The organism is Rothia sp. P100, assembly GCF_023712425.1.
Classification (GTDB): Bacteria; Actinomycetota; Actinomycetes; order Actinomycetales; family Micrococcaceae; genus Rothia; species Rothia endophytica.
Map to the genome: position 1 here is coordinate 173,015 of NZ_JAMAYG010000002.1, position 230,686 is coordinate 403,700.

General features: G+C 55.6%; 211 protein-coding genes, 11 tRNA genes and 1 riboswitch (1 of these 223 only partly in view). Of the genes, 113 read left to right on the forward strand and 109 right to left on the reverse strand.

The window, feature by feature from the left end; all coding sequences use genetic code 11:
* Both M3668_RS05635 and M3668_RS05640 read right to left on the reverse strand, forming a co-directional pair.
* On the reverse strand, positions 1–830 hold the start of the coding sequence (locus tag M3668_RS05635; protein WP_251379841.1) for a DNA gyrase/topoisomerase IV subunit A. It extends 1,771 nt beyond the left edge of the window; only the first 830 of its 2,601 coding nucleotides appear in the window; it begins with the start codon at positions 828–830; the stop codon falls past the left edge of the window.
* A 64-nt stretch (positions 831–894) separates the two neighbouring features.
* Positions 895–1,656, reverse strand: a complete 762-nt coding sequence (locus M3668_RS05640; RefSeq protein ID WP_251379842.1) for a hypothetical protein — start codon at positions 1,654–1,656, stop codon at positions 895–897.
* Between the two features lie 178 nt (positions 1,657–1,834).
* On the opposite strand from M3668_RS05640, the gene M3668_RS05645 reads away from it, so the two are divergent.
* The 4 genes from M3668_RS05645 (at position 1,835) to M3668_RS05660 (ending at position 6,710) form a co-directional block, all read left to right on the forward strand.
* Positions 1,835–1,907: transfer RNA gene (locus M3668_RS05645), tRNA-Lys, on the forward strand.
* Positions 1,908–2,008: 101 nt separating this feature from the next.
* Positions 2,009–4,822 carry a bifunctional acetate--CoA ligase family protein/GNAT family N-acetyltransferase gene (locus tag M3668_RS05650; RefSeq protein WP_251379843.1) on the forward strand — a complete coding sequence of 938 codons (2,814 nt, stop codon included), beginning with the start codon at positions 2,009–2,011 and terminating at the stop codon, positions 4,820–4,822.
* Positions 4,823–4,890: 68 nt separating this feature from the next.
* On the forward strand, positions 4,891–5,481 hold the full coding sequence (locus M3668_RS05655; RefSeq protein WP_251379846.1) for a DUF5998 family protein: 591 nt from the start codon (positions 4,891–4,893) through the stop codon (positions 5,479–5,481).
* Positions 5,482–5,486: 5 nt separating this feature from the next.
* Complete coding sequence (locus tag M3668_RS05660; RefSeq protein WP_251379847.1) at positions 5,487–6,710, forward strand: alkaline phosphatase family protein; 1,224 nt, start codon at positions 5,487–5,489, stop codon at positions 6,708–6,710.
* A 98-nt stretch (positions 6,711–6,808) separates the two neighbouring features.
* On the opposite strand, the gene M3668_RS05665 is transcribed toward M3668_RS05660, so the two are convergent.
* The gene (locus M3668_RS05665) at positions 6,809–7,819 is read right to left on the reverse strand and encodes a hypothetical protein (protein ID WP_251379848.1); all 1,011 of its coding nucleotides are present in this window, start codon (positions 7,817–7,819) and stop codon (positions 6,809–6,811) included.
* Between the two features lie 145 nt (positions 7,820–7,964).
* Entirely contained in the window at positions 7,965–9,320 is a 1,356-nt protein-coding gene (gene sepH / locus M3668_RS05670) for a septation protein SepH (RefSeq protein WP_251379849.1), read from the reverse strand.
* Positions 9,321–9,735: 415 nt separating this feature from the next.
* On the opposite strand from sepH, the gene M3668_RS05675 reads away from it, so the two are divergent.
* Complete coding sequence (locus tag M3668_RS05675) at positions 9,736–10,035, forward strand: DUF4193 domain-containing protein (protein ID WP_251379850.1); 300 nt, start codon at positions 9,736–9,738, stop codon at positions 10,033–10,035.
* 76 nt (positions 10,036–10,111) lie between these two features.
* Here the strand turns inward: M3668_RS05675 and M3668_RS05680 are convergent, their stop codons facing one another.
* Complete coding sequence (locus M3668_RS05680; RefSeq protein ID WP_251379851.1) at positions 10,112–10,582, reverse strand: DUF3093 domain-containing protein; 471 nt, start codon at positions 10,580–10,582, stop codon at positions 10,112–10,114.
* 185 nt (positions 10,583–10,767) lie between these two features.
* On the opposite strand from M3668_RS05680, the gene dut reads away from it, so the two are divergent.
* Genes dut through M3668_RS05695 form a run of 3 tightly spaced genes read left to right on the forward strand, consistent with a single transcriptional unit; the run spans position 10,768 to position 12,553 of the window.
* Positions 10,768–11,214: a dUTP diphosphatase gene (gene dut / locus M3668_RS05685; protein ID WP_425570020.1), complete on the forward strand. Its 447-nt coding sequence runs from the start codon at positions 10,768–10,770 to the stop codon at positions 11,212–11,214.
* A gap of 32 nt (positions 11,215–11,246) precedes the next feature.
* A complete protein-coding gene (locus M3668_RS05690; RefSeq protein WP_251379854.1) occupies positions 11,247–12,029 on the forward strand; it encodes a DUF3710 domain-containing protein in 783 nt (260 codons plus the stop codon).
* 5 nt (positions 12,030–12,034) lie between these two features.
* Complete coding sequence (locus M3668_RS05695; RefSeq protein ID WP_251379855.1) at positions 12,035–12,553, forward strand: asparaginase; 519 nt, start codon at positions 12,035–12,037, stop codon at positions 12,551–12,553.
* A gap of 6 nt (positions 12,554–12,559) precedes the next feature.
* Here M3668_RS05695 and M3668_RS05700 read toward each other — a convergent pair whose 3' ends face one another.
* Positions 12,560–13,213, reverse strand: coding sequence for a potassium channel family protein (locus tag M3668_RS05700; protein WP_251379856.1), 654 nt, complete (start codon positions 13,211–13,213; stop codon positions 12,560–12,562).
* Entirely contained in the window at positions 13,204–13,896 is a 693-nt protein-coding gene (locus tag M3668_RS05705; protein ID WP_251379857.1) for a potassium channel family protein, read from the reverse strand. The genes M3668_RS05700 and M3668_RS05705 overlap by 10 nt, the downstream gene beginning before the upstream one ends.
* A gap of 153 nt (positions 13,897–14,049) precedes the next feature.
* Between M3668_RS05705 and M3668_RS05710 the strand changes: the two genes are divergently transcribed.
* The 3 genes from M3668_RS05710 to acnA all read left to right on the forward strand — a co-directional run bounded on the left by M3668_RS05710 (position 14,050) and on the right by acnA (position 20,612).
* The gene (locus M3668_RS05710; protein WP_502948958.1) at positions 14,050–16,014 is read left to right on the forward strand and encodes an APC family permease; all 1,965 of its coding nucleotides are present in this window, start codon (positions 14,050–14,052) and stop codon (positions 16,012–16,014) included.
* A 51-nt stretch (positions 16,015–16,065) separates the two neighbouring features.
* On the forward strand, positions 16,066–17,556 hold the full coding sequence (locus M3668_RS05715) for a class I SAM-dependent RNA methyltransferase (protein WP_251379859.1): 1,491 nt from the start codon (positions 16,066–16,068) through the stop codon (positions 17,554–17,556).
* A 380-nt stretch (positions 17,557–17,936) separates the two neighbouring features.
* Positions 17,937–20,612, forward strand: a complete 2,676-nt coding sequence (gene acnA / locus M3668_RS05720; RefSeq protein WP_251379861.1) for an aconitate hydratase AcnA — start codon at positions 17,937–17,939, stop codon at positions 20,610–20,612.
* An 87-nt stretch (positions 20,613–20,699) separates the two neighbouring features.
* On the opposite strand, the gene M3668_RS05725 is transcribed toward acnA, so the two are convergent.
* The gene (locus tag M3668_RS05725; RefSeq protein WP_251379863.1) at positions 20,700–21,317 is read right to left on the reverse strand and encodes a mismatch-specific DNA-glycosylase; all 618 of its coding nucleotides are present in this window, start codon (positions 21,315–21,317) and stop codon (positions 20,700–20,702) included.
* An 82-nt stretch (positions 21,318–21,399) separates the two neighbouring features.
* On the reverse strand, positions 21,400–22,929 hold the full coding sequence (locus M3668_RS05730; protein ID WP_251379864.1) for an alanine/glycine:cation symporter family protein: 1,530 nt from the start codon (positions 22,927–22,929) through the stop codon (positions 21,400–21,402).
* A gap of 324 nt (positions 22,930–23,253) precedes the next feature.
* On the opposite strand from M3668_RS05730, the gene dxs reads away from it, so the two are divergent.
* Positions 23,254–25,230 (forward strand): 1-deoxy-D-xylulose-5-phosphate synthase, encoded by a 1,977-nt coding sequence (gene dxs, locus M3668_RS05735; RefSeq protein ID WP_251379866.1) that lies wholly within the window; start codon positions 23,254–23,256, stop codon positions 25,228–25,230.
* A 77-nt stretch (positions 25,231–25,307) separates the two neighbouring features.
* On the opposite strand, the gene M3668_RS05740 is transcribed toward dxs, so the two are convergent.
* From M3668_RS05740 to msrB, 3 genes are all read right to left on the reverse strand, one after another.
* Positions 25,308–25,796, reverse strand: a complete 489-nt coding sequence (locus M3668_RS05740; protein ID WP_251379867.1) for a QcrA and Rieske domain-containing protein — start codon at positions 25,794–25,796, stop codon at positions 25,308–25,310.
* Between the two features lie 3 nt (positions 25,797–25,799).
* Complete coding sequence (locus M3668_RS05745) at positions 25,800–27,107, reverse strand: HRDC domain-containing protein (RefSeq protein ID WP_251379868.1); 1,308 nt, start codon at positions 27,105–27,107, stop codon at positions 25,800–25,802.
* 87 nt (positions 27,108–27,194) lie between these two features.
* A complete protein-coding gene (msrB, locus tag M3668_RS05750; protein ID WP_251379869.1) occupies positions 27,195–27,617 on the reverse strand; it encodes a peptide-methionine (R)-S-oxide reductase MsrB in 423 nt (140 codons plus the stop codon).
* A 208-nt stretch (positions 27,618–27,825) separates the two neighbouring features.
* Here msrB and M3668_RS05755 point away from each other — a divergent pair, with 208 nt between their 5' ends.
* On the forward strand, positions 27,826–29,058 hold the full coding sequence (locus tag M3668_RS05755) for an alpha/beta hydrolase family protein (protein WP_251379870.1): 1,233 nt from the start codon (positions 27,826–27,828) through the stop codon (positions 29,056–29,058).
* Here the strand turns inward: M3668_RS05755 and ybaK are convergent, their stop codons facing one another.
* Positions 29,059–29,553 (reverse strand): Cys-tRNA(Pro) deacylase, encoded by a 495-nt coding sequence (ybaK, locus tag M3668_RS05760; RefSeq protein ID WP_251379871.1) that lies wholly within the window; start codon positions 29,551–29,553, stop codon positions 29,059–29,061.
* A gap of 134 nt (positions 29,554–29,687) precedes the next feature.
* Between ybaK and zapE the strand changes: the two genes are divergently transcribed.
* Complete coding sequence (zapE, locus tag M3668_RS05765; protein ID WP_251379872.1) at positions 29,688–30,740, forward strand: cell division protein ZapE; 1,053 nt, start codon at positions 29,688–29,690, stop codon at positions 30,738–30,740.
* 129 nt (positions 30,741–30,869) lie between these two features.
* Here zapE and M3668_RS05770 read toward each other — a convergent pair whose 3' ends face one another.
* Entirely contained in the window at positions 30,870–31,439 is a 570-nt protein-coding gene (locus M3668_RS05770; RefSeq protein WP_251379874.1) for a GNAT family N-acetyltransferase, read from the reverse strand.
* A gap of 219 nt (positions 31,440–31,658) precedes the next feature.
* Here M3668_RS05770 and M3668_RS05775 point away from each other — a divergent pair.
* From M3668_RS05775 to M3668_RS05845, 15 genes are all read left to right on the forward strand, one after another.
* A tRNA-Gly gene (locus M3668_RS05775) sits at positions 31,659–31,731 on the forward strand.
* Positions 31,732–31,754: 23 nt separating this feature from the next.
* A tRNA-Val gene (locus M3668_RS05780) sits at positions 31,755–31,826 on the forward strand.
* 47 nt (positions 31,827–31,873) lie between these two features.
* Positions 31,874–31,949, forward strand: a tRNA-Gly gene (locus M3668_RS05785).
* A gap of 201 nt (positions 31,950–32,150) precedes the next feature.
* Positions 32,151–32,223 (forward strand) — tRNA-Gly (locus M3668_RS05790).
* Positions 32,224–32,273: 50 nt separating this feature from the next.
* Positions 32,274–32,347 (forward strand) — tRNA-Cys (locus tag M3668_RS05795).
* A 1-nt stretch (position 32,348) separates the two neighbouring features.
* Positions 32,349–32,420 (forward strand) — tRNA-Val (locus M3668_RS05800).
* Between the two features lie 313 nt (positions 32,421–32,733).
* A complete protein-coding gene (locus M3668_RS05805) occupies positions 32,734–33,447 on the forward strand; it encodes a succinate dehydrogenase cytochrome b subunit (protein ID WP_251379876.1) in 714 nt (237 codons plus the stop codon).
* A gap of 14 nt (positions 33,448–33,461) precedes the next feature.
* The gene (locus tag M3668_RS05810; RefSeq protein WP_251379877.1) at positions 33,462–35,402 is read left to right on the forward strand and encodes a fumarate reductase/succinate dehydrogenase flavoprotein subunit; all 1,941 of its coding nucleotides are present in this window, start codon (positions 33,462–33,464) and stop codon (positions 35,400–35,402) included.
* Positions 35,399–36,151 carry a succinate dehydrogenase/fumarate reductase iron-sulfur subunit gene (locus M3668_RS05815; protein WP_251379879.1) on the forward strand — a complete coding sequence of 251 codons (753 nt, stop codon included), beginning with the start codon at positions 35,399–35,401 and terminating at the stop codon, positions 36,149–36,151. The genes M3668_RS05810 and M3668_RS05815 overlap by 4 nt, the downstream gene beginning before the upstream one ends.
* Positions 36,152–36,250: 99 nt before the next feature.
* On the forward strand, positions 36,251–37,717 hold the full coding sequence (locus M3668_RS05820) for a DASS family sodium-coupled anion symporter (protein ID WP_251379880.1): 1,467 nt from the start codon (positions 36,251–36,253) through the stop codon (positions 37,715–37,717).
* A gap of 37 nt (positions 37,718–37,754) precedes the next feature.
* Positions 37,755–38,561 carry an MOSC N-terminal beta barrel domain-containing protein gene (locus tag M3668_RS05825; RefSeq protein ID WP_251379881.1) on the forward strand — a complete coding sequence of 269 codons (807 nt, stop codon included), beginning with the start codon at positions 37,755–37,757 and terminating at the stop codon, positions 38,559–38,561.
* 72 nt (positions 38,562–38,633) lie between these two features.
* Entirely contained in the window at positions 38,634–39,701 is a 1,068-nt protein-coding gene (locus M3668_RS05830; RefSeq protein ID WP_251379882.1) for a CapA family protein, read from the forward strand.
* Positions 39,702–39,971: 270 nt separating this feature from the next.
* On the forward strand, positions 39,972–41,354 hold the full coding sequence (locus M3668_RS05835) for a glycoside hydrolase family 1 protein (protein ID WP_251379884.1): 1,383 nt from the start codon (positions 39,972–39,974) through the stop codon (positions 41,352–41,354).
* Between the two features lie 927 nt (positions 41,355–42,281).
* Positions 42,282–43,937 (forward strand): ABC-F family ATP-binding cassette domain-containing protein, encoded by a 1,656-nt coding sequence (locus M3668_RS05840; RefSeq protein ID WP_024355927.1) that lies wholly within the window; start codon positions 42,282–42,284, stop codon positions 43,935–43,937.
* Positions 43,934–45,196 carry an MFS transporter gene (locus M3668_RS05845; RefSeq protein WP_053544137.1) on the forward strand — a complete coding sequence of 421 codons (1,263 nt, stop codon included), beginning with the start codon at positions 43,934–43,936 and terminating at the stop codon, positions 45,194–45,196. Before M3668_RS05840 ends, M3668_RS05845 begins: the two co-directional genes overlap by 4 nt.
* Positions 45,197–45,554: 358 nt before the next feature.
* Here the strand turns inward: M3668_RS05845 and M3668_RS05850 are convergent.
* Positions 45,555–46,759 (reverse strand): IS3 family transposase gene (locus tag M3668_RS05850; protein ID WP_251379886.1). Its coding sequence is split into 2 segments (ribosomal slippage): positions 45,555–46,462 and positions 46,462–46,759, totalling 1,206 coding nucleotides; the frame shifts between segments, so codons are not numbered across the junction.
* A gap of 308 nt (positions 46,760–47,067) precedes the next feature.
* Here M3668_RS05850 and M3668_RS05855 point away from each other — a divergent pair.
* The 3 genes from M3668_RS05855 to M3668_RS05865 all read left to right on the forward strand — a co-directional run bounded on the left by M3668_RS05855 (position 47,068) and on the right by M3668_RS05865 (position 50,087).
* Positions 47,068–48,042 (forward strand): sce7726 family protein, encoded by a 975-nt coding sequence (locus M3668_RS05855; protein ID WP_237202594.1) that lies wholly within the window; start codon positions 47,068–47,070, stop codon positions 48,040–48,042.
* Positions 48,043–49,014: a sce7725 family protein gene (locus tag M3668_RS05860; protein WP_251379887.1), complete on the forward strand. Its 972-nt coding sequence runs from the start codon at positions 48,043–48,045 to the stop codon at positions 49,012–49,014. It abuts the gene before it with no gap.
* A 125-nt stretch (positions 49,015–49,139) separates the two neighbouring features.
* Complete coding sequence (locus M3668_RS05865; RefSeq protein ID WP_251379888.1) at positions 49,140–50,087, forward strand: RES family NAD+ phosphorylase; 948 nt, start codon at positions 49,140–49,142, stop codon at positions 50,085–50,087.
* A gap of 387 nt (positions 50,088–50,474) precedes the next feature.
* Here the strand turns inward: M3668_RS05865 and M3668_RS05870 are convergent, their stop codons facing one another.
* On the reverse strand, positions 50,475–51,305 hold the full coding sequence (locus tag M3668_RS05870; protein ID WP_251379889.1) for an SDR family NAD(P)-dependent oxidoreductase: 831 nt from the start codon (positions 51,303–51,305) through the stop codon (positions 50,475–50,477).
* Positions 51,306–52,096: 791 nt separating this feature from the next.
* Between M3668_RS05870 and M3668_RS05875 the strand changes: the two genes are divergently transcribed.
* From M3668_RS05875 to M3668_RS05895, 6 genes are all read left to right on the forward strand, one after another.
* On the forward strand, positions 52,097–52,675 hold the full coding sequence (locus M3668_RS05875) for a hypothetical protein (protein ID WP_251379890.1): 579 nt from the start codon (positions 52,097–52,099) through the stop codon (positions 52,673–52,675).
* A 141-nt stretch (positions 52,676–52,816) separates the two neighbouring features.
* Positions 52,817–53,014, forward strand: coding sequence for a recombinase family protein (locus M3668_RS11135; RefSeq protein ID WP_353055969.1), 198 nt, complete (start codon positions 52,817–52,819; stop codon positions 53,012–53,014).
* Positions 53,015–53,184: 170 nt separating this feature from the next.
* Complete coding sequence (locus M3668_RS05880) at positions 53,185–54,102, forward strand: cytochrome (protein ID WP_251379891.1); 918 nt, start codon at positions 53,185–53,187, stop codon at positions 54,100–54,102.
* A gap of 40 nt (positions 54,103–54,142) precedes the next feature.
* On the forward strand, positions 54,143–54,769 hold the full coding sequence (gene def, locus M3668_RS05885; protein WP_251379892.1) for a peptide deformylase: 627 nt from the start codon (positions 54,143–54,145) through the stop codon (positions 54,767–54,769).
* Positions 54,770–54,787: 18 nt separating this feature from the next.
* Positions 54,788–55,714, forward strand: coding sequence for a methionyl-tRNA formyltransferase (locus M3668_RS05890; protein WP_251380160.1), 927 nt, complete (start codon positions 54,788–54,790; stop codon positions 55,712–55,714).
* Positions 55,711–57,588, forward strand: a complete 1,878-nt coding sequence (locus M3668_RS05895; RefSeq protein ID WP_502948954.1) for an RsmB/NOP family class I SAM-dependent RNA methyltransferase — start codon at positions 55,711–55,713, stop codon at positions 57,586–57,588. Before M3668_RS05890 ends, M3668_RS05895 begins: the two co-directional genes overlap by 4 nt.
* Before the next feature lie 235 nt (positions 57,589–57,823).
* Here the strand turns inward: M3668_RS05895 and M3668_RS05900 are convergent, their stop codons facing one another.
* On the reverse strand, positions 57,824–59,176 hold the full coding sequence (locus M3668_RS05900; RefSeq protein ID WP_251379893.1) for a Na+/H+ antiporter family protein: 1,353 nt from the start codon (positions 59,174–59,176) through the stop codon (positions 57,824–57,826).
* Between the two features lie 162 nt (positions 59,177–59,338).
* Between M3668_RS05900 and rpe the strand changes: the two genes are divergently transcribed.
* Together rpe and M3668_RS05910 are read left to right on the forward strand one after the other, a co-directional pair.
* Positions 59,339–60,004, forward strand: coding sequence for a ribulose-phosphate 3-epimerase (gene rpe / locus M3668_RS05905; protein WP_251379894.1), 666 nt, complete (start codon positions 59,339–59,341; stop codon positions 60,002–60,004).
* A gap of 70 nt (positions 60,005–60,074) precedes the next feature.
* Entirely contained in the window at positions 60,075–60,875 is an 801-nt protein-coding gene (locus M3668_RS05910; protein WP_251379895.1) for a hypothetical protein, read from the forward strand.
* 4 nt (positions 60,876–60,879) lie between these two features.
* Here the strand turns inward: M3668_RS05910 and M3668_RS05915 are convergent, their stop codons facing one another.
* Together M3668_RS05915 and M3668_RS05920 are read right to left on the reverse strand one after the other, a co-directional pair.
* Positions 60,880–61,572, reverse strand: a complete 693-nt coding sequence (locus tag M3668_RS05915) for a DUF6318 family protein (protein WP_251379896.1) — start codon at positions 61,570–61,572, stop codon at positions 60,880–60,882.
* A gap of 204 nt (positions 61,573–61,776) precedes the next feature.
* Positions 61,777–63,138: an MFS transporter gene (locus M3668_RS05920; RefSeq protein ID WP_251379897.1), complete on the reverse strand. Its 1,362-nt coding sequence runs from the start codon at positions 63,136–63,138 to the stop codon at positions 61,777–61,779.
* Between the two features lie 206 nt (positions 63,139–63,344).
* A riboswitch (FMN riboswitch) is annotated at positions 63,345–63,478 on the forward strand.
* Between the two features lie 144 nt (positions 63,479–63,622).
* Here M3668_RS05920 and pnuC point away from each other — a divergent pair.
* From pnuC to hisF, 10 genes are all read left to right on the forward strand, one after another.
* Positions 63,623–64,330: a nicotinamide riboside transporter PnuC gene (gene pnuC / locus M3668_RS05925; RefSeq protein WP_251379898.1), complete on the forward strand. Its 708-nt coding sequence runs from the start codon at positions 63,623–63,625 to the stop codon at positions 64,328–64,330.
* Positions 64,330–65,409: a bifunctional diaminohydroxyphosphoribosylaminopyrimidine deaminase/5-amino-6-(5-phosphoribosylamino)uracil reductase RibD gene (gene ribD / locus M3668_RS05930; protein WP_251379899.1), complete on the forward strand. Its 1,080-nt coding sequence runs from the start codon at positions 64,330–64,332 to the stop codon at positions 65,407–65,409. Before pnuC ends, ribD begins: the two co-directional genes overlap by 1 nt.
* Before the next feature lie 5 nt (positions 65,410–65,414).
* Complete coding sequence (ribB, locus tag M3668_RS05935) at positions 65,415–66,728, forward strand: 3,4-dihydroxy-2-butanone-4-phosphate synthase (protein ID WP_251379900.1); 1,314 nt, start codon at positions 65,415–65,417, stop codon at positions 66,726–66,728.
* Positions 66,721–67,347, forward strand: coding sequence for a GTP cyclohydrolase II (gene ribA, locus M3668_RS05940; protein WP_251379903.1), 627 nt, complete (start codon positions 66,721–66,723; stop codon positions 67,345–67,347). Before ribB ends, ribA begins: the two co-directional genes overlap by 8 nt.
* Before the next feature lie 33 nt (positions 67,348–67,380).
* Positions 67,381–67,854 (forward strand): 6,7-dimethyl-8-ribityllumazine synthase, encoded by a 474-nt coding sequence (gene ribH, locus M3668_RS05945; RefSeq protein WP_251379906.1) that lies wholly within the window; start codon positions 67,381–67,383, stop codon positions 67,852–67,854.
* 247 nt (positions 67,855–68,101) lie between these two features.
* A complete protein-coding gene (locus M3668_RS05950; RefSeq protein WP_251379908.1) occupies positions 68,102–69,265 on the forward strand; it encodes a thermonuclease family protein in 1,164 nt (387 codons plus the stop codon).
* Between the two features lie 157 nt (positions 69,266–69,422).
* Positions 69,423–70,796: a threonine/serine exporter family protein gene (locus tag M3668_RS05955; protein ID WP_251379909.1), complete on the forward strand. Its 1,374-nt coding sequence runs from the start codon at positions 69,423–69,425 to the stop codon at positions 70,794–70,796.
* Positions 70,797–70,883: 87 nt separating this feature from the next.
* Positions 70,884–71,147 (forward strand): phosphoribosyl-ATP diphosphatase, encoded by a 264-nt coding sequence (locus tag M3668_RS05960; RefSeq protein WP_251379910.1) that lies wholly within the window; start codon positions 70,884–70,886, stop codon positions 71,145–71,147.
* A gap of 17 nt (positions 71,148–71,164) precedes the next feature.
* Positions 71,165–72,010, forward strand: a complete 846-nt coding sequence (gene hisG, locus M3668_RS05965) for an ATP phosphoribosyltransferase (protein ID WP_251379911.1) — start codon at positions 71,165–71,167, stop codon at positions 72,008–72,010.
* Positions 72,011–72,085: 75 nt separating this feature from the next.
* Positions 72,086–72,847, forward strand: a complete 762-nt coding sequence (gene hisF, locus M3668_RS05970) for an imidazole glycerol phosphate synthase subunit HisF (RefSeq protein WP_251379912.1) — start codon at positions 72,086–72,088, stop codon at positions 72,845–72,847.
* 112 nt (positions 72,848–72,959) lie between these two features.
* Here the strand turns inward: hisF and M3668_RS05975 are convergent, their stop codons facing one another.
* Positions 72,960–73,595, reverse strand: a complete 636-nt coding sequence (locus M3668_RS05975; RefSeq protein ID WP_251379913.1) for a TIGR03085 family metal-binding protein — start codon at positions 73,593–73,595, stop codon at positions 72,960–72,962.
* A 169-nt stretch (positions 73,596–73,764) separates the two neighbouring features.
* On the opposite strand from M3668_RS05975, the gene M3668_RS05980 reads away from it, so the two are divergent.
* The 4 genes from M3668_RS05980 (at position 73,765) to M3668_RS05995 (ending at position 77,361) form a co-directional block, all read left to right on the forward strand.
* Complete coding sequence (locus M3668_RS05980) at positions 73,765–74,586, forward strand: lytic murein transglycosylase (RefSeq protein ID WP_251379914.1); 822 nt, start codon at positions 73,765–73,767, stop codon at positions 74,584–74,586.
* Between the two features lie 72 nt (positions 74,587–74,658).
* Positions 74,659–75,051, forward strand: coding sequence for a phosphoribosyl-AMP cyclohydrolase (hisI, locus tag M3668_RS05985; protein WP_251379915.1), 393 nt, complete (start codon positions 74,659–74,661; stop codon positions 75,049–75,051).
* 99 nt (positions 75,052–75,150) lie between these two features.
* The gene (locus M3668_RS05990; protein ID WP_251379916.1) at positions 75,151–76,719 is read left to right on the forward strand and encodes an anthranilate synthase component I; all 1,569 of its coding nucleotides are present in this window, start codon (positions 75,151–75,153) and stop codon (positions 76,717–76,719) included.
* Complete coding sequence (locus M3668_RS05995) at positions 76,720–77,361, forward strand: Trp biosynthesis-associated membrane protein (protein ID WP_251379917.1); 642 nt, start codon at positions 76,720–76,722, stop codon at positions 77,359–77,361. It abuts the gene before it with no gap.
* 14 nt (positions 77,362–77,375) lie between these two features.
* On the opposite strand, the gene hutC is transcribed toward M3668_RS05995, so the two are convergent.
* Positions 77,376–78,122 carry a histidine utilization transcriptional repressor HutC gene (gene hutC, locus M3668_RS06000; protein ID WP_251379918.1) on the reverse strand — a complete coding sequence of 249 codons (747 nt, stop codon included), beginning with the start codon at positions 78,120–78,122 and terminating at the stop codon, positions 77,376–77,378.
* A gap of 144 nt (positions 78,123–78,266) precedes the next feature.
* Here hutC and hutU point away from each other — a divergent pair, with 144 nt between their 5' ends.
* From hutU to lgt, 9 genes are all read left to right on the forward strand, one after another.
* Positions 78,267–79,931: a urocanate hydratase gene (gene hutU / locus M3668_RS06005; RefSeq protein ID WP_251379919.1), complete on the forward strand. Its 1,665-nt coding sequence runs from the start codon at positions 78,267–78,269 to the stop codon at positions 79,929–79,931.
* A gap of 2 nt (positions 79,932–79,933) precedes the next feature.
* Positions 79,934–81,154 carry an imidazolonepropionase gene (gene hutI / locus M3668_RS06010; RefSeq protein WP_251379920.1) on the forward strand — a complete coding sequence of 407 codons (1,221 nt, stop codon included), beginning with the start codon at positions 79,934–79,936 and terminating at the stop codon, positions 81,152–81,154.
* Complete coding sequence (gene hutG, locus M3668_RS06015) at positions 81,154–82,206, forward strand: formimidoylglutamase (RefSeq protein WP_251379921.1); 1,053 nt, start codon at positions 81,154–81,156, stop codon at positions 82,204–82,206. The genes hutI and hutG overlap by 1 nt, the downstream gene beginning before the upstream one ends.
* Before the next feature lie 27 nt (positions 82,207–82,233).
* Entirely contained in the window at positions 82,234–83,778 is a 1,545-nt protein-coding gene (hutH, locus tag M3668_RS06020; RefSeq protein WP_251379922.1) for a histidine ammonia-lyase, read from the forward strand.
* Between the two features lie 141 nt (positions 83,779–83,919).
* The gene (locus M3668_RS06025; protein WP_251379923.1) at positions 83,920–84,168 is read left to right on the forward strand and encodes an HGxxPAAW family protein; all 249 of its coding nucleotides are present in this window, start codon (positions 83,920–83,922) and stop codon (positions 84,166–84,168) included.
* 203 nt (positions 84,169–84,371) lie between these two features.
* Positions 84,372–85,190, forward strand: a complete 819-nt coding sequence (trpC, locus tag M3668_RS06030; protein ID WP_251379924.1) for an indole-3-glycerol phosphate synthase TrpC — start codon at positions 84,372–84,374, stop codon at positions 85,188–85,190.
* Positions 85,191–85,235: 45 nt separating this feature from the next.
* Positions 85,236–86,561 (forward strand): tryptophan synthase subunit beta, encoded by a 1,326-nt coding sequence (gene trpB / locus M3668_RS06035; RefSeq protein ID WP_251379925.1) that lies wholly within the window; start codon positions 85,236–85,238, stop codon positions 86,559–86,561.
* A 3-nt stretch (positions 86,562–86,564) separates the two neighbouring features.
* Entirely contained in the window at positions 86,565–87,410 is an 846-nt protein-coding gene (gene trpA, locus M3668_RS06040; protein WP_251379926.1) for a tryptophan synthase subunit alpha, read from the forward strand.
* A 13-nt stretch (positions 87,411–87,423) separates the two neighbouring features.
* A complete protein-coding gene (gene lgt, locus M3668_RS06045; protein WP_251379927.1) occupies positions 87,424–88,290 on the forward strand; it encodes a prolipoprotein diacylglyceryl transferase in 867 nt (288 codons plus the stop codon).
* Between the two features lie 7 nt (positions 88,291–88,297).
* Here lgt and M3668_RS06050 read toward each other — a convergent pair whose 3' ends face one another.
* On the reverse strand, positions 88,298–89,299 hold the full coding sequence (locus tag M3668_RS06050) for a phosphotransferase (protein ID WP_251379928.1): 1,002 nt from the start codon (positions 89,297–89,299) through the stop codon (positions 88,298–88,300).
* 242 nt (positions 89,300–89,541) lie between these two features.
* On the opposite strand from M3668_RS06050, the gene adhP reads away from it, so the two are divergent.
* The 3 genes from adhP (at position 89,542) to M3668_RS06065 (ending at position 97,098) form a co-directional block, all read left to right on the forward strand.
* Positions 89,542–90,585 (forward strand): alcohol dehydrogenase AdhP, encoded by a 1,044-nt coding sequence (gene adhP, locus M3668_RS06055; RefSeq protein WP_251379929.1) that lies wholly within the window; start codon positions 89,542–89,544, stop codon positions 90,583–90,585.
* A 359-nt stretch (positions 90,586–90,944) separates the two neighbouring features.
* Entirely contained in the window at positions 90,945–95,642 is a 4,698-nt protein-coding gene (gene gltB, locus M3668_RS06060) for a glutamate synthase large subunit (RefSeq protein WP_251379930.1), read from the forward strand.
* Complete coding sequence (locus M3668_RS06065; RefSeq protein ID WP_251379931.1) at positions 95,635–97,098, forward strand: glutamate synthase subunit beta; 1,464 nt, start codon at positions 95,635–95,637, stop codon at positions 97,096–97,098. The genes gltB and M3668_RS06065 overlap by 8 nt, the downstream gene beginning before the upstream one ends.
* 79 nt (positions 97,099–97,177) lie before the next feature.
* Here the strand turns inward: M3668_RS06065 and M3668_RS06070 are convergent, their stop codons facing one another.
* Positions 97,178–97,741, reverse strand: a complete 564-nt coding sequence (locus M3668_RS06070; protein ID WP_251379932.1) for a flavodoxin domain-containing protein — start codon at positions 97,739–97,741, stop codon at positions 97,178–97,180.
* Between the two features lie 30 nt (positions 97,742–97,771).
* Positions 97,772–98,356, reverse strand: coding sequence for a flavodoxin domain-containing protein (locus tag M3668_RS06075; protein ID WP_251379933.1), 585 nt, complete (start codon positions 98,354–98,356; stop codon positions 97,772–97,774).
* Between the two features lie 331 nt (positions 98,357–98,687).
* Between M3668_RS06075 and pyk the strand changes: the two genes are divergently transcribed.
* The gene (gene pyk, locus M3668_RS06080; RefSeq protein ID WP_251379934.1) at positions 98,688–100,157 is read left to right on the forward strand and encodes a pyruvate kinase; all 1,470 of its coding nucleotides are present in this window, start codon (positions 98,688–98,690) and stop codon (positions 100,155–100,157) included.
* A 157-nt stretch (positions 100,158–100,314) separates the two neighbouring features.
* Here the strand turns inward: pyk and M3668_RS06085 are convergent.
* Positions 100,315–100,394: transfer RNA gene (locus M3668_RS06085), tRNA-Leu, on the reverse strand.
* 233 nt (positions 100,395–100,627) lie between these two features.
* On the opposite strand from M3668_RS06085, the gene M3668_RS06090 reads away from it, so the two are divergent.
* Entirely contained in the window at positions 100,628–101,242 is a 615-nt protein-coding gene (locus tag M3668_RS06090) for an ANTAR domain-containing response regulator (protein ID WP_251379935.1), read from the forward strand.
* Positions 101,243–101,314: 72 nt separating this feature from the next.
* Here M3668_RS06090 and M3668_RS06095 read toward each other — a convergent pair whose 3' ends face one another.
* The 3 genes from M3668_RS06095 to M3668_RS06105 form a co-directional block, all read right to left on the reverse strand.
* The gene (locus tag M3668_RS06095; protein ID WP_251379936.1) at positions 101,315–101,485 is read right to left on the reverse strand and encodes a hypothetical protein; all 171 of its coding nucleotides are present in this window, start codon (positions 101,483–101,485) and stop codon (positions 101,315–101,317) included.
* Between the two features lie 129 nt (positions 101,486–101,614).
* Entirely contained in the window at positions 101,615–102,880 is a 1,266-nt protein-coding gene (locus M3668_RS06100) for a dicarboxylate/amino acid:cation symporter (RefSeq protein ID WP_251379937.1), read from the reverse strand.
* Positions 102,881–103,099: 219 nt separating this feature from the next.
* Positions 103,100–103,576, reverse strand: coding sequence for a PaaI family thioesterase (locus M3668_RS06105; RefSeq protein ID WP_251379938.1), 477 nt, complete (start codon positions 103,574–103,576; stop codon positions 103,100–103,102).
* 148 nt (positions 103,577–103,724) lie between these two features.
* Between M3668_RS06105 and polA the strand changes: the two genes are divergently transcribed.
* From polA to M3668_RS06120, 3 genes are all read left to right on the forward strand, one after another.
* Positions 103,725–106,502, forward strand: a complete 2,778-nt coding sequence (gene polA, locus M3668_RS06110) for a DNA polymerase I (protein ID WP_251380164.1) — start codon at positions 103,725–103,727, stop codon at positions 106,500–106,502.
* Positions 106,503–106,889: 387 nt separating this feature from the next.
* The gene (gene rpsA, locus M3668_RS06115) at positions 106,890–108,362 is read left to right on the forward strand and encodes a 30S ribosomal protein S1 (RefSeq protein ID WP_251379939.1); all 1,473 of its coding nucleotides are present in this window, start codon (positions 106,890–106,892) and stop codon (positions 108,360–108,362) included.
* A 261-nt stretch (positions 108,363–108,623) separates the two neighbouring features.
* A complete protein-coding gene (locus M3668_RS06120) occupies positions 108,624–110,228 on the forward strand; it encodes an inorganic phosphate transporter (RefSeq protein ID WP_251380165.1) in 1,605 nt (534 codons plus the stop codon).
* Positions 110,229–110,322: 94 nt separating this feature from the next.
* On the opposite strand, the gene M3668_RS06125 is transcribed toward M3668_RS06120, so the two are convergent.
* A complete protein-coding gene (locus M3668_RS06125) occupies positions 110,323–111,015 on the reverse strand; it encodes an IMPACT family protein (RefSeq protein ID WP_251379940.1) in 693 nt (230 codons plus the stop codon).
* Between the two features lie 77 nt (positions 111,016–111,092).
* Between M3668_RS06125 and coaE the strand changes: the two genes are divergently transcribed.
* From coaE to M3668_RS06150, 5 genes are all read left to right on the forward strand, one after another.
* Positions 111,093–111,746, forward strand: coding sequence for a dephospho-CoA kinase (gene coaE / locus M3668_RS06130; RefSeq protein ID WP_251379941.1), 654 nt, complete (start codon positions 111,093–111,095; stop codon positions 111,744–111,746).
* A gap of 176 nt (positions 111,747–111,922) precedes the next feature.
* On the forward strand, positions 111,923–113,764 hold the full coding sequence (locus M3668_RS06135; protein ID WP_251379942.1) for a BCCT family transporter: 1,842 nt from the start codon (positions 111,923–111,925) through the stop codon (positions 113,762–113,764).
* Between the two features lie 134 nt (positions 113,765–113,898).
* Positions 113,899–116,043, forward strand: coding sequence for an excinuclease ABC subunit UvrB (gene uvrB / locus M3668_RS06140; protein WP_251379943.1), 2,145 nt, complete (start codon positions 113,899–113,901; stop codon positions 116,041–116,043).
* Positions 116,044–116,134: 91 nt separating this feature from the next.
* Positions 116,135–117,331 (forward strand): MFS transporter, encoded by a 1,197-nt coding sequence (locus M3668_RS06145; RefSeq protein WP_251379944.1) that lies wholly within the window; start codon positions 116,135–116,137, stop codon positions 117,329–117,331.
* A 456-nt stretch (positions 117,332–117,787) separates the two neighbouring features.
* Entirely contained in the window at positions 117,788–118,981 is a 1,194-nt protein-coding gene (locus tag M3668_RS06150) for a TerC family protein (RefSeq protein WP_251379945.1), read from the forward strand.
* A gap of 86 nt (positions 118,982–119,067) precedes the next feature.
* Here M3668_RS06150 and M3668_RS06155 read toward each other — a convergent pair whose 3' ends face one another.
* Positions 119,068–120,225, reverse strand: a complete 1,158-nt coding sequence (locus tag M3668_RS06155; RefSeq protein WP_251379946.1) for a hypothetical protein — start codon at positions 120,223–120,225, stop codon at positions 119,068–119,070.
* Positions 120,226–120,413: 188 nt separating this feature from the next.
* Positions 120,414–121,814 carry an alpha/beta fold hydrolase gene (locus M3668_RS06160; protein WP_251379947.1) on the reverse strand — a complete coding sequence of 467 codons (1,401 nt, stop codon included), beginning with the start codon at positions 121,812–121,814 and terminating at the stop codon, positions 120,414–120,416.
* Positions 121,815–122,130: 316 nt separating this feature from the next.
* Here M3668_RS06160 and M3668_RS06165 point away from each other — a divergent pair, with 316 nt between their 5' ends.
* Positions 122,131–124,164: a M3 family metallopeptidase gene (locus M3668_RS06165; protein ID WP_251379948.1), complete on the forward strand. Its 2,034-nt coding sequence runs from the start codon at positions 122,131–122,133 to the stop codon at positions 124,162–124,164.
* A 126-nt stretch (positions 124,165–124,290) separates the two neighbouring features.
* Here M3668_RS06165 and M3668_RS06170 read toward each other — a convergent pair whose 3' ends face one another.
* From M3668_RS06170 to M3668_RS06185, 4 genes are all read right to left on the reverse strand, one after another.
* Complete coding sequence (locus M3668_RS06170; protein WP_251379949.1) at positions 124,291–124,587, reverse strand: hypothetical protein; 297 nt, start codon at positions 124,585–124,587, stop codon at positions 124,291–124,293.
* Between the two features lie 4 nt (positions 124,588–124,591).
* Positions 124,592–125,548, reverse strand: a complete 957-nt coding sequence (locus M3668_RS06175; RefSeq protein WP_251379950.1) for a hypothetical protein — start codon at positions 125,546–125,548, stop codon at positions 124,592–124,594.
* The gene (locus M3668_RS06180; protein ID WP_251379951.1) at positions 125,548–125,745 is read right to left on the reverse strand and encodes a hypothetical protein; all 198 of its coding nucleotides are present in this window, start codon (positions 125,743–125,745) and stop codon (positions 125,548–125,550) included. Before M3668_RS06180 ends, M3668_RS06175 begins: the two co-directional genes overlap by 1 nt.
* Before the next feature lie 160 nt (positions 125,746–125,905).
* Positions 125,906–128,509, reverse strand: coding sequence for a DEAD/DEAH box helicase (locus tag M3668_RS06185; protein ID WP_251379952.1), 2,604 nt, complete (start codon positions 128,507–128,509; stop codon positions 125,906–125,908).
* A gap of 516 nt (positions 128,510–129,025) precedes the next feature.
* Here M3668_RS06185 and M3668_RS06190 point away from each other — a divergent pair.
* The 3 genes from M3668_RS06190 to M3668_RS06200 all read left to right on the forward strand — a co-directional run bounded on the left by M3668_RS06190 (position 129,026) and on the right by M3668_RS06200 (position 134,379).
* Positions 129,026–130,783, forward strand: a complete 1,758-nt coding sequence (locus tag M3668_RS06190) for an ABC transporter transmembrane domain-containing protein (protein WP_251379953.1) — start codon at positions 129,026–129,028, stop codon at positions 130,781–130,783.
* The gene (locus M3668_RS06195; protein WP_251379954.1) at positions 130,749–132,518 is read left to right on the forward strand and encodes an ABC transporter ATP-binding protein; all 1,770 of its coding nucleotides are present in this window, start codon (positions 130,749–130,751) and stop codon (positions 132,516–132,518) included. The genes M3668_RS06190 and M3668_RS06195 overlap by 35 nt, the downstream gene beginning before the upstream one ends.
* Before the next feature lie 151 nt (positions 132,519–132,669).
* On the forward strand, positions 132,670–134,379 hold the full coding sequence (locus tag M3668_RS06200) for a formate--tetrahydrofolate ligase (protein ID WP_251379955.1): 1,710 nt from the start codon (positions 132,670–132,672) through the stop codon (positions 134,377–134,379).
* 70 nt (positions 134,380–134,449) lie between these two features.
* Here the strand turns inward: M3668_RS06200 and M3668_RS06205 are convergent, their stop codons facing one another.
* Positions 134,450–135,148 carry an MBL fold metallo-hydrolase gene (locus tag M3668_RS06205; protein ID WP_251379956.1) on the reverse strand — a complete coding sequence of 233 codons (699 nt, stop codon included), beginning with the start codon at positions 135,146–135,148 and terminating at the stop codon, positions 134,450–134,452.
* A gap of 154 nt (positions 135,149–135,302) precedes the next feature.
* Here M3668_RS06205 and M3668_RS11020 point away from each other — a divergent pair, with 154 nt between their 5' ends.
* The 11 genes from M3668_RS11020 (at position 135,303) to secG (ending at position 148,486) form a co-directional block, all read left to right on the forward strand.
* The gene (locus M3668_RS11020) at positions 135,303–135,434 is read left to right on the forward strand and encodes a hypothetical protein (RefSeq protein WP_285835759.1); all 132 of its coding nucleotides are present in this window, start codon (positions 135,303–135,305) and stop codon (positions 135,432–135,434) included.
* An 84-nt stretch (positions 135,435–135,518) separates the two neighbouring features.
* Positions 135,519–138,398: an excinuclease ABC subunit UvrA gene (gene uvrA / locus M3668_RS06210; RefSeq protein WP_251379957.1), complete on the forward strand. Its 2,880-nt coding sequence runs from the start codon at positions 135,519–135,521 to the stop codon at positions 138,396–138,398.
* Positions 138,399–138,527: 129 nt separating this feature from the next.
* The gene (locus tag M3668_RS06215; RefSeq protein ID WP_251379958.1) at positions 138,528–139,214 is read left to right on the forward strand and encodes a lysophospholipid acyltransferase family protein; all 687 of its coding nucleotides are present in this window, start codon (positions 138,528–138,530) and stop codon (positions 139,212–139,214) included.
* Positions 139,215–139,232: 18 nt separating this feature from the next.
* Positions 139,233–141,266: an excinuclease ABC subunit UvrC gene (uvrC, locus tag M3668_RS06220; protein WP_251379959.1), complete on the forward strand. Its 2,034-nt coding sequence runs from the start codon at positions 139,233–139,235 to the stop codon at positions 141,264–141,266.
* A 103-nt stretch (positions 141,267–141,369) separates the two neighbouring features.
* On the forward strand, positions 141,370–142,260 hold the full coding sequence (gene rapZ, locus M3668_RS06225; protein ID WP_251379960.1) for an RNase adapter RapZ: 891 nt from the start codon (positions 141,370–141,372) through the stop codon (positions 142,258–142,260).
* Positions 142,260–143,279: a gluconeogenesis factor YvcK family protein gene (locus M3668_RS06230; RefSeq protein WP_251379961.1), complete on the forward strand. Its 1,020-nt coding sequence runs from the start codon at positions 142,260–142,262 to the stop codon at positions 143,277–143,279. Before rapZ ends, M3668_RS06230 begins: the two co-directional genes overlap by 1 nt.
* A 59-nt stretch (positions 143,280–143,338) precedes the next feature.
* Positions 143,339–144,307 (forward strand): DNA-binding protein WhiA, encoded by a 969-nt coding sequence (gene whiA / locus M3668_RS06235; protein WP_251379962.1) that lies wholly within the window; start codon positions 143,339–143,341, stop codon positions 144,305–144,307.
* A 424-nt stretch (positions 144,308–144,731) separates the two neighbouring features.
* A complete protein-coding gene (gene gap / locus M3668_RS06240) occupies positions 144,732–145,736 on the forward strand; it encodes a type I glyceraldehyde-3-phosphate dehydrogenase (protein WP_251379963.1) in 1,005 nt (334 codons plus the stop codon).
* 154 nt (positions 145,737–145,890) lie between these two features.
* Positions 145,891–147,117 (forward strand): phosphoglycerate kinase, encoded by a 1,227-nt coding sequence (locus M3668_RS06245; protein WP_285835761.1) that lies wholly within the window; start codon positions 145,891–145,893, stop codon positions 147,115–147,117.
* 126 nt (positions 147,118–147,243) lie between these two features.
* Positions 147,244–148,020: a triose-phosphate isomerase gene (tpiA, locus tag M3668_RS06250; RefSeq protein ID WP_251379964.1), complete on the forward strand. Its 777-nt coding sequence runs from the start codon at positions 147,244–147,246 to the stop codon at positions 148,018–148,020.
* Between the two features lie 208 nt (positions 148,021–148,228).
* A complete protein-coding gene (gene secG / locus M3668_RS06255; RefSeq protein ID WP_251379965.1) occupies positions 148,229–148,486 on the forward strand; it encodes a preprotein translocase subunit SecG in 258 nt (85 codons plus the stop codon).
* 66 nt (positions 148,487–148,552) lie between these two features.
* On the opposite strand, the gene pgl is transcribed toward secG, so the two are convergent.
* From pgl to tkt, 5 genes are all read right to left on the reverse strand, one after another.
* On the reverse strand, positions 148,553–149,320 hold the full coding sequence (gene pgl / locus M3668_RS06260) for a 6-phosphogluconolactonase (protein WP_251379966.1): 768 nt from the start codon (positions 149,318–149,320) through the stop codon (positions 148,553–148,555).
* The gene (locus M3668_RS06265) at positions 149,313–150,296 is read right to left on the reverse strand and encodes a glucose-6-phosphate dehydrogenase assembly protein OpcA (protein ID WP_251379967.1); all 984 of its coding nucleotides are present in this window, start codon (positions 150,294–150,296) and stop codon (positions 149,313–149,315) included. The genes pgl and M3668_RS06265 overlap by 8 nt, the downstream gene beginning before the upstream one ends.
* The gene (gene zwf / locus M3668_RS06270) at positions 150,293–151,828 is read right to left on the reverse strand and encodes a glucose-6-phosphate dehydrogenase (RefSeq protein WP_251379968.1); all 1,536 of its coding nucleotides are present in this window, start codon (positions 151,826–151,828) and stop codon (positions 150,293–150,295) included. The genes M3668_RS06265 and zwf overlap by 4 nt, the downstream gene beginning before the upstream one ends.
* 95 nt (positions 151,829–151,923) lie before the next feature.
* Positions 151,924–153,024 carry a transaldolase gene (gene tal / locus M3668_RS06275; protein WP_251379969.1) on the reverse strand — a complete coding sequence of 367 codons (1,101 nt, stop codon included), beginning with the start codon at positions 153,022–153,024 and terminating at the stop codon, positions 151,924–151,926.
* Between the two features lie 104 nt (positions 153,025–153,128).
* Positions 153,129–155,264 (reverse strand): transketolase, encoded by a 2,136-nt coding sequence (tkt, locus tag M3668_RS06280; RefSeq protein WP_285835762.1) that lies wholly within the window; start codon positions 155,262–155,264, stop codon positions 153,129–153,131.
* 423 nt (positions 155,265–155,687) lie between these two features.
* Here tkt and M3668_RS06285 point away from each other — a divergent pair, with 423 nt between their 5' ends.
* Positions 155,688–156,665 carry a heme o synthase gene (locus M3668_RS06285; protein ID WP_251379971.1) on the forward strand — a complete coding sequence of 326 codons (978 nt, stop codon included), beginning with the start codon at positions 155,688–155,690 and terminating at the stop codon, positions 156,663–156,665.
* A gap of 74 nt (positions 156,666–156,739) precedes the next feature.
* Here the strand turns inward: M3668_RS06285 and M3668_RS06290 are convergent, their stop codons facing one another.
* The 3 genes from M3668_RS06290 to M3668_RS06300 are packed head-to-tail and all read right to left on the reverse strand — an operon-like array spanning position 156,740 to position 159,631.
* Complete coding sequence (locus tag M3668_RS06290) at positions 156,740–157,813, reverse strand: COX15/CtaA family protein (RefSeq protein ID WP_251379972.1); 1,074 nt, start codon at positions 157,811–157,813, stop codon at positions 156,740–156,742.
* Positions 157,814–157,835: 22 nt separating this feature from the next.
* Entirely contained in the window at positions 157,836–158,609 is a 774-nt protein-coding gene (locus tag M3668_RS06295) for an ABC transporter permease (RefSeq protein ID WP_251379973.1), read from the reverse strand.
* Positions 158,606–159,631, reverse strand: a complete 1,026-nt coding sequence (locus M3668_RS06300) for an ABC transporter ATP-binding protein (RefSeq protein WP_251379974.1) — start codon at positions 159,629–159,631, stop codon at positions 158,606–158,608. Before M3668_RS06300 ends, M3668_RS06295 begins: the two co-directional genes overlap by 4 nt.
* Positions 159,632–159,811: 180 nt before the next feature.
* Here M3668_RS06300 and M3668_RS06305 point away from each other — a divergent pair, with 180 nt between their 5' ends.
* The 6 genes from M3668_RS06305 to M3668_RS06330 all read left to right on the forward strand — a co-directional run bounded on the left by M3668_RS06305 (position 159,812) and on the right by M3668_RS06330 (position 165,164).
* Positions 159,812–160,603: a helix-turn-helix transcriptional regulator gene (locus M3668_RS06305; RefSeq protein WP_251379975.1), complete on the forward strand. Its 792-nt coding sequence runs from the start codon at positions 159,812–159,814 to the stop codon at positions 160,601–160,603.
* A gap of 105 nt (positions 160,604–160,708) precedes the next feature.
* Complete coding sequence (gene sufB, locus M3668_RS06310; protein ID WP_251379976.1) at positions 160,709–162,166, forward strand: Fe-S cluster assembly protein SufB; 1,458 nt, start codon at positions 160,709–160,711, stop codon at positions 162,164–162,166.
* Complete coding sequence (gene sufD / locus M3668_RS06315) at positions 162,167–163,417, forward strand: Fe-S cluster assembly protein SufD (RefSeq protein ID WP_251379977.1); 1,251 nt, start codon at positions 162,167–162,169, stop codon at positions 163,415–163,417.
* 27 nt (positions 163,418–163,444) lie between these two features.
* The gene (sufC, locus tag M3668_RS06320; protein WP_251379978.1) at positions 163,445–164,203 is read left to right on the forward strand and encodes a Fe-S cluster assembly ATPase SufC; all 759 of its coding nucleotides are present in this window, start codon (positions 163,445–163,447) and stop codon (positions 164,201–164,203) included.
* Positions 164,204–164,229: 26 nt separating this feature from the next.
* Positions 164,230–164,559 carry a metal-sulfur cluster assembly factor gene (locus tag M3668_RS06325; RefSeq protein WP_251379979.1) on the forward strand — a complete coding sequence of 110 codons (330 nt, stop codon included), beginning with the start codon at positions 164,230–164,232 and terminating at the stop codon, positions 164,557–164,559.
* 476 nt (positions 164,560–165,035) lie between these two features.
* Positions 165,036–165,164, forward strand: coding sequence for an SUMF1/EgtB/PvdO family nonheme iron enzyme (locus M3668_RS06330; RefSeq protein ID WP_251379980.1), 129 nt, complete (start codon positions 165,036–165,038; stop codon positions 165,162–165,164).
* 218 nt (positions 165,165–165,382) lie between these two features.
* Here M3668_RS06330 and M3668_RS06335 read toward each other — a convergent pair whose 3' ends face one another.
* The 9 genes from M3668_RS06335 to M3668_RS06375 all read right to left on the reverse strand — a co-directional run bounded on the left by M3668_RS06335 (position 165,383) and on the right by M3668_RS06375 (position 174,440).
* Positions 165,383–165,988, reverse strand: coding sequence for a DJ-1/PfpI family protein (locus M3668_RS06335; protein WP_251379981.1), 606 nt, complete (start codon positions 165,986–165,988; stop codon positions 165,383–165,385).
* A 13-nt stretch (positions 165,989–166,001) separates the two neighbouring features.
* Positions 166,002–166,760, reverse strand: a complete 759-nt coding sequence (locus M3668_RS06340) for an SDR family oxidoreductase (RefSeq protein WP_251379982.1) — start codon at positions 166,758–166,760, stop codon at positions 166,002–166,004.
* 90 nt (positions 166,761–166,850) lie between these two features.
* Positions 166,851–167,375, reverse strand: a complete 525-nt coding sequence (locus tag M3668_RS06345; protein WP_251379983.1) for a mycothiol transferase — start codon at positions 167,373–167,375, stop codon at positions 166,851–166,853.
* A gap of 86 nt (positions 167,376–167,461) precedes the next feature.
* A complete protein-coding gene (locus tag M3668_RS06350; protein WP_251379984.1) occupies positions 167,462–169,378 on the reverse strand; it encodes an ABC transporter ATP-binding protein in 1,917 nt (638 codons plus the stop codon).
* On the reverse strand, positions 169,375–171,129 hold the full coding sequence (locus M3668_RS06355; RefSeq protein WP_251379985.1) for an ABC transporter ATP-binding protein: 1,755 nt from the start codon (positions 171,127–171,129) through the stop codon (positions 169,375–169,377). The genes M3668_RS06350 and M3668_RS06355 overlap by 4 nt, the downstream gene beginning before the upstream one ends.
* A gap of 252 nt (positions 171,130–171,381) precedes the next feature.
* The gene (gene ypfJ / locus M3668_RS06360; protein WP_251379986.1) at positions 171,382–172,305 is read right to left on the reverse strand and encodes a KPN_02809 family neutral zinc metallopeptidase; all 924 of its coding nucleotides are present in this window, start codon (positions 172,303–172,305) and stop codon (positions 171,382–171,384) included.
* Between the two features lie 107 nt (positions 172,306–172,412).
* Complete coding sequence (locus tag M3668_RS06365) at positions 172,413–173,036, reverse strand: energy-coupling factor transporter transmembrane component T family protein (RefSeq protein ID WP_251379987.1); 624 nt, start codon at positions 173,034–173,036, stop codon at positions 172,413–172,415.
* Entirely contained in the window at positions 173,033–173,842 is an 810-nt protein-coding gene (locus M3668_RS06370; protein ID WP_251379988.1) for an energy-coupling factor ABC transporter ATP-binding protein, read from the reverse strand. Before M3668_RS06370 ends, M3668_RS06365 begins: the two co-directional genes overlap by 4 nt.
* Before the next feature lie 10 nt (positions 173,843–173,852).
* Positions 173,853–174,440, reverse strand: a complete 588-nt coding sequence (locus tag M3668_RS06375; RefSeq protein WP_251379989.1) for a biotin transporter BioY — start codon at positions 174,438–174,440, stop codon at positions 173,853–173,855.
* Positions 174,441–174,636: 196 nt separating this feature from the next.
* On the opposite strand from M3668_RS06375, the gene abc-f reads away from it, so the two are divergent.
* Positions 174,637–176,235: a ribosomal protection-like ABC-F family protein gene (gene abc-f, locus M3668_RS06380; protein ID WP_251379990.1), complete on the forward strand. Its 1,599-nt coding sequence runs from the start codon at positions 174,637–174,639 to the stop codon at positions 176,233–176,235.
* Positions 176,236–176,785: 550 nt separating this feature from the next.
* Here the strand turns inward: abc-f and M3668_RS06385 are convergent.
* From M3668_RS06385 to M3668_RS06400, 3 genes are all read right to left on the reverse strand, one after another.
* Positions 176,786–177,514, reverse strand: a complete 729-nt coding sequence (locus M3668_RS06385) for a metal-dependent hydrolase (RefSeq protein WP_251379991.1) — start codon at positions 177,512–177,514, stop codon at positions 176,786–176,788.
* Positions 177,515–178,001: 487 nt separating this feature from the next.
* Positions 178,002–178,961 carry an SURF1 family cytochrome oxidase biogenesis protein gene (locus M3668_RS06390; protein ID WP_502948955.1) on the reverse strand — a complete coding sequence of 320 codons (960 nt, stop codon included), beginning with the start codon at positions 178,959–178,961 and terminating at the stop codon, positions 178,002–178,004.
* A gap of 386 nt (positions 178,962–179,347) precedes the next feature.
* The gene (locus M3668_RS06400) at positions 179,348–179,851 is read right to left on the reverse strand and encodes a DUF3099 domain-containing protein (protein ID WP_251379994.1); all 504 of its coding nucleotides are present in this window, start codon (positions 179,849–179,851) and stop codon (positions 179,348–179,350) included.
* A 195-nt stretch (positions 179,852–180,046) separates the two neighbouring features.
* Here M3668_RS06400 and fabG point away from each other — a divergent pair, with 195 nt between their 5' ends.
* Together fabG and M3668_RS06410 are read left to right on the forward strand one after the other, a co-directional pair.
* On the forward strand, positions 180,047–180,757 hold the full coding sequence (gene fabG / locus M3668_RS06405; protein ID WP_251379995.1) for a 3-oxoacyl-[acyl-carrier-protein] reductase: 711 nt from the start codon (positions 180,047–180,049) through the stop codon (positions 180,755–180,757).
* Positions 180,758–180,887: 130 nt separating this feature from the next.
* Positions 180,888–181,628 carry an SDR family oxidoreductase gene (locus tag M3668_RS06410; RefSeq protein WP_251379996.1) on the forward strand — a complete coding sequence of 247 codons (741 nt, stop codon included), beginning with the start codon at positions 180,888–180,890 and terminating at the stop codon, positions 181,626–181,628.
* Between the two features lie 87 nt (positions 181,629–181,715).
* On the opposite strand, the gene serB is transcribed toward M3668_RS06410, so the two are convergent.
* Positions 181,716–182,651, reverse strand: coding sequence for a phosphoserine phosphatase SerB (gene serB / locus M3668_RS06415; protein ID WP_251379997.1), 936 nt, complete (start codon positions 182,649–182,651; stop codon positions 181,716–181,718).
* 119 nt (positions 182,652–182,770) lie between these two features.
* Between serB and M3668_RS06420 the strand changes: the two genes are divergently transcribed.
* From M3668_RS06420 to M3668_RS06435, 4 genes are all read left to right on the forward strand, one after another.
* Positions 182,771–183,556, forward strand: a complete 786-nt coding sequence (locus tag M3668_RS06420) for an ABC transporter ATP-binding protein (protein WP_251379998.1) — start codon at positions 182,771–182,773, stop codon at positions 183,554–183,556.
* A 72-nt stretch (positions 183,557–183,628) separates the two neighbouring features.
* Positions 183,629–184,504 carry a TrmH family RNA methyltransferase gene (locus M3668_RS06425; protein WP_251379999.1) on the forward strand — a complete coding sequence of 292 codons (876 nt, stop codon included), beginning with the start codon at positions 183,629–183,631 and terminating at the stop codon, positions 184,502–184,504.
* A gap of 168 nt (positions 184,505–184,672) precedes the next feature.
* A complete protein-coding gene (locus tag M3668_RS06430) occupies positions 184,673–184,930 on the forward strand; it encodes a type B 50S ribosomal protein L31 (protein ID WP_237202714.1) in 258 nt (85 codons plus the stop codon).
* A 162-nt stretch (positions 184,931–185,092) separates the two neighbouring features.
* Positions 185,093–186,316 (forward strand): LCP family protein, encoded by a 1,224-nt coding sequence (locus M3668_RS06435; RefSeq protein ID WP_251380000.1) that lies wholly within the window; start codon positions 185,093–185,095, stop codon positions 186,314–186,316.
* Between the two features lie 128 nt (positions 186,317–186,444).
* Here M3668_RS06435 and M3668_RS06440 read toward each other — a convergent pair whose 3' ends face one another.
* Both M3668_RS06440 and pepN read right to left on the reverse strand, forming a co-directional pair.
* Positions 186,445–187,608: a hypothetical protein gene (locus M3668_RS06440; RefSeq protein WP_251380001.1), complete on the reverse strand. Its 1,164-nt coding sequence runs from the start codon at positions 187,606–187,608 to the stop codon at positions 186,445–186,447.
* A 147-nt stretch (positions 187,609–187,755) separates the two neighbouring features.
* Positions 187,756–190,392 (reverse strand): aminopeptidase N, encoded by a 2,637-nt coding sequence (gene pepN / locus M3668_RS06445; protein ID WP_251380002.1) that lies wholly within the window; start codon positions 190,390–190,392, stop codon positions 187,756–187,758.
* 220 nt (positions 190,393–190,612) lie between these two features.
* Here pepN and M3668_RS06450 point away from each other — a divergent pair.
* From M3668_RS06450 to M3668_RS06460, 3 genes are all read left to right on the forward strand, one after another.
* Positions 190,613–190,698, forward strand: a tRNA-Leu gene (locus tag M3668_RS06450).
* A gap of 237 nt (positions 190,699–190,935) precedes the next feature.
* Positions 190,936–191,021, forward strand: a tRNA-Leu gene (locus tag M3668_RS06455).
* Positions 191,022–191,107: 86 nt separating this feature from the next.
* Positions 191,108–192,211: a tyrosine-type recombinase/integrase gene (locus tag M3668_RS06460; protein ID WP_251380003.1), complete on the forward strand. Its 1,104-nt coding sequence runs from the start codon at positions 191,108–191,110 to the stop codon at positions 192,209–192,211.
* Between the two features lie 103 nt (positions 192,212–192,314).
* On the opposite strand, the gene M3668_RS06465 is transcribed toward M3668_RS06460, so the two are convergent.
* The 46 genes from M3668_RS06465 to M3668_RS06690 all read right to left on the reverse strand — a co-directional run bounded on the left by M3668_RS06465 (position 192,315) and on the right by M3668_RS06690 (position 225,226).
* On the reverse strand, positions 192,315–192,719 hold the full coding sequence (locus M3668_RS06465; RefSeq protein ID WP_251380004.1) for a hypothetical protein: 405 nt from the start codon (positions 192,717–192,719) through the stop codon (positions 192,315–192,317).
* A 13-nt stretch (positions 192,720–192,732) separates the two neighbouring features.
* Positions 192,733–193,635 (reverse strand): N-acetylmuramoyl-L-alanine amidase, encoded by a 903-nt coding sequence (locus M3668_RS06470; protein ID WP_251380005.1) that lies wholly within the window; start codon positions 193,633–193,635, stop codon positions 192,733–192,735.
* A gap of 88 nt (positions 193,636–193,723) precedes the next feature.
* A complete protein-coding gene (locus M3668_RS06475) occupies positions 193,724–194,230 on the reverse strand; it encodes a hypothetical protein (protein ID WP_251380006.1) in 507 nt (168 codons plus the stop codon).
* 93 nt (positions 194,231–194,323) lie between these two features.
* Positions 194,324–194,974: a hypothetical protein gene (locus M3668_RS06480; protein WP_251380007.1), complete on the reverse strand. Its 651-nt coding sequence runs from the start codon at positions 194,972–194,974 to the stop codon at positions 194,324–194,326.
* Positions 194,975–195,301: 327 nt separating this feature from the next.
* The gene (locus M3668_RS06485) at positions 195,302–196,951 is read right to left on the reverse strand and encodes a hypothetical protein (protein ID WP_251380008.1); all 1,650 of its coding nucleotides are present in this window, start codon (positions 196,949–196,951) and stop codon (positions 195,302–195,304) included.
* Positions 196,952–197,320 (reverse strand): hypothetical protein, encoded by a 369-nt coding sequence (locus tag M3668_RS06490; protein ID WP_251380009.1) that lies wholly within the window; start codon positions 197,318–197,320, stop codon positions 196,952–196,954. It lies immediately after the preceding gene.
* Positions 197,317–197,577 (reverse strand): hypothetical protein, encoded by a 261-nt coding sequence (locus M3668_RS06495; RefSeq protein WP_251380010.1) that lies wholly within the window; start codon positions 197,575–197,577, stop codon positions 197,317–197,319. The genes M3668_RS06490 and M3668_RS06495 overlap by 4 nt, the downstream gene beginning before the upstream one ends.
* Positions 197,577–199,808 (reverse strand): hypothetical protein, encoded by a 2,232-nt coding sequence (locus M3668_RS06500; protein ID WP_251380011.1) that lies wholly within the window; start codon positions 199,806–199,808, stop codon positions 197,577–197,579. The genes M3668_RS06495 and M3668_RS06500 overlap by 1 nt, the downstream gene beginning before the upstream one ends.
* Entirely contained in the window at positions 199,808–200,584 is a 777-nt protein-coding gene (locus tag M3668_RS06505) for a hypothetical protein (RefSeq protein WP_251380012.1), read from the reverse strand. Before M3668_RS06505 ends, M3668_RS06500 begins: the two co-directional genes overlap by 1 nt.
* A complete protein-coding gene (locus M3668_RS06510; protein ID WP_251380013.1) occupies positions 200,584–204,102 on the reverse strand; it encodes a phage tail protein in 3,519 nt (1,172 codons plus the stop codon). The genes M3668_RS06505 and M3668_RS06510 overlap by 1 nt, the downstream gene beginning before the upstream one ends.
* Positions 204,103–204,153: 51 nt before the next feature.
* Complete coding sequence (locus M3668_RS06515; RefSeq protein ID WP_251380014.1) at positions 204,154–204,417, reverse strand: hypothetical protein; 264 nt, start codon at positions 204,415–204,417, stop codon at positions 204,154–204,156.
* Positions 204,418–204,530: 113 nt separating this feature from the next.
* Positions 204,531–204,890: a hypothetical protein gene (locus M3668_RS06520; RefSeq protein WP_251380015.1), complete on the reverse strand. Its 360-nt coding sequence runs from the start codon at positions 204,888–204,890 to the stop codon at positions 204,531–204,533.
* Positions 204,891–204,996: 106 nt separating this feature from the next.
* Entirely contained in the window at positions 204,997–205,590 is a 594-nt protein-coding gene (locus M3668_RS06525) for a phage tail tube protein (protein ID WP_251380016.1), read from the reverse strand.
* Between the two features lie 74 nt (positions 205,591–205,664).
* Positions 205,665–206,060 carry a hypothetical protein gene (locus M3668_RS06530; protein WP_251380017.1) on the reverse strand — a complete coding sequence of 132 codons (396 nt, stop codon included), beginning with the start codon at positions 206,058–206,060 and terminating at the stop codon, positions 205,665–205,667.
* Positions 206,061–206,071: 11 nt separating this feature from the next.
* Positions 206,072–206,374, reverse strand: a complete 303-nt coding sequence (locus tag M3668_RS06535) for a DUF5403 family protein (RefSeq protein ID WP_251380018.1) — start codon at positions 206,372–206,374, stop codon at positions 206,072–206,074.
* Positions 206,374–206,730, reverse strand: coding sequence for a hypothetical protein (locus M3668_RS06540; RefSeq protein ID WP_251380019.1), 357 nt, complete (start codon positions 206,728–206,730; stop codon positions 206,374–206,376). The genes M3668_RS06535 and M3668_RS06540 overlap by 1 nt, the downstream gene beginning before the upstream one ends.
* Positions 206,727–207,161, reverse strand: coding sequence for a Gp19/Gp15/Gp42 family protein (locus tag M3668_RS06545; protein ID WP_251380020.1), 435 nt, complete (start codon positions 207,159–207,161; stop codon positions 206,727–206,729). The genes M3668_RS06540 and M3668_RS06545 overlap by 4 nt, the downstream gene beginning before the upstream one ends.
* 15 nt (positions 207,162–207,176) lie before the next feature.
* A complete protein-coding gene (locus tag M3668_RS06550; protein ID WP_251380021.1) occupies positions 207,177–207,464 on the reverse strand; it encodes a hypothetical protein in 288 nt (95 codons plus the stop codon).
* 2 nt (positions 207,465–207,466) lie between these two features.
* The gene (locus tag M3668_RS06555) at positions 207,467–208,498 is read right to left on the reverse strand and encodes a major capsid protein (RefSeq protein WP_251380022.1); all 1,032 of its coding nucleotides are present in this window, start codon (positions 208,496–208,498) and stop codon (positions 207,467–207,469) included.
* An 18-nt stretch (positions 208,499–208,516) separates the two neighbouring features.
* Positions 208,517–208,882, reverse strand: coding sequence for a hypothetical protein (locus M3668_RS06560; protein WP_251380023.1), 366 nt, complete (start codon positions 208,880–208,882; stop codon positions 208,517–208,519).
* Between the two features lie 3 nt (positions 208,883–208,885).
* Entirely contained in the window at positions 208,886–209,689 is an 804-nt protein-coding gene (locus M3668_RS06565) for an AAA family ATPase (RefSeq protein WP_251380024.1), read from the reverse strand.
* Positions 209,686–210,750: a hypothetical protein gene (locus M3668_RS06570; protein WP_251380025.1), complete on the reverse strand. Its 1,065-nt coding sequence runs from the start codon at positions 210,748–210,750 to the stop codon at positions 209,686–209,688. The genes M3668_RS06565 and M3668_RS06570 overlap by 4 nt, the downstream gene beginning before the upstream one ends.
* A 10-nt stretch (positions 210,751–210,760) precedes the next feature.
* Positions 210,761–212,182 (reverse strand): phage portal protein, encoded by a 1,422-nt coding sequence (locus M3668_RS06575; RefSeq protein WP_251380026.1) that lies wholly within the window; start codon positions 212,180–212,182, stop codon positions 210,761–210,763.
* 12 nt (positions 212,183–212,194) lie between these two features.
* Positions 212,195–213,877, reverse strand: coding sequence for a terminase large subunit domain-containing protein (locus M3668_RS06580; RefSeq protein WP_251380027.1), 1,683 nt, complete (start codon positions 213,875–213,877; stop codon positions 212,195–212,197).
* A 6-nt stretch (positions 213,878–213,883) separates the two neighbouring features.
* Positions 213,884–214,348 carry a phage terminase small subunit gene (locus M3668_RS06585; protein WP_251380028.1) on the reverse strand — a complete coding sequence of 155 codons (465 nt, stop codon included), beginning with the start codon at positions 214,346–214,348 and terminating at the stop codon, positions 213,884–213,886.
* Between the two features lie 424 nt (positions 214,349–214,772).
* Complete coding sequence (locus M3668_RS06590) at positions 214,773–215,000, reverse strand: hypothetical protein (RefSeq protein WP_251380029.1); 228 nt, start codon at positions 214,998–215,000, stop codon at positions 214,773–214,775.
* A gap of 100 nt (positions 215,001–215,100) precedes the next feature.
* A tRNA-Gln gene (locus tag M3668_RS06595) sits at positions 215,101–215,172 on the reverse strand.
* Positions 215,173–215,415: 243 nt separating this feature from the next.
* Positions 215,416–216,126 carry a hypothetical protein gene (locus tag M3668_RS06600; RefSeq protein ID WP_251380030.1) on the reverse strand — a complete coding sequence of 237 codons (711 nt, stop codon included), beginning with the start codon at positions 216,124–216,126 and terminating at the stop codon, positions 215,416–215,418.
* The gene (locus M3668_RS06605) at positions 216,119–216,550 is read right to left on the reverse strand and encodes a VRR-NUC domain-containing protein (protein WP_251380031.1); all 432 of its coding nucleotides are present in this window, start codon (positions 216,548–216,550) and stop codon (positions 216,119–216,121) included. Before M3668_RS06605 ends, M3668_RS06600 begins: the two co-directional genes overlap by 8 nt.
* Positions 216,543–217,808, reverse strand: a complete 1,266-nt coding sequence (locus tag M3668_RS06610; protein WP_251380032.1) for a hypothetical protein — start codon at positions 217,806–217,808, stop codon at positions 216,543–216,545. Before M3668_RS06610 ends, M3668_RS06605 begins: the two co-directional genes overlap by 8 nt.
* A gap of 65 nt (positions 217,809–217,873) precedes the next feature.
* The gene (locus M3668_RS06615; RefSeq protein ID WP_251380033.1) at positions 217,874–218,683 is read right to left on the reverse strand and encodes a hypothetical protein; all 810 of its coding nucleotides are present in this window, start codon (positions 218,681–218,683) and stop codon (positions 217,874–217,876) included.
* On the reverse strand, positions 218,683–218,910 hold the full coding sequence (locus M3668_RS06620) for a hypothetical protein (protein WP_251380034.1): 228 nt from the start codon (positions 218,908–218,910) through the stop codon (positions 218,683–218,685). Before M3668_RS06620 ends, M3668_RS06615 begins: the two co-directional genes overlap by 1 nt.
* 7 nt (positions 218,911–218,917) lie before the next feature.
* The gene (locus tag M3668_RS06625) at positions 218,918–219,679 is read right to left on the reverse strand and encodes a phage antirepressor (protein ID WP_251380035.1); all 762 of its coding nucleotides are present in this window, start codon (positions 219,677–219,679) and stop codon (positions 218,918–218,920) included.
* Positions 219,676–219,918: a hypothetical protein gene (locus M3668_RS06630; protein ID WP_251380036.1), complete on the reverse strand. Its 243-nt coding sequence runs from the start codon at positions 219,916–219,918 to the stop codon at positions 219,676–219,678. The genes M3668_RS06625 and M3668_RS06630 overlap by 4 nt, the downstream gene beginning before the upstream one ends.
* 31 nt (positions 219,919–219,949) lie before the next feature.
* Positions 219,950–220,234: a hypothetical protein gene (locus tag M3668_RS06635; protein ID WP_251380037.1), complete on the reverse strand. Its 285-nt coding sequence runs from the start codon at positions 220,232–220,234 to the stop codon at positions 219,950–219,952.
* Entirely contained in the window at positions 220,231–220,626 is a 396-nt protein-coding gene (locus tag M3668_RS06640; protein ID WP_251380038.1) for a DUF4326 domain-containing protein, read from the reverse strand. Before M3668_RS06640 ends, M3668_RS06635 begins: the two co-directional genes overlap by 4 nt.
* Positions 220,623–220,928 (reverse strand): hypothetical protein, encoded by a 306-nt coding sequence (locus tag M3668_RS06645; RefSeq protein WP_251380039.1) that lies wholly within the window; start codon positions 220,926–220,928, stop codon positions 220,623–220,625. Before M3668_RS06645 ends, M3668_RS06640 begins: the two co-directional genes overlap by 4 nt.
* Entirely contained in the window at positions 220,925–221,191 is a 267-nt protein-coding gene (locus M3668_RS06650; protein WP_251380040.1) for a hypothetical protein, read from the reverse strand. The genes M3668_RS06645 and M3668_RS06650 overlap by 4 nt, the downstream gene beginning before the upstream one ends.
* 162 nt (positions 221,192–221,353) lie before the next feature.
* A complete protein-coding gene (locus M3668_RS06655; protein WP_251380041.1) occupies positions 221,354–222,046 on the reverse strand; it encodes a hypothetical protein in 693 nt (230 codons plus the stop codon).
* Entirely contained in the window at positions 222,046–223,488 is a 1,443-nt protein-coding gene (locus M3668_RS06660; RefSeq protein WP_251380042.1) for a ParB/RepB/Spo0J family partition protein, read from the reverse strand. The genes M3668_RS06655 and M3668_RS06660 overlap by 1 nt, the downstream gene beginning before the upstream one ends.
* A gap of 52 nt (positions 223,489–223,540) precedes the next feature.
* On the reverse strand, positions 223,541–223,849 hold the full coding sequence (locus M3668_RS06665) for a hypothetical protein (RefSeq protein ID WP_251380043.1): 309 nt from the start codon (positions 223,847–223,849) through the stop codon (positions 223,541–223,543).
* On the reverse strand, positions 223,846–223,995 hold the full coding sequence (locus tag M3668_RS06670) for a hypothetical protein (protein WP_251380044.1): 150 nt from the start codon (positions 223,993–223,995) through the stop codon (positions 223,846–223,848). Before M3668_RS06670 ends, M3668_RS06665 begins: the two co-directional genes overlap by 4 nt.
* An 8-nt stretch (positions 223,996–224,003) precedes the next feature.
* Entirely contained in the window at positions 224,004–224,330 is a 327-nt protein-coding gene (locus M3668_RS06675) for a hypothetical protein (protein ID WP_251380045.1), read from the reverse strand.
* Positions 224,323–224,511 (reverse strand): hypothetical protein, encoded by a 189-nt coding sequence (locus M3668_RS06680; protein ID WP_251380046.1) that lies wholly within the window; start codon positions 224,509–224,511, stop codon positions 224,323–224,325. Before M3668_RS06680 ends, M3668_RS06675 begins: the two co-directional genes overlap by 8 nt.
* Complete coding sequence (locus M3668_RS06685; protein WP_251380047.1) at positions 224,508–224,918, reverse strand: hypothetical protein; 411 nt, start codon at positions 224,916–224,918, stop codon at positions 224,508–224,510. Before M3668_RS06685 ends, M3668_RS06680 begins: the two co-directional genes overlap by 4 nt.
* Positions 224,915–225,226 (reverse strand): hypothetical protein, encoded by a 312-nt coding sequence (locus tag M3668_RS06690; protein ID WP_251380048.1) that lies wholly within the window; start codon positions 225,224–225,226, stop codon positions 224,915–224,917. The genes M3668_RS06685 and M3668_RS06690 overlap by 4 nt, the downstream gene beginning before the upstream one ends.
* 94 nt (positions 225,227–225,320) lie before the next feature.
* Here M3668_RS06690 and M3668_RS06695 point away from each other — a divergent pair, with 94 nt between their 5' ends.
* The gene (locus M3668_RS06695; RefSeq protein WP_251380049.1) at positions 225,321–225,713 is read left to right on the forward strand and encodes a hypothetical protein; all 393 of its coding nucleotides are present in this window, start codon (positions 225,321–225,323) and stop codon (positions 225,711–225,713) included.
* Here M3668_RS06695 and M3668_RS06700 read toward each other — a convergent pair.
* Together M3668_RS06700 and M3668_RS06705 are read right to left on the reverse strand one after the other, a co-directional pair.
* Complete coding sequence (locus M3668_RS06700) at positions 225,710–225,913, reverse strand: hypothetical protein (protein ID WP_251380050.1); 204 nt, start codon at positions 225,911–225,913, stop codon at positions 225,710–225,712. The genes M3668_RS06695 and M3668_RS06700 overlap by 4 nt on opposite strands.
* Before the next feature lie 184 nt (positions 225,914–226,097).
* Entirely contained in the window at positions 226,098–226,331 is a 234-nt protein-coding gene (locus M3668_RS06705; protein ID WP_251380051.1) for a helix-turn-helix domain-containing protein, read from the reverse strand.
* Positions 226,332–226,422: 91 nt separating this feature from the next.
* On the opposite strand from M3668_RS06705, the gene M3668_RS06710 reads away from it, so the two are divergent.
* The 4 genes from M3668_RS06710 to M3668_RS06725 all read left to right on the forward strand — a co-directional run bounded on the left by M3668_RS06710 (position 226,423) and on the right by M3668_RS06725 (position 228,919).
* On the forward strand, positions 226,423–226,770 hold the full coding sequence (locus M3668_RS06710; RefSeq protein WP_285835764.1) for a helix-turn-helix domain-containing protein: 348 nt from the start codon (positions 226,423–226,425) through the stop codon (positions 226,768–226,770).
* Between the two features lie 59 nt (positions 226,771–226,829).
* Positions 226,830–227,267, forward strand: a complete 438-nt coding sequence (locus tag M3668_RS06715) for an ImmA/IrrE family metallo-endopeptidase (protein ID WP_251380053.1) — start codon at positions 226,830–226,832, stop codon at positions 227,265–227,267.
* A 125-nt stretch (positions 227,268–227,392) separates the two neighbouring features.
* The gene (locus tag M3668_RS06720; protein ID WP_251380054.1) at positions 227,393–228,340 is read left to right on the forward strand and encodes an FtsB/FtsL family cell division protein; all 948 of its coding nucleotides are present in this window, start codon (positions 227,393–227,395) and stop codon (positions 228,338–228,340) included.
* Positions 228,341–228,454: 114 nt separating this feature from the next.
* A complete protein-coding gene (locus tag M3668_RS06725) occupies positions 228,455–228,919 on the forward strand; it encodes a hypothetical protein (RefSeq protein ID WP_251380055.1) in 465 nt (154 codons plus the stop codon).
* 73 nt (positions 228,920–228,992) lie between these two features.
* Here M3668_RS06725 and M3668_RS06730 read toward each other — a convergent pair whose 3' ends face one another.
* Together M3668_RS06730 and M3668_RS06735 are read right to left on the reverse strand one after the other, a co-directional pair.
* Positions 228,993–229,853, reverse strand: coding sequence for a DUF3037 domain-containing protein (locus M3668_RS06730; RefSeq protein WP_251380056.1), 861 nt, complete (start codon positions 229,851–229,853; stop codon positions 228,993–228,995).
* 16 nt (positions 229,854–229,869) lie between these two features.
* Positions 229,870–230,640: a hypothetical protein gene (locus tag M3668_RS06735; RefSeq protein ID WP_251380057.1), complete on the reverse strand. Its 771-nt coding sequence runs from the start codon at positions 230,638–230,640 to the stop codon at positions 229,870–229,872.
* Positions 230,641–230,686: the final 46 nt, after the last annotated feature.

Below are 230,686 nucleotides of genomic sequence, written 5' to 3' on the forward strand. Positions count from 1 at the left end.
ATGTAAGGCAGTTCGGTGACCACGATGCCCTGCTTGCGGGCAGTTACCTGCTCGATGGATACCTTGGCACGGGTCTTGAAGATACCCCGCCCCTTCTCGTAGGCGTCCTTAATGCCGGTGGTGCCCACAATGGTGCCGCCGCTGGGCAGATCGGGGCCGGGCACCAGCTTCATGATGTCCTTGAGGCTGGCATCGGGGCTCTCCAACAGGTGGCGGGCAGCGGCGATGATCTCGCGCAGGTTGTGCGGCGCCATGTTAGTTGCCATACCCACCGCGATACCGGCTGAACCGTTCACTAGCAGGTTGGGGTAGGCAGCCGGTAGCACGGAGGGCTGCATGAACTGGTTGTCGTAGTTTGGCACGAAGTCTACGACGTCCTCGCCCAGGTCAGCTGTCATAGCAAGGGCTGCCGGGGCCATGCGGGCCTCGGTGTAGCGAGAGGCCGCCGGGCCGTCGTCCAAAGAACCAAAATTACCGTGCCCATCAACCATGGGTAGGCGCATCGCGAAGGGCTGGGCGAGTCGCACCATGGCATCGTAGATAGCGCTGTCGCCGTGGGGGTGGAGCTTACCCATGACCTCACCGATGACGCGGGCACTTTTGACGTGCCCCTTGTCTGGGCGTAGGCCCATCTGCTGCATCATGTAGAGGATGCGGCGCTGTACTGGTTTGAGTCCGTCGCGGGCGTCCGGCAGAGCACGGGAGTAGATGACCGAGTAGGAGTACTCGAGGAAACTGTTTTCCATCTCGCTTGAGACATCAATATCGACGATGTTTTCTACAATGCCCTCGGGGTAGTCATCGTGCGCGGTTTTGGTGCGGCGAGCCATGGGACCTCATCAATCGGTTTCGAACATAGTTTCTAACCCATAATACCGTGAACAGCTAGATGACTTAAGCCTCTTGAAGGGCTGCCGGGGCAGGATGCCGCGGAGCCGGGTGCAAGAGACCGAAGATGCCGGTGAGGAAGAGCGCCGTCATGACCAGGGAAACAAGGGTGGAGGGTACTACCTCATAGTCACCGCCGGTTAGGGCAAAGGTGTCAGCGAGGCCCATACTCATGTGAAAGCCCCAGGCAAGCCAGGCTACTGTTAGTGAGAACCAGGTTCCCAGAGCTAACCAGCCAATGGCTCGGGTGCCGGTATAGCTGGCAACCTTGCACCACAGCAGATGAAGGGCACCAACACCCAACTGAATCAACAGAGCTATGGAGCCTGCAGTGATGACCAATTTGGGCGAGAACTCCTGGGCGAGCTTCATCTGATCGTAGATTTCCTGAAAGGTCAGGTGTGGAGCGGCTGCTAAGGGGTTCCAGTAGAAAAAATGCGCTGCCAGTAATCCCATGCCCAGTAACCAGATAAAACCAGTAAGCACCAGACCGCGCCAGCCTGGCGGGGGAGAACTGATGCGATTGGCTTTGACCTGTTCGATAGAGCGCGTTGGTTGCTTCAGCTCCGTGACGAAATAGAGAAACCCAGCGACAATGAAGAGCAAACCAAAGCCAGCGGAGGCCATCAGAGCAAGCTTTTGTTGGAGGCTGGACGCCGGTAGCAGCGGAGCGGCGATAAAGAACAGGAGGGCTATGGTGAGGCTGATAAAAGCGGTACGCCACGCTATGCGGTTGATGCTGGCTGGCAGCTCTGATTCCTTCATCATGGTCTTATGTTAGAGCCCGTGGCGGGCCTTTACTAGAGAGCAACTGAGCGGTCTTTGAAAAGGTTCTTGTGTAGGTGCTCACAAAAGTGGTTTTCAAGTTGCGGTGGGTCAAATCGGTGCGTATAGTATTTATTCGTTGCCAGGGAGCGAAAGCTTGCCGGTGATGATAAATAAATAAGCGCCTCTAGCTCAATTGGCAGAGCAATTGACTCTTAATCAATGGGTTCTCGGTTCGAGTCCGAGGGGGCGCACATTTTCTTAAAAGACCTCCACCGCACGGTGGGGGTCTTTTGCTGTCTGCTGCGACTACTATTTAAGGCAACCGGCTCTATCATCAGCCCAGGAGGCACCCGTGACTGAAACCAACGATGTTTTCACCCCAGCAGACCCCACCAGCCCCACTACAGCTGAGCTTCCTTTCATCTACCCGGCACATTGGGAAGCGGACGTCGTGCTCCGCGACGGCGCGACAGCTCATCTGCGTCCTGTGGTCCCCACCGACCGGGCAGCCCTTGAAAAGATGTACGCGGGCCAGTCAGAACGCACCATTTACCTGCGTTTCTTTGCCCACAAGCCCACCCTCAGCGACAAAGAACTCACCCGTTTCACCACCGTGGATCACAAGGACCGAGTTGCGTTTGTCATCATGCTAGACGGCGAAATGATCGGTATCGGCCGCTACGACCGTGCCGCCGACCCCACAGAAGCTGAAGTCGCCTTCATGATTTCAGACGCCCACCAGGGCCGCGGAATCGGCTCCATTCTGCTAGAACACCTCGCCGCTGCCGCTAACGAAAAAGGAATCGAGCGGTTCAGCGCCGAAGTGCTCCCGCAAAACCGTAAAATGCTCAACGTCTTCACCGATGCAGGCTACGAGCTAGCCCGCGAATTTGATGATGGCCTGGTTGCCGTGCACTTCAACATTGACCCCACTGATCGCTCCCGCGGTGTGATGGAGGCTCGTGAGCACCGCGCCGAGGCAAAATCAATTGCCGAACTACTGGCCCCCGAAGTGATTGTGGTGATGGGTACGGCGGATGCCTGGGAAAACAACGGCCATAAGGTTATTCGTACCATTCGTGAAGGAGGCTTCACCGGCAAACTTTACGGCTACAACAGCGCCGGGACAGCTGCCGGGGAAACCCCAGTCGTTACTGACCTCACCCAGATTGAAGAACGCATTGACCTAGCAATCATTGCCGTGCCCATTACTGAGGTTGCTGCAGCTGTTGAGTCCGCAGGTCAGGCGGGAGCCCGCGGCGTCCTGATTTACACCACCGGTTTTGCCGATGACGGCGCTCGCGGGCGTGCCCGCCAGAAAGCCCTGGTCAAAACTGCCCGTAGTTTTGGTATGAGGGTCATTGGCCCGGCGTCCTTCGGCGTGCTCAACAATGACCCTGCTGTGAAACTGGATGCCACCATCAGCACCTACGACCCGGCCCCGGGCGCGCTGGGCCTTTTTAGCCAATCCTCAGCCATTGGCGCTATGTTCTCTAACTCTGCTGTACGCCGCAATATCGGGGTTTCCTCCCTGATTTCAACGGGTAACCGGGCAGATGTCTCGGGCAACGACATCATGCAGTACTGGGAAGATGACAGCGCCACCAAGGTCTGCGCCCTCTATCTTGAATCTATTGGCAACCCCCGTAAGTTCAGCCGCATCGCCCGCCGGCTTTCGCGCGTCAAACCCGTGCTGGTGGCAAAGAACGCGGTGACCGGGCAGCAGCTACCTCCGGGGCACTCAGGGCGAACCTCCATCGCCCCCACGCAGGCCATCGACGCTATGTTCCGTCAAGCAGGTGTGATTAGCGCCGAAACCTTCGACCAGATCCTCGATATCGCCCAGATTCTGGTCTCCCAACCCCTCCCTGCCGGCCGCCGCGTGGCACTGCTCTCCAACGCATCTGCCCTGGGGCAGATCATTGCGGACAAGGCTGCGGAACTAGGCATCGATGTCCGCATCAACGAGTCCATGCTGCGCCTGACCGATGAGGGGCTAGATGGTCTTGAAGTGCTAGAAGAGGTTGCCACTGGAGCCTTAGAAGCATCAGATATTGATGCGGTCGTAGGAGTCTTCCTCACCGGTGAATCCATCGACCCCCGTAACGTTGCCCGGGTGCTCCTACGCGCCTCAGCAGCAACGGGTAAACCGGCAATTGCCAGTTTCCCGGGCACGGTGACCTTTGAACAGTCGCTACGCGGCATCTGGCAGGATGAAACCGCCAACTACCCAGCACCGGGTCAGACCGAAAGCCAGGGAGCCGAACCCACCGGTGAAGAAGCCACCCGTCTCATGCAAACACTGGGTTTGCCCTGCTACGAGTCACCCGGTGCCTCCATCAAATCCTTGGCCGCAGTCATGGACTACGTAGAGTGGCGGGCTAAAGAAACTGGTGTAGCTGCCCAACCTGAAGGCGTGAGCCCCAAAGCTGCACTCGCCGAAATTACTGCCCATATGGGGGACGTTACCGGCGAGAATCTGATTGAACTCGATGCAGAATCAACCCAGGCAATTTTGGGCCACTACGGCATTGACCTGCTCCCCGAGTACGGTTTCTCCACCCCAGAACAAGCACACCGTGCCGTGCAAGAAATTGGTGGCTACCCGGTCGTCCTCAAAACCACCGACCCCTTCCTGCGACACCGCATTGACCTGGGCGGGGTACGTCTGGGCATCGAAAGCGACGCGGAACTGGAGCGTGAAATCGTTCAGATGCACCGTGCTCTTGAACCCTACGGAACCTTCGATTTGAGCGTTCAAGAGCAGGTGCAAGCGGGGCAGACCGCCGTACTCACTGCCATAGAAGACCCCCTGATGGGGCCGGTTGTATCCTTCGGTATGGCTGGGGACGCCACCAGCCTGCTCGATGACTGGGCCCACCGTGTCCCGCCGCTTACCGAACGTGATGTCTACAAGATGGTGCGCTCACCCAAGGCAGCAGCAAAATTGCTGGGTGAAGCGGACCTACCGGCGGTCCGTATTGACCTGCTCGAAGACCTCTGCGCCCGGGTAGCCCTGCTCAAAGACAACCACCCCGAAATTGCCTACCTGGAGCTCAACCCCATCCTGGTATCTCAGGAAACCATGACCGTGGTAGGTGCCCGGCTCAAACTGGGCAACCCCCAGCAGCGTACCGATTCCGCCCGCAGAACTATGAGCAGTTAGCCCCAAGAACCTACCTGCCTCTAAAATGTAAGGGAGCAAGAGACAACCCACTACCTTCAGGAGTAGACGTGAGTGTAGATACCAGCCCGCGCCAGCGCATGATTGCCGATATCCAGAACGCAAGCTTCTACCCGGAGCTGGTGCTCGATACGATCGATGAGGCGCTGGCGGGTCTTGAACCTACCACTCACATGGTGCAGGTAGAAACTCACTTTGACCAGAACGAGGTTCACCGGCACATCACCGCCCTGGTCCTGGCCGGCGAATTTCTACTGGTGGCGCATTTGGATGACCAAAACTTAGATGAACAGGGGCAGCAGGTGGTCGCCCACGTGTCGACTGAGACCCTGCACGTCTCAAAAATCTCAACCTTCACGGTTAGCTACGCTTACCCCCAGCCGCAGAGCTACACTCCTGGTGCCCCCGTCAGTGAGGTTTCCATGCTGCTCTGCTGGACCGGCTCCCAGCGTCTTGACCTGCAACCGGCTGAGTGCCCTGACCCGTCCTGCGATGCTGACCACGGGATGACCGGCTTGGCACCGCGAGAGGACATCCTGGTGCGAATTAGCGCGGGGGCCGATGGCGCCCAGCAAACCCAGCAGGCCCGCACCTTTGCCCGAGCTTTGCGAGCTGTCCACCTTCAGGCAGGCAGCAGGTAGCAGATATGAAAGATTTTTGTGGAAACGAACTCCCGGTAGCCCCGCCCTACGGCGCCAACACGGTAGCCGACCTCTTTGAGTCGGCCGGCACGCTCACAGCCCAGGGGAGTCTGACCCCTGAACCCCACCCTATCTACGGATCTGGGCGGCATGACCTGCTGGGGATAGCGGGGCGAATCGAAAAAGCCGGCGGCAAGCCCCATACTTACCGCAGTGTCTGCGTGGTCATGGTGGACGGGATGGGGGAGAGCCTGCTACGAACCTACGGCTCTTATGCGCCCTTCCTCAAAAATGCCACTAGCCTGGGGCCCTTGCACTCGGCGGTTCCCTCAACAACGGTCGCTTCTCTTACTAGCCTGGGCACGTCCTCACCTCCCGGCTATCACGCCATGGCTGGCTACGAACTTAAAAACCCGGAAACCGGGCAAGTGATGAACCAGCTATCAGGCTGGGATAAGACCGTGGACCCACACCTCTGGCAGCCTCACCCCACCGTCTTTGAACGTTACGAAAAACATCTGGACGTTGCCACTGTCTCGCTCAGCAAGTATGCAGGCACCGGCCTCAGCGAAGCCGGGCTACGCGGCGGGCGGTTCGTACATGCCCAGGGCTACGCCGCCCGGACCACCCTGGCCGCCAGCCTGCTCTCATCGCGTAAGCCGTCACTGGTCTACCTCTACTGGGGTGAACTAGATCAAGCCGGGCACAAGTACGGTGCGCACTCCCAGCAGTGGCTAGAGCAGCTAGAAGAACTAAACCTAGCGCTCAAGAATCTAGCTAAGCGGCTACCCCCGCACGTTCTGCTTCTGGTCACAGCCGACCACGGCATGGTCGATGTTGAGCCGACTAACCGTTACGACTACTCCCAGGATCCTGCGCTATTAGAAAATATTGAGCTTACCGCTGGTGAACCCCGCATGGTGCAACTGCACCTCAAAGACACCAGCGCCGCCGCTAAAGAGGCAACCATGCAGCGCTGGGCGGACGCCTGGGGCGAGCAAGCCTGGATTATCGACACCGAAGAAGCCTTTAACGGCGGGTACTTTGGTGCTCACATCACCGAAACAGCCCGCGCTCGCATCGGTGAAGTGCTGGTCGCTGCTCGTGAACCGGTGGCTCTCTATGACATGCGCCATTACAAACCCCACGCCCTGAACATGGTAGGTCAGCATGGATCACTCACAGCAGAGGAAACTCAAGTTCCCCTGCTGATGTTGCCCACTAGCTAGAGCTGGGGCACTCTATCGACCCAAGCAAACTGCCCGGGGTCCAACAGTTATTCGTTGGGCCCCGGGCAGTTAGAATATCTGGTCCTTTGCAACCGCTTCTAGGGCGTTGGCGTGACCTGTGACTGAACCGGCGCTTCACTGGTAGGTGCTGCGGTGGCCGCTGGAGGAGCAACCTCTGGAGGAGCAACCTCTGGAGGAGCAACCTCTGGAGCACTCGTTTCAATCGGAGGTGTTGGCGCGAGAGACACGGTGGGCTCAACAGGGGCAGGAGGTTCTGTTGGTTCCGGTGAGGGCGTTTCCACCGCGGTTTCTGTGGGCTCCGGTGATGCGGTGGCTTCCTCTGACGGTGTTGGATCTTCAGAGGGTATTTCTTCAACAATAGTCTCAGCGGTGGGCGCAGGTGGTGCCTCAACCGGTGCATAAGAAATGGTTCCGGGTGCCACCGGGAGCTCTACAGCTGCTTCTTGCTCAGTCACGGTGGGAGCCTCGGTATTGAAGCTCGGCGCCGGAGCGGAGGGGCGTTCTGACTCAATGTCAGCGCTGGTCACGGTGGTCGGAGCTGACGGAGAGCTGGGGGGTCCCAGCTCATCAGCTGCGCTATTCATCTCCGGCAGGAAGAGCAGCGCCGCTGCAGCAATTGCTCCCGCCACAAGCGTTGCTGAACCAAAAAAAACTGCTTTAGAGCTGTTCTTTGCCCGAACAGGTTCGGAATAGGCAGATTCCATAGCAAGAGCTGGCACTAAACGATCACGCTCGGCCGCTTCACGCACCGCGGCGGCTGCCGCGGCAGCACGGAGCTGAGCGGCACGCTCACCTTCAGCTTCTTTAGCGGCCAACGCTGCAGCCCTAGCCTCAGCTCGGTCAGCGCGACGCTCTTCGCGGGTCGGCTTTTCAACGATCTCAGCATGGCGCATCAAACCGGACGTAAGAGATTCATCCTCAGCGTCCACAACGGTTTGCTGTGAGCCGCTATCGGAGGTTACGTACTCATACCCCTGTGCGAGAGGTAGGGGCTGAGTAATGGAGTCGGCTTTATCGGTAGCATCGGAGGTACGCGGCGCGGGACTAACCTCACCTGAGGAGTCTTGAGAATTAGAACGAGACGTCAATGTTTCCTCTGTAGTGTTTCTGCACCCCTGCTTCCCTATCAGCAGGGGCGTGCGAGCAAATGATGTGACTATCATCTTAGCGGGCTTTAAGGCTTCTAAGGTGTTTGTGTTTCCTAGCTCTCACCTGTATTTTCTATGAGGCTGATTAGCGCCTCTGATTGCCAAAAATGATGTCATCCCAGCTGGGTACGGAGGTGCGCTTACCTCTCGAGGCGGGCTTAGGCTGGGTAGGCTCCGTTTCAACAGGCTCCTGAGGTGCAGTCTCTTCCTCGCCCTGCCCACCGTGTGAGTCGTCCTGGGCATCGGTGCCTTCGGTCTCAGACGGCTCTATAGCATCCAGCTGGTCTGCTGTAGCACCGGAGTCAGACGCGGTTTCGCCGGCAACTCCTTCATCGATGCCCTTGGTTACAGCGGCTTCGTGAATCTCGGCTACGCCCTCCTTCATCTCGGCGCCCTGGCGCTCAGTTGCTTCAGACTCGGCAACCGGTGCGGTCTCCTGGGAATCCTGGGAAGGTGCTTCAGCCTCACTGTTGGATACCGGCTGTTCAGAGATTGAGTTATCTGGCTGCTCAGCGGCTGAAGAATCATCAACCTCACCCCTTACAGTGGGCACCTCAGCGTGAGCTTCCTCAAGGGGGCGGGAGGTACGGCGGGCACGCTCCAAAAGATCAGCCAGTTTACGCTCACTTGCAGGGTCAAAAGATCGAGCGCCTCGGCGGGCCGTCAACTCGTCCAGTAACGCATTTTGCTCACGGTTTTCTGGTACGCGCACAGCGGTCAAACGGGGCGATGACGCTGGCTCGGGGGTGGGCGCAGTTTCGGTCTCTGCTGCTTTCGGCTCAGCTTCGGGGCTGTGTGAGGTTCCGTTCGTTCCCAGGCCGGGGATGGGCCCACCGGTGGTGTGCTCCCGGCCCATGAGCAAATAGGCAGCTTCATTGGAAGCGTACAAGCTCTGATTAGCGGGGTTGAAGGTCCAGCGGGCGGGAAAATGTACACCGCGGGGCAGTTCATCTTGCACATCGGCCGGGAGCTCTACATCAAGGGCAAGAGTCCACTGACCTGACTCCTGCTGCCAGGTAGACCAATCCAGCGGGGCATCACCGAAGGAATAGTGCTGTGAGATGGCCTCATAATGCTGATCTAGGCTGCGTGCAGGGCCTTCGCCACCGGGAGTGGGCGAAATGAGCACGGAGCGGGCAGTACGAATAATGTTGGCGCGCTCAGCGACAATGGGCCATTCGTAGCGGCGTACGCGCTCGGCTTCCCAGCCAGATTCAGCGGCGATTTCTTCAACCGTTGCACCCTGTCGAAATCTGGCCTGAATATCTCGAGGCCCGAAACTTCCGCGACCGCCGGGGCGTGCAGGTGAGATACGGCGAGCCTTAGCAATGCTTTGGCGAAGATTCTGATCTATGGGTAGCAGGTAGGAAGAACCGTTATCGTCGTTGAGGACTAGGTTCTCGCCATCGTCGTGAATCCCAACTAGTTGAAGTTCGAGCACAGGTTTCTCCTCGGCATAGGGGGTACGCGGTCATTAGAATCACGCACACTCTTCAATCTTTACAGTTACTTGAAAGATTACAGGGTTGAGTCAGGGCAGCGTTTACTTCACCAGCAAACCGGAAGGTATCTTTAGAAAAAACCCTAAAAACCAGCACTTTATATATCAACTTATAGATTAGGTTTAGCTTATCAAAGGGGTGGGGTACGCACTCTCGTGGAGGCACCTTTCGCTGTGAGTAATAAATGATTAGTTTGTATTTGCTTAAAGCTCCTTAATGGTGAACAATTCTACGCGTTACCCCGTATAACTCAGGAGCAGCCGACTAATACTCTGGTTGCACTACCTGTAAGGGGTGCACCACCTACTGTGAAGAGATTGACTGTCTCGCCTCGCACTACACACGGAGAAAACCATGGCAACCGATTACGATGCACCCCGCAAGCAGGACGAAGAAAGCAAGGACCAGTCCTTTGAGGAGCTCAATTCACGACGCTCCGAGATGCAGTCCGGTGCGGTAGATGAGGACGAGAACGCAGCCGCCGAAAGTTTTGAGCTGCCCGGCGCAGATCTTTCTAACGAGGAGCTCAATGTAGTTGTGCTCCCCGCCCAGGATGACGAATTCACCTGTGCCTCCTGCTTCCTAGTCCGTCACCGCTCACAGATCGCCTATGAAGATGGCGATTTGAAGTACTGCATTGAGTGCGAAGGCTAAATCAGCTTCAAGCGATCGATCTATAAAAATGCCCACCGGCTCTAAACCGGTGGGCATTTCCTATGGGGAAATCAGCTTATTCTTCTTCTTCGGGTAGCCCGTCGTTGAGAATCTCAGCAATTCGTTCAGGGTTGCGGGAGGACGCTACCCAGTAGGGGGTGGGGTCGGCCGGGTCTGTAATATCGATGCGAACAACTGATGAAATCCAGCCGCGGAAGCACATGAAAGCCCTACCGTCGAGTGCCGGACCGGTGGCTAGGCGGGAATCCTCACCACGAAAAGCGTATGCTCGGCCAACATGCTCGCGTTCAATTTGTGCCCTTCCAACGCGCAGGACGCTAGGGGTAACCTCAATAACCGGTGAGGTTGCGAAGAGGGTCCAGCCCACCAAGGCAAACATGACGATTCCGGCGATGATACCGGCGTAGATGTTGATGGGTGCCCCGACCAAGAAGGAGGCTAGGCCTACGCCCACACAGGCAATCCACATGCCGATGCCGGGCGCCAGTCTTTCTCGGTAAAGAACTGCGTTGGGGTTTTCTGTCATGGGTCACGCTTCCGTTATGAGGTCTTTGTAGAGTTTTCTTCTCCAGGGTGCGCTTACCAGTGTACGAGATGTACCTGGGTGACTTCAGCTCTGCCTCTGTAATCCTGGAGAGAACTCGCGAAAAGGGGTAAAAACTCCCAGGCCGTTCACATCCCTCGATGGGGCGAAACAGGTACAGTAATGGGGTGGATAAACAGATTGATGTTCAGATTAAAATACTTGACCCTCAGCTACCTGTGCCTGCTTATGCTAAAGAAGGGGACGCCGGTGCTGACCTACGGGCGCGTATTCCGGTGACATTGGCTCCGGGGGAACGTGCTCTTGTACCTACCGGGGTTGCCCTTGCGCTTCCAGAGGGCTTTGTTGGTTTAGTGCACCCCAGATCTGGTCTTGCCGCTAAGCACGGTATCACCATCGTCAATGCTCCGGGCACAGTTGATGCGGGCTATCGCGGTGAACTAATGGTCTGCCTGCTTAATACAGATGCTCAAGAAACCTTTGAGGTAGAGCGCGGGGATCGCATTGCCCAATTAGTGATTCAGCGGTTTGAAACTGCTCGTTTTGAGGTAGTTGATGAATTGCCTGCCTCTACACGAGGTACCAGTGGTTTTGGGTCCTCAGGCGTACAGTAGACCCTAGAGGTCTGCTAAAGAAAGGCATATATATGTTTGGAATGGGCAAGAAGAAGAAAGCTGAGCAGAGCGCAGCTGAACTGGCACTAGAGGAGACAAAGGCTCCTTCGCCTGACGCTGAAAGCACCCCCACAGCCGAAAAAAACATCGTTGACGAGCATCCGGCTTTTGACCGCAGTAACGGGCCCTGGGATTCATCGGAGAAAAAAGCCAGTGATGATTCGTACATCGATCTGGGTGGACTACTCATTAAAAGCCACCCCGGTCTGAATCTGCGTCTTGAAGCAGATCAGAAGACCCAGCAGGTCATTGCCGTTACTCTCCAGCTCGGAAAGGGGCACCTGCAGGTGCAGGCTTTCGCCGCACCCAAGAGCGCCGGTATCTGGGACGATATCCGCCACGAGCTGTCTGAAAGTGTCCGCAACCAGGGCGGTCAGGTGGAGATTAACGATGGCCCTCTTGGGCGTCAGCTCATCTCTCGTGTACCTGCCCAAACCGCCGATGGTCGCAAGGGCTTTCGCATCGCCCGCTTTGTGGGTGTAGACGGGCCCCGTTGGTTTGTGCGCGGTGTGTTTTCCGGTGCAGCGGTCTTGCCCGGTGAATCGGCTGAGGCACTCGAAGAAGTCTTCCGTTCTATCATTGTTCATCGTGGCTCTGACCCTATGGCCCCCCGTGACCTTCTGCCGATGCGGGTGCCTCAGAGCATTCAGGACGCTGCAGAGGCCCAAAAAGCTGCTCAGCCTCAGCAGGGTGAAAAAACTCCGGCAGGTCTGGAAATACCCCGCAGAGGCCCCGAGATCACCGAGATCGGTTAAATATCATGCCTGAGACCCTTAACTCCCAGCTTCCGACGCGTCTTGAGACCTACCCGCAAAGGTTTCGAGCACGCGTGGCAGGTAAGGTGGAGCGCGTTCATATATCGCACCGCGAGGCTAACCCCCGGTTTGAAGTTATCCTGCTAGTGGAGCGATCAAAGCCTCTTCCACCTTCTAAAACGCACCCTCTCACCGGTATGCCTATGGCTGAGACGGGGGAGGACCTCGATGACACTGTAGACATCTGCGCTGAGGAAGAGAATACCGGGCGGACGTCGGCTGTAGAGACGGAAGCCGGGTTCGGCACCCGATTTAGTGTTATTAAGACTGCGCCAAGGGTGCTTTACCCTGACTTTTCCCCTCTGGCACCGGGCATGCGTGTGAGATTGATCTGGCTGGGGCAGCGGCAGGTGCCGGGGATTGTAGCCGGTGGTTATCTGAGGGTTTCGGGTATGCTCTCAACGCGCGATGAGCCGGTGATCTACAATCCTCGCTATGAGATTGTGCCCAGTCTTGAAGGCTAGAGCCCTCTAGCTAAAGAGGGCTCGCAAATCGTCTTCGCCCTTGGGGGTGGTGACAAAGAAGAGTTCGTCGCCGCCAGCAATGACATTGTCATTGCTGGGGGCTAGGGGAGAGCCATCGCGCACGATGGCGGTGAGGGCGGTGTCATAGGGCCACTGCACCTGACCAATGGTGTAACCGATGATGGGGTGCTCTGCCGGTACGGTGTATTCCACTAGGGTGGCGTTGCCAGAGCGTAGCGTCAGCAGACGAACCACATCACCCACCTCGACGGCCTCTTCAACCAGGGCCGTCATTAGACGGGGAGTAGAAACGGCAACATCGATGCCCCAGGACTCGTCAAAAAGCCACTCATTTTTTGGGTTATTCACGCGGGCCACCGTTCGTGGCACCCCGAACTCACTGCGGCAGAGCAGCGAAACCACGAGGTTAGTTTTATCGTCGCCTGAAGCCGCAACTACTACATCAGCGTTCTCTGGCTTAGCGTGGCGCAGAACTGACAGCTCACAGGCATCGCCAATCACCCATTGGGCGTTTTGAATCCCGCTGCGTGAAATCGCTTCAGGCTTGAGATCAATAATGGTGACATTGTGGTGGTGGGACAGCAGTTCTTTAGCGCTTGATGAGCCTACCGAACCGGCTCCGATAATAATTACTTCCATGAAAGATCACTTTCAGCGTCGCTGGCGGGGGGCTGGGACAGAATGCGGGCAATATCGTTGATGTCTTCAGTGCCCATCATGGCATGCACTGTATCGCCCTGCTGGTAGGAGGTATCGGGGCCGGGTAAGAGGCCCTCACCGAAGCGCGTGATGTATGCGATGCGCACACCGGCGAAGCGTTCAATATCGGTCAGTGCGTGGCCGGCCCAGGATTCGTGCAGGTTGAGTTCTCCCAGCAGAAGACGGCCGGATGCCTCTCTAAAGTCACCAGCCATGGCCTGCTCCGGTAGGAGGCGGCGTAGCACCTGGTCAGTAGACCAGCGCACCGCTGCCACGGTTGGAATGCCAAGACGCTGGTAAAACTCCGCGCGGTTAGGGTCATAAATTCGAGCCACCACGTTTTGTACTTTGAAAGTCTCGCGGGCGACTCGGGAAGCAATGATGTTGGAATTATCCCCTGAAGAGACAGCGGCAAAAGCGTAGGCCTTCTCAATGCCGGCACGTTTCAGGGTTTCGCGGTCAAACCCCACTCCGGTGACCTTCTGCCCGGCAAACTCTTTGCGCAGACGCCTGAAGGAGCGGTCATCCTGGTCGATGACTGCTACCGTGTGCCCGGCGTCCTCTAAGGTATGGGCAAGCATGACGCCGACCCTGCCGGCTCCCATAATGACGAAGTGGGGCACGTGCGCTCCTTAATCAATCGTGATGGTGACGTGTGGGCGCCAGGCCCGCTACCAGTCTACGCCTTCATCAGCTGAGGAGGACAAGCACAAAATGTGGTGTGTACGGCTGTTATTTACCGGGTGAGGCGACTACGGTTAGAGCCTGTGAAGACTATGAGAAGCAGGGCGTCAGTCCTGGTGCTGGGGGCACCTATTTCAAGCAGGCAGGCTAAGGCCGGAAACCTGCCTAAACGCCGCGCCTTCCCGCTCTTTGGAGCCGATGGCGTCTCTTCTGTAGCCTACGCACCTGATGAAATTATCCTCACCGTGCTCATCGCAGGTCAGATGGCACTTGCCTATTCCCCCTGGGTGGGGCTGGGTGTCGCAACCATTTTGATGCTGGTGATAGGAACCTACCGCTACAACATTCAGCGGGTAGGCGAAAAGGGCGATTTCGCCCTGGTGCAGAAGAATCTGGGCACCGGATTCGCTGTACTTCTAGGAGCAGCAATGATGGTGGACTTTGTACTCACCGTTGCTGTCTCGCTCTCTTCGGCAACCCAGTATCTTGAATCGCTTCTACCTGCGCTCTACTCGCATCAGCGCCTGGTGGCCTGCTCTCTGATTGCAGTGGTCACTCTGGTGTGTCTACGAGGCATTAATTTCATGTTTAGGGTAGCCCACTGGCCCACCTACATCTTTCTTCTTCTACTGGGTGGGACGCTTGTGATTGGGCTGGCTGCCGATATGGCAGGAACCCTGGGCACAGCGGTATCGGCGGACTACGAAATAGCGCAGTCCACCTCCCCAGAGGAACTGGCTACAGGGGTGGGGCTTCTGGTACTACTGCTGAGAGTTTTCGCCTCGGGGTCTGTTGCAATGACCGGTGTGAACACTATTAGCAATGCCACGCGTGCCTTTGCACGCCCGCGACCGCGCAATGCCGCTCTCACCCTCATGCTGATGGGGTCAGTAACCTCTTTGCTCCTGGTGGGGGTGCTCTACCTGACCTGGCGTACAGGCGCTATTTTTGTGCTTGATCCCGCCCAAACGCTACGGGTTGATGGGCAGAACGTTAGCTCTGACTTCCATCAAACTTCCTTGCTCCTGCAGATTTCAGATACCGTTTTCGCAGCTCATTGGGTTACCGTCCTCCTGGGGGTCTCAACCGTTGGTGTGCTGGTCGTGGCAGCCATGACCGCCTTTACAGGTTTCCCCATGCTGGCTACTGTGCTGGCGCACCGCCAGTATCTACCCGTTTACCTCTCAGCCCGTGACTCGACAGCGCTCTACGGCAATGGTGTCCTGGTGCTGGGGCTCAGCTCAATGGTACTGGTAGGCGTCGTGGGGCCAGATGTGCACACCCTGGTGCAGATGTACATTGTGGGTGCCTTCACCGCTATGCTGCTCACCCAAGTATCAGTACTCAAGAACAGTTGGCTGGCCCAGCGGATTACCCCCGATACCAAAAAACGCAGACTTATCTGGCGCGACCTTATCATCACATCCATTGGCGTGCTGGCATCGGGCACGGTTTTGATGGTCATTATCCTCACTAAATTCACTCACGGGGCATGGTTCTCCATGCTCCTCATTCTGTTCCTGCTAGGCCTCATGATGAAAATTAATAAGCACTACCAGCGCGTAGATCGCCAATTAGCCCTGCCGCAAACGGAGGCCGAGCTAGCTGAAGCTCGGGCTCTGCCCTCCCGCGTCCACGCCCTGATTTATGTTGAGCGGGTGCGTAAGCCAGTATTGCGGGCGGTCTCTTACGCACGCGCTACTCGGCCCTCATCCATCGAAGCGTTGGTGGTCAATATTGACGAAGAGCGCACGCGTCAGAATATCGATGCTTGGCAACAGCTGGGCCTGCCGCTGGACCTCACTGTGCTGGACGCGCCCTACCGCAACCCAGTGGACGCCGTCATGGACTATGTGCACCGCTCGCGCCAGAAATCACCGCGTGATGTTCTGGTGATTTACCTCCCCGAGTACGTCGTTTCACGATGGTGGGAGGGTATCTTTCACCGTCGCACCGTGCACCGTCTCAAAGCGCAGCTACGTCACGAGCCCGGAGTGGTGGTTGCCTCAGTGCCCTGGCAAATAGAAAAGGGATCACCGGCTACTTCTTCACAGTAAGCTAGAGAAGAAGAACCGACCGCCCCTCCATCAACTGCATTGAGAGATACCGTGACTGAACAGACCCAGCAAAACCAAGCACCCGAGTTTGAGGTGGGGCAACTCGTGGAAGTAACTCCCGAACGCGCTGCTCACGGTGGCGCTTTCGTTGCCCGCGTCGATGGGCGAGTGGTCTTTGTACGCCACGGCCTGGTGGGCGAAACCGCTACCGCCCGTATCACCGGACGAGGCCCTAAGGGGCGCTTCTTTTTCGCTGATGTAGTGAACGTAGATGTTCCAGCAATTGCGCGCCGCCCGCACCCCTGGTCTGCGGCAGATTCCCTGGCTCACGCTCACCCTCTGGGCGGTATGGAGTACGGGCATATCGTGCCCACTGTGCAGCGCCGCTACAAAAAACAAGTGGTGGCCGAACAGCTGGCCCGGCTGGGCGGCGTACCAGCTGAACATCCCATGCTCACCGATTTGCCCATTCATGCCCTCCCAGAGGCTCCCGGCGCTACCGGTGAGGGGCTGAACTGGCGCACCCGAGCCCACTTCACCGTGGAGCGCGCCACCGGAAAAATTGCTATGTTCCCCCATAACTCCGGCACTCCCGTGCCTGTTGATTCCTTCCCTCTGGTCGATTCCCGCATCGAATCACTGGGCCTGGGCGAACTGACTTTCACCGGCGTTAAGCGTCTGGATGTCGCTGTTTCTGCCACGGACATGCTGGCCTTAGTTTTTACCGTTCCAGCCTCCCAGAACATGGTTGAGGTCGCTGATGCTGTCGAAGCCACTTGCCAGGAGGCTTGGGGCAATATTGAAGACCGCCTTATCACCCTCATTTTTACCGCGGAAAAGCAGGCTGGACGCCGCCGCGGTGCTAAACCCGCTGACATCGTGCGCGGTGCTGGCAACGCCGCCCTGCTAGAAACTGCTACCGTTTATGCCCAAGATTTCTACTGGAACGTAGCCGCTAACGGCTTCTGGCAGATTCACCGCTTTGCCCCCGAGATTCTGGGCAACGCCGTGCTTGATATGGCGCGTTTGCGCAAGGGCCAGACTGTCTACGACCTCTACTCCGGTGCCGGTCTTTTCACCGCCATCGTAGCCGACGCTGTGGGGGACCGCGGCACCGTCCTTTCGGTGGAAGGCTCCCCGGTTACCAGCAAAAATGCCGCTGATAACTTTGCGGAGGACGGGTCCTCACGCACCCACCGCTCCGAACGCACCACTGTGCGTGTTGAGCGCGGTGATGTTTCCCGCGTCCTTACCGGGGTCACCGCAGAGGTAAAAGCCGGCAGGTTCCCTGCCCCTGATGTCGTCATCGCTGACCCCTCACGCGAAGGTTGCGGCAAAACCGTGATGCAACAAATTGCTGATCTGAACCCACCCACCGTGGTCTACGTTGCCTGCGACCCGGCAGCCCTGGGTAGAGATACTGCTTATCTGCGGGCATCTGGCTACCGCCTCATGCGGGTGGAAGCCTTCGATATGTACCCGAACACCCACCACGTGGAAACCCTGGCAGTCTTCACCAAGTACTCAGGCAGCCAGCGGTAGAACAAACCCGCAAGGGTTTGCTCACCGGCTATCAATAAGTTGCCTACCGGCGCTCCCTCCCCACTTCCTCTGAACTTGTTACTGAGGAATGGACGCGCACACGTCATAAAATTGCAACATAATTAGGTCATGTTTTTCTTTCCGAAGCTGCAATCGTGCGGCGGGAGTGCATACTATATCGAATGCTGGTCTTAGCTATCTGAAATAAAGACTGTGTCCTGACCTGAAAATATGTGAATAAGGTGACACGGGGTACACTGGTTTCGATAGCTTAGCGTCAGAGTGTCCCTTAAGTGTGCATCACACACGGGCCGGCATCGCAGCCGGTTGGCACCGGGCGGTAGGCGAAGATGAAGACAGTGTCGAGAGGAGTCCCACATATGAGCACTGTGGATAGCTTCGGTTCAAAGGGCGTTTTGAACGTCAACGGAACCGAGTATGAAATTTTCCGTCTAAAGGCAGTTGACGGCTCGCAGAAGCTGCCTTATTCACTCAAGGTTTTGCTTGAGAACCTACTGCGCACCGAAGACGGTGCCAACATTACCGAGGGCCACATTAAGGCACTTGCTAACTGGGACGCATCGGCTGAACCCGATACTGAAATCCAGTTCACCCCTGCGCGCGTTATTATGCAGGACTTCACCGGTGTTCCCTGTGTGGTTGACCTTGCTACCATGCGTGAGGCCGTGAAGGAACTGGGCGGCGATCCCTCAAAGATTAACCCCCTGGCACCTGCTGAACTGGTCATTGACCACTCCGTTCAGATTGATAGCTTCGGTACTTCAGATGCGATCACCCGCAACATGGACATCGAATACCAGCGCAATGGCGAACGCTACAAGTTCCTGCGCTGGGGTCAGACCGCCTTTGACGACTTCAAGGTGGTTCCCCCGGGCATGGGCATCGTGCACCAGGTCAACATTGAATACCTGGCACGCACCATCATGGCCCGCGAGGTTGACGGCGTGTTGCGCGCCTACCCCGATACCGTGGTAGGTACTGACTCCCACACCACCATGGTTAATGGCCTGGGTGTTCTGGGCTGGGGCGTTGGCGGCATTGAGGCCGAGGCAGCTATGCTGGGCCAGCCCGTTTCCATGCTGATTCCCCGCGTGGTTGGCTTCAAGCTCACCGGCACCATCCCCTCCGGCGCTACCGCAACCGACGTGGTGCTTACCATCACCGAAATGTTGCGTGAGCACGGCGTTGTGGGCAAGTTCGTTGAATTCTACGGCGAGGGTGTAGGCCAGGTGCCCCTGGCAAACCGCGCAACCATCGGTAACATGAGCCCCGAATTCGGCTCAACCGCTGCCATGTTCCCCATCGACGAAAACACCCTTGAATACCTGCGCCTGACCGGCCGTAGCGAAGATCAGGTTGCTCTGGTGGAGGCTTACACCAAGGAACAGGGCCTCTGGCACGACCCCAAGGCCGAGGTTGAATACTCCGAGTACCTAGAACTCGACCTGTCCACCGTGGTTCCCTCCATTGCTGGTCCCAAGCGTCCTCAGGACCGCATCCAGGTATCTGACGCCAAGAAGCAGTTCGCTTCAGACATCAAGAACTACGGCGAAGCCGGCAAGTCCGCATCCGTCTCCATGGCAGATGGTCGCGAGTTTGAGTTGAAGAATGGCGCGGTCTCCATCGCATCCATCACCTCCTGTACCAACACCTCCAACCCTTCCGTGATGATGGCAGCGGGCGTGCTGGCACGCAACGCAGCAGCCAAGGGTCTGACCTCCAAGCCCTGGGTGAAGACCTCCATCGCACCGGGTTCAAAGGTTGTTACCGACTACTACGAAAAGTCGGGACTGCTGCCTGACCTCGAAGCCTTGGGCTTTTACGTCGTAGGCTACGGTTGCGCTACCTGTATCGGTAACTCCGGCCCGCTGGAGCCCGAGATTTCAGATGCTATCCAGGACAACGACCTCTCCGTGACCGCCGTTCTCTCCGGCAACCGTAACTTCGAAGGTCGTATCTCACCGGACGTCAAGATGAACTACCTGGCCTCCCCGCCCCTGGTCATCGCCTACGCTTTGGCCGGCACCATGGACTTCGATTTCGAGAAGGACGCTCTGGGCACCGATGCCGATGGTAACGACGTTTACCTGCGCGACATCTGGCCCGATCCCGCTGAGGTTCAGAAGATCATCGACGAGTCCCTGGACACCGCGATGTACAACAAGGAATACAGCACCATCTTTGACGGTGACGAGCGCTGGAAGGCCCTGGACACCCCCACCGGCAACACCTTCGAGTGGGATGCTCAGTCCACCTACGTGCGCAAGCCTCCTTACTTCGAGGGTATGAGCATGGACATCACCCCCGTGGAAGACATCAAGGGCGCTCGCGTACTGCTCAAGCTGGGCGATTCGGTGACCACTGACCACATTTCACCTGCTGGTTCTTTCAAGTCAGACACCCCTGCTGGTAAGTACCTGATTGAGAACGGTGTGCAGCGCAAGGACTTCAACTCCTACGGTTCACGTCGTGGTAACCACGAGGTCATGATTCGCGGTACCTTCGCGAACATCCGCATCAAAAACCAGTTGCTGGACGGCGTTGAGGGCGGTTACACCCGCGACTTTACCGCTGGCGGCGAGCAGGCAACTGTTTACGATGCATCTCAGAACTACCAGGCTGCTGGCATCCCGCTGGTCGTTTTGGGCGGTAAGGAATACGGCACCGGCTCATCCCGTGACTGGGCAGCGAAGGGTACCACCCTATTGGGCGTCAAGGCTGTTATTGCTGAGAGCTTCGAACGCATCCACCGTTCAAACCTGATCGGTATGGGTGTTGTTCCCCTGCAGTTCCCCGCCGGTGAATCACATGAATCACTGGGCCTGACCGGTACCGAAACCTTCGATATCACCGGGCTGACCGAACTCAATGAGGGCACCACCCCCAAGACCCTGAAGGTCACTGCCACCGCAGAAGACGGCAAGGTCACCGAGTTCGATGCTGTAGTACGCATCGACACCCCGGGTGAAGCTGACTACTACCGCAACGGCGGCATCCTGCAGTACGTACTGCGCAACCTGGTCCGCGGCTCCTAGTAGCTCGCTGATTAGCTCATAGACCGGTGGCCCCCATCATCTGATGGGGGCCACCGGTCTATGTTTTCAGGGTCAGGACCACCGGTTTTAGCTCCGGGTAGTCTCCCACACACGGCGCCATGTATCAGCCAATGAATCAACGGTTTCGTGGGCGTTGAGCCCGCTGGGCTGAGGCACCACCCACAGCTGAGTAGCCGGGTTCCACCCCTCAATCTGAGAAGTATCTTGCTGCCCCACCTTCGCCTTCCTGTCGCTGAAAGCCTCCCTGTAGGCGGTGATACCGACGACGGCTACTGTTTGGGGCGTGTAGGTGTGGGTGAGCTTTATCAGCCGGGGGAGGGCATCCTGAAGCTCTTGGCGGGTCAACTCATCGGCTCGCGCTGTAGCTCGACCGACCAGGTTGGTGATGCCGATGCCCAGCGCGGCAAGCTGAGCTTCAACCTCATCACTGAGCCCGCGGGAAGCGTCCACCCTAGGGGTCACGATGCCAGCACGGTCCAATGAAGGCCAGAACCTGTTACCGGGAAATGCAAAAGGTGCATTGACTGCCGCCGTCCATAGGCCCGGGTTGATGCCCACAATCAGCAGGCGCAGGGCAGTGCCGGGCAACGGAAGCCTGTCATCAAGGCTACCGTTGATAAATCCTGCTAGTTGATCACGGGTGGGACGTTCGCCATTAAGAGGTGAGGGGTGTTCTGTGCTCATATACTCACCCTAAACCACAGCGCCCCCGCTCACAGAAAGTAAGCGGGGGCGCTGATATCAGGAACGTACTAAGGAGTGAGCGCTACTTGTTTTGAACCGGGATTGCTCCGGTCTTCACGTCGTAGTAGTTCTCCCAGAAGTCTGCGTTCTTGATGCCCAGGGGACGGGGGTCAAACATGGGGTCCAGACCCTGCTTCTTCTGCTGTTCGTAGTCACGCAGAACCTGCAGGGCAGGCTTCTGAATCACCAGGATGCCCAAAATGTTGAGCCAAGCCATGAGACCCACCCCGATGTCGCCTAACGCCCAGGCAGAGCCTGAGGAGGACACACAACCCAGTACAGTTGCTACAAGAATGAGAAGTTGCAAGCAACGGAGCAGGACGTTGGATGCAACCTGGTTGTTGAGGTTGCGGGTGAGGTAACGCAGGTTGGTTTCTGCCATGTAGTAATAGGCAATAATTGTGGTGAAGGCGAAGAAAGCCAGTGAGATAGCAATGAAGATGGGGCCAGCGCCAGGGATGAAAGTGTCAAAAGCGTTCTGTGCGAAAGCGGGACCAACGGTAACGTTTTCTGCCAGGCCGCCCGAGCCTTCAGCTAGTACCGGTGATTCAATTGAGCCACCCTCGTAGACGCGGTACATACCGGTCGACAGAATGAGGAATGCTGTTGCTGAACAAACAAAGAGAGTGTCAATGTAGACCGCCATAGCCTGAACGAAGCCCTGAGCGGCGGGATGCTTGACCTCAGCTGCTGCAGCTGCGTGAGGGCCGGTGCCCTGGCCAGCTTCGTTGGAGTAGATGCCGCGCTTGACGCCCCACTCAATAGCGGTGCCGACGATAGCGCCGAAAGTAGCGTTTAGACCAAATGCTGAGGTGAAAATCAGGTTGATGACATCACCGAGCATATCGATATTGACGAAGGCTACAACCATGGCCAGAATGATGTACACGATAGCCATGACGGGCACTACTACCGAGGCAAAGGTAGCAATACGCTTGACGCCACCGACCACAATGAAAGCCAGCAGGATGGTGATGCCGGTAGCTGCCATCCAGGGGTGAACGGACGGGAAGGCACCTTCCATTGAAGTTGCAATACCGTTAGCCTGTACACCGGGGAGGAAGAAACCACAGGCAAGAACCGTGGCGAAAGCAAAGATTGATGCGTAGACCTTAAAAAGCCCGGCGTACTTGGTGTGCTTGTAGGCCTTCTCAAAGTAGTAGGCGGGACCACCACGGTATTCACCGGTAATCTTGTCGCGTTCTTTGAAAACCTGACCCAGGGTAGATTCGATAAAGGATGTAGATGAACCTAGGAAAGCAACCGTCCACATCCAGAAGACTGCACCGGGGCCACCAAAAGCAATAGCGGTTGCAACGCCAGCGATATTGCCGGTGCCCACGCGACCTGCAAGTGACATCGCTAGAGCCTGGAAGGAGGAGACTCCGTCTTTGGAGGATTCGCCTTTGAAAGTGCAGCGAATCATGGTGGGGATTTGCCGGATCTGCAACAACCGGGTGCGAATGGTGAAATACACACCTACTGCTAGGCAGAGATAGACAAGTACGGGAGACCAGATTATTCCGTTCACCCAGTCAATGACTGCAGTCATGATTTGTATCCGTTCGTGTGGGGCTAGCTGATAATGCTAGCTGTGTAATGATGCCAGTCTCTGCGGCGTATAAAACTGCTTCATACCGCTTAATGTGAGCTGTTGAACACTGATAATAAACGCTGGGTCAAACTTATGGAAGCAGCCACGCGCCCTGAAACCTAAACGAAACACAAAAGGGCGGCCTAATGTTTGCCCGGTAAAATCGCTAATCGTTCGGTGAGCGGGTAAAGTTACTTTCCTGTACGACATAGTTTAATGACCGGTGAGCAGTGCTGAGCTACCAGAGATGCTTGGGTAGATCCGGTCCTTTAGGGAGCAACCGTGGGACTACTTGAAACAATCCGCGAACCGGGCGACCTCAATAGCCTAACTGCCTTACAGCTCACTGAGTTGGCGCAGGAGATTCGGGAATTTCTGGTGAAAACTGTTTCTCAGACCGGTGGGCACCTGGGCCCTAACCTTGGGGTCGTAGAGCTAACTGTGGGTATTCACCGTGTCTTTAGCTCACCGCGTGACTCTCTCATCTTTGACACCGGGCACCAGTCCTACGTTCACAAACTGCTGACCGGACGGCAAAATTTTGAAACTTTGCGCCAAAAAGATGGCCTAGCGGGTTACCCTGAGCGAGCTGAATCTGAACACGATATCGTCGAGTCATCTCACGCGTCCTCGTCGCTGTCCTGGGCCGACGGCGTCTCTCGCGCGCGCCAGCTGGCAGGAGAAACCGACCGCTACACCGTTGCTGTCATTGGTGATGGAGCATTAACCGGTGGCATGGCCTGGGAAGCTGTCAATAACATTGCGGCAGACAAGAACCGTAAGGTAGTTATCGTGGTCAATGATAACGGCCGATCCTACGCACCTACAGTGGGCGGCTTTGCCAACCAGCTGGCAGCCCTACAACACGAACTGCAAAACAAGCTGGATAAGGTTCGCCTTGATAGTCGTTACGAGCGCACCTTGACCACCGCCCGGGAGAAACTTCAGCAGGGCGGGCCCCTCGGTCGCATGGTTTACCAGGGCCTGCACGGTATGAAAGCCGGGATCAAGGACGTGATGGTGCCCGGCGGTATCTTTGAGGACCTGGGCATGAAGTATGTGGGCCCGATTGACGGGCATGATCTTGAAGCCGTTGAATCAGCCCTTGAATCTGCCAAGAACTTTGGTGGCCCCGTGATTGTTCACGCAATCACTGAGAAGGGGCACGGTTACGCGCCTGCCGTCAATGATAAGGACGACATGTTCCACGCCGTAGGCGTGATTGACCCCGAAACGGGTGAAGCGCTAGCTAAGCCCTCGGATAAGTCCTGGACCTCGGTCTTTGCCCAGGAAATCAAAGAGATTGCCGACGAACGCAAAGATATCGTGGGTATCACCGGAGCCATGCTGATTCCGGTGGGCCTCAAGCCTATGGCCGCAGCCCACCCTGACCGGGTCATCGACGTGGGAATCGCCGAACAGCACGCGATTGCTATGAGCGCCGGTCTAGCCTACGGCGGACAGCACCCGGTCATCGCCCTATACGCGACCTTTCTCAACCGCGGCTTTGACCAGTTGCTCATGGACGTTGCGCTCCACAAGGCGGGTGTGACCATTGTGCTGGACCGTTCAGGTGTTACCGGCCCCGACGGCGCCAGCCACCACGGTATGTGGGACCTGGCCCTGCTGCAATTCATCCCGGGTCTGCACCTGGCAGCGCCGCGCGATGCCGTAACACTGCGCGAAGAACTGCGTGAAGCAGTCGCCATCGAGGACGCCCCCAGCGTGGTGCGCTACCCCAAGGGTTCGGTAGGTGTAGACATCCCTGCTCTTGAGCGACTGGCAGATGGAACTGATATCCTCGCACGTACCGGCGAACCGCACACCGAAACCGGTCAACGCGATGTCTTGTTGATTGGTGTGGGAGCCTTTGCCCGCCTGGCTCTGCAGGTGGCTGAACTCCTTGAAGACCGGGGTGTTACCGTTACTGTGATTGACCCCCGCTGGGTCATGCCTGTGCCGGCTTCTGTGGTTGATCTTGCCGGGCAACACCGCATCGTGGTGTCAATGGAGGATGGCGTGCGAGCAGGTGGTGTGGGTTCTCGCATCCGCCAGGAAATGCGAGCAGCAGGTATCGATACCGCACTCAACGAGTTGGGTCTGCCCGCTGAATTCATCAAGCACGCTGAGCGTCAAGAAATTCTTGAAGAAGTTGGGCTGACTCCCCAGAAGATTAGCTCTGATATTCTCTCCCAGCTTTCTGGCACCATGGTTCCCTTTGCGCGAGGTGAAGGTGAAAAGCCCAAACATACTCTCTAAAGTGCCCTAGCGGTGGGCAACAGATACAGAAAAGGCCGGGGATAGTTATCCCCGGCCTTTTGAGTCGAGTGGAAGGCTTAGCCTACCCAGATACGGTCTCCCTTAATTTCAAGGGGGAATTCTGGCAAAGCCGTTTCAGCCGGACCACCCTGAGGCGCGCCGTCCTCAGTGGAAAAGACAGAAGCATGACAGGGGCAGTTTATGGTCTTTTCTTTCTGCGCGTTAACCTGGCAACCCTGGTGGGTGCAGACGGACGAGAAAGCATGGAAGGTGCCCTCGGTAGGCTGAGTAATCATCACGCTGGTTCCCTGAGCGGTAGCCTTAATAACTCCGCCCACCGGCACATCTGCTACAGCCGCCATGTCAGTGGGCTCGGCAGGGGCACCGGGGTCGATGGAGGTGGCGGTGGCATCGGAATCCATGGAGGAGCCGCATGCGGTAAGAGTTAGAGCTCCTGCACCAGCGCCAACAGCGCCGACTGCTGCGCGGCGCGTCATTCCAGGGTTTTCAGTGATTTCTTTGGCTGATGAAGAGTTGGCTGATGAACAACCACAGGTATTGCACACGGTTTACTCCTTAGAGGTAGAGGGGGCAGACCCCAGAATCTCACCAAAAATCTTAGCAAGAGAGCCTACTACCACTTCAATTTGCCACTCTCGGGCTCCCAATTCAAGCAGGGCTGACCTAAGTCGCGCGGCGGTTGGCTCGGCGGGAGGGTCCCAGCAGAGACGGCGCAGAGTATCAGGCGACAAGAGGTTTTCCTGGGGCAGGGTAAGTTCCTCTGCCAGGGCGACTATGGCAGGTTTAGCCTCAGCAAAGAGCTGGGCTGATAGAGGGCGCTTAGTCTCCCACGCCTTGAGCGGTGGTGGCCCCTCTGCCGGGGTGGTGAAGGGAACCGGTTGGGCATCGTTTTTAGCGTCGGCGATTGCCCGAACCCAGCGCGGAGCTTCTCGCTTGAGGGCACGCGTCTGGAAACCCGGAACCTGTAAAATGGCGGGGACCGAACGGGGCATGAGCCGTGCTGCTTGAATCAGAGCGGGATCGGGTAGCAGACGCTTAGGCGCTACGTCTTTTGTTTGGGCAAGACGCTCACGCTCGTACCAGAGGTTGCGCAACGCGGTCAGCTGACGGCGGTTCTTTAGCTCTCTGATTCCCTTAGTTTTACGCCAGGGGTCCTTTTTGGGCTCCCTTTCCCAGACCTCGCACTCATACCTAAACTCTTCAAGGGCGTACCCGAGCTTATCTTGCTCTCGCAACACCTCTTCAACAGCTTCGCGCAGGTCCAGCAGAATCTCGACGTCCAAGGCGGCGTAGTTGAGCCACTCTTCGGGGAGGGGCCGCTTGGACCAGTCAACCGATGAGTGCTCCTTGGCCAGTTTGAAACCTAAAAGGTTTTCTACCATGAACCCCAGGCCAACGCGCTCGAAGCCGGCCAGACGTCCGCCCATTTCGGTATCAAAAAGAGCGTCTGGGTACATCCCCAGTTCAGCCAGGCACGGGAGGTCCTGGGTGGCAGCATGCAATACCCATTCCACACCTGAGAGAGCATCATTGACGGGGGAGAGATCCTCAAAGGCTTCGGGATCAATGATGATGACGCCCGACTCGCCGCGCTTGAGTTGCACCAGGAAGGCACGTTGCCCGTATCTAATCCCCGAGGCACGTTCGGTGTCGACGGCGACCGGGCCGCTTTGCTCTGATAAAATCTGAGCAACTCTTCTGAGCCCACGCTCGGTATTAATCACGCTGGGTGTGCCACCAGCGGGAGCCTCAAGCTTGACTAGCTCAGGAATCTGAAGGTTACTGGGTAGCCCAAAGTCGCTGCTCACGGGCCCGGTGGGTGCCGCCGAAGCACCGGGGGGAGTAGATGCGGGCATGGGCCAACTCTCTTTCACGGCAGTAGACATACTTAACTATTATGCCACTTTGTAGAAAACGGCTCCTCAGTCTGAGTTAAGCGCGGTTTACTTCTGTACAGGCTTCTCTTCGAGAGTAAGACAAATAGAGTTGATGCAGTAGCGCAGATCGGTGGGCGTAGCGTAGCCTTCACCCTCGAAAACGTGCCCCAGATGGGAATCGCAAGCTGCACAGCGCACCTCGGTACGCACCATACCCATGCTACGGTCCTGGATGTAACGCACGCTTGACTCGGCTGCAGGTTCATAAAAAGAGGGCCAACCGCAGTGGCTCTCAAATTTCTCGCTAGAGCGAAAGAGCTCAACCCCGCAGGCTCGGCACGAGTAGACACCTTCAGTGGTGGTGTCCCAGTATTCGCCGGTATAGGGACGCTCGGTGCCGCCCTCGCGCAACACAGCATACTCGGTGGGATTCAGCACAGATTTCCAGTTCTTAACCACAGAGCCAACGCCGGGCTTAAAATCGTTCACGATAGTGCCTTTCTTTTTCAGTAGAGGGTATTTTTTACCCTACCTCTAGTAGCGTGCCGGCACACCTTCTTATTCCCGCTTTATACCCACCCAGGGCAGCTGCCCTGCCCGAGCGATGAGGTTGAGCACACCAATCTCGGCCACGTAACTCCAGTGTTCTAAACTGGTCACTATGGTTCAACTAAGCCCTGAAGAAAAACCCGCGAAAATGTGGAAACCGCTGACCTTTGGCCTGGTGTCTGGTGCGACCTTGGCTACCGTTGGTCTGGCAGGCTCAGCCGGTCTAGCAACCTATTTCGCTCGGCGCGTAGTGGTCCCTCCCAAAACCCCGGGAGAGGACGTGCGGGTACACTCTCTGGGGTATGACTCCGTTGATATCGCCGAGGGGCAAGAACCGAGCAGTATCAGAATAGACGCCACAGACCGAACTCGTGCTCGCGGCAATTACGGCTTCTACTTTTCGGGTGGAGCGGGCTTTGCGGTGCTGGGGGAGGTCACCAGTTACTCACCCAAAGACCAGACCGTCACCCGTCAGATTCTAAAAATTATGCGTGGCGATATCTCAGACATCGAGCGGGGGCGGCTGAGTGGAGTGGTAGCACCCCACCCTAGGGATGCTGGCTATGCTTTTGAAGATATTGAGCTTAATCTACCGGTTGGGCCCGCCCCTGCCTGGCTGATTCGGCCCGGTGCGTCCCTCACTGCGCTGCCAGCTCAGAAGGCTGAAAGTAGCCCTGCTACCCGTAGCTCTACCTGGGCCATCATGGTGCACGGTATGGGCGCGACCAGGGCTGAAACTCTGCGTGCCCTGAGTGCAACGCAGGCCCTAGGTCTCACCTCTTTGCATATGAGCTACCGCAATGACCGCGAAGCTCCCGCCTCAGAAGACGGTAGGTACGGTTTAGGGTTCACGGAATGGCGTGATGTTGAGGTTGCCATCGACTACGCCTTAGAGCACGGCGCGGACGATGTGGTACTTTTTGGGTGGTCTATGGGTGGGTCTATTTCACTACAGGCTGCCGATAAGGCGCGCAACCGACAGCACGTTAGGGCACTCGTATTGGACGGCCCCGCCCTTAACTGGATTGAACTCATTCAATACCACTCTCAACTCAACAAAATGCCCCTGCGTATTGGGCAGCTGGGTGTTTCGATGATTACCCACCCTGCGCTCAAGGTCTTCACCGGGCTCAAGGATCCCATCCGGTTAGAGGAAATCTCCTGGCCACACCGGGCTTCAGATATTAAGGTGCCTACCCTCATCATGCACTCAGTCGATGATGCCTATGTGCCGGTTGGCCCTTCACAGGAGCTCGCCACAAAGTCAGCCCTCGTTGATTTCGTCCCCTTCGAGGAGGCATCCCACACCCGCGAGTGGAACGTGGACCCCGTCAAGTGGGAGCGGACTGTGATTGACTGGCTAGGGCCCCGTCTGGGCTAGCTAGGAAGCTGCGATATCAGCGTAGGAACCGGCGGTGATCGCCACCAGGTCATCGCCGGTTAGCTCTACGTCCAACCCCCTTTTGCCTCCCGAGACCAACACAGTGTCAAAAAGCTGGGCAGATTCATCGACCAGCGTCGGGTGGGCAGTCTTCTGCCCCAGCGGTGAGATGCCTCCCACCACATAGCCCGTGCGTTTCTGAGCGACCGCTGGGTCAGCCATGACCGCGTTCTTCCAACCCAGCGCCGCAGCGGCAGCTTTGAGGTTAAGCTTGCCACCCACCGGCACCACACAGACCGCGAAATCCTGTTCGTGATTAATCATCAGGGTCTTGAAAACCTGTTCGGGGGAGCGGCCCAGCTTCTGGGCAGCCTCAACCCCAAAGTTGGTTTCCCCGGCAGTGTGTTCATACTCCCGCACCTCAAAGTGCACCCCGGCGCCCTGCAAAACAGCTAGCGCGGCAGTAGCAGCAGCGGTCTTCTTCTTTTTAGCCATGAGACAACCTTTCTCTACTACCCATCAACCCTAGTACCCTCGCGGCAGAGCGCAACATTGGGTAAAAGTGGGGTACAGCACTAGACTAAGCCTGTAAGAATCACCGACACGCACACGGGATAAGAGTCACACCCTTGGTCACCACCGTCCACCTCACTGATCGCACCCCCAACGTCTCAGCAGACGAACTGCTGGCGGGCTTCCGCCCCTCCGAACGATTCGGTGAGGTCTCCTTTGACACCTACCGCCCGGACCCTGCCCAGCCATCACAGCAACAAGCGGTGGACGCCCTCCGAGCCTTTGGTGCCAGCATCAACAGGGGAAGTGCAACAACAGGCGGCTTCTTCGGCAAGCTTTTCGGTGGAACCAAGAAAAAACCAGCGACTAAGGCCGGGCTCTACCTGGACGGCGGCTTTGGCGTTGGCAAAACCCACCTGCTGGCCTCCCTTTGGCACTCGGTAGAGGGCCCCAAAGCCTTTGGTACCTTCGTGGAATACACCAACCTGGTGGGTGCCCTCACCTTCCGCAAAACCGTAGAAGCCCTCTCTGCCTACAAGCTGGTCTGCATCGACGAATTTGAACTCGATGATCCCGGTGACACCGTGCTCATGTCCCGACTCATGCGCGAACTAGCAGAGGCTGGCGTCAAGCTGGTCGCCACCTCTAACACCCTGCCGGGATCACTCGGCGAAGGCCGTTTCGCTGCGGCTGACTTCAAACGTGAAATCCAGGTGCTGGCCGAACAGTTCGACGTCATCCGAGTAGACGGTGAGGACTTCCGCCACCGCGGCCTACCCGCAGCGCCCGCCCCCGTCTCTGACACGGACTTTGACACCACCGTCGCCCAAAACTTCGGTGACCTCGGCACCATCGCCGTTGATAACTTCCTAGACCTCATCAACCATCTTTCACGCGTGCACCCCTCCCGCTACCGCGAATTTATCACCGGTCTCGACGCTGTCGCCTGGAAAAACGTACAAACCATCGACCAGCAAGCTGTAGCCCTTCGCTTCGTTGTACTCGCCGACCGCCTCTACGACAAAGACCTTCCCATCATCGCCAGCGGCGTACCCTTCAATCGCGTCTTCACCCAAGAAATGATGGAAGGTGGCTACCAGAAGAAGTACTTCCGCGCGGTTTCACGCCTCACCGCACTGGCTCGTGAAGGATCTGGCCAACCGGAATAGGAGGCGCGAAACCACTCCGTTCGCTCTTGTGAGCTCGCGCGCTCGCTCCCGCTCACTCCGTCCCGTCTCACCGCACTGGCTCGTGAAGGAGCTGGCCAACCGGAGTAGGAGGCGCGAAACCACTTCTTCCTAAACAGGGAATCCCTTCTCAGCCCACTGAGCACGAGTCATGGTAGCTGTTCGCGCCGTTAGTCGAGGCTGCTCACCGCCAGGTAACCGGCGGTCAAACGTCCCCTCAGGCACCGTCCTGATGTCGGCAAAACCTACCGCCAGGGCAGCTTTCTCAGAAGCTGTGTTGCCCTCAATAGCAGTCCACGTCAGCTGATTCAGACCTATACCCTGAGGGTCAAAGGCAAAACCCATCATGACTGCCAAAGCCTCTTTAAGGATTCCCTTGCCCCGCATCTGCGGTGCCATCCAAAAGCCGACCTCAGCAGAGTCTTCCTCAATCTCAAACAAAGTGACCACACCCGCGAAAACCCCGCTATAGTCAATAGCCCATACCAGCTCACTGCCATTGGACGCCGCAACGCGAGTATAGTCAATGAACAGACGCGCATTATCCAGGGTGTAGTTCAAGGGAATGCTCTTACACCAACGCACAATCTCAGGGTCGACGCAGGCAGCGGCAATAGCTGCAGCGTCCGCATCTCGCAGGGGACGCAGGGTGAAACGTTCAGCAATCAAGCTTGGATACATAGCTAACCTCTCAATGCAGTAAACACTTCAATCCTAAATGGCTGTGGCGCAGTGCATAGACTAAAAAAATCTCTTGACTAGGGTGAGAAGGTCAAAAATTTCGCTCTGACTAGTGTAAATGAAAATTTCCGCGGAGTGTGACCTAATTTGGCAAGCGGCCGAAAAGGCTGTAATGTATATACACGTTGGTTCGAAGCGTGAAAACGCAACGAAACATCTGCGGTTGTAGCTCAGTTGGTAGAGCACCACCTTGCCAAGGTGGATGTCGCGAGTTCAAGTCTCGTCAACCGCTCGCAAAACCTTTTGTAGGTTTATGCGCGATTGGCGCAGCGGTAGCGCACTTCCTTGACATGGAAGGGGTCACTGGTTCGATCCCAGTATCGCGCACGCATGATACTTAGGTATCGCGTACAGAACTTCGGTTCAACACATCTGCGGTTGTAGCTCAGTTGGTAGAGCACCACCTTGCCAAGGTGGATGTCGCGAGTTCAAGTCTCGTCAACCGCTCCAAGAAAACCCCGGTCCCAGTGACCGGGGTTTTGTTTTACTCTCTCCCAGCAAGCGAGCGTGCATCTTCGCGCCGAGCGTCCGCTCTAAAATGGTACATTCGGTGCTACTGAGACGCACATTCACACGGTAGACATCCAGGGGCTGGGAACGGCAACACCACATTTGCCAAGATCCCCACACCTCTGTATAGTAATTCGAGTTGCGGTTGTAGCTCAGTTGGTAGAGCACCACCTTGCCAAGGTGGATGTCGCGAGTTCAAGTCTCGTCAACCGCTCTCACGAAAACCAAAAGTTTTCGCCCCTCAAACCCCAGGTTTGAGCGTGTGGTGAGGTGGTCGAGTGGTTAGGCAACGGTCTGCAAAACCGTGTACGCGGGTTCGAGTCCCGTCCTCACCTCCACGCGCGATTGGCGCAGCGGTAGCGCACTTCCTTGACATGGAAGGGGTCACTGGTTCGATCCCAGTATCGCGCACAAATGATATATGGGTATCTGGTGCTCACTGTTTCATTACAGTGACCACTCCAGGAAATTTTTATTTCCTCGCTAGCTCGGAAAATTTCCTTCCGTCTGGTTCGATCCCAGTATCGCGCACAAAGAAAACTCCCTAGCTTTTAGCTGGGGAGTTTTCGCTTTAAAACCTAAAGGTGAAAACCGAACAAACGTAAAAATTGAACTTAAACGGTTCAAGGTGGCATCTGGTCTAGAAACCACACTCCGAAAGTGCCAGGCTGAAAATGACGGTTTGAAAGCCCCTCACAGGGCCCCACCAGCACAGGAACACCACATGACTTCGAGAACCCCCGCCGCCAAGCCTCCACTGATCTCCAACGTCCTCGCCAAGTACATTATGGCCATCACCGGCATCGTCTTCGCCCTCTTCGTGATGGTGCATATGTACGGCAACCTCAAAGTCTATAAAGGCCCTGAAGCCTTCAACGACTACGCCCTCTTCCTGCGAACCCTCTTCGAGCCGCTCTTCCCCTACGAGGGTTTCCTCTGGATTTTCCGTGTCGCCCTGCTGGTCTGTCTCATCGGGCACGTAGGTTGCGCTGTCCTCCTCTCAGCACGTGCTAAAAAAGCCCGCGGATCCCACAAGCGCAGGGGCCTTAAAGGCTTCAAATCCTTCACCGCCCGCACTATGCCTGTCACAGGCGTCGTCCTCTTGCTCTTTATCATCTTCCACATTCTTGACCTGACCGCAGGCGTGGGTGTGGCACCCGCAGAATTCCAGCACGGTAGCCAAGCAGGCAGTTTCGCCTATGAGAACTTGGTCGCCAGTTTCCAACGCCCTGTAGTAGCCCTCATCTACCTTCTTGCCATGGTCATTCTCTTCCTGCACCTAGCCCACGGGCTCTGGGCAGCGGTCTACGACTTCGGTGTGACCGTCAGCGAAAAAGCCCGCTCCTGGGTCATCCTCGTTGCCGGTGTGTACGCGCTCATCATCATGCTGGGCAACATCAGCATCCCCCTTGCTGTGCTCTTCGGGCTAGTGAAATAGAAAGATAAGCAATCATGGTTAACGTCAATATTTCCTACGCAGACCCCGTTGACGGCAAAGTGCCGGACGGCCCTCCCTCGACCGCCTGGGCTCGCCGCCGCGACCAATACAAACTAGTCTCGCCCCTTAACCGCCGCAAGTTCAAAGTCATTGTGGTGGGGACAGGTCTAGCCGGTGCCGGCTGTACCGCGGCACTGGGGGAGTTGGGCTACCAGGTATCTGCCTACACCATTCACGACGCGGCCCGCCGTGCCCACTCGGTAGCAGCCCAGGGCGGCATTAACGCGGCCCGTGCCCGTAAGGTTGATAATGACTCCATCCACCGCTTCGTCAAAGACACCGTCAAGGGCGGGGACTTCCGCGGACGCGAGGCCGATGTTTTCCGTCTGGCCGAAGAATCGGTGCGCGTCATCGACCACATGAACGCCATTGGCGCCCCTTTCGCCCGGGAGTACGGTGGCCAGCTGACCACCCGCTCCTTCGGTGGTGTGCAGGTCTCCCGCACCTACTACACTCGCGGACAGACCGGGCAGCAGCTGCAGGTTTCAGCGTCCCGTTCACTTCAACGCCAGGTTGCCGCCGGTACCGTTACTCTGCATACCCACGAGGAGATGCTGGACCTCATCATCAAGGACGGACGTGCCCGGGGCATCGTCACCCGCAACCTGAAAACCGGTGAGGTGCGAGCAGAAACTGCCCACGCCGTCGTGCTGGCAACCGGCGGCTATGGCAACGTTTTTCACCGCTCAACTTTGGCAAAGAACTCCAACGTGACCGCTGCCTGGCGCGCAGTGCGCCGGGGGGCCTACTTTGCGTCCCCCTCCTACATTCAGTTCCACCCCACCGCCTTACCGATTAGCCACAAGTGGCAGTCCAAGACCACGCTGATGTCTGAGTCCCTGCGCAACGACGGGCGTATCTGGGTGCCCAAATTGGCAAGCGATGACCGGCCTGCCAACGCCATTCCCGAGGACGAACGGGACTACTACCTGGAGCGCAAGTACCCCGCCTTTGCGAACCTCACCCCGCGCGATATTGCCTCGCGTGCAGCCCGCGAACAGATTGAAAGCGGCCACGGCGTTGGGCCGCTGAAGAACTCGGTTTACCTAGACTTTAGAGACGCCAAGGAGCGTCTGGGCGTCAAAGTGCTGGATGAACGTTACGGCAACCTCTTTGAGATGTACCGGGACGCAACCGGCGAGGACCCCCACGAGGTGCCTATGCGTATCGCCCCCGGCGCCCACTTCGCCATGGGCGGGTTGTGGACTGACTACGACCAGATGAGCAACATACCCGGGCTTTTTGTGGGCGGTGAAGCCGGCTGGGGCTACCACGGTGCTAACCGGCTGGGAGCTAACTCCCTGCTCTCTGCCTGTGTAGACGGCTGGTTCACCCTGCCCTACTCGGTCCCCAACTACCTGGCCCAGCACCTGGGTGAAACCCTGCTAGAACGTACTGACCCCGCCGTGCAGGGCGTCCTGAAGGACGTTTCAAAGAGAGTAAACCACCTGATGAAGATTGGCGGTAAAACTCCGGCAGACCGTATCCATGCTGAACTGGGTGAAATCCTCTACGAGGGCTGCGGGGTGAGCCGTAGCGAAGCTAAACTCACCGCCGCCATCGAGAAAATCAGGGCTCTAAGAGAGGTCTTCTACACCGACCTCTTTATTCCGGGCAACCCCCAGAGCTTCAACCAGGAACTCGAGCGCGCCGGCCGCCTGGAGGACTACCTGCAGATGGCAGAACTCATGTGCATCGATGCCTTGGACCGCAAGGAATCAGCTGGTGCCCACTTCCGCGAGGAATACCAAACCGAAGAGGGCGAGGCAGCCCGCAACGATGAGGACTGGTGCTTTGTCAGCATCTGGGAGGAGGGCGCAGATGGTGCCCACATCCGCCACGCTGAACCGCTGGACTTCAAAGACATCACCCTAGAAACGAGGAACTACAAGTGAAACTCACCATTGAAGTCTGGCGCCAAGATAACACGGCTACAGCAGGCCGATTTGAAACCTACACTGTTACCGGTGCCTACGAAGAAATGTCCCTGTTAGAGCTCATTGACTACCTCAACGATCAGCTAGTTTCGGAGGGTCGCGAGCCGATTGCCTACGAGTCTGACTGCCGTGAAGGTATCTGCGGCACCTGCGGTATCACCGTTAACGATCAGCCCCACGGCCCGGTGCCCAACACGCCCTCCTGCCGCCAGCATCTGCGTTCCTTCAAGGACGGGGACAATCTCCGCCTAGAGCCCTTCCGGTCCGAAGCATTCCCCGTCGTCCGTGACCTGGTGGTTGACCGCACCGCCCTAGACGACGTCATCCGCGCCGGCGGTTTTGTCTCGGTGGATGCTGGGACTGCTGCAGATGCCGACTCCATGCAAATCGGTCACGGTCGGGCTGAACAGGCACTCGACTTTTCAGCCTGCATTGGGTGCGGTGCCTGCATCGCAGCCTGCCCCAACGGTTCAGCTAACCTCTACGCTGGTTCAGCGCTGCAAAGCCTTTCCCTGCTGCCTCAGGGGCAAGCTGAACGCTCCTCCCGCGCCCGTAACCTGCTGGCCGAAGCGGATACCCACTTTGGCCCCTGCTCGGTTTACGGTGAATGTGCTGTTACCTGCCCGGCAGGCATCCCGCTTTCAGCTATCGCCGCCGTCAACCGTGAGCGAGCCCGCTCCGCCTTCCGTAAGGGCAAGGACGACTAGCCTCCTCGCTGGGGAATTAACCCTTAGACGGGAGTAGGCTAGGAAGAAAAAATACCTACTTCGAGCGCGTAGCTTGAGGGCTGCGCGAAGAAAGCAACCATGACATCTGCACCACAGCCAGGAGTTCCTGTAGCCCCGGCACCAGCTCGTGAACGAAATATGATGATTGCCAAAATCATAGCGATTTTGGCTGTGACTCTAATTCTTTTCTTCCTGCCTGCCCCCGAAGGGGTCGACCCACGCGGTATGCACATGGCGGGTATTTTTGCCGGTACCATTTTGGGGTTGATTCTGCAGCCCCTGCCTACTGCGTCAGTGGCGCTGATTGGTCTGGCTGCAGCGATGATGACCGGCACCATGGCTGCAAAAGATGAGGCACTGACCGGCTTTGGCAATCCCACCATCTGGCTGATTGTCGCCGCTTTCTTCATTGCCGACGGTTTCTTGATCACCGGCCTGGGGCGCCGTATCGCCCTGATGTTTGTATCCAAGCTGGGGCGCTCGTCCCTGGGCCTTGCCTACGGCATGGCACTGACCGACCTAGTTCTTGCACCGGCTACGCCCTCTAACACGGCTCGTGCCGGTGGCGTGGTCTACCCCATCATCAAATCGCTGGCAATGGTGAATAACTCTGAACCCACCACCACGGACTCCCGCAAACGTCTGGGCTCTTACCTGTCGCTGACCGCGATTCAGGTCAATACCATCACCTCAGCCATGTTCATTACGGCGATGGCGGGCAACCCTCTGGCAGTGGGCTTCGCTGAGCAGCAGGGCGTTCACATTACCTGGGGCACCTGGGCTCTGGGCGCACTGGTGCCCGGTTTGGTCGCTTTGCTGGCTATGCCCTGGGTCATGATGAAAATCTATCCGCCCACCCTGCGCCAGACTCCGGACGCTCCTGCTCACGCTCGTGTGCAACTCAAGGAATCGGGGCCTATGTCCCGCGCCGAAATCATTATGCTGATGACCTTCCTGCTCCTTTTGGCGCTGTGGATTCTAGGCTCAACCATCGGTGTCAATGCCACCTCAGCTGCCTTCTTGGGCATCGCGATTCTGCTGGCCGGCAAGGTACTGACCTGGAACGACATGGCGAAGAATTCCGGTGCCTGGTCCACCCTCATTTTCTTCTCGGTGCTGGTAGCTATGGCAGAACACCTCAACACCCTGGGGGTTATTACCTGGATTGGTAACTCTGGGAGCTCACTGGTCGGAGGCATGCCCTGGCCGCTCGCTTTCGCCGTGCTCTTCCTGGTCTACTTCTACGTCCACTACCTCTTTGCGTCCAACACCGCACAAATTGTCGCCATGTACGCGGTCTTCCTGGCAGCGGCTGTCGCCGCAGGCACCCCGGCGATGTTCGCTGCTCTGATGTTCGGTTTCGCCGGCAACCTGATCGGCGGGTTGACCCACTACGCCTCGGGCCCTGCAGGCGTCATCTTTGGTTCGGGTTACGTTCCCACCAACGAATGGTTCAAAAAGAGCTTCATTGCCTCGGTCGTTAACATCGTCATATGGGGTAGCGTTGGCACGCTCTGGCTCATGCTGATCGGCCTGTGGAATTAGCCTTTTGCCGCGCTGTGTGGCTTGTTAAGCTGGGGGTATGCTCCAGCTAACGGTCACACACTTCGGTTTCAGCCCGGTCAAAGGCGCCCGGCACACCGCCCACACGAGGGCGGAACGTGGCCCCGGTGGCATTGTTTTTAATCGCCGCTGGGGTCTTGTTCTGCCCCAGACGGGTAAGGTAGCGCGATCTGTTGCCTACCCGAAACTGGTGCAGGTAGAGAATTCTGTGAGCGAGTGTGGTCACGGGACGGTACTCGAGGTGCGTATCCTGGGGAAGGGCAGCTTCACTCTTGAGCCACTATCTAAGGGAGAAGTCCGGGCTTTTGATTTTTGGGGTCAGCCTAAGCGCCTATCCCTCTACGACCACCCGGTCAATAGAGCTCTGTCTGATTTCCTTCACGAGCAGGTGGTGCTGGCCTATGCCCTTGACCCGCTGATTTTTGGCGCCCCGCTGAGTCTGGTAGGTTCTGCCACTTTAGAGGAGCTAGGACGTAGGGTAGAGCTACCTTCTAACCACGAAACCGGCGTGGTGTCAGTAGACGCTGCCCGCCTGCGGTGCAACCTGGTCGTCCAGACGGATGAACCCTTTATTGAAGACACGTGGGCAGGGCAACAGGTTCAGCTACACGTGCTAGCCCACCGAGAGGGGAAGCCCGTTCCTGGCGACTTAGACGGGGTAAAACTCACCCTCGGTGAGCCTATCGGCAGGTGCGCTGTCATCGATACCAACCCGGTCTCAGGCGTCCGCGACATGAAACTGCTCAAGAACCTGGCAGGCTACCGGCCCCGCAATCAGCGTGGAGAACCGGTGGCGGGTGTCTATGCAAACTTCAACGTAACGTAATAAGCGGGAGCAAAGAGGGGCACCGGTAGAGTGGGAAGCATAGTTCTTTCCCACGGTGAAACGAGTTGACGCATGAAGAGCCCCCACATAGTTTTGGCTTTAGCCGCCGCAACGACCCTCCTTCTCTCCGGCTGTACCGGTGATTTTTTGGTGCACAATCTCTTGTGGGCTCAGGCCAGTACTGATGCCCGCTTGACCGGGCAAGAGCTGCTGGATTTTGAGCCGATGATTGCATCTCAAAAGCCCTACTTAGAGAAATCAGATCTGGCCGTGTGCCAAATGGAAACCCCGGTAGCCGTTGAAAGCGGCCCCTACAGCGGCTACCCCAGCTTCAATGTACCTCCTCAGATTCTTACGGCGGCAGCTAACATTGGCTGGGACGCCTGCATGACGGCCAGTAATCACTCCATTGATCAGGGGACTGCGGGGCTCGAACGAACCTATAGAGCCGTTGAGGCAGCCGGTATGGGGGTCACCGGCACCAACCTGAGCGAAGATGAATCCCAGCAACCCGATATCTTTGAAAGCGCCAATGGCGTCAAGATTGCGGTGGTTACCGGCACCTACGGGCTTAACGGGCAGGTTCCCGAGCACAACTGGCAGGTAGATATGCTCGACACCAAGACTATGCTCGCTAAGGCTCAACGAGCTAGAGAAAAAGGTGCTGATATCGTGGTCGCCAATATGCACGCCGGTGATGAATACGTCACCGAGCCCAACAACCAACAGGTCACAGTCGCTCGTGAGCTGTCAGATTCCGAGGCCTTTGATCTGATCGTAGGTCAGCACGCTCACACCGTCCAGCCCATCGAAAAGTTCGGGGACACCTGGGTTGTCTACGGTATGGGCAATAACGTCACGGAGCTCTCACCGTCCATCGTGGGTAACAACGAGGGCATTATGGTCAACGCCATCATGACGCGCGATGATGCAGGGGACTGGTCGGTCAAGACGATGCGCTGGGCACCGAGCATGATGGTTGATGACCCTAGCTACCGCTACTGCATTACCTCACCCAGTGCAGCAGCAAGCTCCTGCGCTGCGCCGGCACTTGCAGCAGCTTCTTACGCGCGTGTTAAACAGGCAGTAGAATCCCGCGGAGGAGTTGCTGATGGGTTGCAGGAATGGGTGCTTAACTAAAAACCAGAGAGCGCAAAGGACACTGGGCACATGGGAGGCAACCTCAGGGGAAAACTGCTCAATGAAAATCTTGGCAAAGACCGCGAAAACGGGAGTGGCGCCCTGAGCAGGTGCCATGGTAAAGGTATCAAAACCCATGATGGAATCCTCAGAGAGAATCACAAAGCCTGCTGCCTGCCAGAAATATTTTTCTGCTGATACAGTGATTCTCGGGGTCTTTTCTTTTTCAGGCAGATACTGCCTGCACAGTACACGAAGGCAGATGAGACGATGTTTCCTCACAATTTTCTCTGGGGCGGGGCAACCGCAGCTAACCAAATCGAAGGCGCCTATCGGGCAGACGCTAAGGGACTCAGCGTCCAGGACGTCATGCCTCACGGCCTGCGCACCCCACCCACCGCTGAACCCACGGACGATAATCTCAAACGTGAAGCCATCGACTTCTATCACCGCTACCGTGAAGACATCGATCTTTTCGCTGAAATGGGCTTCAAAACCTTCCGACTCTCCTTCGCCTGGAGCCGTATCTTCCCTCAGGGGGACGAAGCAGAACCCAACGCAGCGGGCCTTGAATTTTACGACCGGGTGATTGACTACCTGCTCGAAAAAGGCATCGAACCGCTGGTTACCCTCAGTCACTACGAAACACCCCTGCACCTGGCAAGGCACTACGGTGGTTGGACCAACCGCGAGCTCATCACCTTCTTTGAACGCTACGCCCGCACCGTTATAGAACATTTCAAGGGGCGCGTGCGCTACTGGCTCACCTTCAACGAGATCAATTCGGTGTTGCATTTCCCCTTCTTCTCGGGCATCGAAAGCACGCCCGAGGAACTTGGCCCTCAAAAGCTCTACCAGGCCATCCACCACGAGCTGGTTGCTTCAGCCCGTGCCACCAAAATTGCCCACGACATCGACCCAGCGAACAAGGTCGGCTGCATGATTCTGGCGGTTCCCCGTTACCCTCTAACCCCTGACCCCCAGGATGCGCTCGCCGCGATGGCTGCCTCCCACGAGGATTACACCTTTGGGGATGTGCACGTGCGCGGTAGCTACCCCGGTTACTTCCTGCGCAAGCTCAAGGAGCTGGGCGTTGAACTAGAGATGACCGATGCTGATAAGGAAGACCTTAAGCACACAGTCGATTACGTTTCCTTCTCTTACTACATGTCGGTCTGTGAGTCAGCCAACCAGGAGACAGGTGGTGAGGGCAACATCATTGGCGGCGTCCCTAACCCCACCCTGAAAGCCTCAGAGTGGGGCTGGCAGATTGACCCGGTGGGGCTGCGCATCATTCTGAATGATTACTGGGACCGCTGGCAGAAACCCCTCTTCATCGTGGAAAACGGGCTGGGCGCTAATGACCAGCTGATCAACGAGACCGTTGAAGACGACTACCGCATCGACTACCTGAATGATCATCTGGTGCAGGTGGGCGAAGCGATTGAGGACGGTGTTGAGGTGCTGGGCTACACTAGCTGGGGCCCCATTGACCTGGTATCAGCCAGTACCGCTCAGATGTCCAAGCGCTACGGCTTCATCTATGTAGACCGGAATGACGACGGTTCGGGTAGCTTGGAGCGCTACCGCAAGAAGTCCTTTGACTGGTACAAGCAGGTCATTGCCAGCAACGGTGCCTCCCTGCGACCTTAGCCACCGGGGCGGCAGGGGAGTTAGCTGAGCTAACCCTGCCACCCCACTTAGAAAGTGGTTCTACCCCTCCAAAGCGAGGCAGGCGTACGGTCCGCCTGCTGGTTCAAGACTGGTTTAAATCGTCTTGTTAGTGAAACGAACCAGAAGAGGGGATCAGTCGGGGCACGTGTGCGCCAGCGATACTAGTTTTACAATATCTTTAGAATGAGATTCCTTGAACAAAGGGGCCCGACCCCCGGAAAGTAGACACGGGGGATGTGATCAGGAAGCAGATCTCAGCGTAACAGGACATTGCTCCTCAAACACTGCTGGAGCGAGATACCCGCACCAGGAATGCCGACGCGTGGTGTTGTAGCGATCGAGACGCTTGACTGGGCGACTGCGCAACTCTTCTTGATCCCGACGACCGAACTGGACAGGCGACGACAGGCGATTCGCAATCAGCTTGGCGACGATGCGCGCGTTCAGCGCCAACTCGCCTACCTCCATGAGTCACTTAGCATCCGGCTGCGCGATGCCTACGTTCGCCGCCTCGGCATAGACCCCGCCGACACATCTGACTTGCGTCCACAGATTCTCGTGGGGCTTTACCTCTCTCTCGCTACTGAGGTGTCGGGCCGGTCACAATCACCGGAAGAGACGCGCCAGCGGTGGATTGCGTCGCTTCGCAGTCTGCTTTGAGAGGTCGGCACTGCTATCGACATTTACATGCTTGGTTGCGGAGGTGGGGATTGAGCGTTGCCGACCTTATGGGGTACACTGGAAGCATGCATTTGTATTTCCTGTGACGGTTGAGTAGGCCTACCGCGCTCGTTGAGCAACTCCGAGCTAGCGACGGCCGCTCGTTCTGACCCTGGAAGGGTCCCCGTCATTTGCGTGCCCGCTGGCTGTTTGGCTCGTCGTGGTGCGCCTTGCTGAAGGATTTGAATGCTTACCCCTACTAACCGTCATCCGGCGCGCCATCGCGCGCAACTCACCGCTTCCGACGTCTCCGTAATGCGAGGCGTAACCCCGGTGCTCAACCATGTCGATCTCGTCGTCACTCCCGCGTCCCGTGTGGCGATCGTCGGAGAGAACGGGCGCGGAAAGACCACACTTCTGCACGCGCTCGCGGGCACGCTGGTACCTGATAGTGGAACGATCCAGCGCATCGGCACGCTCGGGCTCGCTGAACAAGAGATGGACTCCACCGACAACCGAACCGTTGGGCAGGCCGTCGCGGAGGCCATCGCCGAACCGCTCGCAGCGCTGGCCACACTCGACGACGCCGCTGCCGCTCTCGCGGAAGGGAGTAGCGAGGCCGCAGAGCAGTACGCTGCGGCCTTGGAAGATGCGGAAGCGCTCGACGCTTGGGATGCCGAGCGCCGGGTACAAATCGCGCTCGAAGCACTCGACGCCGAAACCGACATGACGCGGTTGCTCGCTGATCTGTCTGTGGGGCAGCGATATCGAGTGCGGTTGGCCTGCCTGTTGGGGGCTGAAGATGATTTCTTACTGCTGGACGAGCCCACCAATCACCTCGACCGCAGCGGACTTGATTTCTTGACCATGCAACTCCGCACGCGCAACGGTGGTGTCGTCATCGTCAGCCACGATCGCGCGCTGCTCTCTGACATTGCGGAGACGGTGGTCGACCTCGATCCGACACCTGATGATCGCCCCCGCATCTACGGCAACGGGTACGCGGGATACCGAGAAGGGCGCGTGGCCGAGCGGGAACGCTGGGAGCAGGAGTACGACCGCCAGCAGCAGGAACAGGCCCGGCTGCAGGACAGTCTCAGCGCTGCACAGAACCGACTCGTATCGGGTTGGCGACCGGAGAAGGGGTCACCGAAGCACGGCCGCGCGACGCGCGCGGGCGGGCTGGTGCAGAGCGTGCACCGACGCCAGGAAGCACTCGAAGCACACGCGGTGACGGTACCTGAACCACCGCAGCTATTCCAGTTCCCCGACCTGCCCACACGAAAAGGGGCGGTGCTACTAAACGTCGACAACGTGAGCCTTGCCGGGCGGTTAGCGCAGCCAGTGTCGTTCGAACTCTCGCACCGCGGCAGGCTCGTGGTCACCGGCTCGAACGGGGCCGGAAAGTCGACGCTCCTGAGTATCGCGGCGGGCGAACTACTGCCAGATACGGGAACAGTGCGGACATCCCGTGGCACGCGTTTGGGTTTTCTTCGTCAGGAGACGATGCTGCCGCCTGATCGCCGGGCGAACGAGGTATACGCCCGACACCTCGACGAACTCGTCGGTCAAGGAACGCTTCAATCATCTGAGGCGGTCGGTCTCGGTCAACTTGGACTGCTGCGATCGCGCGAGGCAGGCAAACGAGTGGGTGAACTGTCGATGGGTCAACAACGACGCCTCGATCTGGCGCTCGTACTCGCGGCACGCCCGCACGTGCTACTACTAGACGAGCCCACCAACCACCTCTCCATCGCGCTCGTTGACGAACTCACCGAGGCACTCGGGGCTACCCAAGCGGCCGTCGTACTGTCGACCCACGATCGGCAACTCCTGCGCGATGTCGCCCAATGGCCTCATGTACATCTGATGGCGATGGCTGAAGGCGAGGCACTGGTATGAGCAACACCATCAAGCTACGCGCACTCCGCCCATTGGCATCACGTGATTACCGTCTCCTGTTTGCCGCCGTCGGCATCGAGGTATTCGGGACCGGTATGTGGACGATCGTCATGGTCTTCCAAGTACTCGCACTCGATGACAGCCCACTTGCCTTGTCGGCGGTTGCAACCGGAATGAGTCTTGGCCTGTTTGCGTTCTCCGTTCTCGGTGGGGTTGTCGCAGACCGGTTCTCCAAACGGCGGATTCTCATTACAGTGCAGGGCTCAACGGCCGCGATCATGACCGCCGTGGCGGTCCTGTCGCTCACCGGGAATATCGAACTTTGGCACGTCGCCGCAGCCTCGTTCGCGATGGGTGCCGGGAGCGCCTTTTTCTACCCTGCGTACAGCGCTTACCTACCTGTGGTCCTTCCGCCGGAGCAACTCCTGGCCGCGAATGGGCTCGAAGGGGCGCTCCGTCCATCGATGGGGCAAGGGCTGGGCCCGGCCCTCGGTGGAGTCATCGTCGGTATGTTCTTCCCCGCTATCGGAGCGGTCATCGTCGCGGCTTCGTACGCGATTGCTTTCGTCATCACGTTGTTTCTTAGCCGTCGTGACGAACACACTGAGCCCACTCCTCCCGAGGATCGCCCGACCGTCTGGGGTGACCTTCGTGCGGGGGTTGCCTACGTGGCTCGTACACGCTGGTTGCTTTGGACGCTGATCTTCGGGTCTTCGCTTGCGCTCATTGTCCAAGGCCCGATCGAAGTTCTCCTCCCGTTCCTCACCCGCGACCGATTCGAGGATGCTGAAGCTACTTTCGGGTTCCTTCTGGCCGCCTATGGGATAGGTGGGGCTGTCGGTTCGCTGATCGTGTCGTCGTTGAAGCTTCCTCGTCGGTACTTGACGTTTATGATCCTGTGCTGGGGTGGAGGAACACTACCTCTTGTGGTCATTGGCGTTGCCGACAATTTGATCCTCATGCTCTCCGCGCTCTTTGTCGTCGGTGCACTCACCGGGGCTGGCGTTGTCGTGTGGGGAACATTGCTGCAACGGTTGGTGCCGCTCGACATGATCGGCCGAGTCGCCAGCCTCGACTTCTTCGTTTCGATCGCGTTCATGCCGGTCTCAATCGCCATCGCAGGGCCGCTCTCACTGTTGGTTCCCATCCCCATCATCTTTGTGATTGCGGGAGTCATTCCGCCAGCTCTCGCGTTGATCGCATTGCTGGCCGGGCGCATGCGCCAGACCGAGGACAGTCAACCACTAGACGCAGACTGACCTCGATGGCTCTGGGAATATCCCGGACGTTCGGCTTCGAGCCTTTAGTGGCTCGAAGCCGAACTTTTCGTACCGCTGGCCCGATCTCCGCAGAAGACTGCGCGAGGCTGATCTTCGTGCGTGCCGGATCGGTTCTGTTGCACAACGAGCTGGGTGTGCAACAGGCGAACGTTGGAGACGTCATCACATTGGGGTCAAATGCCATGTTCGGCTATGAACCGGAAGGCTTCGTGACCGTGACAACGATCTGCCTTGATCTCGACTACGTTATCGACCAAGTGTTCTGGCAACATGCCGCCAAGTTCACCGACCGGCTGGAGGGGGCCCGACCCCCGGAAAGTAGACACGGGGGATGTGATCAGGAAGCAGATCTCAGCGTAACAGGACATTGCTCCTCAAACACTGCTGGAGCGAGATACCCGCACCAGGAATGCCGACGCGTGGTGTTGTAGCGGGTACACCAGCGGAAAACAACTCGCCGGCACTGCAACTGATTGGCAAACGTCTTTGCGTCCTGGAGGACCTCACGCTTCAACGCGGCGTTGAAGGACTCCGCCAGGGCGTTATCAGCGCTGCTGCCGATCGCGCCCATCGACTGCCGGATCCCCAGCTGCGTACACGTGTCCTGGAACGCATGGGAAGTGTAGACACTGCCATGGTCCGAGTGAAAAATTGCGTCGTCGAGACTTCCGTGCTGGCCCTTGGCCATCACCAGGGCGTCCTGGACCAGGGAAGAACGCATGTGATCGGCAATCGCGAAGCCGACCAGCCGGCGGGAGAAACAGTCGATGACCGTGGCCAGGTACATATTCGACCCGTCCGCGATCGGCAGGTACGTGATATCGCCGACGTAGACCTGGTTCGGTGCCGGGGCGGTGAACCTCCGGCCGACGAGATCCGGAAACACCGGCTTCCTCCCATCCGAGACAGTCGTGGTGACCTTGCGTTTCTTGGAGTAGCCAACCAGTTGCAACGAGCGCATGATCCGGGCGACTTTCTTGTGATTGACCGGACTGCCGGGCGAGTCGTCGTTGAGTTGCGCCGTGATGCGTTTGGAGCCGTAGCAGCCGCGTTCTGCGGCGAACACGGCCTTGACCCGTGCGCCGAGGATCGCGTCGCTGAGCAGGCGTTGTGTCCTGGCGGAGGAGGTGTTTCTCCATTTGTAATACGAGGACCGGTTGAGTTTCAGAACCTCACATAACCGCTTGACCGAATGGCTGTTCTTGGCGTCGTCAACGAACTGGAAGCGGATCACCAGGTCGTCTCTTCCGCAAAATATTTCGCGGCCTTGCGCAGGATGTCGCGCTCTTCCTTCAGTCGGGCGTTTTCCCGTTCCAGCTGGCGGATACGTTCGGCATCGGTCACCGATGTCGGGGTCTGCGAGGCGGCCTCGGTGCTGGTGGTGGTGCGGGCGCCGGTGCCGTATTTGCGGACCCAGATCTGGAGGGTGTTGCGGTTGACGCCGAGTTCGGTGGCGAGGGCGTTGATCGATACGCCGGGGGAATTCTCGTAGAGGGCGACCGCGTCGTGGCGGAATTCCTCGGTGTAGGTCTTGCTGGGCATGGTGGCAGGTTACCTTTCTTCCCCGGCAGAAAGCCGGGTTGTCGGGTGTCTACCAAACAGGGGTCAGGTCCAAGTCCCTCATGGATCTTTAAAAAGATCAGCCCGGATACGTTGTTGTTCCTGGTCCGCGGCTGATGTTGGGAGTTACATCAGCAGATAAGAGGAAATCTAATGACTTAGCGTATGGATGGCCGGGGTATTCACGAAGTCTGCTGTAGACTTCCGATTTCCCGCCGCAATCAGCAGGTTGCGATTATCATATATCCTGAGTAGGTAGTGTTAAAGAAAGATGATACTTATAGTTGAGCATGACTAGCTTGTTTTTTTTAGAACAAAAATGCCACTATTACGCTAGTCAGTTGATTCCCTATGCAATGAAACAGTCTTCGGAAGGTGCCCAAATGTTTACCCAAGATGCTCTTCTCCTGGAGCGCATCTTCTCACCCACGATTTTTACGGATTTTGCTAAGCACCAGAAATCTGCTTTTTTCTCCAAGATTGTCTCGTCAGAAGCTTACCGAGAAAAATTCGATACCCAGTTCTCCGTCGGAAAAGCATTCGATCAAGCTTTCTCTTTACTCGCCCAACCCGGCACACGCAACGAATACATCTATAAAAACACCATCGCCGAAAAGATCCTTCTCGGCCGCCACTCACTGAATACAGCTGTACTCGTCCAGGAAATGCGAGCGCTACGTTCCAAAGCAGACACCGTTATCTTCAACGGAACTTCCACTGCTTATGAAATAAAATCCGATCGCGATTCACTCGCTCGACTACCTATACAAGTAGAGGATTATCGAAAAGTCTTCGCCAAAGTCATAGTAGTAGCTGATGCAAAGCACCTTACGACATTAGAGAAAATTCTCCCTGCTGACGTCGGCATACTAGAACTGAATAAAAAGCTATCTTTATCCACAATCCGTCAAGCAGAACAAAGTCTTAGCACTCTCGAGAAACCAGCAATACTTGATGCTTTAAAACTTTCTGAACTTCAGATGATGCTCAATGACCTAGGCTGTGAAAAGCCTACGGTGCCCAATACTCGGCAGCGACGTGTTTATACTGAGATTCTGAGTGAATTTCCTGTGGAACAGCTACATGCTTCTATGGTGAAGACGGTGAGAAGTTCTCGTTCGCAGGCGTCCATGAGTAGTTATCTCTCTCAGCTACCTCAATCGTTATATGCAGCAGCTTTACGTTCTCACCCTTCTGCTACGCAAAAAAACCATATACTAAAGGCAATACAAACCCCACTGTACGAAGCTGTTAGTTGGTCTTAGATGTACTACCCAATTCTCCGGGGCAAGCAATTTGAGCTTGCTGCTATCCGTGACCTTGCCAAAGCCGATACCCTTAGATCGGATAAAGTGTTCCCGATCATTGAGCCCGTAAGAGCAAATCTTTCTACATTGCAAAGAACATTAGAGGTTCTAGAGAGCAAAGGCATCTCATCAGGTTTTATCTTTAACCCCCGTGTGGGTGAGTTAGTTCAAGAGGATCAGACACTCTCGACGTTATATCAGGAACACTTCGCAGCTTCTGATCCAGTAATTCACCCTGTTCTAGTTGTGGGAGGTTCAACGAATGCAGACGATATTGAGAGCTACAGGTATAGCGTCTCTAGTGAAGACTCCCGCCCTCTATATTTTCTACATGACTCAGCAGTTGAAGATGCCCAGGCGCTATCAAAGCTAGTTTCATTGTCTGCTCAAAACTCACAGGTTGTACATCTTTTTGAAGATGAAAACACTTCTACCCTCTATCGTAGAAAATTTAGTGACGCTCAGTGGATTCTTCTCCAGGATGGGTTTATCTCAGAGGAACGCAATAAAGACTATAAGGATAAAGATCTCTTCACTGATCTCCATGTAGTTTACGAAGATCTTAAACTATCTGGATTTGGCGACTATCAAATTGTGGGTTCAGGATACAGAGAATCTGGTGGACCGGCTTACGCTGTTGCGTTGCATCTGACCTATATTGACCCCGCACAAGATGATGTGATGTTTGTTCGACATTTTGTCTCGGATTCAAATGAGACCTTCGCTGACCCCGGTAATAAATTCTCTGAGGCGTTGGATAAGATGATCACTTTTCTAGACAAGCATCCTGTCTTGATTTATGAAGGAAAAGCGGTAGCGGAGTTCCGGGACCTTCATACCAGAGGACACTTCCCCGGCCTGGGGTTCGTAAAAAAACTATCAATTCAGCACCACATAGAGCTGGTAGATTCCTACCTTTCAGGTAAGTAATACTGCCAATGGGTAACCAATATTGTAACCTCTGTCTAGGTGATGACCTGTTCAAAGTGTTGGACCCCAATACCTGGTCTTTTTCAAGCAAGGCTTGTTGTTGCTGTGATTCAACCAACTAAAAGTTGGTAGGTGTTGATCAACTACCCGATTATTTTGAATGGGCACGTGTCATCTATCGGCCTACTGAAAAAGCTGAGGGAAAGCCCTTGCTGTCCTGGCTGAAATCAGACTGGGGGCTATTATCTACTCTTTATACTTCGCAGGCTAATCTGCTCTTACAGGATATTGTTTCTGGCGATACATTTGATGTGTTAGCGAACCTGTTACCTGATTCTTTAGAGGATGAGAAGAATTCAGAGCGATGGAGAGAGCATAAAGAGGAGATACAGCATCGAAACCGATGGCCGCCTGGGGCTTTCGGAAGTGATGTCAGCCTCTTTGAAGAAGTCGTAAATTACCTGAGCAGATTAGAAGAGGCATCAGTAGCCGAAAATTACTATCGTGCACGGATTCATGATTCTGAAGAATCGTTTGAACCCAAGGACTTAGGTGCGCCTCCTCGTGAGAAAGCAGGCCATGGAAGGCTGAACCCTGCTGGTATTCCTTATCTCTATCTTGCTTCTGAAAAGTCAACGGCGATAGCGGAAGTCCGTCCTCACCCTGGACAGAAAGTCGTAACTGCCAGTTTTCAGATAGATACGGTGGAAAATGAGGGCTTGAAAATTGCAGATCTTGTTCAGGTTGCCTCGTTATTTTCCCCATTTGATTATCTTGAATCTACCCCAATTTTGAGGGCTAGAGATTTTCAAGAAATGGTACGGGAGATTGCTGATGAGTTCTCACGTCCGGTGCGTCCAGATGCTGCACCTTACAGGTATGTTCCGACCCAGTATCTCTGTGAACTCCTAAAAAGAAAAGGATTTGATGGGGTAGCTTATTCTAGTGCTCTTGCCGAGGGGCACAATCTTGTTTTGTTTGAACCAGAAAAGTTCACAGCCCAGCCAGAAACTTTACAAGAACACGATATAAGCTCAGTACATGTGGACTATAGAACATTGAAGAAGTTCTGAATGAAGAAAACCATTATTCGAGAACTAGGCGAAGTTGAACGGTCAGATGCGTATATCCCTGTCTGTCGGAACCATCTGGTGGATGGAAATCTCAAGAGGCAGGTGCGCAAAGACGTTTAGGGCATGTCAACCAGCGAGGTCGTGGCCCATTTATAAGTCTCCTGGCCGCCGGTAGAGCGCTGAGACGGCCGCTACAAGGGCGGAGAGTCGTCAGAGAGGCGTTGGCGTGGCTAAATAGACGCTCGATAAGACCGCAAAAGGATATCGACGCTAGATTGTCTACTTTGAGACCACCACGTGTCGCACCTTGAAACCCTGAGTGGCACGGCATCGAGGGACATCGTGCCTGACTAAGGGCAGACGGCGAATATTTGAGGGTGCAGCGGATTAGTTCGTGGTCTGGAACCCTGGCTGTCGCCTATAATCCTGTTGGCGTTGATCAAGAACCATGCGAATCTGGTCGACAGAGTCTTCGCCAAGGACTAAACGCAGGGGACCCTCTTGCGCAACGACGTGATTGAAAATACCCTCGGCTATGACCTCCGGCGACGACCCACCGCCCGTGGCACCAGGCTCGTTTGGCCAGGGTACAACGGCGGTACCAAAGAGCTGTTCGCGTAACTCGTCATAGGCGGGGATCGGCGTGCTGAACTGCATCCCGGTGGTTGCCCAGCAGGTATCCATAGAGCCGACCTCGACGAGAGTGACTCGCACACCCTGGGAGCGAACCTCACCTGCCAATGCCTCGGTAAAGCCCTCGAGGCCCCACTTCGCAGCATTGTAGGTACCGAGTAGGGGCATGGCCCCGACTCCGCCTGTTGACGAGATTTGCACAATGTGACCGCCGCCCTGGGCACGCATCAGCGGAAGCGCTGCCTGCGTGAGCCACAAGGGGCCGAGAAGATCGACGTCAAGGATTGCCCTCACCTGCTTCTCGCTAACTTCCTCGATAGCACCGACGAGACCATAGCCCGCGTTGTTCACTAAGACGTCGAGTCGACCCGCGGCTGCGTGCGCTGCGTGCACAGCCCGTTGGCAGTCTTCTCGGTCTGCCGGATTCAACCGCAATACAGTCAGTGAGGGGTGATGCAGGGGGAGGTCACCACTGCGACTCGTGGCCATAACGCGATCACCAGCTGCCAGCACCCGCTGGGTCAAGGCAAGACCCAAGCCGCTACTTGCGCCGGTGATGAACCAAGTGTTTTTTGTTGTAGACATGACTCTAATTAAAGCACCACATGAGATGCTGTGCCTAGTTTCTATACATTCAGGTATAGCTCATCCTGACACACCGCCGCTTGGTGAGAGCGTATCACGACGTATTTACTAATCAGGTGGGGCACTGAAGCCAGTTAGCTCCAAGCTCAGTAAACCAGCTCCGCATTTATTTTGCGCCTAGACTAATACCCCGGCAACATCACGACTCATAAGGGTATAGGTCAAACCATCTGAAGGTGTAAAGATACCCGCTGGAACCAAATCGCTGACGATTATCCCAGCGTCGATCATGGATGTTCGGGTGACGCGAAGGATGTAGGTGGCTACGCGGTCTTGGAAGAGGATGTCGTTGAGGTCTATGTTAACGGCTGAGCAGTCTTGGTGAGCAGTCTTGCGCTGGGGGGGGGGGGGGGGGGAGCCAGCTGGTAGACGGGTTTCTGGGGCTTTGAGCACCACCGAGGTGGTGCTTGCGCGCTTGGTGATTATGTGTATTTACATAGCGAAACGATAGTATATATGTTCTATTATTTATAGAATACATATACTATGAGAATATGATGGAAATTGAAGGAGCGTTGGGGCTGTATCAAGACGGAGTTGACACCTGTTTTGATACAGGATCGACGCCGTTGGATAGAGCAGTTCGGCATGAAACTCAAGCTATATCGTAAACGACCGGCTCTGAAGACAAAATTTTATATGTGCCAAGGCTCTGGGTATTGTCCTCGTAAATCTGACCTCTAAAAATTTAAGGAGATTTAATCAAGGCTATTGATGAGACTTTGGCAGGTGTGAGCAATGCACTAATGGGCACTATTTTTGGGCGAGGTATAAATATATTAGTCCTGCTCTACACCTATTTATGGGTTCTTTTTGGCAGGTCCATAGCTCCTCTCAACTGGCTTGATTGGCTGTTAAATAGTTTTTTTGGAGCAAGCCCCACCTGGCTGACAGTTGCTTCAGCCGCTATGCGCAATGGTAATGCTGAAGGTACAGCATGGGCTTTGGTTTGTATTGCAGCAATCATAATCGTTATTCATGGAACGTTTATTAATAGAGGGAATCTGTACATACTGACTTTTGTAACGCTTCTTTTGTTGTGCTCTGTGCAAATATCAGGAAATCTATGGGGCACATATCTCAGCTATTTAGGTCTCACCTTAATACCTGTAGCCATAGCTTTTATCAGATGCTGGCTTCAAAAGGGCGGTAGCATCTGGGCATCTTTCGAAAATGTAGGGGACTGGTGGTTTTCATGGATGATGGGACCCGCTATTCACCTAGGATTGGCGACTGTAGGTCTTTGGGTAATTTTCTATAGTGTTCTGGGTAATGAGTATTTGCCTCTTGACCCAGAAAGCTCCAGATGAAAATAGGCTACTGTCGCATATCCACCCGTGAACCAGTAGAACTTCTTGATAGTCAGGAGAAGACTCTGATGGATTACGGGTGTGAATGCTTCTGTAAAGATGTTGCTTCCGGGTTTAAGGCTTAACGTCCGGGCCTTATTGATGCACTTATATTTCGCGCGGGATGGCGACACTATTGTCGTGACTCGATTTGATTGCTTAGGTAGAACAACGTTAGATACCTTGCGAACAGCTCGGGATTTAGACCAACGCAACATCAAGCTCCAAGCCCTGGATATAGCTACTTCTACTCAGGCAGGACGGCTTGTGCTAAAAAAGATAGCCTCCCTTGCTGAGTAGGAACATGATGTACTTTGATTGAGCCAACCAGAGATGGTATAGCATATGCCCGCTATTATGATGTTAGGGGAGTAGCTGAGCTAACCCTGCCACCCCCTTAGCAAGTGCGAGCGCGCCGCGTATAATCGATAGAGCGCCAACCGGCGCGGCTCCCAACCCGTCAGGACACCATGACCACTCCTATGCTCGCTAGCGCCACCGATTACGGTCGCATGTACGCGCGCGAAGTGGGCGGTGAGCTACTGGTTCCTTCGATTACTACGGTGATTGGGCAGCAAGCCAACGACCTGAGTGGTTGGCACGGCTACATGGCTGCTAAGGCGGCGCTGGAAGACCAGCGCTCCTACAGGGCCAGCAGTTCAGCTGGCCTTAAGTTTGCGGTCATTAGAGATGCTGCCTCCGCCTCCGAACGCTTTAGGGATGCCGCCGCAGCCCGCGGGGACCGCGTGCACAACTATGCTGAGCAAGTTGCCCTGCGAGCCATGGGGCAGCCCCACGAAGTAGAGGGACACCGCGAGAACCTCATTGCTCACGGGGAGCAGGCTTTTGCTGATCGTTTTGACGAGTGGTGGGAGCTGTACCGCCCCAAGCCCCTGGCCACAGAAGTGACTATTTGGAATGAGACCGTAGGTTACGCCGGCACCCTAGATTTGGTCGCTGAGATTGCTGGGCACACCTGCATCATCGACTACAAAACCAAGGGCACCGACCGCAAGGGTCGGGTCAAGCCGTTGGACGACAAAGTGGTCATGCAGCTGGTTGCCGGTCTCAAAGCTGAAGAAGCGCTGGTCGATGCAGAACAGGGCGACTGGGAGCCCTGGAAGCATGGTGAAGCCCCTATCTTGATGGGCGTTGCTCTGGGCGAGACCCAGGTGGTGCCTCAGCAGGCTAACCCTCATCTCCTGAAAAGCAACTGGTTCAAGTTCTGCGCCCTCAAGCGCGTGTGGGACTACAATCGGGAGCTGACCGAGGCCGATCACGAGGCGCTCATGCCGGTGATTCCACCGCCCACCCCCAAAGAGCTGGCAGCAGCAGCTCACGTCGCTGCAAGTCAGCTTGAAGAGACTCCAGACGCCGCGGCGTCCTGATCCTGGCCCCCTGAACCCCTAGATAAGAGAAAAGAGCCCCATGACCATCCTGTCCATTCGAACCGTTGGCGACCCGGTGCTGCGCACCGCCTGCGAGGAGGTCACCGTCTTTGACGCTGACCTAGAGAAGCTGATTGCTGACATGCTCGAAACCATGTACAACGTGGGAGGGGTAGGTCTGGCAGGCCCACAGGTTGGTATTTCTAAGCGCATCTTTACCTTTGGTGGCATTGATGACCGCGAGGGACACATTATTAACCCCGTGCTAGAGACCGGGCAAGAGCCGCAAGAAGGCGGTGAAGGGTGCCTGTCGGTACCCGGCGTATCTGCCGAAACACCCCGTAAAAATTGGGCACGGGTGACCGGCGTGGACTGCTACGGTGAACCGGTGATATACGACGGTGAGGGGTTGTTTGCCCGCATGCTTCAGCACGAAACTGACCACCTGGGCGGGACCATGTTCATCGACCGGCTGGTGGGCGAAGAGAAGAAAAATGTCTGGCGCAAAATCCGCCAGAACAACTACAACGACGTCGCCGCTGCCGTGCAGGGGGAGCGCGCCGCTCACTTAAGCTCCGTCTTCGGAGCAACTGGTGGTTCTTTTGGCACAGCTCAGCCAGGAACCACGCAGAGCGGTAGCGCTCAACCCGGTTCTTTCGGTATCTAGGCAGAGACAGAGAAGATGATGAAAGTTATTTACGCTGGAACGCCGCAGATCGCGGTGGCCCCGCTCGATGGTCTGCTGGAGGCAGGCTACGAGGTCGTAGCTGTACTGACCCGCGAGGACGCTCCGGTAGGACGCAAGCGCGTGCTCACCCCCTCACCCGTTGCTGCCCGAGCGACTGAGCTAGGCATCCCCGTCATTAAGGCCAACCGCTGGGATGACGAAACCCAGGATGCTGTTGCGGCGGTGGGTGCCGATATCGCCGCAGTCGTTGCCTACGGCGCTATCCTGCCCGCCCGCGCCCTGGATCTTCTGCCTCACGGCTGGATCAACCTGCACTTTTCTGCTCTTCCTGCCTGGCGCGGTGCTGCACCGGTGCAGCGAGCACTTATGGCGGGGGAGACCGAGATTTTCTCTAACACCTTCCGCATCGAAACCGGGCTGGATACCGGCCCTGTTTTCGCCACCGAATCGGCGCTGGTGGGGCCTGAAGATAGTGCTGGCAGCATGCTAGAGAAACTGGCGTCCACTGGCGGTGCCCTGCTTGCTTCAACCTTTGCTGAGATTAAAGCTGGTGCTACGGGAATACCCCAGACCGGCGATCCTACCCACGCCGCGAAGCTCACCATTGCAGACGGCAAAGTTGACTTCACACGCAACCGGGCAGACATCATTGCACAGGTACGAGGTGTAACCCCCGAACCCGGTGCCTGGTGTGAATACGCTGGTGCCCGCTTGAAGCTGGGCCTCCTTTTGCCCAGCGACGCGCCAGCAGAGGGTGCGCCCGGTACCGTCCGTCTAGTCGCCAAAAAACCCGTGGTCACCTGTGCAGATGGCAGTCTAGAACTAACTCAGGTACAGCCTTCGGGCAAGAAAATGATGAACGCAGCTGACTGGGCACGAGGCCTTGGCTCAGCACTCACCGAACAGAAAGTAGTGCTGGCATGAGCATGAACGCAGGCGGCGCTAGCCGCAACCACCAGAACCGAGACGGCAACCAGAGCCGCGGTGCTGACCGATCAGGGCAAAACCGTGCAGGCCAGGGCCGCAGCGGTGCCCGCACATTCGATGATCGACGTAGCGATAGCCAGCCCCGCCGTGACCGGGACGACCAGGGCTATAACAGCAGGCGCAACGACAGTTCAGAAAGACGGGGCTACCGCGGCGAAGAACGTAATAATGAAGGCCGCGGGGGCTTTGGTGCCCGCGGCGGTAACCGACGCGGTGGCGAGGGCCGCCCGGATTCCCGTGGTGGCAATCGAGATAACCAGGGGGAGCGTCAAGAGTTTAAGCGAGATGGAGGGGGAGAAACCCGCCGTAATGTCCAGGGCCGGGAACGTAACCGTCGCGGGCAGCATGAGCGTGACTTCAGTGCCTCTGCCCCTTCCCAGCGTGCCCGCAGCGGTGATGCTGCCCGTACCGCAGCTTTTGAGGTTCTGGTAGCTGTAGCTACTGAGGATGCCTACGCTAACCTGGTTCTACCCAAAACCATCCGTGCCTATCATCTAGACCAGCGAGACGCCGGTTTCGCTACCGAACTTACCTACGGCACCCTGCGTAACCAGGGCACCTATGATGCCATTCTGGCGCATTGCGTGGACCGTGAAGTAGCCAGAATTGGCACCAAGATTCTGCTGGTTCTGCGTCTGGGCGTCCACCAGCTGCTGGCTATGCGCGTGCCCGATCACGCCGCCCTCAACCAGACCGTTGCCCTGGCCCGTGCCGAGATCGGCACCGGCCCAGCCAACTTTGTGAACGCAGTGCTCCGCAGGGTCTCAGAACGTAGCTCCGAAGAGTGGCATCAGCTCATTAGCAACGAGGCCACCGATGATCTTCAGCGCATGGCACTGGATAAGTCCCATCCAGCTTGGATTGTGCGCGCCTTCCGCCAGTCACTGGCTGCCCACGGCAGGAAGCCCGCCGAAATTGAGGCACTGTTGGACGCTGATAACGCGGCTCCCACGGTCAACCTAGTGGAACTTCCCGGTCTGGGGTCCCTGGATGAGGCTCGCTCCAAGGGTGCTGAAGACGGCACTTTAGTTACAGGTTCAGCTCTCTATTCATCAGGCGATCTTGCCCGCCTAGATTCGGTGCGTGAGGGTACTGTGCGCGCCCAGGACGCCGGATCCCAGCTGGTGGCTCGCGCGCTGGCTCAAGCTGAACTTCAGGGTGAGGACTCCAATTGGCTTGATCTCTGCGCCGGCCCCGGTGGTAAGGCTGCCCTGTTGGGCGTCCTGGGTGCTCAGCGCGGTGCCCGACTGTTGGCTAATGAGTCAGCTGCGCACCGTGCTCGCCTGGTTGAGCAGTCACTGCAACCCTTGCCCGCTGGTTCCTATAGCGTGGTGACCGGCGATGGACGCCAGATCGAAAAGACCGCAACTGGTCAGATGTTTGACCGCGTGATGGTCGATGTTCCCTGCTCTGGTCTGGGTGCCCTGCGTCGCCGCCCCGAGGCTCGCTGGCGTAAAACCCCGCGAGATATCGCCGAGTTGCTGCCCCTACAACTGGACCTCTTCAAGGCTGCCGCATCAGTCACCCGCCCAGGCGGTCTCATTGCCTACGTGACCTGCTCACCGCACATGGCTGAAACCCAGAACATTGTGCACGATATTCTTCGTACCGGGCAGGTTGAACTGCTTGATTCAGCAGCTGCCCTGCGAGCAGCTGCTCTCACCGATGAAGCGGGCACCAGCGTCCTGACCGGTGATCTTGACCCGGGCTTCACCCCGGACGACAAGAGCCCGGCCGCCACCACCGGCCAGCTCTGGCCTCACGTGCACGGCACAGATGCCATGTTCTTTGCACTCTTCCGCAAGAAGTAGCAAGAACTTACCGGCTAACCACCAGGATTCACTACTGCGGACGTGCACAGCGGCGGCAAGCTGACCCTCTCGCCTGGTTCGCTTCGCTCACTAGGGCGATTCACGCCGCCCCGAGCCAGCTTCGCCGCGCACAGCACTGTCCGCTATTTTTCCTGGTGGTTAAGCCCGCCCTCAAGCATATAAATAACTCCCGGCAGAGCATGCCGGGAGTTATTTTTGTTTGTCTACTGGCTGGCTAGAGAACCATGGCAGCTATCCAGCCGGCCGCCAGAAGGGGCAGGTTGAAGTGTAGGAAGGTGGGAATCACTGAGTCGCGAATATGGTCGTGCTGCCCATCCACGTTCAGACCCGCGGTGGGGCCCAGCGTTGAATCGGATGCAGGGGACCCGGCATCACCTAGAGCGCCAGCGGTGCCGATGATGGAAACTGTTGCTAGAGGGGAGAAACCCAGCGCCAGGCAGAGGGGCACGTAGATAGTGGCAATGATGGGCAGCGTGGAGAAGGAAGAACCGATACCCATGGTGACGATGAGACCGACCACCAGCATCGCTATTGCCGCTGCGCCCTTGTTTCCTGCAAAGAGGTCAGCTACCACGGTCACCAGGGGGTCCACGGCACCGGTGGCATCCATGACCGCTGCGAAACCCTGGGCTGAAATCATGATGAAGCCGATGAGCGCCATCATGCGCATACCGGCAGTGAACACGTCGTCGGCTTCACGCCATTTGACGGCACCGGTCAGCATGAAAATCATGAGACCAACCAGGGCACCTACCAGAAGGGAGTTAGCTTCGGTGCCCATGCTCTGCATGATGACCTGAACCGTAAAAGTAGCAATGATCGCGATGATCGCTACGATGATACTGAAGCGGGAAGGCTCTTTAGTCTCATAGTCGGTGGGGGCAAGATCGATAGAGTGATAATTGCGGGGCTTTCGGTAGGTGAAAAAGACCGCGGTGAGCAAACCAATGACCATGCCCAAGGCAGGGATGCTCATTGCCTTCATGACGTTGATGCCGGCTACGCTCATGCCGGCAAGCTCGATGTTGCCGAGCAGAATATCGTTGAGGAAGATTGAACCGAAACCGACCGGGATAAACATGTAAGTGGTGACCAGGCCGAAAGTCAGCACGCAAGCAATGAGGCGGCGGTCAACTTTCAGTCGGTTGAATACAGCGAGCAGCGGCGGAATGATCAGCGGGATAAAGGCAATGTGAACGGGGATTAGGTTCTGGCTCATAATCGCCATGGCAAGGATTCCGACCAATAGCAGCCAGCGCATGGTGAACTCGATGCGGGCGTTGGCCTCGTTTGATTCGCTGCCGACCCTGCTAATGAGATGGTTAGCCAGGAGCTGCGGCAGACCAGAACTAGAGACGGCCATAGCGAACGCACCCAGCAGAGCATAAGAGAGGGCTAGCATGGCTCCGCCAGAGAGTCCATCTTGGTAGGCAACCATGGTGCCATCCAAGCCCAGGCCTCCGGCTAGACCGCCCACCAGGGCCCCGATAAAGAGCGCCAGGACCACGTGCACGCGCGCTGCTGAAAGCGCCAGCATAATGATTACCGCAAGCAAAACTGCGTTCATGAGAAACCTTTGTTGTGTGTAAAAGACCCTAAGAGTTTACCGCTCGCCGCGGAGGTAGAGCCCTGTAATACCGTCATATGACCTGTGACGGCGCTTATGTTCAGCGCTGCTCTAGCCGATAAGATAGAGAGAAGACCGGCCGCTAGTACAAGGGATCACCACATGACCTGCCACATCAACCCCTCCATTCTGAGTGCAGATTTCTCTCGACTGGGTGAGGAACTAACTGCGATTTCAACAGCTGATGCCGCCCATATTGACGTGATGGACGGCCACTTCGTGCCCAACCTGACGTGGGGCCTGCCGGTGGTTAAGCGGCTCAAAGAAGTTTCCCCGGTACCTTTTGATGTGCACCTGATGATTGAGGACGCCGATCGCTGGGCGCCGGATTACGCTGAGGTGGGGTGTGAGTCGGTAACTTTCCACGCTGAGGCTGCTATTGCGCCCATCAAACTGGCCCGCACTCTGCGCGAGAGCGGTGCTAAGGCGGGCATGGCGCTGAGGCCTGCAACAGCCGTTGAACCCTACCTGGATATGTTGATAGAGCTAGATATGCTCCTGATTATGACCGTTGAGCCTGGCTTTGGCGGCCAAAAGTTCCTTGATGTCACCCTGCCCAAGATTCGCCGTGCTGCCGCAGCTCTTGAGGGCTCTGATGCTCCGGTCATGGTGCAGGTGGACGGCGGCATCACCGAAGAAACTATTGTGCGCGCTGCAGAGGCAGGGGCTACGTGTTTTGTGGCGGGTTCATCGGTCTATGGAACCGATGATGTGGAAGCATCTATTGCCGGTTTGCGCCAAGCTGCCGCGTCCGCCCACCGTCACTAGATCATTTGACTCAACCAACCACAAGCCTTTGACCGCCTCGCGTGGCACAAGAACCGAAAACACAGGGACTATGAATATTGCTTTAGAGCAAGCAGACAGCGCGCTCACCGCAGCCCAGGAGCTCATTGAGGCAGGGCAGCTGACAGAGGCCCTGACCCATCTGGAAACTGCGATTGCAGGGTTTGAAGGGGCGGGGGAGAGCTACGGGTTGATTATCGCTCTGAAGGTAGCTTCAGAAACTAACAGGGACTTAGGTCATCTTGAGACTTCCCTTGAGCAGGTCAAGCGTGCGCACGGCGTCCTGATTGATATTAAACCTGATGCTGAGCAGGTGGCAGATTTTGCCACGGAGGTCGGGTCAATTTACGCCCAGATGGGGCAGCTGGTTGCTGCGCGCATCTGGTATGTGCAGGGGCTTTACGGCTATGAGGGGAGCGGGCGAACGCTGAACGCAGCCCATAACCTGACCTGTATCGCTGGCCTTGACCGGGCTGAAGGGGCTGAGGATAAAGCGCAGGAGATGCTGGCGGCCGCCTATGACCTTTATGAGGCAGAGCAGAAAGCTGACCAGATGATTCAGACCCGCCTGTCGATGGCTCAGGGGCTGGCGGCTCAAGGGAACACAGAAACCGCTCTGCTCTATCTCACCCAGGTACACCACAGCGCAGAGGAGCTGGGGGAGCAAGAACTGCTGGGGGCTATCCACCAGCAGCTTGCCCTAGTGCAGGCTCAACTAGGTAACACCGATCAGGCTGGTGACCACCTGGTTCAGGCTAAAAAACTCTTTGCAACTGTAGGGCTGTGGGAAGATGCTTCTTTTGCAGATGAGCTTCTATTCTCCCTGCAAAAAGGCCAGGAGAGCGGGCGGTGAGGAGCTAGGCTGGGGCGAAGAGCAGGTCCTCAATTATCCATCGCTCACCGGTGAAACGTGCAAAGATAGTCGCTGGTATACCCCTGGAGCCTTCCGTACATTCGTATGTTTCGGTGTGGTCTATTGTCCAGGATCCGCACTCACGGCCGTAGCGAACGTTCATGCTGTAGACACCGGGTCGCTCGGTTTCAGCAAAACTTTTTGGGGCAGGTTCGAGATACATAATCCCCCCTACAATCCAGCTGTCCTGCCGATAGACCTCATCGTAGGTGTCATACATTTCTACGAAGGCTGGCAGCGTCTTGCTATCAATAGCTGCTCTGGCTACCGCGCTATCACCGGTGGTTACGGCGTAGTTGTGGCTGACCATCCAATCCATCGTGGCGTAGCTGAGGCCCCGGGCAGTTAACTCGGTGGATTCATCGTAGATTTTGGGTTTTGGTGGGTTCTGCGCTGGAGCCTTATTTGTTGCCGGAGTGTAGACGCTATCCTCATGGTGAGAAGTGTTGTGGGTTGGTTCTGTTGCAGCAGTTGATGAGGGAGGCGAGCTTGAGGTGGGTGAGGCGCTGGTTACCGGCGTCTCCTCGGCGTTAGTTTCGGTGGACGCTGGGGGCGAGGTGAGCACTCCGCAGCCGCTGAGCAGCAGTGCAAAAGCAGCAAAAGCGGGGATAATTTTGGGTGCAGTAGAACGAAACATGATGTTTTCTCCGGAGTTGAGGTCTGCCTGAAACTGGGCTTCTTGTGTGCCCCAGTATTACCGGCGGAAAAGCGCCACGGCCAACAAAGCACCTCATCCACAGGGGATCTCAGAGAATAAACTGAAATGTGACACGTTTTTCTCTCATACCGCGAGACCATCCACAGCCCTCGTTCACCACCTCTTAGACCTAGCAGAAGGCTCTTAGCGAGCTTTCGTCTCCGGAAGAAATAGAGCCGCTGCTGCAGCTGTGCAGAAGGCGGCGGCAAAGACTGCAAAGAGACCGGTGACCCCTACCAAACCGACGAGCACCGGGACGATCAGTGGGGCGGCAATTGAGGCTAGGCGTCCGAAGCCAGCAGCTGCACCGGTCCCAGCTCCACGCAACTGAACCGGGTAAAGCTCCGGACCCACCGCGTAGAGAGCACCCCAGGCACCCAGGTTAAAGAAGGAGAGGAAACAGCCAGCGGTAATAATCATCCAGGGCTCAGTGGCTAGACCGTACGCCACGGCAGATAGCGCTGAACCTGCCAAGAAGGTGGCGAGGGTGGCGCGGCGCCCCCACGCTTCAATTAGCCAGGCGCTCACCGCATAACCGGGTAGCTGAGCCAGGGTCATGATGAGGGTAAAGGTAAACGACTTCACCAAATCAAAACCTGCTGCCACCAGTAGTGAGGGTATCCAGATAAAGGCCCCGTAATAGGCCAGGTTGACGCAGAACCAAATCACCCACAGGGCACCGGTACGACGTTTGAGTGCGGGCGACCAGATGGAGGTTGCTGCTTGGGCCCCAAGATCTGGGCTCTCCTCAATGATGGCTTGAGTGGTTTCAGAAGAAGCGCGCAGAGGCCGCGACCGCTCAAAACTTTCAACAACCTGTTGGGCTTCTTCGCGGCGTCCGCGGGACACCAAATAGCGCACTGACTCTGGCAAACCTAGCCGTACCACCGCTGCATACGCAGCCGGGATGCAGCCAAAAGCGAGGGCAAATCGCCAGCCGTTTTCAGAACTGCCTACGACGAAGGTCCCGATGAGGGCGGCAGCAATCCACCCTAGAGCCCAGAATGCTTCAAGAATGACCACCATGCGGCCGCGCACTCTGCGGGGTGAAAATTCAGAAATATAGGTGGAGGCAACCGGAAGCTCAGCGCCTAGACCCAGACCTACGATGAAACGTAGCACCAGCAAGGTGGTAAAGGTGAGGGCCAGAGCTGATAACCCTGTAGCCACCCCATAGACCAGAAGGGTGATGGCAAAAATGTGCCGTCTGCCGTACTTATCAGAGAGTTTTCCGCCAAAAGTTGCCCCCAGCGCCATCCCCAGAAAACCGAGAGAGGCAAGTAAGGAGGCTTGCCCAGGGCTAATCTGCCAGTGTGCTATCAGGGCAGCCATGACAAAAGAAATGAGCCCGATATCCATGGCGTCAAGAGCCCACCCAATACCAGTTACTCCTAAGAGGCGAGCATGACGCCGGGTGACGGGCAGTTGATCTAGGCGGTCATTGAGGTCATCGGTGGACGCCGGGATGCTGGCTAGTGTACCCGGTGGGAGGTTGTGGGAGGGCATAGGAAACATTTCTCAAAGGTAATAAAGTCACCATGACTTTATCCCAGAGCGGTGGTTAAAACCTAGCGGAACGCCTCTATAAGACAGTATATTTCATGGCTTTTAACCCCGCCAAACAGTAGGGAATCCCTCAACGATAATTGGTGGCGGTCAACAAGGGAATAGAAAGGGGTGCTGCTGTGCTATAACTGAAACATAAATAAAAAATCGTGCTCCGGGACCCGGTGAAAATCCGAACCTGCGGTGACAGCCCGCTAATTGACGGCACTCTTGAGTGCCCGATACCTGCAAGGTGAAATTCCTTGGCAGACAGTACAGTCTGGATGGAAGGTAGCACGAACAAACACTCGTCCCACTGTTATACCCGGTGGGGTGGGGTACCTGCACCGGCCAAAACCCAGTGCGCCGCTCAGCGGCGTCCTCAGTTTTAGCCTCTGCCCGTAGTCCGTTTGTTCTCCCGGAGCCACCAGCATAAGGGAAACATATGGATTTTCTACGGTGGCTCTTCGACGCTCAAATAGCGATTGGTGATAATCAATCCCTATTGGTGCGCGAAGTCCTTGGCAACATTTTTGGCCTGCTTTCGGCCTTGGGCGGTATGCGCCGCAAGGTGTGGGCATGGCCGGTGGGCATTATCGGTAATCTTCTGCTCCTCACCGTTTTCTTGGGTACCCTCTTTGGCACGAGCTACGGCACCTCTAACCTGCTGGGGCAAGCCGGGCGTCAAATCATGTTCATTGCCGTTTCAATCTGGGGCTGGTACCGCTGGAACCAAACGCGTCATAGCGGCAGTACCCAAGCTGCCGTCATTCCCCAGTGGGCTAGCTGGAAAGAACGCCTCTTCATGATCGCTTTCATGCTGATTGGTACTGGCGTGCTGACCCCAATCTTCCGTGCCCTCGGCTCCTATGAGCCGGTGTGGTCTGACGCTTGGATCTTCGCTGGCTCCCTGCTGGCAACCTACGGCATGGCTAAAGGCTGGGTAGAGTTCTGGCTGGTCTGGGTAGCCGTTGATATCGTGGGTGTGCCCCTGCTGTGGAGCGCCGGCTACTACGCCAGTGCTTTTATGTACATCTTCTACGGTATCTTTACCCTCATTGGCTTCTTTGTATGGTGGCGCACCCGCAACCAGGAAGCTGCCCGTGTTCAGGTCGAAACAGCCTTCCCTGATCCCACGGTAGATGTCCGCTAATGCTAGGTAATATCGGGCAAGAACTCACCGACTCTCAGGCTATGGCTCTTGCTCTACATGCTGCCCGGTGTGGGCAGCGTGGTGCTAACCCCCTGGTGGGTGCGGTAGTTCTCTCCCCTGAGAACCGAGTGCTGAGCGTTGGTTGGCACCGAGGTGCTGGTACCCCTCATGCTGAAGCGGACGCCCTCGCCCGCGCTCACCAGGCAGGCACAGATCTGCGCGGTGCCCGCATGCTAGTCACGCTTGAGCCCTGCAACCATACTGGCCGCACCGGCCCCTGCTCTCATGCCGTGGCGGAAGCCGGAATCAGGGAGCTGATCTACGCTTACGCCGATACCACCGCTGAAGCCAGCGGCGGCGCCGACTATCTGCGGAGCCGCGGAGTTCAGGTAACCCACGGGCTGCTGGGACAAGAAGCCTATGAGCTAAACGCCCGATGGTTTGCCGCCGCCGGTCGGCGTCCTTTCATCACCGCCAAAATTGCCTCAAGCTTAGACGGCTTCATAGCGGCGGCTGATGGTAGCAGCCAGTGGATTACCGGCCCAGAAGCTCGCGCTGATGGGCACACTCTCCGAGCGCGGGTGGACGCCATTTTGGTGGGTACCGGCACAGTGAAAGCCGATAACCCCCAGCTCACCGCACGAATCGATGGGCAACTGGCACCCCGCCAGCCCCTGCGCGTTGTTATGGGCCATACCCTGCCGCCCCGCTCTCACCTTGCTGCTGAAACTCTCGCAGGTAAAGCACTTCACTTGGCTACCCGTGACCCGCGAATCGCTGCTGCTGAACTCTATCGCAGGGGAGTGCGCCACCTGATGATTGAGGGTGGCCCCACGGTGCTATCGGCTTTTTTGGCAGCAAATCTGGTCGATGAGCTGATCTGGTATCGAGCCCCGCTGCTTCTAGGAGTAGGACGCGCCGCCGTGACCGACCTTGGGGTCGATACCCTCAGCCAAGCCCACCACTGGCAACTCGATGATTTGGGGTTACAGCCTGCCCTCCGCCAGTTGGGTGCCGATAATGTCACCCATTTACTTCTTGCCGATCAGCAGGGTACCCCTGCGCCGTCCGAAAGGTAACCCACATGTTTACAGGAATTGTTGCTGCAACCGGCACCGTCCTCTCGCTTGAACCTGTCACCTCTGCCAGCGGCGAGGTGGAGTCAGCTGTACTAACCGTCGATGCCGGGGAGATTATCTCTGACCTTGCCCACGGCGGCTCCCTTGCCATTAATGGTGTATGTCTAACCGCTACCCGCACCCAGGAACTGGGCGAGGGCGTTTTTGCCGCTGACATGATGGGTGAAACCCTGGCTCGTACTAACCTGGGTACGTTAACTCCGGGTTCCCGCGTCAATCTAGAACGCTGCATGCCCGCCGGTGGGCGGTTTGATGGGCACGTGGTGCAAGGTCACGTAGATGGGCTGGGCACCATTGCTCGGGTGGAAGACCACGCCAGCTGGCGGACCCTGCGCGTGCACGTGCCCCGTGAGTTGGCAGGCCAGCTGGCATACAAGGGCTCCATTACTATTTCTGGTGTCTCCCTCACCATCACCGCGGTTTCACCGGCAGGGGAGGCGAATCCATGGTTCGAGGTGGGGCTGATTCCCGCCACCCTAGAAGCCACCACCTTGGGCCATGTTCAGGTGGGGGACACCGTCAATCTTGAAACCGACGCCCTCGCCAAGTACGTTCAGCGGTTACTGGAAGTATCCGGTGCAGTTGCGGGTTTGGGTATAGACGCCACCCTACCGGCTAGCCCCGAGACCGAAACTCAAACGCCGTCCGCCCTAGATACCATCCAAGACGCCATCGAACAGATTGGACGTGGGGGAGCGGTCGTGGTGGTCGATGACGAGGACCGCGAGAACGAGGGCGATATCATCTTCGCCGCTGAACACGCCACCGCTGATCTCATGGGTTTCACCGTACGCTACACCTCAGGTGTCATCTGCGCTCCCATGAGTAACCAGCGAGCTGACGCCCTCAACCTACCGCCCATGGTCCAGCACAATGAGGATTCCAAGGGCACCGCCTACACCCTCACCTGCGATGCCCGAGAGGGAGTAACCACCGGCATTTCGGCCGCTGACCGCGCCCGCACCGTGCAGGTACTGGCCCACGCGGCGTCCGGCCCGGCTGATCTCACCCGCCCCGGGCACATTCTGCCCCTCCGCGCAGTAGAGGGCGGGGTGCGCCAGCGCCCCGGCCACACCGAAGCCGCGGTTGAACTCACTCAGCTTGCGGGCCTATCCGGAGTAGGAGTCATCGCCGAGCTAGTGCACGACACTGGCCACATGATGCGCTTTGATGCCCTGCGTACCTTTGCCACCGAACACCACCTGCCCATGATTTCTATTGCTGACCTAGTCAGCTACCTGGAGGGTCAGCATGACTAACCCAAGAGGTCTCACCCAAACCAGTGAACCCGTCACCGTTCCCACCCCTCACGGGGTTTTCTTGATGCAGGCATTTGGTTTTGCCGATGGCAGCGAGCACCTAGCTCTCACGGCCTTACCCACTGAAGGGCAGCCCCAGAGCCGCTCGCAGGCAAACCAAGCGCCACTGGTGCGTATTCACTCCGAATGCGCTACCGGCGACATCTTTGGCTCCTACCGCTGTGACTGCGGCCCGCAACTCGAACAGGCCCTAGAAATGATGGCCGAACAAGGCGGTGTGCTCATCTACATGCGTAACCACGAGGGCCGCGGGATTGGCCTGGTTAACAAACTGCGGGCCTACGCCCTGCAGGACGGCGGGCTAGACACCCTGGACGCCAACCTCTCTCTAGGGCTGCCAGCAGATGCCAGAGACTACACCCAGGCAGTGGTGATGATCAAGGAATTGGGTATCAAGCAGTTGCGGTTACTCACCAATAACCCTGCCAAAGCAGAGGCACTGGAAGAGCTGGGGCTGACCATCACCGAACTGGTCCCCGATGAAATCACCCCGCGGGCCGAAAATGCTCGCTATCTAGCCACCAAACGTGACCGCATGCGTCACCGCCTGACCTTCTAACTTTTTTCTGTTCACTACCCTAAGGAGAACCTCATGAGCGGAGCAGGAGCACCCGCCCCCACCCTTAACCCCGAAGAAGCCAAAGGACTAAAGGTCGCCGTTGTGGCGGCGTCCTGGCATACCCAAATTATGGACGGACTGCTGGACGGCGCTCGCCGTGCGGCAGCCGACGCGGGTATCGAACCGACCGTGGTGCGTGTACCTGGCACCTTTGAACTGCCGGTGGCCGCATCTACCCTGGCTGAATCCTTTGATGCTGTGGTCGCCCTGGGCGTAGTGGTACGTGGTGGCACCCCTCACTTTGATTATGTGTGTGATGCTGCGACCACAGGACTGACCACCGTTTCAGTGCAGAGCAAGACTCCCGTGGGCTTCGGGGTCTTGACCTGCGATACAGAGCAGCAGGGAATCGACAGGGCTGGACTACCCGGCTCCTCAGAGGATAAAGGTTATGAGGCTTTCGCTGCTGCAGTAGAGACAGTGCTGGCCTTGCGTAACATCAGTTAGCTGACGCAGGACGTATCCCTGGATGTAAGCCGAAACTTTACTGGCATGGAGGAAGAACATGCCAGTAAAGTTTCGGTTGACATAGTTAACGGGTCACTATTTTGTGTAAATATTCTGTCCATATTACTGATTGGTAACAAAGCCTGTTTGCAATGGCTTAAAGTAGATGAAGGCTTATTGTGGCCTGCTTTACTCTGCTAGCTGAGCAGAAACCTTCATACATAAGCACACATGTCACAGAGGAAATATGAAAATAGGTATTCGCCGTGCAATACTGGTAATTCCAGCGCTACTACTCCTGGTCGGTTGTTCGTCTACAGATGAGGTTCAGCCAAAACCGGAACCTTCGGCAACATCGCAAGCAGCAACAACAACGCAGGCTTTATCTGCGTCAGCTACCGTAAAACGGGTGATAGACGGCGATACTATTGAAGTTGATGATTCAGGCAAAGCAACAGTTATCCGCCTGCTGAACATCGATACTCCTGAGACAAAGCACCCTAATAAGACCGTTCAATGTCTCGGGCCTGAAGCAACGGAGTTCTTAGAGCGTAAATTACCTGCTGGTACTCAGGTTCACCTTGAATATGATGTCCAGAAAAAGGACAAATACGACAGAACACTTGCCGGTGTATTCTTACTCGATGGCGAATTTGTCAATGAAGAAATAGCTCGATCCGGTTTTGGTACTGCGGTAGTATTCGAACCCAACAGCAAATTCTATGCCAGGGTTCTTAATGCCCAAAATATGGCTATCAATACTAAGACTGGGTTATTCAGCCCTGATATTTCATGTTCGATTCCTGCACAAATTAATGCTCTACAGTCTCGAATGGAGAGTGCCCAAACTCAGGAAGAACTCGATTCTTTACTATCAGAGGCAGACCTGCTCATTGAGATTCTTGAAAAAGTACCCACCGACGAAGCATTTACGCACTTAGCTTCTTACGGCGCTACATTCGCTGCCCAAAAACAACTAATTCAGTTAAAAGATCTGAAATCTCAGTATGCGCAAACAATTCCGGCTCAGTCCGCTGTAGATGATGGAAGTGCTGGTGAGACCAATACACAGCACGATGCCGCAGAAATGGAGCAAGTAGCCGCTGAACAGCAAGCCGCCGCCCAGAGAATCGCAGAAGAACAAGCCGAAGCAGCTCAAGCGGAAGCTGACAGAGTAGCATCAGAACAGGCCGAAGCAGCTCAAGCGGAAGCTGACAGAGTAGCAGCAGAACAGGTTGTTCAGCCGGAGTATGCACCTGCTCCAGCTCCAGATAACCCGAACCCGGAACCTGCCCAGCCTGCTCCTCAACCTACTTATCAGGAGCCAGCTCCGGTTCAAGAACCTTATCCTAACTACACTGGGCCGCGCTGTTACGCCCCTGGCGGTAAGACATGGAAACCTTGTCCCTAAGCTCAAAAGTGAAAATATTTGTTTTTCAGCCAGTTAGATACCTTCGAACCGCCGGTTGATGTTACCTGACCTCGATAAAAGCCGTAGGTCTTGCCGTGGTGGTACTTAGGTTAAGCCTGCTTGATGATCGGGCGTTAGAAGCGATAGCCTCGATAATATGACCCACTACGTTGAAACCTATAAATTCTTATCTTTAGTGGGCGATTCACTCATCCGCAGTGGGGCAAGCTCTGCCTCAACCACCAAAACCCTCCTGGGCATCAGTACAGCAGCGGGTCTTACGAGCGTGACTGTGAGCGTCACGATGGGGCAACTCATTATTAGCGATTCACGCGGCGAGAACCAGCTGCCCTATACAGAGATTTTTGAAGTCACCCCCGCCGGCCTAGACATTCAATGGCGGTCAAAGACCGAAGATACAGTACAACGGTTTCTCACTCACCAAATTAGTGCAGCTGAGGGTATCGAACTTCTTGAACAAGAGCAGAGCTCGTTACACTCGCTTTCATGGACGTGGTCGATGTTAGGATTTGGTCTACTTGGCATAGGTTTCAGCCAAATCATTGGAGCTACCTGGATTACTGCTCTCGGTGCTCTGATTTCTTCTCTTCTGGTTTCATTGGTCTACAGCTGGGTTAATTTTGCTCGTGCCCCGGGCCTGTTTAGGTTTGCTGGTGCAGGCTTTACAGCGGTGCTCAGCGCCACGGTTTTCAGTATGCTGACGGCAACCACAGACGTAGCGATCATCGTGGTGTCGTCCCTAGCCGCTTACCTGGCGGGAATCGCAGCTTACGCAGCGGCGCAGGACTCCATTACAGGGTGGTACCTTTCGGCTCTTGGTCGACTAATGGATGCAATTATCTGTACAGCGGGTCTGGTGACAGGCGTTAGCGTTGGTATCGGTGTTTCTCGCCTGTTCGCCCCCGACAACCTTATCTTCATCAAACTTTTGGATGCTGAAACCGAGGTTTCCACTGACCCCATCGTGGGAGCTGCCCTCGTTAGTCTGGGTTTTGCGATTTCCTGCGGCGGAAGAAAATGGCAGTTGCTGGTCTTAGCCGCAACGGGTGTAGCTGCACAGGCAACCTACCTTCTCATCACTAACCTAGGGTTAAGCCCTCACGCCGCCACAGCTCTAGCCGCCCTCACAGTAGGTGGCGCCTGCGTCCTCTTAGCAAAGCCGATGAAACTAACCTCTAACGCTATTATGACTGTCAGCTTTTTGCCTCTTTTTCCGGGGATGATGATTTATCAAGGCATGCTGGGAACCCTCTTTGGCGTAGAAGGTGCACTGGGGACGCTGGGGCAGGCGCTGCTGATTACCTACTGTCTATCGGCAGGCGGCACTGCTGGACAGTACCTGGTATCAGAAATGATGTGGGCCCTCAGACGCGCCCAGTTCAAACATAGCCACCCAGGGCAAACCTTTAGCAAGGTGATGGTCGATGAGTACAATGCGCAGGACATTATTTTGCCCGTATTTAGTAAGCCATTTTCTAAGGTTGAGAGTGATGGTGGCGGGCAACGCTAACCTTCAAACGAAGAGAACACCTCGGCATGTGAGAAACAAACCGTTCAAACTTTGAGCCATGCTAAGGCCAGGGGTTAGAGTTAGACGGTGAAGAACTTTGAATCGCTATTCGCAGAACTAACCGAAAAAGCAGAAACCCGCCCCGAAGGCTCTGGCACCGTTGCAGAGCTGGATCAGGGCGTCCATTTCATCGGCAAGAAAATTGTTGAAGAGGCCGCCGAGGTCTGGATGGCTGCTGAGTTCCAGTCGGACGCTGAGTTCGCTGAGGAAGCTTCACAATTGATTTACCATTTGCAGGTCATGATGATCGCCAAGGGACTGACTCCCGAAGATATCTACACGTACCTCTAAGCAAAAGGAAAACCAATATGCTGCGCGTTGCAGTCCCCAATAAAGGCATGCTCTCACAGGCAGCTGCCACCATGCTCACCGAAGCTGGCTACCTCCAGCGCCGTGATTCCCGCGAACTAGTGCTCGTGGACCAAGAGAATGAGATTGAGTTCTTTTACCTGCGCCCCCGTGATATTGCGGTTTATGTAGGCGAAGGAACTCTCGACGTTGGAATCACCGGCCGCGACCTGCTACAGGATTCTGGTACCCACGCAGAAGAAGCTCTCAATCTAGACTTCGCTAAATCAACCTTCCGTTTCGCTGGCCCGGCTGGAGTCTTCTCTGACCCCGCCCAACTCAAGGGCAAGCGCATTGCCACCTCCTACAAGAAACTGCTGACTAACTACCTGGAACGCTCAGGTATCGACGCTGAAGTTATCCGTCTGGACGGCGCCATCGAGTCCTCCATCCGTCTGGGCGTAGCGGACGCGATCGCTGACGTAGTTGAAACTGGCAACACTATGCGCGCAGCCGGTCTGGAGCCTTTCGGTGACCCTATTATGCGCAGCGAAGCTCTGCTGATTAAGCGCCCCGGCGTTGAAGACCACGCGGGGCTGGAGCGCCTGCAGCGTCGTCTAGAAGGTGTGCTGATTGCTCGCCAGTATGTGATGATTGACTACAACATTGAAGAATCCTTGCTCCCTCAGGCGACTACTCTCACCCCGGGCCTAGAATCACCCACGATTTCTCCTCTGTCTCGTGAAGGTTGGGTCGCGGTGCGCTCTATGGTTCCGCGCAAGTCAGCTAACCGAGTGATGGATTCTCTCTACCACATCGGTGGTAGGGGCATTCTAGTGACCGCCATCCAGGCTGCTCGCCTGTAAAACTCTTGCGGCGGCGTCCTCACTGAGGGGCGCCGCCTTTTTACTTAATTTCTCGTGTGAAAGTGAGGTGGCGCTGTGGGCGTTGCTATTCGTGTGATTCCTTGCCTGGATGTGGACGCTGGCCGCGTGGTGAAGGGCGTTAAATTTGAAGGCTTACGGGATGCCGGTGACCCGGTTGAGCTAGCTAAGCGCTATAACGAGGCGGGCGCTGATGAACTGACCTTCCTGGATGTCACGGCGTCTTCCTCCGACCGAGCCACTACTTTTGAGGTGGTAGGGCAGACCGCTGAGCAGGTCTTTATTCCTCTGACTGTTGGTGGTGGAGTGCGTACTGCTGAGGACGTTGACCGTCTGCTGCGCACCGGTGCCGATAAGGCGTCCATTAATACTGCTGCCATTCATCGCCCCGAAGTAATCAATGAGATTACCGAGCGGTTTGGCTCTCAGGTTTTGGTACTGTCCCTTGACGCTAAGAAGACCGGTAACACTGCATCTGGCTGGGAAGTAACTACCCACGGTGGGCGCAAGGATACCGGTCTTGACCTGCTGGAATGGGCTGCTGAAGCTCAGGAGCGCGGGGTGGGTGAGATTCTTCTGAACTCGATCGACGCTGACGGAACTAAGGCTGGTTTTGACCTGCCCATGATTCGCGCGGTGCGCGATGTTGTCTCTATTCCGCTGATTGCCTCGGGTGGCGCTGGCGCTCCCGAGCATTTCCCACCTGCTGTTGAGGCTGGTGCGAACGCCGTGCTGGCAGCGTCCATTTTCCACTTCGGCGAGGTTTCAATAGGAGAGGTCAAGGACGCTATCCGCGCTGCGGGCTACGAGGTTCGCTAAAAAACCCACCACCACTTTGGCTGGTATTTCTGGCAGAGGGCGGGTTTCAGGCGCGTCTTCATACGGCCTATAAAAACTTAGGTGAAATAGAAAAAATCGTAAGGCCGGTTCGCTAAATTTTTTTCACCTGAGCCACGTCCTGACGTCCGAAGAGGTAGAGCACTAGCTCGGCTGGCTGACCGCTGAGCACTGTTGCTACCTTTCCTGGTTTAGGCCCCTGAATAGTCGCAGTAGAGGGGGAGTAACCCGGTGCTTCAAGAACCAGCCCTTCAGGGTAACTCTTGCCGGCCAAAAGACGCCCGCGGCTGCGCACATCATCCCAAATTTTTTGCTGGGTTTCAGCAGGCACCTCTCGAGGGCTCAGATCACCGGTTGCACGGCGTACATCCTCGGTATGGACCAGATATTCGAGGGTATTCATAGCGGCATCGGCTACAGGCCAGCGTTTGCGCATGCCACCATAGCCGGATAGGTCAGCGAACTTCTGCACTGCCAACCGGTAGGACGCGGGGTCAGCCAACTGCTGAGCGTACTCATTGGTCAGCCGCTCTGTCCTCTTGCCCAAGGGGCCCCCCATCACACCGGCAGCAACCAGCGGCTGGGTTTCTCGCAGAATCAAGTGAGCTAGCAGGTGCCGGGTTTGCCATCCCTCACACAGGGTGGGTGCAGCAGGCCCCGCTTCATTGAGGGTCCCTACGAGGGCGGTACGTTCAGCGGCAATTACATCGGCGGCAGAATAAGTAGTCATAGCCCCATCCTAACCCTCGCACGTCTGCCTGTTGCATGATTAACCTGCGGAGCACCCACCCAAAACATAGGGTAAAAACTCAGCTAGCGTTCACTATGGTGTGAGATGCAGCCGGTAGCGTGAAAGGTAAGACCCCAGAAAGAGATGGTCACGACCCCAGATAGAGATGATGAAGCGAACAATTCTCGAACGCCTAACCCTAGGTGCCTTTGCCCTCATGGTCTTATCAGCCTGCGCCAACGATCAGCAAAGCTCCAAGGGGGCTGATGCTCTCCCCAGTCATTTGCCGTCGGCCCCCCTTCAGGTTTTACCTCCGAGCACTGGCTCAGCAGACCAAGCGGAGGCAGAAGTCAGCGGTCAGTCAGACCAACTCTCAGCTACTGAGCTGGCCGAACGGCCCACCACCGTTGCGGTTGATAATAGCTGGTTAGATTCCACGGCTATAGCAACTGATATTCCTCGCAGGGTTCTGGCAGCCTATGCGGGGGCGTCCTTGCGGGTCACCCAAACCTACCCCCAGTGCCAACTGGGCTGGAACACCATCGCGGGTCTTGGCGCTGTTGAAACCCTTCATGGCACCTACCAGGGGGCTAACACTGATGAATCAGGGCTTGTACGCCCCAAGATTTACGGCCCAGCGCTGGATGGCAGCCCCGGTTTCATGGCGATTGAAGATACCGATGACGGAGCACTGGATGGCGATAAAGAATGGGACAGGGCAGTGGGGCCTCTGCAGTTCATCCCCTCAACATGGGATTACATCGGCCAAGACGGCAACGGGGACGGGATTAAAGACCCCCACCACATCGATGATGCAGCGCTGGCTGCCGCAGTCTATCTATGCCAGGGGCAGCGCGATGTAACTACCGATGAAGGGTGGCAGCGCGGGATACTCTCCTATAACCGCTCTATTGCCTATACCCACCAGGTCGCTACCTACACAGAAGAGTATCGACAGGCAACCTTGTCTGGGCCCGAAGCCGCAGAGTAGAGGCAAGCCCAGATGCTGAGAAGCCCTATCACCACCAGCAGGCGCCCCGACGTATCAGTTAGGATAGATGGGGTGAACACAGCACAGCAGAGCACCTCCTCAGATTCCCCGCTTGACCCGGCCCTTGCCGCCCAACTCAAGCGAGATGGTAACGGGCTTTTCGCAGCAATCATTCAGCAGTATGACACCAAAGATGTGCTCATGCTGGGCTGGATGAACGACGAGGCCCTGCGCAGAACCCTCACCGAAGGACGGGTCACTTTCTGGTCCCGATCCCGCCAGGAATACTGGCGCAAGGGGGACACCAGCGGGCATAGCCAGTACGTCAAAGACGTTAGCATCGATTGCGACGGTGATGCCCTGCTCATCCTGGTCGATCAGGTAGGTGCAGCCTGCCATACCGGTACAACCACCTGTTTTGAAGCCGGCGGCCACCTAGAAGCACAGGTAGGGGCACGCCCTTAGACCGGCATTCTAGCAGCCCAAAAAATTTCACGTTACGGTGCGCGTTCACTCGGCATACACACACCGCCTAGCCCAGCAATTTTGTCAGAGGTAGAGACCATGCAGGATCTTGGAATCATTGAACCAACTCTAGAAGAGTTCCGCGCGCTCGCCGCCACCCGTCGCGTTATACCGGTGCGGGTTAAAGTGCTAGCTGATGCAATAACTCCTATCGGGCTTTACCGTTCGCTGGTGTGCGCTGAGGGTGAACCTGCCCCGGGTACCTTCCTGCTGGAATCAGCTAATGAGCAGAAGCAGTGGTCCCGTTATTCCTTTGTGGGGGTGGCTAGCCGATCTACGCTAAGCACAAAGGCAGGGGAGATTGTCTGGCAGGGGCTGACTCCTCAGGGAGCCCCCACCCAGGGTGACCCGGTTGATGCCGTACGCCAAACCCTTGAGATGCTCCATACCGAGCCGTTCGACGGGCTTCCCCCGCTCACCAGCGGCATGGTGGGGTTTATGGGGTGGGACGTGGTTCGTCACTGGGAAAAACTGCCCGGCGGGCCCGCCAGCGACATCAACCTGCCCGAGTTCGCCCTGAATATTGTCTCGGACATGGCGGTGCACGATAACTCGGACGGCACCGTCACTCTCATCGCCAACGCTATTAACTTCAACGGCACCGACGATAACGTGGATGCCGCCTACGCCGATGCCACCTCCCGCGTGCTAGATATGCTCGATAAGGTGGCCCAGCCCGCTGGTGCCGCTGTTTCAACCTTGGTGGGCACCGCCACTGTAGAAGAAAAAGTAGTGGACGTTAAGCACACCTGGGATGAGCAGGGTTTCTTGGACGCCATCGATAAGTCCAAGAAAAACATTCTTGATGGCGATGTATTTCAGATCGTGGTCTCCCGCCGTTTTGAAACAGAGAACTCTGCCAGCGCCCTCGACGTTTACCGTGTGCTGCGCCAGAGCAACCCTTCACCCTACATGTACCTCTTTAACTTTGAATCTACAGAGGACGGCCAGCCCTTTCAGATTGTTGGTTCATCACCTGAGGCTCTGGTGACTCTCAAGGACGGCACAGCTACCACCCACCCCATCGCTGGGTCCCGCCCCCGCGGGGCTACTCGTGAGGCTGATATCGCTTTAGCTGAAGAGCTATTGGCCGATGAAAAGGAACGCTCCGAGCACCTCATGCTGATCGACCTGGCGCGCAATGACCTCTCCCGCATCGCGGTTCCGGGCAGTGTAGAGGTTACTCAATTTATGGAAATTGAGCGCTTTAGCCACATCATGCACATCTCCTCGGAGGTCAAGGCGCAGCTGGCTGAGGGAAGGAGCGCCTATGACGTTCTGCGCGTTGCCTTCCCTGCAGGTACCCTCTCTGGTGCGCCAAAGCCCCGCGCTATGCAACTGTTAGACGAATATGAAGTCAGTGCCCGCGGGATTTACGGCGGTGTTTGCGGCTACTTCGACTTCGCCGGAAACATGGATATGGCGATCGCTATCCGAACCGCCGTTCTTAAAGGAGGCAAGGGATATGTCCAGGCGGGGGCAGGTATCGTCATGGATTCAGTCCCTGCAAGCGAGGCCCAAGAAACTGTGGACAAGGCTGCAGCGCCTCTGCGCGCTGTTATCACGGCATCCGGACTGGCACCCTTGCCAGCTGGGAAAGGTCAATAAATGAGCACCGCACCCGATTCTTCACAGAAGGTTACTGCCAGCGTCCGCAGTGATGTTGATAAGAAGCCTAATTTCTCTACCCCTGGGCGCGTCATGGGGGCCTCTTTGCTGGCCGCAGGTCTAGCTTTTGCCTCGACCCTGCCCATATGGATTCGGGCTGAGGTGACCACCGTGCTTGAAACTACCACCCTTGAAATTTCTGGTGCGGACGCCGCCAGCGCGGTGAGTGCACTGGCACTCGTAGCCCTCGCAGCGGCAATCGCTGTGCGCTTTACTGGGCCTAAACTCAAGAAAATCGTGAGTGCTCTTATGGTGCTGGTGGGTCTAGGCATAGCTGTCTCAGCTGTGGGCGTCTACCGCAACCCTCAAGCGGCAGCTTCCACCGATGTAAGCGCTGCAACGGGGACCACCGCTGCCGCTAATTCTTATCTTGTGACCATCATGCCCTGGCTAGCTGTAGTCGGCGGTTTGCTGGTGATTGCCTGCGGCGTATGGACGTTTTTTGCCTCGTCGCACTGGGTTGTTGGCCGTAAGTATGACCGTGCATCTGCACGCGCCCAGCGGATCAGCACAGTGGATGAAGTAGACGATATCGACGCCTGGGATTCCCTGAGCGAGGGGCAAGACCCTACCGACCGCTAGACCTTAACGCAGCGCTAGATACCGAAGCTGCCTTCAAGTCGGCCACGACTACCCGGGTATAAGAGGGCCACCTGACTAATGACAGTGTCACCTGACCAGGTGGTACGCAGGAGCTTTAGGCAGGGCTCAGCGGAATCAATCTCTAACTCTTGAGCCTGCTGGGCGCTGGGTAGGACTGCCTCAACACTGTGGGTTCCGCGGGTTATCGGATGGCAGTTACCTAGATAAACATTCGGGGTGGTGCTGGAGAAATCCTGGTCAAGGTAGTGGGGGGTTACCTCTGCGTTGACCAAGCGCTCTTCTCGTTGCAGGGGGACTCCGTTATCGCAGTGAATCAAGACGCTGTGGAATACTCGACTACCCAGGGCTTCGTCAATAGGCCAGGGAGCTTGCACCGCTCTTATTTCTTCGAGGAGAGTTACGCGGCTCTGGTGAAGGTGGCCTCTTTCAGTGATTTCATCGGCGATATTTTTAACCTCAAAGAGCGCAGAAGCGCTCTTTTGTGGCGCCACGAAGGTGCCGACTCCCTGGGTACGATAGAGCAGCCCCTCAGCGGTGAGTTCCCGAATAGCGCGGTTAATGGTCATCCGCGAGAGGCCCAGAGCGTGCGTCATTTCGTTTTCTGACGGGATGGGCTCGCCACTAGACCAAGAACCACTGGAGATACGGTGCGTCAGGAGTTTTTTAAGGAGCTTGTAGGCGGGCAACGCTTCACCGCGGTAGTCGGTGAATTCTTGGCTCAAGTCGGTTATTTTTTCCATCCCCACCCCATTGACAAAGCAGTTGTATATACAACATGATGGGTGTGACACCCCTCATGTTTCAACTGTATATCCCGGCTCAGACCGGTCAAAATCAGACCCAGACATGGTGAGGGCAGGTATATCGTGCACAAAGGAGTAGCCATGACCACCACCGGGCCCCGCCCCATTCACGCACCTACCGGCAATGAACTTAATACCCTAGGATGGCAGCAAGAAGGCGCCCTGCGCATGCTGATGAATAACCTTGACCCCGCTAACGCCGAGCACCCCGATGAGCTGGTGGTCTACGGTGGAACAGGCAAGGCCGCCCGTAACTGGGAGTCCTTTGATGCCATTGTAGGCACCCTCAAAACACTGAAAAACGATGAAACACTGCTGGTCCAGTCCGGTAAGCCTGTGGGTGTTTTCCGTACCCACGAATGGTCGCCCCGCGTCCTCTTAGCCAACTCAAACCTGGTAGGAGACTGGGCTAACTGGGAGCACTTCCGTGCACTAGAAGCTGAAGGGCTGATGATGTACGGGCAGATGACGGCGGGCTCCTGGATCTACATTGGAACCCAGGGCATTTTGCAGGGCACCTACGAAACCTTTGGCGCCGTTGCCCGCAAGCGTTTTAGCGGTAGCCTGGCTGGCACCATCACCCTAACTGCTGGCCTAGGTGGCATGGGCGGTGCCCAGCCCCTAGCAGTCACTATGAACGAGGGCGTCGTCATCGCCGTCGATGTTGATGAATCTCGCGTTGATCGCCGTATCGAGCACCGTTACTTGGACGTCAAAGCTGACAACCTCGACCATGCTCTAGAACTAGCTATCGATGCCCGCGACGCTAAGAAGCCACTCTCCATCGGCGTTGTGGGCAATGCGGCTGAAATCTTCCCTGAGCTTCTGCGTCGTAAAGCACCCATCGATATTGTCACCGACCAGACCAGTGCCCATGACCCTCTGGCTTACCTGCCGGTAGAGGTCACTTTTGAGGATTGGAAGACTGAGGCGCAGCGCGACCCGGTGCTTTTCACCAAAGAGGCACGTGTCTCTATGGCAGCTCAGGTGGAGGCCATGGTGGGGTTCATGGACGCAGGCGCTGAGGTCTTTGACTACGGCAACTCCATCCGCGATGAAGCTCGTAAGGCCGGTTATCAACGTGCCTTCGACTTCCCTGGGTTTGTACCTGCCTACATTCGCCCAATGTTCGAAGAAGGCCTGGGGCCCTTCCGCTGGGCTGCCCTATCCGGTGACCCCAAAGACATCGAGGCAACTGACCGGGCAATTTTGGAGCTTTTCCCCGAGAATGAGCACCTGGCGCGCTGGATCACAATGGCCGGTGAGAAGGTTGAATTCCAGGGCCTGCCGGCGCGTATTTGCTGGCTGGGCTACGGCGAGCGCCACAAGGCCGGCCTGAAGTTCAATGAGATGGTGGCCAATGGTGAGCTGTCGGCTCCGATAGCTATTGGCCGTGATCATCTGGATTCCGGTTCGGTAGCTTCCCCCTACCGAGAGACTGAGGCCATGAAGGACGGATCTGATGCTGTGGCTGACTGGCCTCTTTTGAACGCGCTACTCAACACGGCCTCCGGTGCCTCTTGGGTATCCCTGCATCACGGTGGTGGCGTTGGCATGGGCCGCTCTATTCACGCCGGTCAGGTCTGTATCGCTGACGGTACAGAATTGGCTGCGCAGAAACTAGAGAGGGTGCTTACGAATGACCCGGGCATGGGCGTCATCCGTCATGTGGACGCGGGTTACGAGCACGCATCTAATGTTGCGGCTGAGCGCGGAGTACGTATTCCCATGCAGGAGCAAGCGTAATCATGGCGAGCACGCTATTGACCAATATTGGATCATTAGTCACTAACGATCCGAGTCTTGAGCGCGGGCCCCTCGGCATCGTGGAGCAGGCTGCGGTTTTGGTTGAAGATGGCGCAGTGGCCTGGGTGGGCCAGGCTTCTGCGGCACCTGCTGCCGATAAATCTATCGACTGTGAGGGCCGGGCAGTAATTCCCGGGTTTGTGGAATCCCACTCACACCTGGTGTTTGCGGGAGACCGGTCTGAGGAATTCTCCGCCCGCATGCAGGGGAAGGCTTATGAAGCCGGCGGGATCCGTTCTACCATTGAGCAGACCCGCGCTGCCTCATCTGGTGAGCTTGCGGCAAACGCCCGCAAGCTGCTGGGGGAGTACCTGCGTAGCGGGTCAACCACCGTGGAGATTAAGAGTGGCTACGGGCAAAATACTGAATCTGAGCTGCGGTCTGTGCAGGTGGCAGCTGGTTGCACCGATGAGGTAACCCTACTGGCAGCCCACGTGGCTCCACCGGAGTATGCGGGGCGGCAGGATGACTATGTTCAGATGGTTCTTGATGAGATGATCCCCGTTTGCGCTCCGTATGCCAGCTGGATTGACGTGTTCTGCGAGAAGGGCGCTTTTAGTGAAGAGCAATCGCGGGCAGTGTTGCTCGCAGGGCAGGCAGCCGGGCTAAAAGCACGGGTGCACGGTAACCAGCTGACCTACGGGGCAGGTGTGCAACTGGCGGTCGAGCTGGGTGCGGCCTCGGTGGATCACGCGGTCTACCTGAGCGATGCAGACGTGGACGCCTTGGCGAACTCGACCACGGTAGCTACCGTTTTGCCGGGTGCTGATTTCTCTACCCGTAACAGTTACCCGCCTGCTCGCAGGCTCCTGGACGCCGGTGCCACCCTCGCATTGGGGGCAGACTGCAACCCGGGAACCAGCTTCACCACTTCCATTCCCTTTTGTATCGCTCTGGCAGTGCGTGATTTGGCGATGAGCCCGGATGAAGCCCTGTGGTCAGCAACCGCTGGAGGCGCCCGCGCTCTACAACGCGAAGATGTTGGAAGTCTGCGGGTGGGCGCTCGCGCTGACCTGGTGGAGCTGGCTGCCCCCAACCATCTGCACCTTGCTTACCGGCCCGGCGTTAGCCTGGTCCACCGGGTATGGAAAGCAGGGGAGCAGGTGGCAGGGCCGGGCACCCAGCCTACAGTGAGCGATATCAGGCAGAAGGAGTGTTACTGATGCAGCAGAATAACCTCTCTGACTTACATCGCTTCATCGATCGCCCTGCTTCCACCTGGTCCGGGAGGAATGATGGGGCTGGTGCTGCCCACCGTCGCGTGCACCAGGCCGTCACCTCCTTGGGGCAGGGGGTCCCGAATTCCGCTGATGCCGTCTTCATCGGCTTTGCCTCCGATGAGGGGGTGCGCCGCAATGGTGGCCGCCAGGGAGCTGCAGATGGGCCGGCGGCTTTACGCTCAGCGCTGGGGCAGCTAGCACTGGCGCGGGGGCGCAATAGCTCACGCCACACAGACCTGGCTTTGCTGGATGCTGGGGATGTTGTGGTGTCTTCAGACCTTGAAGAGGGCCAGAAGAAGCTTGCAGCTGCTGTGAGGGCAAGTGTGGATGCCGGCGTCCTGCCTGTTGTACTGGGAGGTGGCCACGAGGTTGCCTTTGGCACCTACACCGGTGTGGCAGACTCTCGGACTCGCAAGACCGCAGGTTGTGCCACCTCGCAGCAGCCCGGGCGTCTGGGCATCCTTAACCTGGACGCCCACTTTGATGTGCGCCGGGCAGAACAGCCGACCTCGGGTACCCCTTTTTACCAGGCGCTCACCCGCGAAAGAGCGGCAGGCACTTCCTGCCGTTACACGGTGCTGGGCATTTCTGAGGCCAACAATACTCAAGAATTGTTTGATACCGCCCATGAGTTGGGGGCGGATTACGTGGTGGATGAAGACTGCGGGGTGCTGAACCAGCAAGCCTTGCTAAGCACGGTGCGGGAATTTGTGGCCTCTGTAGACATCATTTACCTGACCCTTGATCTAGATGTCCTCCCTGCCAGCATCGCCCCTGGCGTCAGCGCCCCAGCAGGCTACGGAGTGCCCCTGGAGATCATCAACGTCGTGCTGAAAGAAGTGGCAGCTAGCGGCAAACTAGCAGCCTTCGATGTTGCCGAACTCAACCCCAGCTTCGATAGTGACGGGCGTACCGCTCAAACCGCAGCCCGCCTGATTCATACCGTACTGACCTACTACACCCCTTTAAGCTCTGCAGCACCGTCGCTGCGCTGAGCACCCAGACTTTTGAGGAGAAACCCCGTGAACCAAACCCCCGTTACCGTAGGAATCGGAGCTCTAAGCTTCGAGGACGTCATTAGGGTAGCTCGCCACCGTGCTCCCGTGGTGCTCAGCGAAGAATCCCTGGCTGAAATCGCTAAGTCATCCGAGCGCATCCGCCAACTAGCCCACCAAACAATACCGGTCTACGGTGTATCCACCGGTTTTGGTGCGTTGGCCTCCAAACACATCCCGGCGGAGATGCGCACCGCCCTGCAAAGGGGCCTCATCCGCTCCCACGCCGCGGGGTCTGGCAAAGAGGTAGAAACTGAGGTCATCCGCGCTCTTATGCTCCTGCGTCTTTCAACCCTCGCCACAGGCCGTACCGGCGTCCGCCCCGAAGTTGCCCAGGCTTATGCCGATATGCTCTCTGCCAACCTCACCCCGGTGGTCTATGAGTACGGCTCACTGGGCTGTTCTGGTGATTTAGCTCCGCTGGCCCACTGTGCCCTAGCAATTATCGGTGAGGGCCAGGTGCGCGATGAGCAGGGGCAGCTATTGGACACCGCCGACGCTCTCCAACAGCACGGGCTGACCCCGGTGGTGCTGGCGGAGAAAGAGGGTCTGGCGCTGATTAATGGCACCGACGGCATGTTAGGCATGCTGGTGATGGCTATTACTGACCTGGACCGTCTGACCCGCCTGGCGGATGTGGCAGCTGCTATGAGTCTCGAAGGTTTAGTGGGTACCGATCGAGTTTTTGCTGCCGATCTGCACAGCTTGCGCCCGCATCCAGGTCAGCAGGCTGCCGCAGCCAACATGCTCAAAGTTCTTGAGGGCTCAGACATTATTCAGCATCATTCGGGCAATCACAGCACCTACGTGCAGGACGCCTACTCGCTGCGGTGCGCCCCGCAGGTAGCCGGTGCCGTGCGAGACACCGTAGAACACGCCCGCACTGTGGCCCTGCGCGAGCTGGCTTCAGCCATCGATAACCCGGTGGTTACTTTCGATGGTCGGGTGGAGTCTAACGGTAATTTCCACGGTGCTCCGGTGGCCTATGTTCTGGACTTCCTGGCGATTGCAGTCGCTGACGCCGCCTCTATCTCAGAACGTCGCACCGATCGTTTTCTGGACACAGCCCGCAACCGGGGCCTGCCGCCCTTTTTGGCAGATGATCCCGGCGTGGACTCTGGGCACATGATTGCCCAGTACACCCAGGCAGCCATCGTCTCAGAACTTAAGCGACTAGCGGCACCGGCCTCGGTGGACTCTATCCCGTCCTCAGCCATGCAGGAAGATCACGTCTCTATGGGCTGGAGCGCAGCCCGTAAACTGCGAACCTCAATCGACGGGCTGAGTAGGGTACTAGCCATAGAGATTCTTACGGCTGCCCGCGGCATAGACCTGCGAGCACCCCACCAGCCCGCACCTGCCAGCGCCGCCGTCATCGCTCGCCTACGTCAGGACGTCGCGGGACCGGGCAGCGACCGCTATTTGGCACCTGAAATCCAGGCAACCGTTGAACTGGTGGCGAGTGGAGAACTGCTGGCAGCGGCTGAAAAAGTCACAGGGCACTTGGCTTAGTCTTCAACCGAGAAAGCAAAAATTATGAGCATATAGCCTGTGATATTGGGTTAAAGCATTCCTATCTCATAAGATAGACCTAAGCACCCCTGCGCTCATCGGTGCACCTGAGCGCAAAATACACACACTGAGGAGACTCACATGTCAAAGCAGACCGTTGAGATGGTCCCCGACCTTCCCCACACCAACCACGGCAACACTATTGCTTCATGGGCAATGTTGGGCATCATAACCCTGGGCTTTCTTGTAGCTGCTATTGGCTTCGACCTTTCCAGCACCTCCATCTTCGTTGTGGGTGTAGCTATCATGCTCATCGGTTTAGTTGCCGGTTTGGTTCTGCGAGCAGCTGGCTACGGCCAGGGCGGCAAGCACACCAAATATCACCACTAAGCTGATGATGTGAGCTGGAGCGTCCCACAGACACTGTGGGACGCTTTTGTGTACCTGGGCGGGAAAGGCTCCAGTTGCCAGCCAGTGTTCACTGGCCGCCGAAATTCTCACCTAATGGGCTGCTATTTAGCCTTGAAGCAACTGATACGACATACTAAAAAGACGCGAAAAACAGGGCACCGGCTGCCTGTGAGGGGATCACTATGACCGTTCTAGATGACATTATTGGAGGCGTCCGCGAGGATATGGCGGAGCGTCAGCTCACCGTAACGCTCGATGACCTCAAAGCCAGAGCCGCAGAGCAACCTCCGGCACGTGATGCTTTTGCCGCGTTGAGCGGGGCTTTTAAAAGCAGCCTTGAGGTTATTTCTGAGGTTAAACGGTCAAGCCCCTCCAAAGGTGCTCTGTCTGATATCCCTGACCCGGCTGCCCTAGCATCGGCCTATGAAGCCGGGGGAGCGGCCGTCATTTCAGTACTGACCGAAAAACGCCGGTTTGCTGGCTCTCTAGCTGACCTGGACGCCGTGCGTGCGGCGGTTTCGATCCCGGTGCTCCGCAAAGATTTCACCGTTGATGAATACCAGATTTGGGAGGCCCGGGCCCACGGCGCTGACCTGGTCCTGCTCATCGTTGCTGCATTGGACGATGCCACCCTCACCCGGTTCTTGGACCTCACCCATGAGCTGGGCATGAACGCCCTGGTAGAAACCCACACCCCAGAAGAAATTGAACGCGCAAAAGCGGCAGGTGCCCGTATTGTGGGCGTCAACGTCCGCAACCTCAAAACCCTTGAGGTTGATAATGCGAATTTTGGTCAGCTCGCCCCCTTGCTGCCCGAAGATGCCATCATCGTTGCTGAGTCAGGGGTTGCCGAGGTGGCAGACGTTGAAGATTACGCCTCCCACGGCGCAAAAGCTGTGCTGGTGGGCGAGGCCCTAGTGAAGTCAGGTACCCCCACCGAAACTGTCCGCGCTTTCCGTGAAGCTGGCGCTGCTGCCCGCACAGCCTGGCTCGCTCGCTAACCTTATTTGCCTTTTACTCCACCCTTTTAGACCTAAGGAAGCGGTATGACCGACACCCTAGCCGACCAGTTTCTCACCTCTGGACACAGCCTCAAGAATGCTCCCGGCCCCTACTTTGGCAACTATGGCGGCCGTTACATGGCTGAATCGCTGATTGCCGCCATGGATGAGTTGGAAGAAACCTTCGAGAAGGCAAAAGAAGATGAAGAGTTTCTGGCTGAATTCCGCCGTCTCTCTGCTGAATACTCCAACCGCCCCTCACTGCTCACCGAGGTCCCCCGGTTTTCTGAACACGGCGGCGGGGTGCGCTTTTTCCTGAAGCGCGAAGACCTCAACCACACCGGTAGCCACAAGATCAATAACGTGATTGGCCAGGCGCTTCTGGCGAAGCGAATGGGCAAGACCCGCCTGATTGCCGAGACTGGCGCTGGCCAGCACGGCGTCGCCACCGCCACCGCCGCTGCCCTCTTTGGCATGGAGTGCGTGGTCTACATGGGGGAAGAAGACACTGAGCGCCAGGCACTCAACGTTGCTCGTATGCAGTTGCTGGGAGCCACCGTTATCGCAGTGCAGACCGGTTCGCGTACCCTCAAGGACGCTATCAACGAGGCCCTGCGTGACTGGGTATCGAACGTAGATACCACCCACTACCTGCTAGGTACTGCCGCCGGCGCCCACCCCTTCCCGGCAATGGTGCGCTACTTCCATGATGCTATCGGCACCGAAGCTCGCCAGCAGATTCTTGAAGCCACCGGAAAACTCCCAGACGGTATCGCTGCCTGCGTGGGCGGTGGCTCCAACGCCATTGGCATGTTCCATGCTTTCTTGGATGACCGCGACGTCAAAATCTTTGGTTTTGAGGCAGGCGGCGACGGTATCGACACCGACCGTCACGCAGCCACCATCTCACTGGGCCGCCCCGGCATGCTGCACGGCGCCATCACCTATCTTATGCAGGACGAAGACGGGCAGACCATCGAGTCCCACTCCATCTCAGCGGGTCTTGACTACCCCGGCGTCGGGCCTGAACACGCCTACCTGTCAGATATCGGGCGAGTGGACTACCAGGCGGTAACTGACACCGAGGCCATGGACGCCCTGCGTCTGCTCTGCCGCACTGAGGGCATCATCCCTGCGCTGGAATCTTCCCATGCGCTCGCAGGTGCCCTGCGCGTAGCCCGCCAGTGGGCCGATGAAAGCCCGGAAACCGCCCATGAGAAAATCATGCTCGTTTGTCTCTCTGGTCGTGGGGATAAGGATATGGAAACCGCCCTCAAGTGGTTCGGCCTGGGTAAAGCTATCCCTTCGACCAGCCTGAATGTGGGCAATAAAGAAGCAGCAACCGAAGCTGCACAGACAGAAGGTGCCTAAGCTATGAGCCACGTGGATTTTCAGGACGATACCGTTTACTCGGTTAAGAACGGAAAGTTTCCTGCCCCCAACCCTGACTCCAAGGTCGCAGCCCGCCTAGCCCAGTGCAAGGCTGAAGGTAGGGCCGCTCTTATTGGCTACCTGCCGGTGGGTTACCCTTCAGTCGATGAGTCAATTGCCGCTGCCATTGAAATGGGTAAGAATGGGGTGGACATCATCGAATTGGGTCTGCCCTACTCAGATCCTGTCATGGATGGACCCGTCATTCAGCGTGCCACCGTCGAAGCGATTGCCAAGGGCTTCCGCACCGATGACATTTTTCGTGCGGTGCGCGAAATCACCGCAGCTACCAACGCTGTTGTCGTGGTGATGACCTACTGGAACCCGGTACTCCGCCGCGGGGTTGACCGCTTTGCCCAGGAGCTGGCAGCAGCCGGTGGCTCAGGCATCATCACCCCAGACCTCGTACCCGACGAAGCAGCAGACTGGTTCGTTGCCTCAGAAAAATACGGTCTAGATCGCATCTTCCTGGCATCTATCTCTAGCTCAACGGAGCGCCTGCATATAATTTCTAAGGCTTCTAGCGGCTTTGTTTACGCCGTCTCTGTCATGGGTGTTACTGGTGCTCGCGCCTCAGTCAGTGACGCTGCCGGAACCCTGGTAGCTGATCTACGGTCAGCTGGTGCCCCCGCGGCCTGCGTAGGTCTGGGTGTTTCTAAGAGGGAGCACGTAGAGGAAATAGGTGCCTATGCGGACGGTGTTATCGTGGGTACTGCACTGGTCAAGGCACTGACTGAAGGCGGCCCCGCTGCCGTCGGTGTGCTGACCCGCGAACTCGCCGGTAAGTAACTGAAGGAGAGCAATGACAACGTCTGTCATTCTAGCGTCCATCCCATCACCCAGCGTCTCCAGTTTTTCACTGGGGCCACTGACTATCCACTTTTATGCCCTCTGTATTCTTTTGGGTATAGCAGTTTGTCTGTGGCTGACTTCTAAGCGTTGGCAAAGCTGGGGGGAGAACCCCGAGAGGGTCTGGGATATTGCTATGTGGGCAATCCCCGCTGGCATCATCGGTGCCCGCCTTTACCACGTACTGATTACCGATCCCGGAACCTACTTTGGTGCTGGAGCTGATCCGCTGGCTATCTTCAAAATCTGGGAGGGCGGCATCGGTATCATGGGTGCCATCTCCGTGGGTGGGTTGGGTGCCTGGATTGCCTGTAAACGGTATGGCATTTCGCTGGCAAAATTCGCGGACGCGGCTGCCCCCGGCATCCTGATCGCCCAAGCGCTGGGCCGCTGGGGTAACTGGTTCAACCAGGAACTTTTCGGCAAGCCGACCACCCTGCCCTGGGGTCTGGAGATTTCGGCGACCTCTCATAATTTCCCTGACCAGTACGCGCCGGGAACTCTCTTTCACCCCACCTTCCTCTACGAATCCATCTGGAATCTGCTGGGTGCTGCCCTGCTCATTTACCTCGGCAAACGGGGGCTTTTCCAACGCGGGCAGACCTTCTGGGCCTACGTTGCTTGGTACGGTTTCGGCCGCCTTATGATTGAAGCTTTCCTACGCATTGATACGGCAGAAATGTTGCTGGGCGTGCGCATCCACGTCTGGACGTCGGGAGCCATCCTACTCCTGGGTCTAATCATGTTCGCTCTTGCCGGGGCTCGTGCCCGCAGGCAACGAGACGAGCTGGAAACGGCGGCCGTGCGGGCAGGGGACTAGTGGAGCGCTAGCCGAAGAGCCGATGGAGCAAAGCTAGCGCCCGGTAGGCCCTCATCTCGATCAGACTGGTGTTAGTTGATGGACTGGGTTTCTGCATCGAGGCGTAGAGATAGTAGCTCGCTAGGGCCACCGTGCAGCCGTGTAAGAATTCTGAGCTAGGACGTCGGTGCGTGGGCATGAGTTCTAGAACCTGCTGTTCGGAAAGTTGACCGTCCTGGATTAGGGCATCTACCGCAATAAGTCCCAGATCAAGGTCTGCATTGCCGATATTTGCCCAGGGCCAGTCCACCAGCACTGCCTGCCCCTCTGGAGTGATGAGAATGTTGTCAGCTCTTAGATCTGTATGAACATACTCGTTACCGCTCAGCTGGGATGCTACCTGTTCATCAACCTCAGTGGCCAAACCTGCTGCCCCCTTATTGACCAGGGGGAGCAGCTCTATAAGGTCCCGGTAGTAGCGGGTATCTTTCACATACTGCAAGTCATCTAAACTCACGCCCTCAGCTAGCCGGTGCCAGAACTTTAGCTCTGGCCCCACAGATTCTGCAGCACACTCAAGCTCCAGTGCTGGATCAACCTCTAGATCGCGCAAAACATCAAGGGCAGCAAAAACTGCCGTGAGTTCACTCAGCTGCCATGGCGACGATGGGTGGTTTCCATCAATATCTTTAAGAATCAGGGCTACCCAGGTGCCCCCGTCCGCACTCTGGTATTCGGTAAAACCAAGAAACCCCGCGACCGGGGCGTTCTTGGTAAAAGCAGCTGAAACCTTGGCCTCCTGCCGGTGCAAGTCGGCTGTTACGGGGTGCTTTTTTGCGCTGATTGCCTTGAGGAAGGCACGCCCTCCATGTTCAGTGACAAGCCTGTCGGCAGTGCCTAAACTAAAGCCACCAGCCTGAGATTCAGATGTGACCACAGGTCCGCCGAGTGTTTCTTCAACCCAAAGCTGTAGAGCGGCGGGTAGTTCTGACCAAGTCAGTCTTTGCTGAGCACTTTTCTCTTGTGACATACCTAATAGCCTATAGGCAGATCCACCATAGTTCTGGCTGGATAGCTTTTTAAGTGCCCCCCTGACAGTTCGGTGGGCCACGCTAGATAGACCCTGTCAACCATTGAGGTTTTGTGTGACTCAACACCTTATGTTTATCTGCCTGCAATTGCTGATGGTCTTGGCATACCCTGCACCAATCAGTAGATTAACTAGTGAGTTGCCTTACAGTAACTCCAATACCAGGCAAAGGAGCCCCCCTCATGTCCACCATGAAAGCAATTGTTGTTTCTGGCCGTCTTGACGGAACCGTCGATATTAAGGATGTCCCCGTGCCCGAGGTAGGCCACGGTCAGGTACTTGCCAAGATTGAATACTCCGGTGTGTGCCACACCGATCTGCACGTAGCTGCCAGTGATTTCGGTGAAAAGCCTGGTCGAATTCTCGGACACGAGGGCGTTGGTGTCATTACAGAGATAGGCCCCGGTGTGGAGCACCTACAGGTGGGGGACCGAGTGAGCGTTCCCTGGTTCTTCAAGGGTTGCGGTCACTGCGAATACTGTGTGGACGGCCGCGCCACTCTTTGCCGCTCGGTCATCAACGCTGGCTACACGGCAGATGGCGCTATGAGTGAATACACCCTGCTCTACGCTGACTACACCGTCAAGGTGCCTGATGCTCTGGACCCGGTCGAGGCTACCTCCATTACCTGCGCTGGTGTCACCACGTATAAGGCCATCAAGGAGTCGGGCGTCCGCCCCGGTCAATGGCTGGTAGCTTTCGGCGCTGGCGGTCTGGGTAACCTAGCAGTTCAGTACGCTAAGAATGTCTTTGGCGCCCAGGTGATTGCCGTAGATATCAACGAAGACAAGCTGCTACTCGCTAAGGACAGCGGTGCTGATGTGGTGATTAACGGCAAGAACGTTGAAAGCGTTGAAGAAGAGATTAAGAATGTTACCGGCGGGGTAGGGGCTCACACTGCTGTGGTGACCGCGGTATCTAAGCTCGCCTTCAACCAGGCTGTAGATTCGGTTCGAGCCGGTGGCACCGTGGTTGCGGTTGGTCTTCCCACCGAGTCAATGGATCTTAGCATTCCCCGCCTGGTACTGGATGGTATTCGGATACAGGGATCTCTGGTGGGTACCCGCCAGGATCTGGAAGAAGCTTTTGCTTTTGGTGCTAAGGGTTTGATTAAGCCGGTGGTTCAGCTCCGCCCGGTTGAGGACGTCCAGGCTATCTTTGATGAAATGCACGCAGGGCTGATCAATGGACGCATGGTGCTAGATTTCACCGGAGAAACCAAGTAATCCGGTTGATGTAAAAAAGGGGTGGTGGCTGATGCCACCACTTCTTTTTCTGGCTGATGTGAGACATTCTGTTCGAAATATGAGAAATTATGTTGCTTTTATGTTTCCAGCTACAGATTTTTGTAAAGAAAAAATATGAATAATTATGGAAGAAAAGTGTTCTCTAATTAAAGAAGTTGTGTGAAAATCTTCTTTTCTTCCTTGAAAAGACGGGGCTCTTATCAGTTTGCACCCCCCTGGGATAGGCTAACTTCCAGCGAATGATGATTAAGAGCGATGAATACGTTTACATTTCTGTAATAGCACCGCATCATATTGTTATTCAGACACCCGGCACACGCTAATAGGAAGGGTCACCCATGCGCAGAACACCAGCCAACGACTTGGCAGCTGCTGAAGATTTCACTGTGGACCCCCACACCAAGAACCACGCGCCCTCGCCCTTTACCACTTTCGCCAACCTGCCTGAAGCGCAGGGGCTCTACCAGCCTGACGCTGAGAAGGACGCCTGCGGTCTGGCCATGGTTGCCACCCTACGCGGTGAACCCGACCATGTCATCGTGGATCACGCCCTCACTGCGCTGCGCCGTCTTGAGCACCGCGGTGCTGTGGGCGCTGACGAAGGCACCGGCGACGGCGCGGGTATTCTCCTGCAAATCCCTGATGCCTTCTTGCGTGAGGTGGTCGATTTTGAACTGCCACCTCTAGGCAAGTACGCGGTCGGTACAGCCTACCTGCCCACCGGCGGGGTAGACGCTGAAGACAAGCAGAAGGCACTGGCAGGTATCGCTCAGAGTGAAGGACTGCGCGTCCTGGGCTGGCGCCAAGTGCCCATTAACCCCGATATTGTGGGGAAATCAGCCCGCGAGGTTATGCCGCACTTTGTTCAGATGTTCATTGCTGAGGCATCGGGTGATTCTAATGAATCAGTCAACGCACCCTTTACTGGGCACATCCCCGTGATTGATCTTGACCCCCAGTCAGAGCGCCGTCAGCTGGATCAAAAAGCTTTTCGTGTGCGTAAGCGTGCCCAGCATAAGCTCGGAGTTTACTTTCCGTCCTTTTCCTCTCGGACCATCGTTTACAAGGGTATGCTGACGACCGCGCAGTTAGAGCCCTTCTACCCTGATCTCTCCGATCCTCGCTTTGCCACCAAGCTGGCAATCGTTCACTCACGCTTTTCGACCAACACCTTCCCCTCCTGGCCGCTGGCCCAGCCCTTCCGCACTATTGCCCATAACGGCGAAATCAATACGGTGAAGGGCAACCGCAACTGGATGCGCGCCCGCCAGTCCCAGCTCAAATCGCCGGTGCTGGGCCGCAACCCTGAAGAGCTCTTTCCCATTTGTTCGGTCGGGGCCTCTGACTCCCAATCCTTTGACGAGGTAGCCGAACTGCTGATGCTCTCAGGCCGTTCAGCGGCCCAGGTGCTGATGATGATGGTGCCCGAGGCCTGGGAAAACCACGAGACCATGGACGCTGACCGTCGTGCCTTCTACCGCTACCACTCTTCTCTGATGGAGCCTTGGGACGGCCCAGCAGCCATCGCCTTTACCGACGGTGACGCTGTGGGTTCGGTGTTGGACCGCAACGGGCTGCGTCCTGGGCGCTACTGGGTCACCGATGATGGTCTGGTCGTCCTGGCCTCCGAGGTAGGCGTGGTTGATATCCCCGAATCCAAGATTATTGAAAAGGGCAGGGTTTCACCGGGCAAGATGTTCTATGTAGACACCGAAGCCGGCCGCCTGGTGCCCGATGAAGAAGTCAAGGCAGCCGTTGCATCCGAGCAGCCCTGGGCTACCTGGGCGGAAGAGAACATCGTCAATCTGGCTGATTTGCCCGACCGTGAGCACGTGCGTGCTGCCCGTAAATCGATCCTCAAGCGTCAGCAGACCTTCGGCTACACCGAAGAGGAACTGCGCAAGATTCTGGCTCCTATGGCAGCAACCGGTGCTGAACCCATCTACGCCATGGGTACCGATACTCCCATCGCGGTGCTCTCTAAGCGTCACCGTCTGCTCTTTGACTACTTTGTGCAGTCCTTCGCCCAGGTGACCAATCCGCCCCTGGATTCCATCCGTGAAGAGCTGGTCACCAGTCTCAAAACTTCTATCGGTGCTGACGGCAACCTCTTGCGTCATGGGCGGGTACGGGTCAACCACGTTGAGCTGGACTTCCCGGTGATCAATAATGATGAGCTGGATAAGATTCTTCATATTGATGATGAGGATGGCGCGCCGGCGGCTATTAAGGTCTCTGGGCTCTACCCCTCTCACGGTGGGGAGGCCGCCCTACGTGAGCGTCTAGCTGAGATTTGTGAGCAGGTCTCTGCCGCGGTTGAGCGCGGCGTCCAGTTCCTCATTCTTTCTGACCGTAACTCTAACGGTGCCTGGGCTCCCATTCCGTCTCTGTTGCTGACCAGCGCGGTTCACCATCACCTCTTGCGCAGCGCTACCCGCACCAAGGTTGCCCTGATCGTTGAGGCAGGCGATGTGCGCGAGGTCCACCATATTGCCACCCTCATAGGCTACGGAGCCTCAGCGGTCAACCCCTACCTGGCCATGGAATCCGTTGAAGAGCTGGTGGCTCAGGGTGAAATCACCGGTGTCACCGAAGCTGAGGCTGTCTATAACCTCATCAAGGCACTGGGTAAGGGTCTGCAGAAGATTATGTCCAAGATGGGTATCTCGACGGTATCTTCCTACTGCGGTGCCCAGACCTTTGAGGCCCTGGGCCTGTCCCAGAGCCTGGTAGATCAGTTCTTCACCGGCACCCACTCGCAGATGGACGGTGTAGGGCTGGGCGTTATTGAAGCTGAAATTCGCAAGCGTCACCACGCTGCCTACCCCGATGACGGAGTGGCAGTACCTTACCGCGCTCTGGAAACAGGCGGCGAATATGACTGGCGTCGAGAGGGCCCACCCCACCTCTTCAACCCGCAGACCATCTTCCGCCTGCAGCACTCCACCAAGACCCGTCGCTATGACATCTTCAAGAGCTACACTAAGCTCGTTGATGATCAGGCTAGGGATCTTATGACCCTGCGCGGTCTCTTCAGCTTTAACGCAAACCGCACCCCGGTGCCCTTGGACGAGGTGGAGCCGGTTTCCTCTATCGTCAGGCGTTTCTCAACCGGCGCTATGTCCTATGGCTCTATTTCTCAGGAAGCCCACGAGACACTGGCGATCGCTATGAATCAGCTGGGCGCTAAGTCCAACACTGGTGAGGGCGGTGAAGACGTTGACCGTTTGCTGGACCCCGCCCGTCGATCAGCTATCAAGCAGGTAGCATCGGGCCGCTTTGGCGTGACGTCTCTCTACCTGACCAATGCTGAGGATATTCAGATTAAGATGGCGCAGGGCGCTAAGCCCGGTGAGGGCGGCCAACTTATGGCTGCCAAGGTTTACCCCTGGGTAGCTGCGACTCGCCATTCAACCCCCGGCGTCACTCTGATTTCACCCCCGCCGCATCACGATATTTACTCCATCGAGGATCTGGCCCAGCTGATATATGACTGCAAGCGCGCTAACCCCAGCGCTCGTGTGCACGTCAAGCTGGTTTCCGAAGTCGGTGTTGGCACCGTGGCTGCCGGTGTCACCAAAGCTAAGGCGGATGTCGTACTTATCTCTGGTCACGACGGCGGTACCGGCGCTGCGCCCCTCAACTCCCTCAAGCACGCGGGTGCACCCTGGGAACTTGGTCTGGCTGAAGCCCAGCAGACTCTGTTGCTCAACGGCCTACGTAACCGCGTAGTCGTGCAGGCAGACGGTCAGCTCAAGACCGGCAGAGACGTCATCATTGCTGCCTTACTCGGCGCTGAAGAGTTCGGCTTCGCGACCGCCCCGCTCATCGTTGAGGGTTGCATCATGATGCGCAAGTGTCACCTAGACACCTGCCCGGTAGGTGTCGCCACCCAGAACCCCGACCTGAGGGCCCGCTTTACCGGCCAAGCCCAGCACGTGGTTAACTTCTTTGAGTTTATTGCTGAAGAGGTGCGTGAGTATCTGGCAGAGCTGGGCTTCCGTACCCTGGATGAGGCTATCGGCCATGCAGAGGCCCTGGATGTCTCTCAGGCAGTCCAACACTGGAAGGCTGAGGGTCTGGATCTCTCCAAGATTCTGGTCTCAACGGCCAGCAAGTATGGTGCCGATGAAATTCGCAACACCAGCACCCAGGATCACGAGCTGGATGCACACATCGATAACCGCTTTATTCAGGAGGCTGCAGAAACCTTCACAAACCGTCAGCACGTCAGCATTGAGGCTCAAGTCGTCAATACTGACCGCTCGGTGGGAACCATGCTGGGGCACGAGGTCACCAAAACCTTCGGTATTGACCTGCTGGAGCCAGGGACTATCAAGCTGAACCTGACCGGTCATGCCGGGCAATCCTTAGGTGCCTTCCTACCTGCGGGTATCTCCATCACCCTCACCGGCGACTCCAACGACTACGTCGGCAAGGGGCTTTCGGGAGGTAGCATCACGGTGCGTCCGGACGCCGCCGCACCCCTGAGCTCAGCACAGAATGTCATTGCCGGTAATGTTTGCGGCTACGGTGCGACCAGTGGCGAGATGTTTCTGGGTGGGGCCGTGGGGGAGCGCTTTATGGTACGCAACTCGGGGGCAACCGCTGTCGCTGAGGGAATTGGTGATCATGGCTGTGAATATATGACCGGCGGTCTTGCCCTGATTATTGGTTCGACCGGTAGAAACTTTGGAGCCGGCATGAGCGGAGGTATCGCTTATGTGCTGGACCTGGAGGAAAAGAAGGTCAATAAGCAGGCCCGCGAAACTGGCGAGCTGACCTTCCTGCCGCTTGATGAAACCGACCGTCTAGAGGTGCAGAACCTCCTAGAGCGACACCGGGATTACACCGGATCGTCTCGGGCTGCTGAACTACTAACTGACCTAGACACTACCTTTGACCGTATTACCAAGGTTCTTCCCAGGGATTTTGCTGCCGTGCAGTTAATTCGTGCCGAGGCAGAAGCCGCCGGCGAAGACACCGCCTCAATGCAGGTTTGGAACAAGATTTTGGAGGTGACCGCTCGTGGCTGATCCTCGCGGTTTTCTAAAAGTAACCACCCGTCAAGACCGCCCCAAGCGCCCCGTGCCGGTGCGTATTCTTGATTTCAAAGAGGTGCAGGTAGCGCAGAATTCTGCGGTCCTTAAGACCCAGGCATCGCGTTGCATGGACTGCGGTGTGCCCTTCTGCCACCAGGGCTGCCCTCTGGGCAATCTGATTCCTGAGTGGAATGATCTGACCTGGCGAGGTCAAACGGCTCAGGCGGTTGAACGCCTGCACGCTACCAACAACTTTCCCGAGTTCACCGGACGCGTCTGCCCGGCGCCCTGCGAAACCTCCTGCGTGCTGGGGATTAACCAGCCTGCGGTGACTATTAAGCAGATTGAGTACTCCATTGCCGAGCAGGCTTTTGAGGGTGGCTTGATTGAGCCGATTATGCCTGACCGCATGCTGGGTAAAACGGTGGCTGTAGTGGGTTCTGGTCCGGCAGGTCTAGCTGCCGCCCAACAACTCACCCAGGCAGGTTTTACCACTGCTGTTTTTGAGCGGGACGATAGGGTAGGCGGACTGTTGCGCTACGGCATTCCTGATTTCAAATTGGAAAAAGATATCGTGGATCGCCGTATCGCGGTCATGGAGGCAGAAGGCACCCGCTTTAGAACCGGTATCGAAATCGGCACGGACATCACCTGGGATGACCTCAAGAAGCGTTATGACGCCGTTATTGTGGCCACCGGTGCCACGCAGCCGCGTGCGCTGGATATTCCCGGTGCTGACCTAAAGGGCGTGCACTTTGCCATGCCTTATCTGACCGAGTCAAACCGCGTGGTTGCTGGTGACCTCGCTGAGCCCACCATCAACGCAGCGGGCAAGAATGTTATTGTTTTGGGTGGCGGCGATACCGGCAGCGACTGCATCGGTACTGCAGTGCGTCAGGGCGCGGCGTCTATTACCACACTGGCTATTGGGGCCCAGCCCCCGGCTGACCGCGCAGATCACGAGCCCTGGCCCATGTTCCCCAAGGTCTTTGAAGTGTCATCCTCCTACGAAGAAGGCGGTGAGCGCAGCTATCTTGCCTCCACCGTGGAATTTGTGGGGGAAAACGGCACACTGACCGGGCTCAAGGTCGCTGAAACAGAAATCCGGGAGGATGGCCGCCGCGGCCCTAAAGGCGGCACCGAGCGCATCATTCCTGCGGATCTGGTTTTCCTTGCTCTGGGGTTCACCGGTCAGGAGAACAGCGATATCAGTGAGCAGGTAGGCGCAGAGCTGGATGCTCGCACCAATGTGGCACGCGCTGAGGACTACATGACTAACGTCCCCGGTATCTTCTCCTGTGGGGACGCCGGGCGTGGCCAGTCACTGGTGGTGTGGGCCATCGCTGAGGGGCGTGCCTGCGCTGCCTCGGTAGAGCGGCATCTGACCGGCTCAACCGTGCTGCCGGAGCCAGTCTTGCCCAGCGACCGAGCCATCGATCTAGCGCTCTAACTCAAATAGCCTCACCAAGCACGAAGGTGCCCTGCTCCGAGATGGGGCAGGGCACCTTTTATTGTGCAGACCGTGAAATCTAGCCGAGATTTTTGAGGACCAGCTGTACGAGCGGTATGCAGGCCTCGGGCGAACTATAATCCACGCTTTTCTGCGAGAAGCTATCCAGCATCTGTTGGTTAGCTTCAGACTTCTTGGGGATTGCCGCGATGGCAGAGCGAATACCAATCATGACCGTCTTGTGCTTAAGGGACAAGCGGGTATGGTCGAGTGCGCCCCTGAAGTGGAAAGTGCCGCTGGCATGATTGACCAGAACCTCGCCCACATTTTTGCGAAGGATTCCGTCCAGTTTTTCCTGGGGCGCACCGTCCAGCCCAGCAAACGAAACGGTGAACAGAGCTAGGGGCTGAGCCAGTAGCTGATTGACAAGTTTTTTGAGCTCGGAAGATTCGGTGAGAAGCCCACCGTAGTCGCTCAGCCCAGCAACCACCATATCCGCTTCGGCTAGGTGAGAGGGGGTGACAACAGAAGCTGCTACTACCTCCGTCAGCACCCCAGCTTGGCGCAACTCTTCTGCTATCCAGCGGGAGTAACGCTCGGTACTACCGTACTGGCTTCCGTAAATGAGCACGACACGACTCATCGTTGTTTCCCTTCTCGTGGGGTGAGAGCTCTACGCTAGCTCTTCGAGGTAGATTTTCACCTGATCTACCAGCGGGTCAATCCACTGGCGATTGGTGTGGTCAGCTCCACCGTTTTCAAACGCTTCAATGAGTTGCTTGTCGTACTCGTTCTGCCTGGGCTTGAGCTTATAGGCAGTCTTCACACCGGTGAGTGCTGTCTTGTGGAGCTTGGACATTTCGCTCATCTTCAAGCCACCGCGGAAGTGGAAAGCTGGCCTGTCCCCGGCAACTTCGGCCTTGTAGCTCTTCATGACGCGGTCATCCAGGTAGGAACGAGGGTAGACCTCCGTGCCATTGAAAGAAACGGTATAAAAGAGGCGGCGATCAACGGTAAGCATGGCTTCACGACGCTTACGGAGGGTGGGTGCGCCGGTCAAGAAGCCACCCAGGTAGCTGGCGCCCACAATCAAAATGTCTGCGCTTTCAATGAGTTCGTCGGTTGCTTCTGCGACTGGAGATAGCTCGACGGTGGGTGCTTGGGGGAGTGCTCGCAAGTCTTCGGCAATCCACGTGGCGTAGCGTTCAGTGTGGCCGTAGGTGGAACCGAAGAGAATAATAACCGTAGGGGCGTTCATAGCAACCTTTGCAAGTGGGTGAAAGCGGTGCGCTGTGGTGCATCTTTTAGAATACGCGCCTTGTTTGACGCTCTCAAACATAAACGAGTGTGGCAAGCCAAAAGATTTTGCTTGGTGACCGTTTATGTTTGTTTTTGTGGGGTTTGAAGTGTCATTGTTGGTAAATGTGGGGTAAAACGTCCCCCAAAACCCCATGAAACCACGTACAATGGACTGTGGACATGTTGGTTTTATGCTGACTATATGGGAGCCTGTTGGCTACCTCGATGAGTACCTCACCGATGGTTGCCTGCGCAGGTAGCCCAGCCCCTACAAAACATAAGGTTGATTGATGAGACGCGCAAAGATTGTTTGTACCATTGGCCCCGCAATTTCTGCCCCCGAGAAAATTGCAGCTGCTATCGAAGCTGGCATGAATGTTGCCCGACTAAACATGAGCCACGGTGACCACGAGGTTCACACTAACTCATACGCAACGATTCGAGAGCAAGCTGAGAAGCTGGGTAAGAATGTTGCAATCCTTGCTGATTTGCAGGGCCCTAAAATTCGCCTAGAAACCTTCAAAAACGGCGCTGAAGTTCTGGAACCCGGTGACACTTTCAAGATCACCACTGAAGATATTGAAGGCACCAAGGAAATCTGTGGAACCACCTTCAAGGGTCTGCCCGGTGACGTCAAGCCCGGCGATACCCTGCTGATTGATGATGGCAAGATCCGTCTAGAAGCTATTGAGGTTGACGCTACGACCGTCACTACACGCGTTATCGTGGGTGGCCCTATCTCCAATAACAAGGGCATCAACCTGCCTGGCGTTGCCGTATCAATTCCTGCGCTGACCGAAAAGGACGAGCGCGACCTGCGTTTTGCCCTGAACATGGGTGTCGATATCATCGCTCTTTCCTTCGTGCGTACCGGCGATGACGTCACCCGTGTTCACGAAATCATGGAAGAAGAAGGCCGCCGTATTGCGGTTATCGCTAAGGTCGAGAAGCCTCAGGCGGTTGAAAATCTGCAGGATATCGTCGACAAGTTCGATGGCATCATGGTGGCTCGTGGTGATTTGGGTGTTGAGTTCCCCCTCGAAGAGGTCCCCCTCGTTCAGAAGCGCGCGATTGAACTTGCCCGCCGCTGGGCAAAGCCGGTTATCGTAGCGACTCAGGTGCTGGAAACCATGATTCAGAACCCCATTCCCACCCGTGCAGAGGCATCTGACTGCGCTAACGCTATTCTTGATGGCGCGGACGCTGTCATGCTCTCTGGTGAGACTTCTGTAGGTAAGTACCCTATCATCACCATCCAGACCATGGCTCGCATTATTAGCTCCACCGAGGAGCGCGGTCTCTTCCGTGTTCCTGAGCTGGGTACATCACCCAAGACTCGCGGTGGCGCTATTACCCGCGCGGCGGTCAATATTGCTGACCAGCTGGACGTCAAGTACATTGCTGCTTTCACCCAGTCCGGTGATACCGCCCGCCGTCTGGCGCGTCTGCGTCCTGTTAAGCCCGTGCTGGCTATGACTCCTAAGCCTGAGGTTCGCGCCTTCCTGTCGCTGCTCTGGGGCGTGGAGGCTGTTCTGGCTCCTGCTGCCAATGACACCGATGAGATGACCGCTGTGGTTGACCGCTACATTCTGGCTAACAACCTGGCTGAGGCTAACGATTTGATTGTTATGGCTGCCGGTTCACCTCCCGGTGTGGCTGGTTCCACCAACACTGTGAAGGTTCACCGTGTTGGTGACCTGGACGACGCCGGGGCGGTACTGCCCGAGGACCGTGAGTCGGTTGGCCCCTTCCACGAATAAGCCTTTGTCGATTGAGGCTAAGTAGCTAAAGCTCGCCCCGCTCGTAATAGAGCGGGGCGAGCTTTATATTTTTGGTGCGTATTAGAGATGTTGTGCAGCAAAAAAGCCAGCTACTAAAAGAAAACCCCGATCAGGTTTAACCTGACCGGGGTAGCTGTGCCCAAGGTGGGACTTGAACCCACACTCCTAAGAACCGCATTTTGAGTGCGGCGCGTCTGCCAATTCCGCCACTTGGGCTTGCTCTTGAGAGCACTTCTACTGTACACAAGCCTGCTCAGAAAAGCGAATTGGAGTGGACTGTGGCAAGGTTCAGCACTCAATCACCCCTCTAAGACGGAATATTAAACATACAATTAGAACGGTAGTACGCACCGTCACCCGCATAAAGAAGCGCATTGAGTTCGGTTCGTGCGAAAATAAAGACACAGAGTTAAACTTGTGACGCTGAATTGACTAAAGGAGCCACGGGAATGTCAGAGCAGACCCCCCTAGAATCCGAGAACCACGATCAGCAGCCGGCACGCACCGTCGTTGTAGCTGAAGACGAAGCGCTCATTCGCCTAGATATCGTAGAAATTCTCAAAGACCAGGGGTTTGAAGTGCTTGCTGAGACCGATAACGGCAAAACCGCGGTTGAACTAGCAGAAAAGCACCGCCCAGATCTGGTGCTGATGGACGTCAAAATGCCCATCATGGACGGGATTGAAGCTGCCGGTCTCATCAATGAGAAGGAGCTAGCACCCGTAGTTTTGCTGACCGCGTTTAGCCAAAAAGAACTGGTAGATCGAGCAACCGAAGCCGGCGCTATGGCTTATGTAGTCAAGCCCTTCTCACCCAACGACCTCATTCCCGCTATTGAAGTTGCCATGAGCCGTTACGAGCAGCTTCGTGCGCTCAAGAGCGAAGTCAGCTCCATCAAGGAACAGTTTGAAACCCGCAAGCTGGTTGACCGCGCCAAGGCGCTACTCATTACTAAGATGGGATTGAGCGAACCCGAAGCTTTCCGTTGGATTCAGAAAACTTCAATGGACCGCAGGCTCTCAATGCGTGAGGTCGCCGAGACCATCGTCAAACAGGTTCAATAAAAACCGTCCACATAAGACCGCGCAAAAGACCCGCTGATTCCAATATCAGCGGGTCTTTGCTCGATATTTCGGTTAAAGTTCTTCGCGGCCCTTCTGAGAGCCATTAATTCCCCAAAGGGCGAGGGCTGTACTAACGGTGACTGCTGCCCACCAGAGGCCACCTTCGGCAATTGCTAGGGTCGTCACGATGATGGTGATGACCAAAAAGATATTGCCCAGCATCTTACGAGTTGAAGGTTTCACTGAACTTCCTAAAAGTGAACGGTAGTTACCTGACCACTTTACCGTGCAGCCCAGGCCTTGGAATACACCGCAGAAATGAACTAAACCCCGCTCCTTAGTCTCTAAAGAACGGGGTTCAGCGTGTATTTTTTAGGCCTGAACTGAAGCGGGCTTCTCAGCTACTTCATCAGTGTCAAGGTCCTTGTCAGCTCCGAAGGCCCGAGCAAAGCGTTCGGTGAGGCTTGCAATTGCGCCGTCACCGGTGACATTTGTTGCGGTTCCGAAGGAGTCCTGGGCCAGGTAAAGAGCAATCATCAGCGCGATCATCGCGTCATCGAAACCAAGCATGGACTGTAGCAGGCCGATAGCGGTCATGACAGCGCCACCGGGGACGCCGGGAGCTGCCACCATCATAATGCCTAATACGAGGACCACGGGAATCATATCCAGGAAGGACAGCGAGCCCGTGGTCATGTAGATAACCGCTACCGCGCAGGAGGTAATAGTAATCATGGAGCCTGAAAGGTGGATGGTAGCGCACAGAGGGATCGCGAAGTCCACGATTCTGCCCTTAATACCCACCTTTTTCGCTGAGTCAACGGTGACTGGGATGGTAGCTGCTGAGGACTGGGTACCAATAGCGGTGAAGTAAGCAGGGAGCATTCCCTTGAGCATGCTGAAGGGGTTACGCTTACTGACTGCACCTGCAACGGAATACTGAAGAGTCAACATAACCCAGTGCAGAATGATGACCATGATAAAGACCTTGCCAAAGACAGCCAGAATCTGACCGACCTGACCTGCCAGAGTCATGTTGGCAAAAACTCCAACAATGTGGACCGGTAGCAGAGGAATGATGACGCGGCCCAGTAGCTTCTCAATGATGGTTTGGAAGTCCTGGAAGAGTTCCAGCATATTCTTGGTTTTTAGCGCGGTCAGACCCAGACCCAGAATGAAAGCAAGGATGAGGGCACTCATCACCGACATGATGGGGTCAAGAGTGAACTCAAGGTAACCCGAAGACAGCGACTCTTCAGGGTTCTCAAAAACTGTCAGCTGCTGACCCTTTAGGATGATGGGGTAGATAAAGTGAGCTACGCTCACGGCGAGGAAACCAGCGGTAATGCTCGAGATGTAGGCGAGGCCCACTGTCGTGCCAAGAAGCTTGCCCGCTCCCTTAGCTAAAGATCCAATACCGGGCACGATAAAACCGATAATAATGAGAGGAATAGCGAAGCTGAGGAAGGCGCTAAAAATCGTAGAGAACGACACGAATAGCTGAACCACAAGGTCGGTGGGGATACCGCTACCAAGGGCGCTGTTGAGGCCATCGATAAGGCCGGGGGTAAAGGCGCCGATGAGAATACCGCTAACGATTGCAACGATAATCCACACCAGCAGAGGGATCTTCTTCATGGTTCCTCACGGGTTAGTGTTGGGTGCGTGTGTGCACGATGGTTTAGAAGTTTCAGTTTAGGCACATTGCCCTGTTAAAGGGCACCTCAGAGTGTTTTTTAGGTCTATTCGTGGGTGGTATCACGCCTATTATTTTCCATACTGAGAAATGCTGGGCTAGATACCGGCAACAGGGCCATCTGGTGCTAGGTGAGAGCTCACCTCTCACTGACCTTGCAGCTAGCGGTGAGGTGCGTCAATAATCTGGTTGGTGATGCGTGCAGTGCTAATGACCCTGCCCGATTCATCGGTGATCTCCACACTGTGTACGCACACCGTTTTGCCTAGCTTGAGGGAACGGCATACTCCGGTTACCACTCCTCGGGACGCCGAGCGCAGGTGGGTGATATTGAGATCAACACCCACGGCCACCTTGCCTTGCTCTGCTACCGAAAGAAAAGCAGCAACAGAACCTAAGGTTTCTGCTAAGGCGGCTGTGGCCCCTCCGTGCAGCAATCCTATTACTTGGGTATTGCCTTCTACCGGCATCGTTGCTACAGAATATTCTGGTGAAAGGTGCTGGAATTTTATACCCAGCTTTTCAGTGAGACCATCGAGCTTTAGTCCAGCAAAATAGATGTGGTAGTGGGGTGGGATGCCGGCGGACGTTAGCTCGGCTAGTCTTTGATCAGTGATAGGGGGTTCAGAAGTAGCCATGAGAATCCTTAGACAGAGGTCGGTCGGTAGAGGGGTGCCAAGGGGAGCGCACCCTCATCAGAGGGTTGCAGACAGGGGTAGAGCAGCCCGGTAGGATGGGTATGTGACTAACTCTAGCGAAACTCCAGCCCAGCCCCATCAAAAATTAATGATCATTGACGGGCATTCTCTTGCCTTTCGCTCCTTCTACGGGGCGCCTGTGGATGTCTTTGTCAACGCTGAAGGGCAGCATACTAACGCTGTCTATGGCTTTTTATCGACCCTCTTGAGCCTCATCAAAAGCGAGCAACCCACCCATATTATTGCTGCTTTCGATCTCTCAGGCGGCACCTTCCGCACCGAGCAGTACGAAGAATACAAGGGCGGTCGCAATGAGACGCCGCCTGAATTCTTGGGGCAGATTGAGCTGATTCAGAAAGTTCTAAAAGCCCTGAACATTCCAGCGGTTACCCTGGAGAACTACGAAGCAGATGACATCGTGGCCACTTACACCCGCCAGGGCCGCGAGGCCGGTTTTGAGGTTGCAATTGTTTCAGGCGATAGGGACGCTTTTCAGCTGGTCACCGACACCGTAACGGTTCTCTACCCCGTCACCACCGGGCCCTCTAAAGGCATTAAGTACATGACGCCGGCAGCCGTTGAGGAGAAATATAAGGTTGCACCTCACCTTTACCCCGATTTAGCAGCGCTGACGGGGGAGCAGGCCGATAACCTTCCCGGCGTCCCCGGAGTGGGCCCCGGCTTTGCCGCAAAATGGATTAACGAGTACGGCAATCTTGACGGTGTGTTAGAAAATGCCGAAAAAATCAAGGGTAAAAAGGGTGAGGCACTGCGGGAGCATGTTGAGGATGTGCTGCGCAACCGTCGTCTGAACCGCTTAGTTGATGACCTTGAACTTCAGACCACGCTAGCTGATGCTGACCACTATGGTCCTGAAGCTGAAGAATTAGAAGAACTCTTCAATTACCTAGAGTTTAACTCTATTCGCAAGCGAGTGGCTGAGGTTTTTGCTACTCAGCAGGAAGCCATGCCGATGGTAGAGATGAGCGTAGAGAACTGCCAGCAGATTGACTCCGCCGCTCAGCTTTTGGAGTTCCTGAACGGGGCGGCCGCTAGCATTGCAGCTGTAGAGCGCACGATTCCCGTGCCGGACCGTCTAGAGTCAGCTGTTACTGTTCTGCCGGTTATTGATGAAGATTCTCCTGATAATGGTTTTGCTCATGAAAAGAGTATTCACGGTCTAATCTTGCTGGCTGGAGCTCGTGCGGCTTACGTTGACTTTGGTTCTCTTACCAATGACCTGAAACAAGCGCTCACTACCTGGCTTGAAGATTCAACTGCCACCAAAACTATCTTTGACCTAAAACAGCACTTTAAGTCTCTTTCTGCATACGGCTATACCCCAAACGGTGTCATCGAAGACCCTGTGCTTTCTTCTTACGTCTGCGGTTACATTCCTGCGGCTAAGCAGCGCACCTTTAACGGTGTGCTCACTGAGCTCAGTGACCGTTATCTGGGGCTCAGCCTTCCGCAACCCCAGCAGGCACCAGCTCAGGGCGAGCTATTTGCTGTAGGGCCTGTGGTTGACCTTGAGCACTCTGGGTTGGTGGCACGCTACATCCAAGAACTTGCTTACGCCTTACATGCTGATCTGGTGGCCAAGGAGCAGCTCGCTCTCTACGAGAACATTGAATTGCCTATGGCAAGCGTCCTTGCTCGCATGGAAATCCTTGGCATTGCTCTTGATAGTAATAACGTATCCGAGCTCAAGGACTACTACGGTCAGCATGTTGAAAGTGCTACTGAGGCTGCCTATTCGGTACTGGGTCACGAGGTTAACCTCAGCTCACCCAAACAGTTGCAGGGGGTCCTCTTTGAAGAGTTGGGGCTGCCCACCACTCGTAAGTTGAAGAGCGGTTACTCAACGGATGCTGATTCGCTGCAGGGTATTTTGGGTCAGGTGAACGAGGAGACCGCCGGTGCCAAGTTCCTGGTACAACTGCAGACCTACCGGGATTACCTTAAACTTAAGCAGACAGTTGAAGGTTTGCAGAAGGCGACTGCGGCTGACGGACGCATCCACACCACTTTCCAGCAGAACGTGGCAGCGACCGGTCGTCTTTCGTCCACAGATCCTAACCTGCAGAACATCCCCATCCGCACAGAAGAAGGCCGCAAGATCCGTGATGCTTTCGTGGTTGCACCGGGGCCGATTGACGGGCATGAGTACTCAACCCTGCTGACCGCAGACTACTCTCAGATTGAAATGCGCATCATGGTGCACCTTTCGGGGGACGAAAGCCTCATCGAGGCCTACCTTGACGGTGAAGATTTGCACCGCTTCGTTGGTTCGGAGGTCTTCGGTGTCCAGCCAGAAGATGTCACCTCTGAGATGCGTTCTAAGGTAAAGGCGATGTCCTATGGTCTTGCTTACGGTCTTTCACCCTTCGGATTGTCTAAGCAGTTAGGTATTTCGGTGGATGAGGCAACCAGCCTACGCACCAACTACTTCAAGCGCTTCGGCAAGGTTGGTAAATTCTTACGTACCGTGGTCAAAGAAGCGCATAACAATGGCTACACCCAGACCATGTTCGGACGCCGCCGCTACCTGCCTGATTTGGGCAGCTCAAACCGCCAGCGTCGTGACGCTGCCGAGCGAGCCTCTCTCAACTCGCCCATTCAGGGCACCGCTGCAGACATCATCAAGATCGCCATGATTCGCGTTGATGAACGCCTTCGGGCTGAGGGTCTCATGTCACGTATGCTTCTGCAGATCCACGACGAACTTATTATCGAAGTTGCCCACGGTGAAGAGGCGGCAGCCGAGAAGGTGCTGACTGAAGAGATGAGTCAGGCAGCTGATTTGCGTGTGCCGCTGGACGTGCAGGTGGGCTGGGGACGTACCTGGCACGAGGCTGGGCATTAGCATAAGCGCTGTTCAATTTCCCGCTAATCCAGCACTGTTCCCGGAGCTAACTAATCTGCACCCCAGTTACTAGTCCTAAGATTAAATGTCTAGCGCTTTGTGAACCCAAGCGCCCAACTAAGATGAACATCACCCGCTAACTGGGGCTTAAAGGGGTGGGCGCCACGGTCAAAAACGTTGACCTGCACCGTGACGCCGCCTAGACTAGAGTATGTGGCTGAACTGTGCCCTGCGCACAGTTTATCTGCACGCATTTTGTCCATATCAACGCTCAGTACAGAGAACCACCCGGCCTCTTACCTCACGGTCAGCACAGCTAGCTCGTGAAAATGTAAGAAACCGACTGCACTGACCTAGAACCCTATCCATATTGGAGCCCTTTACTTTATGAGCACCAACGTTCCCCAGGTTGCAATCAACGACATCGGCACTGAAGAGGACTTCCTCGCAGCAGTTGATGCAACCATCAAATACTTCAACGACGGCGATCTCGTTTCAGGCGAAGTTGTCAAGGTTGACCACGATGAGGTCCTGCTCGACATCGGTTACAAGACCGAAGGTGTCATCCCCTCACGTGAACTTTCCATCAAGCACGACGTAGATCCTGACGAAGTTGTTTCCGTTGGTGACACCGTTGAAGCTCTTGTTCTCACCAAAGAGGACAAGGAAGGCCGTCTGATTCTCTCCAAGAAGCGCGCACAGTACGAGCGCGCCTGGGGCGATATCGAGAAGGTCAAGGAAGAAGACGGCGTCGTTACCGGTACCGTCATTGAGGTTGTCAAGGGTGGTCTTATCCTCGACATCGGCCTCCGCGGCTTCCTCCCCGCATCACTCGTTGAAATGCGTCGCGTTCGTGACCTGGCACCCTACATCGGCCAGGAAATCGAAGCGAAGATTATCGAACTCGACAAGAACCGCAACAACGTTGTTCTGTCACGCCGTGCATGGCTCGAGCAGACCCAGTCAGAGGTTCGCTCAACCTTCCTCAACCAGCTCGAAAAGGGCCAGGTTCGCACCGGCGTTGTATCCTCCATCGTTAACTTCGGTGCTTTCGTTGACCTCGGTGGCGTTGACGGTCTCGTCCACGTTTCCGAACTGTCATGGAAGCACATCGACCACCCCTCAGAGGTTGTCGAAGTTGGCGACGAAGTAACCGTAGAGGTACTCGAAGTTGACCTGGATCGCGAGCGCGTTTCACTGTCACTGAAGGCTACCCAGGAAGATCCTTGGCAGGCATTTGCCCGCACCCACGCACTGGGTCAGGTTGTTCCCGGTAAGGTCACCAAGCTCGTTCCCTTCGGCGCATTCGTTCGCGTTGAAGACGGCATCGAAGGCCTGGTTCACATCTCCGAACTCGCAGTTCGCCACGTGGATCTCGCAGAGCAGGTTGTCTCAGTTAACGACGAACTCTTCGTCAAGGTTATCGACATCGACCTGGACCGCCGCCGTATCTCCCTGTCACTGAAGCAGGCAAACGAAGGTGTTGACCCCGAGTCAACCGAATTCGATCCCGCTCTCTACGGCATGGCTGCAGAATACGACGACGAGGGTAACTACAAGTACCCCGAGGGCTTCGATCCCGAGACCAACGAATGGCTCGAAGGCTTTGAAGCACAGCGCGCTACCTGGGAACAGGAATACGCTGACGCTCAGGCTCGCTGGGAATCACACAAGGTTCAGGTTGCTAAGGCAGCTGAGGCTGACGCAGAGGCAGCTACTGCTGCACCCGCGTCATCATCTTCTTCAGCTCCCGCTGAAGCAGCACCCACCTCATACTCATCTGAGAAGCCTGCCGAAACCGGCACCCTGGCTTCCGATGAGGCACTTGCGGAACTGCGTAAGAAGCTGACCGGCAACTAATCCTCAGCAGGATGAGAGCTTTAGGCTAGAAAGGGGCCCTTCCACTACGGTGGAAGGGCCTCTTTTGGTAGAGCTCAACTTTTCTTGGGGTGCTCAGCCCCAATAAGGTAGCCATAATCACCCTCATGTCGGGCTATAGTTAACACTGTTTCCAGTGCTTGTTAACCTTTAGTTAACCTATTGGCAAGAGTATTAACAGGGCTCGTTTAGAGCCGTAAGACAAGATGTATCCCACTGTGAGGGGGACTCGTGAATTCCAACGTGGATTCCGGTTCAAAACTTGCAACCCCTGCGTTGCAACGAGACACCACTGATAAGTGGTGGCACCTGGCCTTCGGCGGCATCATGGCCGTCTCTTTGACACTTTTTACTATCTGGTCCCTGAGTTATGTTGACCAGTCCTCCCACACTATGGTGCTGATGGCGGCGGTGTTCTTGGGGCTCTTTATGGCCTTCAACATCGGTGGTAATGATGTGGCTAACTCTTTTGGTACCAGCGTCGGTGCAGGCACCCTAACCATCAAACAGGCTCTACTCATTGCAGCCGTGTTTGAGGTTTCAGGTGCTGTGATTGCAGGTGGGGCAGTGACCGATACCGTGCGAAGCGGCATCGTCGATCTTGACGCTATTGACCTTGATCCCATGCAGTTTGTCTACATCATGATGGCTGCTCTCCTGGGTGCTGCTATTTGGCTGCTGGTTGCTACCCGTATGGGCTGGCCTGTTTCGACAACTCACTCCATTATTGGCGGTATTGTTGGTGCAGCTCTCATGACCGGTTTTACTACCGGTACCGGCGGCTGGGATATGGTCAAGTGGAGTGCTATCGGTCAGATTGTTGTGTCATGGGTTCTATCGCCCCTGCTGGGTGGTTTTTTCGCTTGGCTCCTTTTCGGGTGGATTAAAAAGTACATCTTAGGCTATAACGAGAAGGCTGATGCAGCCTTGCTTGAAATTAAAAAGAACCTTGATGAGCAACGCTCTATCGAGGACCACGATGGTTTCCAGCGCATCACTGACCTTCAGCAGGACGCTTACATCAATGCCATGTCCAGCAAAAAGAAGTTCAAGCTGAAGAAGCTGGACCCTGAGGCTGTTGAAACCGAGTACTACCGTCAAATCCACAAAATTGATGTGAAGGCAAAGCGCAAGGACTCACACCGTGCTCTTGAGGTTTATGTACCCCTTCTTGCCGCCTTCGGGGCTGTGGTCATCTCAGCAATGATGCTCTTCAAGGGCTTGGACAATCTCAACCTCGGTATCACAACCGCAGGGAACATCATGATTATGACCATGATTGGTATTCTCGTCTGGGTTAGCGTTACCGTTTTTGCTCGCAGCCTGCAGAAGCAGGAACTATCGCGCGCAACTTTCATTATTTTTGCTTGGCTCCAGGTTTTCACCGCAGCCGCTTTCGCCTTCAGCCACGGGGCTAACGATATCGCAAACGCTATCGGCCCCTTCGTTGCAATTCTGGATGTCCTCAGGACCGACTCCATCGGTGATGAAGCTGTGGTACCCCTGCCCGCACTTATTACCTTCGGTGTAGCTCTTATCGTCGGTCTTTGGTTCGTTGGCCGTAGAGTTATTGCTACTGTAGGCCACGGTCTGACCAAGATGCACCCCTCCTCAGGTTTCGCTGCTGAGCTTGCTGCAGCCGGGGTCGTAATGACCGCTTCGGTACTTGGCCTGCCAGTTTCATCAACCCACATTCTGATCGGTGCGGTTCTGGGTGTCGGTATAGTGAATAAGAGCGCTAACTGGAAGCTGATGCGGCCCATCGCGCTTGCCTGGGTTATTACCCTGCCAATTTCGGCGGCTATTGGTGCCGGTGGCGTGCTAGCTATTACCGCTATCTTCTCTTAGTCCCAGTGATACAAAGTCCGGGTGCCCTCCTTGAGCAGGGCACCCGGACTTTTATGCTCTTATCCCACGGGTAGGCGGGTTGACCGAGCGGTATCTAGCTGAGATCCACCCAGCTGCTGCCACGCCAGTGGATGGTGGTGCTGCCGGCGGTGAGTGAGGCAAGTTGTTCTTCGGTAGTTGTGCGGTTGGCGTCTTGGTCGAAGACACCTAAGGTAAGGCGTGCGCCATCAGCAAGATAGTCGGTGCTCAACACCGCGTAGCCCAGTGAACGCAGGTCATTTTCCAGCCTGCCTGCCTCGTGATGACCAACTTCAAGGGTGCCTAAGCGCAGGCGTTCTCTGGGTATCAAGGGTGCCGCGTCGAGCACCTGCACTACGGCCTCTGTGTAGGCGCGTACTAGCCCGCCAGCACCTAGTTTGATGCCGCCGAAGTAGCGCACTACCACTGCGACAATATCCGATAGGTCGGTTGTCTCAGCACCGTCCCTTCCCTCGGTACGGCGTGCTAGCAGAGCCTGGAGCATGGGGATGCCGGCGGTTCCGGCAGGTTCGCCGTCGTCTGAGGAACGCTGGACGTCGCGGTCAGCGCCAATAACGAAAGCTGAGCAGACGTGTCGAGCATCGTGGTAGCGTTTGCGGACAGATTCAATAAATGCCCGTGCTTCTTGCTCGCTCTCAACTCTCTGGACGAAACCAATGAACTCGGATCGTTTAATCTCAAGCAGAGATTGAACGGGAGCTTGGGTAGCCAGTACGGTATAGCGATTAGCTCGTGTTTCTTGCGTCATGCTCTCTATCTTAGTTTCTTATGACGCACATGAGCTGAGTAAGGGGGAGTAGGCTAGGTGCACATAAAGGAGGCAGAATGAAACGTATTGGTCTGACCGGTGGAATCGGGTCTGGTAAGTCTACGGTAGCTCAGATGCTAGCTGACCGAGGAGCGGTCATTATCGATGCTGACGCTATCAGCAGAGAATTGATGGAGCCCGGTTCCGATGTATTGAACGAAACAGTCAGGTCTTTTGGCTCGGCGATTCTGACTGCTGACGGCAGGTTGGATCGGGCAGCACTAGCTTCGGTCATCTTCGAGAATGAAGCTAAGAGGAAGGAGCTGAACAGTATCGTTCATCCGGCGGTCCGATCTGAAGCTGAACGGCAAGCTGCTACGGCTCAAGCTGACCCAGGATTCAGCGGAGTCCTCATCGAAGATATCCCTCTTTTGGTAGAGACGGGCCAAGCGCAGCGGTTTGACGGAGTTGTTGTGGTAGAGACAGCTTTAGCTGAGAGACTGCGACGTTTGGTGGATCAGCGGGGTATGAGCAGAGCAGATGCTATTGCGCGTATTCAAGCCCAGGCAAGTGATCAAGAAAGAAGAGAAATTGCCACCTGGTTAGTGGACAACTCCCACAGCCTTGAGGAAACCAGAAGGCAGGTTGAGACTGTTTACGGCCAGATTCTTGAAATGCAAGATACGGTTAAGCAAATATCATTACGTTCTGAAGAAATGGATAAAGCCTAAGCTGACTAGCAGAATCAGGCAGTCCGTGGACGCTGGGGAGGGGCTGAGCTGAGAGCTCGGGTGGCTATCGAGTTTTGTCCCACCTATTATTAATAGGTTGCCTCCAAAGGGGCGGCTCTTACGCGACTGGTGGATAGAGGTCGCGGAGAGAATAGATCATCCACAGGGTAACCCCCGTGCTCAACAAAATACACGATGCTTTGGGGCTGCGAACTAGCCCCTCGATTTTCTTTGGATCCGCAGGTTTCATTCTGCTCTTTACCGCACTGATGGTAGTGTTTCCCACCGCCATGTCTGATGGTTTTGGGGCGATATCTACCTTCATCATTACTTACCTGGGCTGGATTTACGTCCTGGGTAATGCCATCTTCTTTATCTTTCTCATTTATATAGCTATGAGCAGGTTTGGAAGAATCAAGCTAGGGCCGGATGACGCTGAGCCTGCTTACTCAGGTCTAGCCTGGTTCGGTATGCTCTTTGCTGCTGGTGTTGGTGCCGTACTCCTCTTCTGGGGAGCTGCCGAGCCCCTTTCGCATTACGCTAATCCTCCCTACGATGGCGTTGAGCCTCTGAGCGATCAAGCGGCACTCGAGGCCTTAGCCATATCTAACTTCCACATCGGTCTGTTCATGTGGGTTATCTTGACCGTCCCGGGTTTGGCGTTTGGCTACTTTACCTACAAACGTAAGCTGCCACCGCGCATCTCGTCGATCTTCCAGCCACTGTTGGGTGAACGTATCCACGGCCCGATCGGTAAAACCATTGATTGCATTAGCATTGTTTCAACGGTTTTTGGTATCGCCGTTTCCGTGGGTTTTGGTGCCCTTCAGATTAACTCTGGTATGGGCATTATGTACAGTGTGCCCTTGGGCGGCTACATCCAGGCGGGTATCATCGCAGTCCTCACCGCAGCGGGCGTTACCTCAGTGCTGATGGGGATGGATAAGGGCGTTAAGCGTTTGTCCTACATCAATATTTTGCTCGCCATTGCCTTGATGCTTTTTATTTTGATGACCGGGTCAACCCGTTTCGTTACCATGGGAACGATCGAGTCCGCCGGCTACTTCGCTCAGAAGCTGCCCGAAATGATGTTCTTTAATGACACGTTCTCAGATAGCGGCTGGCTGGGTAGCTGGACTGTATTCTACTGGGCCTGGACCGTGACCTGGGCACCCTTTGTCGGTCTCTTCATAGCCAAAATTTCACAGGGTCGCACCATCCGTCAGTTCGTGGTGGGTGTTTTGGCTGGTCCTTCGGTGTTCACCATGATGTGGATTGGTGTCTTTGGCATGAGCGCCTTTGACATCGAGCAAAACAGGGGCGGACACCTCGTGGAGACCGTCGTCGAAGACGGGGATATCCCCGCCGCTCTCTTTGAGTTCCTCGGCTTCTTCCCCTGGTTCCCGGTGATTGCAGCACTTACCCTGCTGGTCATTACTATCTTCTTTATCACCTCCATCGACTCAGCCGCTCTAGTGATGGACGCTATTGCTAATGGGCACGAAGACCCGGCACCTAAGAAGCAGGGAGTTTTCTGGGCCGTTTCAATCGGCGCCGTATCTGCATCCATCCTCGTGGCCGCAGGAGACGATGGTTTGCAGGCTTTGCAAAACGTCATTATCGTGGTCGGCTTCCCCGTATGGATTCTAGGTTTCTTGCAGATATGGATGCTGGTGCGTGCACTGCGCGAGGATGCCGGCGAACTCCCTCCCATGCGCACTCGCCAGTGGAAGCAAGTCATCCCCATTGAGGAGTACCACCGCCGCGCTCAAGAGGACTTCTCTTCGATTGAAGAAGTGACGATGCGCCCCGAATATGAGGTAGGCACCGAACCCGAGTTCGAAGGTTTGGTACCTAACACCGGTCAGATTCCCGTGGTCACTGCTGAAGATATTGCCTCTGATGCAGCTGCCAAGAAAATGTCCGATGTACCTGCTGAACTGCAGGGCACGCACACCGCGGTAGTGACCGGTTCACCTGATGCAGTAAAGCTCAATCCTACGCAGAGTGAAAAGTAACTCTGATCTAGCCTTCGGGCTTCATGCGCCCTGTCTTTCAGTTTGAAAGGCAGGGCGTTTTCTTGTAGAGAAGTTGGAGGAAAATTAGTACACCTGTTCTAGGGTTTTTTGAGCGCTGAGGGTAGGGTAGGGGTATGAGTCTTGCGCAAGAAATCAAACGAGTAGTGGCCCCTTTCGAGGTTATTTCTGAGTACCAGCCGGCGGGCGATCAGCCCAAAGCTATTGCTGAGCTCACTGAGCGGGTCAATAACGGTGAGAAAGACATTGTGCTGATGGGAGCCACCGGTACGGGTAAGTCAGCAACTTCAGCCTGGCTCATCGAGGCCGTTCAGCGGCCCACCCTGGTCATGGTACAGAATAAGACGCTAGCCGCCCAGCTAGCCAATGAACTGCGAGAGCTCCTACCCAATAACGCGGTAGAGTATTTCGTCTCCTACTACGACTACTACCAGCCCGAAGCCTACGTGCCTCAGACCGATACCTTTATTGAAAAAGACTCGTCCATCAATGAGGAAGTTGAGCGCCTTCGCCACTCAGCGACCAACTCCCTACTGACCCGCCGTGACACCATCGTAGTGGCAACCGTGTCCTGTATCTACGGTTTGGGGACCCCTGAAGAGTATGTGGCTCAGATGGTTACCCTACGCCAAGGGGAAGAGATGGACCGGGATGCGTTACTGCGCCAATTTGTTGCCATGCAGTACGTCCGTAACGATATGGACTTTCATCGCGGCACCTTCCGCGTACGCGGAGATACCGTTGAAATCATTCCCATGTACGAAGAAAATGCGATTCGAATTGAGTTCTTCGGCGATGAAATTGAGGCTATTTACACTCTGCACCCGCTGACCGGAAATGTAATCCGTGAAGAAACCGAGATGTATGTCTTTCCTGCCTCCCACTATGTTGCCGGTGCTGAGCGTATGGCGCGAGCCATCCGGTCCATTGAGAACGAGCTACGAGACCGTCTAGCAGAGCTAGAATCCCAAAACAAGTTGCTAGAAGCCCAACGCTTGCGTATGCGTACCCAGTATGACCTTGAGATGATGGAACAGATGGGCTTCTGCAACGGTATCGAGAACTACTCCAGTCACATTGACGGCCGTGCTAAGGGGACTGCCCCGCACTGTCTCTTGGATTATTTCCCCGATGACTTTTTGCTCATTGTGGACGAATCCCACGTCACCATTCCCCAGATTGGTGCCATGTACGAGGGCGATATGAGCCGCAAACGTACCTTAGTAGAACACGGTTTCCGCCTGCCTTCAGCCATGGATAACCGGCCGCTGAAGTGGGAGGAATTCTTACAGCGCATCGGGCAGACCGTTTACCTTTCGGCAACACCGGGTAAGTACGAACTCTCGCAAGCTGATGGCTTTGTTGAGCAGATTATACGCCCCACCGGTCTGATTGACCCTGAGATTGTGGTCAAGCCTACCCAGGGGCAGATTGATGATCTGTTAGAAGAAATCCGGCTCCGCGTTGACCGTGATGAGCGTGTTCTGATTACCACTTTGACCAAGCGAATGGCAGAAGACCTGACTGATTACTTGCTGGAGCACGGGGTCAAGGTGCAGTACCTCCACTCGGACGTCGATACCCTGCGGCGCGTTGAGCTACTCCGTGAGCTACGCATGGGTTCTTTCGACGTACTAGTGGGTATCAACCTGCTACGCGAAGGCTTGGACCTCCCCGAAGTATCCCTGGTTGCCATTTTGGACGCGGATAAGCAGGGCTTCTTGCGTTCCACTACCTCCCTGATTCAGACCATCGGACGAGCAGCTCGTAACGTGAGCGGCCAGGTGCACATGTACGCCGATAAAATGACGGATGCCATGCGTACAGCTATCGAGGAAACCAACCGCCGCCGTGACATCCAGAAGGCTTACAACCTCGAACACGGGATTGATCCTCAGCCCCTGCGCAAAAAAATTGCTGATATTACCGACACACTGACTCGGGAGCAAGAAGACACCGCTGAGCTACTGGCAGCCCGTAAGGCAGCCGGCGGCAAGCTGGCTCCGGTCAAGAAGGGCACCAAATACGCCGCGTCCTCACCTGAAGCTGAGGAGCTTTTTAAGAAAGCAGAACAGCGAGTGCGAGAGGACGGCCTAGCCGCAGCCCCCGCTGAGGACCTGCTCGATTTGATCGACCAAATGACCGCGCAAATGATGCAGGCTGCTGAGGAACTAAAGTTTGAGCTAGCGGGCCGACTTCGTGATGAGATTGGCGAATTGAAAAAAGAATTGCGCCAGATGCAGCAGGCAGGGCACGCTTAAATCCGATGAGCTCATCGGTAGGCTCAAGAGGGCGAAGGTACTATAATAGGGGAGTTTGCCCAGACCGCCTACACTGATGATTGAGAGTTCCATGAACCCAAGCGTTGCCCGACTGCCGGGAATGTCCCAGATTCTGCTCACTTTTGGGCTGAGTATCTGTAGCCTCTCAATTCTGCTACCAGCCTCCCCAGCCTGGGCCATCCACGGTGGTGCTGGGTCCCTTGGCGCTGGGATGACCAATGCGGTGCTGATGATCGTCACCGTGCTGACCCAGTTTATGGTTCCTGCTCTGACCCGGCGTTTTAGCTGGGCAAAGGTGCTACCAGCTGGCGCGCTCTTCATGGGTCTGCCCTCATTGCTTCAGGCAGTTAGCCCCTCACTGGTTAATGTATTGGTCAGCTCTGGTCTGCGGGGTGTTGGGTTCGGCATTCTTACGGTCTGCTGTGCCAGCGCCCTGTCCTACCTTATCCCTCTGGAATACCGGGGCAGAGCCGTTGGCCTCTATGGTCTGGCAGCAGCCGGTGCCCAGCTGATATTTACTCCCTTAGCGCCAGCTGCTCTCGATCTTTTTGGTTTCCGCCCGGTCATCATGGCTGGCGTGATTGCGGCCCTCGCCACTCCGTTCGCTGCTCAGTTGGGCGGCAAGGTAGACCGATACCTAGCGGAGCAGGTCACTACCTCAACTGGTTCTTCGCCGGCTGCAAGTACAGGGGAAATCTTGCGCCGCATTTGGCCTGCTCTGCTAACCCTAACCCTCATGACTAGTGTGGGTGGCGCCTTTTTGACCTTTTCTACCGAGATAGCACCAACCCCGGTTCTTGCTTCCGTTGCTCTACTGGCTCTTTGCGCCATGGCTACCCCAACCCGTCTGTGGGGCGGTTCGATTACGGACAGGTGGGGAACCCGCCGTTTGATGACCCCGGTCCTAGCCTTTGCCGCCGTGGGCACGGTGTTGGTAGGGCTGATGCAGGGAACCGGTGTAGGTCCGACCGTCCTGCTCATCGGCGGTGCGCTCATAATCGGTTTCGGTTACGGCTTCCTGCAGTCGGTCACCATGGTCCGCGCGCTCAACGACGCCGGCGGACCAGCAGAAACTCAACGCGCCTCAGTGGCATGGAACGCCTGTTTTGATGTCGGTACGGGTCTGGGTGCTCTTGCTATTGGAGCGCTCGCCCAGATAGCTACCTTTAGTGCTGCCTGGTTGCTGAGCGCTGCTGTTCTTGCCATCTTTGCGCTGGTGGTGGGTGTGCTTGATGCGAAAGGCTCACGGAGGTCAGCGGCGAGCTAGTTTACTCACAACTCCGTAAGGGATATTCCCTTGTTCCCGTATGAGGTAAACTCAGACAACGAGCAAGGGAGATGAGCATCACGGAAGCGAGCGCGCGAGCTTGCAAGAGTGATGCGAATAGCCATCTGTGAGCGAAGCGAACTCCGTAAGGGATACTCCCTTGTTCTCATATGAGGTAAACTCAGACAACGAGCAAGGGAGATGAGCATCACGGAAGCGAGCGCGCGAGCTTGCAAGAGTGATGCGAATAGCTATCTGTGAGCGAAGCGAACTCCGTAAGGGATACTCCCTTGTTCTCATATGAGGTAAACTCAGACAACGAGCAAGGGAGTATCCCACTAATCTCTGTTTCGTCAGCACGTTGGCCGATGACGCCCGACCGGGGCAGAGAACCACCTTTTAGGTGGTGGGAGAGACTTGTGGACTTTGGCAAACCCAACCACAAGAAAGGCTCCCATGTATATTACTGGTTTGCAGTGGGGTGTAACGATTGCGTTCATCCTCGGGCTTTTGGCCTATGACTTTTTCTTCCATGTGCGTAAGGCGCATGAACCGACCATCAAAGAGGCAGCAGTTTGGTCTGCGGTCTATGTTGGTCTGGCTTTGGCCTTCGGCCTGGTGATTCTCTGGTGGGACGGCCCCCAGTTCGCTGCCGAATACTATGGCGGCTACATCACCGAGAAGGCTTTGAGCGTCGATAACCTCTTTGTCTTCCTGATTATTATGGCCTCCTTCAAGGTGCCGCGGGCTGATCAGCAGAAAGTTCTGCTCTTCGGTATCATTTTCGCGATAATTGCTCGCACCATCTTTATTCTGTTGGGTGCTGCTGCTATCGAGCGTTGGAGCTGGGTTTTCTACCTCTTCGGTCTTATTCTGATTTACACCGCAGGTAACCTCATCAAGGGCGAAATCACTGATACCGAAGAGGACGAGGCCAATAATTTTATGGTCCGTCTAGCGAAGAAACTTTTCCACACCGTGGACTACTACGATGGCGATAAGCTTTTCACCGTTGTAAACGGTAAGAAGGTTATGACCCCCATGCTGCTGGTGATGGTTGCCATCGGCGGTACCGACATCCTCTTCGCATTAGACTCCATTCCCGCGATTTTCGGTTTGACCCAGGAAGCCTACATCGTTTTCACCGCTACCGCTTTCTCCCTGATGGGTCTGCGTCAGCTCTACTTCTTGATTGACGGTCTGCTGGATCGCCTCATCTACCTCTCCTGGGGCCTGTCCATCATTCTCGCCTTCATTGGCGTCAAGCTGCTCCTTCACGCTCTGCACGAGAACACTTTGGGCTTCATCAATGATGGCCAGCCGGTTCACGTCTTTGAGATTGAAATCCACCAATCACTCATTGTGATTGTTGGCGTTCTGGTCATCACCGTGCTGGCTTCCCTCTACAGCCCCAAGGGTAAGGCGCTGGGCACCATCCAGCGCGTCCAAACACTGTCCCAGAAGTACCTGGACCTGCCCGCGGACGCTTCACCTGAGGAGCGCGCTAAGATTCAGAGTCAGCTTGAGGAAGCAACCGCCAAGTCCCGGAAAATTCCTCAGAAGTACCGTGATGAGCTCATCGAATCTGAGACCGAGTACCAAGACCTGGTAGCTCGAGCTCGCGGTGAGCACGAGACTCACATGAGCTAAAACCTCACACTAATCCCCTCATGACTGTTTGGTCATGAGGGGATTTTTTTGAGGTGCAGCTTGGTGCTGAGGGGCGAATGAGAGCCTTACTGCGTTCCACCGTCAATCACCTGTTGCTTTTCGTTCTCAACGTCTGATGCCATACTGTTCTGGTTCATGTTGCCGAAGGCATTACCCGTCACAATGACCTCCTGGTTGCCGTCTTCTACCCAGAAACCTACCCCCTGGCCGGGATTCTCTGAATCTCGGTTGAAGGACTGACATCCGATGAGCTGGGTGCCAGGTGCATCTTTAGAGATGTGGAAGCCGTGGGCCTCACCCAGCATGGCGCTGCCACTGAGGTTATCCTTGTGACCATTGGAATCGGCTATGCAGCTGACAAAGGAGTTATTCCCGTATTTAATGAGGAAGCCGTGCCCGCCGTTGTCCTGCGCTTCGCACTGGTTGAAGGTGTTTCTAGTGGCTTTAATGTAGAAACCGGCGCCAGATTTCTCATCACCCTGCAGAGCAACAGACCGTTTGGAGTACCAGGTTTTCACCTGGGACCAGCTGGTGTTGGTGGCATAAACTTCCACCGTAGCGGCGTCCACCTTAGCGAGATTGGCTGAGGAAAGGTCAATCATAGAGAACATGTTGTCCGCAGCCCCTGCCGCAAAGGATTCGCCTACCACCAGGGCAGATCGCAAGAATCTTCTACCGCGGATACACTCCACGGTCATGCCCTGGTCATCAACTCCCTTCAATTTGATGCCCATGTCCAGGTCCCAGAGCGTGATACCTGAAACGCGGTGAGCAGCGTCAGGGTCGGACGGCTTGGGCCCATTGTGAGTGTTATAGAGGATACCGACTACGTTTTCTGCGGAATCGGCGTGCTGGAAGGCGTCCTGACCGGGCTTAATGCTGAGGTCGTGTAGCCCTGAGCGATAGACCGGGTCGGTGTTGTTCTTCTTGTCTGTTCCGATGCGAAAGACACCAGCAAGCTCACCCCAGGTGCCCACCGGCATGAACTGGGTGGACTCACCCAAACCAAAAAAGCTGACTTGGTGGCGCATTTCGATGCCCTCATCGTCCACTGCGTAGAGCCCAGGAGGGAAGACGATAGCACCGCCACCGTTCTCAGCCAGGGTCGTGGAGAGCTGGTTGATTCTTGCATTGACCGGTGTAGAGCCATCATTTACCACGCCCTCGTCGGTAGCGATGAGCAGACGGGAACCGGTATTAGCTGACGCGGGTGAAGCGTTCATCGAAGATGCAAGAAGAGCTAGTGCGCCCCCACCCAGAAACTGTGCGCGTGTCGGCAAAGCCCCCCCAAAAAATATTCTGCCAGCACGTGCTGGATGGTGGGCTATCGGCAATTCTTGCCCTTCATAAAATAGCACCACCTGACCACCAACAATTTTACTGCACCCACCACGGGGCGTCTCTGGGATGATTAGCACATATCGGCCAGCAGGTTTTTAAGGTGTCCCAGAATCAGAGTGCCGTCTTGACCCAGACCATCGTGGTGGTGGGTTTGAGATGTCCAAACCAGAGTATTGCCTACCCAATCAGCGGTTGCCATGGAGTGCTGGTAGTCCACGTAAATATCGGGAACATAGGCTGCAGCTACCAGCGGTACCTGGTTAGCAGCTAACTGCTGGTGATCATAGAGACGGCCCCAGTCATCCTTCTGCGCTAGTATCTCCGCTACCTCCGCCAGGGGACGCAGGGCAGGGTCTTCCTGGTAATACCAGGGAAAAATATGTTCGCCGGTAAAAAGTAGAGTTGTAGCGTCCGGGGCGAAATCTTCTCTTTCACTGTGCATACGGGCTGCGGACCAACTCGTGGGCGAAGCGGAGGGGGAGTCGGTACCATCGGCGTAAATGGTCTCGTGCATGAGAGCGTACAGAGGGTTACCCTGAAAACTGACCAGGGCGTTGACATCTGCCAAGAACTGGTCCGATAGCCACTGCCCGGACTCCGCGAAAGCTGACTCAAGAATATAGTGCAACCCGTGCACCCGCCCGTTGCCACCCAACAGATGGCCCAGCATCTGGAAGCGGTGCGGGGTGAGGCGCTCGCCGGTGGGCAGGAGTTCTTCTCGATGTGCAAGGTGGTCAGCAATACGAACAGCTAGCTCTTCATCTTCGGGGTACCACCCGTAGTACTCTCGGTTGCGCTCTGCCACCCGCTCATAGGTATGGCGGTAGACCTCATCAACGTGAGCACGGATGGGCGCCAAACCCGCCGTCATCCGCGAATCCTTGATACTTTCGGGGGCGAAGGAGAGATAACTGAGGGTGAGGAAACCGCCATAACTCTGACCCATGGTGCTCCACCGCTGATCGCTGCGGTCAGCTAGGAGGAAACCTCTCACCACTTCAGCGTCTGCGATGATGGAATCCGCCCTGAAAAGTTCGCAGTATTCGGCCTGAATGTCGGAGCTGCCCAGCGCCGAAAGTGTGCGTGCAGTGAGGGGAGTGGAGTTACCCGTGCCGCGCTGATCCAAGAGCACTAGCCGGTGGGTTTTAGCAAGTTCTGCAACCCAGCCTCCATCTGAGACCGGGCGCGGGCTTTTACCACCGGGGCCGCCCTGTAGGTAGACCATGTAGGGGCGGCTCTCCACCTCACTCATGAGGGCTGAGGAAGTGTCAATAATTTCGCGGGCGAAAATGGTGATGCTGTGAGGTGCAAAACGTGAGGACGCCGCGGCGTCCGCTCCCTTGCCATAGACGAGACCGTGGGTGGCGGGCACCGTGAACCAGTGGTCAATGAGTTTGAGATTACCGAAGCTGTGGGTAGCTCCCACCCTGTGCGTTGCTGCGGGAAAAGTTGGGTGGTGGGGGGCTGCCATGATGCTCCTTTGCATGGGGGCTGTTATGAAATGTTTCGCTTCTACTCTAGTCAACATCCTGACGGTGACCAGCCAATTCGGCGGGGGTCACCCCGGGGTTTCTGAGCTGATTGACTCGGGTTGCATAATAATGGGTGCGCCGAGGAAGCACTGCGCATTCATCAGACGGTCTTTCCCTCTGCTGTGCTGCTGCTGAAGTTAACTCCATGGAGGAAGCCAACTACTGTCTCCAGCTGACTATTATGCAGGTGCAGACTCAAGTTTTTTAGTGACAGATGAGGGTTGCCGGGATGGACTGTGCAGTAACCTGGTGGGTATGACTGAACAGAACCCCCTGCTGGCAGCCTCCACCCTGCCTTACCAGCTCCCTGACTTTGCAAGCATCCGCACGGAGCACTACCTCCCTGCCATTAAAGCCGGGCTGTCTGAAGCTCGGGCGGCTTACACCCGTATTGCCCAGAGCACAGATGAGCCGACTTTCGATAACGTAGTAGCTGTTCTGGAAGGTCCTTCGGACACCCTTTACCGTGCGGTGACCATCTTTTATAACATCACTTCAGCGGATGGTACCGATGAACTGTTGGCACTAGAAGGCACCGTTACCGAGCTTTTGACCGAGCTAGCTAACGAGTTGCATCTTAACCCCGCTGTATTTGCCAAGCTGGACGCCGTCTACGCCCGCCGCCACGAACTGGGGCTGGTAGGGGAGCAGCTTCGCCTCACCGAGAAGTACCACCAGGAATTTGTGCTGGCAGGCGCTGCTCTATCTGAAGAAGACCGGGCTACCCTGGCTGAACTGAACCTCACCATCGCCCGTGCCGAAACCGAGTTCGGCCAGCAGGTCACCAAGGATCTCAACGCCGCTGCAGTGCTGGTGACCGACGAGAAGGATCTAGCTGGGCTCAGCCAGGCCGGGCGAGCCTCCGCACGGGCAGCAGCCAAAGACGCCGGGCATGAAAACGGTTGGTTAATTACCTTTGGTCTACCTACCCAGCAAACTATTCTGTCTCAGTTAGAGAACCGTAGTTTGCGTGAGCGCATCTACAAAGCCAGTACCGAGCGTGGTGATAACACCTGGAGCCTGGCGGCAAAAATTGCTGACCTGCGTGCTCAGAAAGCCGCTCTGCTGGGGTTTGATGCCTTTGCTGCGCTCGCGGTGGCAGACCGTACTGCCCAGACCCCCGATGCCGTGGAGCGTCTGTTTACTCAGACCAGCGCCCCTGCCATGACGAACGCTGACAGGGAGGCGGAGAAAATTGCTGCTGCCGCAACTGCCGACGGTATCGACAAGATTGAACCCTGGGACTGGATGTTCTACAGCGATCGGGTTGAAGCCGCAGAATATGCCGTCGACCTAGCTGCCCTGCAGCCCTACTTCGTGCTAGATCGTGTACTGGAAGACGGCGTCTTCTATGCCGCCCAGCGAGTGTACGGCCTGAGCTTTACCGAGCGCACCGACCTGACCGGCTACCACCCCCAGGTGCGTATCTGGGAGGTCTTTGATGCGGACGGTACGGGCATCGGTCTCTTCCTGGGCGACTTCTTTACCCGTGAGACCAAGCGTGGCGGTGCCTGGATGAACAACCTGGTCGACCAGTCTCATGCTGAGGGCACCAAGCCGGTGGTAGTCAACAACCTCAACATTTTAGCCCCGGCACCTGGGCAGCCAGCTTTCGTTAACTTTGACGAGCTCAGGACCCTTTTCCACGAGTTTGGGCACGCTCTGCACGGTCTTCTCTCAGATACCACCTACCGTTCGATGTCCGGCACCAACGTGGAGCGGGACATCGTGGAGTACCCCAGCCAGGTCAACGAAATGTGGATTCTTCACCCGGAGATTCTGCCCAACTATGCCCTGCACTACCAGACCGGCGAGCCCGTGCCTGCGGAGCTTATTGACAGCGTCAAGAAAGCTGAGCAGTGGGGCGAGGGGCAGGGAACCGTAGAATACCTGCGCGCTGCAGTGCTGGACTGGGCATGGCACACCCTCCCGGCGAGCTCTGCCGGTGAACCCGTGGCTGACCCGCTGGCCTTTGAACAGCAGGCACTGCAGGACGCCGGGCTCTGGCACCCGCTGATCGAATCCCGCTACCGTACCAGCTACCTCAACCACACCTTCTCGGGTGGTTATGCAGCCGGTTATTACTCCTATCTGTGGGCTGAGGTCTTTGATGCGGACACAGTCGCCTGGTACGAAGCCAACGGCGGGCTGACCCGTGAGAACGGTGATGCCTACCGCCGCAACATCCTGGCTATCGGCGGGTCTAAGCCCATCCCCGAAGGGTTCAAGGAGCTAACCGGTAGAGAGGCTGACATCCAGCCGTTGCTCAAGCGCCGCGGCCTGCTCTAGAACCTCAAGCTCTGGCCCCACTGAAAGGTGGGGCCAGGGGTTTTCTATCGCATTCATTAAAATTTCAATATTTTGGTAGAAGAAAAGTCTTTTTATTTATATACTTTTATCAGGAAGTCGTAGAATCTACTTTTTGACCATATTAATTAACGTGGGAGCATATTTCTTTGCGACAATAGCTACGGCAATTGCGAAACCGGTCCCTCCCGTGGCTTTATCTCTGAGGTCATGAGACTTGGCTTTACATGCAAGGCACCTGTTGTATTCTGGTCCTTTATCGGCAATCTCAGATTTACATTTTTTGCAGGCCAGGACGAGGGTGTTGGAGCATTCAGAGCAGAATGAGTCGGTGGATTCGTATATCCTTTTACTTTTGTTAAAACACTTTTCTGCTGAGCAAATTTTTATTCTTTTGTCTTTCATAATGCTATTCCTCTATTTGAGCAATGAATACTGTGGAAGTAAGTGAGTCGCTGGCCTTAAAATTCTCCAGAGCCTCAATGCTTTTAGTTCTTTGGTCCCATACACTGCCATCGAAGTATTTAATTCCAGGATCCAGTTCTGCTAACGGCTTTGCGTTGCCGGCGATCGACTGGCGGAGAAAGGCAGAATACTCTAATAGAACTTCAATGAAGGCTGCCTTCTCGTCGATGAGTAGGTACCCTTTGGCTTTTTCAATGTAAACTTCATGAATATGTGCGAGGTTGGTCTCCACTTTTTTCATACGTTTGGCTATTTCTTTAGAACGGTTCCCAATTTTTGAAGGATAGCTCCCCTCAATGAGCTGTAATATTTCCCGTGTTGTTTCACGTTGAATCTGTGAAGCTGCCAAAGATAGCTGTGACTGTGCATAGGATAAAGTCATCTTTTTACATTGCTCATCAATGATTTTTTCCGATTCAAGAATGAGACATTTCCCTGAATCAAGGAGAGCAACCCTGTCATCATGCAAGCTAGTCGTGATGTTTTTAACTTCGTGCTGAATTTCTTTCAGTACCTCTACGATTTCCTGCATCTGATGTTGAAGTGCCTGCATTTGCAGCTGGGTAAATGCAAGAGCAGGGTCTGAAGCCTTATTTATGATCTCCTTTTTGATGGGTATTTTGCTCCCAAATTTTCCATTTTCGGATATTTGAGCGAATACCTTTCCCTCTTTATTCTTCGTTAATTTAATAACCCCATCGGCAATATCTTTGGCAGTTTCCTCATTTATGTCTAGAACGTACCGTAAAGAGGGTATATGGGTATCTTCGTTGACCTGGGTTACTAATCCACCGATCTTGAAAATAGCATCTATCACGGGAGCGACTTCGTCAGATTTCTCGTTAACTTCTTCATCAAAGGCTGTGGCAAACAGCTCTGTATAACGATCTTCCGTAGCCATCATTTTTTGCCTGATTTGAGTGGAGACGGCCTAGCACTGGCGCGCTCTTTAGCCGCTGCTACAACCTTTGACGCAGCATTCTTAGTCGCTTCCTGAACCTTGGGGTCCTTGGCCAGGCGTCTTACCTCCTTGCGTATTAATTCGCTTGCATAAATTTTTTTCGCAACTTCAATTGCAGCCTGCGTCTTTGTAGCCATATCAGTTCCTTTTCAGCGGTTCAAAGCGTAGCTAAATTCTACTCCTACGGTGAATAGAAATCAGAACATCAAAGAAAAATATATGGGGGCCTTCTACTAGAAGGCACCCATCATCCTTTTGAATCGAGTTTCTATAGTCTTGCGAAATCGATATATTTTATTAGGCGGCCTTCACATCAAGAATGCGTACCACCGGCGAGCCCTCTTCGTCTGAAGCAGCTAGATCAATCTCGGCAGTAATCGCCCAGTCGTGGTCATTATCAGAATCAGCCAGTACCTGGCGGACTTTCCACACACCGGGGTGTTCAGAAACATCGTCATCCAGCTCGAAAAGCTTGGGTGAGCGCGCATCAGCATCGGTGTAGATATCCTCGTGATCGTCGAAGAAGTCATCCATGGCATCGGCCCAACGGTCAGCGTCCCAGCCAGAGCGCTCGCCGTCCAGCTCACCCAGAATCTTCTCGCGTTCGTCGGCAAATAGCTCGACGCGACGGAAGAGGGCGTTGCGCACCATCACTTTGAAAGCACGCGAATTGGCAGTCACCTTGGGAGCTGATTCAGCAACCAGTTCCTCCAGAGAATCCTGCACCGGCATGGCGTCCTCACCGTTTGCCAGGCGTTCCCATTCATCTACCAGGGAGGAGTCGGTCTGACGGATGACCTCACCTAGCCACTCGATAATATCGGTCAGCTCGTCGGTCAGAGCCGAGAGCGGCACCGTCTGGCGCAGTGCCTTGTAGGCGTCCGATAGGTAGCGCAGCAGAATGCCTTCTGAACGCTCTAAGCCGTAGTACTTGATGAAGTCTCCGAAGCCCATGGCGCGCTCGTACATATCACGCACCACACTCTTGGGTTCTAGCTCGAACTCCTTCATGAAAGGCGCACCAGCTGAGTAGGTCTCAAAGGCCTGCTCCAGCAGGTCAGCTAGGGGCTGGGCGTAGGTGATTTTGTCCAGCTCAGCCATGCGTTCGTTGTAGTCCATGCCCTCAGCCTTCATCTCGGCGAGTGCTTCGCTCTTAGCCTTTTTCTCCTGACCAATGAGCACTTGGCGGGGGCGTTCAAGGGTAGCTTCGATAATAGAGACAGCGTCCAGGGCGAAGTCCGGTGATTCTTTATCCAGCAGGGACAGGGATGCCAGCGCGAAGGGGGAGAGCGGCTGGTTGAGGGCGAAGTTCTCCTGCAGGGAGACGGTCAGGCGGACGGTGCGGCCGAACTCATCAGGCTCCGGCAGGCGTTCGACCACGCCACCGTTGAGTAGCTCACGGTAGATACCAATCGCCTTGCGCTTAAGCGCCCGCTGCTTGACCGGCGGCTCGTGGTTGGCGGTGAGGAAGAGCATGACGGTCTTAAAGGGGTCAGCCTCCCGCTGTAGCATGTTGAGCATCATGGAGTGGGTGAGCTGGAAAGAGGAAGTAAGCGGCTCGGGTTCAGCTTCAACCAGCTGCTCAAAGGTTTTCTCACTCCACGCCACAAAGCCCTGGGGCGGCTTCTTCTTTTTGCCGCGTAGGGACTGAGCCATTTTCTTCTCGTCGCCATCAAACTTGGCACGTGCCTTAGCTTCAAGCTTGTCGTTTTCGATCTCGTGCTCGGGTGCCTGCACCACCACATAACCGGCGGTGTCAAAGCCAGCTCGGCCTGCGCGTCCTGCGATCTGGTGGAATTCACGGGATTTGAGGCGGCGGGTGCGCTGGCCGTCAAACTTAGAGAGGGCAGTGATCAGCACGGTGCGGATGGGGACGTTGATACCCACGCCCAGGGTGTCAGTACCACAAATGACCTTGAGCAGACCCGCCTGCGCCAGCTGCTCTACCAGTCGGCGGTACTTGGGCAACATGCCGGCGTGGTGAATGCCGATGCCGTTCTTGATGTACTTCTGCAAGGTCTTGCCGAAACCCGCCGAGAAGCGAAAACCAGCGGTGAGCTCGTTGATGCGTTCTTTATCATCCTTGGACGCAATCGGCAAGCTCATCAGGGAGGCCGCAGTGTCAATGGCCTGCACCTGAGAGAAGTGAACAATATAGACCGGGGCTTGGTGGGTGCTGACCAGCTCATTGACGGTCTCGACCAGCGGTTCGCGGCTGTAGGCGTAGTTCAGCGGGATGGGGCGGGTCTCACTGGTGACCAGCACTGACTCCCTGCCCGTCAGCTCGGTCATTTCCCTCTCAAAGCGCAGGGTATCGCCCAGGGTGGCGCTCATGAGCAAAAACTGTGCCTGGGGCAGATCCAGCAGGGGAGCCTGCCAAGCCCATCCGCGCTGAGGGTCAGAGTAGAAATGGAACTCGTCCATGATCACTTGGGTGAGGTCTGCGCCCTCGCCCTCGCGCAGGACGATATTGGCAAGGATCTCTGCGGTGCAGCAGATAATGGGGGCGTGGGCGTTGATGGACGAATCACCGGTCACCATACCCACGTTCTCAGCCCCAAAGATTTCGCAAAGATCAAAGAACTTCTCAGACACCAGCGCCTTAATGGGCGCGGTGTAGTAGGAGCGCTGGCCGGCAGCCAGACCGATAAAGTGCGCCGCCACCGCAACCGTCGACTTTCCGGAACCGGTAGGGGTCGCCAGAATGACATTGTTGCCGTTAGCTAGCTCAAGAACCGCCTCGTCCTGGGCAGGGTAGAGCTCCATACCGCGGGCTGCAATCCAGCCCAAAAACGCTTCGTAGGCTTCATCGCCGGTCAGCGGGTTAGATGCAAAATCCCCACGGAAGTACTTATTCTGGGGATCGGCAAGGGAAGGGGAGAGATGTTCAAGGATCTTCATGATGCTTCCCATTCTAGTGCGTCACCTTGCGCTTAGGGCATTGTTTGATGAGGCTGGCTTCGTTGGGGGAGGAAACGCGGGGTGCGCCCGTGCCAGGAGGGTGAAGTTCAGTAGGCTAGAAGCTCACCCGGTGCCGGGAGTTCCTTACGTTGCCTTCCTTGGCATATGCGCTCAAGAAATTCAGTGTGACCCTTGTCAAACCCTGAGATGTATCTGTACTGTAGCTGTAGACACAACCGCACACTAAATCTTGAAAGGGGGAGAAAACCATGAATACAAAATGTGGAACCATGAACATCTCCCCGCGGGTTTCCCCAGTTAGAACTGGTTAAGCTAGTTGTTAGTGCTGTGACCTACCGGGTGAGCGAAGTTCTTCACCGGTAGGTTTTTTCATGCCCTGACCCGTACATCCTTCGAAGAGATGAGGGTTGGTGCGGCAGGGACCTATCTCTGATGGGAGCTTCACCGTCAACACCGTACAATGACGCTTGATACCAGAGATTTTAGGATGCAACCGTGGCAGAGATAGCAGAAGACCAAGACCCTCAACAAAAATTCCGATTGGCCCCACCGGGGTGGCGTTGGCGACCCGTCCACTTTTTACCCTTTGTCTTAGACCTGATTTCATCATTGATGCTGGTTTATCTACCAGTTTTGGTGGGCCGTATTATTGACCTGCATTTGGCTGGGGATACAGAGCGGGCCTGGCAACTCATGTGGTGGATGGTTGCTATCATCCTGTACTTTGCCTTCAATGAGCGGGCTGCCTGGGGCATTACATTCCGTGTGGTGGCACGATTGGAACGGGATTGGAAGCTCTACATTGGTCAGCTGATGCGTCAATCCACTCAGCGTGACACCGGTGCGTTGATTGCAATTTTAAATAAGGATTCTCGGAGCCTGTCCATGCTCTGGCACCCCATGCTTCTAGCGTCATCCTCCCTGGGCGTCACTGTTTTTGGCACCTACCAGCTCTGGCGTATTAGCCCGGCTGTTGCGCTTGTTTCTCTGGTGGGTTTGCTCTTGACTCTGGGCATCTTGACCTGGATTTCTAAGGTGCTTGAGAAACACTCGGACGCCTTCCGTGAGACGGTCGGTAAGAGCACCTCAAAAGCTAGCGACATCGCCTCATCTATCCGTACCATTCTGGGCCTGGGGGCGCAGAACCGCATGATGGGCCGATACCGGAACACAGCGCAGGAAGTTTATACAGCTCAGCTCAAACTTGAGAGCGTGCAAACCTGGTCCTTTGCCGCTCGTAACTTCCTGGTGGGCACCGTGACCATGCTGGCAATCGCTTTTGCCCTGCGCGGTGTACTGCAGGACGGTATATGGATGACTGATATTCCCGCCGGGCAGTTGGTCACTATCGTTGGGTTGGTCAACACGCTGACGGGCCCCATCTGGTCAGTTGAGATGCTATTGTTTTCCTGGCGTAATGCCCGGGTGGCTCTTAAACGCGTACACCGACTAGAAGCTGACGTCGAAAGCGCGGCCCAAGATGACGAGAATGAGGTCCATGCTCGAAGCGAGGGTGCGTACATTGATATTCCTAAGACCGACACCGTTGTTCACTACATCAACCCTCGTGACCATCAGCTGACAGCCCAGGACTACGCCGAAGCACTCACTGCCTCCCTGCGCGAACGTGAAGCCCACATGAGTAACACCACCCCGCGCCGCGTCCTGCTCTCAGAACCCAACCCTATGATCTTTGCAGGAACCCTGCGCGATCACCTGCAATTGGGCACAGCGGGGCTAGACGATGAGCTGATGGTTGAACTTCTGAAAATCACTGACTCTGAAGAAATTGCTTTCCGACTAGGCGGCAGAGAACCTCAGGCTTACTTACAAGCAGAGATTAGCTCTGAAGGCACCAACCTATCAGGTGGCCAACGTCAGCGCTTGGCGCTGGCAAGGGCTCTCGCTCAACAGGCTGAGATTTTGGTCCTCACTGAGCCGTTGAACTCGGTGGATGAACCCAGCCAGAAGTTTATTCTCGATTGGCTGGAAACAAGGGCGGGCAGGGGAGCTCTCAGCCAGTTCCAGCAAATTTACATTGTCAGTACCACGATGGAAGCTGAGCGGCGTATCGCTGCCGGTCATCGCCAGCCTGCTTACATTAGAGTCCAGGAGGTGCAGGAGGCTATTACGGTCTCCATCCAGAAGGTTGAATTCATTCAGGTCAAAGACCCGCAGAGCGTGGGGCTGACCGTACAGGCTAAGGACGGTGATTACCGTGGCTCAACTCCTACCGGTAACCCCCACAGGTAAAACTTGGGCGCTGCTATGGCGTTCTGTCAAAAAGACCCCCTGGCAGTTCGCCCTGCTCATCATGCTGTTTGTGGCTAGCTCTCTGATCTCCTTGGTCATGCCATTGACGGTAGGCCTCCTCATTGACAGGGCTTCGACCGGTCAGCTCACCGGTTTTCCCTGGGGTTTCCTGGGTGCTATTGCTGCAGCGACTATAGGTGGAGCTCTGCTGACCCGGGCTTGGACTTTTCAGGGCCAGAGGTTGGGTGTGCGTCTGAACCGGGACCTAGGTATCGATCTGGTGGACGCCTCCCTTAGCCTGGATGCGCAAACGGTGGAGGATGCGGGTTCTGGCGACCTGCTTTCGCGTCTTACCGACGACATCGACTCGGTGAGGCAGGTACTGGCTCAGGGTCTACCTGAGTTTGGGTTCATTGTGGTGATGATGCTGGTAACCATTGGTTCCATCTTCACAGTCAACCCCTACATTGGTCTGGTCACTGTGCCCATGGTAGTGGTCATGACCGTAATGCTCTCCATTTTTCTCCCCAGAATCGGGGCACGCATCAAACAAAAAACTGAGGCTGTCTCTGCTTTCACCGTAGCGTCCACCGAGAACATCCGCGGTGCCTCCACCATTGAGGAGCTGGGCGTTCAGCAGGCACGTCTGAGGGTGCAACAAGACCGGGCCGAGGATGTTTACCAAATCGCTGACCGGTTGGTTGTGATTCGCTCAACCTACTGGGCGTTGGACGGTTTCAACTCTTACCTGCCGCTGGTACTTTCCATCATGTGGGGCGCTGTCTGCGTTCAAAACGGTTGGGCAACCTGGGGGGACGCCGCCACGGCTTCAATCCTGCTCTTCAACATGCGGATCAACGCCGATATCTTCACCTATTGGTTAGATAAGCTGCGGGAAATGTCAGTCACCATGGGCCGCGTCTTCGGCGTGATTGACCTAGCTGAACATCAGGCTCAAGGGCGCGCAACCCGCGCTGATGAGGCCTCCACTCAATCAGCAGCAGTTGCGGCGCTCGCAGAGGCAGCTCCCAGCTCCAGTCAAAATAGCGTGGTGAGCTTGCGCGATGTTACCTACGGTTATTCGGCGCAGAACCCGGTGATTCGTTCCATTAGTTTGGAACTGCTTCCCGGTGAAACAGTTGCTCTAGTGGGGCGCTCCGGGTCAGGTAAAACCACCCTGGCGCGACTTATCGCTGGTTCACTAACTGCTGACCGGGGGAGCGTCCTGGTTCAAGGCCAACCGGTGGGCAATGGGCTCTACCCCACCCAGGTGGACCAAGCCGGGCGTCCTGCCCTGCTGATCTGCACCCAGGAAGCCCACCTCTTTCTGGGTACAGTCTCAGAGAACATGCTGGTAGCAGCGCCGGCAGCCAGCCACCAGCAGCAGCTAGATGCCCTGGAAGCTGTGGGAGCTGATTGGGTTGCTCATTTGCCCAACGGCCTGGAAACAGAAATAGGTGGTAGCGCCCACGAGCTGACACGGGATCAGATCCAGCAACTTGCACTGGCGCGTATCGTAGCGGCCAACCCGCACGCCGTCATCCTGGACGAATCCACCACCCAGCTTGATCTGGCGGACGCCCGTGAATCATTGAGGGCTGTCATGCAGGGCAGGGCGGTCATTATCATTTCGCATGATGCCCGCATCGCCTCCCTTGCTGACCGGGCCGTACTCCTAGAGGAGGGCGAGCTGGTGGCTGAGGGCAGCCCGGCTGAAATCTTTGCCCGAGCCTAATCGGCGGCGTCCTGCCCACAGTCATGGGTAGGGCGCCGCAGGGCCAGTTTTCAACACAGCCGTCAAACGCCTTAACCAATGCCGTAAAGATGAGCTGGCACACTAAACTTGGGGGTGGCAAACCCAGCACGTTAACAAGGAAGTTCACACCATGAGCAAGCCCTTCCCCTCAGACCTCGAAATTGCGCAGGCCGCGCCCATGCAGCCGATTACAGAGATTGCAGCTTCAACTGGCATCGGCGAAGAGCGCTTAGAACCTTACGGCAAGTATGTTGCCAAAGTTCTTCTGGACGAAACAACCACCGCTGAGAACGCTCTGAAGAAGGGCTCCAAGTACATTGTGGTCACTGCTGTGACCCCCACACCTCTGGGCGAAGGAAAGACCGCTACTTCGGTTTCCCTGGCTCAGGGTATGGCTCATATTGGCAAGAAGGCAACGCTGACCCTGCGTGAACCGGCTCTCGGCCCGGTCTTTGGTGTCAAGGGCGGCGCATCGGGCGGTGGCTACTCGCAGATTGTCCCCATGGAGAAGCTGAACCTGCACCTAACCGGTGACTTTCACGCCATCACCAGCGCGCACAACCTACTTTCAGCCATGATTGATAACCATCTGCACCACGGCAATAAGCTCAACATTGACGTCCGGAATATCTCCTGGCGCCGCGTGATGGACATGAATGACCGCTCCCTGCGCAACATCATCGTGGGTCTGGGCGAACGCATGGACGGCGTGCCCCGCGAGACCGGCTTCGATATCACCCCTGCCTCCGAAGTTATGGTTATTGTCTCTCTAGCTTCTAGCTTTACCGACCTGCGTGAGCGTCTAGCCCGCATCGTGATCGGCTACACCATAGATGGTGAGCCTGTCACTGCTCAGAATCTCAAGGCTGACGGCGCCATGGCAGCCCTTTTGCAGGATGCCTTCAACCCTAACCTCCTGCAAACCTTGGAGCACACCCCGGCACTGATTCACGCCGGTCCCTTCGGCAACATCGCCACCGGTAACTCCTCGGTAGTCGCTGACTATGTGGGACTAGAACACTCCGATTACGTGATTACCGAAGCCGGCTTCGGCGCCGACATGGGTGCTGAACGTTTCTTCAACGTCAAGTGCCGCACCTCAGGTCTCAAGCCCAACGCCGCCGTCCTGGTGGTCACTGTGCGCTCACTCAAGTCCCACTCGGGTCTCTACAAAATCGTTCCCGGCAAGCCCCTGCCCGAAGGAATGTTGCAGGAGTCACCCGCTGACGTTAAGGCCGGCGCCGCAAACCTGGTTAAGCACATTGAGATTGTTCGGAGCTTTGGTGTTCAGCCGGTTGTTGCTATCAATGCCTTCCCCAGCGACTTTGACTCCGAGCACGAGGCAATCCGCACGATTGCTGAAGAAGCTGGCGCTCGCGTGGCCATCCACCGCGGTGTGGCTGAGGGTGGTGCTGGCGTAACTGAGCTGGCTAAGGCTGTTGTTGCTGCCTGTGATGATGTTAGCGATCTGGTCTACACCTATGAGGACTCTGACTCACTGTCAACCAAGATTGAGAAGGTTGCAAAAAGAGTCTACGGTGCTGATGGTATCGAGGTTGCCCCCGCTGCTGCTCAGCAGCTGGCTAAGTTTGAGGCGCTGGGCTTCGGCCACCTGCCGGTGGTTATCGCTAAGACCCACCTGTCCATTTCATCAGATGCTTCCCTCAAGGGTGCTCCCACCGGCTGGACGCTACCGGTTCGTGAAGTGCGTCTGGCTGCTGGAGCTGGCTATGTGTACGCTATCTGCGGCACGATGCGCACCATGCCCGGTTTGGGCGCTTCGCCGTCTGCTGAGCGCATCGGCTTTGATGAGGACGGCCAGCTGGTAGGTCTCTTCTAAGCCGCTTTCTAACCTAAAGTTATAGCAAAAAGGACGCCGGGAGTAAGCCCCGGCGTCCTTTCTACCTGTACTACCAGCCTCTAGCTTCCCACTCGTCAAGGTTGCCGCGGTCAGCACCCAGGGTGGTGTGCTGACCGTGACCGGGAAGTACCACGGTGTTGTCGTCGAATACGCTGAAGATTCTCTCGCGCACATCATTCAGCAGCTGCTTGAAATCAGCAGGGGTGTCGGTCTTACCCACACCGCCGGGGAAGAGGGAATCGCCGGTTAAAAGGAGCACCGGGGTGCCGTCATCCTCAGGCTCCTGGTAGACCAGGGCGATGGAGCCGGGAGTATGGCCGCGCAGGCTAATAACCTCAAGGGTGATGTCGCCAAAAGTGAGGGTTTCACCGCCCTGTAAGAGGTGCGCGACCTGTACATCTTCTTGCTCAAGGATGGAAGGAGCGTCAGCTGCACCGCAGTAGGTTGCGGGGGAGTAGGTTGCAACCGCGGTGGGGAGTGCCCGTATATGGTCCCAGTGCGAATGGGTCGTGATGAGTGCTTCTATACGAGGGTCGCCCTGCTCGCGGAGCGCGCCTGCACCGTCCTCACCGGCTGCAGCCAGCACGAAGGTGTTGATGCGCTCAAACTCGTCAGCAGCATCGATTAATACCTGTCTGCCATCACTCTTAGCGGTAATGAGATAGACGTTGTTCTCCATCTCCGAGACCGCGAGTGAACGAACGGAAACGGTGGCAGAGTCAAAAATTAGTTTTCCAGCTTCAGTCATACTCCCATGGTAGATTCCAAGAGCTACAAAGAATAGAGCGAAAGCCTAGCAATCTCTCACAGAGATTAAAAGAAACCCAGGTGTCCCCACGGGGCAAACCTACAATGGACCTATGCCTTCTAATCCGGTCGGTGCCCCTTTACCATAGAGCGGCGTGCCCACCGTTTTACCCGGTGCCGGAAATTTTCTCGCTTGGACGGTGGGCGATGTGCTGATGCCGATGCCATCCTCCACTATGGGCTTGCAGGCCATCACCCTCGCTGAGGATTTTATGCCACCAGCCTAAGACTGACCGGTGCCCAACGTGCAGACACAGGGTACACCTGGGGTATAGAATATATATTCGAAACCCGCAGACGATAGGTGAACTATGGCAGGCTCAGCCCCACAAAAGACTAAGCAGGATCTCTCACACATCCGCGTTCAAGGCGCCCGTGAGAACAACCTTAAGAACGTGAACCTGGATATCCCGCGCGACGCCATGGTCGTCTTCACCGGGCTCTCTGGTTCAGGTAAGTCCTCCTTGGCTTTTGACACCATTTTCGCCGAGGGTCAGCGCCGCTACGTAGAGTCACTGTCCTCCTACGCCCGTATGTTCCTGGGCCAGGTGGATAAGCCCGATGTTGATTTCATTGAGGGCCTGTCACCGGCTGTTTCGATCGACCAGAAATCGACCTCCAAGAACCCGCGCTCTACCGTGGGTACCATCACCGAAATCTACGACTACATGCGCCTGCTCTGGGCGCGCGTGGGGCACCCACACTGCCCTGTCTGCGGTGAGGAAATCTCTAAGCAATCCCCCCAGCAAATCGTGGACATCCTCATGGGCTACCCCGAAAAGACCAAACTTCAGGTACTGGCGCCGGTAGTGTCAGCCCGAAAAGGGGAGTTCGTTGACCTTTTCAAAGAGCTGAGTAATCAGGGCTATTCCCGCGCCAGGGTTGATGGGGAGACCATCCAGCTGCAAGACGCCCCTAAGCTCGAAAAGCAGTACAAGCACACCATTGAAGTGGTTGTTGATCGTATTGCCATCAAAGAAAGCGTGCATCAGCGTCTCACCGACTCAGTAGAGACAGCCCTCGGCCTGGCTGATGGTAAAGTCCTGATTGATTTTGTGGATGTCGACCCAGCAGCAGCTGACCGAACCCGCAGCTTTAGTGAAAACCTGGCTTGCCCTCAAGGGCATGCACTGCAGGTGACCGAGATTGAACCTCGTGCCTTCTCCTTCAACTCTCCCTTCGGAGCCTGCTCAGCTTGTGACGGTATTGGGTCTAAGCTCCAAGTGGATGAAGACCTTATCATCCCCAACCCGGACCTCTCACTTGCTGAAGGCGCTATCACCCCCTGGTCCCAGGGTAAGTCAACCAGTGAATACTGGCTGCGGCTACTAGCAGGTCTAGGCGACGAACTGGGCTTTGAGCTCACCACCCCCTGGAAGAACCTTCCCGCCAAAATCAAAAAAGCAATCCTGCACGGTAAGGACTACAAAGTCACCGTTGCCTACAAAAACCGTTTTGGTCGTGAGCGCCGCTACACGTCGGGCTTCGAAGGAGTCTACGGCTATATCAAGCGTAAGCACGAAGAGACCGAATCTGACTGGTCTAAAGACCGTTATGAGCAGTACATGCGCAACGTGGCGTGCGAAGCCTGTAACGGAGCGCGTCTTAACCCCACCATTCTGGCAGTCAAGGTTGGAGGTCACTCGATCGCCGATGTCACCGAGATGCCTATGCGTGATGCCCTCTCTTTTGTGCGCTCGCTGTCCCTCAGCGCTCGCGAAGCGCAAATCGCTGAGCTAGTGCTCAAAGAGATTGACGCCCGCCTACAGTTCCTGCTGGATGTAGGCCTGGACTACCTCAACCTGGCGCGCTCTGCTGGCACCCTCTCCGGCGGTGAAGCACAGCGTATCCGCCTGGCTACGCAGATTGGATCGGGTTTGGTAGGCGTCCTCTACGTGCTCGACGAGCCTTCAATTGGTCTGCATCAGCGTGATAACCGCAGACTCATCGAAACCCTCACTAAGCTACGCGACATGGGCAACACCCTGATTGTGGTGGAGCACGATGAGGACACCATGAAAGAGGCAGACTGGATCGTGGACGTTGGCCCCGGCGCCGGTGAACACGGCGGCGATATCGTGCATTCTGGCACCTATACCGAGCTGCTGGCCAACAAGAGATCCATCACCGGTGACTACATGGCGGGGCGAAAGAGCATCGAGGTGCCGACACAACGTCGCCCCATCGATAAAAAACGCACCATCAAAGTGGTGGGTGCCCGCGAAAATAACCTCAAAAACGTTGATGTTCAGTTCCCCCTGGGCGTCCTTACCGCGGTGACCGGTGTTTCAGGTTCAGGCAAATCAACCCTGGTCAACGACATCCTCTATACTTCTCTTGCTAACAAGCTCAACGGGGCTAAGCAGGTTCCCGGGCGCCACAAGACCATTACAGGCCTTGATCAGTTGGACAAGATTATTCACGTGGATCAGTCACCCATTGGGCGCACTCCACGTTCCAATCCGGCTACCTACACCGGCGTCTTTGACCATATTCGCAAGCTCTTTGCTGAGACCAACGAAGCTAAAATGCGCGGCTACCAGCCCGGAAGGTTTAGCTTCAACGTGAAGGGCGGTCGCTGCGAGGAATGTTCCGGTGACGGCACTCTCAAGATTGAGATGAACTTCTTGCCCGATGTTTATGTTCCCTGTGAGGTTTGTAAGGGCAAACGCTATAACCGCGAGACTCTAGAAGTGCACTATAAAGGTAAGACTATTTCGGATGTCTTAGAAATGCCCATTGCTGAAGCGGCAGATTTTTTTGCAGCCTTCACTAAGATTGCTCGCTACCTGGACACTCTGGTAGACGTGGGCTTGGGGTATGTTCGTCTGGGGCAGTCAGCAACTACCCTCTCGGGCGGCGAGGCCCAGCGCGTCAAGCTAGCTACCGAGCTGCAGAAACGGTCCAATGGCAGGTCAGTCTATGTGCTGGATGAACCGACAACCGGTCTTCACTTTGAGGATATCCGCAAACTGCTGGTGGTCTTGCAGAGTCTGGTTGATAAGGGCAACACGGTCATCACCATTGAGCACAACCTGGATGTTATCAAGAGTGCCGACTGGCTGATTGATATGGGGCCTGAAGGTGGTGACGGCGGCGGTACAGTCATTGCCACCGGCACACCAGAGGAGGTCGCTCGGGTGGATGGCTCTCACACAGGGCGTTTTTTAGCGGAAATGCTCACCTCGTGATACTCAGTGCTACCTAGCCCCTTTTCGCCATGAATTTCGCGAAAACGGGGGTATGCTAAACAGGTAGACCGGGTAGCCACCCGGCTAGTTATCGTCGGCAGTAGGTCACGCACGTCAAGGAGTTCTCCCATGTCCCTGAAATACAAGGCAACCCAAAAAAGTATTGAGGGTTTGTTGAGAACTGTGTTTCGTGCTCGCGTGACCGGGCTTGAAAACTTTCCCAAAGAGGGCCCGGTCATTGTGGCCTCTAATCACTTGGCTTTCCTGGACTCGGTGATTATCTCAGCGCTCATGCCCAGGCGTGTGGCTTTTCTCGCCAAAGCTGAGTACGTCAATTCCCCGGGCGTCCGCGGCAAACTGATGAAGGCCCTCTTTCAGGTCATCGATATTATCCCGGTCAACCGAAGTGACAAGAAAGAGTCCATGAAAGCGCTTGATAAGGCGCTTGAAAGGCTCAACGACGGTAAGGTTTTCGGCATCTACCCCGAGGGTACTCGTTCCCGTGACGGCTACCTTTACAAGGGAAAGATTGGGGTAGCCTGGTTGGCTCATATGACCGGGGCAAGGGTGGTTCCTGTCGGTTTAATCGGTACTGATAAGATTCAGAAGCCGGGCTCCAATATGGTTTATCCTCACCGTTTTACCGTGCGGGTAGGGGAGCCCATGACCTTTGAAAAGCTCGGCCCAGCGATGAGCGGCAAGCAGCGCCGCGAGACCACCGATACCATCATGGATGCTATTGCTCAGCTCTCCGGCCAGCCTCGCAAGAATGACTATAATGTATCCCCGTCGGCTGAACGCGACAGTGGAGCTTAGAACCCAAGGACGATCACAGTGGCGAACCCTGCAGATTACCGGCCCGAACCGGGGCACATCCCTACCTCACCGGGGGTCTACAGGTTTCGTGACGAGTACGGGCGCATTATCTATGTGGGTAAGGCCAAAAATCTCCGTAATCGCCTCAATTCCTATTTTGCTAACCCCTCGGGGTTGACCCCTAAGACCTATGCAATGGTGCACACCGCAGCATCGGTTGAGTGGACGGTGGTGGGCAGCGAGCTTGAATCACTGCAGCTTGAATACACCTGGATTAAAGAGTTTAAGCCGCGTTTTAACATTGCTTTCCGCGATGATAAGTCCTACCCTTACCTGGCGGTCACACTCAAAGACAGGTTCCCCCGCGCTCAGGTGATGCGCGGTGAGAAAAAGAAGGGGGTTAGGTATTTCGGGCCCTACTCCCAGGCATGGGCCATTCGTGAGACCCTAGATGCCCTGTTGCGTGTTTTCCCGGTTCGCACGTGCGCTACAGGGGTCTTTAATCGGGCCCAGGCTTCGGGTCGGCCCTGTCTACTGGGCTATATCGATAAATGTTCTGCGCCCTGTACCGGCAAAATCTCCATGCAGGATCACCAAGCGATTGCTGAGGAGCTCTGCCGTTTCATGGCGGGGGGCGCAGAAAAATATATTGCTCAGCTGACCGGTGAGATGAAAGACGCTGCTGCCGACTTCGACTTTGAAAAAGCGGCTCGACTTCGCGATGATATTGAAGCTCTTACTAAGGCCTTTGAACGCAATGCAGTGGTGCTTTCAGATTCCGTGGACGCTGACCTCTTCAATTTTGTGGAAGACGATCTTGAGGCAGCGGTCCAGGTGTTCTTTGTGCGCGGTGGGCGAATCCGTGGTCAGCGGGGGTGGATTGTTGAAAAGGTTGAAGATTCAACCCCTGAGGCGCTGACCGAACAGCTACTTGCTCAGGTTTACGGCGAAGTTGCCGCCTCGCTGGCTGCCGGAAATACGGCGTCCGAGCAGAGTTTCAATGAGCATGAAATTCCTAAAACCATCAATGTCCCTGTGCTTCCCGATAACCAGCACCACCTTGAGCAGTGGCTGACCGGTGTACGCGGTGCCAAGGTGACTATTAGCGTGCCGCAACGCGGTGAACGGGTTGAGCTGATGAGCACCGTGCAAGAAAACGCTAAGCAGGCGCTTGCACTCCACAAAACCCGCAGGGCAGGAGACATCACCACGCGCTCAGCATCCCTCGTCGAGTTGCAAGAGGCCCTTGAGCTGCCTGATCCTCTCATGAGAATTGAGTGCTACGACATCTCCCACACTCAGGGGACCAATGTGGTGGCCTCCATGGTGGTCTTTGAGGATGGTCTGCCGAAGAAGGGGGATTACCGCAAGTTCACCATCACTGGGGATGCAGCACGTGATGATACAGCCAGCATGTATGACGTGATCTACCGCCGATTTAGGCGCTATCTCACGGATGAAAAGAAGCTGCCTGGCGAGCAGAAATCTGGTGAGATTGACGCTGACCGTCTTGATGCCATAGAACCCGCTAAATTTGCTTACCCACCGAATCTCGTGGTGGTGGACGGCGGGCAACCCCAGGTCAATGCCGCGGCGGCTGCACTGGCAGACCTGGGTATTTCCGATATCTATGTGGTGGGTATTGCCAAGCGTCTTGAAGAGCTGTGGTTGCCGCAGGATGATTTCCCCGTTATTTTGCCCCGAACCTCAGATGCTCTCTATCTGATTCAGAGAGTGCGCGATGAGGCCCACCGTTTTGCAATCACCTTTCACCGCACCAAACGAGGTAAAGCAATGGTCGCTTCTGCCTTAGACGGCGTTGATGGGCTGGGACCAGCTAAACGGGAGGCACTTATTAAGCATTTTGGTTCGCTGAAACAGCTATCACAGGCTTCCGAAGAGGCACTTCAGGAGGTCAATGGGGTCGGACCAGCTATGGCGGCTAAAATTCGTGCTCATTTTGAAGAACAGAGAGCAACACAGCAGCCGGGAAAAGCTGAGATACCGCAGGGCGGGATCAATGTGACCACCGGTGAGGTGCTAACAGACTAGGCAGCCTGATGCCGGCAGGCAAATCACTGGTGTTGCTCCCAGTTCTTGACCGGTGCGGTAGGCTTAAAACCGAGTGAGTCGTTCACAAATGAAAAGGCAGAGCATGTCCCTCCTGAACGCTGATGAGGCTTCGAAACCGCAAATTTTAGTGATTACCGGCATTTCGGGTGCTGGACGTAACACCGCTGCCAATACCCTCGAAGATGAGGGCTGGTACGTCGTCGATAATATTCCACCCCAGATGCTTGAATCCTTGGCTGAGCTTGTCAAAAAGTCACCACAGACTATGCCCAAGTTGGCTGTGGGTATCGATGTGCGAGCTCGCCGGCTCTTAAGCGATCTTCCGGCTGCGATTAACAAACTGCGGGCATCCGATGTCAATTTTTCCATGCTTTTCTTGGATGCATCAGATAAAGATATTATTGCCCGGTATGAGGCTCAGCGCCGCCCTCACCCCCTACAGCAGGGTGGTATGGTCGCAGATGCTATTGCTCGGGAACGTGAAATCTTCTCTGAACTGCGGGATGCAGCTGACTATGTCATTGATACATCCGGTTACAACGTCCATCAGCTGGCCAAGAAAATCCGCGAGACCTACGCCCCCGATAACGAGCGGCTCATGCGTATTACGGTTATGAGCTTTGGCTTCAAATACGGCACGCCCACCGATGCTCACTACATGGCTGATATGCGCTTTATACCTAACCCTCACTGGGTGCCAGATTTGCGCCCGCATACCGGTAAGGACGCCCCTGTACGAGACTATGTCTTTGGGCAGGCTGGCACTGAGGAATTCATCGAAAACTATATCCGCGCGCTACGACCTGTTATCGAGGGCTACCGTAGGGAGGGCAAACTCTACGCAACCTTCGCTATCGGTTGCACCGGTGGTAAGCACCGTTCCGTGGCGGTTTCAGAAGAGATAGCCCGCCGTTTAGAGCAGCTTGATGATGTCATTATCAATATTCACCACCGTGATATGGGGAGGGAATAATGGCTGAATCTACCACGGCTCGACCGCCTGAAACCAGTCTTATCCCCGTCATTGGTAGCGGCCAAAGGCGGTCGGTTAAAGTGACCGCACTGGGGGGCGGGCACGGCCTATCGAGCTCCCTCTCTGCGCTCAAACTGGTAACGGGGTCGCTCACCGCAGTGGTGACGGTAGCCGATGACGGCGGTTCATCTGGTCTGCTTCGTCAGGAGATGGATGTGGTACCGCCAGGTGATTTGCGCATGGCGCTCTCAGCGCTCTGTGATGATACTGACTGGGGCCGCACCTGGCGTGATGCGATGCAACACAGGTTCAGCTCTTCTAAGGAGGGCGTCCCATCCAGCCTTGAAAATCATGCCTTGGGTAACCTCCTGATTGTTACTCTCTGGCAGTTACTTGATGACTGCGTGGCGGGTTTAGACTGGGCCGGTGCTCTTCTCAATGCTCGCGGCAGGGTGCTACCCATGGCTGAAATACCCATGGTGATTGAGGGAGAAGTTCTTTCTGTAGACAGTGACGGCCAGCCGGTTCGTGAAACCGTACGGGGGCAGGCAAAACTAGCTAGGGCTGGAACCATTGAGAACGTGCGTCTGTTACCTGAAGATACCGAACCCTGTGCTGAGGCGGTAAGAGCTGTTGAAGAGGCCGACTGGGTGGTCCTGGGCCCCGGCTCTTTCTACACCTCCTTGTTGCCCCACCTTCTTCTGCCGGGTTTGCGCGACTCTATTATGCAGACGAGCGCCCAAATTTGTCTGGTGATGAACCTGGACCTTAACGCTAACGAGACCCGGGGGATGACGGCTGCCGAGCACTTGCTCGTTTTGCGTGAATACGCTCCAGAAATTAGGGTTAACACTGTGATTTCTGACCCATCGACTGTTCAAGACAAAAAAGTCTTTGAAGATGCTGCAAGCGCGGTGGGTGCTAAGGTCTTGTGGGCTTCAGTGAGTGAAAGCGATCAGCCGGGTGTGCATGATCCGCTGAAACTCGCAGCAGCCTACAAACAAGTTTTTAAACACTGATCGCAGATCGCACGTTGCGCCCCTGAACTGGGGGCCATTGATATTTGGAGGAGAACCGTATGGCCCTGACGGCTTCGGTTAAAGAAGAACTCGCACAGTGTGAGGCTAGCCGTTCATCGGTGCGTAAAGCAGAAGTAGCCACGATCTTGCGATTTACCAACGGTTTACACCTGGTAGCGGGAAAAATAGTGGTGGAGTCCGAGGTTGATTTAGAGGCCACGGCTGAGAGGCTGCGTTACAACATCTCTGAGATGTATGGGCATGAGGCTTCTATCACTGCAGTGTCTGGCGGCGGTCTGCGCCGCGGTGGGCGTTTTGTAGTGCGCGTAGACCAGGGCGGCGAGGCCCTGGCACGCCAAACCGGTCTCTTAGACGGGCGGGGTCGTCCGGTCAGAGGCTTGCCGCCGGCTGTCGTCAACGGCTCTTTGGCTGACGCTGAAGCGGTCATGCGCGGCGCTTTCTTGGCTCATGGCTCCCTCACCGAACCCGGCCGTTCTTCGGCCTTAGAGTTTACTTGCCCGGGTGCTGAAGCTGCTCTTGCACTGGTCGGCGCCGCTCGCCGTCTTGACGTGATTGCTAAGGCTCGTGAGGTCCGCGGAGTGGACCGTGTGGTCGTCCGCGACGGTGAGACCATTAGCCTTCTGCTTGAACGCATGGGCGCTGTTGATGCACTCGATAACTGGCGCGAGCGTCGAGCCCGGAAAGAAGTACGCGCTACTGCTAATCGTCTAGCTAACTTTGATGACGCAAACCTGCGCCGCAGTGCCCAGGCCGCTGTTGCCGCTGGCGCTCGGGTTGAACGTGCCCTCGAAATTCTGGGGGAAAAGGTACCTGAACACCTGCGCTACGCTGGCGAACTGCGGGTAGCCCACAAACAGGCTTCGCTAGATGAACTCGGTAGGCTTGCTGACCCGCCGATGACCAAGGATGCTATTGCCGGTCGGATTCGCAGGCTTATCGCGATGGCAGATAAACGAGCCCAGGAGCAGGGTCTTCCTGGCACAGAGTCCACCATTCACGGTTACTAAGTTAACGTGTACGAGTTAAGCCGCCGGCGTTCTCTGATGTGCAGAGCGTCGGCGTCTCTTGTGACCAAAAATGGTACGTTACCGGCCGGCAGCTGACCTTAACCACCAGGGGCTTCACCCACGACTCTTGTGTGGCTTTATTTGGTTTTGTGAGGTTATATGAGTGCATTATCGGCATATTTCTCTTCAAGAACCCGTTTATGTGTGAAAATGATGCAATATTTGGCAAAATACCCCAAAAATCACCGGTAAAAACGACAGAAACACACCAAAACTCACATAAACAGGGTAGGATGTAAGAGAACCGGACGGGAGCTCAATAGCTGAGCTAAGCATGGTCAAGACCATCACAGTTCGGCTGGGGGAGCCGCAAGGCAAACCCGTCCATGAATGTCACTTAACTGTATCTAGGAGTTTGATTTCAGTGACTGTACGCGTAGCAATTAACGGCTTCGGCCGCATCGGCCGCACCTTCTTCCGCGCAGCTCAGCAGCACGGCGAAGGTTTCGAGATTGTAGCAATCAACGACCTGACCGACGTTGCAAGCCTGGCTCACCTGCTCAAGTACGACTCAATTATGGGTCGCTTCGACGGCGAAATTGCTGTTTCAGAAAACGGCCTGACCGTCAACGGCAAGGAAATCAAGGTCCTCGCAGAGCGCAACCCCGCTGACCTTCCCTGGGCAGAGCTGGGCGTTGACGTTGTTCTCGAGTCCACCGGCTTCTTCACCGATGGTGAGAAGGCTAAGGCTCACATCGAAGCTGGCGCTAAGAAGGTCATCCTCTCAGCACCCGGTAAGAACATCGATGGAACCTTCGTCATGGGCGTCAACGACGACCAGTACGATTCAGCTTCAATGAACATCGTTTCCAACGCATCATGCACTACCAACTGCCTGGCACCCATGGCAAAGGTACTGAACGACAAGTTCGGTATCGAAAAGGGCCTGATGACCACCATTCACGCTTACACCGCTGACCAGCGCCTGCAGGATGCCCCTCACTCAGACCTCCGCCGCGCACGCGCAGCAGCTCTGAACATGGTTCCCACCTCAACCGGCGCAGCAGCAGCTGTTGGTCTGGTTCTGCCCGAGCTCAAGGGCAAGCTGGACGGCTTCGCTGTTCGCGTTCCCACCCCCACTGGCTCCATCACCGACCTCACCATCGAAACCTCACGCGAGGTTACCGTTGAGGAAGTCAACGCAGCCATGAAGGAAGCCGCCGAGGGCGCTTTCAAGGGCATCATCAAGTACAACGAAGAGCCCATCGTGTCTAAGGACATCGAAGGTGAAGCTATCTCCACCGTATTCGATGCGCCCCTGACCAAGGTTATTGGTAACCAGGTCAAGGTTATTGCTTGGTACGACAACGAGTTCGGTTACGTTTCACGTCTCGTTATGTTCACCAATAAGGTTGTCGCAGCTCTCTAAGCTGTAAAAAAACTAAATTGTCTTGAACATAAGACACTAGCTACGGGTTAGCGAACGGGCATACTGGTTATGTATGCGGTTCGCTAACCCGTGCTGTATCAGCCTACATATGGTAGGCATTACCCAAACTTTCCCTTAGAGGAGACAAAATATCATGGCTAAAACCCTTGAAGACCTGATTGCTGGTGGCGTTGCTGGCCGCCGCGTGCTCGTTCGTTCCGACCTCAACGTTCCTTTGGCAGATGGCAAGGTGACCGATGACGGTCGAGTGCGCGCATCCCTGCCCGTGCTCAAGAAGCTGACCGAGGCTGGCGCACGCGTTATCGTAACCGCTCACCTGGGCCGCCCTAAGGGCAAGGTTGATCCTCAGTACTCCATCGCACCTGCTGCGCAGCGTCTTGCCGAACTGGCTGACTTCCCCGTAGCAATCGCCACCGACCTAGTGGGCGATGACGCTAAGGCTAAGGCTGAAGCTTTGGCGAACGGTGAGCTGCTGGTCGTTGAGAACGTACGTTTTGATGCTCGTGAAACCTCAAAGGATGAGGCTGAGCGCGCAGAGTTCGCAGCTGAGCTGGCTGCTCTGACCGGTGATAACGGCGCCTACGTCAACGACGCTTTCGGTGCTGTTCACCGCGCACATGCGTCTGTCTTTGATATTGCTAAGATTCTGCCTGCTTACCTGGGCGACCTTGTGAAGACCGAGGTCGACGTCCTGGAGAAGACCCTCAACAACCCGGAGCGTCCTTTCGTGGTGATCATGGGCGGCGCTAAGGTCTCCGATAAGTTGGCTGTCATTGATAACCTCATCGGCAAGGCTGACTCCATCCTGATCGGTGGCGGCATGGGCTACACCTTCGCTGTTGCTCAGGGCTACAAGGTTGGCACCTCCATCCTCGAAAAGGATCAGGTAGAAACCTGTAAGCGTTACCTGGCGGAAGCAGCAGAGAGGGGCACCGAGCTGGTCACCGCTCTGGATGTTGTCTGCGGCGATGACTTCTCGAATGATGCTAACTTCGAAATCCGCCCCATCGAAGATATGGAAGGCGGAGAGCTGGGCGAAAAGGCTGACGGCCTAGACATCGGCCCCAAGACTCGTGAACTCTTCGCAGAAAAGATTGCCGGTGCTAAGACCATCTTCTGGAACGGTCCAGTAGGCGTTGCAGAGTTCCCCAATACTGCACACGGCACCAAGGCTGTAGCTGAAGCTATCGTCGCTAACAAAGACGCTTTCAGCATCATCGGCGGCGGCGACTCAGCAGCAGCAGTGCGCAACCTGGGCTACGCAGATGAGCAGTTCGGCCACATCTCCACCGGTGGCGGCGCTTCCCTGGAATACATCGAGGGTAAAACTCTTCCGGGTCTGGACGCCCTGGGCGCCTAAGGCCTGTCAACGGCGGGTTATCGAAGGGTAGCCCGCCCTTGCCACACTTTCACCAAATTTTTTCACACTGTGTACCTTTGGTGCACTCATCCCAGACACAATGGGATCACCAGAAAGGACGAGCCTATGACTCGCAAACCGCTTATTGCCGGTAACTGGAAAATGAACATGGACCACACCGAGGGCGTTACTCTGCTGCAGAAGCTGGCATGGACCCTCGATGACACCAACTTTGACTATGACACTGCAGAAGTAGCTGTTTTCCCTCCCTTTACCGACATCCGTTCGATACAGAGCCTGGTAGACGGCGATAAGCTAAACATTGTCTACGGTGGCCAGGATCTCTCAGACCAGGATTCCGGTGCCTACACCGGGGACATCTCCGGTGTCTTCCTCAACAAGCTGGGAGCTACCTATGTTCTGGTTGGTCACTCAGAGCGTCGCACCATCCACGGTGAAACTGACGCGGTTTGCGCTGCTAAGGTTCAGGCTGCTTACCGTAACGAGCTGGTCCCCGTGCTCTGCGTAGGTGAAGGTTTGGACAAGCGTGAAGCTGGCGAGCACGTTGACTTCACCCTAGAACAGCTACGTGGCTCCATTGAGGGTCTCACCGCTGAGCAGGCTGAAACCCTGGTTGTTGCTTACGAGCCCGTTTGGGCTATCGGCACCGGCAAGGTTGCTACCGCAGCTGATGCCCAGGAGATGAGCGCAGCAATCCGCGCCGAGCTGACCAAGCTCTACTCAGCAGAGATCGCTGATAAGGTACGCGTCCTCTACGGCGGCTCAGTCAAGGCTGCTTCAGCTCCCGAAATTATGGGGGAGCAGGACGTTGACGGTGTGCTGGTGGGTGGCGCGTCGCTTGATCCCACCGAATTCGCTAACATTGCACGTTTCAACGCGTAAGTAGCTCTGAGCGAGGACGCCGAACCGTGCCATTCCTGCACTCTTGGCAGCTGGTGCGGTTCGGCGTCCTCTCTGTGTTTCACTCAGGCTTAGCGCTAAGGGTGAACGCCCCCTCCCGTGTAAAAGGTGCGTTGGGCGTAGTATGCGCGTATAGTTTTTGTGGATGCCAATAATAGGCTCCAAGATTTTTTGAAGTGAAAGGTTCTGCGTGGAAACTCTTAAGATTACTCTGATGGTCGTCATCGCAATTCTGAGCGTTATGACCATCCTGCTGGTTCTGCTGAACCGCGGTAAGGGTGGCGGTCTTTCTGATATGTTCGGTGGCGGTATGACTACCTCCCTCAACTCTTCAGGTATGGCGTCTAAGAACCTTATCCGCATGACGGTCGTCATTATTCTGCTGTGGGTTTTCGCTATTATCGGTTACGCTCTGGTACTTCGTTTTGAAACCACCGCGCTACTATAAAACCTGTTTTCTTTAAACATTTAGCCCCCGGCTCTCACAGGAGCCGGGGGCTAAATGTTTAAAGGTCTAAGACGAGATGGCGTCTTGGGCTGCTAGAACCAAAGTTTCGAGCATACCTCGAGCGCCTGCCGCCGGAGTTTCTTGCAGAATCTCTGCGGTAAGCTCAGTTTCAGCCATCTGGCTAGCTTTCAGTAGACGGGCTGTCGCTTCGGCTTTATCAGACCCCGCAATCAAAAACCAGATACGCTCTGAGAAGTTGATGACTGGCAAGGTGAGGGTCACCCTGGTGGGCGGGGGCTTGGGGGAATCCTGGATCGCAAGAGTTACCTGCTGAGCTTCCAGAATCTCGGTGCGGCCCGGGAAAAGAGACGCGATATGCCCATCAGGGCCCATGCCCAATAGGGTGAGACTGAAACGGGGGGACGCCTCGCCGTGCGGAGCAAACCGAGCTAACTCATGAGCGTAGGCTTCTGCAGCTGCTTCAGCGGTCTCGAATACATCGCTGGCACCTATAATATGCAGGTTTTCAGCAGGTAGATCGAGTGCTTCTAAGAGAGCGTCCTTGGCCTGCTGCTCATTGCGATCTTCGTGTCCGGTGGTAACGAAACGCTCATCTGACCACCAGAAGTGCACCTTTGACCAGTCAACAGTGCTACGCAGAGGGTTCTCGGCAATGTTGGCTAGTACAGCAATCCCCATGGTGCCCCCGGTGACCGAAAGGTGGGCTAGGCCCTGTTCTGCCACGGCGGTTGAAAGGACGTTGATGATGCGGCTGCCACCGGCAAGAGCCAGTTGGCCTTTATCGGCATGGGGAACAAGAATGGGGTTAGGCATCAAAAACCTCCGTGTAATCAGCAGATTCTTCAGGTGTCTGTTGGTCATCGTGTTCAATGACCATTCTTTCGTTGTAGACACAGCTGCGTAGTACCTCACCATAGACCTCATCGGGGTCCAGGCGCCGCAGCTCCTCAGCTAGGCAGTCCGCGAGGGAGCGGACCGGCAAAGAGATCTGCTGGTCAGGAGAGTCAGGGGAAGAGATGGTGGCAATTTTCTTGCCCGGTCGGTGAATGGTCACCGTCCCATCTTCTCGCTCCAGCTCGACCCGGAAGAGCCCGCGGTCAACAGCTGTAGTCTTCAGGTGAACGTCCGCATCGAGGCGGCTACCTAACCAGCCTCCCAGCAGCACCACTGACGGTGATTTAGCTGAACCCCAGACGGTCACCTTTTTGACCGGTGATGGCTGCAACTGATCGAAAACAGCGGCAATCTGAATGCGCCAGAGCGTCAGTCTAATCCATGCCAAGTCAGTATCACCATCGGCATAACAACTTGAAAGCGCTTCAAGCGTGCTCTCAGGGTCATAGGACCGGGCAGAGTCGGTAATGCGACGCTGAGCAATACGGCCAATGGAATGTTCAGCGGGGTTCTGTGGGACTGAGTGGGGCCACCAGACCACGATGGGAGAGTCAGGTAGGAGCAAGCCCGAAATCAACGATTCGGTAGGTATAGATGCGCTCCCGTAACCTCTCAGAATAACAAGTTCAGCGGCACCGGCGTCGCCACCCAAGTAAAGGCGGGCATCGAGGCGGTCCTCATGATCTTCTCCGTAACCCACGTGCACAATAATACGGCTGGGGTGTTCGTAGGAAGCCTTGAGAGCGGCTTCAACTGCTAGTTTAGAATGGCCCTTATCGGCAAGGATGACCAGAGTGAGCACACGGCTGGTAGTGGTTGCTCCTTCCTCATTACGGAGGTCAGAGAGTTCCTTGGCAATTTGGCCAACTGTGGTGTCTTTAATGTTCTTGATCACGGGCGTCTCCAGGCGCGGTTGTCACGTTTGAGCATTTCGTGGGCTGAGGTGGGGCCCCAGGAACCTGGAGCGTAGCCTTCGGGCTTAATCTTGTGTTCTGCCCAGTATTCCTCGAAGGGGTCTAAAATCTTCCAGGACAGCTCTACTTCTTCGTGGCGGGGGAAGAGCGGCGGCTCGCCTAGTAGGACGTCCAAGATGAGGCGCTCGTAGGCTTCAGGGGACTCCTCGGTGAAGGAATGGCTGTAGCCAAAGTCCATATTGACATCGCGAATACCCATCTGAGTGCCGGGCACCTTGGATGAGAAGCGCAGGGTCATACCTTCATCGGGCTGAACCCTAATGACGATGGCGTTCTGCCCTGAATCATCAGAGGCACCGCCAAAGAGCAGGTTGGGTGACTTCTTGAAAACTACCGCGATTTCGGTCACGCGGCGCCCCAGGCGCTTACCGGCGCGTAGGTAGAAGGGCACACCGTTCCAACGGCGGGTTTTAATATTGAGCTTGAGAGCAGCAAAAGTTTCGGTACGGGAATCTGCGGGGATATCGTTCTCTTCGAAGAAGCTGTTAACTTCTTCGCCGCCCTGGTTACCCCCTTCATACTGACCGATGGCGAAGGCACTGGCTATATCATCTGGCACTTCGACTGCTTCAAGTACTTTAGCTTTCTCAGCGCGCAGGTGCTCAGCGTTGAAGCTAATGGGCTCTTCCATCGCGGTGAGAGCCAATAACTGGAGTAAGTGGTTCTGAATGATATCGCGTGCTGCGCCAACACCGTCGTAGTATCCGGCTCGGGTACCGATACCGATATCCTCGGCCATGGTGATTTGAACGTGGTCCACGTTGTTGGCATTCCAGACCGGTTCGAACATTTGATTAGCAAAGCGCATGGCAAGAATGTTCTGCACGGTTTCTTTGCCCAAGTAGTGATCGATTCGGAAGACTGAATCGGCAGGAAAGACACGCTCCACAATCGCATTCAGCTCACGGGCAGATTCCAAGTTATGGCCGAAGGGTTTCTCAATGACAACACGGCGCCAGCCTTCGTGCTGGTTGTGGTTGGCTAAATCGTGGTCGGCAAGTTTCTGCAGAACCTGGTCAAAATCCTTAGGGGGGATAGAGAGGTAGAAGGCATGGTTACCTCGGGTGCCTCGTGTTTCATCGAGCTCGCTCAGGGTCTCCTTGAGCTTCTCGAATGACTCATTGGAGTCAAAAGTTCCGGTAACAAAGCGGATCCCTGCGGAAAACTGGGTCCAGACGTCCTCACGGAAGGGGGTGCGGGCGTGAGCTTCGACGTGCGTCCGTACCTCTGCGCGGAAATCGTCATGGCTCCATTCGCGCCGACCGAAGCCCACCAGACCAAAGCTGGGCGGTAGGAGCCCACGGTTAACCAGGTCATAGACAGCTGGTAGGAGCTTCTTGCGTGCCAAATCACCGGTGACGCCGAAGAAGACCAGAGAGCTGGGGCCTGCAATGCGGGTAAGCCTGCGATCACGTGGATCGCGTAGCGGGTTTGATTCGAAGGTTTGTGACACCGTCGTGAATCCTTTGGGTTGTTATTGATGAAGGCGGCGGCAGGGGGGGGACCTACCGCCGCCACAGGCCACCAGGGTATGTGACCATTTTGCCGTTAGTTCTTGAGAGCACCTTCAACGGTTGCCAGAAGCTCCCGCCAAGAAACCTCGAACTTTTCTACACCTTCAGCTTCTAGCTTCTCTACAACGTCGTTGTAAGAGACGCCTAGGGCTTCAAGCGCGTTGAGAATCTCATTGGATTCTTCGTAGGTGCCTTTGATGGCATCGCCGGTGATTTCTGCATGGTCGAAGGTCGCATTGAGGGTCGCTTCGGGCATAGTGTTGACGGTACCGGGGGCAGCGATTTCGGTGACGTAGAGGGTGTCAGGGTAAGCGGGGTTCTTGACGCCGGTTGATGCCCAGAGGGGACGCTGGCGGTTGGCGCCAGCAGCTTCAAGGCGGGCCCAGCGCTCAGATTCGAAAGCCTGCTCGTAGACCTCAAAGGCCAGTCGGGCGTTGGCTACGCCGGCTTTACCCTTGAGTGCCAGCGCTTCCTCGGTGCCGATGGCATCCAGACGGCTGTCAATTTCAGCGTCTACACGGGAGACGAAGAAAGAAGCTACGGAGTGAATCTTTGAAAGGTCCTTGCCCTTAGCCAGCGCTTCTTCAAGACCGAGCATGTAGGCGTTGATGACGGCGCGGTAGCGCTCCAGCGAGAAGATGAGGGTGACGTTGACGGAAATACCCTCAGCCAGAGCCTGAGCGATTGGCTTAAGGCCCTCAAGGGTGGCGGGAATCTTAATCATGACGTTTTCGCGGTCAACGATTGAGTAGAGCTCCTTAGCCTGAGCAAGGGTCTCTTCAGCATTGCGGGCTAGTAGAGGGCTGACCTCAATGGAAACGCGGCCGTCAAAGCCCTGGCTAGCGCTGTAGATGGGGGCAAAGACATCGCAGGCGTCTCGGACGTCGTCAATCATGGCAGCGAAACCTGCGTTTTCAGCGGTTTCACCGGCTGCTGCTAGCTGCTTCATCTGTTCAGCGTAAGCGGCACCGTTGGAGAGTGCGGAAGCAAAGATGCTGGGGTTGGTGGTGACGCCAACAACATTCTTGGTGTCAATGAGTTCCTGGAGGTTGCCACTGGTGAGGCGCTCACGCGAGAGGTCATCGAGCCAGATGGAAACGCCGGCGTCAGAAAGCTTCTGGGTAGGGGTTGTCATTCTTTCCCTTTCAATAGGGCCACCGAACACGGTGCTACGGTGGCAAAAGTTCTGGTGAAGACCGTGTCTGCTACCGGGCTTCCAGTAGCAGACACAGCTAGGTTTTAGCGGGTAGCTTCGATAGATTCCTGAGCAGCATGAGCTACAGCTTCAGCAGTAATGCCAAACTGCTGGTAAAGCTCTTCAGCTGATGCAGAAGCGCCGTAGTGTTCTAGTGAAACAGCCCGGCCGGCATCACCCAGCAGATCGTTCCAGGTCATGCGTAGACCGGCTTCTACGGTAACGCGTGCCTTGATAGCTGAAGGGATCACGGATTCACGGTATTCAGCGCTTTCAGCGGCAAACCACTCGCGAGAGGGCATGGATACCACGCGAGCAGCGATACCCTGCTCAGCCAGCTTGGCGCGGCCATCCAATGCAATTTCTACCTCTGAGCCGGTGGCGATGATGATGACATCGGGAGTGCCTTCGGTGTCAGCCAGCACGTAACCGCCGCGGGCGGCGCCCTCGGCTGACGCGAATTTCTCGCCGTCTGCATCGGGGTGCAGATCCTCACGCGCAATGGTGGTTAGGTTCTGGCGTGAGAGCACCAGGCCGGCGGGGTGATCCTTGATTTCCAGAATCTTGCGCCAGGCAACAGCGGTTTCGTTGGCGTCAGCAGGTCGCACGACGTCCAGGCCGGGGATAGCGCGCATAGCGGTGAGGTGCTCTACAGGCTGGTGGGTGGGGCCGTCTTCGCCCAGACCGATGGAGTCATGGGTCCAGACAAAGATGTTGGGCACCCCCATAAGCGCTGCCAGGCGGACGGCGGGGCGCTGGTAGTCGGTGAAGACAAAGAAGGTGCCTGAGAAGGGGCGGGTGGGGGATGAGAGCGCGATGCCGTTGGTAATGGCTGCTGCTGCATGCTCACGGATGCCGAAGTGCAGTACACGACCGTAGGGGTGAGCCGTCCAGGTCTTGGTGGTACGTGATTCGGGGTTGAAGGACTTCTCGGTATCGATGGTGGTGTTATTTGAACCGGCCAGGTCAGCTGAGCCGCCCCAGAGCTCGGGGAAAGTCGATGCAATCGCATTGATGACCTTACCGGAGGCCGCACGGGTAGCAAGGGAAGTGCCAGCTTCGAAGGTGGGGAAGGCATCTGCATAGTTTTCGGGGAGTTCACCAGCTTCAAGGCGGTCAAAGAGCTGGGCTGCGTCAGGGTTAGCAGCTCGCCAGGTCTTCAGTGAAGCTTCCCATTTTTTACGCTCTGCTGCCCCGCGTTCAACCAGAGCGCGGGTGTGTTCAAGAACTTCAGGTTCAACTACAAAGTGAGCTTCGGGATCGAAGCCCAGAATTTCCTTGGTGGCTGCAACTTCATCGGCACCCAGCTTGGAGCCGTGAATGCCACCGGTGTTTTGCTTGGTGGGGGCGGGGTAGCCAATGATGGTGCGCAGCTCAATGAAAGAGGGTTTATCGGTGACCTTGGTGGCGGCAACGATAGCGTCGTAGAGAGCCTCAAGGTCTTCCTTGTACTCACCGCTGACGGTCCAGTCCACCTTGGTGACATCCCAGCCGTAAGCTTCGTAGCGGGCTGCGACGTCCTCGGTGAAGGCAACATCGGTGTTGTCTTCAATCGAGATATGGTTACGGTCAAAAATGACAACCAGGTTGCCCAACTGCTGGTGCCCTGCGAGGGCAGAGGCTTCAGCGGTCACGCCCTCCTGAATGTCACCTTCAGAAGCAATGGCAAAGATGGTGTGGTCAAAGGGAGAAGTGCCAGCAGGTGCCTGGGGGTCAAACAGACCGCGCATGCGACGCTGGGCGTAAGCAAAACCGACTGCGGACGCTAGGCCCTGGCCGAGAGGTCCAGTGGTGATTTCAACGCCCTTAGTGTGGCCGTACTCGGGATGCCCTGCGGTCAAAGCGCGTGCGGTGCGAAGACTCTTGAGGTCCTCAAGCTCCAGGCCGAAACCGCCCAAGAAAAGCTGGTTGTAGAGCGTTAAAGATGTATGTCCAGGTGAGAGGATAAAGCGGTCACGGCCGGCCCAGCGATCATCGGTGGGATCGTGGCGCATGATTTTCTGGAAGAGCATGTAGGCCACAGGTGCTAGGCTCATAGCAGTGCCGGGGTGGCCCGAGCCAACCTTCTCGACGGCATCGGCTGCTAGTACGCGCGCAGTATCAACTGCCCGCTGATCTTTTTCGGTCCACTCAAGCTTCTGATTAAGGTTGGGCACGAGTAATCCTCTCTGCTCTGGCATCCTGCCAGAAATATGCGGATAGTTCTTTGGACACTGAGAACACAGGGAGGCAGAAGTTTGCCGAGGTGAAACCTGTGGAAAGTGACCCAGTTCTTAACAATAGTTCACCATGGCAAGCGGTGCTCGGTTTTGTCTGATAGCTGAGAGATATGGGTAATGAGAAGAATCGGTATTAGGTCTCAAAGGTAAGTCGTTATACGATATAAGTTGACCGAAAGTCCCCTTGTGCGCCCAATTATTGCACTGGCAAAGGGTGAGCGTGATGACCGCCACACTTGTAATCTCACCGGTTGATACGGGAAATTCTTGCTCAGCATTTCAACCAGTCAGCCAACGCTCCACAACTCTTGTCACAGCATCATTTAGCGCCTGGGGTACCGCACACCATCTGTAAGGGAACCTGCATACGTGAAGGGCCATGGCATGAAGAGCGTGATTGATCGCCAAGAACATCGCGGGCTGTTGCCTGAATCGACGGGAGCTGCAGGCAAAATTTCCCTGCGACGTAAAATCAGGGCTTATATCCATCTGACGAAACCTCAAATTATTGAGCTTCTGCTAGTGACGACTGCGCCCACCATGATTTTTGCTGCCGGTGGGTTCCCCAACTTCTGGCTGGTGCTCAACACCATGATTGGTGGTTCGCTCGCAGCTGGCGCTTCGTGTGCCTTTAACTGCTACATCGACCGCGAAGCTGACCGCAAAATGAAGCGCACCGAGAAGCGCCCCTTGGTGACCGGTGAACTGACGGACCGCGAGGCCCTTGTCTTTTCGTGGATTCTATCGCTGGTCTCCATCGTTTACCTTTACTTCCTCGTTAACCCCCTAGCGGCGGGGCTGGGTGTCGTTGCAATCTTCCTTTATGTTGTCTTCTACTCGCTGTGGCTCAAAAAGCGTACCAAGCAGAACATTGTCTGGGGAGGCTTGGCTGGGTGTATGCCGGTCTTTATCGCCTGGGCTGCCGTCGAGAACACCATCTCCTGGGCTGCTGTTGTGCTCTTTATGGTGATTTTCCTATGGACCCCTCCTCACTACTGGCCGCTGTCGATGAAGTATGCAGAGGACTACCGTGCTGCAGGCATCCCCATGCTGGGTGCTACTGACTCTGCCAAGAGCGTCTCGGTGCAGGTAGTTCTCTACGGCTGGGCAATGGTGGCCTGCTCTCTGCTTCTCATCCCACTCGGTGGTGCTGGTTGGGTATACACTCTCACTGCTTGTGCAAGTGGCGCCTGGTTCCTTTATCACTGCCATAAGTTGCACCGCCTTGCTCTTGCCCAGAAGGCAACCAGCCGCACAGCTATGGTGGTTTTCCACGGCTCAATTACCTATCTCACCGTTCTGTTCATCGCTCTTGCGGTTGATCCCTTTGTCGGCTCAGCAGTGTTGGCACCCATCTTTTAGATCTTCATATGTAAAAAGCCCTCGGCTTCCTTTGATAGGAAACCGAGGGCTTTTTCTGTGCGGGTTTTGCAGCTTTAGTGCTGGATACGTTGCAGGGCAAGCTCTCGCTGCTTGGGGTTAGTGAGGGTGAGCTGCCGTTCGATCAGTGAGCCGGCAGCCAGGGTGAAGATACCTGAACCGAACAGGTGCAGTTCCACCAGCCAAATAGGCAGACCGTTGAAGTACTGCGTATACCCGACGATTGCCTGGTAGGCCAAGACCACCAGGACGAAGAGCAGGGACCTCAACAAGATTTTAGGTAGAGCATATCGTTTGACGGTTACGAAAACAGCAAGGATGCTGGCGCAGTAGATCCACACCGTCATGCCGTGGGTGCGGGTGATCAGAACAGGGTCAAAAGCATGACGGTGGGTGTTGGCATCGCCCGCATGGGGGCCGGTGCCGGTGGTGACGGTGCCCATGAAGATGAGGATAAAGACCAGGATGACGCCCAGCCAGCCCAGAGCGCGCAGGAGCGAGGTACCTGCCGGCAGGTCAGCTGAGGTAAGCTCCTCTGCCCTGTAGGTGCCACTGAAGTAGCGGTAGACGCGGTTCACATAGATAGCTGCGATAGCGATCATGAGGGCAGAGAGCATGTAGTGCGCGGTAATCATCCAGGGGTTGAGCTTGAGCCAGACTGATATGCCACCTACAACTGCCTGAAGTGGGATGCCCCAGAGCAAGAGGAGAGCCAGGTTGTAGAGATCAGAGTAACGGTTTTCATGAGCTCGTAGGCCTGTAAAAAGTGTGCGGATGAAGGCACTGGGCTTCATCCGTTGCGGAAAGACGATTCGGAGAATTGAGAGGAAGGCAAGGATGGTGACGGCCATCAGTACAAAGGTCAGCAGACGGTTGCCGAATTCAACCAAACCGTGCACGCCCATCTCGGGGGTGGTAGTCCATGACCCGTCAGAGGTGCAACGCGGCCAGGCATCGCAGCCCAGCCCAGAGCCGGTGAGGCGCACAATACCACCGGAGACAATGAGGAAGATATTTGCAATGGCTACGGCCCAGGCCAATTTTTTGACCCACGAGGTGTAACGATGGGGTACCAGTTTCTCGCCGATAGTAGGGCGGGTGTCGGGTTCTACCCCGGTGGTGTTAGTCATGAACGTGCGACCTTCACAGTTGTTAGGCGGACCATTTGAAGAAGCGAACGCACAGAGCGCTAAAGACTAGCGCGCTGAGCAGAAGAATGAGGTGGGGGATGAGAAAAAAATCTTGGTAAATGTAGTCCCCGCGGAGGGCGTTACCCAGAGCGGCTGATGGCAGTGCATCTACGAGCGGTGCAATGGCGGCAGGATATCGGTCGGTCGGCAGGAGGATGCCACCGAGTGCCGCCAGAAGAACCCATGCCATATTGACGATGGCCAGGGTGGCTTCAGCCCTTACTGTTCCGGCAATGAACAGCCCCAATGAGGTGAAGCAGGCTGCCCCTAACAAAAGCGTAGGTAAAGAGAGCAGGACTCCGGGCACAGTGGCTGTCCACCCCAAAAGCTGGCCCAGTGCTCCAATCACAAAATACTGAAGCGCCAGCATGGTCAACACCGCACAAACTTTGCCGAGAATCAGGCCGCTTTTGCCGAGGGGGGTGGTAGAGATGAACCGGAGGACGCCATAGCGCCGGTCAAAACCGGTGGCGATCCCCTGACCTGATAGGGCAGTTGAGAGGACGCACAAAGCGAGGACGCCGGGGACGGCTACGTCAATGCGGGAGATACCGTAACGCTCTGCCCAGGGGTCCAGGAAAGCAGTGTAATTGAGCGCCAAGAGGCCCATGATAGGGAAGGCGAGGTTGACCATGAGCTGCTCGCCGTTTTTGAGCATGGCGAGGGTCTCGTAGAGGCCTTGAGCCAGCACGCGGGTGACGGGTGAGGCGGCATTGTGAGTTCGGGTCTGTGTCATCGGATCTCGTTACCGGATAGTTCGAGGAAGATATCTTCAAGGGTGCGCGGTGCCAGCGTGAATTCAGTGGGGATTGCCCCGAGTTTCTGCCAGTAGTTGGTGAGAGCCACCAAATGGTGAGGCTTGATATCCCCGCTGATCTCGTAGCGGCCCGCTGCTTTTTCAAGCAGGACCAGGCCATCACTTTGGGCCTGGGGGAGGAAGTCCACCAACTGAAGACCTGTTCCACCGGTAAAGGTTAGGGTTTGTTGATTCTTCCCGCCGGCGGCAAGCACCTCTGCCATGCTCCCTGACAGAACCACCGTGCCTCGCTTAATCATAAAAACCCGGTCCGCAATTCTTTGGGCATCATCGAGCAGGTGGGTGGTAAGTACAATCGCAACCCCTGCGTCCCGTAGCTCACTGATGATATCAAAAACGACGGAACGCGACTGAGGATCAAGCCCCGCGGTGGGCTCATCGAGAAAAAGAAGTTCTGGTTGACCGATGATGGCAGCAGCAAGTGCTACTCGCTGTTTCTGGCCGCCTGAAAGCCGGCGTACCGTAGTTCCGTTGAAGGTGTCAATGCCCAGTCTCTTTACGAGGGCATCGAGATCAAGAGGCTGGGCGTACATGCGAGCGATGTGGCGCAGTAAGGGTACGGGGCGCATGTGCTGAGGTAGGCCGCCGTCCTGCAACATAATCCCAACGCGTGAGCGTAGTTCTGGCGACGCACCCCAAGGTGAGCTGCCGAGAAGTTCTACACTGCCACCATCGGGTTTGAGTAGACCCTGGGCGCAGGCTAGGGTGGTGGTTTTCCCAGCACCGTTGGCCCCCAGTAGAACAGTGACTTCGCCGCGGTTAATGGTGAGATTTACTCCGTCAACGGCTCTGTGCAAGCCATCTTCAGTAAGACGGTGCGGGTTTTTAGCGGCAAATTCTTTGGAGGGCTTGAACTCCTTCACCAGAGAATTAATCAGCAAGGCAGGGCCGGGCGCACTGGCGCGCGCAGAATTCTGATGAGATAGTACCGGGATAGTCACCAGACCATTCTAGTCTTTTCTGCTCGTCCTTGCTGTCAGATGACGGAGGGAAGGGGTATAGGTTTTAAACCCTCTTTCTCCAGGATAATTATGAGTAATTCATAAAATGTGACTGGAAAGACCTTAGAAATAGGTTCGCCTAACTAGACCGCACAGGGGGAATTAGGACATACTTTACTTGTGTATTCCGCAGATAAAGCTCGCAAGCCGACAGTAACAGCAGCGCGCCCTGCAGAAACAGAGGAAAGAACACGAGACCGTGTTCTACAAGGAGTTCTCACCCACGGCCCTGTTTCTGCAGCCAACCTGGGTGAACTCCTGAACCTGACCCCGGCAGCGGTCAGGCGGCACCTCGACGCTCTTGAAAAAGACCGCCTCATTGAGGTCGCCACCCACCGGCAGCCAGGTGCAGGTGCCGGACGTCCAGCTCGACGCTACGTCATTGCCCCCAGAGGGCACTCAGAGCTGGGCAACGACTACCTTGATATAGCCCGCTCAGCTCTCACTATGTTGCAAGAGGCGGTAGGGGACGACGCTCTTCGGTCCTTCGCCACTGCGCGGGCAGCAGAAATGGAAGCCCGCTACCGCCCCATCGTTGAGGCGGCTGGCTCAGAGATTGCCGACCGCGCCAGGGCTCTAGCGGAAGCCATGACCCGCGACGGATTCGTGGCCAGCGCTAATGTGATGAGCCCTCCAACCTCTGCGGCTGCCCGCCTCCCTGAGCACCTACTGGCCAGTATTCAGCTTTGCCAAGGGCACTGCCCTGTGCGGGATCTAGCTCAGGACTTCACAGTCTTCTGCGATCAGGAAACACAGATTATCGCTGATCTGTTAGGGGTGGATGTACGCAGACTATCCACCATGGCTCAGGGCGCCCACGTCTGCACCACCCACATCCCCCTGGGCAGGGTGGAGCTACCAGAACCAAGCATCCTACCAACACCAAAGACACAGGACCAGACGGGCACCTAAGCCAGCACCACAGACTTCCGCCCACTGGCCGGGTATACCGGCCGGAGGACGATAGACACCTTTCACGCATACCTCGTGAAAGCAAACCCACCAAGAAAGGCCGTAATGACTAATCAGGTTGAGCAGAACGCCAACAACACCGTCATTTCCGAAATTCTGGAGGCAAACCCCGAGCTCGAAGGCATCGGTACCTACGAGTACGGCTGGTTTGACTCCGATGAGGCAGGCCAGTCCGCGAAGCGCGGTCTGGATGAGGACGTCGTGCGCGACATCTCTGCCAAGAAGAGCGAGCCCCAGTGGATGCTGGACCTTCGCCTCAAGGCGCTGAAGTTCTTCGACCGCAAGCCCATGCCCACCTGGGGTGCTGACCTCTCGGGTATCGACTTCGATAACATCAAGTACTTCGTGCGTTCAACCGAGGGTCAGGCTAAGACATGGGATGACCTGCCCGAGGATATCCGCACTACCTACGAGAAGCTGGGTATTCCAGAAGCGGAACGCGAGCGCCTGGTCGCAGGTGTTGCTGCCCAGTACGAGTCTGAGGTTGTCTACCACCAGATCCGCGAAGACCTCGAAGCTCAGGGCGTGATCTTCCTAGACACCGACACCGCCCTTAAAGAGCACCCGGAGTTCTTCGAAGAGTACTTTGGCTCCGTGATTCCCGCCGGCGATAACAAGTTTGCTGCGCTGAACACCGCTGTATGGTCAGGTGGCTCCTTCGTTTACGTCCCCCCGGGCGTCCACGTTGATATTCCCTTGCAGGCTTACTTCCGCATTAATACCGAGAACATGGGCCAGTTTGAGCGTACCCTCATCATTGCTGATGAAGGCTCTTACGTTCACTACATTGAAGGCTGCACCGCCCCCATCTACTCATCGGACTCCCTGCACTCAGCAGTTGTTGAAATCGTAGTCAAGAAGAACGCCCGCGTTCGCTACACCACGATCCAGAACTGGTCCAACAACGTCTACAACCTGGTCACCAAGCGCACCATCGTGCACGAAGGTGGCACCATGGAATGGGTCGATGGGAACATCGGCTCTAAGGTTACCCAGAAGTACCCCGCTGTCTACATGGTCGGTGAGCACGCTAAGGGCGAGACCCTCTCCATCGCTTTCGCAGGTGAAGGTCAGCACCAGGACACCGGCTCAAAGATGGTTCACATTGCCCCGAACACCTCCTCGACCATTGTGTCTAAGTCGGTGGCACGTAACGGTGGACGCAGCGCCTACCGCGGTCTGGTCCAGGTGCGCGAAGGCGCCCACCACGCCAAGAGCTCAGTCGTTTGTGACGCCCTGTTGGTAGACACCATCTCGCGCTCAGATACCTACCCCTATGTAGATATCCGTGAAGACGATGTCACCATGGGTCACGAGGCAACCGTTTCACGCGTGTCAGAAGAGCAGCTCTTCTACCTTCAGCAGCGCGGTCTGCCTGAGGACGAGGCGATGGCTATGATTGTGCGCGGTTTTGTGGAGCCCATCGCGCGTGAACTGCCCATGGAATACGCACTTGAACTGAACCGCCTGATTGAACTCCAGATGGAAGGATCCGTAGGCTAAATGATGGCTAACGAAGAAAACCAGGGGCACAACAACCCCGCGATTCCCGGTATGGATGTTGAAGGCGAGAAGCTCGCTTCAGAGCTCACCGCTGATGACACCATCCGCGTCTCAAAGCACAACACCGACAAGGCTGAGATTGACGGCTCACGCGCTGAGCGCAAGACCTCATACAAGGTTGAAGATTTCGCGCCGCTGACCGGCCGTGAAGAAGATTGGCGCTTTACCCCGATTAAGCGTCTTGCTGGTTTGCACACTGACGCTCTGACCGGAACCGCCCCCGTCATCGAGGTTGAAGCCCCCGCCGGTGTAACCGTGGAAACTGTTGGTCGTGAGGATTCACGTATCGGCTCAGCCGGTATTCCCGAGGATCGTGTAGCAGCTAACGCGTGGAGCAACTTCTCCGAGGCTACCGTCATTACGGTACCTGCTGAAGCTGAGCTTGAAGGTCACATTGAGGTTGCTATCAAGGGCACCGAAATGGCACCAGCTGCCCAGCACATCCTGGTAGAAACCAAGCCTTTCTCGAAGGCTGTGGTCGTACTGCGCCACACCGGTTCAGCCGTGGTGTCCCAGAATGTTGAATTCAAGGTAGGTGACTCATCATCGCTGACCGTCATCACCCTGCAGCAGTGGGAGGATGACGCCGTCCATGCGTCCGCTCAATACGCTGCTTTGGGCCGTGATGCCAAGTTCAAGCACGTGAACATCTCTCTGGGCGGCAAGACCGTGCGCGTCACCCCCTCCACACGTTTCAGCGCGCCCGGTGCCGAAACTGAGATGTACGGCCTCTACTTCGTAGACGCCGGCCAGCACATTGAAAACCGTCTCTTTGTGGCGCACACCGTGCCCAACTGCAAGTCCCGCGTGACCTACAAGGGTGCTCTGCAGGGTCGAGGTGCCCACGCTGTATGGGTTGGCGATGTTCTGATTGGTAAGGAAGCTGAAGGCACCGACACCTACGAACTTAACCGCAACCTCATTCTTGAGGACGGCCCCCGTGCGGACTCCGTGCCCAACCTGGAAATCGAAACCGGCCTGATCGCTGGAGCCGGTCACGCTTCAACCACCGGGCAGCTTGATGAGGACCACCTGTGGTACCTGCAGGCACGCGGTATCCCAGCTGAAGAAGCTCGCCGCCTGGTGGTCCGCGGTTTCCTCAACGAAATCATCCAGCAGATTCGCATCGATTCGCTCGAAGAGCAGCTCATGGACGCTCTTGAAGCCGAACTCTCCATCAGCAACAACTAAACTTTTACCCTCTCTAGGAGAACCAACATGGCAACCCTTGAAATCAAGGACCTGCACGTATCCGTCATCCTCGATGATGAAAACACCAAGCCCATCCTCAAGGGCGTGAACCTTACCATCAACTCCGGTGAAATTCACGCCGTTATGGGCCCCAACGGCTCCGGCAAATCAACGCTTGCTGCGACCATCGCCGGTCACCCCAAGTACCAGGTAGACTCCGGTGAAATCCTGCTGGACGGCGTAGACGTCACCGAAATGTCAGTAGACGAGCGTGCCCGCGCCGGCCTCTTCCTGGCCATGCAGTACCCCGTGGAAATCCCCGGCGTCACCATGTCTAACTTCCTGCGTTCAGCAAAGACCGCTGTGGCCGGCGAAGCCCCCGCACTGCGCACCTGGACCAAGGACGTTAAGGGCGCTATGGAAAACCTTTCCATTGATCCCGCCTTCATCGCCCGCAATGTTAACGAAGGTTTCTCTGGCGGCGAGAAGAAGCGCCACGAAATCCTGCAGCTTGAACTGCTCAAGCCCAAGTTCGGCATCCTCGATGAGACTGACTCCGGTCTGGACGTTGACGCGCTCAAGGTTGTTTCTGAAGGCGTGAACCGCGCTCATCAGGCTAACGACATGGGTGTTATGCTGATTACCCACTACACCCGCATTCTGCGCTACATCAAGCCTGACTTCGTGCACGTTTTCGTTGACGGCAAGATGGTTGAGCAGGGTGGCCCCGAGCTCGCTGACCGCCTTGAAGAAGAAGGCTACGAGCGTTACATCGGCAAGAAGTAACCACTGCTTTTAGGAAGGGACCGCTCATGAGTGAAACCCCAGCTGGTCGCCCCAGCCAAGAAGAAATCGAGGACGCCCTCAGTAACGTCATCGACCCCGAACTCGGTGTGAACATCGTTGATCTGGGCCTGCTCTACGGCATGCGCTGGAACGATGAGGGCGCACTGGTGCTCGATATGACCCTTACGACCGCCGCCTGCCCCCTGCAGGATGTCATCGAGGAACAGATTCAGCAGAATCTGGAAACCATGATTGATGAATGGCACGTCAACTGGGTGTGGATGCCCCCGTGGGGCCCCGAACGAATCACTGATGACGGCCGTGATCAGATGCGCGCCCTCGGGTTCAACATCTAAACCCACAATTCTAAATTAGCCCGGAACCGATAACACCAGTTCCGGGCTAATTTTTTGTTGAAAAATTAAATAACGATTATTTGAAACCTATCCCTAAAATTAATGGAACTTTAAAAATTTGAACAGTTTTACAATTCTCAATTAAATTCTATTTCTGGTTGAGGTTTTATAGGGGCTGTATGCGCAGAGTCTGCACTAGTGGTCATAAGGAATAATGGTATTAGGAGTGTAGATTTCACCTACAATATAGGTGAATTTATTGGCCGCGAATGCACGCTAACTGAGCCAATAAAACACTATGACTAGGAATCTAACGAAAGATCAATATATCCCCCTTAAAGCAGGGATAGACCCTGATTGTTCACTTTTAAAGGTGCTCTGCTCTCTCAAGTAGCGCAGCTACCCCCACCATGGTGGTCATCCCAGCGGGTTCTTAACTGGCTGGATTAACGGCTGAAGAACACGATGAATGGAACGTGCCTGAAGCGCGCCGTGACTTTGAAACCCCTCAGCGCCAAGTCACCATTGACCAGCAGTTTGCGATGTCCCAGACCGTAGTGACCGTGAACCGGTTCCAGGCCTGTGTGGATCATACCGGATACTAGGTGCGCGGTGGCGCCTGGAACTACCCAACCCTAGAATCTGCGTCTGGACTACCGCAGTGCTTACTACTCTTCAGATACTGTGACCAATATGTTCGGCTTCCGCGTACTGAGTGAGCTGAACTAAAACTAAGCGAAGGTTAACCTTAAGTATTGAGAGCGACTCTTCTGGTGTCTAGCCTGCTTTGTTTGCAGGCTAAAACCAGGAGGGTCGCTTTTCTTTACGGCGTGATTGCGAAGGGGTCGTGTGAGGGATCTGGTGCTACGGTGAGTTCTGCTCGATCCAGTATTTCTTGCAATACCACGTGACCTTCGAAGTGACCGATGAGAGCCGCTGTCATGTCGATACCGGCTGAAATTCCAGAGGATGTCCAGCGGCTACGGTCCTGTACCCATCTGGCTGAAGGCTGCCACGAAACGTCAGGACCAAAACCTGTGACCCAGTGGTAGGCCCGTTTGTTGGTGGTTGCTCTGTACCCCGAGAGCAGGCCGGCCTGTGCTAGCAAAGCTGCGCCGGTGCAGACCGAAACAACTGTGGCGCTATTTTTGCCAAGAAGGTGTAGCCGCTCAATAAAATCTTGATCATTCACCAGGGCACGGGTTCCTTTACCTCCAGGTACGAGGAGCAGATCGGCGCTCTCTAGGTCTGCCAACGAACGAGGGGCTATGACCTCAATACCTTGAGAACTGCTTACTTTTCCGGGGGAGGGTGCATAGAACTCAAGGTGGTAATGAGGTACAAACTGCAACAGCTCAACCGGCCCAAAAACGTCCAGAAGCTCAAAGCCATCGAAGAGGATAACTGCGATTTCCTTTTCATCTGACATATCAGCGCCACTGCTAACCAGCATTAAAGCCCCCGTTTGTTTGCAGCAGTTGGCCATTGACCCAAGACCCCTTTTCTGAGCAAAGGAAGCCCACAAGATGAGCGACGTCCTCGGTTGTGCCCAATCTTCCCGCTGGAGTCATCGCTGTCAACTGCTGCTCGAGCTCACCGGTCATCCAGCCCGTATTCACAGGGCCAGGGTTAAGCACATTGCACCTGAAACCCCGGCTACCGAGTTCAACGCCACTAGCAATCACCAAGCGGTCCAGCGCTCCCTTGGACGCGCCGTAGGGTAGATTATGGGCAGTATGGTCACTGGTCAGGGCAATAACAGACTTGATGCATTCGGGGTCGGGATTGGAGAGCTCGGCATATCTTTTGATCATCAGCCACGGCGCCCTAGCATTGACCGCAAAATGCTGGTCCCAGGCCTCCAGGCTGGTGGTGAGGACGTCACTATCGACCGATTCGCAGTGGGACATTACCATTGCCCTTACATCCCCGTCAGAAAATGCTCTATCGACCAATTCAGTAGCTGAGTGCGGCTCGGCTAAATCAACTTCCACACAGTGAATCGAACGGCCCAGTTGCTCGCCTATAGCCTTCAAAACGTCAAAGTCGGTGGGGGAGCGGTCGAGGCCCAACCGTTCATCGTAGGCTGACCAATAGCTGATGACTAGGTCATAGCCAGCACTCATCAGTTCTTGAGCGATTGCAAAACCGATACCCTTCTTTCTGCCAACTCCTGTGATAATCGCTAGTTTTTCTGACATCTTTTGTCTTTCTCTTGGCCTGGTCTCTTGAACGAGCTAAGTGATGGTGGGGCAAAATAAACCCGCGAGTCTATGAGCTATGAGCGGCGCTTAGTCGCCGGTTTCTCCGTCGATATTTTCTCGCAGAAGGTCGGCGTGCCCCAGATGACGGCCCCATTCCTCGATGAGATGTAGAGCCACCCAGCGGTAGGAAAAGTGGTTGCCTTCCCCGGTGGCTCTCTTACTCACGTCATCCCAGTCAGTACCCTGTAGCAACTTGCGGGTCTTATTCGTGCTGAGTTTCAATTCTTCGATGATAGTTTCGATGGAAAGAGTGCTGTGCCAGTCAGCATCCGGATCAGCGTCCCAGTCGGTAGATGCCCAGGACTCCATTTCCGGGTTGCCCAGCAGGATGTAGTCCCGCCAGTAGTCTTCAACGAACCAGAGGTGGGCGGCCATACCTTTCAGCGTCATGCTGCTGGGTGGCAAGGCGCGGCTGAGAGCATCCTCGGCCAACCAGCTTCCGTCAGATGCTTGAAGTTTGCGCAAGAAAACGTCCTGCTGGAAGGCGATGTAGCCCAGCACGACCTCTTTTTCGTTGCCCGCAAGCGGCGGATCAACTAAGGGTGTCTTCATGAGCCCAGCATAACAAGTCTGGACATAGTAGAAGCGGCACCAGGTACGTTGTACTCAGTGCCGCTTCTAAGATTTCCGCGAATGCTCTACTGTGCGAACTGGCTGGTGTAGAGCTCTGCATAGAACCCGCCGCGTTCTAACAGCTCAGCGTGAGAGCCGGACTCGACGATATCCCCGTCCTTCATCGCGAAGATAACATCAGCATCACGAATGGTAGAAAGACGGTGGGCAATCACAAAGGAAGTTTTGCCGTGGGCCAGCTGACCTAGCGAGCGCTGGATCAGCAACTCGGTGCGAGTATCCACCGAGCTGGTGGCCTCATCCAAAATGAGCAGGGGCTTATCAGCAATCATGGCGCGGGCAATGGTGACCAGCTGCTTCTGCCCGGCAGATAAGGCAGTTGAATCAGTGAGTACCGTGTCGTAACCATCGTGTAACTGGCTTACCAGCTCGTCCAGGCCCACGGACTTCATCACAGCATCCAAGCGCTCTGGGGAAACCTCACCGGTTCCATAGAGCACGTTTTCGCGCAAGGTGCCTTCAAACATCCAGGTATCCTGAAGCACCATAGCGAAGATGCCATCCACCTGCTCTCGGGTCATCGAAGAAACGGGTACCCCGTCGATGCGAATCTCACCTGAGTCCACCTCATAGAAGCGCATCAAAAGATTCACCAGGGTCGTTTTACCGGCACCGGTTGGCCCCACAATGGCAACTTTCTGCCCTGGCTCAACGGAGGCGGTAAAACCGTGAATGATTTCCTTACCCGGCTCATAGCTGAACTTCACATTCTCAAAGTCAACAGCGCCGCGGACATCCGGATCGAGAATTAGTGCCTTATGTGATTCGTCGGCTAATTCCTCAGCCTCCAAGAAGTCAAAGACACGACCGCCAGCAGCAGCCGCAGACTGCAAACTGGTCGCCGACTGCGCTAGCTGACCGAGGGGATTGGTGAACAGACGGACGTAGACAATGAAAGCAACAATCACACCGAAGGTAATGGTGTTGTTAAGAACCAGCATTGCACCGACCACACAGACCACCACGTAGCCGAGGTTGCCGATGAAGCTCATCAGCGGGAACATGAGACCCGAGAAGAACATGGACTTCCATGCCACCGCGTAGAGCTGTCCGTTGCGTGATGCGAACTCCTGGCGCACCCCGCGCTCGCCGTTATAGGCGCGGATGATGCTGTGCCCCGAGAGGCTTTCTTCAATATGGCCGTTGAGGCGCCCTAACAACTGCTGTTGCGCCACAAAGTACTTCTGGCTCTTGCTGAGCACAAAGCCGGAAGCCGCGATACCCAGCAGAGAAGCCAGGATAGCAGCCAGCGCCATACGCCAGTCAGTCACAAACATCATGACCGTTGAGCCCACCAGAGTAACTACACCGGTAATGGTGGTGGCCAGTGAGTTGTTGAGAGTCTGTTGCAGGGTATCAACGTCGTTGGTGACGCGAGAGAGCGTGTCACCGGTTGATCCCTGATCGAGGTAGGAAAGGGGGAGCGCATCGATTTTGCGGTCTAGATCAGAGCGCATGTTCTGAGAGACCCACACGGTAGAGCGCGCCATAATGACGCCTTCCACCAAGCTGAGGAGTAGCGAGCAGACTAAAAGAGCGATGGAAATCCACATGAGCCGGCTTACGGCTGCCATATCGATATCGCCCATGAAGCCCTGCTGGATTTCATCGGTGATGTCGGCAAGGAACTGAGGAGCGATGATATTGAGGATTACCCCAATGATTGCCGCGATAATCGCAAGAACCATGGCCGGCAAAACTGGACGCAGGTAGGCAAGGAGCTTGCCGATGGTTTGTTTGAAGGGAGCGTTAGGGGCTGATACGGCAGGGGCACCAGGTGGCCCGCCGTGCCCACCGCGCATCATTCCCTTATCGCTGGTTAGCTGGCTATCGCGTAGCTGTCCCGCCGCGGACATGCCCCGAGCGGCAGTTTCTAGATCTTGCTCAGAAAAGGACTGAGCTGCTGGTGTTTGCTGGGTCATGATGCGAGTTCCTCATCAGAGAGCTGGGAGCGGGCGATATCCTGATAGACCTCGTTGGTAGCCATAAGGGTCTCATGGGTGCCATTGCCTACGATCCGCCCCTTATCCAATACTAAGATCCGGTCAGCATCGCGCACGGTACCAATGCGCTGGGCTACCACCAGCACTGTGGCACCGGCTGCTGCTGTCTTGAGGGCTTGGCGGATATCTCGCTCGGTTTTGTAGTCCAGTGCTGAGAAAGAGTCATCAAAGATGAGGATTTCTCCCCCACGTGCAAGAGCCCGTGCCATGGAGATGCGCTGTTTCTGACCGCCCGAGAAGTTCTTACCGTTTTGGGCCACCACCGAGGCGTAACCGTCTTCTTTGCCGCCCACAAATTCAGCCACTGCTGCTGCGGTAGCTGCACTGACCACGTCCTGGGTGCTCATGGCCCGCCCGTTCTCGCCCAGCGCGATGTTGGAGGCGATAGAGCCAGAGAAAAGTGTGTTTTTCTGGGGGACGTAGGCAATGCGGTTGCGCAGTTCTTCGAGATTCCACTCGCGCACGTCCACGCCGTCCACCAGAACTGCACCCTCACGAACATCGTAGAAGCGGGGAATGAGGTTCACCACTGAAGACTTGCCAGAACCTGTTGAACCAATGAGAGCGACGGTTTCGCCGGGGGAGGCCATGAAGCTGAGCTCGTGGAGAGCGTCCCCATCAGCACTTGGGTATCGGAAGCTCACGTTACGGAACTCCACCGTGCCAGCGGTGGCGCTGCCCGAGGTGACTGAACCACTGGTAATAGAGGGCTCGATGCGCAGAACCTCCCTAATACGGCGCCAGGCAACGAGCGCCCTTGGCCCCATGATGAAGACGACGGTCATCATCATGAAACTGGTGACCACTAGCAGGGCATAGGTTGAGAAAACCACCAACTGCCCAAAGAGGGTGATGCGCTGGTTAACATCGGGAGTGTCATTGATGAGCACAGCGCCCAGCACATAGATGGAAAGAGAAAGACCAGTCATAATCGCGGTCAGCATGGGCATGATAAAGGCCATGGTGGTGTTGACGAACAGAGTGGTGTTGCGCAGGTCCATGTTGACTGCTTCAAACCGCTTCCGGTGGAAGCTCTGGGTCAGGTAGGCACGGATGACGCGCAGACCCGTCAGGTGATCGCGGGTGACCCGGTTGAGCCCATCGGTAATTTTCTGCATGCGCATCATGCGGGGGATAGCCAGTGCCATGGCGATGCCCAAGACCAGCAGAGTGAGGCCAACAGCCACGGCGGTGGGAATGGTCCAGGTGACCGATTCACTAGCGATTTTTGAGCTTGCCCAGACCGCCATAATCGGAGCTTTCACGCTCATTTGCAGACCCATGACGATGAACATCTGAACCTGAGTAACATCATTGGTGGAGCGAGTAATGAGGCTGTCAGTGCCAATGCAGTTGACCTCTGCCGAGGACATATCAAAAGTCTTATCAAAAACACCGGCACGCATGCGGCGGGCTACGGTAGTTCCAAACAAGGCTGTGCAGAAACCCGTAATAATGGCCGCCACCATAGACCCCGCTGCGGCAGCCAGCATGAGCCAGCCGTGCTCCATGACATCAGCCAGTTGGCTGCCCGGGGTAGAGATGGTGACGGTAATGTGTTCCATATACTCAGGAACCCGCAGGTCAAGATAAACCTGGGCAACAATCATCAGCACAGCGAGTAGCGCGAGCGTCCACTCCCGCCGATGAATAAAATGATGAAATTTCATGGTGTCCGTTTCAACAGGTAGATACTGAGTGCTCTTGACCCGCCCTTGAATGCTGCGAGAGACAGCTAAGTATTTTTAAATCTCTTCTATTATTCCTGCAAAAGATGACCTTGGGCAGGTATCTTTCACTTCTGCACTGTTCTCTCTGCCACGTTGTGGCATTAGGAGGGATAAGAGAAGCAAAAGGACGTCGGGGTGCAGCTCAACAATCTAAGCTGTACCTCGGCGTCCTTGGCTATGAGCTAGAAGGTTCTAGGCGCCCGGGTTGTTCAAATCCTTGGCCTCAAAAGTATTGCACTGAGCCATATCACCCGAGTTATAACCTGCCATGTACCAGGCGGTGCGCTGAGCACTGGTGCCGTGGGTGTAGGTAGAGCTGTCGGTGTGGCCCTGACTGGTCATCTGGATGTGGTCATCGCCAATCACCTCGGTGGCGTTGATAATGGTTTCCAGTTCACTTTCAGTGAGAGGTTCCAGCTGAACGGGAGATTCGGTGTCGTTCTGCGCTTCACGGGCCCAAAGACCTGCGTAGCAATCTGCCTGGAGCTCAACACGTACTGCACCCGAGTCAGCACCCTTGGGGTCATACTGAGAGTACTTCAAATCGCCCAGCTGGTTTTGAATATGGTGACCGAACTCGTGGGCCAGCACGTACTGCTCGGCTGCCTGACCGCCGGTTGCGCCCAACTGGGTCTTCATGGTCTCAAAAAAGCTGGTATCCACATACGCAGTCTGATCTACGGGGCAGTAGAAGGGGCCAACAGCGCTAGACGCGCCACCGCAGCCGGTATTAACTCCACCGCTAAAGAGCTGGAGCACCGGTGGTGCGTAGGCAGTCCCGGTAGCTGCAGGCAGAGCATCTTGCCAGAAGTAATCCAGAGAGTTAGCGGTACCCACCATGTTGCAGTCGGTGATGTTGTTAGCATCCTCACCGGTCTTGCATTCATTCTGGAGCTGGTCCTCAGAATCGGTGCTCACATTCGAATAATCAAAAGAGCTACCGCCGGTGACCTGGTTGAGCATGTTGAGACCATCCTGGCCGAAGAACACGCCTACGGCTAAGACAAGTAGCATGCCGCCCAAGCCGCCGCCCACCTTCATACCGGTGCTACCCCCGCCACCGCTGCGGCGTACCCGGTCAGTATTAAGCTGTGAATTTTCTTTGAAAGCCATCATAGGTACAGCATATTGAAGTCAGACCCTTACGCTCTGCTCGACACGAGCAAAAGTTTTCCGCATCACCTAAGTAGCACGGTGCTAGCAGATGGTGGGGTGAAATAGTCCTAGCGACCGGGACGGTCCAGACCTCTTGCAGCTAGAGCATCGCCGGTTTCATGGCCGTAAGCAACTGTTGCAATGACCAGGGGAGTGAAGAGCCTGAATGAACTGACCCGCACACCCCGTGCAATAACTGCCACCGTCAGTGCATTCCACAGGTCCATGATGACGGGGATGGATCGAACCATGAGTGCTAAGGCTAAGCCAACGGTCTCCGGGCTGCCACCCACCCACCGCAAGGGGGTGCAGAGCCAGATAAAACCGTCAGTGATGACCGGCATAGGGGTGCTCCAGAGCAAAATTTTGGAGGCAAAAATCATGGTCAACAGTGTCAGCAGAACGTCAGCGCCAGTTTCTACTTTGCCTGAAAAGAGATAGTAGGCCGTCAGGATTGCTAGAAGAAGCCAGAGTGAACGCACTGCCTGCCACCAGTGAGAGACCGGAATGCGAGCGCAAAACCCCAGCGCTATCACCAGGAGCAGGGCACCCAAACCAACACCCCAGTGCTGTGTTGCAGCAAGTAACAGAGCCAAAAGAAAGATAAAAGCGCCCTTATACTTCAGGGCTAGCCGGTGGAGGGGGCTATCTAGAGGGGTATAAGTGCCAAATAGATGATTGGTCAGTTTCATTCATCGACCTGGCCATCCGTATCTGAAACCTCTAACACACGGGGCTGCCAAGGCTCAGGGAACCCACCCGCGCACCAGCCCTTGTAGGCATCAATGACCTGCCCTGCAGGCCCCTGCACGAGCAAACGCCCCCCGTGAATTACCAAAGCCTCCTCACACCGGGCTGCTAGCTCCAGATCATGAGTCGATATTACTAACTGCTGAGGCAGATCCTTCAGCAGGGCTGATAACCTTAATCTATTGCGCAAATCCAAGAGGGTTGTCGGTTCATCAAGTAGCAGGACGCGAGGCTCAACCGCCAACACCGAGGTTAGGGCGGCCAGCTGTTTTTCTCCACCTGACAGGCTGAACACCGAATCAGTAGCCCTATGTTCAAGACCCCGCGCTCGCAGGGCGTCCAGAGCAGCTGCCCGGCGGGCGTCTCTGTCTTTGATGTGCTGCAGGGAGAGTTCAACATCTTCGGCAGCGGTGGGCATAATTAGCTGCGCCTGCGGGTCTGAAAAGAGCAAACCTACGTGCTGGCGCACTGCCCTAATATTGGTGTAGACATCAACACCATGCACTGTCACCCCGCCAGAACTCAGCTCGCTCAACCCGTTGAATAGCCTCAAGAAGGTGGATTTGCCGGATCCGTTGAGACCCAATACCGCGGTGGTGGGGGAAGAAAGACTCACCGTTATATCGTGCAAGATGGTGCGCTGCTCAGTGCCTGTCTCAACGGTGACGGTGGCGTTACGGGTTGCTAAAACACCGTCCATAGAAAATTCTACGGACGGTGTTTTGGCCTCGTTACGGCGAAAGAACACGTGGGTTAACCTAACGTGAGAGAGCTGGGAAAGCGCGGTGTACTGCTAGAGCGACCACAATAGCAAGGGCGCATTTAATGAGATCGCCGGGAATGTAGACGGTGGCCGCTAGCGCTGCTGCTTGGAGTGAGAGGTTTGCGTTAATCATCATGCCCGCGATACCGAAAATCTGGATGACCGCGAAACCTGCCAGGACTGCTCCTAGCTGGTGGATGAATTGAGACTTTTTGTTACCGTACAGGCGCAGAGCCAGATGGGAGAGGTAGCCTGTGATAAAGGCGCCGGGGACAAATCCCAGCAGATAGCCAAATGAGGGGCTGGCAATGGTGCCAAAGCCTGCGCCGCCGCGCGCAAAGATAGGTAATCCTAGCAGGCCCGCTACGAGGTAGAGGATTACGGCGAAAGCTGCACGTTTACCGCCCAGGATGAGGGCGGTGGTGTAGATGGCTAGGGTTTGCAAGGTAATGGGAACCGCGGCAGGGCCTACTGGCACGGCGGGCAGAAGGGCGCAGACCGCTATGAAGGCGGCAAAGACTGCGATTAGAGCTAGGTCGCGTCCGAGATTCGTGGTACTGGTGCGGTGGTGGGCTGTTGTCATGTGCACTACTATAAACCTTTTTTTGAACAGTGTTCAAAGCGTTGACAGGTGCTGGTGCTATCGGGCATGAGGTCTGTAGCTGGTGGATGTGAGTAACCACGCCGGTGCTGGGCGCTGACGCACTAGCCTTGAACCCCTAGAATGGAAAGTTGGCGCACAGCCCGGTGCGCGCATTACACCTAACCAAAGGATGACCTTGCTCACCGTTACAAATCTAGAACTTCGTGCTGGCGCCCGCCTGCTGATGGAAGACGTCACCTTCCGTATCGATAAAGGTGACAAGGTGGGCCTGGTGGGGCGTAACGGTGCGGGTAAAACAACTATGACAAAGGTTCTGGCTGGTCTAACCCTGCCGGCTGACGGTTCGGTGACCCGCGGTGGCACTATCGGCTATCTGCCCCAGGACCCTAAAGTCGATGATATGACCCAGCTGGCCAGGGACCGCATTTTCTCTGCCCGCGGCCTTGACGGTGTAGCGCGGAAGATGCGTGAGACACAGGAAATGATGGCTAGTGAAGACCCGGCCGTTCATGCCAAGGGGATGCGCCGCTATGACCGCCTAGAAGCTGAATTCATCAGCGGTGGCGGCTATGCAGCTGAGTCAGAAGCTGCAACAATTACCGCCAATCTTGACCTTCCTGAGCGCGTGCTCAACCAGCCTCTCTCAACGCTATCTGGCGGCCAGCGTCGCCGTGTTGAGCTAGCCCGCATTCTCTTTGCCAATGCAGATACCATGTTGCTGGATGAACCGACCAACCACTTAGATGCTGATTCAGTGGTCTGGTTGCGAGACTTCCTCAAAAACTACTCGGGTGGCATTCTGGTCATTAGCCACGACGTTGAACTGATGGAACTGGTAGTGAACAAGGTCTTCTACCTGGATGCTAACCGCTGCGTCATTGATATTTACAACATGGGGTGGAAGACCTATCTACTACAGCGCGAGCAGGACGAAGCCCGGCGCAAGCGTGAGCGCGCCAACGCCCAGAAAAAGGCCTCAGCACTCATGGAGCAGGCTAATAAGATGCGCGCCAAGGCGACCAAGGCTGTTGCTGCCCAGCAGATGATTAAACGAGCAGAGAAGATGATGCGCGGCCTTGAGGATGAGCGTCAGGTGGATAAGGTTGCTGCTATCCGTTTCCCTGACCCCGCACCCTGCGGCAAAACCCCGCTGTCGGCTGAAGGGCTGTCTAAGTCCTACGGTTCACTAGAAATCTTTACCGATGTCGATCTGGCTATTGACCGCGGTTCGCGTGTGGTGGTGCTGGGTTTCAACGGCGCCGGTAAGACCACGTTATTGCGCATGCTCGCCAAAACCACCAAGCCCGATACCGGTGAGGTTGTTTACGGCCACGGAGCCAAGGTTGGCTACTTCGCTCAGGAACACGAGATTCTGGATGGCAACCGCACCGTCTATGAAAATATGAAGACTGCTGCTCCAGATCTTGATGACACCAAGGTTCGCACTGTTCTAGGTTCCTTCTTGTTCTCCGGAGATGACGTTGATAAGCCAGCTGGCGTGCTCTCCGGTGGAGAAAAGACCCGCTTGTCACTAGCAACCCTGGTGGCCTCATCCGCTAACGTTCTCTTGTTGGATGAGCCGACGAACAACCTTGACCCAGCCTCCCGCGAGGAAATTCTTAATGCACTGAAGAACTACCAGGGTGCCATTGTGATGGTGAGCCACGATGAAGGTGCTGTAGAAGCTCTGAACCCTGAACGCGTACTGCTTTTGCCAGATGCGGTCGAGGACCTGTGGAGTAAGGAATATCATGACCTCATCTCCCTGGCCTAAGCCGATAAGTTACCTGCCCCATAGTAGTGAGGGCAGAGGCCCGCATGCCCCGTGTTTGCGGGTCTCTTTAAATCTAATCTTGGTCCGTACCAAAATTCTTGTATGTCCGTTTCTTACAGGCGCTCTTTGTTTGCCCCGTCACGTTAAATAATAATTAGTATTGCGTTCTGTGGGTTTTGCGGCTCCAAACAAAGGTCACAGTTTGATAACAAGAGAAAAGGGGTGGAACCCCTGAGGCACCCTGCGTAGAGTTGTAACCAGCAGATGAGCCAATGGTTCAGTTGCCAATCAAGAAGGTCGTGACAAACAGGTCGTCACGGTTTAAATAGGTCAACATCGTTGTTGGCCGCTACTTGAAAGGGATGATTCAATGCTGGAATCACACGACGTACGTTACCCCGAAATCGCTGAAGACGGCGTAGAGGTCGACGTTTTTTGGACCGAGGGCTAAAAACCCCTGCCTCTCATCTTCAACGATTTCTATAAAGGTGAACCCCGCATCTGTGCGGGGTTCACCTTCTTTTTAAGCTCTGGATTCTTGACCCTGGGGCTAGATGCTCAGGAGGGCTCTCGCACCTTCCAAGGGATATGTGCTAAGAATTCCCAACTCTGCCAGGGTATAGGCTCCAATATATAGCGTCAGGATGCTGGTCAGAAGATTTTCTCGGCCGCTGCCTGCTTCGCCCAGCAGGGGTAGAGCCATATAGCCACTTTTTCGCCAGAGCATGCTAGCAACGGCAGGTTTTACCGTGAGTGGCCAAAAAGGGTTGATGCCCCGCACCGTGAGAGCGTCCCCTAGGATGTGCGCGGTGGCACCTGCCAGGATTGCCCAGGGCATGTAGGCTAGAGCATCCAGGTAGAGTGTAGCTCCCGATAGGCTAATGGCACCCAGCCAGCCGCCCGGTGCTTTGAATACTCTCAGGGCCAGACCGCCTGCTAATCCAGTGAGGGCTAGGGCCAGTAATGGAATACCCTGATAGAGAAGCTGATTAGCGCCATAGGCTAGGTACCAGAAAACGGCCAGTCCAAGTAGAGAATGGGTGCCTTTACGGTGTCCACCTGATATGGATGAGACTAGCCGGGCTACCCACTGGCTAACGGGTGGAATGGAGTGGGCGATGGTGCCACTGTGGTGGTCAATATCAGGCAGCATGCCAGCGCCGGCTGCTACTAGAGTAGTGACGATGAGGGTGGGTGTGTCTTGAATGTGAATGAGCCCGCTTTCATTCAGCGCTAGCCAGGTGGCGGCAGCGCTAACGGAGTGGGAGTAACCCATCATGGCGATCTGGCCCTTCTGTGGCGGTTTGAAAGCACAACCTTAACACATTATCGAATATATGTTCTAAAACTGATGGTGAGCGGATTATCTACGTCCAAAAAATCCCAAAGAAACCAGCCCTTTGTTCGCCCAGAGAGAGAGTAGTGGGAGTGGTATATAACAGTGCTTTGCCGCCCAGCACACCCAAGGGCGACCTTTTCTATTAATTTCATATCGAAAGTCAACCGTTGAACCAACATACCCAAGGGTCAGAATCTTCGACCCCTGCTGAAACTACAACCGAAATGCCCTGCCAACTCGAGGAACTCCCACCCATGGGTGTCTCCTTTCTGTTGGCTTTACAGCACATCCTTGCAGCTTTTGCTGGCATTACTAGAGCAGGCTTAGGTTCAAAAGAACTTCGTGTAAAAGAGCCCCCGCACCTTTTGAGGTGCGGGGGCTCTTCTATGCTCTCAGCGCTGGGGTTGACTGGCTAGCGTTAAGCGGCCTAGAGGTAGCCGTCGATGATAGCGTCCTCTGCCTCTTCATCGGTCATTTTGTTGCTCTTACGCGCCGGGCGCGGGCGAACGATAGATTTCATATGTGCTGGCATATCATCCACAAACTCCATGCGCCTGCGCACTATTTCTTCGTCTTCATCACCAATGTACCGACCCTCAGCGTCGTAAAACTGCGCGTAATAGGCTTCAAGCTCGGCAGCTACCTGGGCGTCCAGCTCATCGTTGCGCACCTTTTGACGGGCCGACCAGAAATAGGCGATGAAGAACATGACCGCAAAGCAGTACCACTGCACCGAGTACGAAAGATTGGGTCCGTAATCTTCCTCGGGCTTATCTTGGATGACAGGTGTCGGTACCTCCGGGTCTTCAGAGCCCATAATTCCGTAGTTGACGGTGTCCAGGTCAGTGCCAGTGATTTCAGCGATTTCTGGTAAATCGATAGAAGAGACCTGGCCGGTGATTCCGCTGACCCCATTATCAATTTCGCCTTCCACCAGACGCACGATGACAGTTACCTGCCCGGCTGGGGGAGCAGGAACGTCATAGGCGGTAGATGAGGCGTCCCCGAAGGCGGCCTCCATCCAACCGCGGTTCACCAGCACCGTCTTTCCCTGGTCAGTAACAAAGGGAACAAGCACTTCGTAGCCGTTTAGACCGTTGTAGGGGCGATTGCGCACTAGTAGCTGGTGCTCGGGCAGGTAGGTGCCGTGAAGTTCAACCGGGTGCCAGCGCAAATCGGGGTGAGGTTGAGCAAAAAGATCGGGGTTCTCGGCGAAATTCAGTGGATCAGCATAGTAGTTGGTGCTGATGCGGGAGTTAGAGAAGTCCAGTTCGTGCTTACGGCTCATCTGCCAGTTAGCGAGGTAGAGGCAAAGGAGCGCAGCAAGAATGGTGAGCGCAAAAAGGCTCATCCATTTACCAGAGAGTAAAAACCCGTATTTTTTCACAAAACCTCACTTGCCAACCTAAGCTACAAACTACATCAACTGTACCCTTTGCGCGATGACCGTGCAGGCTGAGCAGGGACGCCTGGGTTAGATTCTATGAATCAGCTGGCCCTAGGGGCTCGGTGGACTTCCAAAAACCGCGCGCATGCAGGAAGTCCCGCAGATAGCCAGTATGCTCTGGGCACGCCAGCCAGACCTTGCGCCGCTCAGGACTATGTATTTTGGGGTTGTTCCATAGAAGCCGGTAACCCGCCTCAGCGGTGCACCCTTTTCGGGAACACTTGAGGAAATCGCCGCTGTCGGTCGCATGTGACTGCTGGGGTTGCCCTCCAGCAAGAGAACCTAGAAGATCCATAACTTTTACCGCTGACTTTCTTCTGTGCCTGTTACTGAGCTTGTTGGTTTGCGTCTGGATCTACAATTTCACCCTCAATGATGATCACATTATTTTCAGGCACAGAGCTCTCGTGGTTCACCGTATGAGCCTCTGGGCCATCTTCACTACCCGCGTTTGTGTGACCGGCTTGCCCCTCGGTATGTGCTGCTCGATCGGTCTGGGCAGCCTCGATAGCAAGACGCTGATCCTCCGGCAGAAAAGCGGAAAAACCGTAGCCCTGCTGCCGGGTGTCCCCATTGGCCACTACTACGGCCAGCCAAGGGATAATCGCAGCACCCGCAAGGAAGACCCACTGCCATATGCCTTCACCCACCCACACGGCGGCGATGATACAGATAATACGCAGAAACATTTTGAAGGCATAGCTCTTAGCACGGGCATCGACACCCTCTGACTGAGGTGCCGAAGCATCGGTAATGGAATAAACCTCATCACGCCCACCGGTATAACCGGCAGCCGTTAAGTCATCAGCCGTCCAGTACTTCTGAGCCACAACCCCCACCCCTTGCACAGCCCTTTTTATCTAACAACACCAGTCTAGACCCACCTATCACCCCATCCCTAGCCAACCACCAATCTAAACAGAGCAGTGCAAATAACACGCGCCCCCTGACCCAATGACACGCACCCATGTCAGGCGGCGTAAGATAGACCCAGAAAACCCACCCCCACACGTGAAGGTGAACCCATGACAGAAAACCAGACCGTCCTCGTCACCGGCGGCAACCGCGGCATCGGCAAAGCCATTGCCACCGAATTCAAAAACGCCGGCTACAACGTAGCCATCACCTACCGCTCCGGCGACACCCCCAAAGACTTCTTCGCCGTCAAAGCTGACGTCACCGACGCAGCCTCCATCGACGCAGCCTTCAAAGAAGTAGAAACAGAATTCGGCCCCATCGGAATCGTCATCGCCAACGCCGGCATCACTAAAGACACCCTACTCATGCGCATGAGCGAAGACGACTTCACCAGCGTCATCGACACCAACCTCACCGGAGCCTTCCGCGTCGCCCAGCGCGCCACCAAGGGCATGCTCAAGAACAAGCGCGGCCGCATCATCTTCATCTCCTCCGTCTCAGGCCTCTACGGCAACCCCGGCCAGGTCAACTACTCAGCCTCAAAGGCGGGCCTCGTCGGCATGGCGCGCTCCATCACCCGCGAACTGGGCTCACGCAACATCACCGCCAACGTCATTGCACCCGGCTTCATCAAAACCGACATGACCGACGCCCTCACAGATGAGCTCAAGAAGCAGTACACCGACGCCATCCCCGCCCGCCGCTTCGCCGAACCCAAAGAAATCGCAGACGTCGCCCTCTTCCTCGCCAGCGAAGGCGCGGGCTACATTAGCGGCGCCGTGATTCCCGTCGACGGTGGCCTAGGTATGGGCCACTAAAACGACGGGAATCAATTCCAGTCGCTTCTAAGTGCTCGCGCGCTCGCACCTGCTCCTTCCATCCCGTCGACGGTGGCCTAGGTATGGGCCACTAACCACCCAGCACCCAACCCACCAGCAAGGACCAACCATGACACTGACCAACAAAACCATCATCATCACCGGCTCTTCACGCGGAGTCGGCGCCGATACAGCTGCACTGCTTGCCGGTGAAGGCGCTAACGTGGTCGTTAACTACCGATCCAAAGCGCCCCGCGCCAACAAGGTTGTAGCAGGCATTGAAGAAGCCGGCGGCAAGGCCGTTGCAGTAGGCGCTGATGTCACCCAGGCAGAGGACGCCCAAACCCTCGTTGATGCCGCTATCGAAAACTTCGGCAGCCTCGACTACCTGATTCTCAACGCTTCCGGAGGCATGGAGTCCGGCATGCCCGAAGACTATGCCATGACCCTCAACCGCGACTCCCAATTGCGCCTAGCCCGCCTAGCCGCAAACAAGATGAACCCCGGCGGGCGCATCGTCTTCGTCACCAGCCACCAGGCACACTTCATCCGCGAAGTACCCACCATGGCCGAATACACCCCCGTCGCAGAGTCCAAGCGTGCCGGCGAAGACGCCCTACTAGCAGAGGTCCCTGCGCTCGCAGAGAAAGACATCTCCCTGGTGGTAGTGTCCGCTGACATGATTGAAGGCACTGTGACCGCTGCTCTGCTCAACCGCCTGCACCCCGGTGCTATTGAGGCACGCCGCGAAGAAGCCGGCAAGCTCTACACCGTTGCCGAGTTCGCAGCCGAGGTAGCCAAGATGGTTACCGCTGATGTAGAAACCGGCCACGTCGAACTCGTAGGCGGCGCTGGCGGCTTCACCAAGTAGCCCCACCCAACCATCGAGCTGAATACAAAAGGACGCCGCCCCTTACGGGGCGGCGTCCTCTGGTTAATGTACCAATAAGGAATCTAACTAGATCCCCGCAAAGTGGCGGACAGCGTCCAAACGCATCAGGTTAATCTGAGCATCAGCAACCTCAGCGAGAGCCGGCTTCGCATTAAAAGCAATACCCAGTTCCGCTTCGTTCAGCATCAAAATGTCATTCGCACCATCACCCACAGCGATAACCTGCTGCTTCTTCACATCGAACTCCTTAGCCCACTCCTTCAAAGAATCACGCTTAATCTCAGCAGTCACGACCTCCCCGGTAACCCTGCCCGTCAGACGCCCCTCTGCGACCTCCAGAAGGTTAGCACGAGCCTTAGACAGATTCAGCTTGCCAGCGATGGGCGAGAGCACCTGCACAAAACCACCCGAAACCACACACACCTCGTGCCCAGCCTTCAAAAAGACCTCAACAAGCTTTCGCGCACCAGCTGAAAACAACACCGAAGAAGCAACACCGGTCAACGCAGACTCATCCAAGCCCTCAAGGGTAGCAACGCGCTCGCGGAGGGAGGTTTCAAAATCCAGTTCACCAGCCATCGCACGTGCTGTCACATCAGTCACCTGCTCACCAGATCCAGCCAGCAGGGCAAGCTCATCAATGACCTCAGCCTGTATGAGGGTTGAATCGACATCCATGATGAGCAACTTTTTCTCATCCTCAGCCAGATGATCGGGAACGATGTTGACATCAAATCCCAAAGTATCTGCAGGGTTCAGTAGCCCCACCGAGCCGCGGGCGTCCTCCAACGTGCCCTGAGAGTACTCAGCAGCAGCGGAATACACGCGGTAAGAGGGACCATGAACCTCACCCTCCACGGAGGATTCTGGAACCTCCATCAGCAGACCAGCTGAAATCTCCAAACCGGGAACAGCGCTAAGAGTCTCAAAAATCTGCTCCTCACTAGCCAGCACGGGAGCATCAGCACGGGAAATTGCAACGATATTAAAAGAAGTAGACATACCCCCATATTACTGTGCAGCACCCCACCACCCAGCACACTGACCAATTCCACCACGCTAAAAAACCATCAGCGACACTAACTACCCACCCCAGAACAAAAAAGACTAAAATAGCCAACATGGCATCAGTACTAAAACTCAACCGGGTCACCGTCAGCAGAGGGAACAAAAATATTCTCGACACCATTAACTGGACCGTCCAAGACGGTCAACGTTGGGTGGTACTAGGCCCCAACGGTGCAGGAAAAACTACCCTGCTCTCCATCGCAGCCGCCCGCCTGCACCCGACCGCTGGCGAGGTCGATATCTTGGATGAAATCCTCGGAGCCGTCGACGTCTTCGAACTACGCCCCCGTATCGGCATCTCATCGGCCCCCGTCGCCGCTCAAATTCCTATCAAAGAAACCGTGCTCAACGTGGTTATCACCGCAGCCTACGGTGTCGCGGGGCGCTGGAACGAACAATACGATTCCTTCGACGATCACCAGGCTAGGGCTCTCCTTGACGATTGGGGTATTGGCCACCTGGCTGATCGTACTTTCGGCTCCCTCTCAGAAGGCGAAAAGAAACGAGCCCTGATCGCCCGAGCCCTCATGACCGACCCCGAAATGCTCATCCTCGATGAACCTGGTGCGGGTATGGATATCGCAGGACGCGAAGACCTAGTTGGCCGCCTGACCAACCTTGCCGTGGATCCAGCGGCTCCCGCCACGATCCTAGTCACCCACCACCTCGAAGAAATCCCCGCTGGCTTTACTCACGCTCTTCTTCTACGCGACGGCAAAGTAGTGGCAGACGGTCCTATCGAAGAGACCATCACTACTGAAAATGTCTCCGCCACCTATGGGCTAGACCTCGACCTCACCACCCACAGTAACGGCAGATTCAGCGCCTTCGCCCGCTAATTTCACCCCACTACTCCAGTAGCCCCGGTACCAATCACCGGGGCCTACTCATACCCAGTGCCGAAAGCCTTCATGAAACCCAAACAGCTCAGCGCCCAAGACCTGGCAGACCGTAGCGCCCGCGTCCAAACCCTTCCCAATACTCAGCTCCTCACCAGTGCGCCGCAGCACCACAGCCGATATTTTAACGACCTTACGGACGTTAAACTCCGTGCCCAGCAGGAACCCCAGTGGGGCATCTACATCGCAGAATCCTCAAAAGTCATCCGCCGTTCACTGGCAGCAGGTCACCAACCAATCGCCTTTATCATGAGCGAAAAATGGGCGGACGACCTGCACGACGTTCTCGCTCACTACCCCGATACCCCGGCTTATATCGGCACTGACCAAGAACTTGAAAACACCACTGGATACGCCCTGCACCGCGGAGCGCTGGCCGCGATGGCACGCCCAGAACCTGCAGACCTTCAAGAGCTCGTCAAGGATGCCCGTCGCATCGCCATTCTTGAAGATATCGTTGACCACACCAATGTCGGTGCCATTATCAGGTCAGCAGCTGCTCTTAACGTAGACCTCATTCTGGTTACGCCCAGGTGCGCTGACCCTCTATACCGCCGTGCCATCCGTGTGTCCATGGGAACGGTCTTTCAGGTCCCCTGGGCGCGCCTTGAGAACTGGCCAGCTGATCTGGATATCCTTCACCGCGCCGGCTTTACCACGGCTGCCCTAGCCCTAGAAGCTGACTCTTTAACGCTCTCGGAACTTTCGGCTAGAAAAGACGAGAAACTGGCCCTGATTCTAGGCACTGAAGGGCATGGGCTTTCACCAACAACACTTGCAGCTACCCAATACACTGTCATGATTCCCATGGGCCACGGCGTCGACTCCCTGAACGTTGCTGCAGCTAGTGCTGTAGCTTTCTGGGAAACCCGCCCAACTGCGTCCTGAGGCTGACCCAGTTAGAAAGTGACCAAGCACCGTCTCACGACCGCTTACAGGCTCTCACAGCCGTGGTAGAGTTGACCCTCGGTTGTTAAACCGCAACCACCGGTAGGCACCAGCCCCGGTAGCTACAAAAAATGCACTGGCAAAATCCAGGGCAGGAAAAGGTAAGAAATGCAGAAGGATATCCACCCGGATTACAACTACGTTCTGTTCCGCGACCTCGCATCAGGCGAAAGCTTCCTCACCAAGTCAACCATGACTTCACAGAAGACCGAGAAGTGGGAAGACGGCAACGAATACCCCCTCGTTGAAGTTGAAATCTCATCAGCTTCACACCCCTTCTACACCGGTAAGCAGCGCATCATGGACGCCGCCGGCCGCGTTGAGCGCTTCAATGCTCGCTTCGCTAACTTCGGCAAGAAGGCATAAGTTTTCTTCAGCAGTTCAGGCTGAACATCACACCCCGCAACGCGATTTCTTATCGCTGGCGGGGTGTGTTTGTATCTAAAAACAGTAGAATTAGGTTCAATTCACAGCGCATCAGCTCTGCTACAGATGCGCGTATTTCGCTTGCATATCCCAGGAGGTGCCGTGTCTGTTGGTGCGGTCGAGGTAAAACCTAAGAAAAAACGCAATAAAATTCTGCTCGTTCTGCTTATTTTACTTCTTGCGCTACTGCTAGCAGTAGGCGTTTACATTTTTACAGTGGTTAGGGCCATCAATGGTACCGAGAAGTTTGAGGGTGAAGCTCTCTCACCTTCAATTGCAACCAACGGAGAAACCATTCCGGGTACTTCTTTAGAGGGTGTTGATCTTGAAGAATTCCGATCAGCCCTATCAATTAGCGACGATGCTGCCCTGCGTGATCTCGTCAAGAGCGGAGCTAACGCGGAAATTACTAATGCTGACGGCTCAGATTTGGCAGATACCAATGCCAGCGAAGGAGATGCCAACGGTAACGGTATTCCCGACGCGCTTGAAGGTGGCGTAGCAACCAGCCAACCCGTAGAGACCGGCTCTACTGATATCCTGCTCCTCGGATCTGATCAGCGTTCCGGTGCTGAAGCTGCACAGGTCTCAGGTGCACGCGCAGATACCATCATGGTTTTGCACATTCCTGAGGATGGCTCTGCTGCCTACCTTATCTCCATCATGCGAGACACCTGGGTCAACATCCCCGGCTACGGTTCAGCAAAGGTTAATGCTGGCCTCAACTACGGTGGGGTTTCCCTGCAGGTAGCTACTCTTGAGCAGCTACTAGGAATCAAGATGGACCACGTAGCTGAGATTGATTTCCAAGGATTTAAAGCCTTGGTAGATACTCTCGGTGGTGTGACCGTCGATGTTCCGCTAGCTTTTACCGCATCAACACCAGGTTACAGTTTTACCCAGGGCCCCAATAAGATGACCGGTGGAGAGGCTCTGGCCTTTGTTCGCGAACGCTATAACTTCTCGGACGGTGACTACCAGCGAGTGCGTAACCAGCGTGCCTTCCTGCGCGGAGTCTATAACCAGATGCGCTCCGAGGGTGCGCTGTCCTCGGCTTCCAAGCTTTTACCGGTCATTGAATCCATTTCTCCCTACATGACAGTGGATTCAGGTTTATCTGCCGGTCAGATTGTGGACATTGCTCAACCTGTTCTCAGCAACGGTAATACCCAGTTAGTTTCTATGACCCTGCCTAATTCTGGCTCTGGTTGGTCTGCTGATGGTCAGTCAATCGTGGTACTCGATGGTCAAGCTACCGGCGCTTTATCGAACGCACTGCGCACCAACACTATGGGTAGCTACATCTCAAGCTACGGTGCTGACTAAGCCCGCGAGCCTCTAGCGATTCAACAGTAAAGCTGCTAAAAAGCTGTGGCGGTCCTCCCTCAAGGGAGGACCGCCACAGCTTTATTGGTTGGGATGAGAGTGATGTTTAGGCCAATCTAATGGTCCATCTAGTGTTCAAGGGGGTCTTCAGACACTGCCTCTTCATCATAGGAGTTCTCCCTACCAAAGAAGAGAGCAAGGAAAGCAACTGAGGCGCCCAAAACTACTCCGAGGATCCCGAGCATTGGTTTGTAGAAAATGAGGACCAGACCAATTACCAACACAATGCCGCCTATAACGCCTAAGAGCACAGCAATGCGCTGTAAACCTAGCGGGGCACCTGGAGTAGTGGAATCCTGGTCCGGGGAATCCTGAACATTACCGGTTTCAGAGGCAGGCCGTGAGCCAATGAAGCCTCTCTTCTTCTTAGTTGTGCTGGCTCTGTGAAGTTCACCGTCGGTTGCCACGTAGGCATCTGGAACATCATAGTTATCCGCCAAAGGCAGGAGCTCTGGGACGTTGTTGGGCAGGTGCTCAAACCACTCGTCACTGATTTCACTGGGGCGCACAGCCTGAACAGTCAGCGAAAGTTCAAAGGCATTACCGCGAATCGTACCCCACGCGCTGGTTAGCTTATCGTGATCATAGGCATAACGAATGACAGGGGCGAGTTGCTCAGAGATTTGGGTTGAAAGGCGTCCTACCATTTTGCGGTCATGGAAAACTTCAACGCACTCTGTTAGCCGACCATCGCTGTGTTTGATGGGATTGTTCTCTAGGGATAGGATCACACGGCCCTCACCTGAGCCAGGCAGAATGCCGTGCAGGTATTCTGAGTGGTTTTTCTCGTCCAGTACTTTGATGGAGGAGCCCTGGGGCAAAAGAGCTGCCTGAGTTGGTGCTTGATTAAGGGGGAAGAGGGAACCTGGTGCGCTTAGAGATAGGGTGCCGGCACTTTCAATAAAGCTATCTCCATTCAGCCTGCGTAGCACAGCGGTCAGTTGCAGGTGAGCTACAGCTTCATAACCCGATGCCACCACGCGGGTGATGGGGGCCCAGTAGCTGTCAGCGTCTTTTTCAGAGAAGCGGCCGACTTTGAGGTCATCTACATACACAGCGATGGTGTGGGGCTGATAGGGGTTATCCGGTTCGGGCACTAGACGGGCTTCACCGTTCCAAACACGTTCACGATCAATTTGGAGTTCTTCAAATACCTGAAGAATTTCGGCATCATAGAAATCATCAGTAATGATGTGCACGGTGCCGCGATCGCCTAGTACGTAGTCGGTCAAAGTCCGCTCCTTAGCTGCAAGTTTTTACTGTATCTAGCTTCTCACGGTTTGCCGGTTTTGGCGGGTAAGTACCCCACCAAAACCGGCGTCAATAGCAGTTTCTCACGGTTTTCTGAGGGTGCTAGTAACCAAAGTCTCGCACTCATTTTAGCGCGAGGTGGCCTGGGCTTTCAGAATACGAATGGCGTCATCATGAAGTTCAAGGATGACGCGTATCAGGGCTGTTGGCGCTGCTGGGTTCTTTGCCAGCCATTCTTCGGTGGCTGCAATCAGCGGGTTCTCGTTGACCATCCCTTCGGCGATATCTGCGTTAGGGTAGAGCCCCTGAATAACTCGCGTAGCCATGCCAATTGAACGCTGTTCCCACGTGGGCAGCAACAGCTCGAAGTAACGGTCTCGGTGAATCATACGGAGGTTTTCTGGGCCCTGCTGGTAGCCGCTGGCGGTTGCTGAGAGAAGTTCATTGGACAGCCCCTCATCACCTGTAACAGCTTCAAAAGCTGCCTCTTTTGCTTCGGTCCTCGGAGCGGCCGCCACAGCATAAGCAAAACCTCGTTCCGAGGTCGCAGATGAATTGTAGTCACGCGCCTGATGAAGATTCTCAGGAGTTAGTGCATCCTGCGTTGCCAAGGCTCCCAGAGCATTCCAGCCAAGGGTTTGGTTGTAGCTAACACCCGGTGCTGCGCTTATATCACCGGGCACGCTTTGGCAGGCGCCTCGTGCTACATCAGTGATAAGCTCCAACCCCAGTGGGGAGTGGGCAGAGATAGCAAGTAATGCACGCAGAGTAATGAGCTGGGTGTCACTGCCGGGTGTCGCTGCTTCAAGGGCGTTTTCCAACGCAGAATAGAGAGAATCCCAGAGCTCCGCACGCTGGGCTGCCGGTGTGTAAAGCGAGATGGCCCCCTGTGCTTGATTCAATAAATTAGAGAGCAGGGTTGCTGAGCTCTCCTGGGAGGCGGCATGCGCCACCGCATTCACAAAGAGACGAGCGGGTAGCTTGGCATCGCGCACCTGGTTCCACAGGCTAACCCATATTAAGCCGCGTGAAAGGGCATCATCGATGGTTGAAACGTGAGTCAGTGCTAGAGCGCGGCCTTCTTCATCAGCCAGACTGATTTTGGCGTAGGTCAGATCCTCAGCATTGAGCAGAAGCAGATCAGCGGTTTCGACCAGAGACTTCTCTTCATCGGTTAGATCAAGGATGACATTATTGGTATTTGCTGGAATCTCAACGCTGATGAGCCCGGTCTGCTGTAGCTTATCTTCCTCGAGGCTATAAGTCGCAAGCTTAAGCTGGTGAGGTCGTCCGAGTTCTGGCGGGACGCCGGGGGGCAGTGTTTGGGTCAGACGCAGCTCGGAGAGCTTACCGGCATCGTCGAAAACGCGGCGGGTTGAAAGCTCCGAAAGCCCGCTGGTCTGAAGCCAGGCGCTGGCCCAGGAGAGTACGTCCCTGTCTGAGACCTCATTCAGTACACCCAGAAAATCCTCTAGCGTGGTGTTACCCCACGCGAAGCGTTTGAAGTAAATCCGAGCGGCTTCAATAAAGCGGTCAAAGCCCACGTAAGCAACCAACTGTTTGAGAGCCGAGGCACCCTTAGCATAGGTAATTCCGTCAAAGTTTTGGCGGGCCGCTTCAAGGTGGGGTATCTCAGCCACGATGGGGTGCGTGGTGGGTAGTTGGTCCTGCCGGTAGGCCCAAGCTTTACGTGAATTGGCGAAGGTGACCCAGGCATCCTCGAACCCGTTGGCTTCACGGGCACCCAGGTGGCCCATGAAATCGGCAAAGGATTCTTTGAGCCACAAATCGTTCCACCATTTCATGGTGACTAAATCACCAAACCACATGTGGCTCATTTCGTGGCAAATAACGTTGGCACGGGACTCATACTGAGATGCTGTGGCACCAGAAACGTAGATATAAGCCTCGGTAAAGGTCACCAGTCCGGGGTTCTCCATGGCCCCCAAATTGTATTCGGGAACAAAAGCCTGTTCGTACTTGGGGTAGGGGTAGGGGTAGTCAAAGAGGTCTTGAAAGTAGTCGAGGCCCTGCTTGGTAACGGTGAAGATGTTCCCATAATCAAAGTGTTCTTTGAGAGATTGGCGGCAGTAAGCAACCAGTGGGATTGTCCCTGAATTGACCTTGGCTTGAGGGGTGTATGTATCAAACGCAGTGAAGTACTCACCCGCCAGGATGGTGGTGATGTAGGTAGAAATCTTGGCAGTTGGTTTAAACACCCGCTTAGTGATGCTGGAATCTGAGGGGTCCTCAATTTCACGGTCCAGTTCAGCGTTGGAACTCACCACCCACTTTTTGGGGGCGGTGACACGGAAGTTGAAGATAGCTTTGAGGTCAGGCTGCTCAAAAACAGGAAAGACACGTCTACAATCAGCTGGTTCGTACTGGGTGTAGAGGTAGATTTTGCCGTCTGCGGGGTCAACGTACCGATGTAGACCTTCCCCTGAACGGCTGAAGTAGGAGCGCCCTTTGATGGTCAGCTGGTTTTCTGCATGTAGGTTGGGCAGGGTAATTCGTGACCCTTCGACGACATCCTCTGTATTCAGCATTACGCCATTGAGTTTAACTGAATCCAGGGACTGGTGAATGTAGTCAATGAAGGTTGATTCACCGGCCACTGCGGTGAATTTGACGGTGGTTGCAGTGGGGTAGGTGGCAAAGTCGCTCGTTGCATTGGTGAGATCAACGTGCACATCGTAGGTATCAACGCTAATAATGCTGGCGCGCTGGCTGGCTTCTTCTTGGGTCAGATTCTCGTTATTCACATCACTTATCGTAGTTGCAGACAGCTGAAAACTCCTGCACCACTCAACAGAGTTGCGTAAAGAAGCAGGGAAGTAGCCGGAAGGTAAAGGAATGAAAGCTGGGTGTGACGCATCTTAAGGTAAATGCGGTGGTTTTGATTTGCGGGCGGCGGTCAGGTGGGGGTAAGTTATTACTTGTTGCCAAACGAGTGGGCTGCAAAGCTTGCTGGTGAGACACCTTGCGCGGGTGGCGGAATAGGCAGACGCGCTAGCTTGAGGTGCTAGTCCTCGTATTAGAGGGTGGGGGTTCAAGTCCCCCCTCGCGCACAGAGATCATCCCCGGTTCGTAAGAACCGGGGATTTTTTAGCAAGTTATCTAATCAGTTAAACTGATTATTTTTGGTGGGCGCCTTTGGTGAATTTTTTTGCTCGGCCACACCAGTTGCGAGGATACGGACTAAAGCCTAGGACGGCGGGGGAGCTTTAATTTGCCAGTTCGCGCAGAGACCTGTAGAGTATTTATTCGTTGCCTACGAGAGCTTTTATGGCTTGAGTAAACACCTTGCGCGGGTGGCGGAATAGGCAGACGCGCTAGCTTGAGGTGCTAGTCCTCGTATTAGAGGGTGGGGGTTCAAGTCCCCCCTCGCGCACTATATAACCCCTAGTGGGAACATACAAGAAGCCCCTTCTGTTGACAGGAGGGGCTTTTTCGTTGACTCAGGTGCATACTTTAAGCATGGCAAGCATTAGAAAACGTGTTCGAAAAGACGGCACTGTCGCCTGGAATGTCCTCTGGAGAGATGTAGATACCGGTAAACAGGCATCGCGCACCCTGGCTACCGAAGCTGATGCCAAGATGCTCACCGATTTCCTCAATTCCAATGGCCAGAGCTTCGCCGAGGCAGCTAAGACCGCCGGACGAATGAGATCACAAGCCCCCACCGTTGACGCCGTCATCACCCGCCATATCGACTCGCTCACCGGGGTTGATGAGTACACGCGCAAAAAATACCGAGCAGCGCAAAAGAATCACATCACCGCGAGCCTCGGAGCAATCCCAGTAGATACCCTCACACGCCACGATGTAGCCGGCTGGGTAGCCTCCATCACCCGCGCACCCAAGACTCAGAAGAATATCCACGCCCTACTCTCAGCGGCGCTGCAGGGAGCCGTCAAAGATGGGCTCATACCCTCTAACCCCGCCAAGGGAATCAAAATACCCAAGGCCTTGCCCGCAAAGCCGCCAGTATTCCTCACCCTGCAGCAGACCAACCTCCTACTAAGTGCCATTGAAGACCCTATGATTTTCACCTTCTGCAAGCTCCTACTCGATACAGGGCTACGCTATAACGAGGCTGCGGCCCTACGCTGGCAGGATGTAAACCTAGCGGGGGAGAGGGGCATTATTCGCGTCACCAGGGCATGGAAAAAATCAGGGCTCCCCGGCATCGGTGACATCATCGGCCCACCAAAAACCGCCAAAGGCATCCGCACCGTGGTCATGCCACGCGAAATCACCTCACTGCTGCAGGCAATCCGCCCAGCAGAGGCCCACCCGGAAACCCTCATCTTCACCCGCCCCGGCGGCCAGCACGTCAGTAATGGGTATTTTCACGAAAGGATCTGGGGGCCACTCATGGATTCCATCGGCGCAGAGCTAGGGGCACGGCCACGCCCACACGATTTACGCCATACCCACGCTTCCCGCCTCATCGAGAGGGGAGTGCCGCTACCGACCATCCAGGCGCGGCTGGGCCACGAATCCATTACCACCACAGTCAATACCTATGGCCATTTGGCCGTAGATGCTGATTTGCTGGCAGCGAGCGCTCTGGACTAGTGGTGGGCGGGAAGTTTTTTTGGAATTTCCTTGCCACCCTGAAGGTCAACCAAAAAAAGAAGCCCCCGGCCGCCGCACGCAGCGGGGACGGGGGTATCAGATGTTACTTCGTAGAAGCGTACGCAGGGTCAGTGAACTCGGTTCCACCTACGTCAATAAGCTCGTAACCAGCTTCAAGCCCAGAAACAGGCTCAGTAGAAGCAGGCTCTGCACTGACCGATGAAGCCGATTGCAGGCGGCCATGATCTCCGTACTGGGCCATAGCCAGCACCGAGCCGAGGTAGGCCTCGGTCTCAGCTTTCTTTGATGGTGCTGCCCAGCTTCCAAGCAATGCCAGGATAGATGAGCAGATGACGCCCAGTGCCAGTGCCCCGTTCGGTGTCAGATTCGGCAGGAAAAGCTCGTAAATGATGGTAGCTACCGCGCCACCTAGAGCGGTGCCGCCGGTCGCAAAAGCACCGGTAGAACCGATAACACGGCTCCGGGTTGAATTATCAAGTACATTCATTGGAGTCTCCTTACTACCAGCGGAACTGGTTGCGCTTGTCGTTCTCGAACTCATCCTTGCGAGCCTTGCCCATCTTGGACTCGTCATACCCGAAGATGGAGCGCAGCTTCCACCCCAGGGCACCATCAGTGAGAACACCGGGAATACCGATACGGAATAGGTTGAAGAGGTGACGCACCATGCGCAGGGTGCTGTAGGTATCGCGGTTGTTATCCTGCAGCATCTCTGTCAGGGTGCGGCCTCCCCACTCAGAGCGGGGGGTGTTGAAAACAGCGTTTTCGAGGTCAGCTTTAGTAGCCATATCAAACCAATCGTTAGAAGAAGTTGAAGAAACAGTAGGTGCGGCAGCGGGATTGCCGCCGTCGTAGTAGTGACGGACTTTGGCCATGAAACCGACCCACGGGAACCCGGGCCCGACGTCCCAGTGATCCGAGAGTCGGTAGACCCGGGACGCCTGGCCGTGGTCGATGATGCCCATATGCCCTGCAGCGAGCTGCTCGTCAGTTAGCTTCACCGGGGGAATGCCGTTGCGGTGGCAAATATCAGCCACTAGGCGGGCGGTATTATCGAGCATGGCCGAGCTATAAGGATCTGCCCACTGGTCAGCGGTCTGACCGGCACGGCCAGCCTGCTCAATCTGAATACCGTCCTCATTAGTGCCCGGAGCTGTCCAAGCCATGTCCTTTTCAGGGACACCCTGCACGATGGAGTCGTTGTCCACGTTGTAGTGAGCAGAAGCCATAGCGGTAGGGTTCATGAACCATCCGCCGCCAATAGCTTCCGCAACGGTCGAGTGCTCGTCAGTTTCCATGGTGTGCAACACAACTACGCGTGCGTACCGGCCATTGGTGACGGTGCGGTTAGGTGATAACGAGGTCGAAGTGACCAGTGAACTATCTGGAGTAAAGGTAGCCACAAAGCCTCCTTTCATATTTTGGGTAGTAGAAAGCCCCACCCAGCAGGGTTGCCGGGCAGGGCGGTTTCGGGTATAAAAAAAGCCCTATCTAAGGGGCTTCAGTTATTTTGCGATGGCTATCAAGCTTTGACTCCACCACGGTGATGCGCTGCTCAAAGCCAAGCTTCTGCTCGATATGAGCATCAAGCTTTTTGCCCACCTCACGGGTGGCCTCACGATCATCAAGCAACGTGTCGTTAATACGCGAAAGCTCCTTATCAGTGCGAGCTTGGGCATTCTCCATGCGCGACATCATCTTCGCAAGATTAGCCAGTTCTTTATGGGTCTGGGAGTGCTTTGCATCAAGGTCATCACGCAAGTTTGGGTTAGCGGTAGAGCCGTGAGAATTTTCAGTGTGTTCCCTGGCAACAGCAGCGTCCTGCGCTGCCTTTTCAGCGCTAGCAGCGACTCCCTCAACGCTCTGCTGCAACTTCACAAAGCGTTTCTTCATCATCTGCCACAGCAGCAGAAGACCCAGCACTAGGGCGCCTGCTCCCACATCCACGACTAAATCCAGAATTGGTGAGCCGGTATTAGAAATATCTGGTATTCCCACGCGCTCACCTCCCAGGGGCATATGTAGTGCATCTAATCATCCCACCAGCCTTTAAGTGCGGCCGCCATCTGGGTGTGTAGCGCACGGATGGCATTACCCCTCACCCCACAAAGACTTCGGCAAAACGGTATAGGCAATATGAAAAGGCCACTGAGTGCCATACCACACTCGAAAGTTTTTACCGTCCTCATGCGGAGTTATAAAACCGCGATACATACCACCTCGCTCGAACTCCTTAGATGGCGATATTATTCGAGCGCGGCGCACCCAATTGACCCCATCGTAAGACACGAAAGCATCCTGAGAATGTAACCCCCCAAAGCCGTAAAAGACGCCGTCCTTATAATAGACAGAGCCATGCCAAGAACCATCGCCCTTCCAGGATTCTGGTTTAGACCACGGGCCGTACATGGTCTTAGCACGCCGCATACCTGCACCCTCACCCCAGCAGATCATTCTCCAATCATCCTGGGCGACTTTAACGATACAAGGAGACAGCAGCGAAAGCCCATCCCCTTCAGCTCGCTCATTATCGAATTCCTGTAGCAGCTCGGGGATAGACCAGGTACGCCCGTCAGATGAGGTGGTTAGCCATAACCGTTCCTTACCACCACTAGGCCACATCTCGCGGTAAAAAAGCGCAAGAATATTCTTGTCTTGGTCGTAAACGAGCTCAGGGTCAGAGTTCCACTGCTGATTAACATCAGGATTGAGGGGAGACATATCGGGGTGAAGGTCATACATCTGCTGGACCGTCCATAAAGGATTTTGAACTCCTTCGGGCCACGCAAAGTTGTATGGGTCGTTCGAGCATAAGATGTGCGGGTTTTCCCCGTTATGCTGACCACCGTAATCGGTGACTGACATCCAATATCTATACCCCCCGAACTTCCTATCTGGGCCAAAATCAACAACCGTAGGGTGACATGACTGCTCAGGATTACCTGAGTCCACCGTAAAAGGCATAGGGTGTGGGGCGTTGAACGGCGATCTTCCAGCAATAGGGTAAGGTACTCCACTGTCAGCGAAAATAGCCAGTTCATCATTCGATTTAGCAGAAGATAAAAGCATTTACGCCCCTTTGACTGTGAAATCATCCAGCGTCCACCCGGCGCCGTTATTGGTAGCTACGCCGGCGCACATAGTAAGAGGCCCCGTAAAAGGTGCATCCTTGGAAACGATTCCACCAGCTGATGATATAGCTCGGAACTCGGCACGGCCGTTGATGACTCGAACGTAATAAGTTGAACCTGCCACTGGTGCCCCTAGCGCCTGGTCGGGCGACCCCGGAGTAACACAAGTAACTGTCGTAGCCGTGATTTCTAGGCGCACCCCAGCAATATCTTCGATAGCCGGAGAATGCGCGAAAAGAACACAGTTCCCTCCGGTAGGTACAGATTTTAGCGTGGCTGAAACTTCCATATTCTCTTGGCCTGCAAATACAGCTGAACAGCTATAGCCGCCACCCGGTTTGAGGACACCGTCCACTGCCACAAGGCCTTGATTGGTTTGAAGTGAAACCCACTGGCCCTTGCCAAGCAACGGACCTTGAACCGAAAAATCATCTGTAAAAATTGTTTCCCCAGGGTTCTTCTGACCTTTAAGTGTGAGCTTCTGAGGAAGTTCTACACCTGTGTAGGGCTGGATATGAAGATCTGTGATTGCCATACCTATGTTGGTGAGAACTTCAAAGAACTTTTCAGGGTTTCCTCCTAGAGTGAAGTCCCCAACTTTGACGCTGTCAACCCATAGAGTGGCGGTCCCTCCGAGGATAGCAACTGCTACATCTCCTCTATTGCCGATTAACCCAGAGAAGGGCTTGTAAGGAGGCGGGGCATCTACACCGATAGTTGGGCCGTTCGATGAAACAACAAACTGCTTCGGGCCAAGCGCGAATCTAAAATTACCTTTACGCGCAAATCGAGAATACTTGAAAGTAATTAGGACTTCCCCAATAAAGCGAGTTCGCCCTCCCCTCCACGTAGCATCCCGGCTAGTAATAGCCTCACCAGATAACGTTGCTATTTGGCCCGCAATCTGAGTGGCGTCCGCTGGGGCAGACCAAGTAAGCGAGTTCCTTAGTTCCGTAAGAGCAACCCCGTTTGCGCCCGTAAAAGTATCATGGAAAACCTCTTGCACGCTACCCGCTACACGGTACCGGGTTTCCGCTACGCTACCCACGATCCCGTTCGATACGGCGGCCACCTCTACTGTGTGACTACTTGCAGCGGCTTGGTTTTTGAGTATCAAAGATGCTCCATCTACCACTAGCCAGGGGCCACCATCGAGACGGTAAACATACGAATCAGCACCAGGCACACCTACCCAAGTGATAGTTGCCCCATCAGCTGTAGGGATTACGGTGAGCTTGACGGCCTGAAGCTGTACGTTAGCGTTCTTACCGGTAAAGCGCACTTCAATGCAGCGCCACTGACCCGTGGAATTTCGGGAGCAGACTACCCCGACCCCCGGTTCGTAAGTCTTACCGGCGATTGTGGTCGATGCCAGAGTGTAAAACTCTTTCACAGCAGGGCCCGTCGCAGAGAGGTCTACTGCCCCGGACACTTCCTGGATAGTGGAAATGCTAGATAACTCAGTTTTGGTTGCATATGCACTCAGATCTGGCGCCGGTGCGTTGGTTTTGACCATCTCAAGGATTTCAGCCTTGAGTACGCTGGGCGCTTTCCCTGTGGGTAGCAGCCCTTTGATGGTAGTGGCCATTTAGATTTCTCCTAATCGGTAGGTCCCGTCCCCCAGATGGGTGACTGGAGAGTCAACGCTGGTTTTGATGATGTAGGTGCCGTCCCCTGGTGTTTCGTCAGCGGCAATAACCATCTGCTCGCCCTCCACCTGTAAAGGCGGCAATGTAACTGAGCGATGGCCCGCCTTGAACGAGACTTGCCATAGGCCGGGGCTCAGCTCAATCGGTTTCATGGCCCCAGCGTTTACCTTGGTGGTACAAGTGGCAGGTATAAAAACGGCCCCTGCTTTAGAAGCCAGAGCCTTTTGAATGAAAGTAACTTCCCCCTCAGCAGGGGTGCGCCCGCCGGGGCCGTAGGGTAGGTAGATTTCACCGGTTACATAGGTCATGCGATAATCTCCCAATCTCCGTCATTATTAGCCTGGACAGCCAAAGGCTCGCCCAGGCCGTTATGGAATGAGTATTGCCCCTCGCCCTCGTGAACGATAAAGACATTCTCACGGGCAGCTAGTCGGGAATCCACGTCAGCGAGTTTCGCGTCAATGACCTTATAGGCAGCTTCGTTGTCATCATCGATGTCAGCGGGGGAGTCGTTACCTCGGTAGGGGATGCCCGAATGCGCGGTTACACCGCCGTAATCTGCCATTAGAAAATCCTCCTTGGTAGACCGTCATACAACTGCTGGTAGCTCTTATCGGCTGGTATCTCCCCATATGTCGCGTAAGCAGCGGTCAGGTCTGCGTAGGTCTTACCCGCTAGGTGGTCTGTCACCTTACGCACCGAAAGGTCACCCTCCCAGGTGGGGACATTACCTTCCCAGGACTCCTTATACCCGGTCAGGATGTATTCAGCAGACCAAGTGAAACGGGGCAGACCGCTTACTTTTTCCATGACGCGAAGTGCGCATACGTCCGAGACCTGCTTACGCGGATCCCAGAGCATAGGCAGTTTCTCAAAGCTGATTTGCTCTTGGCTCATTTCCGCTGAAAGCGCGTCAGCTATCCGCTGGGCATCATCGGGGTGCAAGAAATGGGAAGATTTCAGGGTAAAATCCTGACCCCATACTGGGCCTTGCGTGCGACCCTGGCGCATGAATTTCGTCCACTGCACACGGTATCGTGCTCGTAGCACTGGCATAGGCTGCCCGCGTAAGGGTTCGCGAATTTCATCGACACCGGCGGTTGGGGAAACTGTGTAATACTTCCAAGCATCCGTAAAGCGGGCCAGCCGGTGAGTTATTTTCACTGCCCGCTGCCCCAGAGTCTCAAGCCAAGCTGAAATATCCTCATAACCTTTACCAGTCCACCGCATACGCCCCTCAACCACAGGGTCAGAGAAGCAGATGCCAGTGAAGGAGCCAATTTCATCATCATAAGCTGCGCGATTATCGATGTTATCTGAGGCGTCAATAATCATCTTCAAGTCAGTATCAAGCCCAATAACATCCACATCGTCAGCCCATGAAATGAATTCCACATTATCCTGGGTTTTATCGATTTCAGTAGCACGATCAGGCTGATACACCACCACTTTAGCTGCTGAACCATTACCTTGAATGTTGTAAGTATCACCCTCAATGTAAATGTTTCGCATGGTCAGGTCACGGTTTGTCTCGAAGCTACCCCCGAAAACCTTTTCGCTGAGCACATCACTGGTAGAGAAGTTTTTACGTAAAAGCGAGTCACGGGTCCCTACTAGTACCTGCCCAAATTCATCAGCATGCACAAACCCCAAAGTGGACTCACACCAAGCATTGATTACCTCAGACGCTTTGGTGTTTTCAAAGCCCCGGCAAGCGCTCAGGCGCACCTGCTCCAGGGTTGAGGAAGCGAATTTAGCAGGGGCTTCAGTAGCTTCAGCCATCATTTTGGCCAAGTAATCGAGAGAAGGAACCTCGTAAATTGCTGTACCCGCAGCTCTAGTGACCTGCCCCCCGCTAGGGGTGGCAGTGCTATCAGTAGAAGTGACTGCAGTTGTGTAAGTGCTTGGGGAAGTGAATACTCCCACCTGCCCGCGATTAATAAAAAAGCAGATCAGCGGGTTAGCTGATGCCCCAGCGTAAGAATCAACCTTTTTCAGCCCCTCAGAAGAGTTGGAAAGCCTAATTTCTTTACTCTTAGGGCTATATTCAAGCGTGTGAGTGACCCCGCTGACCGTCATCTGCAGGCGCAGAGTGTCCGAATCATTCGAGGCGCGGCCCATCATAACCAGAATAGGGTGACGGCGTGCCCTAGTGGTGATGCGCAGTGTCATATCTGCGCTATTTAACCCATAGTTCCCCACCCCGACACCATAGCCAATTCCAGCATCAGATTTCTCTCCCACTGAATCCCACATGCCGCCCTGCATACCATTATGGTAAATCGCATTAGTATTCACCGGGGGTAGCACCCCCAGCCCGCACTCTTCCAAAGCCCGCATGACTTGGAAATGAGAGCGCGCATAAGAATTACCGAAAACCAGGGGTGGCAAGGAAACGATTCGCTCAAGGGTATCACCCAACCCATCTGTAATCGGTACGGTGATTATGCCAGTGGTTAGGTCAGTGCTGGGCGTCTTTAGGTAGCCTGTGAAGCGGCGGAAAGTTTTCCCGCCGACCTCAGCATCAATTACCACACGATCCCCCGCCGTAGGTGGCCACCCATCATTACGGCGTACCGGTAGAGGCTGATGTGATGTAACCGCCTGAATGGGAGCGAAAGTGATAGACCCAGTTCGTGAACGCACCTCAGCACCGGCATTCACTAGATTAGCAGGCAGACCCCCGCTAGATTCAATAGCCCAGGACGCCGAGGTATGCAAACGCTCGATACCATTGATATAAACGCGTAGGCGGGTCTCAATGACAGGACCAGGTTCGTAGGGTAGTTGCTGCATTAGCCCACCTCCTTGATGGTTAGAGTCATTTCCCGCCAGAAATCGCGGCTGTAAAGCTCAAAATTATGGAAGCTAGAAGATCCGTCTAATAGAATCACCGAATCAGCCCCGCCACCCACATCCCAAGGACTAGGCCGCTCAGCCCACACCACCTGGGGACAAGCCAGCTGGTTAAAACCCTGGGCACTAATCGTGATGGTGCGGGCGGTAGCCGGCATGGAGGGAATGAAAGCATGAATACGCTGCATCAAATCACCGGCAGCCCTTACAGACTTCGCCCCGCCGGCATTCGCACCGGTTACCGTTCGCGGCTGAATAATAAGCTCAGTAGCCCCCGAAGCATCCACAGAAACCGTCACCGGCGCCCCAGGGAGCACCGGAACCTTATCGGCAAGCACCGTCAAACCCCCACCAACCAGCGAAGCCGGAGAATGCCCACCGTCAGCCGTGGCCACCGCGCCACCATTACTAACCCCGGAGAGTAAAGACTGCGCCGGGGTCAAGGCATTAGTCAAAGATGCCGCTTCAGAGATGAAGTGGAAAGGCCCAGGCCCATAGGCACCATACAGAAAAGAGCGGATTACCGCCGAATCTGCATTTGTGCCATCCAACTCCACCGACCACTCACGATTGCGAGTAGCCGGTGGAGAGGTCACAAACGCCCAGGACTTCGCCGCGGCCTGCTGAATCGAGTACCGAGTCGGTATGCCCTCCTTGAGGCTGACCGGCCAGAGAAATTCATGCATTTTGGCAGGTGTGCCAATCCAACCTGTCATTAGACCAACCTTTCTGCGCGGCGCTTCATCATCATGAAGCTACGCGGATCTACTTCTTCCAGACGATTCAGAACTTCAGCAAGAGACGCGAGCGCGTTACCGTTGTCGTAGCTGGATGCGGTGTTCATTCCACCCGTGCCTGTTGCCGTTGTGGCTGAGTGGTTGATGGGTGGGATGTTGGCGGTGGGGACTGCGACCATGTTTTCTACGGCGGTTTGTGCTTTGCCGGTCATTTTTTCGATGCCTTGGGCGAAGCCTTCACCGGTGTAGACACCGATTTGGCGGAAGACGCGTGAGGGTGATTTGATGCCGAGGAGGTTTTTGGCTCTTTGTTTGACATCGCCTACTACGCCGCCGATTGCGTCAGCGACGCCCCCCGCCATTCCTTTGATGCCGTTGATCATGCCGCGGATAATATCTGCTCCCACGTTGTAGAGCATTTGCGCAGCGTTTCCTATGGCGCTCACGATTTTTCCGGGGAGTTCTCGGAAGAACCCGACTACTTCTTGGATTTTTTGTGAGACTGCTTGGGCGAGCTGGCTGACCATATCGGTTGCAATTTGTTTGGCGGTGGTGAAGCCGTTGGTGATGAATGTTTTTATATTCTCGATTGCATTTGATACGCCATCCCGTAGTGCGTTGAATGCATTCACCGCCATATCGCGTAGCGAGGTGACTGCGGTGATGGCCATGTCTTTTGCGGTGTTGAAGCCGTTGACGACGCCGTCTTTGAGTCCGTTGACTGCGTCGATAGCGAATTGCTTGGCGGCTTCGAAACCGGCAGTGATCATGGTTTTGAGGTTCTCTACGGCTTCGCTTACGCGGGCTTTGATGATTTCCCATGCGGCAGCGATAAGGATAGGTAGGGCTTCCCAGATAGCCTGGGAAGTTGACCTAATTGATTCCCAACCGGAGGTCACAAATTCAATAGCGGCCTGGATTCCATTAGCAATGGTGGTTTTTATCCATTCCCATCCAGCGGCAATGAGCTGGGGAATCGCTTCCCAGGTGGCTCTCGCTGTTTCGGTGATGAATGCCCATCCCTCAACGAAGAAGGTTTTGATGTTTTCAATACCTTCAGTAACGGTTTGGACGAGCCAGGTGATGCCCAGAATCATGCCCGCTAGGACGAGGGCCATGCCATTCACTACAAGGTCATAGAGTGTCTGTGGTAGGTCTATGAAGAACTGGACCACAGCTGCTATACCTGCGCTGACGGCCTCGGTGATGAAGGTCCATGCTAGCTGGATTGCTAGCCCGATGTTTTCCCAAGTGGTGGTCACGAACGCGACTAGCGCGGCCCAGCCATTAGTGAAGAAATCAGAAACAGCCTGGATTCCAGTTTGGACGAAGAGAACGATGTTCTCCCACGCTGTTTGGATAGCTAGGCCGATGTTCTCCCAAGTGGTAGTCACGAACTCGACTAGCGCGGCCCAGCCATTAGTGAAGAAATCAGAAACAGCCTGAAGGCCGGTGCTGATTGCTTGCACAATCCATTCCCAGGCGGCGGTAATAGCTTCGACGATGGCATTCCAGGTGCTGACCGTCCACTCTTTGATTGTGTCCCAGTTAGCGACGATGGCGACTACCAGCGCGATGACAGCGGCCACGATGGCAATACCGGCAGCAATCCACCCAGCCGCCACAGCGGCGGTAACGCTCAGAACAGCTGCAAGAGCAGTAACGATTGGCGCTAGCGCTGATACAACCGGTGCAACTGCTGTAACAATTCCAATGAAAGCAGCGATGAACAACCCGACCGCTGCAACAACAATCAAAATGGTTGCGCTAAGCCCAGGAAATTGCTCCATGAATCCAGCTACCCACGTAATTACGTTCTGGATAATCGGAATCAGAAACTCAAGAGCCCCGCTGAGCTTACTAGTCAGAGCCGTGATGACTGGCTCCATAGCCTGCACCAGCTGAGTAAAAGCAGGTGCCAACCCTGAAATAATCTGAGCGATAACCGGTGCTAGCTGAGAAACCACCTGACCAATGGCCGAGGCGAGCGCTCCAAACACTGGCCCGAGTTCCGTGAAAGCGGGGGCTAGTGCATCTACGGCTACCAGAATTCCTGCGAAGAGGGCTTTGATGCCTGCTCCAAATGCTGGATTTGAGAGTGCGCTGGATATTCCGCCCAGTGCTATGCTGACGGTTTTACCGGCAGTTTCCATCGCGTATGCGATAGTGGGGGCTAGGGCCTCGAATGCTCCGCCTATTGCTTTGATGCCTGGCATTAGTGCAGAGGTGCCAGCTGCTGCACCGGCGAAAAAGGTAGTTAGGGCGCCTTGGAAGGCTGGCCCTTTCATCACTTCGTTGATGGCCTGAAGATTATCGGCCAGAGCTTTTAGGCCGCCGCCACCAGCTGCATTAGCTGCACGGGCGATGCTGGCGAAAATGCCCCCCACTGCGCCTAGTGCTGAGCCTAGATATTTGAGTTGCTGGAGTCCGCTATCAATCCAGGCGAAGATTTGACCAGAATCAGTGTTCTTATTAATCCATGCCTCAAAAGAGTAGGACATCTCGTTGAAAGCACTAGCCAAACCAGGCAGGTAAGCAGAACCAACACCGGCCAGGCGGACCATGGCAGCGGTGAATGAGCCGAAGCCGTCTCCCGCGATGTTGATGGAGTCGCGTAGGTTTTGCAGTGCTCCGTCTAGTACCTTGAGAGACGTCTCTTCGGCTGCGGCGTTGGATACTGCGGCGAAAACTCCACCTAGTTCTGATCCTATTTCGGTGAGCCGTTGTGAGAGTACGGGCAGAACGCTTTGGACTAGGTTTTGCAGAGGCTCTGCAGCGCGTTCCCAGAAAGCTCCAGAGATGGAGTCTTGAATGGCTGAGAAGTCTTCCTTGAAATGCCCCAGGTAGGTGCCTGCATCTTTGAGCGCTGCGACCATGACGCCTACACCTACGCCTACACCAGCGAAAATACCCGGTAATGCTAGGGCTGCTGGTGCCATCGCGGCGAGAGATGACCCCAAAGTGAAGAGGCCGCCAGCGGCTGAACCAGCTACTGCCAGAAGAGAAGTCAGCGCGGTGCCCATAGTTGCTGTGCGCATAGCTATGGTGTCGAAGTTGGTGAAGAGATCTTTGATTCCTGTACCGAATTTCTTCAGCACGTTGCCGCCGGCGAGCGCCATGAGAGCGGTGTTAGCGGCAGTTAGCCCTGTGAGATTTACTCGGATGTTAGCAATGCGGTCTCGGGCTAGACGCATCAAGGAGGCATTCGCGGCTCCTGTGTCAGCGTCGGCGTTGACGGTTACATCCAAGTCTTCTTTGAGTTCTTGCAGTTTGTCTTTTGCATGGCGGATGTCAGCTTCAGCGTTGAGATGGATGACCTCATTGAGTGCTTTAAGAGTGGCCCGCATTTTGGCCAGGGAGGCGCGGTCGAGTTCGACTTCGACGTTTACTTTTCCCTTGACCTTGTTCTCGATGCGTTCGAGGGAGGTTTTGAGTTCGCTACGGAGTTTTGAGGTGTCTGGAAATACTCGTATCGAGATTTTGCCGACAGTTGACACAGGTGGCGCTCCTTAAATAGAAAAGGAGCACCACCTGGTGCTCCGCAGCATTTACACATCGTCGGGGAAGAGTCTTCCGAGATGCATATTTCGGACGCCATTATGGCGGTCGAATTCCTCTTTGCGTTTGGGTTTGATGACCTTTGGTCGGGGGACGGTCTCGGTGGGGCGTAGCTTCTTTCCCTTGTTGCGGGCTGAGAGGCCGTCAACGAGGTTTGCTAGGAGATACGCTTCGAGGGTCCACCCGAAGTGGGTGTCAGTGCCAAGTTGCTTTGCTCTCCAGAGGGAATTAGCTTCGTAGCGAAGCCTTTCCATGAGGGCGGTGATGTGGTCGGTAGATGGTGCCCACCAAATTTCTGTGAGGGGATTGAGGTTGTAGAGGGCGATGAAGTCTCCTACTGCCTCGGGGCTCTCCTCAAAGAATTCGGCTAGCTTAGACCTTTTGACATTTCACCGACGTAGGCCATGATGAGTTCGAGGGAGGGCTTGAGGTTATTCATGCGAGTGAACTCTTCGAAACCTGCCTTATCTGCGATGAAGTTGCCTTCTCGGACGGCGCGGAAGATGGAGCCGATTTCCTTGATTTCCATATCGCCGTCGTTTTCGATGATGGGTTCAAGGGCAGCGAGTAGGCCGATGCCATCTTCAATGCGGATTTCGCTCAAGGGGATGAGCAGCTCGTGGCCCTCGATGGAGGTGAAAGGTACTTCTGCTGCTTTGTAATCGGCGGGCATTTTTGCGCCTGCTGCTTTGGCCTTTGCCTTGGTGGAAGTGTTCTTCTTGGTCATAGTGGGTCTCCTAAAGTAGATGATTTTGTGGGTCTCAAGGTGAGGGGTGACCCTTCCCCGTCTTCTGAGACCCACTCAGAGATAAGACGGGGAAGGGAGTTATTGGTTAGCCGGCAGGGGTGACCGCTGGTGCCTTCTTGCGAGGCTCAAAGTCAGCTTTGATGCGATTCTGAGAATCAGCGCTGATGGCTACAGAAACCGGGACTTCCTTGAAATTTTCAAGGTCGGTTTTAGCGAATCCCGAGAGTAGAGAAACTTTGTAGAGCCCTAGCCCTGAAATCCATTCGCCGTCCTCTTCTACGATGAGCATCATGCATTCCTTGGCGTAGGAATCAGACTTGGTGATGAATGCCTTCTTAGCTTCATCCCACTCACCGCCGCCAACGGTCGCTTCAAAGAACTCCTTATTACGCACTACTGCGTTGAAGGTGCCGGTGTAAGTGCGATCGGCGCGTTGATTACGCTGGCCCTTACGGTCGAAAGTGCGGCGTGAAGTAACCTCGCCGCCTTCGACCTCAAACTCAGGTAGATTCTCAGCAGAAGTATCACCGAACCACTTAAAAGCGCCGTAGGTCGATTCCTGACCAAAAACGAACTTGGAAAGGTCAGGGAATTCGCTATCTAGCGGAGCCAGCAGAATGTGCCCCACATCAGTCAGGGTGAGGTCTTCGGTTGCATCCTTAAGAGACACATTTTCCATAGGAAAACTCCTTTAAATGAAAAAGGCCCCGCCACAGATGGAGGGCCAGGAAATAATTTATTAAGGCTCAAGCTCTACTTGCGCATAAAGCATTGAACAGCGGCGGTGTATTGAAAGAGATCGCCAGCAGCAAGCTCAGAACTAGACAGGAACGGCGCCTGCACCTCAACCAACCTGCTCACCCATCCCCACTTAGTCACCCGATTCTTTGACTCCCAAAGCGCCGAATAAGCAGAATCAGCGAGCGTGAAAGCCACTTCGTCATCTTCAGCTATGGCGCTGATGGTCACCGTGGCCACCGCCCCATGGCCTGGGTTACGGTGGTTCTGGATCATCAGTGGAGCTGAGGCTTCGATGATGAGTGCTGGTAGTCGTGTAGCGATATCGGATGGTGGTGAGGTGGTGACGAAGGCGTCTTGGTCTTTGAGCAGGTCGTAGAAGAGGTTCAGGGTGTTGAATGATTTACTCATGGGTTCTCCCTTTACCTGAAGGCGTCTTTTGCGCGGGTGAAAGCGAAGTGGCCTGGAATCCAATTCCCGGCGCGGCTCATATACCCGAATTCGATGCTCATCGCGCCTTCGTTTTCGGAGTAGATGAGTCGGTCTCTTACCCCTCGCGGCGTCCTGACGGTTTTCCGCTTGATTGAGTGCACGAAGTCGCCTCGTTCCACTGGGGCGAGGCCTACCACGTAGGATTCGGCTAAGGCCGCCACTCTGTCCATTTCTGGGTCGTGTGAGGCAGCCTTAGCGAACTCCAGTTCGAGGTTTTGGAAGAGCGTGGACATTACTTCACCGTCGAGCTTCTTGCTTTCATGAGAATTTTTACGTGACCGGTTCTGGGTGACCTACTGGAGATCAGCCCTTCACCGATTTGTTCGAATTCTCTTCCATCCCAGGTGATGCGCGAATAGGCCCCGCCTGCCCACGGTTTACCGCCGTGGGCTTGAGGGAAGTATTTGATGCGGTAGACGGTCTCAACCGTTACTCCTACCGCTTCGCGCTCATCAGTGGAGGCAGGCTTTACATTGCACTGAAACTTCTGGGGCTGACCGAAAGACTGGACGATGGCACCTCGCGGGCCAATGGTCTCAATCCGAGGTGTGACGGTGACGGTGTGCACGCCCTTGGTGAGGCGGCTCATCGAACTACTCCGTGCCAGGCGGTGCCTTTAGTCAGTGATGCGGCGCGGGGCAGCATGTTTGCTGAGGCTGAGGGGCCGCACCCCAGAAGAGCGAGGTCTTTGTCAGGAAACCAGAGGTTACCCGCCTTGGTGAGCGGGTCAACGGTGTAGGAGTAACCGTCTTCGGATTCTGATTTGAGACCTACTTCTTCGGGGTGCATGCGCGCCACGCGGGCAACTGCTTCCACCACGATATCTTTTGCTATCTCGCGCAGATGCGGGTTGTTAGCTAGGCGATTTCGTAGGGTGGGGCAGGTTGCCAGCAGGCGGCGCTCAGCCTTAGCGATTTGGCCGCTTAGGTAGTCATGGGTGGGGCCATCGACGGTGTCGATGGTATCTCTGACTTCCAGTGCTACATCATCTGGCGTTGCCCCAATCAGGGAGTCATTCATGGGGCTCACCTCCTGTTACTCGTCGTCGAAGGTTTCAGCGGAGTCCTTGATGGTCTCTGCCTCAGCGGGGTTAGTCGCGTCAGCTGCCGGCTCAACCGGCTCAGTCGCGGCAGGAGCTACCACAACCGGCTCAGTCGCGGCAGCCGCTTCTTCGAGCTGTTTAGCCGTGGCAGTCAGCGAACTATCAATGACCTTAGCCAGGTCATTGGGCACCTGGGTGCCTTCAGCCAGGAAAAGCGGCTCACCGCTCTTCGGGTCACGGACGGTCACCCCGGTCAGTAGGAACTTCTTAGCGGCCGCCATGATTAGAGCACCTTCGCAACGTAGGACAGGTTCGCGTTAGCGAGCACAGGCAGCGCATAGGCGTCCATGACCACTTCCAGGCCCACGGGGGGCTTGTCATTGGCGAAGAGCGCGGCCACGATACCTGAGCGGTCACCCTCGCTGATACCCCAGGAATCCTGGTAAGAGGAGGCAGTGGTACCCCAGGCGGTGCCGCCAAGGGTGCCATCCTCGATTTCCTGGGTGAAGCGCTCACCAGCTTCAGGCAGGAGCAGGATGCGGTCAGCAGGGATCAGGCGGCCAGTTGCGTTGGCGCGGTCGTAAACGGTCACGGAGGGCAGACCCTGACCAATGAGGACGTCGTTGACATCCTGGAGACCAGCGGGGCGGGAGCCTCCACCAGCAAGCACAGCAGCGAACTGAGGGCTCTTGGCGATGGTACGCAGCACCTGAGTTGAAAGGAGCAGAGTGCCAGGCTCAGCGCCGTTGTTAGCCGCCTTGTAGGCGTCTACAAAGGTCGCCAGGGACTCAAGGATGTCGGTGCCAGCGGCAGACCACAGCGCAGGGGCGGTAGTGGTGTTGCCGGCGGCGCGGCCGAAAGATTCAGAAATTCGCACATCGCCAGAGTCGACGTTCAAATTTCCGGTCAGCAGCAGTGAAGCGCGAACTCGTTCCAGTGATTCGACGTATGCTTTAGCGATTCCATTCACACGGCGCTCAGCAAAGGAGCGCTTACGCTCATCAGAATCACCGAGGTTGGATGAAATCGCCTTTTCACCGAACTTACCTTGCTCAGAAAGAGCGAGGAGACCGATGTTGCGCTTGACCATCGGCACATCATCACCGAAGCCGGGTTCAGCATCAAGGGCACGGAACTTAGCCTCACGGGTAACTGCGCCGCCTTCAACAGTCACTTCAACGGTGTTACCGTCAACATTGACATTGGGAAGGAAGGCTGCCAACGAGGGCTTTGCCTGCTCAGCGTTCTGGTAGGCAACACGAGCAAATTCAGTCAGAGCGGAAGGCTCGTAAATATCAGTCAGTACAGATGACATTTTTTATTGTCCCCTTTCTTAGAGGTAAGTAATGGTGGTCTGCTTCTGCGCTGCAGGAGCAGTGAAGGTGCCCGGAACATTCGCGGCAATGACAGTGCCGTGGTAAAGGACGCCTACTGGCTCCTTGGATGCGGTGCCGGCGGTGACCACGGGGAAATCGTCCAGCAGGTGACCAGCGATATTAGTGCCGTCGTAAGGCACTGCGTAGCCATCAGTGATGGAAAGGGGAGTGCCGCCGGGGATGTAACCCTGGGGGTAGTGAGTGGCCTGGGTGAACTTTGAGACGTCCAGAGTCAGAGTTCGACCATTCCAGATGCCGTGAGCAGAACCGAGCCAGCGCTGGTTACCGCCGTTGTTGGAGATGGTTTCAGTAATCAGAGGCATGATTTACTTCCTATTCTTGTAAAATTGCTCGGCACGAGAAGCGCCGAATTCCTTGCCGGCAAGCGGCTCGGTCCCCCGGTAACCCCCATGCTGGGAGCCCCGGTTGATCTTGGGAGCAGAGATACCAGAAACCTCGAAAAACTCAGAGATATTGGCATCGGTCTGCTCGTAGCTCTCACCCATAAGCGCCGACGGGTTGACTGTGCCAAGAAGCTTGGACGCCGCCTCATCGGTCAGCTTGCGGGCGAGCGCGGTTTCTTTGAAGCGTTGGGTGAAGTAGGCGGTGTTTTGCTCGGTGAGCACTTTGTCGCGTTCTTCTTGGCGTGCTTTGGTTAGGAGCTCTTCGATGGTGGGCTCGCTGGGGGCGGTGTCCTGGCCTGTATCTGCTGGGTCAGCAGCTGGTTCGCCGTCTAGTGCCAGGGTTTCTTCGCCTTCGTTGGCCTTGAAGTTCTTCCACCACTCATCGATGACCTGGTGATTGGTGTCGGCGCCGTCGCGCTCTAGGACTCGCTTCTTAGAGACCTCTGGGGAAGTCAGGAGTGCTACGGTGCTTTCAGCTCCTAGACGCTTAGCTACCTCAGCTCGCTCAACAGGGTCAGCGAGGGTGCGCACCACATAGTAGTCGGCGTCTGATGCTTTGGCGGCTTCCTCTGCCTGGTCGCGCCAGCTCTTGGCGGTTTCTTCATCAGGGGCGATGGAGCGGAAATCGTCGAGGTCAATGACCTTGCCTTTTTCCCCGGCCAGCTCGCGGGCGTAGGTGGTTTTACCGGCGCCTGGGGCACCAGTAATAAGTTTCTTGATGGTCATGCTGCTTTGAGCTCCTTGGTGTAGGAAAGGACATTTTTGCGTTCACGCTGCAGTCCGTAGACGTAACCGCGTATCGAGATGTCATCAGGTGACTTGCCGGCGGCTTTAGCCTCATCAATCGCCTTTTGGTAAGCGTCAAGTTTCTTCTGAGAGGTATCGAGCAGACGCTGGGTTTCAGCGGCATTGCGATTCTTCTTCTTGCGCAGGTCAGTATCAGAGTTCACTGCCCGTAAGTGACGCTTGGGTGGACGCTTGCGTGCGGCGGCTTCTTCAGGGCTGAGGTAGCTTTGCCCAACCCTCACCAGGGTGGGGCCAAGCTCCCCATGCTCGTAACTGGTCACGCGAAGACGTGCCAGGTCTTCCCTGCGGGTACTACCTCCAGCGGCTGAGTAAAGCTCTTCAATATCCTGCTGGTTGAGCTTGAGCCCCGGGTCGCTCCGGGCGGTCACCGGAGCTACCGTGCAATTACACCCATCATGCAAAGGCATCAGCTCTTTAAGGGAGTAGAGACGGTCAGCGGCCACAATGCACAGGCCGCAGACCCCGGATTTGGAAAGCTCAGGATGAATCACACGCCGATACCCCTTGACCTTCTCACTACGCCTGAATTCACGAATCTGCGCATCCCTAGCAGTGATAGCCACATCAGCCTTAGCGATATGACCAGCACGGTTCATCGCTGCAGCGAGCGCTTCCGTGTCGTTTTTCCCTTGCGAGATGGCGTAGCGGTAGGCTTCTGCCGGGCGTTCCCAGAGTTCTAAGGGGTCCACCCCTCGGGGGTGTTCAAGAGCTTCTAGCGGGTCAACGGTGATGTTTTCACCGGTTTGCCGTAGTAGCTCGCGGGCGGTTGAGGAGGCGGTACGGCGCACCTGCGTGAGGGCTGCCGCTTCGGCTTCAGCGGCCAGCTTGGCGGCGCGTTGAACGCCGTCTGGCTCGTACCAATCCTCGAAGCCTCCCCAGATGCTGGCTAGCATTTCCATGAGTGCTGCTATGAGCTGGGCTTGCATACCAGAGGACGCGAGCACGGTTTTCATGAGGGAGGTCGTGAGCTTATCAGCCACGGTGCACCTCCTAGTTAGTAACGCCTAGGTTCTGGGCGTTGAGCAGGTTACTCAGCGCATCATCAGCACGGTGAGAGAGCATTTGCTGGATCTCGGCCGGTGACATCTCAAAGAACTTCTCCGCCACGGTTTGCAAGGGAATGCCTGCTGCGGTGGCAAACTGCCCAGCTTGGGCTCGTTCCATGAGGGAAGAGCGGCGGGTCGGTGCCCAAACAATACGCATCTGGCTTCGGTCAGCCCGCTCTTCATCACCAGAGACCTTGAGCATGTGCGAGACCGCGGCGGCGAAGCGGGGGGTCAGCCGTTTTTGCAGGTCCTCAGCCTTGAAGATTTGCCCCTCACGCATGAGCTCAGCAGAAGCGGCTGCTTGCTGCGCTGCATCAGATGAGAGAGCGTAGAGCGGAGCCTGAGCGGCAATCGCCAGGCGCTCCACATCCTTCGAGACAGAGGTGATAATCGGGTTGATATCAGCCTGCCCAGATTCCCAGACCTTGGCCGCTTCTGGCATAATCCACAAAGAACCGGGGTCAGATGTGAAAATCGAGTCGTAATCGATAGGCTCACCGGTGCTGGGGTCAGCATTGGGTACACCTGAGACGGCGCGCTGTTTGAAGGATTGAAGGGCTATAAGAATCATCTGCTGCAGGATGGTGTGATTGATGCGCTGCATGTGGGGGATATGCTTCTCAAATTCCCCCACGCCGAAGCGATTCAAAAGCGTAAAGACCGGCACACCAGACACCGAATTCTCTATCTGGCCAGGTACCTCAGCATCTTCTTCCTCTTCATCCCACACAAACTCCCCAAGGTTGGGGGTAGCGTTACGCATGATGACTGACCGTCCGTATTTATAGGCGGTACGCGTGTAATCCTGGCGGTAAATCACCAGAACATCACGGTCAAGGGCATCATCACGGTAGAGCTTGATGGCCGCAACATTCTTGGAAGGGTCTTGCGGATCAGCTGCAGCATTAACCTCTAGCGGGTGCTCAGCGGTAATCCGCCCCTCAATACCGCCATCAGCGTCAACCGGGCGCACCAGCAGATAGCTGACCGAGAGGGCCAGCATCCACTCAATAGCCTGCCTAAACTGGCTAGCGGCATCAGAAGAGAGCAACAGACCGTTCACGACGCTGTCACCTTCAGGGTCGCTGTCCTGGACGGTACGCACCGTTTCAACCTGCACCCGGTAGAGAGTCGAAGAAACAATCAGCTCAGCCAGGTTTAGTGAAGCGATTTTGACCAGACGCTCATAGGCTGCCCGATCTGACTCCTTCTTCATTTCCCAGGGAGCCGGCGGGGTGCCATCGAGCCAAGATTGCAGCTCTTCCACACGCTTACGGCGGCCCTGAATACCTTTAGCTAGGCGCAGAGCCCACCACTCATCAGAGCCAGGGGCTTTCTTGGCGGTTTCCATGCTGAAATGTTTCAAGTTTCCTACCTCCTATCGGGCTTTCACCGGCACGAAGCTGGCTTTATCGGGCTTTTTCTTCTCGTCTTTGACCATCAGGTACTTAGCGCGAGCCTCATGCGCCAAAGTGGCCGCAATAGCGCCGTCAATCTTGCGAGGTGAGTTCTTCGATTCCTTACCAATGACCTCAAGGCCGCGAGCGCGGACCCATTTCTGGGCGTTTTGCAGGTGGCGGATGAGGCGGCGGTTGGGAATGATTTTCAGCCGCTTGTCATAGAGGGCAATTTTGAAGCGCTGTAGGGCGTGCGCCATCGCTGAGTCGCGGTTGGTGTAGAAGGAAATCTTTGATTCGCGTGAGCCTGAAACCATGAGCCGCTCACCGAACTCTCGCTCCCATTTATCGACCCAATCGAGCCAGTAAGGAGGATCAGCGAAGAACCCGACGACTTCGAAGCGCTTGAAAGCCAGGCAAACTGCGGCGTCGAACTTTTTGTCGTTGACCCGCCAGTTTTTAGCTTCGGGGCCGTCCGGGCGCTCCTGAATCAGCAGGGGAAAGATGAGGTTATCCTTGACTCTGCAACCGACCAGGGCGGTGGCATCGTTGGTGAGCGAGCCGTCAAAGCCGAGGGTGATTTGGTCGCCGTCCTTGATGATGTCACCCCACTTCTCTGGGTAGCCCAGAGTCGCATTGGTAATAGCTTCAAGGGTCAGCCAGGAGTTGGAGCCTTCCACCAGGGCGTTGAGGAAGTAGCGGCGGGAGTCCTGGATGGTTGACCGGGGGTCAAAAATTGAATCGATGATGCCCTCAACCGAATTCCACAGCATCGCCTCACCGTAGGCTTCTTCGATGGCTTCAGCCAGTTTCTCGCGGTCTGATAGATCTACCAGGTTTGAGCCGCGGTGGTCGTAGAGCAGACGCTTGCGGCCACGGAATTTGCCGTCAAGGATGTTGCCGGCCAGTTGGTAGGTGGATTCAGCAATGGATTCCTCACCGGGGGCGTACATTGTGGTGGTTTCCAGGTACCAGGTGCCCGCCCCCTTCTTACGCTTGGCCAGGTTGCGGCTTACAGTGGAAAACATGTTGCGTAGGCGGGGGATGTTGTAGAGGTGAGTCTCATCAAAGACCACGAAGGTTTCCTTGCCACCGTCCTTAGACGCTGCACCGGAGGTCGTGGGCACGATATCGCCACCATCAGGCAGCTTTACCCGTGTCAAACCAGCATCCATGCCCTGTGCTTTGAGCACTGAGAGAGGGCCTTCGGTCAGATTCACGTACACGGTGTCATACGTGTTCCCCGTCTGCCCCTCTTCGGTGGCCATGATGCGCACCATGGGGTCAACCACGCTGCGCCCCATGGGTTCGCCGGGCTCGTAGACGTAGGTTTGACCAAGGAACTCGTATTTTTCCCCGCCTTGAGCCCAGCCAGCGAACCGGCAAGGCCCAAAAGCTTCAAAGAGAGCAAGGCGAGCGCCCAACCCTGATTTATCGCAGCCTTTGGGGCGTGAGAAGAAAGCAGAATCAACCAGACGGTCACCGGTTTCATCCAGCAAGTAGCAATCGACGATGAAACCGCCGAACTCATCACCAATTTTCACTGGCTCACCACGAACATCGCCTGGGCCGTGGACTAAAAAGGTTTCCATCCACCACAGGGCAATCCAGCCAAGTGATTGGGAGCGGTCAGCGCCATCAGGGCGAATCAGAGTGCGGGGCACAGGTCATCACTCCTCCTGCAGCAAGCGGCTCCTTCGGCTTCGATGCGCGGACATGGAGACGATATCGGTATCAGATACTTCACCGACCTCGGGCACCGTGATAATTTCGGCGCGTAGGCGGTTACGGTCATCAGGGGTAGCACCAAACTTTGCGACACGCAGGCGCACTTCAGAAGCAAAATCCCAGCGTCCGTTGTGCCACATGTTGTGGTGCATCAAGGCAGTGTCAAGCAGGTAATCCCAGTCAGGGGCAGAGAGCATGCGCGTGGACTGAGGCGAGCGCCGCCAGTTATCCCACCAGCGCCGGGTGACCTCGTGCCACTCGATGGGGTTTCCCTCTTTGTCTTCGCCCAGTACGCCAACAGGTAGCTCAGGGCCACGCAGCGTCCCATCCTCCACCAGCTGGGTAAATTCGGGGCGTTTATTGCGCCGGATGGCGTTTTTATCAGGCGCAGGACCAGCACCAGCCATAACGAAAACACCCCCAAGACAGAAGCCAAAAAGTATTAATGATTAGGTGAAACGTATTCCCCGAGACCCGTACACACAGCGAGAGGCAGAACCAAGCGGGCTAGGGGAAACGTAGGGCGGGGGAGGGCCCCCGACCCCCGGTCAATCAGAAACCAGACCGGGGTGAGACACAGATTTTTTGCCGGAACGAGCCCGGCTTCCACCTTGTCTCGCGGTTTTTTGATTGTGATGCCACGAGCAAAGAGAGCGAAGCATTTCAATACGGTGGTCATGAGCTTCACCGATGTGGTCAACGTCCGTCGCCTTCTCAGTGCAACGACGTCCGGTGTCCTCACGGATGTGAGTGCACTGGTAACCATCACGCTTGAGCACGATAGTGCGACGCCGCCACCAGTCAGCAGGCAGCGGTGCAGTGCGTGAGCTTCTAATCCCCCAGGGCATTGTAGGGATCCACTGCCCTGGTCAGGAAATGAGCAAGGCCGACTCGAGTAGCTGAGTGAGAAGTCGGGCTAGAAGTAAAGGACATCGACCCGAAGTCGTCATCAAGGTTGGAAACAGATAGCCCTACCAGCGCATCAGTAACAACGTCTCCATCATCAAAGTCGCAAGAGTTCAAAGGAATCTCAGTGCCATCATCAAGAACCAACTTCACAGGTACACCCCTAATCTATAAAAGCTATAAGTTGAAGCGCGCTACTTATGCTTGATCCACGATGGTTCAGAACAAGAATCGAAAAGGAAGCAGCGCGCAGCTGGGCTACTAGGACTCGAACCTAGAACACCGGGACCAAGGCCCGGGGAGTTGCCAATTACTCCATAACCCAAAGAACAGACCAGCGGCGGCCATCAAAGACAACAAGAAGACGACCGCCACTAAGCCTCGCTCGTACACAGAAAGCACCAACACCAAATGGAAAGGAGAAAGATCCGTAAGCCCAAACCAAAGCGATGTGAATGCACAGCTGTTAAATGACGAAAGCCCCTTGCACTAGCAAGAGGCTTTCGAACCGGCTAACCGTATTTAGATACAGTAAACCACAGCAACAACAGCATAACAGCAAAAATAGCTAACGCGCAAGCAACCGGGCAGAAAGATTCGGATCAACCAAACCACCCAACTCCCAGAGCTTATGCCTCGGCCACACCTCAAAACAGCAATTACACATCACCGATTCAATCTGCTCACCCTCCCACAAAGCCACCATCGCAGGAGCCACCAGGCGGCCACCGTCCTCATCGTAGGTAAACCACTCCGAAGCCCCACACTCAGAAGAAGGACACTTACCCTGAATCGGCGTCCGACGCTCAGGAGCAAGGTAGGTCTGAATCTTCACTACCCACGAACGCCATCGCGGACCACGAACCGCCAACACCTCAGCCGGCAACTCATCAACCCGACCCAACACAGCCAGAGCATCAGCAAATAAATCCTCCTTCGCATAAGGGTCACACGCCAGAAGCTCAACAGCATCCCAATGCAACTCACGGCTAATAGAACCCAACAGCTCAACCGCCACCAAATCCACGGGGACACCAGACCGAGAAGCACCAGCACTAGACCCCTCAGACCCCTGACGCTCAGCCGCCATCCGCAACTGCTCCAGCAACGGCAACTCAACCGGGGGAGCAATCACACCCAGCTCATCAGCCGCCACCAAATCAACCCGCACCCGCTCCTCAGCAAGAAGCTTCAAAGAATCACGGGCAACCGACCGAACCTCCCAATCAGAGATACAACCCCAGCAACCACAGTTCACATCATCTACATGCTCAGGCATTAGTAGCCCCTCTCAAATCGTTATGAATGCGCTCGCTGGCCCAATCCTTCGGGTACCAGAAAGCATGGTCAGCACCGGCCTTGCGTAGGCCATCAGCCCACTGCTGCTGTTCCTTGCTGATAACTCCCTTGGCTGACTTCAGCTCGCGGAAGAGTACGCGCTCGGTTCGCGGGTTCACCAGCACCAGGTCAGGGAAACCAGGCTGAGACCGACGCGAATCATGCGTGTGATAAATCAAGATGTAACCAAACCCCGTCGCTAAGGAAATAACGTTGTCCTGAAACAACTTCTCTGACCAGGAATTGATTTCACGGGCGCGAAGCTCAGCAGCGGTCATGGTAAATGATGATGGGGTAGTGCCCTTGGGTATCTTGGTTTTATGAGTAACCCACTCTTTAGGGATCACTGCTTTACTTCTAGTCATTGCTTTTACGCTTCCTTCTTCTCTTACGCTTTCTGGGTGTAGGTGATTCAGTTTCTCTTTGCTCTTCAGCTTTTGTTTTTGGGTAGGAGGTTTCCCGACCCGACCCGTCCCGACCCGGAACTTCCAGACTCTCCCCACTTCGTTTCTGTCTGTTTCTGCAGAAGTCTGGCTGAACTCTGCCAGAGTGCCTTTTCACGCGTCCTGGAGCCTGCTTCAGCGGCTCTACAGGTGCACGGCGGGCACTTGGCGCAGACGCTTCTACCGACTCCGTTACGAAGTCAGGAGCGCCCTCTAGCTCACTGTCCTGCAAGTCCTTTTCGAACTGCGCGATCATGGCGCTGTGGTCATCAACAGGAACCTGTGCATCAGGAGTCTCAACCTGCGGAGCCTGTGAGGGCTCAACGCTGGGAGACTCAGATGCCGGCTCAACCGGTGTCCATTCAGAGTCGCCATAGAAGGGAACCTGTGCATCAGGAATCTCTACCTGCGGAGCCTGTGAGGGCTCAACGCTGGGAGACTCAGATGCCGGCTCAACCTCGGCAGTGAAAATAGGCGGGGTGGTGGGCTGCACGTTGAATCCCCACTTACCCAGCTGCTCCACGGTGGATTCGCTGTAGTAGGGGTTAGCGGGTGCGGGTCGGAGTTTCTTAGTCCAGTTCTTTCCGTTTCCTCTCTGTTGATTGCACTGGCGGCATGAGACGTAGAGCTTGCTAGGGTCGCCGTTGGCCACAACCATGCTGGTTGCGTGGTCGTAGGTGCCGGCGCGGCCGCCGTTGCGGGCATCGAAGTTGACGACGATGCCGCACCAGCGGCACTGGTCACCGTCACGTAGGCGGACTTTGCCGCGCAGGATGGGGTCATTCAGATCCTTATCGCGGCCCTTGTTCCAGTCGGCTTCGGATTTCAGGATGATGTTCACGAAGTTATCTGGGTCAGCAAGGAGCCTGTAGCCCGTGCGCCCTTCCTTGTTGTGGACCACCTGGGTGAAGAAGCCTGTGAACAGCGCAGCGTCAACTAGACGCTCCCAATTCATGCGAAAGCGGCCGCCACCAAGGACGTCCTGCTCCATGCCGCCTTCCTTCTTAGCCACACCTTCCTCAATGATGTAGTCAGTGAAGTAGAGGGCGCTGTGGGAGGCGCAGAAGAAGAGGAAGCCCATTAGCTCCCGCTTCAACTCGGGGCTGTAGTAGTCAAGGTCGAAGAGGCGGGCGAAGTTGGGGTGATCCCCTGCGGTGTCTGACCATTTATGCCATGCCATCTATCTGCCACCTCCTTTCACTTGCTGTGCTTGTAGTTTTTCTCATGTAGTGAGCTTTCAGGTTGTTAGAGCGTGCGCTCTTCGAATACGGTCAGTTGCTCACGTACCGTGTGCTGAGGGAAGAACTCGGAATTCGAGAAAACGTCCTCTGACCATTCATCAATAGAACGTGTGTACGACTGCTTGGACTCGTCGCGGGGGCCCTTCACTCTGCAGCAGGCCACGAAGAAATCACCGAAGCGGGCCACCAGGTTGAACCCGCGCATGCTCATCACTGGGGAGCCAAACATTTTGCAGGCCTTATCCAACGCCGCAATGCCGTTAGGAGTCAGGCTGAACTCGCGGAATTCCTGGCCGGCAACCATTGCCTCAGAAGCAACCGTGGCCCACTTCTGCGCGATAGCCACATGGCGGTTATCAGCTCCGGCAAATTGGCTAGCGCGAGCCCCAAAGAGCTGCCCTTCCTCATTGACGCGCAACATGGTAGATCGCGTGTACTCAATGTAAGTACCGGTCATGTCCTTGCCGTGGGCCTGGCTCTCGGTGTGCTCAACTTCGATTTTCAGCAGGTTCTCACTGTTTTTGCGAGGCTTGAAAGTGCCCAAGAAGAGCTGCGCTTCTTCACGCGTAATAGCGAAATCAGTCACCTCACCCTCATAGTCGGTGAGCGGCATGGTGTAGATAGCCCAAGCGCCGTCAGCATCAAAGGCCGAGATGGCCAGTTTGCCCTGGTTGGTGATGTTGAGGTTCACCAGCTCGTGAGGGGCGTAAGTGCCGTTGACGCGGTCATCTTCCTTAGCCTTGCTGGTAAAAGGGAGTAGTGCAGTGAAAGCCTGAGCAAGCAGCTCACCTTTGACAAAAATTTCGTGCGTCATTAGAAATCTTCCTTTCCAGCGTTTTCTAGTGCGTCTTGATGTACGTCGGGGTAGTAGCGGGCGATGTAGCCCAGCCGGCGGTTCTGCATCTGTAGCTTCTTTTCCAGATTTAGGACTGCTCGCATAAGTTCTGCGCCGATGGCGGCCGTCTTTTGAAGTGCTGGTGCTGCTTTAGACACCAAGGACTCAGCAGCAGTTAGTTCAGCCGGTTCATTCTTCTTTTTCATAGCTTCATCAGCTCGCAATCTGGGTCAGTTCTTCAATGGAGGGGAGCAGGATCTCTCGCAAGCGGGTCAAGCCCTTGGTTGTCACACGTACTTGCGGGGCAGCCATCTTGCGGACGCCGGCGTTCTGGTCAAAATAGCTTTGGGCTTTGGCGGTCAGGTAGCCCCGCTCGATAGCGGCCTGCATAATATGACGTTCTCCACCGCGCAGGTAGGTCCATTTCAAATCGTCTAGCTTCTTGAAAAGCCGTAGCGGGCCCACCTCGATTCCAGCTCTCTGCAGTACCTTGGCAGCCTCACCCACAGCGTAAGACCCCTCAGCGCTCAGGAAATCATCAAACTGCTCAGCCTTGGGGCGTACCACCTCAAGCTCAGCCCGCTGCTGTTGCACTACGGCCGTGAGCTCACCCATAAGAGCCAGCGAGCGCTGTTCGAGGGTTTGTGGGGTTTTGTATTCGCCGGTTTTGCGGATGGTGGGTAGGACGTCGTTGGTTACCCACTTTTTGAATGCTTTGGCTTCTGGTTTCCTGGAGCGCATGATGGCTGAGTAGAGGCCAGATTCGTTGATTATGCTGACTTTTTGTTCACCGCCGAGGGTATTCATATTGTGAATACCCTTTTCTTCTGGGTCGAGGTTTCGGCTCATGTTGGTAGCAAGGTCGTACCCTAATAGGTTTGCGACGTCGGCTGCTACGAACCAAGGTTCTCCATTGATGAGCAGTGCTCGGAGTTGTAGGCCGTTGAAGTTGAAGGGTTGGATTTCCTGGTTCATTGTTTTTCCTTTCTGGTGGTGAATGGGGTGGTGAAGAGTTTGAGGAGGCTGGTGAGGGTGATGTAGAGGATGGGGATGGGCCAGATGAGGGAGCAGCCTAGTAGGGTTTTGAAGGTTTTAGCGGCGTTCTTGTCGTCTTTTTTGGTGGCTTCTAGTTGTAGGCCGCCTACGATGGCCGCGAAGAGGAGTACCGAGGCTAGGTAGATGATGCTGAGGGTGATGATGAGCCAGGTGGGCATTGGGGATCTTCTTTCTACTTCTCGTAGGGGTTTAGTCGGTGTCCCACCGGACAATGACGTAGGGGCCGTCAATTGCTCTTTCGAAAATCTTGGTGGTGTACCCTAATTCCCTCAGACGCCTATCAATCTCATTTAAGATATTCAGGTTATCGTTATGATGGATAACTCGTCTTCCACCACGTTCCGCCGCTTTATACGCTTCTCGCGTCACCGTTGCGAGAGCATAGTCAACTTTTTCTTCGCTAATACCTACGCTTGCGACTTCTGCGGCGGTGTAGATTTTTGGGTCGGTGGTCATAGCAGCTTCCGTAGTCATTTCGTTTCTCCATTCGCTATTTCTAGTAGCACATCAGCGTGGCAGGGTTGGTCTAGTGGGCACCAGCAGGCAAGATTCTTGCCAGCCAGAGCGTCTCGGATAGTTTTTTTATCAGCGGGATATTTCGGCATTGCACCCAAAAAATCATCACCAGAAACAGTGAAAAGTTGGGTGAAGTAATCAACAGCGCATTGCCTGTCAGCGATATATTCCGTATCCGTGTAAAGAGATACGGTGAAAGGTTCAGCAAAGTCCGAGCAGGGCTTGAAAACCCAGCACATCGCACCAACAACGTAGGGGTTTCCCCACTTGCTGCCGCGTCCCACGTAAACGGTGTTATCGGGCATGCGCCAGCCCTTGGCTCGCTTCCGCTGCACTCTTACTGGTGTCATAGCAGCACTCTCTTTGGTGTGTAGTAGTCAGGCTCGAAATAGATGAACGCTGCGGAAAGTATGTTATTGGCGAAGTCCTTCTTGAGTTTCCGGGGTATGCGCTGCTCCTCGATAAAATCAGGGGTGTCAAAGAAGATATTTTCGGGGAACTCACCGGGGGCATAGTGGGTTTCGATATAACGCTGGCACGGGTCGCACCGCTGTAAATGGTCACGGTATTCTCGCCATGCGTTTCGCAGGGCGTTGTCCACGTATGGGTGCCCGGTGGTGGGGTGGGATGGTGGTTGAATACGGCGGGTCATTGGTTATCCTTTTCATGTTCTGCTGCGGCGAGCGCGGCTTCTTTGGTGTCGGGGCTGGTATGCAGCGCCGCGGTGCTATGGTTTTTGCCGCAGCGCCATATGCTGTAGTGGCTTAGAGCCGCTTTCATGGCTAAGGGGTGCGAGTAGTAGAGCCTGATGAACGAGCAGCGCCGACAGTGTGCAATCCAGATAAATTGGTCCGTCCTGTATACGAGCAGAGGACGCTCGGGGCGGGGCCTTGGGTTCGTTTTCTTGGTTTTCATTCGGTATTCCTAAAAATCGTTGGAGCCAGTGGGTAACCGGCTGGGGGAAAGGGGCGGCGGGGCTGATTATGTAAGCGGTGGAGCCGGCGGCCACAGTCGTTAGGAGGGCCAAGACCAGCACCACAGCGAACCCGTCAGCCAGAGCGGCCAGCAACGGGGCACTCATTTGGGTGTTGGGGTGAAGACCAGTAGGTTCACTGCCCGGTTCAGCACGGCGGCGCGTTGCTCGTAGGTGGAGCCTTCAGCCAGGTGCCCGTGCATGCTCACCCCGTCATCGGTAATGGTGGCTATTAGCCCGGCTTCCGTATCGGCTGCTTGGCTGCGGGCTTCTTCACGCTGCTCCCTAGCGCGCTTTAGCTCTTTGCGTGCTTGCGCAAGCTGTACCCTGAGCTGGTCACGTTCCTCAATCAGGGCTTCACGTGCCTTAGTGAGTGATTCACGGGCTTTAGTGAGTGCTTTTCGTTCCTCGGTCAGAGCCTTGACCGCGCTGGGGTTTTCTACCTGCACCAGCTTGGCGCGAAGCTCATTGATCGTGCGCTCTTGCACCTGGTGAAGGGTTTTCAGGCTTTGATTAGCGTCCACCAGCGAGTCACGCTCTTCTAACAGTGCGTCACGCTCAGCGGTTAGTTCGGTGAGCTGAGCAGCAGGAGCCTCAGCAGATGCTTTAGCCTTACGCGCCTCGGTCAGCTCAGCGCGCAAAGTGGCCTTGCAAGCCTTGGTCTTTTCATGAGCGGCCTGCTCTTCCTCAAGGCGGCGCTGGGCCCGCAAGAGTTGAGCGCGAAGCTGATTTAGCTGCCTGCTGGGATCAATGGTCTGATTTTGGTAGGCAGTAGCCCGATACACATAACCGGCCATTAGAAATTCACCTCATCCTCAACCTGAGCAGGAGCATGTGCGTCACCGGTGTCAGGTAAAGCAGGCTCCCAATACTCACGCGCCAGACGTAAGCCAGTGCTCTCTTCCAGTCCGTAAACCTCCGAGAGAAGCCCGAGCTTTGACTGCTTCAGCTTGAAATCCCAGGCGGTGGGGCTAAGCTCGTCGAGCTGGAATAGGCGCTTGAAACCGGTGCTAGAACCGATTACTTCAAGAGCCATGGCGGTTGCTAGCTGGTCGGTAGTAAAGGCGAGGAATACATCGAAATAAGCTTCACGGCGCTCTACAAAGCTCAGGTCTGAATCATTCAGCTCTGCACCCAGAAGACGGGCATACTCAGTTGTTTCGGTGAGAGAGTTAGCTAGGAAAAAAGCCAAAGCCTTATGCACTGTCCCCTTGATCTTGGTAGGGGACTGAATCAGTCCTTCAAGGTACTTCTGAGCCGCAGCGCGGTCGATACGCAGAGCTGTCTCAGCCCTCTCGCGTGCTGCCTTTTCTGCGAGTTCTTCGGCTGTGGGTTCAGGTGCTGAAACCTTCTCTTTTTTAGGTGCCGGCACGCACCACTGCACGGACTGCGTGCGGTGATTGAGGCTAGGGCGCAGACCATCCTTACCATGTTCCGCAAGGATGTCAGCGGGGATAATGCGGCTAGTTACCTTCAATAGCTCCGAGGGCTTCCAAGAAAGACCTGGTAGGTCAATCGGACGGACGTCCTTGAAAGCGTTGCTATCTGCTTCTTCCTCATCAATGAAGTCATAGCCAAGCTTGGTCAAATGCTCGTAAACCTTGGGGTATTCCTGACGCCACTGCAAGGTTTTCTCAGCACGTGACTTGGCGCTATCCCACTTCCAATCCTGACCGCTCTCAGCAGCGGCGGTAAGATCCTTCACTAAATCGTCTTCACCGGCGTATTTAGCGATTTCCTCAGCCTGGAACAGGTCAATCTTCTGCTCCTTGACCGCATCAAGCACCTGCTCACCTGCGGCCAGCAGAGCAACCCGGCGGCGCACGGTGGAAGGTGAACGGCCGGTCTTCTTAGCGATTTTCTCAACCGTGTAGCCGGGAAAGTCCAGAAGCTGCTGGTAAGCATCAGCCTCTTCAACCACCGTGAGGTTAGAGCGGTGCGTGTTTTCAGAGAGCATCGCCTCAATCTGCTCAGGCAGACTCTCAAAGCCCTCAGCGACCATGCAGGGCACCGTGAGCAACCCTGCAGCGGTAGAGGCGGCTAGGCGGCGGTGGCCACCAATCACCAGGTAATCACCCTCAACCTCGGGGTGAGGTGTCACCAGCAAGGGCTGTAGGAGCCCCTGGGCTTTGATAGAGTCAGCGAGCTCTTCGATATCTGTTAGCTCGGTGCGGATGTTGCTCTTATTAGCGCGGAGCTGTGAAAGCTCCAGCTGCTTGAAAGTTGTCTGGGGTGCCATGGTGTTGTCTTTCATGGGTATTGGTTTTTATGAATAGGGGGGCGGGGCGGTTTTATTGCCCTGCCAGGTCGCCGCGGTGCCGGCCAAGGAATGGGCGGGTACGGCGTTCGGAGCGGATTTGCTCGCTGGTGAGGTTGTGCTCACGGCGGTAAGAGCGAATCACCCGGTCCACGTCACCGTTTTCAGCTCTCTTACTGGCGGCAATCTCTGCTAGCTCACCAGCAAGGTGCTGGGCGCTAATACCGCGCTGGCTCCTAGCCTCTGCCAGTAGGCCCTTGAAGCGGTGGTCAGAGCGCATAGGCTCATTTGCCCAGAACCTCACCTCGGTGATGCGTGCGGGGCGGAAGTAGCCAATAGTCATGAGGTCACCTCAGCTTTAGCTGAGAGCAGGTCTTTGAGCCATAGACCGCCATAGACCGCAAGGCCGATGCCGGCGAGGTGTTGGCCGTTGAATATGCGCCCTGCTAGCCTTACCTCAATGAGGAGAACCAGACCGAGAAGTGTCATGGCCACGGCTAGGCCGCTTCGAGTACGGGTGCTTCCCATTCCTCTTCCACCTCTTCCTTCTGGTAGGGATCAATGATGAAGGACGCTACCTGCACGGTTGAGCCGGCGATGGGGGCAAAAACTTGCTGCGTGGACCAATCAATCTCGATGGGAGTAACGGTGGCCAGCACGCGTGAAATGGCATAGTCCACTTCCTTGCGCATTGCTTCTTGTGTGGCCCGTTTTGAGGTGTACTCGCGCCAGCTCACCTTCTTGTTAGCGATACGCCGGTTAGTGCCGTCGCGGGTCTCTACGATGCCCACGATGGCGTGGGCGATACGGGGTGGCTTAGCCATCGGCTTCTCCTTGGGGTTCAGGGGTTTTGAGTGAGTTGGGGTGCACCTTAGCCAGGTGCTCAGCTGCTACCAGCTCCAGGGCTTCTTCATCGGCCATCAGAGCGAGCTGGCTGGTCGCTAGGCGTGAGATGTGCCAGTCGCAGTATTGGCAGGCGTATTCGGTGACATAAGCGCGTTTCATGCGGTCACCGCGAAATCGTCCTGAGAGCTTTTATCTGCTGCATCCCGCATCTGGGCGAACCCTTCGGCGAAAGCCTCAAACGCTTTGACCAGGCCGCTGAAAGCTTCTCCGTAAACCTTGCCCACCGCGGCAAATGAAGCCGTCAAATCCTGGAAAGCTTCTGGGTTATAGTGGTCTGCCATAACCTCGCTGACCGGCTTGCCTGGGTGGCTTCTGGGTAGCTCTTTGGCTTCTTCGTAGCCCAGGCCGGTGAGTTCCATCAGCATCAAGGTATTAGCCCGGTAGAGGCTGTACCCCTCGGTCTGGCACTGGCTAGCAGTGACGAAATGGCCGTCACGCTTGATGCGAGGTACTGCTTCCCAGACCTGCTGGGTGAGAGGCTGTGGGGTTTTTACGCCGTGGCTCATGCCGCCTTCCTTCCGTGAAGTGCCCGTGAGCGGGCGGTAGTCCTAAAGGGTTCAGGTGCTTCTGCTCGCTCTGCCAGCTCCACCATGGGATGCTTAGCCGGCTCTGCAGGTGTGGCAAGCTGCTCCATGATGAAATCCAGGTCAGCCTGGCTGAAGCCCAGCGGAATTCTCTTGCCAAAGACCGTTTTCATGCCGTGGTGGGGGATTAGACCCTTTTTGGCTAGATCGGTGAGGCCGGTGGGCTTGATAATTCCACCCAGAATGGCGGAGGCCGCTTCGGGGTTGAAGAGCTTAGGTTCGAGTTCCATTGCTGGGCTCCTTTCTTGAGTAAATTGGTGAGTCTTATGCGCTTTGCCAGTTAATGAGAGACTGGTTTTGTCGTCTAAAGAATTGAGGAATGTGATGGCGCAAGGATCACTGGTGTTGGTAAATCCTGACCAGAGTGAAGAAATAGTTTTAGAAGCACCGATGGAAGTCATTGCAACTGTCCATAACTTCTATGAACAGCTTTCTGAGGATGAAACGTTGCAGGTTAACGTCATGGACACTTGGTATCGTGGCCGAACTTACTTATTGAGCAAGGACGATGAGTACCGCTTTGAGTACCGGCCTTATTGGCATGAAACGGCACCGCTGAGACGGGATTATGCAGAGATGCTCAGGCTTGACTCAAACCAAGAATTCAGGTCTAAGGGTTCGATTTCGTTTGATACCTGGAGGCATGGGATTTGGATTCCCTTTGCGGGTCCTGCTGAGCACGCCACTCAATATGACCGGTTCTGGGGTACTGACTAAGCTGCGACCGGCTCACGGCGCTCCTGCTCGCAGTGCCTGCATGAGACAACTGTGTTTTCTTCGGTTGCCCGTGTTCTTTTGCCGTTGTCGATGAAATCGAAGCATCCTGCTTTACCTCCGTGACGGTTCTCGAAGTTGACTGGTTCCTTGCACCAGTGGCAGGTGTCTTTGTCTCTGCGCCGGATGTTGTCTGTAATCATTGTTTTTCCTTTCGGTTGTTGTTTGGTTGCCCCTTCTGCCCGCGGCGTGCGGGGGAGGGGCTTTCTTTTTTGTTTGCTGTCTCTATGCGGTTGTGAATGAGCGTGTAGCCGTTGGCTAGAAGTTGTGGGGCCACCCGCAATCAGCGAGCGCAAATATTCTAGGTAGAATATCGGGTTTAAAAAATTAGGCAGCCATAGGGACGAGCTGGAACCCATCTCGTAGTTGGCTGGGGGTGACTTCGAAGTAGTCTGCAAGCGTAAAGAGCTGTTCGATTGAGAATGCCGCTTTGCCATTCATAAGGAGGCTCATTCGCGACTCGCTGACGTTCAGCATGTCTGCAAGCTCTTTGTTGGTGATGCCTGAGTATCGGGCTAAGAGGTCTACGCTCTTAGCTACCGATTCTGCTGTGTTGGACATGATGCCCTCCCTTCTTTCCTCAATATTATTCTAGGTAGAATAATTCTGCAATGTGTTTTCTAAAAAACTTTTTTATGTCATACTTTGTTGCATGGGAGTAAGTAGAACCTCGGCGCCGGCAACGCGTTTCAGTGAGCTAGTAAATGAAGAACTTCGTGCCCTTATGGGGCGACGGGGTATGACGCAGCAGCAGCTTGCTGAGGCATTAGGCATAAGTCAAAGTAGAGTCTCAAAGATGATTTTCAAGAACGAATCATCTCTATCTGTTTCTCACTTAGACATGGCATGTAACGCGTTGAATGATGATCCTTCAGAGGTGCTGCGGCGAGCTGAGCGAGCTCTTGCTGCAGAACAGAACTCGCGCCAGTCGTCCTTCGGGCTTGCGGCTAAGCATGACCCTGGTGTCGGCGCGGACATTAACGATGAAGACTACTTCTAAACTCTTCTAAGCCCATCTAAATATTTTCTTCTACCTCCCTGAAGGCGGTGAGCCCCCGCATGGCCTATGACCCATACCAGCACGCAGATCACCTAGGGCTCACCGTGCATTACGGCAACCCAGGCACGGGGCTTCTAGGGCTTTACATCCATAGGAGCCGCGCTATCATCCTGCGTGCCGGCCTATCAGCCCGCGTAGAGCGCTGCGCCCTAGCCCATGAGATCGTGCACGCCGAATACGAGGACGAGCCGACCAGCGACGGCGCATGGTCAGCCAAACGTGAGGCCAGGTGCGACCGTATCGCAGCAGAACGCCTCATCGACCGCGAAGCCCTGCTCAGCACGGCGAGCGCGTATGAGGATGTGGGGGAGTGGGCGGCTGCTCTGGAGGTTACTGGGTGGATTCTAGGTGCTTATCTGGCTGCCCACCCGTTGCCGGTGAGATATGGGTCTATGGCTCAGCAGAACCATCAGCCTGGCTTCATCATGTCCTCCTAAGTGGATAACTGGCGAGCGCTGAAGACCCTTCATGGAACGAAACAAAGCCCCGGCGCTGATGAAGTGCCGGGGTTTTTCGTGTCATAAAGCCAGCTTGGAGCTGTGTATACCCGTATCTTTTAACCATGACCTCCACTCCCTTTACCGCTGAGCAAATCCTAGCGGCTTTCAGCAACGGATCTGATAGCTCGCGCATCAACGCTATGGCCCAGGAAATAGCCGGTTTGGCGAACGAAAATGCTGCACTCAAAAGAGAAATAGCGGACCTTCAGAGCAGGCCGATTCCAACCGTAGCTGACCTTGCTAATGAAGAAGCTGCACGGATCCTTGACGAAGCTAGAGCCCAGACGTTCGCTGAAGCTAATAAGACCTGGATTGAGGGTCATGAGCGGTGGCGTGAAGCGCATGATTTGGGTACCTTCATCCCGGCCCCAATCAGTGCTGCAGCGATCGACCTCAGCGAAGCACTTTCACAAATCGGTGAGTTCTGGCCGGTCGACCGTAGGCTCCGCCTGTTTGGCGATGCGCACGAGGCCGCAATCTCAGTGGGCAAAAAGGAAACAGTCGACTCTTATACCCAACTGCTAAGCCAGCCTGCCAACGGGGAAAGCGTCACCAAGACAATGCAAGTGAAGCTCGTAGCTGCACGAACCTCCAACGAATCAGAGGCATCGTTCACCAAACTTGTATTCGTCTATGCTGATGGGATGTTGCTGGGTGGGCTAACCCCGTCCTTCTCGGTGTCCTACGTTCCCTTCCTGGACGCCATGCACGCCATGGGGATCGACGTCTACGCCAATGCCCAGCTCACACTCACAGCGAGCGCTGCTAAAGGGGCATTGAGCAACAAGGGCCTTGTTGGCTTGCCTGACCGATTTGAGATGCGAGATACGTTGCCTCAAATTAGGCGCATCGCAAAAGCCTTGACCAGTGCCTATGCAACCAATACAGCTATAGATCAAGGTACCGAAGCATGGCTGAATGGCTTCGGAAAGATCATGGCTGAAACAAGGGAAGAGGAAGCGCAAGCACGGGAACTGGCCAAAGAGCGGCGTTTGATGATGGGTAGATAGCGAAAAGCCGACACTTGAATAAGTGTCGGGGCTATTTTGTGCGTATTGCTCACCAATTAGCCCACAAGGTTCTAGACTTAAGTAACCCCGCACACAACGAGCATGGAGAATACCGTGAAGAAAACACTCGCCCTCACCGCTGCAGCCGCCCTCATGCTAGGACTGACCGCATGCGGCGCCTCAGAAGACAGCAATACTGGTTCACCGGCCGCCCAAGCCGAAACCTCATCCGCCCCGGCCGTAGAGGAAGCCCCTTCACTTGATGGAACCTGGAAGCAGACCAACTCCGAATCTGAAGACTCCTACCAAGAAGCTACCATCGAAGGTGACACCATCACCGTCAACTGGGTATCTAACAACGGCGATACCAAGTCCCTCTACTGGGTCGGAACCTTCCCAGCGCCCACAGAAGGTGGCAAGCAAACCATCACATCCGAAGGCGATGTCGACCAGATGAGCACGGCGATGATGGCTTCCACCGACGAAACTAAGGAATTCACCATCGATAACGGTGAACTCTCATACGAGGTCGGCATGATGGGCACCACCACTGTGGTTCGCCTGGAAAAGCAGGACTAACACCCAACCTTCCTGGTAGCTCGCGAGACAACAGAAAAGCCCCGGCACTGATGAGGTGCCGGGGCTTATTTGTTTACACAGCGATAAAAGCAAGCTGCTGTTCAAGCTGGCCAGCATGGGCTTCAAGCCAATCTGGTTTGACTATCTCTATGTTGTAATCAACCCAGTCCGCAGTAACCCTATTGTACATTTGGCGTTGTTTATCAGTCCGTGGTTCATCAACTAAAACAGTAATCGGAACATGAGGAGATACATCTAATGTAGTAGCGCCCTTGCTGAGATGACCACCAGTTTTACGAAGCTTGGACATCGAAAATGTCCACGCCTGAACACGATTTTCTAGATTGCTATCAGCCCTGCTCTGGAAGGAAAATGTACTGTTAATTTCCAGAATCTCATCCGTGGCAACCGCCAAATCAAGACGCTCAACTGCATTATGAACAGAAAGGGTTGGCCTAATCAAAGTATGCTCTTTCAATCGAGCATAAGTGCTACTTGTATAGTAGCTGCGTGCCTGTTCGCGAAGCCTACTCACCAGGTGAGGTCTTGTGGAACTTTCACGGTGAATCAACCTCTGGTAGAGGGCATCAGCAGCTACCTGTGCCGACTCATCAACAATTTGCCCGGGCGCATCAATTCGCATTACACCGTAATTCTGTCGACGGGCGCGCTCTACTACCTGGCGAAAATCCCTGTGAGTTCCCAGGGAGAGCGCGTCCTCAGAAGCAAAAAGAGCGATTTCGTCTTCCAGAGCATCTAAGGCCTGCAGAGCATACTGGGGGTTGCCGCCTAGCTGAGGAATTTCGGATACTGAATTTACAAAACGGTAAGCGTGGTCGCCGTGTTCTTTACCTACCACGATGACACCGATACCAGCTGTATCTGGACGTAACGAATCAGGTACATAGCGAACTATCCAATAGTTATAAAGCACCAGAAATCCCTCCTTTCTAGAGACTATATCTTTGTTTATAGGATTCAAGTATCTCAATAGTGTAAGGCACGCGGCTAACCGCGTAGTCAACCATCTGCATGATTTCCGACTCCTGAAAATCCCACTCTGATGGAATCATAGAGGGAATGTACCTCACAGTAGACCCAGTAAGCGCTGTCAGGCTAGATTTAGCTTGCTCCCAATCGTCGACTGGGATTCGACCTCTTAAAGCTGGAAGAGGTTCGTAGAGCGTCATTCCCTCACTAAAATCACGGGCACCCTCCCATGAGCCAAACCAATAACCGTGATCAAGAGAATAAATCTTGGCGTCAGCTTCAAGGTCATAAATCAGCTGGGTGTCATCTGCGTTGCAGAGGTGCCACAGTGCAATAAGCAGTGGTATACGACTGTAGTTACCGTCTCTGTCAGCCCAGATGATTTGATCGTTGGGTGAGTTGTTGGGAATGTGGAGAGACCCGAACATCGGCAAGCTGGAAAAGAATTGGTTTGAACCCAGAACCCTACCAGTGAAGTCTGAAGGAACATATATGACAGCCCAGTCTCGGACTGGCGCCCCGATTATTTTCCCAATTTCGCTGGCTACAATTTCATTAATTACTGTAATGCCTTGAGCATCATGGTCATATTTCTTGCACCAAAAATCTCTTCCATCCGTTGTGGTTGCAAGAAGCGGATGCTCACCAGTGTTGGCGACCTCTTTCACGAAGTGGATGGTCGCCTGGTCTGGGCGGCGCATTTGCAGGACGGGGGCTAATGAATCGTTCATGGGCATTCGGGGTTTTAGGTGACAATATTTTCTTAACTCTATGATT

Bases quoted from the DNA above. Each gene is read 5' to 3' on its own strand.
- hutG (WP_251379921.1), top strand. From the start codon at position 81,154: ATGCAGCAGAATAACCTCTCTGACTTACATCGCTTCATCGATCGCCCT.
- M3668_RS06355 (WP_251379985.1), bottom strand. From the start codon at position 171,129: ATGAAATTTCATCATTTTATTCATCGGCGGGAGTGGACGCTCGCGCTA.
- M3668_RS06585 (WP_251380028.1), bottom strand. From the start codon at position 214,348: ATGGCTGGTGCTGGTCCTGCGCCTGATAAAAACGCCATCCGGCGCAAT.
- M3668_RS06605 (WP_251380031.1), bottom strand. From the start codon at position 216,550: ATGACTAGAAGTAAAGCAGTGATCCCTAAAGAGTGGGTTACTCATAAA.
- M3668_RS06515 (WP_251380014.1), bottom strand. From the start codon at position 204,417: ATGGAAAGGCTTCGCTACGAAGCTAATTCCCTCTGGAGAGCAAAGCAA.
- ribB (WP_251379900.1), top strand. From the start codon at position 65,415: ATGTTTACAGGAATTGTTGCTGCAACCGGCACCGTCCTCTCGCTTGAA.
- M3668_RS05860 (WP_251379887.1), top strand. From the start codon at position 48,043: ATGTACTACCCAATTCTCCGGGGCAAGCAATTTGAGCTTGCTGCTATC.
- M3668_RS05980 (WP_251379914.1), top strand. From the start codon at position 73,765: ATGAAGCGAACAATTCTCGAACGCCTAACCCTAGGTGCCTTTGCCCTC.
- hutU (WP_251379919.1), top strand. From the start codon at position 78,267: ATGACCACCACCGGGCCCCGCCCCATTCACGCACCTACCGGCAATGAA.
- tpiA (WP_251379964.1), top strand. From the start codon at position 147,244: ATGACTCGCAAACCGCTTATTGCCGGTAACTGGAAAATGAACATGGAC.
- M3668_RS05695 (WP_251379855.1), top strand. From the start codon at position 12,035: ATGCCTGAGACCCTTAACTCCCAGCTTCCGACGCGTCTTGAGACCTAC.
- M3668_RS06295 (WP_251379973.1), bottom strand. From the start codon at position 158,609: ATGACACAGACCCGAACTCACAATGCCGCCTCACCCGTCACCCGCGTG.
- M3668_RS05680 (WP_251379851.1), bottom strand. From the start codon at position 10,582: ATGACAGAAAACCCCAACGCAGTTCTTTACCGAGAAAGACTGGCGCCC.
- coaE (WP_251379941.1), top strand. From the start codon at position 111,093: ATGAAACGTATTGGTCTGACCGGTGGAATCGGGTCTGGTAAGTCTACG.
- M3668_RS06090 (WP_251379935.1), top strand. From the start codon at position 100,628: ATGTCAGAGCAGACCCCCCTAGAATCCGAGAACCACGATCAGCAGCCG.
- M3668_RS06640 (WP_251380038.1), bottom strand. From the start codon at position 220,626: ATGACACCAGTAAGAGTGCAGCGGAAGCGAGCCAAGGGCTGGCGCATG.
- M3668_RS06410 (WP_251379996.1), top strand. From the start codon at position 180,888: ATGACACTGACCAACAAAACCATCATCATCACCGGCTCTTCACGCGGA.
- M3668_RS05910 (WP_251379895.1), top strand. From the start codon at position 60,075: ATGAATATTGCTTTAGAGCAAGCAGACAGCGCGCTCACCGCAGCCCAG.
- gltB (WP_251379930.1), top strand. From the start codon at position 90,945: ATGCGCAGAACACCAGCCAACGACTTGGCAGCTGCTGAAGATTTCACT.
- M3668_RS06290 (WP_251379972.1), bottom strand. From the start codon at position 157,813: ATGACTAACACCACCGGGGTAGAACCCGACACCCGCCCTACTATCGGC.
- M3668_RS05870 (WP_251379889.1), bottom strand. From the start codon at position 51,305: ATGTCTACAACAAAAAACACTTGGTTCATCACCGGCGCAAGTAGCGGC.
- M3668_RS06670 (WP_251380044.1), bottom strand. From the start codon at position 223,995: ATGACACTTCTCGGTCTGGTTCTCCTCATTGAGGTAAGGCTAGCAGGG.
- M3668_RS05890 (WP_251380160.1), top strand. From the start codon at position 54,788: ATGAAAGTTATTTACGCTGGAACGCCGCAGATCGCGGTGGCCCCGCTC.
- M3668_RS06610 (WP_251380032.1), bottom strand. From the start codon at position 217,808: ATGGCATGGCATAAATGGTCAGACACCGCAGGGGATCACCCCAACTTC.
- M3668_RS06025 (WP_251379923.1), top strand. From the start codon at position 83,920: ATGTCAAAGCAGACCGTTGAGATGGTCCCCGACCTTCCCCACACCAAC.
- rapZ (WP_251379960.1), top strand. From the start codon at position 141,370: ATGTCCCTCCTGAACGCTGATGAGGCTTCGAAACCGCAAATTTTAGTG.
- M3668_RS06230 (WP_251379961.1), top strand. From the start codon at position 142,260: ATGGCTGAATCTACCACGGCTCGACCGCCTGAAACCAGTCTTATCCCC.
- M3668_RS06375 (WP_251379989.1), bottom strand. From the start codon at position 174,440: ATGACAACAGCCCACCACCGCACCAGTACCACGAATCTCGGACGCGAC.
- M3668_RS06465 (WP_251380004.1), bottom strand. From the start codon at position 192,719: ATGAATGTACTTGATAATTCAACCCGGAGCCGTGTTATCGGTTCTACC.
- M3668_RS11135 (WP_353055969.1), top strand. From the start codon at position 52,817: ATGCACTTATATTTCGCGCGGGATGGCGACACTATTGTCGTGACTCGA.
- M3668_RS06680 (WP_251380046.1), bottom strand. From the start codon at position 224,511: ATGAAACGCGCTTATGTCACCGAATACGCCTGCCAATACTGCGACTGG.
- M3668_RS06175 (WP_251379950.1), bottom strand. From the start codon at position 125,548: ATGGCTACGGAAGATCGTTATACAGAGCTGTTTGCCACAGCCTTTGAT.
- M3668_RS05660 (WP_251379847.1), top strand. From the start codon at position 5,487: ATGAAAGATTTTTGTGGAAACGAACTCCCGGTAGCCCCGCCCTACGGC.
- M3668_RS05895 (WP_502948954.1), top strand. From the start codon at position 55,711: ATGAGCATGAACGCAGGCGGCGCTAGCCGCAACCACCAGAACCGAGAC.
- lgt (WP_251379927.1), top strand. From the start codon at position 87,424: ATGACAACGTCTGTCATTCTAGCGTCCATCCCATCACCCAGCGTCTCC.
- M3668_RS05825 (WP_251379881.1), top strand. From the start codon at position 37,755: ATGCTCCAGCTAACGGTCACACACTTCGGTTTCAGCCCGGTCAAAGGC.
- M3668_RS06520 (WP_251380015.1), bottom strand. From the start codon at position 204,890: ATGACCAAGAAGAACACTTCCACCAAGGCAAAGGCCAAAGCAGCAGGC.
- M3668_RS06105 (WP_251379938.1), bottom strand. From the start codon at position 103,576: ATGGCTACTTCTGAACCCCCTATCACTGATCAAAGACTAGCCGAGCTA.
- M3668_RS05820 (WP_251379880.1), top strand. From the start codon at position 36,251: ATGACATCTGCACCACAGCCAGGAGTTCCTGTAGCCCCGGCACCAGCT.
- M3668_RS06695 (WP_251380049.1), top strand. From the start codon at position 225,321: ATGGCGCAAGGATCACTGGTGTTGGTAAATCCTGACCAGAGTGAAGAA.
- M3668_RS06530 (WP_251380017.1), bottom strand. From the start codon at position 206,060: ATGAGTAAATCATTCAACACCCTGAACCTCTTCTACGACCTGCTCAAA.
- M3668_RS06565 (WP_251380024.1), bottom strand. From the start codon at position 209,689: ATGACCATCAAGAAACTTATTACTGGTGCCCCAGGCGCCGGTAAAACC.
- pnuC (WP_251379898.1), top strand. From the start codon at position 63,623: ATGGATTTTCTACGGTGGCTCTTCGACGCTCAAATAGCGATTGGTGAT.
- M3668_RS06200 (WP_251379955.1), top strand. From the start codon at position 132,670: ATGAGCAAGCCCTTCCCCTCAGACCTCGAAATTGCGCAGGCCGCGCCC.
- hisG (WP_251379911.1), top strand. From the start codon at position 71,165: ATGCTGCGCGTTGCAGTCCCCAATAAAGGCATGCTCTCACAGGCAGCT.
- M3668_RS06365 (WP_251379987.1), bottom strand. From the start codon at position 173,036: ATGAAACTGACCAATCATCTATTTGGCACTTATACCCCTCTAGATAGC.
- M3668_RS06425 (WP_251379999.1), top strand. From the start codon at position 183,629: ATGAAACCCAAACAGCTCAGCGCCCAAGACCTGGCAGACCGTAGCGCC.
- M3668_RS05995 (WP_251379917.1), top strand. From the start codon at position 76,720: ATGAGCACCGCACCCGATTCTTCACAGAAGGTTACTGCCAGCGTCCGC.
- M3668_RS06620 (WP_251380034.1), bottom strand. From the start codon at position 218,910: ATGAAAAAGAAGAATGAACCGGCTGAACTAACTGCTGCTGAGTCCTTG.
- fabG (WP_251379995.1), top strand. From the start codon at position 180,047: ATGACAGAAAACCAGACCGTCCTCGTCACCGGCGGCAACCGCGGCATC.
- M3668_RS05955 (WP_251379909.1), top strand. From the start codon at position 69,423: ATGACCCACTACGTTGAAACCTATAAATTCTTATCTTTAGTGGGCGAT.
- M3668_RS06625 (WP_251380035.1), bottom strand. From the start codon at position 219,679: ATGAACCAGGAAATCCAACCCTTCAACTTCAACGGCCTACAACTCCGA.
- M3668_RS06545 (WP_251380020.1), bottom strand. From the start codon at position 207,161: ATGAATGACTCCCTGATTGGGGCAACGCCAGATGATGTAGCACTGGAA.
- whiA (WP_251379962.1), top strand. From the start codon at position 143,339: ATGGCCCTGACGGCTTCGGTTAAAGAAGAACTCGCACAGTGTGAGGCT.
- M3668_RS06160 (WP_251379947.1), bottom strand. From the start codon at position 121,814: ATGGCAGCCCCCCACCACCCAACTTTTCCCGCAGCAACGCACAGGGTG.
- sufB (WP_251379976.1), top strand. From the start codon at position 160,709: ATGACTAATCAGGTTGAGCAGAACGCCAACAACACCGTCATTTCCGAA.
- M3668_RS06700 (WP_251380050.1), bottom strand. From the start codon at position 225,913: ATGATTACAGACAACATCCGGCGCAGAGACAAAGACACCTGCCACTGG.
- M3668_RS06555 (WP_251380022.1), bottom strand. From the start codon at position 208,498: ATGTCATCTGTACTGACTGATATTTACGAGCCTTCCGCTCTGACTGAA.
- M3668_RS06505 (WP_251380012.1), bottom strand. From the start codon at position 200,584: ATGACAGGTTGGATTGGCACACCTGCCAAAATGCATGAATTTCTCTGG.
- M3668_RS06340 (WP_251379982.1), bottom strand. From the start codon at position 166,760: ATGTCAGAAAAACTAGCGATTATCACAGGAGTTGGCAGAAAGAAGGGT.
- M3668_RS06345 (WP_251379983.1), bottom strand. From the start codon at position 167,375: ATGAAGACACCCTTAGTTGATCCGCCGCTTGCGGGCAACGAAAAAGAG.
- acnA (WP_251379861.1), top strand. From the start codon at position 17,937: ATGAGCACTGTGGATAGCTTCGGTTCAAAGGGCGTTTTGAACGTCAAC.
- M3668_RS06635 (WP_251380037.1), bottom strand. From the start codon at position 220,234: ATGACTACGGAAGCTGCTATGACCACCGACCCAAAAATCTACACCGCC.
- M3668_RS05755 (WP_251379870.1), top strand. From the start codon at position 27,826: ATGTGGAAACCGCTGACCTTTGGCCTGGTGTCTGGTGCGACCTTGGCT.
- M3668_RS06540 (WP_251380019.1), bottom strand. From the start codon at position 206,730: ATGAGCCGCCTCACCAAGGGCGTGCACACCGTCACCGTCACACCTCGG.
- M3668_RS06735 (WP_251380057.1), bottom strand. From the start codon at position 230,640: ATGAACGATTCATTAGCCCCCGTCCTGCAAATGCGCCGCCCAGACCAG.
- M3668_RS06245 (WP_285835761.1), top strand. From the start codon at position 145,891: ATGGCTAAAACCCTTGAAGACCTGATTGCTGGTGGCGTTGCTGGCCGC.
- ribD (WP_251379899.1), top strand. From the start codon at position 64,330: ATGCTAGGTAATATCGGGCAAGAACTCACCGACTCTCAGGCTATGGCT.
- M3668_RS06675 (WP_251380045.1), bottom strand. From the start codon at position 224,330: ATGGCTAAGCCACCCCGTATCGCCCACGCCATCGTGGGCATCGTAGAG.
- M3668_RS06165 (WP_251379948.1), top strand. From the start codon at position 122,131: ATGACTGAACAGAACCCCCTGCTGGCAGCCTCCACCCTGCCTTACCAG.
- M3668_RS06385 (WP_251379991.1), bottom strand. From the start codon at position 177,514: ATGATGGGTTACTCCCACTCCGTTAGCGCTGCCGCCACCTGGCTAGCG.
- uvrB (WP_251379943.1), top strand. From the start codon at position 113,899: ATGAGTCTTGCGCAAGAAATCAAACGAGTAGTGGCCCCTTTCGAGGTT.
- rpe (WP_251379894.1), top strand. From the start codon at position 59,339: ATGACCTGCCACATCAACCCCTCCATTCTGAGTGCAGATTTCTCTCGA.
- M3668_RS06720 (WP_251380054.1), top strand. From the start codon at position 227,393: ATGACCTCCACTCCCTTTACCGCTGAGCAAATCCTAGCGGCTTTCAGC.
- M3668_RS05725 (WP_251379863.1), bottom strand. From the start codon at position 21,317: ATGAGCACAGAACACCCCTCACCTCTTAATGGCGAACGTCCCACCCGT.
- M3668_RS06525 (WP_251380016.1), bottom strand. From the start codon at position 205,590: ATGGAAAATGTGTCTCTTAAGGATGCAACCGAAGACCTCACCCTGACT.
- M3668_RS06155 (WP_251379946.1), bottom strand. From the start codon at position 120,225: ATGAACGCTTCACCCGCGTCAGCTAATACCGGTTCCCGTCTGCTCATC.
- adhP (WP_251379929.1), top strand. From the start codon at position 89,542: ATGTCCACCATGAAAGCAATTGTTGTTTCTGGCCGTCTTGACGGAACC.
- M3668_RS05920 (WP_251379897.1), bottom strand. From the start codon at position 63,138: ATGCCCTCCCACAACCTCCCACCGGGTACACTAGCCAGCATCCCGGCG.
- M3668_RS06615 (WP_251380033.1), bottom strand. From the start codon at position 218,683: ATGACGCACGAAATTTTTGTCAAAGGTGAGCTGCTTGCTCAGGCTTTC.
- hutC (WP_251379918.1), bottom strand. From the start codon at position 78,122: ATGGAAAAAATAACCGACTTGAGCCAAGAATTCACCGACTACCGCGGT.
- M3668_RS05805 (WP_251379876.1), top strand. From the start codon at position 32,734: ATGACTTCGAGAACCCCCGCCGCCAAGCCTCCACTGATCTCCAACGTC.
- M3668_RS06050 (WP_251379928.1), bottom strand. From the start codon at position 89,299: ATGTCACAAGAGAAAAGTGCTCAGCAAAGACTGACTTGGTCAGAACTA.
- pgl (WP_251379966.1), bottom strand. From the start codon at position 149,320: ATGCCTAACCCCATTCTTGTTCCCCATGCCGATAAAGGCCAACTGGCT.
- ybaK (WP_251379871.1), bottom strand. From the start codon at position 29,553: ATGGCTAAAAAGAAGAAGACCGCTGCTGCTACTGCCGCGCTAGCTGTT.
- M3668_RS05840 (WP_024355927.1), top strand. From the start codon at position 42,282: ATGCTTACCCCTACTAACCGTCATCCGGCGCGCCATCGCGCGCAACTC.
- M3668_RS06500 (WP_251380011.1), bottom strand. From the start codon at position 199,808: ATGCAGCAACTACCCTACGAACCTGGTCCTGTCATTGAGACCCGCCTA.
- M3668_RS06600 (WP_251380030.1), bottom strand. From the start codon at position 216,126: ATGCCTGAGCATGTAGATGATGTGAACTGTGGTTGCTGGGGTTGTATC.
- M3668_RS05830 (WP_251379882.1), top strand. From the start codon at position 38,634: ATGAAGAGCCCCCACATAGTTTTGGCTTTAGCCGCCGCAACGACCCTC.
- M3668_RS06150 (WP_251379945.1), top strand. From the start codon at position 117,788: ATGTATATTACTGGTTTGCAGTGGGGTGTAACGATTGCGTTCATCCTC.
- trpC (WP_251379924.1), top strand. From the start codon at position 84,372: ATGACCGTTCTAGATGACATTATTGGAGGCGTCCGCGAGGATATGGCG.
- M3668_RS06170 (WP_251379949.1), bottom strand. From the start codon at position 124,587: ATGAAAGACAAAAGAATAAAAATTTGCTCAGCAGAAAAGTGTTTTAAC.
- M3668_RS06420 (WP_251379998.1), top strand. From the start codon at position 182,771: ATGGCATCAGTACTAAAACTCAACCGGGTCACCGTCAGCAGAGGGAAC.
- trpB (WP_251379925.1), top strand. From the start codon at position 85,236: ATGACCGACACCCTAGCCGACCAGTTTCTCACCTCTGGACACAGCCTC.
- M3668_RS06430 (WP_237202714.1), top strand. From the start codon at position 184,673: ATGCAGAAGGATATCCACCCGGATTACAACTACGTTCTGTTCCGCGAC.
- sufD (WP_251379977.1), top strand. From the start codon at position 162,167: ATGATGGCTAACGAAGAAAACCAGGGGCACAACAACCCCGCGATTCCC.
- M3668_RS06630 (WP_251380036.1), bottom strand. From the start codon at position 219,918: ATGCCCACCTGGCTCATCATCACCCTCAGCATCATCTACCTAGCCTCG.
- M3668_RS05640 (WP_251379842.1), bottom strand. From the start codon at position 1,656: ATGATGAAGGAATCAGAGCTGCCAGCCAGCATCAACCGCATAGCGTGG.
- M3668_RS05700 (WP_251379856.1), bottom strand. From the start codon at position 13,213: ATGGAAGTAATTATTATCGGAGCCGGTTCGGTAGGCTCATCAAGCGCT.
- M3668_RS06075 (WP_251379933.1), bottom strand. From the start codon at position 98,356: ATGAACGCCCCTACGGTTATTATTCTCTTCGGTTCCACCTACGGCCAC.
- M3668_RS05950 (WP_251379908.1), top strand. From the start codon at position 68,102: ATGAAAATAGGTATTCGCCGTGCAATACTGGTAATTCCAGCGCTACTA.
- M3668_RS06485 (WP_251380008.1), bottom strand. From the start codon at position 196,951: ATGGCCACTACCATCAAAGGGCTGCTACCCACAGGGAAAGCGCCCAGC.
- M3668_RS05835 (WP_251379884.1), top strand. From the start codon at position 39,972: ATGTTTCCTCACAATTTTCTCTGGGGCGGGGCAACCGCAGCTAACCAA.
- M3668_RS05710 (WP_502948958.1), top strand. From the start codon at position 14,050: ATGAGAAGCAGGGCGTCAGTCCTGGTGCTGGGGGCACCTATTTCAAGC.
- M3668_RS06645 (WP_251380039.1), bottom strand. From the start codon at position 220,928: ATGACCCGCCGTATTCAACCACCATCCCACCCCACCACCGGGCACCCA.
- M3668_RS05900 (WP_251379893.1), bottom strand. From the start codon at position 59,176: ATGAACGCAGTTTTGCTTGCGGTAATCATTATGCTGGCGCTTTCAGCA.
- M3668_RS06535 (WP_251380018.1), bottom strand. From the start codon at position 206,374: ATGTCCACGCTCTTCCAAAACCTCGAACTGGAGTTCGCTAAGGCTGCC.
- ribH (WP_251379906.1), top strand. From the start codon at position 67,381: ATGAGCGGAGCAGGAGCACCCGCCCCCACCCTTAACCCCGAAGAAGCC.
- M3668_RS06125 (WP_251379940.1), bottom strand. From the start codon at position 111,015: ATGACGCAAGAAACACGAGCTAATCGCTATACCGTACTGGCTACCCAA.
- M3668_RS06480 (WP_251380007.1), bottom strand. From the start codon at position 194,974: ATGTATGACCTTCACCCCGATATGTCTCCCCTCAATCCTGATGTTAAT.
- M3668_RS05745 (WP_251379868.1), bottom strand. From the start codon at position 27,107: ATGCCCGCATCTACTCCCCCCGGTGCTTCGGCGGCACCCACCGGGCCC.
- M3668_RS06660 (WP_251380042.1), bottom strand. From the start codon at position 223,488: ATGGCACCCCAGACAACTTTCAAGCAGCTGGAGCTTTCACAGCTCCGC.
- M3668_RS05690 (WP_251379854.1), top strand. From the start codon at position 11,247: ATGTTTGGAATGGGCAAGAAGAAGAAAGCTGAGCAGAGCGCAGCTGAA.
- M3668_RS05770 (WP_251379874.1), bottom strand. From the start codon at position 31,439: ATGTATCCAAGCTTGATTGCTGAACGTTTCACCCTGCGTCCCCTGCGA.
- M3668_RS06100 (WP_251379937.1), bottom strand. From the start codon at position 102,880: ATGAAGAAGATCCCTCTGCTGGTGTGGATTATCGTTGCAATCGTTAGC.
- M3668_RS06325 (WP_251379979.1), top strand. From the start codon at position 164,230: ATGAGTGAAACCCCAGCTGGTCGCCCCAGCCAAGAAGAAATCGAGGAC.
- M3668_RS05880 (WP_251379891.1), top strand. From the start codon at position 53,185: ATGACCACTCCTATGCTCGCTAGCGCCACCGATTACGGTCGCATGTAC.
- M3668_RS06215 (WP_251379958.1), top strand. From the start codon at position 138,528: ATGTCCCTGAAATACAAGGCAACCCAAAAAAGTATTGAGGGTTTGTTG.
- M3668_RS06560 (WP_251380023.1), bottom strand. From the start codon at position 208,882: ATGCCTCTGATTACTGAAACCATCTCCAACAACGGCGGTAACCAGCGC.
- M3668_RS05915 (WP_251379896.1), bottom strand. From the start codon at position 61,572: ATGTTTCGTTCTACTGCACCCAAAATTATCCCCGCTTTTGCTGCTTTT.
- M3668_RS05855 (WP_237202594.1), top strand. From the start codon at position 47,068: ATGACTAGCTTGTTTTTTTTAGAACAAAAATGCCACTATTACGCTAGT.
- M3668_RS05845 (WP_053544137.1), top strand. From the start codon at position 43,934: ATGAGCAACACCATCAAGCTACGCGCACTCCGCCCATTGGCATCACGT.
- M3668_RS06350 (WP_251379984.1), bottom strand. From the start codon at position 169,378: ATGACCCAGCAAACACCAGCAGCTCAGTCCTTTTCTGAGCAAGATCTA.
- M3668_RS06335 (WP_251379981.1), bottom strand. From the start codon at position 165,988: ATGTCAGATGAAAAGGAAATCGCAGTTATCCTCTTCGATGGCTTTGAG.
- rpsA (WP_251379939.1), top strand. From the start codon at position 106,890: ATGAGCACCAACGTTCCCCAGGTTGCAATCAACGACATCGGCACTGAA.
- M3668_RS05990 (WP_251379916.1), top strand. From the start codon at position 75,151: ATGCAGGATCTTGGAATCATTGAACCAACTCTAGAAGAGTTCCGCGCG.
- tkt (WP_285835762.1), bottom strand. From the start codon at position 155,264: ATGCCAGAGCAGAGAGGATTACTCGTGCCCAACCTTAATCAGAAGCTT.
- def (WP_251379892.1), top strand. From the start codon at position 54,143: ATGACCATCCTGTCCATTCGAACCGTTGGCGACCCGGTGCTGCGCACC.
- M3668_RS06285 (WP_251379971.1), top strand. From the start codon at position 155,688: ATGAAGAGCGTGATTGATCGCCAAGAACATCGCGGGCTGTTGCCTGAA.
- uvrA (WP_251379957.1), top strand. From the start codon at position 135,519: ATGGCAGGCTCAGCCCCACAAAAGACTAAGCAGGATCTCTCACACATC.
- M3668_RS06180 (WP_251379951.1), bottom strand. From the start codon at position 125,745: ATGGCTACAAAGACGCAGGCTGCAATTGAAGTTGCGAAAAAAATTTAT.
- M3668_RS06715 (WP_251380053.1), top strand. From the start codon at position 226,830: ATGGCCTATGACCCATACCAGCACGCAGATCACCTAGGGCTCACCGTG.
- M3668_RS06690 (WP_251380048.1), bottom strand. From the start codon at position 225,226: ATGGAACTCGAACCTAAGCTCTTCAACCCCGAAGCGGCCTCCGCCATT.
- serB (WP_251379997.1), bottom strand. From the start codon at position 182,651: ATGTCTACTTCTTTTAATATCGTTGCAATTTCCCGTGCTGATGCTCCC.
- pyk (WP_251379934.1), top strand. From the start codon at position 98,688: ATGAGACGCGCAAAGATTGTTTGTACCATTGGCCCCGCAATTTCTGCC.
- M3668_RS06070 (WP_251379932.1), bottom strand. From the start codon at position 97,741: ATGAGTCGTGTCGTGCTCATTTACGGAAGCCAGTACGGTAGTACCGAG.
- M3668_RS06710 (WP_285835764.1), top strand. From the start codon at position 226,423: ATGGGAGTAAGTAGAACCTCGGCGCCGGCAACGCGTTTCAGTGAGCTA.
- polA (WP_251380164.1), top strand. From the start codon at position 103,725: ATGATCATTGACGGGCATTCTCTTGCCTTTCGCTCCTTCTACGGGGCG.
- M3668_RS05675 (WP_251379850.1), top strand. From the start codon at position 9,736: ATGGCAACCGATTACGATGCACCCCGCAAGCAGGACGAAGAAAGCAAG.
- M3668_RS06665 (WP_251380043.1), bottom strand. From the start codon at position 223,849: ATGACTATTGGCTACTTCCGCCCCGCACGCATCACCGAGGTGAGGTTC.
- M3668_RS06490 (WP_251380009.1), bottom strand. From the start codon at position 197,320: ATGACCTATGTAACCGGTGAAATCTACCTACCCTACGGCCCCGGCGGG.
- ypfJ (WP_251379986.1), bottom strand. From the start codon at position 172,305: ATGATGGCTTTCAAAGAAAATTCACAGCTTAATACTGACCGGGTACGC.
- hutI (WP_251379920.1), top strand. From the start codon at position 79,934: ATGGCGAGCACGCTATTGACCAATATTGGATCATTAGTCACTAACGAT.
- M3668_RS06705 (WP_251380051.1), bottom strand. From the start codon at position 226,331: ATGTCCAACACAGCAGAATCGGTAGCTAAGAGCGTAGACCTCTTAGCC.
- M3668_RS05975 (WP_251379913.1), bottom strand. From the start codon at position 73,595: ATGACTACTTATTCTGCCGCCGATGTAATTGCCGCTGAACGTACCGCC.
- M3668_RS06655 (WP_251380041.1), bottom strand. From the start codon at position 222,046: ATGGCCGGTTATGTGTATCGGGCTACTGCCTACCAAAATCAGACCATT.
- M3668_RS06650 (WP_251380040.1), bottom strand. From the start codon at position 221,191: ATGAAAACCAAGAAAACGAACCCAAGGCCCCGCCCCGAGCGTCCTCTG.
- M3668_RS06145 (WP_251379944.1), top strand. From the start codon at position 116,135: ATGAACCCAAGCGTTGCCCGACTGCCGGGAATGTCCCAGATTCTGCTC.
- M3668_RS06205 (WP_251379956.1), bottom strand. From the start codon at position 135,148: ATGACTGAAGCTGGAAAACTAATTTTTGACTCTGCCACCGTTTCCGTT.
- M3668_RS05730 (WP_251379864.1), bottom strand. From the start codon at position 22,929: ATGACTGCAGTCATTGACTGGGTGAACGGAATAATCTGGTCTCCCGTA.
- ribA (WP_251379903.1), top strand. From the start codon at position 66,721: ATGACTAACCCAAGAGGTCTCACCCAAACCAGTGAACCCGTCACCGTT.
- M3668_RS06185 (WP_251379952.1), bottom strand. From the start codon at position 128,509: ATGAAGATCCTTGAACATCTCTCCCCTTCCCTTGCCGATCCCCAGAAT.
- tal (WP_251379969.1), bottom strand. From the start codon at position 153,024: ATGACAACCCCTACCCAGAAGCTTTCTGACGCCGGCGTTTCCATCTGG.
- trpA (WP_251379926.1), top strand. From the start codon at position 86,565: ATGAGCCACGTGGATTTTCAGGACGATACCGTTTACTCGGTTAAGAAC.
- M3668_RS06460 (WP_251380003.1), top strand. From the start codon at position 191,108: ATGGCAAGCATTAGAAAACGTGTTCGAAAAGACGGCACTGTCGCCTGG.
- M3668_RS06685 (WP_251380047.1), bottom strand. From the start codon at position 224,918: ATGAGCCACGGCGTAAAAACCCCACAGCCTCTCACCCAGCAGGTCTGG.
- M3668_RS05810 (WP_251379877.1), top strand. From the start codon at position 33,462: ATGGTTAACGTCAATATTTCCTACGCAGACCCCGTTGACGGCAAAGTG.
- M3668_RS06495 (WP_251380010.1), bottom strand. From the start codon at position 197,577: ATGGCAGATTACGGCGGTGTAACCGCGCATTCGGGCATCCCCTACCGA.
- M3668_RS06550 (WP_251380021.1), bottom strand. From the start codon at position 207,464: ATGGCGGCCGCTAAGAAGTTCCTACTGACCGGGGTGACCGTCCGTGAC.
- sufC (WP_251379978.1), top strand. From the start codon at position 163,445: ATGGCAACCCTTGAAATCAAGGACCTGCACGTATCCGTCATCCTCGAT.